208 protein-coding genes and 2 pseudogenes (2 of these 210 running past the window's edge) are annotated in these 230,686 nt (G+C 54.6%); 98 read left to right on the top strand and 112 right to left on the bottom strand.

From position 1 onward, the window contains the following. Window positions 1-1,435, bottom strand: partial view of a malto-oligosyltrehalose synthase gene (treY, locus tag ABFI50_RS20210; protein WP_347484916.1) — the 5' portion only. Its footprint begins 1,034 nt before the window's first position; the window shows 1,435 of its 2,469 coding nt (coding positions 1-1,435); its start codon is at window positions 1,433-1,435; its stop codon lies beyond the left edge, outside the window. After that, window positions 1,432-3,219, bottom strand: a complete 1,788-nt coding sequence (treZ, locus tag ABFI50_RS20215; RefSeq protein WP_347484918.1) for a malto-oligosyltrehalose trehalohydrolase — start codon at window positions 3,217-3,219, stop codon at window positions 1,432-1,434. Before treZ ends, treY begins: the two co-directional genes overlap by 4 nt. Before the next feature lie 132 nt (window positions 3,220-3,351). Between treZ and ABFI50_RS20220 the strand changes: the two genes are divergently transcribed. Together ABFI50_RS20220 and ABFI50_RS20225 are read left to right on the top strand one after the other, a co-directional pair. Next, window positions 3,352-3,879: a GNAT family N-acetyltransferase gene (locus ABFI50_RS20220; protein ID WP_023337318.1), complete on the top strand. Its 528-nt coding sequence runs from the start codon at window positions 3,352-3,354 to the stop codon at window positions 3,877-3,879. Between the two features lie 60 nt (window positions 3,880-3,939). Further along, the gene (locus tag ABFI50_RS20225) at window positions 3,940-4,926 is read left to right on the top strand and encodes an MBL fold metallo-hydrolase (protein WP_023330446.1); all 987 of its coding nucleotides are present in this window, start codon (window positions 3,940-3,942) and stop codon (window positions 4,924-4,926) included. 13 nt (window positions 4,927-4,939) lie between these two features. Here the strand turns inward: ABFI50_RS20225 and ABFI50_RS20230 are convergent, their stop codons facing one another. Beyond that, window positions 4,940-5,824 (bottom strand): LysR substrate-binding domain-containing protein, encoded by an 885-nt coding sequence (locus tag ABFI50_RS20230; RefSeq protein WP_023330447.1) that lies wholly within the window; start codon window positions 5,822-5,824, stop codon window positions 4,940-4,942. A gap of 112 nt (window positions 5,825-5,936) precedes the next feature. On the opposite strand from ABFI50_RS20230, the gene ABFI50_RS20235 reads away from it, so the two are divergent. Continuing rightward, window positions 5,937-7,427 (top strand): UbiD family decarboxylase, encoded by a 1,491-nt coding sequence (locus ABFI50_RS20235; RefSeq protein ID WP_347484920.1) that lies wholly within the window; start codon window positions 5,937-5,939, stop codon window positions 7,425-7,427. 25 nt (window positions 7,428-7,452) lie between these two features. Here ABFI50_RS20235 and ABFI50_RS20240 read toward each other — a convergent pair whose 3' ends face one another. The 5 genes from ABFI50_RS20240 to opgC are packed head-to-tail and all read right to left on the bottom strand — an operon-like array spanning window position 7,453 to window position 11,559. Next, window positions 7,453-7,878 (bottom strand): ATP-binding protein, encoded by a 426-nt coding sequence (locus tag ABFI50_RS20240; RefSeq protein ID WP_087529347.1) that lies wholly within the window; start codon window positions 7,876-7,878, stop codon window positions 7,453-7,455. Further along, on the bottom strand, window positions 7,879-8,217 hold the full coding sequence (locus ABFI50_RS20245; protein ID WP_032643090.1) for an STAS domain-containing protein: 339 nt from the start codon (window positions 8,215-8,217) through the stop codon (window positions 7,879-7,881). It lies immediately after the preceding gene. Then, window positions 8,207-9,421: a SpoIIE family protein phosphatase gene (locus tag ABFI50_RS20250; protein ID WP_087529349.1), complete on the bottom strand. Its 1,215-nt coding sequence runs from the start codon at window positions 9,419-9,421 to the stop codon at window positions 8,207-8,209. Before ABFI50_RS20250 ends, ABFI50_RS20245 begins: the two co-directional genes overlap by 11 nt. Window positions 9,422-9,430: 9 nt before the next feature. Next, the gene (locus tag ABFI50_RS20255) at window positions 9,431-10,330 is read right to left on the bottom strand and encodes a hypothetical protein (RefSeq protein WP_201405270.1); all 900 of its coding nucleotides are present in this window, start codon (window positions 10,328-10,330) and stop codon (window positions 9,431-9,433) included. Between the two features lie 11 nt (window positions 10,331-10,341). Continuing rightward, window positions 10,342-11,559, bottom strand: a complete 1,218-nt coding sequence (gene opgC / locus ABFI50_RS20260; protein WP_248216541.1) for an OpgC domain-containing protein — start codon at window positions 11,557-11,559, stop codon at window positions 10,342-10,344. A 280-nt stretch (window positions 11,560-11,839) separates the two neighbouring features. Between opgC and ABFI50_RS20265 the strand changes: the two genes are divergently transcribed. The 9 genes from ABFI50_RS20265 to ABFI50_RS20305 all read left to right on the top strand — a co-directional run bounded on the left by ABFI50_RS20265 (window position 11,840) and on the right by ABFI50_RS20305 (window position 24,846). After that, on the top strand, window positions 11,840-13,657 hold the full coding sequence (locus tag ABFI50_RS20265; protein ID WP_248216544.1) for a cellulose synthase catalytic subunit: 1,818 nt from the start codon (window positions 11,840-11,842) through the stop codon (window positions 13,655-13,657). Then, window positions 13,654-14,973, top strand: coding sequence for a DUF3131 domain-containing protein (locus ABFI50_RS20270; RefSeq protein ID WP_347484923.1), 1,320 nt, complete (start codon window positions 13,654-13,656; stop codon window positions 14,971-14,973). The genes ABFI50_RS20265 and ABFI50_RS20270 overlap by 4 nt, the downstream gene beginning before the upstream one ends. After that, window positions 14,970-16,517 carry a DUF3131 domain-containing protein gene (locus tag ABFI50_RS20275; protein ID WP_248216548.1) on the top strand — a complete coding sequence of 516 codons (1,548 nt, stop codon included), beginning with the start codon at window positions 14,970-14,972 and terminating at the stop codon, window positions 16,515-16,517. Before ABFI50_RS20270 ends, ABFI50_RS20275 begins: the two co-directional genes overlap by 4 nt. After that, on the top strand, window positions 16,502-17,896 hold the full coding sequence (locus tag ABFI50_RS20280) for a DUF3131 domain-containing protein (protein ID WP_347484925.1): 1,395 nt from the start codon (window positions 16,502-16,504) through the stop codon (window positions 17,894-17,896). The genes ABFI50_RS20275 and ABFI50_RS20280 overlap by 16 nt, the downstream gene beginning before the upstream one ends. Beyond that, a complete protein-coding gene (locus ABFI50_RS20285) occupies window positions 17,893-18,318 on the top strand; it encodes a globin (protein WP_248216553.1) in 426 nt (141 codons plus the stop codon). The genes ABFI50_RS20280 and ABFI50_RS20285 overlap by 4 nt, the downstream gene beginning before the upstream one ends. Window positions 18,319-18,326: 8 nt before the next feature. After that, window positions 18,327-20,996 (top strand): response regulator, encoded by a 2,670-nt coding sequence (locus ABFI50_RS20290; protein ID WP_165765161.1) that lies wholly within the window; start codon window positions 18,327-18,329, stop codon window positions 20,994-20,996. Then, a complete protein-coding gene (locus ABFI50_RS20295; RefSeq protein ID WP_347484927.1) occupies window positions 20,993-23,164 on the top strand; it encodes a glycoside hydrolase family 2 TIM barrel-domain containing protein in 2,172 nt (723 codons plus the stop codon). The genes ABFI50_RS20290 and ABFI50_RS20295 overlap by 4 nt, the downstream gene beginning before the upstream one ends. Window positions 23,165-23,258: 94 nt before the next feature. Beyond that, window positions 23,259-23,546: a VF530 family protein gene (locus ABFI50_RS20300; protein ID WP_248216558.1), complete on the top strand. Its 288-nt coding sequence runs from the start codon at window positions 23,259-23,261 to the stop codon at window positions 23,544-23,546. 7 nt (window positions 23,547-23,553) lie between these two features. Beyond that, window positions 23,554-24,846 carry a glycoside hydrolase family 10 protein gene (locus tag ABFI50_RS20305; RefSeq protein ID WP_248216560.1) on the top strand — a complete coding sequence of 431 codons (1,293 nt, stop codon included), beginning with the start codon at window positions 23,554-23,556 and terminating at the stop codon, window positions 24,844-24,846. 42 nt (window positions 24,847-24,888) lie between these two features. Here ABFI50_RS20305 and dsbG read toward each other — a convergent pair whose 3' ends face one another. The 14 genes from dsbG to ABFI50_RS20375 all read right to left on the bottom strand — a co-directional run bounded on the left by dsbG (window position 24,889) and on the right by ABFI50_RS20375 (window position 41,004). Next, window positions 24,889-25,647 (bottom strand): thiol:disulfide interchange protein DsbG, encoded by a 759-nt coding sequence (gene dsbG / locus ABFI50_RS20310; RefSeq protein ID WP_014883877.1) that lies wholly within the window; start codon window positions 25,645-25,647, stop codon window positions 24,889-24,891. A 41-nt stretch (window positions 25,648-25,688) separates the two neighbouring features. Beyond that, window positions 25,689-26,300: a DsbA family protein gene (locus ABFI50_RS20315; RefSeq protein WP_196347623.1), complete on the bottom strand. Its 612-nt coding sequence runs from the start codon at window positions 26,298-26,300 to the stop codon at window positions 25,689-25,691. 7 nt (window positions 26,301-26,307) lie between these two features. After that, window positions 26,308-28,332 (bottom strand): protein-disulfide reductase DsbD domain-containing protein, encoded by a 2,025-nt coding sequence (locus tag ABFI50_RS20320; protein ID WP_347484929.1) that lies wholly within the window; start codon window positions 28,330-28,332, stop codon window positions 26,308-26,310. Window positions 28,333-28,380: 48 nt separating this feature from the next. Then, window positions 28,381-28,749: a hypothetical protein gene (locus ABFI50_RS20325; protein WP_014883880.1), complete on the bottom strand. Its 369-nt coding sequence runs from the start codon at window positions 28,747-28,749 to the stop codon at window positions 28,381-28,383. Between the two features lie 87 nt (window positions 28,750-28,836). After that, window positions 28,837-29,406, bottom strand: a complete 570-nt coding sequence (locus ABFI50_RS20330; RefSeq protein ID WP_032628975.1) for an RNA polymerase sigma factor — start codon at window positions 29,404-29,406, stop codon at window positions 28,837-28,839. After that, complete coding sequence (locus ABFI50_RS20335; protein ID WP_023292366.1) at window positions 29,403-29,822, bottom strand: hypothetical protein; 420 nt, start codon at window positions 29,820-29,822, stop codon at window positions 29,403-29,405. Before ABFI50_RS20335 ends, ABFI50_RS20330 begins: the two co-directional genes overlap by 4 nt. Before the next feature lie 198 nt (window positions 29,823-30,020). Further along, window positions 30,021-31,571, bottom strand: a complete 1,551-nt coding sequence (locus ABFI50_RS20340; protein WP_045268176.1) for a methyl-accepting chemotaxis protein — start codon at window positions 31,569-31,571, stop codon at window positions 30,021-30,023. Window positions 31,572-31,660: 89 nt separating this feature from the next. After that, window positions 31,661-32,677 (bottom strand): LacI family DNA-binding transcriptional regulator, encoded by a 1,017-nt coding sequence (locus tag ABFI50_RS20345; protein ID WP_023338335.1) that lies wholly within the window; start codon window positions 32,675-32,677, stop codon window positions 31,661-31,663. Window positions 32,678-32,705: 28 nt separating this feature from the next. Next, window positions 32,706-34,112 carry a sucrose-6-phosphate hydrolase gene (locus ABFI50_RS20350; RefSeq protein WP_347484933.1) on the bottom strand — a complete coding sequence of 469 codons (1,407 nt, stop codon included), beginning with the start codon at window positions 34,110-34,112 and terminating at the stop codon, window positions 32,706-32,708. Further along, on the bottom strand, window positions 34,112-35,482 hold the full coding sequence (locus ABFI50_RS20355; protein WP_014883886.1) for a sucrose-specific PTS transporter subunit IIBC: 1,371 nt from the start codon (window positions 35,480-35,482) through the stop codon (window positions 34,112-34,114). Before ABFI50_RS20355 ends, ABFI50_RS20350 begins: the two co-directional genes overlap by 1 nt. Window positions 35,483-35,549: 67 nt before the next feature. Continuing rightward, window positions 35,550-37,067, bottom strand: coding sequence for a carbohydrate porin (locus ABFI50_RS20360; RefSeq protein ID WP_045134002.1), 1,518 nt, complete (start codon window positions 37,065-37,067; stop codon window positions 35,550-35,552). Between the two features lie 173 nt (window positions 37,068-37,240). Further along, on the bottom strand, window positions 37,241-38,131 hold the full coding sequence (locus ABFI50_RS20365) for an aminoimidazole riboside kinase (RefSeq protein ID WP_196361525.1): 891 nt from the start codon (window positions 38,129-38,131) through the stop codon (window positions 37,241-37,243). Window positions 38,132-38,220: 89 nt separating this feature from the next. Further along, complete coding sequence (locus ABFI50_RS20370; protein ID WP_049010582.1) at window positions 38,221-39,432, bottom strand: diguanylate phosphodiesterase; 1,212 nt, start codon at window positions 39,430-39,432, stop codon at window positions 38,221-38,223. Between the two features lie 90 nt (window positions 39,433-39,522). Continuing rightward, a complete protein-coding gene (locus tag ABFI50_RS20375; RefSeq protein ID WP_045282125.1) occupies window positions 39,523-41,004 on the bottom strand; it encodes an alpha/beta hydrolase in 1,482 nt (493 codons plus the stop codon). Between the two features lie 266 nt (window positions 41,005-41,270). Between ABFI50_RS20375 and ABFI50_RS20380 the strand changes: the two genes are divergently transcribed. From ABFI50_RS20380 to ABFI50_RS20410, 7 genes are read left to right on the top strand one after another with little or no spacing between them, the layout of a single operon-like run. Beyond that, a complete protein-coding gene (locus ABFI50_RS20380) occupies window positions 41,271-42,125 on the top strand; it encodes a MurR/RpiR family transcriptional regulator (RefSeq protein WP_059373084.1) in 855 nt (284 codons plus the stop codon). 12 nt (window positions 42,126-42,137) lie between these two features. Further along, window positions 42,138-42,713 (top strand): D-alanyl-D-alanine dipeptidase, encoded by a 576-nt coding sequence (gene ddpX / locus ABFI50_RS20385; RefSeq protein WP_014883892.1) that lies wholly within the window; start codon window positions 42,138-42,140, stop codon window positions 42,711-42,713. 15 nt (window positions 42,714-42,728) lie between these two features. Beyond that, on the top strand, window positions 42,729-44,261 hold the full coding sequence (locus ABFI50_RS20390) for an ABC transporter substrate-binding protein (RefSeq protein ID WP_059373665.1): 1,533 nt from the start codon (window positions 42,729-42,731) through the stop codon (window positions 44,259-44,261). A gap of 22 nt (window positions 44,262-44,283) precedes the next feature. Continuing rightward, window positions 44,284-45,306 (top strand): ABC transporter permease, encoded by a 1,023-nt coding sequence (locus ABFI50_RS20395; RefSeq protein WP_059373663.1) that lies wholly within the window; start codon window positions 44,284-44,286, stop codon window positions 45,304-45,306. After that, on the top strand, window positions 45,303-46,199 hold the full coding sequence (gene ddpC / locus ABFI50_RS20400; protein ID WP_023330458.1) for a D,D-dipeptide ABC transporter permease: 897 nt from the start codon (window positions 45,303-45,305) through the stop codon (window positions 46,197-46,199). Before ABFI50_RS20395 ends, ddpC begins: the two co-directional genes overlap by 4 nt. Then, a complete protein-coding gene (locus ABFI50_RS20405) occupies window positions 46,196-47,182 on the top strand; it encodes an ABC transporter ATP-binding protein (RefSeq protein ID WP_196347628.1) in 987 nt (328 codons plus the stop codon). The genes ddpC and ABFI50_RS20405 overlap by 4 nt, the downstream gene beginning before the upstream one ends. After that, a complete protein-coding gene (locus tag ABFI50_RS20410; RefSeq protein ID WP_045282127.1) occupies window positions 47,175-48,104 on the top strand; it encodes an ABC transporter ATP-binding protein in 930 nt (309 codons plus the stop codon). The genes ABFI50_RS20405 and ABFI50_RS20410 overlap by 8 nt, the downstream gene beginning before the upstream one ends. Here ABFI50_RS20410 and ABFI50_RS20415 read toward each other — a convergent pair. Further along, on the bottom strand, window positions 48,101-48,850 hold the full coding sequence (locus tag ABFI50_RS20415; protein ID WP_023337325.1) for an SDR family oxidoreductase: 750 nt from the start codon (window positions 48,848-48,850) through the stop codon (window positions 48,101-48,103). The two genes, ABFI50_RS20410 and ABFI50_RS20415, sit on opposite strands and share 4 nt — an antisense overlap. A gap of 133 nt (window positions 48,851-48,983) precedes the next feature. Here ABFI50_RS20415 and ABFI50_RS20420 point away from each other — a divergent pair, with 133 nt between their 5' ends. Then, entirely contained in the window at window positions 48,984-49,889 is a 906-nt protein-coding gene (locus ABFI50_RS20420) for a LysR family transcriptional regulator (protein ID WP_014883899.1), read from the top strand. Between the two features lie 23 nt (window positions 49,890-49,912). Here ABFI50_RS20420 and ABFI50_RS20425 read toward each other — a convergent pair whose 3' ends face one another. Together ABFI50_RS20425 and ABFI50_RS20430 are read right to left on the bottom strand one after the other, a co-directional pair. Then, window positions 49,913-50,341 carry an OsmC family protein gene (locus tag ABFI50_RS20425; RefSeq protein WP_014883900.1) on the bottom strand — a complete coding sequence of 143 codons (429 nt, stop codon included), beginning with the start codon at window positions 50,339-50,341 and terminating at the stop codon, window positions 49,913-49,915. 75 nt (window positions 50,342-50,416) lie between these two features. Then, window positions 50,417-51,298, bottom strand: a complete 882-nt coding sequence (locus tag ABFI50_RS20430; RefSeq protein ID WP_318594263.1) for a LysR family transcriptional regulator — start codon at window positions 51,296-51,298, stop codon at window positions 50,417-50,419. Between the two features lie 110 nt (window positions 51,299-51,408). Here ABFI50_RS20430 and ABFI50_RS20435 point away from each other — a divergent pair, with 110 nt between their 5' ends. The 6 genes from ABFI50_RS20435 (at window position 51,409) to adhP (ending at window position 58,531) form a co-directional block, all read left to right on the top strand. Further along, window positions 51,409-52,260: a Vmh family MBL fold metallo-hydrolase gene (locus ABFI50_RS20435; RefSeq protein ID WP_032628979.1), complete on the top strand. Its 852-nt coding sequence runs from the start codon at window positions 51,409-51,411 to the stop codon at window positions 52,258-52,260. Window positions 52,261-52,492: 232 nt separating this feature from the next. Continuing rightward, complete coding sequence (gene bdm / locus ABFI50_RS20440; RefSeq protein ID WP_014883903.1) at window positions 52,493-52,708, top strand: biofilm-dependent modulation protein; 216 nt, start codon at window positions 52,493-52,495, stop codon at window positions 52,706-52,708. Between the two features lie 95 nt (window positions 52,709-52,803). Then, on the top strand, window positions 52,804-52,941 hold the full coding sequence (gene sra, locus ABFI50_RS20445; RefSeq protein ID WP_008501714.1) for a stationary-phase-induced ribosome-associated protein: 138 nt from the start codon (window positions 52,804-52,806) through the stop codon (window positions 52,939-52,941). 176 nt (window positions 52,942-53,117) lie between these two features. Next, window positions 53,118-54,815: an NAD-dependent malic enzyme gene (locus tag ABFI50_RS20450; RefSeq protein ID WP_014883904.1), complete on the top strand. Its 1,698-nt coding sequence runs from the start codon at window positions 53,118-53,120 to the stop codon at window positions 54,813-54,815. A gap of 799 nt (window positions 54,816-55,614) precedes the next feature. Further along, window positions 55,615-57,324, top strand: a complete 1,710-nt coding sequence (locus ABFI50_RS20455; protein ID WP_347484941.1) for an ATP-binding cassette domain-containing protein — start codon at window positions 55,615-55,617, stop codon at window positions 57,322-57,324. 196 nt (window positions 57,325-57,520) lie between these two features. Further along, window positions 57,521-58,531, top strand: coding sequence for an alcohol dehydrogenase AdhP (gene adhP / locus ABFI50_RS20460; protein WP_196347631.1), 1,011 nt, complete (start codon window positions 57,521-57,523; stop codon window positions 58,529-58,531). A gap of 40 nt (window positions 58,532-58,571) precedes the next feature. Here adhP and araJ read toward each other — a convergent pair whose 3' ends face one another. After that, window positions 58,572-59,747, bottom strand: coding sequence for an MFS transporter AraJ (gene araJ, locus ABFI50_RS20465; RefSeq protein WP_196347632.1), 1,176 nt, complete (start codon window positions 59,745-59,747; stop codon window positions 58,572-58,574). Between the two features lie 166 nt (window positions 59,748-59,913). Here araJ and ppk2 point away from each other — a divergent pair, with 166 nt between their 5' ends. The 3 genes from ppk2 (at window position 59,914) to ABFI50_RS20480 (ending at window position 61,346) form a co-directional block, all read left to right on the top strand. Then, window positions 59,914-60,732, top strand: a complete 819-nt coding sequence (gene ppk2 / locus ABFI50_RS20470) for a polyphosphate kinase 2 (RefSeq protein ID WP_014883908.1) — start codon at window positions 59,914-59,916, stop codon at window positions 60,730-60,732. A 102-nt stretch (window positions 60,733-60,834) separates the two neighbouring features. Then, window positions 60,835-61,023, top strand: coding sequence for a hypothetical protein (locus ABFI50_RS20475; protein WP_023330470.1), 189 nt, complete (start codon window positions 60,835-60,837; stop codon window positions 61,021-61,023). Next, a complete protein-coding gene (locus ABFI50_RS20480) occupies window positions 61,023-61,346 on the top strand; it encodes a CcdB family protein (RefSeq protein ID WP_023337335.1) in 324 nt (107 codons plus the stop codon). Before ABFI50_RS20475 ends, ABFI50_RS20480 begins: the two co-directional genes overlap by 1 nt. A 71-nt stretch (window positions 61,347-61,417) precedes the next feature. Here ABFI50_RS20480 and fdnI read toward each other — a convergent pair whose 3' ends face one another. The 3 genes from fdnI to fdnG are packed head-to-tail and all read right to left on the bottom strand — an operon-like array spanning window position 61,418 to window position 66,010. Continuing rightward, window positions 61,418-62,074 carry a formate dehydrogenase-N subunit gamma gene (gene fdnI / locus ABFI50_RS20485; RefSeq protein WP_014883910.1) on the bottom strand — a complete coding sequence of 219 codons (657 nt, stop codon included), beginning with the start codon at window positions 62,072-62,074 and terminating at the stop codon, window positions 61,418-61,420. Next, on the bottom strand, window positions 62,067-62,951 hold the full coding sequence (gene fdxH / locus ABFI50_RS20490) for a formate dehydrogenase subunit beta (protein WP_023338350.1): 885 nt from the start codon (window positions 62,949-62,951) through the stop codon (window positions 62,067-62,069). Before fdxH ends, fdnI begins: the two co-directional genes overlap by 8 nt. Before the next feature lie 11 nt (window positions 62,952-62,962). Beyond that, the gene (fdnG, locus tag ABFI50_RS20495; protein ID WP_248216572.1) at window positions 62,963-66,010 is read right to left on the bottom strand and encodes a formate dehydrogenase-N subunit alpha; all 3,048 of its coding nucleotides are present in this window, start codon (window positions 66,008-66,010) and stop codon (window positions 62,963-62,965) included. Window positions 66,011-66,231: 221 nt separating this feature from the next. On the opposite strand from fdnG, the gene yddG reads away from it, so the two are divergent. The 3 genes from yddG to ABFI50_RS20510 all read left to right on the top strand — a co-directional run bounded on the left by yddG (window position 66,232) and on the right by ABFI50_RS20510 (window position 69,300). After that, window positions 66,232-67,110, top strand: a complete 879-nt coding sequence (gene yddG / locus ABFI50_RS20500) for an aromatic amino acid DMT transporter YddG (protein ID WP_071922209.1) — start codon at window positions 66,232-66,234, stop codon at window positions 67,108-67,110. A 589-nt stretch (window positions 67,111-67,699) separates the two neighbouring features. Continuing rightward, window positions 67,700-68,782: a porin OmpC gene (ompC, locus tag ABFI50_RS20505; RefSeq protein WP_014883915.1), complete on the top strand. Its 1,083-nt coding sequence runs from the start codon at window positions 67,700-67,702 to the stop codon at window positions 68,780-68,782. A 77-nt stretch (window positions 68,783-68,859) separates the two neighbouring features. Then, the gene (locus tag ABFI50_RS20510; RefSeq protein WP_014883916.1) at window positions 68,860-69,300 is read left to right on the top strand and encodes a GFA family protein; all 441 of its coding nucleotides are present in this window, start codon (window positions 68,860-68,862) and stop codon (window positions 69,298-69,300) included. Between the two features lie 34 nt (window positions 69,301-69,334). Here ABFI50_RS20510 and ABFI50_RS20515 read toward each other — a convergent pair whose 3' ends face one another. Further along, window positions 69,335-70,822 (bottom strand): MFS transporter, encoded by a 1,488-nt coding sequence (locus tag ABFI50_RS20515; RefSeq protein ID WP_347484945.1) that lies wholly within the window; start codon window positions 70,820-70,822, stop codon window positions 69,335-69,337. A 116-nt stretch (window positions 70,823-70,938) separates the two neighbouring features. Here ABFI50_RS20515 and ABFI50_RS20520 point away from each other — a divergent pair, with 116 nt between their 5' ends. The 6 genes from ABFI50_RS20520 (at window position 70,939) to narI (ending at window position 79,830) form a co-directional block, all read left to right on the top strand. Continuing rightward, complete coding sequence (locus tag ABFI50_RS20520) at window positions 70,939-71,514, top strand: TetR family transcriptional regulator (protein WP_047027029.1); 576 nt, start codon at window positions 70,939-70,941, stop codon at window positions 71,512-71,514. A gap of 209 nt (window positions 71,515-71,723) precedes the next feature. Next, window positions 71,724-73,109 (top strand): NarK family nitrate/nitrite MFS transporter, encoded by a 1,386-nt coding sequence (locus ABFI50_RS20525; RefSeq protein WP_347484947.1) that lies wholly within the window; start codon window positions 71,724-71,726, stop codon window positions 73,107-73,109. A gap of 67 nt (window positions 73,110-73,176) precedes the next feature. Beyond that, window positions 73,177-76,917 (top strand): nitrate reductase subunit alpha, encoded by a 3,741-nt coding sequence (locus ABFI50_RS20530; protein WP_347484949.1) that lies wholly within the window; start codon window positions 73,177-73,179, stop codon window positions 76,915-76,917. After that, window positions 76,914-78,458, top strand: a complete 1,545-nt coding sequence (gene narH / locus ABFI50_RS20535; RefSeq protein ID WP_032636429.1) for a nitrate reductase subunit beta — start codon at window positions 76,914-76,916, stop codon at window positions 78,456-78,458. Before ABFI50_RS20530 ends, narH begins: the two co-directional genes overlap by 4 nt. Next, a complete protein-coding gene (narW, locus tag ABFI50_RS20540; protein ID WP_347484951.1) occupies window positions 78,458-79,153 on the top strand; it encodes a nitrate reductase molybdenum cofactor assembly chaperone in 696 nt (231 codons plus the stop codon). The genes narH and narW overlap by 1 nt, the downstream gene beginning before the upstream one ends. Further along, window positions 79,150-79,830, top strand: a complete 681-nt coding sequence (gene narI, locus ABFI50_RS20545; RefSeq protein WP_014883923.1) for a respiratory nitrate reductase subunit gamma — start codon at window positions 79,150-79,152, stop codon at window positions 79,828-79,830. Before narW ends, narI begins: the two co-directional genes overlap by 4 nt. Before the next feature lie 348 nt (window positions 79,831-80,178). Here narI and nhoA read toward each other — a convergent pair whose 3' ends face one another. Beyond that, window positions 80,179-81,024, bottom strand: coding sequence for an N-hydroxyarylamine O-acetyltransferase (gene nhoA, locus ABFI50_RS20550; protein WP_045133987.1), 846 nt, complete (start codon window positions 81,022-81,024; stop codon window positions 80,179-80,181). Window positions 81,025-81,131: 107 nt separating this feature from the next. On the opposite strand from nhoA, the gene ABFI50_RS20555 reads away from it, so the two are divergent. Next, complete coding sequence (locus ABFI50_RS20555; protein WP_023330480.1) at window positions 81,132-81,704, top strand: flavin reductase family protein; 573 nt, start codon at window positions 81,132-81,134, stop codon at window positions 81,702-81,704. A 196-nt stretch (window positions 81,705-81,900) separates the two neighbouring features. Here the strand turns inward: ABFI50_RS20555 and ABFI50_RS20560 are convergent, their stop codons facing one another. The 7 genes from ABFI50_RS20560 to ABFI50_RS20590 form a co-directional block, all read right to left on the bottom strand. Further along, a complete protein-coding gene (locus ABFI50_RS20560; protein WP_347484953.1) occupies window positions 81,901-83,133 on the bottom strand; it encodes a VWA domain-containing protein in 1,233 nt (410 codons plus the stop codon). A gap of 429 nt (window positions 83,134-83,562) precedes the next feature. Further along, window positions 83,563-84,138: a TerD family protein gene (locus ABFI50_RS20565; RefSeq protein WP_020996162.1), complete on the bottom strand. Its 576-nt coding sequence runs from the start codon at window positions 84,136-84,138 to the stop codon at window positions 83,563-83,565. 69 nt (window positions 84,139-84,207) lie between these two features. Next, window positions 84,208-84,786: a tellurium resistance membrane protein TerD gene (terD, locus tag ABFI50_RS20570; RefSeq protein ID WP_000116677.1), complete on the bottom strand. Its 579-nt coding sequence runs from the start codon at window positions 84,784-84,786 to the stop codon at window positions 84,208-84,210. A 48-nt stretch (window positions 84,787-84,834) separates the two neighbouring features. Further along, window positions 84,835-85,875, bottom strand: a complete 1,041-nt coding sequence (terC, locus tag ABFI50_RS20575; RefSeq protein WP_096218080.1) for a tellurium resistance membrane protein TerC — start codon at window positions 85,873-85,875, stop codon at window positions 84,835-84,837. Window positions 85,876-85,897: 22 nt separating this feature from the next. Next, a complete protein-coding gene (locus tag ABFI50_RS20580) occupies window positions 85,898-86,353 on the bottom strand; it encodes a tellurite resistance TerB family protein (RefSeq protein WP_000007449.1) in 456 nt (151 codons plus the stop codon). 22 nt (window positions 86,354-86,375) lie between these two features. Then, on the bottom strand, window positions 86,376-87,533 hold the full coding sequence (locus ABFI50_RS20585; RefSeq protein ID WP_096218079.1) for a TerD family protein: 1,158 nt from the start codon (window positions 87,531-87,533) through the stop codon (window positions 86,376-86,378). Then, window positions 87,533-88,114, bottom strand: a complete 582-nt coding sequence (locus ABFI50_RS20590) for a TerD family protein (RefSeq protein ID WP_096218078.1) — start codon at window positions 88,112-88,114, stop codon at window positions 87,533-87,535. Before ABFI50_RS20590 ends, ABFI50_RS20585 begins: the two co-directional genes overlap by 1 nt. A gap of 318 nt (window positions 88,115-88,432) precedes the next feature. On the opposite strand from ABFI50_RS20590, the gene ABFI50_RS20595 reads away from it, so the two are divergent. The 13 genes from ABFI50_RS20595 to ABFI50_RS20655 all read left to right on the top strand — a co-directional run bounded on the left by ABFI50_RS20595 (window position 88,433) and on the right by ABFI50_RS20655 (window position 101,854). Beyond that, window positions 88,433-89,491: an ATP-grasp domain-containing protein gene (locus tag ABFI50_RS20595; RefSeq protein WP_347484958.1), complete on the top strand. Its 1,059-nt coding sequence runs from the start codon at window positions 88,433-88,435 to the stop codon at window positions 89,489-89,491. Window positions 89,492-89,500: 9 nt separating this feature from the next. Continuing rightward, window positions 89,501-90,643 (top strand): phosphoribosyltransferase domain-containing protein, encoded by a 1,143-nt coding sequence (locus ABFI50_RS20600; protein WP_096218076.1) that lies wholly within the window; start codon window positions 89,501-89,503, stop codon window positions 90,641-90,643. Further along, complete coding sequence (locus ABFI50_RS20605; RefSeq protein WP_347484959.1) at window positions 90,636-91,409, top strand: hypothetical protein; 774 nt, start codon at window positions 90,636-90,638, stop codon at window positions 91,407-91,409. Before ABFI50_RS20600 ends, ABFI50_RS20605 begins: the two co-directional genes overlap by 8 nt. Window position 91,410: 1 nt before the next feature. Next, window positions 91,411-92,490, top strand: a complete 1,080-nt coding sequence (locus tag ABFI50_RS20610) for a cysteine protease StiP family protein (protein WP_347484961.1) — start codon at window positions 91,411-91,413, stop codon at window positions 92,488-92,490. Next, the gene (locus tag ABFI50_RS20615) at window positions 92,490-93,446 is read left to right on the top strand and encodes an HpcH/HpaI aldolase/citrate lyase family protein (protein WP_347484963.1); all 957 of its coding nucleotides are present in this window, start codon (window positions 92,490-92,492) and stop codon (window positions 93,444-93,446) included. The genes ABFI50_RS20610 and ABFI50_RS20615 overlap by 1 nt, the downstream gene beginning before the upstream one ends. 10 nt (window positions 93,447-93,456) lie before the next feature. After that, on the top strand, window positions 93,457-94,665 hold the full coding sequence (locus ABFI50_RS20620) for a DUF4236 domain-containing protein (protein WP_347484965.1): 1,209 nt from the start codon (window positions 93,457-93,459) through the stop codon (window positions 94,663-94,665). Window positions 94,666-94,682: 17 nt separating this feature from the next. Next, window positions 94,683-95,150, top strand: a complete 468-nt coding sequence (locus ABFI50_RS20625) for a tellurium resistance protein TerW (protein ID WP_201405255.1) — start codon at window positions 94,683-94,685, stop codon at window positions 95,148-95,150. Window positions 95,151-95,625: 475 nt separating this feature from the next. Further along, window positions 95,626-96,264: a VWA domain-containing protein gene (locus ABFI50_RS20630; protein ID WP_096218070.1), complete on the top strand. Its 639-nt coding sequence runs from the start codon at window positions 95,626-95,628 to the stop codon at window positions 96,262-96,264. A gap of 22 nt (window positions 96,265-96,286) precedes the next feature. Further along, window positions 96,287-96,928, top strand: coding sequence for a TerD family protein (locus ABFI50_RS20635; RefSeq protein WP_096218069.1), 642 nt, complete (start codon window positions 96,287-96,289; stop codon window positions 96,926-96,928). Continuing rightward, complete coding sequence (locus ABFI50_RS20640; protein WP_201405254.1) at window positions 96,928-97,566, top strand: VWA domain-containing protein; 639 nt, start codon at window positions 96,928-96,930, stop codon at window positions 97,564-97,566. Before ABFI50_RS20635 ends, ABFI50_RS20640 begins: the two co-directional genes overlap by 1 nt. An 85-nt stretch (window positions 97,567-97,651) precedes the next feature. Beyond that, entirely contained in the window at window positions 97,652-98,692 is a 1,041-nt protein-coding gene (locus tag ABFI50_RS20645; protein WP_347484968.1) for a TerY-C metal binding domain-containing protein, read from the top strand. Continuing rightward, a complete protein-coding gene (locus ABFI50_RS20650) occupies window positions 98,692-100,329 on the top strand; it encodes a PP2C family serine/threonine-protein phosphatase (RefSeq protein ID WP_347484971.1) in 1,638 nt (545 codons plus the stop codon). The genes ABFI50_RS20645 and ABFI50_RS20650 overlap by 1 nt, the downstream gene beginning before the upstream one ends. Window positions 100,330-100,354: 25 nt before the next feature. Then, window positions 100,355-101,854, top strand: a complete 1,500-nt coding sequence (locus tag ABFI50_RS20655) for a lipopolysaccharide kinase InaA family protein (protein WP_347484972.1) — start codon at window positions 100,355-100,357, stop codon at window positions 101,852-101,854. A gap of 87 nt (window positions 101,855-101,941) precedes the next feature. Here the strand turns inward: ABFI50_RS20655 and fusA are convergent, their stop codons facing one another. After that, window positions 101,942-104,044, bottom strand: a complete 2,103-nt coding sequence (fusA, locus tag ABFI50_RS20660) for an elongation factor G (protein WP_023330482.1) — start codon at window positions 104,042-104,044, stop codon at window positions 101,942-101,944. 161 nt (window positions 104,045-104,205) lie between these two features. Here fusA and ABFI50_RS20665 point away from each other — a divergent pair, with 161 nt between their 5' ends. Beyond that, window positions 104,206-104,505: a helix-turn-helix domain-containing protein gene (locus ABFI50_RS20665; protein WP_023330483.1), complete on the top strand. Its 300-nt coding sequence runs from the start codon at window positions 104,206-104,208 to the stop codon at window positions 104,503-104,505. A gap of 63 nt (window positions 104,506-104,568) precedes the next feature. Here ABFI50_RS20665 and ABFI50_RS20670 read toward each other — a convergent pair whose 3' ends face one another. Next, window positions 104,569-105,024 carry a GNAT family N-acetyltransferase gene (locus tag ABFI50_RS20670; protein WP_045268230.1) on the bottom strand — a complete coding sequence of 152 codons (456 nt, stop codon included), beginning with the start codon at window positions 105,022-105,024 and terminating at the stop codon, window positions 104,569-104,571. Window positions 105,025-105,188: 164 nt separating this feature from the next. On the opposite strand from ABFI50_RS20670, the gene ABFI50_RS20675 reads away from it, so the two are divergent. After that, the gene (locus ABFI50_RS20675) at window positions 105,189-106,685 is read left to right on the top strand and encodes a PLP-dependent aminotransferase family protein (protein ID WP_121527910.1); all 1,497 of its coding nucleotides are present in this window, start codon (window positions 105,189-105,191) and stop codon (window positions 106,683-106,685) included. Between the two features lie 82 nt (window positions 106,686-106,767). On the opposite strand, the gene ABFI50_RS20680 is transcribed toward ABFI50_RS20675, so the two are convergent. The 11 genes and pseudogenes from ABFI50_RS20680 to ABFI50_RS20730 all read right to left on the bottom strand — a co-directional run bounded on the left by ABFI50_RS20680 (window position 106,768) and on the right by ABFI50_RS20730 (window position 117,049). Further along, window positions 106,768-107,769 carry a Kdo(2)-lipid IV(A) acyltransferase gene (locus ABFI50_RS20680; RefSeq protein ID WP_196347638.1) on the bottom strand — a complete coding sequence of 334 codons (1,002 nt, stop codon included), beginning with the start codon at window positions 107,767-107,769 and terminating at the stop codon, window positions 106,768-106,770. A gap of 193 nt (window positions 107,770-107,962) precedes the next feature. After that, window positions 107,963-108,193, bottom strand: coding sequence for a tautomerase PptA (gene pptA / locus ABFI50_RS20685; RefSeq protein WP_014883932.1), 231 nt, complete (start codon window positions 108,191-108,193; stop codon window positions 107,963-107,965). Window positions 108,194-108,230: 37 nt separating this feature from the next. Further along, window positions 108,231-108,848, bottom strand: a complete 618-nt coding sequence (locus tag ABFI50_RS20690; protein WP_045268194.1) for a glutathione S-transferase family protein — start codon at window positions 108,846-108,848, stop codon at window positions 108,231-108,233. 41 nt (window positions 108,849-108,889) lie between these two features. Further along, window positions 108,890-109,777 carry a transporter substrate-binding domain-containing protein gene (locus ABFI50_RS20695; RefSeq protein ID WP_014883934.1) on the bottom strand — a complete coding sequence of 296 codons (888 nt, stop codon included), beginning with the start codon at window positions 109,775-109,777 and terminating at the stop codon, window positions 108,890-108,892. Between the two features lie 9 nt (window positions 109,778-109,786). Further along, a complete protein-coding gene (locus ABFI50_RS20700) occupies window positions 109,787-110,560 on the bottom strand; it encodes an amino acid ABC transporter ATP-binding protein (RefSeq protein WP_032636419.1) in 774 nt (257 codons plus the stop codon). Continuing rightward, window positions 110,544-111,470 (bottom strand): amino acid ABC transporter permease, encoded by a 927-nt coding sequence (locus ABFI50_RS20705; RefSeq protein ID WP_014883936.1) that lies wholly within the window; start codon window positions 111,468-111,470, stop codon window positions 110,544-110,546. Before ABFI50_RS20705 ends, ABFI50_RS20700 begins: the two co-directional genes overlap by 17 nt. A 9-nt stretch (window positions 111,471-111,479) precedes the next feature. Next, window positions 111,480-111,989: a GNAT family N-acetyltransferase gene (locus ABFI50_RS20710; protein ID WP_014883937.1), complete on the bottom strand. Its 510-nt coding sequence runs from the start codon at window positions 111,987-111,989 to the stop codon at window positions 111,480-111,482. Window positions 111,990-111,998: 9 nt separating this feature from the next. Continuing rightward, a pseudogene (locus ABFI50_RS20715) lies at window positions 111,999-114,262 on the bottom strand (NtaA/DmoA family FMN-dependent monooxygenase). Between the two features lie 17 nt (window positions 114,263-114,279). After that, window positions 114,280-115,401 (bottom strand): amidohydrolase, encoded by a 1,122-nt coding sequence (locus tag ABFI50_RS20720; RefSeq protein ID WP_248216581.1) that lies wholly within the window; start codon window positions 115,399-115,401, stop codon window positions 114,280-114,282. Next, a complete protein-coding gene (locus tag ABFI50_RS20725) occupies window positions 115,398-116,399 on the bottom strand; it encodes an LLM class flavin-dependent oxidoreductase (RefSeq protein ID WP_241820540.1) in 1,002 nt (333 codons plus the stop codon). Before ABFI50_RS20725 ends, ABFI50_RS20720 begins: the two co-directional genes overlap by 4 nt. Before the next feature lie 110 nt (window positions 116,400-116,509). Further along, window positions 116,510-117,049, bottom strand: coding sequence for an AAA family ATPase (locus tag ABFI50_RS20730; RefSeq protein WP_045282143.1), 540 nt, complete (start codon window positions 117,047-117,049; stop codon window positions 116,510-116,512). 417 nt (window positions 117,050-117,466) lie between these two features. On the opposite strand from ABFI50_RS20730, the gene ansP reads away from it, so the two are divergent. Beyond that, entirely contained in the window at window positions 117,467-118,963 is a 1,497-nt protein-coding gene (ansP, locus tag ABFI50_RS20735; protein ID WP_014883943.1) for an L-asparagine permease, read from the top strand. A gap of 93 nt (window positions 118,964-119,056) precedes the next feature. Here the strand turns inward: ansP and ABFI50_RS20740 are convergent, their stop codons facing one another. Next, complete coding sequence (locus ABFI50_RS20740) at window positions 119,057-120,118, bottom strand: YncE family protein (protein ID WP_047626330.1); 1,062 nt, start codon at window positions 120,116-120,118, stop codon at window positions 119,057-119,059. Window positions 120,119-120,361: 243 nt separating this feature from the next. Between ABFI50_RS20740 and pqqU the strand changes: the two genes are divergently transcribed. Beyond that, the gene (pqqU, locus tag ABFI50_RS20745; protein ID WP_047344345.1) at window positions 120,362-122,476 is read left to right on the top strand and encodes a TonB-dependent receptor PqqU; all 2,115 of its coding nucleotides are present in this window, start codon (window positions 120,362-120,364) and stop codon (window positions 122,474-122,476) included. Between the two features lie 120 nt (window positions 122,477-122,596). On the opposite strand, the gene ABFI50_RS20750 is transcribed toward pqqU, so the two are convergent. The 3 genes from ABFI50_RS20750 to ABFI50_RS20760 all read right to left on the bottom strand — a co-directional run bounded on the left by ABFI50_RS20750 (window position 122,597) and on the right by ABFI50_RS20760 (window position 125,199). Beyond that, a complete protein-coding gene (locus ABFI50_RS20750) occupies window positions 122,597-123,265 on the bottom strand; it encodes a GntR family transcriptional regulator (protein ID WP_014883946.1) in 669 nt (222 codons plus the stop codon). Between the two features lie 254 nt (window positions 123,266-123,519). Then, window positions 123,520-124,560: an NADP-dependent oxidoreductase gene (locus tag ABFI50_RS20755; protein WP_347484978.1), complete on the bottom strand. Its 1,041-nt coding sequence runs from the start codon at window positions 124,558-124,560 to the stop codon at window positions 123,520-123,522. 63 nt (window positions 124,561-124,623) lie between these two features. Beyond that, complete coding sequence (locus ABFI50_RS20760; protein ID WP_047344346.1) at window positions 124,624-125,199, bottom strand: XRE family transcriptional regulator; 576 nt, start codon at window positions 125,197-125,199, stop codon at window positions 124,624-124,626. A 147-nt stretch (window positions 125,200-125,346) separates the two neighbouring features. On the opposite strand from ABFI50_RS20760, the gene ABFI50_RS20765 reads away from it, so the two are divergent. After that, window positions 125,347-125,865 (top strand): GNAT family N-acetyltransferase, encoded by a 519-nt coding sequence (locus tag ABFI50_RS20765; protein WP_045135200.1) that lies wholly within the window; start codon window positions 125,347-125,349, stop codon window positions 125,863-125,865. Beyond that, window positions 125,862-126,311 carry a DMT family transporter gene (locus ABFI50_RS20770; protein WP_014883949.1) on the top strand — a complete coding sequence of 150 codons (450 nt, stop codon included), beginning with the start codon at window positions 125,862-125,864 and terminating at the stop codon, window positions 126,309-126,311. Before ABFI50_RS20765 ends, ABFI50_RS20770 begins: the two co-directional genes overlap by 4 nt. A 2-nt stretch (window positions 126,312-126,313) precedes the next feature. On the opposite strand, the gene ABFI50_RS20775 is transcribed toward ABFI50_RS20770, so the two are convergent. Beyond that, complete coding sequence (locus tag ABFI50_RS20775; protein ID WP_250365864.1) at window positions 126,314-126,547, bottom strand: YdcY family protein; 234 nt, start codon at window positions 126,545-126,547, stop codon at window positions 126,314-126,316. Window positions 126,548-126,648: 101 nt separating this feature from the next. Then, complete coding sequence (locus ABFI50_RS20780) at window positions 126,649-128,247, bottom strand: ABC transporter substrate-binding protein (protein WP_347484981.1); 1,599 nt, start codon at window positions 128,245-128,247, stop codon at window positions 126,649-126,651. Window positions 128,248-128,530: 283 nt separating this feature from the next. Here ABFI50_RS20780 and ABFI50_RS20785 point away from each other — a divergent pair, with 283 nt between their 5' ends. Genes ABFI50_RS20785 through ABFI50_RS20795 form a run of 3 tightly spaced genes read left to right on the top strand, consistent with a single transcriptional unit; the run spans window position 128,531 to window position 135,022 of the window. After that, window positions 128,531-129,865 carry an SrfA family protein gene (locus ABFI50_RS20785; protein WP_347484982.1) on the top strand — a complete coding sequence of 445 codons (1,335 nt, stop codon included), beginning with the start codon at window positions 128,531-128,533 and terminating at the stop codon, window positions 129,863-129,865. A 4-nt stretch (window positions 129,866-129,869) separates the two neighbouring features. Then, window positions 129,870-132,851, top strand: coding sequence for a virulence factor SrfB (locus ABFI50_RS20790; RefSeq protein WP_214600665.1), 2,982 nt, complete (start codon window positions 129,870-129,872; stop codon window positions 132,849-132,851). Continuing rightward, window positions 132,848-135,022: a virulence factor SrfC family protein gene (locus tag ABFI50_RS20795; RefSeq protein ID WP_347484984.1), complete on the top strand. Its 2,175-nt coding sequence runs from the start codon at window positions 132,848-132,850 to the stop codon at window positions 135,020-135,022. The genes ABFI50_RS20790 and ABFI50_RS20795 overlap by 4 nt, the downstream gene beginning before the upstream one ends. Window positions 135,023-135,146: 124 nt before the next feature. Here the strand turns inward: ABFI50_RS20795 and ABFI50_RS20800 are convergent, their stop codons facing one another. The 9 genes from ABFI50_RS20800 to ABFI50_RS20840 all read right to left on the bottom strand — a co-directional run bounded on the left by ABFI50_RS20800 (window position 135,147) and on the right by ABFI50_RS20840 (window position 143,664). Further along, the gene (locus tag ABFI50_RS20800) at window positions 135,147-135,902 is read right to left on the bottom strand and encodes an alpha/beta hydrolase (RefSeq protein ID WP_045135195.1); all 756 of its coding nucleotides are present in this window, start codon (window positions 135,900-135,902) and stop codon (window positions 135,147-135,149) included. Between the two features lie 86 nt (window positions 135,903-135,988). Beyond that, the gene (locus ABFI50_RS20805) at window positions 135,989-136,162 is read right to left on the bottom strand and encodes a GhoT/OrtT family toxin (RefSeq protein ID WP_014883956.1); all 174 of its coding nucleotides are present in this window, start codon (window positions 136,160-136,162) and stop codon (window positions 135,989-135,991) included. A gap of 182 nt (window positions 136,163-136,344) precedes the next feature. Further along, window positions 136,345-137,769 carry an aminobutyraldehyde dehydrogenase gene (gene patD, locus ABFI50_RS20810; protein WP_071922188.1) on the bottom strand — a complete coding sequence of 475 codons (1,425 nt, stop codon included), beginning with the start codon at window positions 137,767-137,769 and terminating at the stop codon, window positions 136,345-136,347. Between the two features lie 24 nt (window positions 137,770-137,793). Further along, window positions 137,794-138,600, bottom strand: a complete 807-nt coding sequence (locus ABFI50_RS20815; protein WP_045135193.1) for an ABC transporter permease — start codon at window positions 138,598-138,600, stop codon at window positions 137,794-137,796. After that, complete coding sequence (locus tag ABFI50_RS20820) at window positions 138,590-139,534, bottom strand: ABC transporter permease (RefSeq protein WP_023330504.1); 945 nt, start codon at window positions 139,532-139,534, stop codon at window positions 138,590-138,592. Before ABFI50_RS20820 ends, ABFI50_RS20815 begins: the two co-directional genes overlap by 11 nt. A 1-nt stretch (window position 139,535) precedes the next feature. Further along, entirely contained in the window at window positions 139,536-140,549 is a 1,014-nt protein-coding gene (locus tag ABFI50_RS20825) for an ABC transporter ATP-binding protein (RefSeq protein WP_014883960.1), read from the bottom strand. A gap of 17 nt (window positions 140,550-140,566) precedes the next feature. Further along, window positions 140,567-141,712 carry a putative ABC transporter substrate-binding protein YdcS gene (gene ydcS / locus ABFI50_RS20830; protein ID WP_023330505.1) on the bottom strand — a complete coding sequence of 382 codons (1,146 nt, stop codon included), beginning with the start codon at window positions 141,710-141,712 and terminating at the stop codon, window positions 140,567-140,569. 271 nt (window positions 141,713-141,983) lie between these two features. Continuing rightward, window positions 141,984-143,393, bottom strand: coding sequence for a PLP-dependent aminotransferase family protein (locus ABFI50_RS20835; protein WP_023330506.1), 1,410 nt, complete (start codon window positions 143,391-143,393; stop codon window positions 141,984-141,986). 82 nt (window positions 143,394-143,475) lie between these two features. Beyond that, entirely contained in the window at window positions 143,476-143,664 is a 189-nt protein-coding gene (locus ABFI50_RS20840) for a hypothetical protein (RefSeq protein WP_023330507.1), read from the bottom strand. A 393-nt stretch (window positions 143,665-144,057) separates the two neighbouring features. On the opposite strand from ABFI50_RS20840, the gene ABFI50_RS20845 reads away from it, so the two are divergent. The 4 genes from ABFI50_RS20845 to hslJ all read left to right on the top strand — a co-directional run bounded on the left by ABFI50_RS20845 (window position 144,058) and on the right by hslJ (window position 147,160). Continuing rightward, window positions 144,058-145,458 (top strand): cytochrome ubiquinol oxidase subunit I, encoded by a 1,401-nt coding sequence (locus ABFI50_RS20845; RefSeq protein ID WP_063666448.1) that lies wholly within the window; start codon window positions 144,058-144,060, stop codon window positions 145,456-145,458. Next, window positions 145,458-146,468, top strand: coding sequence for a cytochrome d ubiquinol oxidase subunit II (gene cydB, locus ABFI50_RS20850; protein WP_063666445.1), 1,011 nt, complete (start codon window positions 145,458-145,460; stop codon window positions 146,466-146,468). Before ABFI50_RS20845 ends, cydB begins: the two co-directional genes overlap by 1 nt. Beyond that, window positions 146,468-146,596 (top strand): DUF2474 domain-containing protein, encoded by a 129-nt coding sequence (locus tag ABFI50_RS20855; protein ID WP_023330509.1) that lies wholly within the window; start codon window positions 146,468-146,470, stop codon window positions 146,594-146,596. The genes cydB and ABFI50_RS20855 overlap by 1 nt, the downstream gene beginning before the upstream one ends. A 126-nt stretch (window positions 146,597-146,722) precedes the next feature. After that, on the top strand, window positions 146,723-147,160 hold the full coding sequence (gene hslJ / locus ABFI50_RS20860) for a heat shock protein HslJ (protein ID WP_063666442.1): 438 nt from the start codon (window positions 146,723-146,725) through the stop codon (window positions 147,158-147,160). Here the strand turns inward: hslJ and ABFI50_RS20865 are convergent, their stop codons facing one another. Further along, window positions 147,161-147,427 (bottom strand): DUF333 domain-containing protein, encoded by a 267-nt coding sequence (locus tag ABFI50_RS20865; RefSeq protein WP_023330510.1) that lies wholly within the window; start codon window positions 147,425-147,427, stop codon window positions 147,161-147,163. It lies immediately after the preceding gene. Between the two features lie 270 nt (window positions 147,428-147,697). Between ABFI50_RS20865 and nifJ the strand changes: the two genes are divergently transcribed. From nifJ to ABFI50_RS20880, 3 genes are all read left to right on the top strand, one after another. Further along, on the top strand, window positions 147,698-151,222 hold the full coding sequence (gene nifJ, locus ABFI50_RS20870; protein ID WP_347484988.1) for a pyruvate:ferredoxin (flavodoxin) oxidoreductase: 3,525 nt from the start codon (window positions 147,698-147,700) through the stop codon (window positions 151,220-151,222). Between the two features lie 387 nt (window positions 151,223-151,609). Then, a complete protein-coding gene (ompC, locus tag ABFI50_RS20875) occupies window positions 151,610-152,719 on the top strand; it encodes a porin OmpC (RefSeq protein WP_014883973.1) in 1,110 nt (369 codons plus the stop codon). A gap of 140 nt (window positions 152,720-152,859) precedes the next feature. After that, window positions 152,860-152,985 (top strand): hypothetical protein, encoded by a 126-nt coding sequence (locus ABFI50_RS20880; RefSeq protein ID WP_255199877.1) that lies wholly within the window; start codon window positions 152,860-152,862, stop codon window positions 152,983-152,985. A gap of 17 nt (window positions 152,986-153,002) precedes the next feature. On the opposite strand, the gene ABFI50_RS20885 is transcribed toward ABFI50_RS20880, so the two are convergent. The 6 genes from ABFI50_RS20885 to ABFI50_RS20910 form a co-directional block, all read right to left on the bottom strand. After that, window positions 153,003-153,425 carry a GFA family protein gene (locus ABFI50_RS20885; RefSeq protein WP_014883974.1) on the bottom strand — a complete coding sequence of 141 codons (423 nt, stop codon included), beginning with the start codon at window positions 153,423-153,425 and terminating at the stop codon, window positions 153,003-153,005. 2 nt (window positions 153,426-153,427) lie between these two features. After that, window positions 153,428-153,625 (bottom strand): hypothetical protein, encoded by a 198-nt coding sequence (locus ABFI50_RS20890; protein WP_014883975.1) that lies wholly within the window; start codon window positions 153,623-153,625, stop codon window positions 153,428-153,430. Window positions 153,626-153,664: 39 nt separating this feature from the next. Next, window positions 153,665-154,114, bottom strand: coding sequence for a hypothetical protein (locus ABFI50_RS20895; protein ID WP_014883976.1), 450 nt, complete (start codon window positions 154,112-154,114; stop codon window positions 153,665-153,667). 104 nt (window positions 154,115-154,218) lie between these two features. After that, a complete protein-coding gene (locus tag ABFI50_RS20900) occupies window positions 154,219-154,656 on the bottom strand; it encodes a VOC family protein (protein ID WP_045135219.1) in 438 nt (145 codons plus the stop codon). 94 nt (window positions 154,657-154,750) lie between these two features. Next, a complete protein-coding gene (locus ABFI50_RS20905) occupies window positions 154,751-155,095 on the bottom strand; it encodes a DUF1294 domain-containing protein (protein ID WP_014883978.1) in 345 nt (114 codons plus the stop codon). Between the two features lie 108 nt (window positions 155,096-155,203). Then, entirely contained in the window at window positions 155,204-157,180 is a 1,977-nt protein-coding gene (locus ABFI50_RS20910) for an alkyl sulfatase dimerization domain-containing protein (RefSeq protein ID WP_347484991.1), read from the bottom strand. Between the two features lie 424 nt (window positions 157,181-157,604). On the opposite strand from ABFI50_RS20910, the pseudogene ABFI50_RS20915 reads away from it, so the two are divergent. Then, window positions 157,605-157,845 (top strand): annotated as a pseudogene (locus tag ABFI50_RS20915) (site-specific integrase); the annotation flags it as partial. A gap of 2 nt (window positions 157,846-157,847) precedes the next feature. Continuing rightward, window positions 157,848-158,783, top strand: coding sequence for a tRNA 2-thiocytidine(32) synthetase TtcA (gene ttcA / locus ABFI50_RS20920; protein ID WP_047625571.1), 936 nt, complete (start codon window positions 157,848-157,850; stop codon window positions 158,781-158,783). A gap of 42 nt (window positions 158,784-158,825) precedes the next feature. Here ttcA and dbpA read toward each other — a convergent pair whose 3' ends face one another. The 4 genes from dbpA to ABFI50_RS20940 form a co-directional block, all read right to left on the bottom strand. Next, on the bottom strand, window positions 158,826-160,199 hold the full coding sequence (gene dbpA / locus ABFI50_RS20925) for an ATP-dependent RNA helicase DbpA (RefSeq protein WP_014884033.1): 1,374 nt from the start codon (window positions 160,197-160,199) through the stop codon (window positions 158,826-158,828). Window positions 160,200-160,226: 27 nt separating this feature from the next. Next, window positions 160,227-160,409, bottom strand: coding sequence for a hypothetical protein (locus ABFI50_RS20930; RefSeq protein WP_000025608.1), 183 nt, complete (start codon window positions 160,407-160,409; stop codon window positions 160,227-160,229). Between the two features lie 275 nt (window positions 160,410-160,684). After that, window positions 160,685-161,668, bottom strand: a complete 984-nt coding sequence (gene zntB / locus ABFI50_RS20935; protein ID WP_014884034.1) for a zinc transporter ZntB — start codon at window positions 161,666-161,668, stop codon at window positions 160,685-160,687. A 156-nt stretch (window positions 161,669-161,824) separates the two neighbouring features. After that, on the bottom strand, window positions 161,825-162,967 hold the full coding sequence (locus ABFI50_RS20940; protein ID WP_023338360.1) for a methyl-accepting chemotaxis protein: 1,143 nt from the start codon (window positions 162,965-162,967) through the stop codon (window positions 161,825-161,827). Window positions 162,968-163,422: 455 nt separating this feature from the next. Between ABFI50_RS20940 and ABFI50_RS20945 the strand changes: the two genes are divergently transcribed. From ABFI50_RS20945 to ABFI50_RS20960, 4 genes are all read left to right on the top strand, one after another. Continuing rightward, window positions 163,423-165,552 carry an EAL domain-containing protein gene (locus ABFI50_RS20945; protein WP_347484994.1) on the top strand — a complete coding sequence of 710 codons (2,130 nt, stop codon included), beginning with the start codon at window positions 163,423-163,425 and terminating at the stop codon, window positions 165,550-165,552. Window positions 165,553-165,643: 91 nt separating this feature from the next. Further along, entirely contained in the window at window positions 165,644-166,876 is a 1,233-nt protein-coding gene (locus ABFI50_RS20950) for a sensor domain-containing diguanylate cyclase (protein ID WP_023330521.1), read from the top strand. A 74-nt stretch (window positions 166,877-166,950) separates the two neighbouring features. Then, a complete protein-coding gene (locus ABFI50_RS20955) occupies window positions 166,951-167,091 on the top strand; it encodes an Ecr family regulatory small membrane protein (protein ID WP_014884038.1) in 141 nt (46 codons plus the stop codon). Window positions 167,092-167,204: 113 nt separating this feature from the next. After that, window positions 167,205-167,768 carry a DJ-1/PfpI family protein gene (locus tag ABFI50_RS20960; protein WP_014884039.1) on the top strand — a complete coding sequence of 188 codons (564 nt, stop codon included), beginning with the start codon at window positions 167,205-167,207 and terminating at the stop codon, window positions 167,766-167,768. Between the two features lie 94 nt (window positions 167,769-167,862). On the opposite strand, the gene ABFI50_RS20965 is transcribed toward ABFI50_RS20960, so the two are convergent. Beyond that, the gene (locus tag ABFI50_RS20965; protein WP_014884040.1) at window positions 167,863-169,479 is read right to left on the bottom strand and encodes a peptide ABC transporter substrate-binding protein; all 1,617 of its coding nucleotides are present in this window, start codon (window positions 169,477-169,479) and stop codon (window positions 167,863-167,865) included. A gap of 185 nt (window positions 169,480-169,664) precedes the next feature. On the opposite strand from ABFI50_RS20965, the gene mpaA reads away from it, so the two are divergent. Next, window positions 169,665-170,378 carry a murein tripeptide amidase MpaA gene (gene mpaA / locus ABFI50_RS20970; protein ID WP_014884041.1) on the top strand — a complete coding sequence of 238 codons (714 nt, stop codon included), beginning with the start codon at window positions 169,665-169,667 and terminating at the stop codon, window positions 170,376-170,378. Here mpaA and ycjG read toward each other — a convergent pair. Beyond that, complete coding sequence (gene ycjG / locus ABFI50_RS20975) at window positions 170,369-171,334, bottom strand: L-Ala-D/L-Glu epimerase (protein WP_088126694.1); 966 nt, start codon at window positions 171,332-171,334, stop codon at window positions 170,369-170,371. The genes mpaA and ycjG overlap by 10 nt on opposite strands. 107 nt (window positions 171,335-171,441) lie before the next feature. On the opposite strand from ycjG, the gene tpx reads away from it, so the two are divergent. Together tpx and ABFI50_RS20985 are read left to right on the top strand one after the other, a co-directional pair. Next, complete coding sequence (gene tpx / locus ABFI50_RS20980; RefSeq protein ID WP_045135272.1) at window positions 171,442-171,948, top strand: thiol peroxidase; 507 nt, start codon at window positions 171,442-171,444, stop codon at window positions 171,946-171,948. A 275-nt stretch (window positions 171,949-172,223) separates the two neighbouring features. Further along, window positions 172,224-173,432, top strand: a complete 1,209-nt coding sequence (locus tag ABFI50_RS20985) for an aldose 1-epimerase family protein (RefSeq protein WP_088126693.1) — start codon at window positions 172,224-172,226, stop codon at window positions 173,430-173,432. A gap of 33 nt (window positions 173,433-173,465) precedes the next feature. On the opposite strand, the gene tyrR is transcribed toward ABFI50_RS20985, so the two are convergent. From tyrR to ABFI50_RS21000, 3 genes are all read right to left on the bottom strand, one after another. Continuing rightward, on the bottom strand, window positions 173,466-175,007 hold the full coding sequence (gene tyrR / locus ABFI50_RS20990; protein ID WP_088126692.1) for a transcriptional regulator TyrR: 1,542 nt from the start codon (window positions 175,005-175,007) through the stop codon (window positions 173,466-173,468). 112 nt (window positions 175,008-175,119) lie between these two features. Beyond that, window positions 175,120-176,172, bottom strand: coding sequence for a YcjF family protein (locus ABFI50_RS20995; protein WP_088126691.1), 1,053 nt, complete (start codon window positions 176,170-176,172; stop codon window positions 175,120-175,122). After that, window positions 176,169-177,566, bottom strand: a complete 1,398-nt coding sequence (locus tag ABFI50_RS21000; RefSeq protein WP_088126690.1) for a YcjX family protein — start codon at window positions 177,564-177,566, stop codon at window positions 176,169-176,171. Before ABFI50_RS21000 ends, ABFI50_RS20995 begins: the two co-directional genes overlap by 4 nt. Before the next feature lie 155 nt (window positions 177,567-177,721). Between ABFI50_RS21000 and ABFI50_RS21005 the strand changes: the two genes are divergently transcribed. Further along, the gene (locus ABFI50_RS21005) at window positions 177,722-178,732 is read left to right on the top strand and encodes a LacI family DNA-binding transcriptional regulator (RefSeq protein WP_032636325.1); all 1,011 of its coding nucleotides are present in this window, start codon (window positions 177,722-177,724) and stop codon (window positions 178,730-178,732) included. Window positions 178,733-178,766: 34 nt separating this feature from the next. Here ABFI50_RS21005 and ABFI50_RS21010 read toward each other — a convergent pair whose 3' ends face one another. The 15 genes from ABFI50_RS21010 to pspA all read right to left on the bottom strand — a co-directional run bounded on the left by ABFI50_RS21010 (window position 178,767) and on the right by pspA (window position 193,204). Next, window positions 178,767-179,681 carry an OmpG family monomeric porin gene (locus tag ABFI50_RS21010; protein WP_045268224.1) on the bottom strand — a complete coding sequence of 305 codons (915 nt, stop codon included), beginning with the start codon at window positions 179,679-179,681 and terminating at the stop codon, window positions 178,767-178,769. 66 nt (window positions 179,682-179,747) lie between these two features. Continuing rightward, window positions 179,748-180,830 carry an ABC transporter ATP-binding protein gene (locus ABFI50_RS21015; protein WP_014884050.1) on the bottom strand — a complete coding sequence of 361 codons (1,083 nt, stop codon included), beginning with the start codon at window positions 180,828-180,830 and terminating at the stop codon, window positions 179,748-179,750. 3 nt (window positions 180,831-180,833) lie between these two features. Continuing rightward, on the bottom strand, window positions 180,834-181,508 hold the full coding sequence (gene pgmB / locus ABFI50_RS21020) for a beta-phosphoglucomutase (protein ID WP_347485001.1): 675 nt from the start codon (window positions 181,506-181,508) through the stop codon (window positions 180,834-180,836). Beyond that, window positions 181,498-183,777, bottom strand: a complete 2,280-nt coding sequence (locus tag ABFI50_RS21025) for a glycoside hydrolase family 65 protein (protein WP_332958322.1) — start codon at window positions 183,775-183,777, stop codon at window positions 181,498-181,500. Before ABFI50_RS21025 ends, pgmB begins: the two co-directional genes overlap by 11 nt. Continuing rightward, the gene (locus tag ABFI50_RS21030; protein ID WP_086527826.1) at window positions 183,771-184,829 is read right to left on the bottom strand and encodes a Gfo/Idh/MocA family oxidoreductase; all 1,059 of its coding nucleotides are present in this window, start codon (window positions 184,827-184,829) and stop codon (window positions 183,771-183,773) included. Before ABFI50_RS21030 ends, ABFI50_RS21025 begins: the two co-directional genes overlap by 7 nt. Before the next feature lie 11 nt (window positions 184,830-184,840). After that, window positions 184,841-185,629 (bottom strand): sugar phosphate isomerase/epimerase family protein, encoded by a 789-nt coding sequence (locus tag ABFI50_RS21035; protein WP_332958295.1) that lies wholly within the window; start codon window positions 185,627-185,629, stop codon window positions 184,841-184,843. 17 nt (window positions 185,630-185,646) lie between these two features. Next, a complete protein-coding gene (locus ABFI50_RS21040) occupies window positions 185,647-186,699 on the bottom strand; it encodes a zinc-binding alcohol dehydrogenase (RefSeq protein ID WP_023338367.1) in 1,053 nt (350 codons plus the stop codon). Window positions 186,700-186,728: 29 nt separating this feature from the next. Continuing rightward, the gene (locus ABFI50_RS21045; RefSeq protein WP_063861424.1) at window positions 186,729-187,571 is read right to left on the bottom strand and encodes a carbohydrate ABC transporter permease; all 843 of its coding nucleotides are present in this window, start codon (window positions 187,569-187,571) and stop codon (window positions 186,729-186,731) included. Continuing rightward, complete coding sequence (locus ABFI50_RS21050; protein WP_014884057.1) at window positions 187,558-188,439, bottom strand: sugar ABC transporter permease; 882 nt, start codon at window positions 188,437-188,439, stop codon at window positions 187,558-187,560. Before ABFI50_RS21050 ends, ABFI50_RS21045 begins: the two co-directional genes overlap by 14 nt. 22 nt (window positions 188,440-188,461) lie before the next feature. Next, a complete protein-coding gene (locus ABFI50_RS21055) occupies window positions 188,462-189,754 on the bottom strand; it encodes an ABC transporter substrate-binding protein (RefSeq protein ID WP_347485006.1) in 1,293 nt (430 codons plus the stop codon). A gap of 14 nt (window positions 189,755-189,768) precedes the next feature. Continuing rightward, a complete protein-coding gene (locus ABFI50_RS21060) occupies window positions 189,769-191,466 on the bottom strand; it encodes a sugar phosphorylase (RefSeq protein ID WP_045282170.1) in 1,698 nt (565 codons plus the stop codon). A gap of 195 nt (window positions 191,467-191,661) precedes the next feature. Then, on the bottom strand, window positions 191,662-191,886 hold the full coding sequence (gene pspD, locus ABFI50_RS21065; protein WP_023338371.1) for a phage shock protein PspD: 225 nt from the start codon (window positions 191,884-191,886) through the stop codon (window positions 191,662-191,664). 12 nt (window positions 191,887-191,898) lie between these two features. Continuing rightward, a complete protein-coding gene (pspC, locus tag ABFI50_RS21070) occupies window positions 191,899-192,258 on the bottom strand; it encodes an envelope stress response membrane protein PspC (RefSeq protein WP_014884061.1) in 360 nt (119 codons plus the stop codon). Beyond that, window positions 192,258-192,482, bottom strand: coding sequence for an envelope stress response membrane protein PspB (pspB, locus tag ABFI50_RS21075; protein WP_014884062.1), 225 nt, complete (start codon window positions 192,480-192,482; stop codon window positions 192,258-192,260). The genes pspC and pspB overlap by 1 nt, the downstream gene beginning before the upstream one ends. 53 nt (window positions 192,483-192,535) lie before the next feature. Continuing rightward, the gene (gene pspA, locus ABFI50_RS21080; protein WP_014884063.1) at window positions 192,536-193,204 is read right to left on the bottom strand and encodes a phage shock protein PspA; all 669 of its coding nucleotides are present in this window, start codon (window positions 193,202-193,204) and stop codon (window positions 192,536-192,538) included. Between the two features lie 167 nt (window positions 193,205-193,371). Here pspA and pspF point away from each other — a divergent pair, with 167 nt between their 5' ends. The 7 genes from pspF (at window position 193,372) to ABFI50_RS21115 (ending at window position 200,813) form a co-directional block, all read left to right on the top strand. Then, on the top strand, window positions 193,372-194,349 hold the full coding sequence (gene pspF / locus ABFI50_RS21085; RefSeq protein ID WP_347485010.1) for a phage shock protein operon transcriptional activator: 978 nt from the start codon (window positions 193,372-193,374) through the stop codon (window positions 194,347-194,349). An 88-nt stretch (window positions 194,350-194,437) separates the two neighbouring features. Further along, window positions 194,438-196,078, top strand: coding sequence for an ABC transporter substrate-binding protein SapA (gene sapA, locus ABFI50_RS21090; protein ID WP_347485012.1), 1,641 nt, complete (start codon window positions 194,438-194,440; stop codon window positions 196,076-196,078). After that, window positions 196,075-197,040: a putrescine export ABC transporter permease SapB gene (gene sapB, locus ABFI50_RS21095; RefSeq protein ID WP_014884066.1), complete on the top strand. Its 966-nt coding sequence runs from the start codon at window positions 196,075-196,077 to the stop codon at window positions 197,038-197,040. The genes sapA and sapB overlap by 4 nt, the downstream gene beginning before the upstream one ends. Further along, the gene (gene sapC, locus ABFI50_RS21100; RefSeq protein ID WP_014884067.1) at window positions 197,027-197,917 is read left to right on the top strand and encodes a putrescine export ABC transporter permease SapC; all 891 of its coding nucleotides are present in this window, start codon (window positions 197,027-197,029) and stop codon (window positions 197,915-197,917) included. Before sapB ends, sapC begins: the two co-directional genes overlap by 14 nt. Next, the gene (gene sapD, locus ABFI50_RS21105) at window positions 197,917-198,909 is read left to right on the top strand and encodes a putrescine export ABC transporter ATP-binding protein SapD (RefSeq protein WP_014884068.1); all 993 of its coding nucleotides are present in this window, start codon (window positions 197,917-197,919) and stop codon (window positions 198,907-198,909) included. The genes sapC and sapD overlap by 1 nt, the downstream gene beginning before the upstream one ends. Before the next feature lies 1 nt (window position 198,910). Further along, window positions 198,911-199,717, top strand: a complete 807-nt coding sequence (gene sapF, locus ABFI50_RS21110; protein ID WP_014884069.1) for a putrescine export ABC transporter ATP-binding protein SapF — start codon at window positions 198,911-198,913, stop codon at window positions 199,715-199,717. A 154-nt stretch (window positions 199,718-199,871) separates the two neighbouring features. Beyond that, a complete protein-coding gene (locus ABFI50_RS21115) occupies window positions 199,872-200,813 on the top strand; it encodes an ATP-grasp fold amidoligase family protein (protein WP_049010609.1) in 942 nt (313 codons plus the stop codon). Here the strand turns inward: ABFI50_RS21115 and ABFI50_RS21120 are convergent. Together ABFI50_RS21120 and ABFI50_RS21125 are read right to left on the bottom strand one after the other, a co-directional pair. Beyond that, on the bottom strand, window positions 200,794-201,858 hold the full coding sequence (locus tag ABFI50_RS21120) for an ATP-binding protein (protein ID WP_071922172.1): 1,065 nt from the start codon (window positions 201,856-201,858) through the stop codon (window positions 200,794-200,796). The two genes, ABFI50_RS21115 and ABFI50_RS21120, sit on opposite strands and share 20 nt — an antisense overlap. Beyond that, window positions 201,855-202,559: a response regulator gene (locus tag ABFI50_RS21125; RefSeq protein ID WP_014884072.1), complete on the bottom strand. Its 705-nt coding sequence runs from the start codon at window positions 202,557-202,559 to the stop codon at window positions 201,855-201,857. Before ABFI50_RS21125 ends, ABFI50_RS21120 begins: the two co-directional genes overlap by 4 nt. Window positions 202,560-202,831: 272 nt before the next feature. On the opposite strand from ABFI50_RS21125, the gene ABFI50_RS21130 reads away from it, so the two are divergent. The 7 genes from ABFI50_RS21130 to pdeR all read left to right on the top strand — a co-directional run bounded on the left by ABFI50_RS21130 (window position 202,832) and on the right by pdeR (window position 213,889). Beyond that, window positions 202,832-203,218, top strand: a complete 387-nt coding sequence (locus ABFI50_RS21130) for a hypothetical protein (protein ID WP_023338378.1) — start codon at window positions 202,832-202,834, stop codon at window positions 203,216-203,218. A gap of 134 nt (window positions 203,219-203,352) precedes the next feature. Then, on the top strand, window positions 203,353-204,264 hold the full coding sequence (locus tag ABFI50_RS21135; protein ID WP_347485017.1) for an ABC transporter six-transmembrane domain-containing protein: 912 nt from the start codon (window positions 203,353-203,355) through the stop codon (window positions 204,262-204,264). Window positions 204,265-204,268: 4 nt separating this feature from the next. Then, on the top strand, window positions 204,269-207,373 hold the full coding sequence (locus ABFI50_RS21140; protein WP_347486146.1) for a multidrug efflux RND transporter permease subunit: 3,105 nt from the start codon (window positions 204,269-204,271) through the stop codon (window positions 207,371-207,373). A 250-nt stretch (window positions 207,374-207,623) separates the two neighbouring features. Then, window positions 207,624-208,412 (top strand): enoyl-ACP reductase FabI, encoded by a 789-nt coding sequence (fabI, locus tag ABFI50_RS21145; protein WP_003856831.1) that lies wholly within the window; start codon window positions 207,624-207,626, stop codon window positions 208,410-208,412. Window positions 208,413-208,564: 152 nt separating this feature from the next. After that, window positions 208,565-209,551, top strand: coding sequence for an oxidoreductase (locus ABFI50_RS21150; RefSeq protein WP_047027800.1), 987 nt, complete (start codon window positions 208,565-208,567; stop codon window positions 209,549-209,551). 88 nt (window positions 209,552-209,639) lie between these two features. Continuing rightward, window positions 209,640-211,574: an exoribonuclease II gene (locus ABFI50_RS21155; protein WP_347485021.1), complete on the top strand. Its 1,935-nt coding sequence runs from the start codon at window positions 209,640-209,642 to the stop codon at window positions 211,572-211,574. A gap of 323 nt (window positions 211,575-211,897) precedes the next feature. Continuing rightward, on the top strand, window positions 211,898-213,889 hold the full coding sequence (gene pdeR / locus ABFI50_RS21160) for a cyclic di-GMP phosphodiesterase (protein ID WP_014884078.1): 1,992 nt from the start codon (window positions 211,898-211,900) through the stop codon (window positions 213,887-213,889). Here the strand turns inward: pdeR and ABFI50_RS21165 are convergent. Further along, the gene (locus tag ABFI50_RS21165; RefSeq protein ID WP_014884079.1) at window positions 213,886-214,755 is read right to left on the bottom strand and encodes a crotonase/enoyl-CoA hydratase family protein; all 870 of its coding nucleotides are present in this window, start codon (window positions 214,753-214,755) and stop codon (window positions 213,886-213,888) included. The genes pdeR and ABFI50_RS21165 overlap by 4 nt on opposite strands. A 193-nt stretch (window positions 214,756-214,948) precedes the next feature. Between ABFI50_RS21165 and ABFI50_RS21170 the strand changes: the two genes are divergently transcribed. The 3 genes from ABFI50_RS21170 to osmB all read left to right on the top strand — a co-directional run bounded on the left by ABFI50_RS21170 (window position 214,949) and on the right by osmB (window position 216,409). Continuing rightward, window positions 214,949-215,131 (top strand): hypothetical protein, encoded by a 183-nt coding sequence (locus ABFI50_RS21170; RefSeq protein WP_014884080.1) that lies wholly within the window; start codon window positions 214,949-214,951, stop codon window positions 215,129-215,131. A gap of 43 nt (window positions 215,132-215,174) precedes the next feature. Further along, window positions 215,175-215,927 (top strand): DNA-binding transcriptional regulator YciT, encoded by a 753-nt coding sequence (locus ABFI50_RS21175; protein WP_014884081.1) that lies wholly within the window; start codon window positions 215,175-215,177, stop codon window positions 215,925-215,927. 263 nt (window positions 215,928-216,190) lie between these two features. Next, window positions 216,191-216,409 carry an osmotically-inducible lipoprotein OsmB gene (osmB, locus tag ABFI50_RS21180; protein ID WP_008501216.1) on the top strand — a complete coding sequence of 73 codons (219 nt, stop codon included), beginning with the start codon at window positions 216,191-216,193 and terminating at the stop codon, window positions 216,407-216,409. Between the two features lie 104 nt (window positions 216,410-216,513). On the opposite strand, the gene yciH is transcribed toward osmB, so the two are convergent. From yciH to pgpB, 5 genes are all read right to left on the bottom strand, one after another. Then, complete coding sequence (yciH, locus tag ABFI50_RS21185; protein WP_014884082.1) at window positions 216,514-216,840, bottom strand: stress response translation initiation inhibitor YciH; 327 nt, start codon at window positions 216,838-216,840, stop codon at window positions 216,514-216,516. Continuing rightward, a complete protein-coding gene (gene pyrF / locus ABFI50_RS21190) occupies window positions 216,840-217,577 on the bottom strand; it encodes an orotidine-5'-phosphate decarboxylase (RefSeq protein ID WP_014884083.1) in 738 nt (245 codons plus the stop codon). The genes yciH and pyrF overlap by 1 nt, the downstream gene beginning before the upstream one ends. A 185-nt stretch (window positions 217,578-217,762) precedes the next feature. Further along, window positions 217,763-218,932 carry a lipopolysaccharide assembly protein LapB gene (gene lapB, locus ABFI50_RS21195; RefSeq protein ID WP_014884084.1) on the bottom strand — a complete coding sequence of 390 codons (1,170 nt, stop codon included), beginning with the start codon at window positions 218,930-218,932 and terminating at the stop codon, window positions 217,763-217,765. Window positions 218,933-218,938: 6 nt separating this feature from the next. Continuing rightward, on the bottom strand, window positions 218,939-219,247 hold the full coding sequence (locus tag ABFI50_RS21200) for a LapA family protein (protein WP_014884085.1): 309 nt from the start codon (window positions 219,245-219,247) through the stop codon (window positions 218,939-218,941). 148 nt (window positions 219,248-219,395) lie between these two features. After that, a complete protein-coding gene (gene pgpB, locus ABFI50_RS21205) occupies window positions 219,396-220,163 on the bottom strand; it encodes a phosphatidylglycerophosphatase B (RefSeq protein WP_023330548.1) in 768 nt (255 codons plus the stop codon). Between the two features lie 197 nt (window positions 220,164-220,360). On the opposite strand from pgpB, the gene ribA reads away from it, so the two are divergent. Further along, entirely contained in the window at window positions 220,361-220,951 is a 591-nt protein-coding gene (gene ribA, locus ABFI50_RS21210; protein WP_008501210.1) for a GTP cyclohydrolase II, read from the top strand. Between the two features lie 36 nt (window positions 220,952-220,987). On the opposite strand, the gene acnA is transcribed toward ribA, so the two are convergent. The 6 genes from acnA to topA all read right to left on the bottom strand — a co-directional run bounded on the left by acnA (window position 220,988) and on the right by topA (window position 228,475). After that, on the bottom strand, window positions 220,988-223,663 hold the full coding sequence (gene acnA, locus ABFI50_RS21215; RefSeq protein WP_347485026.1) for an aconitate hydratase AcnA: 2,676 nt from the start codon (window positions 223,661-223,663) through the stop codon (window positions 220,988-220,990). A 163-nt stretch (window positions 223,664-223,826) separates the two neighbouring features. Next, complete coding sequence (ymiC, locus tag ABFI50_RS21220) at window positions 223,827-223,925, bottom strand: small membrane protein YmiC (protein WP_014884088.1); 99 nt, start codon at window positions 223,923-223,925, stop codon at window positions 223,827-223,829. A gap of 138 nt (window positions 223,926-224,063) precedes the next feature. Beyond that, the gene (locus ABFI50_RS21225) at window positions 224,064-224,234 is read right to left on the bottom strand and encodes a hypothetical protein (RefSeq protein ID WP_032629003.1); all 171 of its coding nucleotides are present in this window, start codon (window positions 224,232-224,234) and stop codon (window positions 224,064-224,066) included. A gap of 2 nt (window positions 224,235-224,236) precedes the next feature. Beyond that, window positions 224,237-224,377, bottom strand: coding sequence for a YmiA family putative membrane protein (locus tag ABFI50_RS21230; protein ID WP_213391151.1), 141 nt, complete (start codon window positions 224,375-224,377; stop codon window positions 224,237-224,239). Window positions 224,378-224,715: 338 nt separating this feature from the next. Continuing rightward, the gene (cysB, locus tag ABFI50_RS21235) at window positions 224,716-225,690 is read right to left on the bottom strand and encodes an HTH-type transcriptional regulator CysB (RefSeq protein ID WP_006175683.1); all 975 of its coding nucleotides are present in this window, start codon (window positions 225,688-225,690) and stop codon (window positions 224,716-224,718) included. A 187-nt stretch (window positions 225,691-225,877) separates the two neighbouring features. Continuing rightward, the gene (topA, locus tag ABFI50_RS21240) at window positions 225,878-228,475 is read right to left on the bottom strand and encodes a type I DNA topoisomerase (RefSeq protein WP_347485029.1); all 2,598 of its coding nucleotides are present in this window, start codon (window positions 228,473-228,475) and stop codon (window positions 225,878-225,880) included. Between the two features lie 399 nt (window positions 228,476-228,874). Here topA and ABFI50_RS21245 point away from each other — a divergent pair, with 399 nt between their 5' ends. Beyond that, complete coding sequence (locus ABFI50_RS21245) at window positions 228,875-229,126, top strand: YciN family protein (protein WP_003856804.1); 252 nt, start codon at window positions 228,875-228,877, stop codon at window positions 229,124-229,126. Between the two features lie 34 nt (window positions 229,127-229,160). On the opposite strand, the gene sohB is transcribed toward ABFI50_RS21245, so the two are convergent. Then, entirely contained in the window at window positions 229,161-230,207 is a 1,047-nt protein-coding gene (sohB, locus tag ABFI50_RS21250) for a protease SohB (RefSeq protein ID WP_014884092.1), read from the bottom strand. 251 nt (window positions 230,208-230,458) lie between these two features. Here sohB and ABFI50_RS21255 point away from each other — a divergent pair, with 251 nt between their 5' ends. After that, window positions 230,459-230,686, top strand: partial view of a YciK family oxidoreductase gene (locus ABFI50_RS21255; RefSeq protein ID WP_014884093.1) — the 5' end (the start) only. Its footprint extends 534 nt past the window's final position; 228 of the gene's 762 nt are visible here — the first part of the coding sequence; its start codon is at window positions 230,459-230,461; its stop codon lies off the right edge, out of view.

Genomic DNA, 230,686 nt, shown 5'->3' on the forward strand with positions numbered 1-230,686 from the left:
GGGATAGCGAGAACGCGCGCGGCGTCGGGTCGGCGCCCACTTCATTAAGCGCCAGCTCCAGGTTATGACGAAAGAACAGCGTGTCTTCAACGGACTTCGCCATCAGCGGCCCAGTCAACTGCTGAAAGCGGGTTCTGAAAAGCGCGGCGGACTCGCGGCACTCTTCCGGCAAATCGCCGGTAAGAATGCGGACTATCAGGCTCAGGGCGGCTTCGGATGTCTCTACGCTGGCGACCACGCGGTTAAGCAGCGCGACATCTGGCGGGGTTAACCCCTCCCGGGTGCCGTAGGTGCGGTACACCGGAAAGGCGATAAGCAGCTCGCGTAACGCGTGGCGAATATCATCGCGCTGAAGCGCAACGTCATTGCGGCGGGCCAGATCGTCTGCAAGATTAAGCAGCGTGGTGAACTCGCCCTCAAAATTACGATCGGTCATCAGGCCTTTCGCATCGCGCAGTTCCGCGTGGCGATCGACCGTTACCCCCAGCGTCTCGTCGTGAATTTTTTCCAGACGCGACAGGTTATCGTCGTCGACCAGCACTTCCGCCAGCGAAGCGATAAATTCGTACCCGGTAGTACCGGAGACGGGCCACTCGGCGGGAAGCTGTTCTCCTTTAGCGAGAATTTTCTCGACCGTGATATAACAGTCCGGTCCGGTTGCCTGCCGCAGGCGCTGCAGATAGCCCAGCGGATCGGCCAGACCGTCGATATGGTCGATCCGCAGACCGTCCACCACACCCGCGTGAACCAGTTCAAGGATGAGGCGATGCGTATCGTCGAATACCGCGTCATCTTCAACCCGCACGCCCACCAGACCGGTAATCTCAAAGAAACGTCGCCACGAAAGCTGTTTCGGCGCTTCCCGCCAGGACATCAATCGCCAGCTTTGTGCTTCGTGCAGTTCCGCAAGGCTCTTATCCTCGCTGAACGTGCCCGGGTTGAGCGGATATGCGGTGTCATAATAGATCAGAGCGGCTTTGTTTGTGACAGGGTCACGTTTTAAGGTAATGGCTCCCTTCTCCAGCTCCGCCTCAAAGGTGTCCCCGAGAAACGGCAGCGTCAGCGGGCGAGACCCGTCGATATCGAAATAGCGGAAATAGCGGCTCTGCTGTCCGTACTCAATCACGTCCCGCCACCAGGTGTTTTCCAGAGAAGTCGACATATGGTTAGGGACAATATCCAGTATCAGCCCCATGCCGGCCTGCTTAAGCGCCGCGGACATGCGGTCGAAACCTTCGCGTCCGCCGATCGCAGGGTCTATTTCATTCGGGTTGGTGACGTCATAGCCGTGCGTGGAATCCGTTGTGGCAGTAAACATCGGGGAGGCATAAAGGTGGCTGATGCCGAGGTCTTTCAGATAGGGTACCAGCGCGACAACGCGATCGAAGGTCATGCCATTACGGAACTGTATACGGTACGTGGCGGAAGGGTTCATAACGATGCTTCTCCATCAGCAAATCGAACGACAATACTGTTCGGCGGCAAAATGTCGGTTACCTCCGGCCAGGCGAAACGTGTCTCCCCCGAAAGAGCGGGCGGTTTGACAGATTTATTGCCGATATTGAGCGCCAGCGAAAGCGTTCCGGACGGGAAGCGCCAGCTTACGGCCACCATACCGGGTGCCGTCCCGATCACCTTGCCCTCGACGCGACTTCCCTCATGCAGAAGCGGAACGATATAACGATGACGCAGCGTAAGCAGATGGCGCGTGAAGCGGAGCCACGTTTTGCCGTCGTCGGTGGCAATTTTATTCCAGTCAAGCTTTGAGCGGACAAAGGTGTTCACGTCATTCGGGTCCGGGACAGCGTCATCGTGCCCGGCATGGCCAGTAAACTCTTTTGCGCGCCCTTCCCGCACCGCGTCGGCCAGATCGCCGTGAAAATCGGTGAAGAACAGGAACGGATGTGATTCACCAAACTCCTCGCCCATAAACAGCAGCGGGATATGGGGGGAAAGCAGTAGTGCAGCAAGCAGCACACGGGTTTTATTGGCACCTGCGAGGGTGATAAGCCGCTCACCCTGGGCGCGATTCCCGGTCTGATCGTGGTTCTGAATAAAATCAACGAAGAACTGCGGTGGCTGCGTGTGACACTCCACCCCGCGGGACTGGCCTGTTTGCAGCGAAACCTCGCCCTGGTAGACAAACCCTTCTGCCAGCGCCCGGGCGAATTTTTTCTCTGGTTCAAACGCAAAATCCTGGTAGTACGCGTGCGTCTCACCGGTGGCAAACACGTGAGCCGCGTTGTGGAAATCATCATTCCACTCAGCGGTAAACAGCGGCGTATTGCCGTGCTCATCATGCGGATGCAGGAAAATGACGTTGCGGCTGTCTTCCGTGGTCAGGTGAACATGACGGTTCGGGATCGCCTCACGGATCTTCTCTGCAATTTCCTGGAGAATATGCGTCTTCGAGCTGTCTTTAATCTGGTCGATGGCATCAAAACGCAGGCCGTCCAGGCGGTACTCGGTCAGCCAGTAGAGCGGTGCATCGGTAATGTAATGTCTTACCGGCTCGCGCTCGTAGGCGATTCCGTTGCCCCAGGGCGTCATCCGCTCTGCATCGAAAAAGGCAGGCGACAGCAACGGGAGATAGTTGCCTTCCGGGCCGAAGTGGTTGAGTACGATATCCAGCACCACGGAAAGCCCAAGACCGTGCGCGGCATCGATTAACGCGTGGAAATCCGCTGGCGTACCGTATGCGGCGTGCGGAGCATAAAGCAACACACCGTCGTACCCCCAGCCGCGGGATCCGCCAAACTGAGACACGGGCATAACTTCAAGCTGGGTAATACCCAGTTCTGCCAGGTAAGGGAGTTTTTCAATGGCGGCCCGGAAGGTCCCCTCCGGGGTAAACGTGCCGATGTGCAGTTCATAGATAACCGTCTCTTCCCACGGCCGCCCTGACCAGTCCCGGTTAACCGGCTGATAACGTCGGGGATCGATAACGATGGAGGGGCCGTTAACGTCTCTCGCCTGTGCGCGAGACGCGGGATCGGGCACCGTCATGCCGTCCTGCAGGACAAACTGATACTCTGTGCCGTGCGTAACGCCCGGAACGTCTGCCTGAAACCAACCGTTACCCACTGCCGTCATCGGCACGTCGGTGACGGCCAGACGTAGCGTCAGCGCTTTCTGTCCTTCTGCCCAGACGCGAAAACGTACAACGTCATCGGAAATAAACTCAGCACCCCACTGCTTTTGAAATGTCCTGAATTCCATTCATTGTCCTCGAATGACCCACATTTTACGCGGAACGAAGTACAAGCTTAGTTCAGGATTAAAAGTATGTTGGCTCAGCGGATTTAACCGCTTCGTCTATTCTTTATGAACTCACTCACTACCGGGAATACTATGCAGATTCGAAAAGGATTAAATACCGACCTCGTACGCCTCGAATGTTGTGACTTCTCTTTCACCGTTAACCACATTGCACGAGAGCCTTTTCTCCATTGTGATTTGCATATTGAAGCTATCGCCGAGCCCTGGATAAAAACCTACGAGCTCGATATCCAGACACTTGAAAATCATTGTGTTAACCCGGACGCCATATTTCTTGTTGCAGAAACGAACGAGGGTGAAATAGCCGGCTTTATTACTGCATCAATTGGCTGGAATAAGTTTATCTCGGTGGATTACATAGCCGTAGATCGTACGAAACGCAGAACCGGTGCAGCACAAAAATTGATGGCCGCCGCGCACGTGTGGGCGCGAAGCGTAAACGCGCCGGGACTGCGGCTTGAAACCCAAAATGTAAACGTCTCGGCCTGTCTGTTTTACCGAAACTACGGTTTCACCCTGGGCGGATACGACCGTTATCTGTACAACGCCCTGCCGGAAAAAGACGAAGTTGCCCTGTTCTGGTATTACATGCTGGTGTAGAGGAAACTCGCTGCTCTACGGCCGCTATGAGTAAGATGAGCACTTTCAAAGGAGACGCGTATGCTTACCATGAAAAAACTTGCTCTTTCCACGCTGATGTCCAGTTCACTGCTTTTCTACCCTGTGCTGCAGGCTTCGGCAGAAACGCCCCAGCACGTCGTTAAACAACCGGCGGGCGGTTACCGCGTGCAGGTCGGCGATGTCATTGTCACGTCTTTTACCGACGGAACCGTCGCGCAGGATCTGCATAAGCTGCTGCGCCGGACAACGCCGCAAAAGATTGATGCGCTGCTCGCGAAAAATTTCCAGACCAACCCGGCCGAGGTCTCCATTAACGCGTTCCTTATTGCGATCCCCGGACATAAAATTCTGGTGGATACCGGCTCGGGCCAGCTCTTTGGTCCTGATGCGGGTGGACGCCTGGTTGAAAGCCTCGCCACGCAAGGGGTTAAACCCGAGGACATTACTGAAGTCCTGCTGACCCACGCCCACTCCGATCACGCGGGCGGTCTGGTCAAAGACGGCAAGGTGGTATTCAGCAACGCACGCGTTTTCGTTGGCAAACCCGACGTCGACTTTTTCTTTAACGACGATAATCAAAAGAAAACCGGCTACGGCAAGAACTACTTTGACGTCGCGCAGAAGACCTTAAAGCCCTATCTTGACGCCGGTAAAGTGGTGCCTTTTAGCGGCACGGCTGAGATTCTTCCGGGGCTGACCGGCACGGTTCATCCCGGCCATACGCCGGGTTCAGCCTTCTACACGCTGACAAGCAAAGGCGAGAAGATCACCTTTGTCGGCGACATCATTCATGCCGGGGCGGTCCAGTTCCCGCAGCCTGGTGTGACCATCACCTACGATGAAGATCAGAACAAAGCGGCAAGCGTGCGCGAACAGGCGTTTGCGGACTTTGTGAAAAACAGAGACCTGATTGCCGCGCCCCATCTGCCGTTCCCGGGTATCGGCTATGTCACCAAAGGTGAAAACGGTGGCTATGCCTGGGTTCCCGTTACCTATACCAACCGGGACGCCAGCAGCGTGAAATAAGCGGATGACGCCGTCAGGTGTGCTCGAGGGTCACCAGAAATTTTTTAAGCACTTCTGAGCGAATAATTCGGTGGCACACCAGCGTCAGTTCGCTTTCCCTGAGACGGTCGAGAATGTCCACGTAAACGACATTCTCGACACTCACTGCCTTTGCTGACGCAGGCAGCAACGCCAGACCAAATCCCGCGGAGACCAGGCTTATCACCGTGGGAACATCCGTCGCATTCTGCACTACGTCCGGCTGGAAACCCGCCCCGCTACAGACGTCATAAAAGTACTGCTCCAGCCCCATGCCCTCCGGATCGCGCAGCGAGATCCATTTTTCATCCTTCACTGACGCGAGCGTCAGAGCGGAAGAGTCGGCCAGAGGATGCTGGCGATACAGCGCCAGCACCGTTTTTTCTGAGGTGAACGGCCGGCTTTGCAGATCGTCAGGCAGCGATGGCAGCGGTGCCCGAATAATCGCCACATCCAGCTGGTTACTTTGCACGGCGGCATAGAGCGTCTGCACATTGCCCGTCATCAAAGACATGGTTATCGCTGGCCAGCGGCTGTGCATCTGGCGCAGTGCAGCGGGCAGCTTACCGTCGAACATCGCACTCGACACGCATCCCAGGTTTAACACCCCCTGCTCGCCTCTCGCCGTTTGCCTGGCGTCCAGCACCGCCTGCTCAGTCAGGGAGATGGCGAGCCTGGCCTTCACCAGAAACGCGTCGCCCGCGGGCGTCAGGGTTAAGCGACGGTTCGCCCGGCTAAAGAGCGTGACGCCTAAACGTTCTTCAAGCGCCTTTATCTGCTGGCTCAGCGCCGGTTGCGCCATGTTTAAACGCTCGGCGGCACGGTGCATGTGGAGTTCTTCGGCAACGACAATGAAATGGCGCATCTGACGAAACTGCACGGGAGACTTCCTTTTTTGATAATAAATTTATTATTAATTTAACAGTAATGATGCAATTGATGCTATGGGTCATTGTCGTAAAAATGGAGGTATTCAACCGAGGGAGGAAAATATGGAAAACTCAGTCAACGATCTCAGAAGTGCCATCGCCTTACTGCAGCGCCACGAAGGCCAGTATATTGAAACCGATCATCCCGTCGATCCTAACGCAGAGCTGGCAGGTGTGTATCGTCATATTGGCGCGGGCGGTACGGTAAAACGCCCGACCCGCACGGGGCCGGCCATGATGTTCAACAGCGTGAAGGGCTATCCGGGCTCGCGCATTCTGGTGGGCATGCACGCCAGCCGTGAACGCGCGGCACTTTTGTTAGGCTGTGCGCCTTCTGAACTGGCAAAACATGTCGGTCAGGCGGTGAAAAAACCGGTCGCACCCGTTGTCGTCCCGGCCTCGCAGGCCCCTTGTCAGGAGCAGGTCTTCTACGCTGACGATCCGGACTTCGATCTGCGCAAACTGCTGCCAGCACCAACCAATACGCCGATTGATGCAGGCCCGTTCTTCTGCCTGGGACTGGTGCTGGCAAGCGATCCGGAGGACAGCTCGCTGACGGATGTCACCATCCACCGCCTTTGCGTGCAGGAGCGCGATGAGCTATCCATGTTCCTGGCCGCCGGTCGCCATATTGAAGTCTTTCGCAAAAAAGCGGAAGCGGCCGGAAAACCGCTGCCGGTGACGATCAACATGGGGCTCGATCCCGCTATCTATATCGGCGCGTGTTTTGAGGCCCCCACCACACCGTTTGGTTACAATGAGCTGGGCGTCGCCGGGGCGTTGCGCCAGCAGCCGGTCGAGCTGGTACAGGGCGTGGCGGTAAAAGAGAAAGCCATCGCGCGGGCGGAAATTATCATTGAAGGCGAACTGCTTCCCGGCGTGCGCGTAAGAGAAGATCAGCATACCAACACCGGCCACGCGATGCCGGAATTCCCGGGCTACTGCGGTGAGGCGAATCCGTCTCTGCCAGTGATCAAAGTGAAAGCGGTGACCATGCGCCACCAGGCAATCCTGCAAACGCTGGTGGGCCCCGGAGAAGAACATACCACCCTGGCCGGTTTGCCGACGGAGGCCAGCATCCGCAATGCGGTGGAAGAGGCGATTCCGGGCTTCCTGCAAAACGTCTATGCACATACCGCGGGTGGCGGTAAATTCCTGGGTATTTTGCAGGTGAAAAAACGCCAGCCGTCAGATGAAGGACGCCAGGGCCAGGCAGCACTTATCGCTTTAGCCACCTATTCGGAGCTGAAAAACATTATCCTTGTCGATGAAGACGTGGATATTTTCGACAGCGACGACATCCTGTGGGCGATGACCACCCGCATGCAGGGTGATGTCAGCATCACCAATATTCCGGGGATCCGCGGCCACCAGCTGGATCCGTCTCAGTCGCCGGATTACAGCACCTCAATTCGCGGAAACGGCATCTCCTGCAAGACCATCTTTGATTGCACGGTGCCGTGGGCGCTGAAGGATCGCTTCGAGCGCGCGCCGTTTATGGAGGTGGATCCGACACCGTGGGCACCAGCATTATTTGCTGACAATACGAAATAAAAAAACTACGCGTATGGCAAACGGGTCATACGCTGATTTTCTTCTCAAGCGTAGCAATATTTTCACCAGCCTTTCGTTCCACAGAGAAACGATCGACGCTCAGCAAAATGAGCATCAGCCCCCTGCCGCTCTCCAGTAGCGGCGACATTTCGCTGAAACGGTCTCGCCTGGCGGCCTCAAGCCGCTCCAGCGGGAACGCATCACCCGCGTCGGTAAAAATAACGCACGCATCATCGCCACGGACGTCGAACTGTACGCTAAAGACGCGCGAGTTATCCTCATGAAGCGCGTAGCGGATGATATTCGTCGCCGCTTCACAGACGGCGAGATCGAAGGCGAAACGCCACTCATCGTCTACGGGAAGTGCGCTCAACCTGTCTTCCATCCAGCCGGACAGCGGCGTCAGGGAATCGAACGCCGCCGGAAATTCAGCCTGCTCCGGCGTCTGCATCTACTGCCCCAGCTGCGCAAGCGCGCTGTTTTTATCCGGATAGATGCGGAATATGCGATCCATTCGGGTCAGGGTGAACATATTCATGATCCCGGGGTTCAGGGAGCACAGCGCCATTTCGCCTTTCCCGTTCATCAGCTTAAACAACGACACCAGCATCCCCAAACCGCTGCTGTCGATAAAGTCCACTTTGCTAAAATCGACAATTAAGGCTTTACGATCGCTGCCAATTTCTTCCGTAACAGTGGCCTTAAACGTCGCGGCAATGGATGCATCCAACCGCCGGACCGCTGGCGTAAGAATGTTGGCATTCGGTAATCGTTCAGTGTTAATAATCATTCTGTTCTCCCTGACGCTCAATCGCTAACAGTGAAACATCATCGGTTAAGGCGGTCGGTTCATGTCTATTTGCATTGCGCCAGCCGGTCAGGTGTTGGCCGAACCGCGGCAGGAGCTCGTCAACCGGCAGATGGGCATGCTCATGAAGCCACCGTTCCAGACGTTGCGGGCCAAACTGCTCGCCCTCGCTGTTCTCACACTCCGTGATGCCGTCACTGAATAAGCATAAGCGATCCCCTGGATTGAGGGTAAAAGCGACGTCCTCCCAGCTCAGGTCGGGCATCAGTCCGACAGGCGGTCCACCCTCGCCAACGTAAGTGACGGCACTCTCTGCGTTCACAATCACGGGAGTAGGATGCCCCGCCTGACACAACAGTCCCTGACCACTTTCAGGATCGATCACGCCGTAGATGATGGTGAAATAGCTGGTGATGTCGTTTTCTTCACTGCAAAAGCGGCTGTTCAGTATTCTGACAACCTCGGCAGGCGACTGAATTCCGCCCTCTGCGGTAAACAAAAAACGGTCCACCACCCGGCCGTGCAGGAACTGACGCGCCACGGCCAGGGACATCATCGCGGCTCCCACGCCGTGACCGGACACGTCAACGCAATAGAACCCCAGATGAGAGTCCAGAGGAAAAATATTGAAGACATCGCCCGATACCCAGGCAGACGGTAAGAAAAGCCAGTCGGAAAAGTAGTTCCCGAAGCGTAAGCGGTGTGAAGGCAGAACCGAGTGCTGAACGCGCGCCGCCAGCTCAAGATCCTGTTCAATCTGGCGTAACGCTTCACTCAGGCGCTTGTTGTGCGCCGCGAGGGTCGCTTCCAGCGTCAAAATACGTACCCCGGCATGGAGCCGCGCCCGGAGTTCAGCCTGTTCAACTGGCTTACTCAAAAAATCATCCGCCCCGGCATCAAATCCCTGCGTCACGTCCCCTGCATTCTCGCGTGCGGTCAACAGGATGATATATACATAGTGGCCAAACTGACGGCTGCGGATCGTCTGACAGAGCGTAAGCCCGTCCATTTCCGGCATCTCCCAGTCGCTTATCACCATGCTGATCGGCTGGCTGGACAATATTTCCAGCGCGGCGACGCCATTTTCCGCCTCGCTCACGATATACCCCCACTGGGTGAGCATTCGGGAGAGTAACCGACGATAAATCAGCGAATCTTCAACAATTAACACGTGCAGCGCTGACATGTATCCCTCCTATAGCGGTAAGAACCAAATGAGGCTCACGGTCCCTTCCCTGAATTTTGCGTTACCGTTCCCATGCCCCGGATAGCGCGTCCCGGCATAGTTAGCGTACTGGACGGAAAACGATCCCGGCGTATAGCCTGCATAGCCGAAGCTGTAGCTGTAATCGCCGTTCCAGGGCTGCTGCTGGCTGCTGTCCGGGAACCAGAACGCCGTTGCGCGAACGAAGAAATGTTGTTTGAAGGTATAGCCGCAGCCGCCGAGCATGACGTTTTTATTTTTGCGGATGTCATCGCTGCTGAGGTCGTAGTAGCGCGGAACCCAGCTGTACCCGACCTGGCAAATGATAGAGTCGCCTCTATTAATCAGGAGCGTGTTTTCAACCGGTTTCGGTAGCGAAAACTTATAGGCCAGCGTAAAGGCGCCCTGTTCGAAATAGGTGTGTCTCCGGCTACCCGACGTCCAGAAGTGGTTATCGCCGTAGTTGCCGTATACCAGGCTGAACGTATTGGCATGCCAGTCGTCATAGCCGAAGCTGTAGCGAAAATCGGCGGTATAGCGGGTGGTATCTCTGACCGGCAACCGGGAGGTAATGTTGGCAAACCAGAAGCTGTAGGGGGAATACTGCAGGCTAAGGTTCAACGTCTGGTTAATTTTTTTCGCCTGGGCGGCGCTGTCCGAGCTGTTGGGCACGCTCACCATCTGCTCTTTCAGCCCAGAACTAAAGCTCAGGGCACCTGAAAATTTCTTGTCATTTCCTGAGAACAGGCGCCCCCACCGGCTGGTGAATACGCCTGCCTGAACGGGCTCGCCGTTCTTATCGCGCAACGTCTCTTTCTCATTGCTTTGCGCCGCACCCGCCGCGGGTATTGCGGCGAGTAAGACGCCCGCCAGGAGCCATTTTCCGCGCATAACCGCCATCCTTAGTTAGGTATCCAGCGTGCTGCGACGTTGTATTTTGCCATGAGCCACAAAATGCCCAGTGCCGCAGCATGCACTAACGTATTTTCTATCCAGGCATGACGCCACAAATCGAAGGTGATGAACTGACTCACCAGCAGCACCACGTACACATGCAAAATGAAGGTATAAAGCGAGTGCTGGCCTAACGGAATAAGAAACCATCCCAGCAGGCGGCTGAGCGGCGTCCAGCAATACGTCAGCACCAGGTAGACGGTAACCATCAGGGCGATATCGTTTATCACCCGCACCGGGCCCAGCCCGTTCTTCGCCGCCCAGGTGTGATAAAAAGTATTGAAGCTGTCAGGCGGTATGACGTGCATGAGCAGCGCGGGCGGCATAAACGGGTTGGTATGGTTCTGTGCGACGAAACCAAGAATGAGCGCCACCATCACCAGCGCAACCACCACCACTTTTCCCGGCGGCGTACGGGCGAAAGAGAGCAGTTCGGCTTTATACCAGCCGCTGGCCATGCCCAGCACAAAGATGAACTGCCAGGCCAGCAGCGGAAAGGCAAATTCGAACTCCGACGGCGTCAGCCGAAGCGGCCACCGCTGCCACAGGCCGTACACCAGCAGCGACAGCCCTAACAGCCACCAGACTTTTCCTTTCTGCAGCATCCCTAAAAAAAGGGGGCTAAAGAGCAGCAAAAAGATATACAGCCCCAGAATCTGCGTCTGATGGGGGCCAATTTGCAAATAGAGGATAATGTTGAACCAGGTCTCTTTTATTTGCGGCGTAACAGGATAAAGCGACCAGCTTTCACCCGAAAAGCGGTCGGTAAAATGAGTGACCTCGAAAAGATTAATATGTGGGATATAGGCCAGCAGAATAAAAGACACTATGATAATGATATTTACGCGATATATTTTCCATGCCCTGAGATAAAGTCCCCAGGAAACCGTGAGCAAAACCACTTTTTGCAGACGCGCGCGATTCAGCATCCCCAGCATAAACCCCGAGAGAATGACAAAGCCTTCTGCACCGGTTGTTAGCCCAAAACGCTCCCAGGAGAATATATTAAATACCGACATCACCTCCGTATGCGCCACGACCATCATGACAAGGGCAATGCCGCGCATAAAGTCAATTCTCAGGTCCCGGGCACCTGCAACGGCATAACGCCATGCTGTTGATTTAGCGCTATCTTCTTGCGCGATCGACGGCGCAACATGGCTCATAGGGTGTCCTTTGCATGAAAACGAAAATTAAGGTCTAAATAAAGTAGATAGCCTAAAGGAATAGTAACTGCAATTTATCGGCGACAGATGAAACATATTAAGCGGAATTTAAGCTGGATTAACCCCTGCTACATATTAATAAAAACGCGGCTGGACACTTTTATTCGGCGTTCTACACTTATCTTAAATCTTGTTTAATCGCTATTTTCTTTCGCTTTTGAGCAACTTTCTGCGCAGCAGAATGGGTCTGCATTTTCAAGGAATCAGGAACGCCGGAACTATGGATTTTTATTTTTCCCGTTTTGAAGATCGTCGTCCTCCGGAGCCGCTAACAACACCGCGTTGGGTAATGATGACCTGGCAGGTGTTAGCGGTCGCGGCGCTTATTCTGGGTGCCAATTATATTTACTGGCGCTGGACCGCCTCCCTGAATACTGACGCATTATGGTATGCCATACCGCTGGTTCTCGCCGAAACCCTGGCCTGGATCGGCACCGTGCTGTTTACCATCAATTTATGGAAAGAACAGGACCCTCCCCAGTGCCCGCCGCCCGGCGAGATTAACGAATGCCTGGCACCTGAGGAGGCCGTAGAACCTCGTCCCGTTAAGGTGGATCTCTTCATTGCCACCTACTCCGAAGACACCGAGCTGGTCAGGCTTTCCATCCGCGACGCCCTGAAGATGGAATACCCGTTCCCGATTGACTACCGCATCCACGTGCTTGATGACGGCCGCCGTCCTGAGATGAAAGCCGTCTGCGAAGAGGAAGGCGTTAACTATATCACTCGCCAGACCAACATCGGCTTTAAGGCCGGCAACCTGCGCAACGGCCTTGAGCAAACCGACGGCGATTTTATTGTCATCTGCGACGCCGATACGCGGGTATTTCCAACCCTTCTCAGCCATACGCTGGGCTATTTCCGCGACCCGGACGTGGCCTGGGTGCAGACGCCGCAGTGGTTTTTCGATCTCCCGGAAGGAGAAAGTTTGTCGCGCTGGGGTCAGCGGAAAGCCGGAAAAGTAGGTTATGGCCTGGGCTGGCTGATTCAAAAGTGTGTCGGCCCGGTCACGGTTGGCCGAGACCCGTTTTTTAACGATCCGCGCATGTTCTATGACGTGATCCTGCGGCGGCGCAACTGGGCGAACGCGGCGTTCTGCTGCGGCGCGGCGTCCATCCACCGTCGCGAGGCGGTTATGCAGGCCGCGCTGAGAAGCTACGTCTGGTCCGTCGAAGAGGAAATCCATCGCCATACCCGCGACATCCGCGATGACGAAACGCGGGAAGCGCTGCAGGAGGCGATGCGCCCACACGTGGCGTTTGATACCGAGCTCACCCCCTATAAATTCCACGTCTCGGAAGATATTTACACCTCGGTACTGTTGCACGGTGACACCGCCCGGCGCTGGCGCTCGGTCATGCATCCGCGGGTTGAGTCGAAGATGCTCTCTCCGCAGGATATGCTGACCTGGATGATTCAGCGCTTTAAATACGCCGCCGGTTCGCTCGATATTTTATTCCATGACAATATCTTCAGCCGTCGCCGCTTCAGGCTTTCTCTGCCGCAAACGCTGATGTATGCCACCACTTTCTGGTCGTACATGGCCTGCGTTTGGAACACGATATTTTTGATCTCGCCCATTGTCTATCTGTTCACGGGTATCCCGCCGGTATCCGCCTGGTCGACACCGTTCTACCTCCATTTTCTCCCCTTTTTTATTGTCTCGGAACTGGCCTTTATGTTCGGAACCTGGGGGATATCGGCCTGGGATGGCCGGGCCTCTTACCTCTCCTTCTTTTCCATGAACCTGCGCGCGCTCAATACGGTGCTGCGGGGCGAGCAGATCAAATTTCACGTCACGCCAAAAGAGAGACAGACGGGCCGCTTCCTCTACCTGGTGAAGCCGCAGATTGCCATTGTGGTGCTCACCCTGGCAGGTCTTATCTGGGGAGGAATCCAGGTTGCGCGCGGTCAGGTGGACGATCCTTCCGGCTACGTCATCAATATTTTCTGGGGAGCGGTCAATATCGCCGCCATGCTTCCCCTGATTTTTGCGGCCATGTGGACGCCCGCTGAAGAGGAAGAGGTCACCCAATGAGGATACGTGATGCCCTGCTTTCCGCGCGCAGTTACCTCACCATTTTGCTCGGGTTCCTGCTCGGCTTTGCCGTGGTGGTCTGGGTTGAGAAACAGATGCCTACCCGCGTGGAAAGTAGCGGCGGCATCGCGCTCAGTAAAGACTTCCCACCGCTGCCCGCGAAACGTGCGCTGACCTATGACGAAGCTATCTGGGCGCGGGTAGCCTGGCAATACTACGTAAATAATACCCAGCCGAACGGCCTGGCGAATGCCAGTGATGGCGAGCCCTGGCTGAGCCTCTGGAGCGTGGGAAGTTATCTGTTGGCGACCGCTGCTGCAGAGCAGCTCAACATTATTTCCGCTGCTGAGTTCGACGAGAGGATTAGCACCGCCCTGTTCACGCTCGGGCAGTTACCGCTCAACGCGCAGGGCCTTCCCGCCGCGTATTACCATGCGGATACCCTGAAAATCCTCGGAAAACCCAACGCCTCGGCAATTGGGCTGAGCCGCCTGCTAATGGCGCTGCAGGCCCTTTTGTGGCGCTATCCGCAGCACGCCGCGGCTGTCGACGATCTGATGAGTTTCTGGAACACCAGCGCGCTGATTGAAAATAACGTCCAAAGCCAGGCGGCCGTGCCGCTCCACCACTGGGCGCTGACCGCTGACGAGCAGCGGGACAGCTTTGGCTACCGTCTCTACGCCAGCCATACGCTGCGCCTGATTGACAGCGCGGCGGGCCTTGCGGTCACCAATCCCCCAGAAGGGCAAAAGATGATCGATCTGGATGGAGTGATGGTTCCTGATGAAGGGCTACGTACGCCCTGGGGCAAACAAACCTCTCTGATCAGTCTCCCTTATCTGTTAACCGGTCTTGAGCTGGGCTTTGATGCGCAGAGCGCTGAAATTGCGTGGCGGATTATGCAGATCCAGCAGCGGCGCCATAGCCTGCGCAACCCCAAACCGCCGATCAGCACGGATTATGCCGAACCAGCGCCGGATTACGTTAACGATCTGCCGAACAGACAGCCCGTTCAGTCACGCGCCCTGCGCGATGAAGTGCCGGAGAAGGTGGCGATAGCCTCAACCCGTACCGCGTTTGCCTGGTATGCCCTGTTCCGCAACAGCTGGAGTGAAGCGCTGCGCCAGCAGGTTCTGCCGCTTCAGGTGCCAGGTAAAGGCTGGCAACGAGGGTTGAACCTCAACAACTCCGTCAATACCGTCGTTGATGGCGACACCAATGCCATTGTGCTGGAAAGTTTGTCTTACATCGCGCATGGCCAGATGCTCTGTCTGGCCTGCCTCTACACTTCCCCCTCAGCAGGAGCAACGCCATGAAGCCACGATCCCCGATCCTTTTTCACCTGCTCACGGGAATAACGATCTGCTGGCTGGCGTTATCGACCGTGCGTGCGGACACCGAGCTGCCTGCATCAGGTTACTCCCCGCGCAGCGGAGAGCTGACGGCCAGAGAGATGAGCATCGCGAAAAACGCCTGGCAGTATTTTGTCTCCAACTATCAGCCCACGACGGGCCTGGTGAATGCGGTCAACAAATATCCTTCCACGACCATGTGGGACAGCGCGTCCTATCTGGCGGCCCTGACGGCGGCGCGCGAGCTGGGGATCATTGATAAAGCGGAATTCGATCGCAGGATGCTGAAATTTCTCGCCACGCTGAACACCCTGGTGCTGTTTCGCAACGAGCTGCCCAACAAAGCCTATAACACTATCAGCGGCCAGAAGGTGGACTACACCAACAAGCCCGGCGAAATTGGCTTCTCGGCCCTGGATATCGGGCGGATGCTGGTCTGGCTGAAAATCATCAAAGAGCGTTACCCGGAATACAGCAACAGCATTGATAACGTGGTGCTCGGCTGGGATTTCAGCCATGCGATCGACCCCTGCGGCACGCTGTACGGGGCCTATCTGGAAAATGGTCAGCCGAAGTATGTTCAGGAAGGCAGGCTGGGCTATGAAGAGTACGGCGCGGCGGGCTTTCAGCTCTGGGGCTTTAATACCTGTAAAGCCAGCCGCCCACAGCCTTACGAGCTGGCTGAGATCTACTGCGTGCTGGTCCCGTACGATTCACGTGATCCGCGCGACACCTCTCAGCATAACTATGTTGTGACGGAATCCTACCTGCTCTACGGCCTGGAGTTCGGCTTTGATAAACCGACCGACCGGGATAACGCGCCGCGCGACTACTCCCTGACGTGGATGAAAAACTTTGCCGACCGCGTTTATCAGGCTCAGGAGAACCGCTACACCATTACCGGCGTCCTCACCGCGCGCTCTGAGCACCAGCTCGATAAAGCCCCTTACTTCGTCTATGACACCGTCTTCAGCGACGGGTACAACTGGAACACCATTACCGATAAGGGTCAGTTCGTCCCTAACGCTGCCGCGATTTCACTGAAGGCGGCTCTGGGCATGTGGGTCCTGTGGAACTCGCCTTATACCGACCGCTTGCTGAATACCATTGAGAATGCCAACGAAGAGGGAAAAGGCTACTACGAAGGGCTGTATGAAAACGGCGACGGGCCGATCAAGGAGTTCACCGCGAACAATAACGGCATCATGCTGGAAGCCCTGCTGTTCAAAAAAGAGGGAAAACTGCTGGCCTTCAATACCGACAACCCGAAAAGCAAGGATTTTGCGCCGTCGCTGTGGGATCAAAAGCTGCTCGATCAGTTTGAAGAGAACAACGCCCTGCGCAGCCGCCCGTTCCTTGCCAGCACGCCAGCCGTAAAAAGCTGGTGCGACCGGACCGGCGTCGCGCAGCGCACCAAACCCGCCTGCCAGGCCTGTCAGTGCGCGTCATGCAGCGCGGACGAGCCGGTTAAACTGCCTCCGGTGACTGCACAATGCTTAAAACCATAGCCAGAGGGCTCGCGGGATTACTGCTCGCAGGTGTGGTCATCTTTGCTCTGTTTGGCCATCAGGGGGCTGGCTGGCGCTGGCTAATCAATGGCGGCTGGCACTCCAGCGCGCGTATCGCTGCCCTGACGCCGGAAGAACGGAAATGGGCGGCGATCGCCTGGCGCTATTTCGTCAACAATACCCAGCCGCAAACGGGCCTGGTCAACGGAAGCGACAAACAGCCCCGCGTCACGCTCTGGCAAATGGGCGATACGCTTATAGCCCTGCTGGCGGCAAAAGAGCTGGGGCTGATTGAGGACGCCGAGTATGACGCTCGCTTAACCCGTCTCATGGGCACCCTTAACCGCCTGATGCTGACCGATGCCCGGACGCCGGGCCGACTCTATTCCAGCCAGACGGCGACGCCAGTCGACTTTAGCGGCAAGCCCAGCAAAAACGGCTGGTCCGCGCGCGACATGGCGCGTCTGATGCTCGCCCTGCGCCTTACCGCAGAGCGTGAGCCGCAGTACAGCGAATACCTGGAAAAAATTATCCTGCGCTGGAATTTCTGCCCGGTCATCGACAGCGAAGGCGAGCTATGGTCCTCTTCCCTGCAAAACGGTCAGCCGGTCGTGCGGGAGGAGCTGCGGCTGGGCGAAAGCGAATATGCCGCGACGGCGTTTCATCTGTGGGGATTTTCCCCGGATAAAGCGTTTACGCCCCCTGCACACCACGTCATCATCGCCCAGCGACGCCTTGCCGTTGATGCCCGCGATCCGCGCACCACATGGCAGCCCTCCCTGATAACCACCCTTCCCTATATGCTGCCGGGCCTGGAGTTTGGCTGGGAGCCGGAAGGCGTTGCGGCCGATCTGCAAAAGCGTCTGCACAAGCAGGCGGAAAACGTCTGGCTCAGCCAGAAAAGCCGCTGGGAGACTGATAAGATCCTGACGGCAAGAGCGGATTTTTCACTGCCTCAGGCCCCCTGGCATATACAGGATACGATCTGGGGAAATGGCTATGCCTGGAACTCTGTTGGCGATGATGGACAGGATTACACCCGCTTCGCGCAGGTATCGACAAAAGCGGTTTTTGCGCTGTGGGCACTGTGGGACAGCCCGTACACCGACGTGCTGATGTCAGTGACAAAGCATCTTAACGATCCGCAGAAAGGCTGGTACGAAGGCCGTCTTGAAGCCACAGGCGATACCAACGCTGCGTTAACCCTTTCGACCAATGCCACGGTTCTGGAAGCCCTTTTCTTTAAACACAACGCCGGGCCTCTGTTTGACGTTCGTCGGTCGAAGAAAGAGAGCTACTTTTCACACCGTCTGGCAGAGGAATACACGCCCATCGGGCATTGTCTGCCGGGCGAAAACGCCGTAAGGAGGACGCCGTGAAATTTTACCGCGATCTGTTTGAGTCCAGCCTGAACCGCGTCTTTCCGGATAATGAGAAAACCGCGTTTTTCCAGACGTTCTATGAAACCTTCGTTCATATGTCACCCGAGACGGAGCAGCATTTTTCTCGCCTGCCGGATAGCGAAGGTCAGCAGACGCTGTTTAAGAGTTTCTTCGCCATGCTTGCGGTAGACGGCGCGTTAATCGTGCCTGATTTTCTCGAGCGCCTGGCGCGGGAGCAAAGCGACGACGGCCTCCACCTCCCCCCGCGTTTTTTCGCCCTGTGGCGGGAAGCCATGCTCAACGCGGTGAGCCTGCGCGATCCGCTCTGCGACGATGAGATCCTGACCGCCTGGGCGATGGCCATCGCGCCCGGTCTGGAATACCTGCGTCGACAGGCAGAACTGCACTACCGCGCGTAGGGAGAATCATGATGAGCACATTCACGTACGATCTTAACGCGCTGCCGGCCGCCGTCATGATTTATGACTGCGATGAGCGCCTGCAGGCCTGGAATCACAACGTGGCCCTTTTTTATCCGGTCATCACCCCGTGGCTGAAGGCGGGCACAACGCTTGAAGCGCTGGCGGAACGCTTTATCGATGCTGTTTACAACGTCGACCCCGGCCTGCGCCAGACGCTGCGCGAGTCGGTCGTGCGCAACTGTCGGCAGGATAAACACTGTGAGGTGCGGCAAGTTGGCCAGCGGCGGATCTTCGTCCAGCATCAGCGCCTTGCGGACGGCGGTATTGTCAGCCTGCACAGCGATATTACGGAGCTGGATGAGGCGCAGCGCGCGCGCCACCAGCTGCATGACGATTTTTTGCTGACAGCGGAATCCATTCATATTGGGATCTGGGACTGGCAGGTTTCCGGCGACGCGTTACAGGTTAACGACACGCTGCTTGCCATGCTGGGTCAGTCGCGCACACAGTGGCGATATCCGCTTCAAAAGCTGCTAAACCTTGTTCACCATGACGATCGCCTCATACTACGTGAGGCGCTGCTTGCCTCAAAACAGGAGCATCGCCCGGTCTTTGAATGTGAGATCCGCATGCATCACCCCACCGAAGGACTGCGCTGGATGTTGCTGTCCGGGCAGGTGGTCACGCTCTCCATAGAGGGAAACGCCGAGCGCGTTATTGGCACACTGCAGGATATTACGCGGCGCAAAGAGGCTGAGATTCAGGCGATCGCCTCAGCCCTTGAAGCACAAAAAGCCAATGAGGCCAAAAGCGCATTTCTGGCGAACATGAGTCACGAAATCCGCACCCCGATGAACGGCATTATTGGCATGACCCAGCTGTGTCTTGATACTGCGCTCAGTGCCGATCAGCGCGATTACCTGACGCTGGTGATGAGTTCCGCGCAGTCTTTGCTGCATATCATCAACGATATTCTCGACTTCTCCCGTATTGAAGCAGGCAAAATTGTACTGGATATTGATCCGGTCAATCTTCGTCCCTTCATTCAGACATTAATTCGCCCGCATATGCCGGGCGCGAGCGAAAAAGGCATCGAGCTTCTGGTTGATATTGCGCCCGACGTTCCCGACGTGCTGCTGGTCGATGGCGCCCGGCTGCGTCAAGTGCTAACCAATCTACTGGGTAATGCGCTGAAATTTACGCACCAGGGAGAAGTTATCCTGATAGTTGAATCCGGGAATTCCCCGAATCACTGGCGTTTTCGGGTGCGCGACAGCGGTATTGGCATCCCGGCTGATAAGCAAAAGGCCATTTTTGAAGCCTTCAGCCAGGCGGATAACTCAACCACCCGCCGCTATGGCGGCACGGGGCTCGGGCTAACCATCTCTTCGCGACTGGTTGCGGCGATGGGCGGCGAGTTGACGGTCACCAGCGAGCCGGGGAAAGGCAGCGAATTTTCGTTCGTTCTGCCCCTTGCAACACAGTTTCTTGCCCCGGAGGAACGTCCGCGTAGCCAGCGCTTTAATGGAGAACCCGTGCTGGTGGTGGATGATAACGAAACCAACCTCCGGCTGCTGGCCGCCATGCTGAGCCAGATGGGGCTAAAACCCACCTGCGTCAACAACGCCAGCGAGGCCATCAACCGGGTTAAAGCGAGTGCCTGGCCGCTGATCCTGCTGGATGCGCAGATGCCGGATATGGACGGCGTGTCTCTGGCCCTTGAGCTTTCGGTGCTGCCGCAGATTTCTGAAAGCCATATCATCATGCTGAGCTCCATGAGCCGACATTTTGATATCAATATGCTGAAGCGGATTGGCATCAAAAACTATCTGCATAAGCCTATTGCTCATGACGAGCTGCATCAGGCGATTGCCGCGGAGTTTGAACGTGCGCCGAAGATCGTGGGGGAAACCGCGCCCGCCCCCGTCGCAGCCCCCGGCGCTACGGGGCTGCGGATCCTGCTGGCTGAAGATAATCTGGTTAATCAGAAAGTTGCCGCGCGCCTGCTGGAACGCCTCGGCCATACCTGTCAGATCGTCGATAACGGCGTCGCGCTTCTTGAACGCTGGCGCACGGGCGTGTGGGACGTTTTGCTGATCGATCTTCAGATGCCCGAGATGGACGGCGAGACCGCCATTCGCCTGCTTCGCGAGGAGGAACGCTCCCGGCCAGGACCGACTCAGCCTGCCGTCGCCATGACCGCACACGCCATGCAGGGGGATAAAGAGCGCTGTCTTAACATGGGCTTCGACGGCTACATTGCCAAGCCCATCAGCCAGGAGCGTCTCGCTGAGGAGATAGCTCGCTTGCTCGAGCATCATGATGATTCCTTCGTTTTTCCTGATGAAGCGCGCCTGCTGAAACAGTGCGCTGGCGACCCTGCCCTGGTTCAGGAGCTGCTGGCCCTGTTTGGCGAAGGGCTGGAGGAGGCCATGAAAACCCTTACCCGGGCTATCGACAGCGATGACCGCGAAGCGCTGCGCCGCACGGCCCACAAGCTGCGCGGAGAAGCCGTCACGCTGGATTTCTGGCTGCTCGCCCGTCAGCTGCAGGCGCTGGAGAGCGAGGCGCACACGCAGGACAGGCAACAGCTTGCGACGTTAAACCAGCGTCTTCAAATGGAATCGCAGCGCCTGATGGCGTGGCTCACCGCGCGAGGGGTAAACGAACCATGACCCGTAACTGCGCGCTGATCTTTGCGCTGTTTATTCCACCGCTGGCGGCGAACCCTGTACCGGTCAGCTGGTCACTTGCTGGCACCTGGCGGGTTCAGGACGCCAACTACGGCACGCCTCCTCCCACGTCAGGCTGGCGCGGGCTGAAAGTCCCCGCCAACTGGTACAGCGCTGGGTACGATCATCAGGGCGCGCTGTGGTATAAGCACGCATTTACGCTACCCCTTCAACCGCCCAATGTGATGAGCACCCTAGTGTTTGACGGCGTCGATTACCTTGCCGATGTGACGCTGAACGGCCAGCCGCTGGGTAAGCACGAGGGCTATTTTCAGCGCTTTTCGCTGGATGCCAGCGCCACGTTACAACGTCACAACCAGTTAGTGGTTCGGGTGGATAGCCCTTACGAAGATCCGCACAAGGTCTGGCCGCTGCATAAAACGGTCATGAAGGGGATTCTTAATCAGCATGATACGCGTCCCGGCGGTGCCTGGTCGCCGGAAGGACAGGACGCCAACTCTGGCGGCATTTGGGCACCGGTCAGGCTGCATCTGAGCCGGGGCGCTACCCTGGATGAAATCATCCTTCGACCTGACTGGTCGCAGGGGCTGAAAAGCCCTGCACTGAAGGCTGAAATTCGCTATCGCGCACTCGGGAAGGTACGGGCTACCGCGCAACTCACCGCCACGCCCGCCAATTTCAGCGGCAAACGCTTCCAGGCAGATTTTCCGGTTACGCTGGAAAACGGCGCCCATTCCGCACGTGTTACTCTGCCCATGCCTGCGGCAAAACTGTGGTGGCCGATCGGCACCGGGAAACCCCATCTGTACACGGTTCGCGTCTCATTACGGGATGAAAAAGGGTTAATGGATACGGCGGTAACCCGCACCGGACTGCGCAAGATCGTTGAGCAGCCAGACAACAAAGGCTGGCTCATTAACGACCGGCGCCTTTTTGTTAAGGGCAGTAATTACATTGGCTCTCCCTGGCTCAGCACCATGACGCGAGAGAAATATCGCCGCGATCTTCGTCTGGTGAAAGCCATGAACGCCAACGCCATACGAGTGCATGGTCACGTTGCCGGACGTGCGCTGTATGACGTTGCCGATGAGATGGGCATGATGATCTGGCAGGACGTTCCGCTGCAGTGGGGCTATGACAACAGCGATGCCTTTACGGAAAATGCCGTCCGGCAGACGCGCGAGATGATTGAACAATTCGGTAATTCCCCCGCTATAATCGTCTGGGGCGGTCATAACGAACCACCCTGGAACTCACCCTGGATGGAAAAACGTTTCCCGGACTGGAATAAGGACCTGAACCGCGCGCTTACGCAAAAGGTGGCGGATACGCTTGCCGAAGATAGCTCCCGCATCGTGCATCGTTTTTCCGCTGTTGAGGAACATTACTGGGCAGGCTGGTATTTCGGTACCCTGCGCGACCTGCTTACTCCGGCCAAAACGGGGATCATCACCGAGTTCGGCGCGCAGGCGCTGCCCCGCTTGTCCACGCTAAAAACCATCATCCCGGCGTCGTCTCTCTGGCCAAAAACCACCGCCGCCGACGATCCCGGCTGGACCGTATGGAAATATCATAATTTTCAGCCCTTCCAGACTTTTAAGTTTGCCGGTATACCGCGCGGGCAAAATATTCGGGAGATGATTCACAATACTCAGGCGTACCAGTCTCAGCTGCTCGCCACGGCGGCGGAAAGCTATCGACGACAGCGATACCAGCCCGTTACGGCCCTGTTCCACTTTATGTTTGTCGAAACCTGGCCCTCCATCAACTGGGGCGTGGTGGATTACCTGCGTAAACCCAAGACCGGGTATTATGCGTTACAACGCGCCTACCAGCCGATTCTGCCGTCCATTGAACCGGTCACCGTCCAGTGGCAATCCGGCGCGGTGGCGACGGTGCGTCTGTGGGCCATCAACGACACCTGGAAACCGTGCCGCGAATGCCGTCTGAGCTGGCACATCAGCCAGGGCGATAAGGTGCTGACAAAAGGCTCGATGACGAAGACGATCGCCGCCGACTCGGGGGCAATGGTAAAAGCGCTTACGGCAACGCCCGTGAGCCAGGACAACGTATCTATTCGGTTTACGATTGAAAACAACGCGGGAAAAATTGTCGGTGAAAATCAGCGAACGGAGTCCGTCATAAAGTAAGCGAGGGGAAAAGGGAAATTGCCGCTTCCCCTGCTTTCTTGTACCCTTTCATCGGTAACTCCACCCCCACAAAAATTGAGACATCCGGACACCTATGACTGCACACGTTTCCAAAGATCCTTTGCATGGCGTCACGCTGGAGATGATGGTCAACGCCCTGGTCGCGAAATATGGCTGGAGCGAGTTGGGTGACCGCATCAAAATTAACTGTTTCAGAAAAGATCCCAGCGTTAAATCGAGCCTGAAATTTCTGCGCCGTACCCAGTGGGCACGCGCGGAGGTCGAAGCCCTGTATCTGGATTCCCTCCACGACGAGGGACATAAAGAACAGGAGGCGCCCGCCTTTAATCCCTGGGCTAACAGTCGGATTATCAAGAGCTAATACGCAAATGACGCGACACGTAAAACGGATCGGTGCGCTGGCTGGCTGCGCACTTTTACTTGTAAGCTGCTCCTCAAAACCACCAAAATCATTAGTTACCCCGCTCCCCACCGTCAGCAAACCGACCCAACAGGCAAACGAGCCAATGCGCGGGATCTGGCTGGCGACCGTCTCTCGCCTCGACTGGCCGCCGTTGGCATCGGTGAATGGCACCAGCGCTGACCAGCGCATCGCAATGCAAAAGCAGGCGCTTATCGCCAAGCTCGATAACCTTAAACACCTTGGGATTAACACGGTATTTTTCCAGGTAAAGCCGGATAGCACGGCACTCTGGTCATCAAAAATATTACCGTGGTCAGATATGCTGACGGGCAACATCGGCGAATATCCGGGATACGATCCGCTTCAGTTTATGCTGGATGAAGCGCACAAGCGCGGTATGAAAGTCCATGCCTGGTTCAACCCGTACCGCGTGTCGACCAACACGAAGCCGTCAACCATCGCTGCCCTGAACCGGACGGCGTATCAGACCCCGTCGAGCGTCTATGTCCAGCACCCGGAGTGGGTACGCGTCTCGGGCGATCGCTTCGTACTCGATCCCGGCATTCCGGAAGTGCGCGACTGGATAACCCGTGTCGTCACGGAAGTCGTGGCGAACTACCCGATAGACGGCGTGCAGTTTGATGATTACTTTTATGCTGAATCACCGGGATCCGCACTGAATGATTCTCAGACTTACCGGCAGTACGGACAGGGATTTGCCTCTAAGGCCGACTGGCGAAGACACAACACGCATCAGCTGATCGTCCAGGTTTCCCGCGCGATAAAACAAACCAAACCCGACGTTGAGTTTGGCGTCAGCCCGGCTGGCGTGTGGCGTAACCGCTCCTTTGACCCGGCAGGCTCGGACACCCGGGGTGCCGCCGCCTATGATGAATCCTACGCCGATACGCGTCAGTGGGTGCAGCAGGGCCTGCTGGACTACATCGCCCCGCAAATTTACTGGCCCTTCTCCCGGGATGCCGCGCGCTATGACGTGCTGACCAAATGGTGGGCCGACGTCGTGAAGCCGACCCACACGCGTCTGTACATCGGCATCGCGTTCTACAAAGTGGGCGAACCGTCGAAAAATGAGCCGGACTGGACGGTTCAGGGCGGCGTGCCGGAACTGAAAAAACAGCTCGATCTCAATGATTCACTGCCCAACGTCAACGGCACCATCCTGTTCCGGGAAGATTACCTGAACAAGCCGCAGACGCAGCAGGCGGTCAACTATCTCAAAGGACGCTGGGGTAGCTAACCGGACGGCCGGGCAGAAACGTCCTGTTTCTGCCTGCGTTCTTTACGGCTTCGGCCCGAACATCGCTTCAAGCTGCTGCGCGTCCGGCATCCCGACAACCTGCTGCAGCTCGTTTTCCGCGTTCATATAGTAAATGGCCGGGGTGGCGTTGGCCCCCAGACTGTCCATCAGCGCCTGGTGTTTCTGCAGGATCGCTACCGTTTCGCGAGACCCTTCCCCCTCAGGCTTCGGTAACTTTTTGCCACCGGAGAGCTCGTACTCGCGCCAGGCCGAGACCGGATCTTTCGCATTCAGGATCGCGGCAGCGTTACGTCCGCTGTTAGGGTTAAGAAACGCCACCAGCAGCGTATTCAGCTGGACCTTGCCCGCCTTGACCCACGGCTGCGCCTCTGACCAGAACTGCTTGCAGTACGGACAGAACGGATCGGCGAAGACGAAGACTTTGCGCGGCGCGTTATCCGCCCCTTCCTTCAGGGGATGCGCCGCGTTGAGCGTCTTCCACATTTCGCGTCCCATCGGGGCATAGATCTCTTTCTGGAAATACCCCTCGCTGAGGTTTTTCCCTTTGTCATCGTACAGATAGCCCGAAATCACGTGCTTGCCGTCCGGGGTTAAAAAGAGCGTCACCCCCATGTCCTGATATTGCCCCAGCCAGGCCGGCGCGCCGCCGGGAGCATCCAGCTTCTTGATGATTGTAATGTTCTGCTGCTCACTGAAGTGCTTAACCACATCCGGTATAGCGTCAGCAGCCTGGACCAGCCCTGAGGTCGCCAGTGCCGAAAGTAACAGTAATTTTTTCATATCCCTCTCCGGTTTATCGGGGGCATCACGCCCCCTTCAGGTTAGCGGTTTTTCAGCGCGTCGCTGACGATTTCATCGAACTGTTCAAAAGGCACCCAGCCGGGCAGCAATCCCTCACCAATCAGCGTGGCGGGCGTACCCTGAATGCCCATTTTTTCCGCGACAAGCAGGCTGCGCTTGATCGTCATCAGACTCTCCTCATCAGGCGTGGTAACGCTGACCCCTGCCCGTTTTTGCGCTTCCTGAATGCTGGCGTCATCGTGGTACCCCTTTTTGGCCATCAGGGTATTGTTCAGTTTCATAAACGCCCCGGGATCCTGACGCCAGAGCGTGAGCGCATCGCGCGCGGCGGTCAGCGAACTTTCCGAGCGGTAAGGTAAAAACTTAAACACCACGGCGACATCGGGATGTTTTTCTACGATCTTCTCCAGATAGGGGTCGAATTTCTTGCAGTACGGGCAGTTGTAGTCGGTAAACACCACCAGGGTGAGTTTCGGATTTTTCGCGCCGATACGCGGGGAATTCGGATCGTTAAACAGAAAATCTGCGATCATCTTCTGCGCACGTTGCTCCTGATCTGGCGTCAGCGGCTGAGCGGCCATCACCTGAGCCGAGGCCAGCAGGAGCATCAGCGTGATAAGGAATTTTTTCATAATACGTTTAGCCTTTTGCATTGTTCAGGGTGGTGACCAGGGTGCGTTTATCCAGCAGCGGTGAGAGGATTTCGCCCTCCGGCAGACCAGGGCCATATACCGCATTAAACGGAATAGCGTAGCGGTTTCGCTTCGCCAGAAAATCCGCGATAAAGGCGGACGGCTGGCTCCAGTCACCGCGCAGCGCCACTACGTCCGGCTGACTCAGCGCGGCAATGATGTCTGGCTGATTCAGGACCCGATGCTCGTTAACTTTGCAGGTCACACACCAGTCCGCCGAAATATCCACAAACACCCGTTTCCCCTGAGAAAGCGCCTGCTGGATGGCGTCTTCACTCAGTGGCTGCCACGGGATGGCCTCAGCGATATGTTGCGCCGGAGCGTCCGGCGGCGAGGTAAACACTCCGCGCAGCTGATACCCGCCAAACGCCGACAGCGCGATGACCACGATCCAGAACAACGGCGAGGAGGTTTGCCCCTTCAACGCGAACAGCACCAGCGCGACAACAATCAGCACCAGCACCACGATCTGACTCACCATTGCCCCCAGATGCAGGCTCAGCAGCGTCGCCAGCCAGAGGCTGGAGGCCAGCATCATCAGGCCCAGGATCGCTTTAAGCGTGTTCATCCAGCGGCCAGGCTTCGGCAGCAGCATGGCCGTTTTTGGCACCAGGGCGACAAACAGCCACGGCAGGCTCATGCCCACGCCGAGCATCAGGAAGATGAGCCACAGGGCGTGCAGCGGCGCGCCAAGGGCAAAGGCAACTGCGGTACCGAGGAACGGTGCGGAGCACGGCGTGGCCAGCAGCGTAGCAAACATCCCTTCGCAGAAACTGCCGCCAAGCCCAGCCCCGCCTGCCGTAGCCAGTCGCCCGGTAGCGGCAGAAGGCAGCAGCATCTCAAACGTTCCAAACAGGTTCAGCGCAAAGAGGAAGGTCACGGTAACCATCAGCCCGATAAACCACGGGTTCTGGAACTGAATGCCCCAGCCCAGGGACGCCCCGGCCAGCTTCAGCCCGGTCACCATGGCGGCCAGCAGCATAAAGGAGGTGAGGATACCGGCGCTGGTTGCCAGGAAGCGCAGCCTGATGACGCGTCTGTCCGAACCCGCCTGCAGAATACTGTTAAGCTTCATTCCCATCACCGGCAGCACGCACGGCATCAGGTTGAGGATCAGCCCGCCCAGCAGGGCTAAGAGCACCATTTTGCCCGTCCCGCCTGGGGCGGAAGGCTCGGCGGGCGTAGCGCCAACGGTCATCGTGGTTTGCTGTGCGTCACTGCCATTGGTCAGCACAAATGACAGCCTCTTTCCTTCCAGCGACGTGGGCTTATCGCCCCATTCGTCGGTGACGGGCACCGTGACCCGAAGCGTATTGCCATCGTGCTTAATGGCCGGCTCGCCGGGCAGAATATCCCCCTCCAGCGGGTCAAAGTAGATCCCCGGATTATCCCATTTCCCGTCGGTCGTTCCCGTCACCACCAGGTTGCCGTCAGAGAGCCAGGCGGACAGATCGGCGGAAACGCCAGACGTGCCCGGCACGGCATGCATCGCGCGGTCAAAGGCGTGACGGAAACCGTCATCCACCGGCTGTGTAAAATCGAGATGCAGCGGGTAGTCCGTCAGGAGACAAACGTTACTGCACGTGGAGAGCGTGAGCGTGCCGTCGAGCGTGTCGCCCTTCACACCGTCGAGCACGATGGGGATCGTGACCTTATCGTGATAGCCCTGCGTGGTCATACCGGAGATATCGAATCGCGACGGTACCGGCCAGGACCAGCTATCCGTAACGCCCTGCGGCCAGGCGATTTTTGGCGCGACGCCACCCTCGCCCGGCGACCGCCAGTAGGTTTTCCAGCCGGGCTTTAGCTCAACGGTGAGCAGGCCTGTAATGTGCGTTTGTTCCCTTTCCGCCTGAAAGCGGATGCGGGCGTGATCGTTTTGTGGGGAGACCAGCCAGCCGGTGTCCGCCGCATGGACAATGCCGATGCAGGACAGCCACAGGAAGACGAATCCCCTGAAGAGGTTAACCATGTTTTACTCCGTGAACAGTGAAAAATTATCGTGTGATGACGATGATTTTCATTCACGGAAAACGCAGTTTTTAAGGTGTATTCGGGGAGGCGGTGCCTGAACGGGCTGTTCCACGGGCGCAAATGCCCGCCCTTGCGTAAACAGCTGCAGCAGCGCGAAGAAGATAATAATGGCCGGCAGCGCGCCGTCAAAGAACAGCGGCTGCGCGCAAAGCAGGGAGTGCGCGCCTAGCTGACAGGGTGAAGGCCCAGACTCCCCGGCGTTGCTTTGCGACGGGGCGTCTGCACTCAGGGCGATCTGCGGCTCCAGTCCCTGTAAAAAATGGTTGAGCATGACCGCACGCTGCACGAGGCAAAGCGCCATCGCGAGACAGGTAACGATCAAAAGCCATTTTCCGAGGAGCTGACGGTTGCGCATAACATTCCAGAGTAACAAGACGCCCCGATCATAAACGATAGTGATGAATCTACAAGTACCGGAAGTGTAAGGTTTTGTCTGAGGCCGCTATTCGCCCGTCAGGGCATCATAGATATCCCGCAACCGCGTGCGCAGAAACAGCACCGCCTTGTGCTTGCGGGATAACAGCGCCTGTTCGCTGGCCCCCGTCTCCTCTGCCAGCATTTTAATGCTGTAGCCGTGAAGCTCGGTCTTTTCAAACACCTCGCGCTGCGGCGGCGGCAGTTCAGACAGGGCCTGCCCCAGCTCTTCCCACAGCAGCGTTTTGAGATACTCCTCTTCCGGCGTCTGCGGGACACCGAACAGGGTTTCGGCCAGCTCGTCCTCCGGGAAGCCCTCCTCCTCTTCATCCGTAAAATAGCCGGAGAGCGACACCTCGCGTTTCTTACGCGCCCGGTCGGTCATCTCGTTACGCGCCGCGCGGAACAGCCAGGCGGCGACGTTTTCGACCGGCTGCTCCACCTTCATCAGCTGATAGGTCACTTCCTGCAAAATGTCGTCGGCGTCGTCGCGCACGGACGTTCGTCCGCGAATAAAGGCCTTCAGCCGGGCGCGGCAGGCGTTGAGCGCCGACATCAACAGGGATCCGCCCACCTCTCCGGCTTTCATCTCGCTCACTCTGCGTCCGGCGCTTTTGGCGTAGCGTCATCGCGCTTATCGTCACGATGACCGTGCCAGCCGCAGTGGCCGCGCCCGTGGCGACCAAAGCCTTCGCGGCGCTGCTGAATAAACGCCTCGCGCTGCTCGGGCGTCATGTTCATCCAGCGCTCGTGCATCCGGCGGTGCGCGCCAAACATCCCCGGGCGGAAGCCCAGCCCGCCAAACAGAATGCGGCTCAGTACCAGAATGCCCAGCGCCTGCCAGAATCCGATGGCCTTCACGCCGAGGATCGCCGGGAGCAAGGCGTTCCACAGGGACATCACCAGCAGGCCGAGCACGATGAAAATCACCGCGCCGATGACTAAGCCCTTGCCCATACGGTGACGACCGAATCCGCGCCCGTGACCTCTGCCGTGCAGTTCAAAATCTCTCATGGTGTTTACCTCGTTTATCGTAACTGATTATGGCTTGTGATGAGGTAGACGGATAAGGGAGGGAAATATTGCTGAGGGGAATGAAATAATTTTACGGATGCGCAATCGCAGCGAGTGCCCGGCGGCGCTAACGCTTGCACGGGCCTACAGATTTCGTAGGCCGGGTAAGCGTCAGCGCCACCCGGCAGATTTAAAGAATTACGCCTGCACCGGCAACCTAAAACTCGAAATACTCCGTGAAAGCTGCTGCGCCTGCTCTTCCAGCGAGGCAGCCGCCGCAGCGGACTGCTGCACCAGCGCGGCGTTCTGCTGGGTCACGCCGTCCATTTCGGTCACCGCCTGCCCGACCTGGCTGATCCCACGGCTCTGCTCTTCCGAAGCCACGGAGATCTGCTCCATCAGCGTATTCACTTTGTTCACCGATGAAATAATCGAGTCAATCACCTCGCCCGAGCGGTTGACCAGCTCCGCACCGTTTTTCACGCTGGAAACCGACTGCGCAATCAGGCTTTCAATGTCTTTGGCCGCCACCGCGCTTTTCTGTGCGAGGGTTCGCACTTCACTGGCCACTACCGCAAAACCGCGGCCCTGCGTACCGGCGCGCGCCGCTTCCACCGCTGCGTTCAGCGCCAGAATGTTGGTCTGGAAGGCAATGCTGTTAATCACGCTGGTAATGTCTTCGATGCGCTTCGAATTCGCCGCGATGGTATTCATCGTGTCGATCACCTCGCGGGTCACCGCTTCGCCGGTATGGGCATTGTGCACCGCATCCTGCACCAGTTTTCCGGCCTGATACACGTTATCGGTATTGTTCGCCACCGTCGCGCTCAGCTCTTCCATGCTTGCCGCCGTCTGGGTCAACGCGGAAGCCTGCTGCTCGGTACGTGATGCGAGGTCGATATTGCCGGAAGCAATCTCCTGCGCCGCGTGCGTCACGGTGTGGCTCGCATCGCGCACCTGAGCAATAGTGGCCAGCAGTGCCTGACGCATCTGCTCCATCGAGCCCATCAGGTGGTCGATTTCATTATGCGAACTCCCCTTCACCGGCACCGGAATGTCGAGCTTGCCCGCGGCGATCTGGCTGCAGTGCTCGCGCGCCAGGTTGACCGGCGCAAAGACGAAGCGCTTCATGAAGAGGCTGACGGCAACAATCACCAGCACAAACAGGCAGGCGATAACGGCAATCATCACCAGGCCGGAGACGAAATTACTGCTCGCGTCTTCGTTCAGGCTTTTGGCGTATTTCTGGTGGACGGAAAGGACCTGGTCGAGAACGATTTCGTACTGGCGGTCGAGGCGGGAAACTTCCGGGATCAGCGCGTTAAATTTAGCAACATCTTGTGCCTCAGCGGCATCGATCAGCGGCGCCAGCCCCTGGTTGCGGTAGTTTTGCCAGGCATCCTGATAGGCACTCACCTGAGGCGCTTCATCCGTGAGTCGCGGCGAAGCCATAAAGGCCGCAAAGGCGTGGTCCGCTTTGGTCAGCGCCTCTTTTACTGTAGCAAGCTTCGCCGCCCCGTCTGCCGAGTTGCCCGCTTCCACCATCTTCACATACTCCATCACGCGAACGCGCAGCGTACGGCTATGGTTGATGGGGTCAATAATCGACAGCACAACCTGGATCTCTTTGTTGACGTTATCCAGGGAATTATTACTTTTAATGATGAGGCCAACGCTGGTGACGGTGCTGACCACAAAGAACAAAAGCAGTGAGAACAGGACAATCAGGGATGACTTTTTCAACGACATAAACCAATACCTCAAGGAGAATTATTCCTTATGGTTATCGGCGCATCCAAAACTTAAATTAATTAAAGTTATTGATGTATCGAACGAGGCTATACCGCTGACTTATAGCGCCGCTGCAGGGTGGCATTGAGCTTGCGCTGCAACGGCTGCGGCGTCTCCCCTTCGATCAATTTGCCAATCAGATCAAAGCAATGCCACGCCAGCTGGCGATTGTCCTGGCGAATGGTATCCACCGGGATCGTCAGCGAATCGTAGAGATAGTGATCGTCAAAGCTGGCTAATCTGATATCACTTTGCATCAGGTTATGTTGACCCATATAGCGCAGTACCCCTTCCAGCAGCCCGCAGGCGGCGGTGAACAGGGCTTTCGGTGGGCGCCCCAGACGGGCGCAGAGTTCGGCGAACATTTCGTAGCCGGAGCTAGGGTGGTAGTTGCCGTGAATGATCCACTCGGGGCGCAGTTCCACACCGGCCGCTCGCAGACCTTGCTTAAACCCTTCCAGACGGTCGCGCGTCGGAGAAAGGCGCGGCTGTCCGCCCAGAAAATAGAATTCATCCGGATGCTGGCGGGCAATATCCGCCACCAGTTCCGTCGTTGGGGTGACGGAATCGGTGATCACCAGCGGCAACGTGCTGTCGTTCATATGGCGGTCAAAAAGCACCACGGGCAGCTGCTCGCTGAGTTTCAGGTAGTCCGCATCATTAAGCATGCTGGAGGCGACAATCAGTCCGTCGACCTGACGCGCCACCATGTTGTTGACGACCACCGTCTCCTGCCCCGGATTTTCATCGCTACAGGAGATCAGCAGCTGGACGCCCGCCTCGCGGCACAGCGTTTCCAGCTCGTGAGAAAAGACGGCAAAGCCGTAGTTGGTGATCTCCGGCACCACCAGACCAATGGTGTGGCTACGGTTATCGCGCAGTGACCGGGCGTGAATGCTGGGCTGATAGTGGTGCTCTTTCGCAATCGCCAGCACGCGTTCACGCGTCTCTTCCGCCACGCGAAGCTCTTTGCTGCGCCCGTTCAGGACCAGGCTGGCGGTGGCTTTTGACACACCCGCCAGCTCCGCGATGTCTTTAATGGTGACGCGTTTTGTTTTTCTCACAACGACTTAGATCCGGCTGCCAAAACCCTCATTCTATCATGCAGGCGTGCAGCGACCAGTAGCGTAATGTGATATCGGACGCACCTTCGAAGCGCACCCAGGCCGGATGGTCAGGAAAATAGCGGCTGCTCATCACCCCTTCGCCATGATTGATGAAAATTTCAACGCTGGAGCGGTCGCACAGGACGCGTAAATGGTGGACGTCCCCCTGCCAGTAGCGGGTCAACGTCTCACCGGTTTTCAGGCTTGCGCGTTCCAGCCGCACGCCCTGCTCATCAACCATGAGGCGCAGCGCGCCCGCAAAATCGACGTTCACCTGCGAGGCGCTTAACTCAAACTCCAGTCGCGCGGCATCCAGAACGGGCGCATCGCTGGCACGTCCCTGCCAGTGCTGCTCCTCTTCACGCAGCGCCGCCAGCTCACGCACCGGAGTCTGCCAGAGCTTGCCGTCGCGATACTGCAATTCGCGCGGGCAGGTCATCTGGTGCATCCAGCCGTGCGACCGCGTCGGCTGAAGCATCTCTTCCCCGTCCGGTACACCCATCCAGCCAATCAGAATGCGTCGTCCATCTTCCGCCAGCGTCGTTTGCGGGGCGTAAAACTCAAAGCCCGCGTCAAGCTCGTGCAGCTCGCCGTGCGCAAACGTGCCGCGTTCATAGCTAAACGCCCCACTCATCCAGGCGGCCGGATAGGTGTTGAGATAGCGATACGGCTCGCGCGCCAGCCCCTGCGGACAGCAAATCAACACGTGCGTACCGTCGAGCGCGAATAGGTCCGGGCACTCCCACATATAACCTGCGTCCTTCAGGCCGTTGACCCCGTAACCAGCGATTTCACCGCAGGAAGCCCAGGCATGTAAATCAGCGGATTTAAACAGCAGCACTTTGCCGCGCTTTTGCAGATCCTGCGCGCCCAGCACCATGTACCACAGCCCGTCGTGTTGCCACACTTTCGGGTCACGCACATGACCGGTGTAGCCCTCCGGCAGCGCCAGCACCGGCCCCTGCTTTTTAAAGGTGCCGTCCGGCTGTTCCTCGGCCAGGCACTGCCAGGCGGTACGGCTGCCGTCATCGAACTTCACGTTGCCGGTATAGCACAGCGTCAGCACGCCCTGGTTATCCACGGCGCTACCGGAGTAGCAGCCGTTGCGGTCATACTCTTCGTCGGGCATCAGCGCCAGCGGCTCATGCTGCCAGTGGACCAGGTCCGCAGAACTCCAGTGCCCCCAGCATTTAAAACGATGCTCACAGTCCAGCGGATTCCACTGATAGAACAGATGGTAGCGACCGGCAAACCAGATAAACCCGTTGGGATCGTTCATCAGCCCCGTCACCGGCGCGGCGTGCCATTGCGGATAATGGCTGTCAGCCTGCGCGCGCGGCTGCCCTTTCATAACGGCCTGCAGAATCGCAGGCCAGCGGGAAGGTAACGTCATTATTCAGAGTCCGTTTTATATTTCAGCAGCAGCGAGACGGTAAACGCCACGCCGAAGGCAATCACCATGCCGATAATATAGTTGAGCAGCGAGCTGGCCTGCACGATGGCCATACCCGGAATGGCGGTCAACCCGACGGCAGTCATGTAGACATGCACAGAGACCACCCAGGCGCCCCCCACCGCGCCACCAATCAACGCGGCAATAAACGGCTTAACGAAACGCAGGTTGATACCAAAAATAGCCGCCTCGGTGATGCCCAGCATCGCAGAGAACGCCGACGGTAACGTAATGGCTTTGATTTTGGCATCGTTGGTTTTGAACCACACCGCCAGACAGGCACCGCCCTGCGCCACGTTCGCCATGGCCCAGATCGGCAGCAGGAAGTTCACGCCAATCGACGGGTTGCCCAGCAGCCCCGCTTCAATCGCGTGGAAGCTGTGGTGAATACCGGTGATCACAATCACCGAATACAGTCCGCCAAACAGCAGCCCGGCAAGCCAGCCCGCGTGGGCGATAAGCGTGCTCAGGATAAAGGAGATACCATCCCCTAAGGCGCGTCCCGCCGGACCAATAATCAGCAAGGCGATAAAGCCAGAGATCACAACGGTGAGGAACGGCGTCAGGATCAGGTCCAGCGCATCCGGAATCACGCGGCGCAGGTTTTTCTCCACGATGCTCATAAACCAGACGGCCAGCAGCACCGGAAATACCGTGCCCTGATAGCCAATCATCGCGATTTCCAGGCCGAAGAAGTTCATGGTGTGGAAACCGGACGCCACGCCCCAGGCGTTAGTGAGCGCCGGGTGGGTCAGGATGCCGCCCAGCGTCGCGCCCAGGTACGGGTTACCGCCAAACTCCCGCGCGGCGGTAAAGCCGATCAGGATCGGCAGAATGATAAACGCCGCCGAACTGCACATGTCCAGCATGATATAGATAGCGTTGTCCGCATTGACCCAGCCGTAGGTTTTCACCATGCCGAGCAGGCCCATCAGCAGGCCGGACGCCACAATCGCAGGAATGATCGGCACAAAGATATTGGAGAGCAGACGCGCTATGCGCTGGAACGGGTTCAGCTTGCGCGCCGCCAGGTCCGCCGCCTCAGACTTGCTGGACTCGCTAATCCCCGCCGCCTGAATAAACGCGGCGTAGACTTTATTCACCACGCCCGTACCAAAAATCACCTGCATCTGCCCGGCGTTACGGAAACAGCCTTTAACGCCGTCGACCTTGCCGATCGCCTGCTGATCGGCCAGCGCGTCATCAACCAGCACCAGACGAAGACGCGTTGCGCAGTGCGCCGCGCTGGCGATATTTTCCTTGCCACCCAGCAGCGGAATAAGCTCGCGGGCGATTTGATTAAAATCCATAGATACCTCTGCCTGACTTCTTTTTTATGATGTGCGAAACGCCCCCGCCAGGCGGGAGCGTGATGGGTTAAAACCAGGTTTCCATCTGGACCCCAAAGTTCCATTCCCCGCCGGCGTTGAAACCGCTGCTGCCAAAGGCATCATCGCTGGCGTAATTATCCAGTTTGCTGCTCCAGTCCATCCAGGTGGCGAACAGGCGAAGCTCCGGGCGGCTGAAGAAATCGCCGATTTTGCTCGCTTTTAACGTCGGAGCAAAGGTCAGCTTGTAGAAACTGCCGTTGACGGCGTTTCGGTCTTTATAACCTTCCGGGTTTAAGTCCATGTACTGATAGCTTCCCTCAAACGCCAGCGCGAAATTCTGGGTCACCTCTTTAATCAGGCGGGTGTTGAGCGTGACCCACTCATAGCTGTCGCCTTTGACGTAGCGATCTTTACTGCTCTGCGCCAGGACGGCAGGCGCAATGCTCCAGCCACCGCCAATTGGCGTGACACCGTAACTTGCAAAGCGCCAGGTATCTGCCTCGGACAGCAGTGCGCCATCGGAGCCGATGCTTTTCACTTCCGCCCCCAGCCCGTGACCATACAGCAGCGCGGTTTTGGCCGTCCCCTCCCGCAGGCCGTAGAAGCTCTCGTTGTGCAAGCCCACCAGGGCATGAACGCCCGTGTTGGCGGCATCCGTTTTGATGAGATCGCCGTTCGCGTCTTTACGATCGTCATTATCTTTTGCCCGCAGGCCGCTCACCATCAGCTGGAGCGGCCCGGCGAAGTGGTTCATGCTGAGGATATAGTTCTGAACGTTATTGTCGGTCTGCTCCACGCTGCCGAAGTTGCGGCCATAGAGGGAGAAGTTACTGCGCAGCGAATCGTTCCATTTCACGTCGTAGACGCCACCACCGGTACCGGCCAGGAACACCACGTCGGAATCCAGCCAGTGAATATCAAAGTTATCGCGGTCGAAGCGTTTACCTGCCCAGAAGGTACTGCCCTTCAGCGCGCCGGTGAAATCAGGGAGATTGCCCAGCTCCGCAAAGGCCTGACGAATATTGAGATCGCTGGTATCAGCTGACCAGTCGTTATAGGTTCTCTGGCCGTCGGCCAGCATCGCTTTAAAGCGCGTCGTCGCCCCGTTATCCAGGGTCTGTTTGTGCTCCAGGTTCAGCTCAACGTAGGTGTCGGCTTCATTGCCCAGACGCCCTACTGCACCACCGGTTTCGCCGGCTGGGGTCAGATACGGACCGCTTTTGCTGCTGGAGGCCGCGTCATTCATCAGCAGGCCGGAACGAGCGTAGCCGTGGAACTCAAACCCGCTGCTTTGATCCGCTTTCTTCTCCAGCGCAGTGGTGCGCTGCGCCACCGCCTGGGTTGTTGACTGCGTCTGCTGCTGCGCGGCAACGAGCTGCTGCGTTTTTTGTTCTGCTTCCGTGGCGCGTTTCTCCGCCCTCTGCGCGCGCGTCTCTGCGTCCTGAAGGCGTTGTTCCATTGCGGCAAGCCGCGCTTCGATACTTGTCATATCCGTTTGGGCAAAAACAGAGGTACTTCCGGCCAGCATGCCTATCATCACGGCAAGTCTGCGTTTTTTATACATTTTGTCGCATCCCTCAAAGAAGTCATTAAACGTGCTAAACTGCTAAACCGGTTTAGGTTGCTGATACTAAACTGGTGAATTTTGGATCGGCAATCTTTTTTGCTAAACCGTTTTAGTAAGTGTGATCGGGGCAACAATTCAGGCCGTCGACCGACGGCCTGTGAAGGGAGAAATTACAGCTCGTGCTGCCAGGGCAAGGCGGTCATCGCCCCTTTCGCAGTGGTGGCTAGCGCGCCGCAGCGCTGGGCTAAGGTGATGGCGGGAACCAGTTCAAGACCGGCGGCCAGCCCGTAGAGCAGTCCGGCGACGAAGGCATCCCCCGCGCCGGTGGTATCGACACACTTAACCGGGGTTGCCGGATAGTGGTTCACGGTGCCTTCATGCCAGGCAATAACGCCCTCTTTACCCTGCGTGACGAGCACCCGCCGCGCCGGACAGCGGCGCATGAGTGCAGCCAGACCGGCGTGCACCTGCTCCTCGTCGGTTAAAAATGCCAGTTCCTCGACGGAGAGTTTCACCACATCAGCACGTTGCAGCGCCTCTTCAAGGCTGCGTCGAAGTGCGGTTTCATCCGGCCAGAGATCCGGGCGTATATTGGGGTCAAAACTGACGTAACCGCCCGCCTTCCTGATGGCATCCATCGCCTGAAAGGCCGCACTGCGGCTGGGTTCAGCGCTTAGCGCGATGGAGCAGACGTGCAGCCATTCACCCTGGCTGAAGGTAGGCAGATCGGCAGGTTCCAGAAACAGATCGGCGCTCGGGCGCACCATAAAGGTAAACGAACGTTCGCCCTGTTCGTCGAGATCGACCACCACCGTTGAGGTGCGGTGTGCCGGGTCAAGGCGCATCCACTGCACATCGACCCGCTCGTCAGCCAGTGTGTGAGCCATAAAGCGCCCGAAAGGATCGTCTCCAACTCTGCCGATAAACGCGCTACGCCCCCCCAGGCGGGCAATACCGACCGCAACGTTTGCCGGGGCGCCACCCGGACATTGCAGTAATCTCCCTTCTCCATCAGGCAGCAGATCCACCACCGCATCACCCAGTACCCAGATTTTTTCCATGTGAACCTCGAAGCTAAACTATGTTAAACCGTTTTAGCTATTTAAGCACAGGCAGGACGACGGGGAAATAACGCGAGTGGAAAATTGCCTTAACGCACCAGGTGCGGCCAGTGAATATCTCCGACGCCGTTAAGCAGCGGGCGGGCAAACAGGAAGCCCTGGAAGCGGCGGATCCCAGCAGATTCGAGCCAGCACCACTCCTCTATTTTCTCGATACCTTCCGCCACCAGGGTGATTTCGAGATCGGAGCAGCAGCTAATAATCGAGCGTACAATCGCCTGTTTCGGACCGCTCAGGTGAATATCGCTGATAATCTCCCGGTCAATCTTAATTTTATCCGGCTGGAAGCGCGTCAGCAGAGAGAGACCGGCATAGCCGGAACCAAAATCATCAATCGCCATGCCAACCCCCTCACCGCGAAGTTGTTTAATGGCGCTGTTGAACTGATTCAGTCCGGATATCATCTCGTTTTCAGTGATTTCCAGCACCACCTGCTCTGGCTGAAGCCCGTGTTTTTTAATCTCACCGACCAGAAATTCCACTGCGCCAGGGACATTCACCAGCGACATCGGCAACAGGTTGACCGCAATTTTGTGGCTGCCAATCCCCAGCTTTTCCGCCAGCGCAAAGGCATAGGCTTTCGTCTGGAGATCGACCTGATAGAGGGTGTCCGGGTCAAGGGCGCGGAAGAACAGCTCCGGACTGCCGCCGTCATTGCTGCGGATAAGAGCTTCAAGGGAGCTGATCTTGCCTTCCGAAGGCTCAACAATCGGTTGAAGCGCAAATTGACAGGTTTGCGCGGCAATCAGGCCCAGAGACTCGCCAAAGGGTAAGGTTTCGGGTTCGAGCGCCCACTTTGCCGGATCGTAACGTCCACCCGACGGGTTCGGACGCTTATCTGTAATAAACGTCTGAATAAATTTGAATACGCGGTCATCGGAGGCCAGGTAACTGTCGAGTTTGCTGTAACGCAGCACCGATTGCAGCACCTCTTTCGGCGACTGCGTCTGCAGATCGAACAGCAGCATCCCGACGTTTTCAAATCGTCTGCGCGGGCCATAATCCCGCATCAGTTCAACCACTCCGCTGTGCCGCTTGTCATCACGGATTTTATTGAACAGCCTGACCACTCCCTCTTCGGAACCTTCAAGAATTTGCAGAACGTCATCCCCTTTAGAGAGGAGCACACCGGTTATATTCAGCTTCGCGTTACGGCGTCTGGCGCGCTCCACCACCTCCCGGAGTTCGGTTGACGGGTGGGATAAATTCAACTGGCTTCGGTAAATGAGAGTCGTCAGCACAAAACGGGTTCCGATGAGAGAGGTGCCTTGAAGGTATTATTTAACATACTTAATCATTGCGACCTAACATATTCACACAACAGAAGAACGTTACTTTTTCTCATCCCCGATTCGGCTGTTGATCCTCTCCTCCATGTAGCCGTAGAACGGGTTTGAGGTGACCCGCATAAGCGCCTCTTTCCCGACACTCAACACAGAGGTTTCCCCCCAGAGCGCTATCGTCCCCAGGCTAATGCCATAGCGGTTTTTCACGTCAGGCTCCCGGCCATAGAGATCGTCATTCGGCGGGAACGGCACCGCAACGTGCGACAGGGAATAGACATCCTGCGGCCAGGACTGCCCAAGCGGTACGACCGTCTCGTGAGTGCTCCCTGCCGGGGTGATTTTCGCTACCGTTGAGAAACTGTGTTCATTCGCATTGGTAATAACCGTGACAGTGTAACGTCGATCGGCAGTAGGCAGCAGCGCTGAGGTGGCCGTCCAGGACGATGGCTTGAACAGCGGACGGAAGCTCGCCGCCTGGTTGATATCAAATACCACCAGCTCGCTGCCATTTGCCGGAAGCTGATCAAACAAGCCGCTCACCACCGCGCGGGTGCTGACGGTGGAATCCATCACCGACTGGAATGCCAGAACCGGCGGCAGCGTTGCCAACCTGTTTTCCCGCGCCTCCCGGCCAATCTGCTCCTGCAGCGCCTTCGTCAACAGCCACGACTGGCGGGCGGCGTTCACCGGGAACGAGTTGTATTTATACGGGTTATATTCCGGGGAAATATTCAGCCACGCCGCTTTGGCAAACGCCGGGAGCAGCGCCGGTAACCCGGCGAAACCGGCGAATCGCGCGAATGCCGTCACGCCGATCATCGGCGACAGCAGCACCAGCTGCTGCGGCTTACGCAGCGATGGCGCGTCAAGTGCATCGAGGGCATATTTCATCGCCAGCGCCCCGCCGTTGGAATAGCCCACCAGATGCAGGGGCACATTTTCTCCCGCCAGACGCGTCGCTTCCCGAACGGCAAGGCGCGTCGCCGCCAGCCACATCTCCCAGTCAACGTCCGTCAGCGCGCCAGGCGCGGTGCCGTGTCCGGGCAGGCGCGGAACCACGGCCACAAAGCCGTGGGCCTGATAATTCTGAGCAAGATGTCTGACGCTATAGGGTGAATCCGTCAGTCCATGAAGCAACACCACCGCGCCGCGCGGCTTTCCGGCTGGCATGAGTACAAAAGAGCGGTTGGCATCCGGTGAAAACTGACCCGGCCAGACCAGGCTCTGGCGGTAATAGCGGTTTAGCGGCGTTTGTTCCTCATGCTCTGTTTTTGCCGTCACCGCGGTATTAAGATCGGCGAAAATGGCATTTTCGCGGGCAACATACCCGGCAAAGTCAGCGCCATCGAGCTCGCGTACGGACATCTCATCTGCCCGCCAGGTATGCCAGAGATGCAGTTCAGGCCCCTGCTGCGAGAGATAGACCCGCACTGCCAGCAGGACGACCAGTACGATCCCCACCACCATCGCTATTTTCTTAACAAGCACCATCAGATGCTCGCTGACTCGCCAGGGCCAATTCGCCATGCCGGGATCCCTTTCATGTCTACTGTGTTTCTATCTTATCAAAAATGTGAACGGGCTGACGTATTCACCAAATTCATACGTGCAGATTCTGTCACTGCACCAAAAGTGAACTACGCTGCACAAATGTTGATCATTCGTTAACTAAATATTGCATGAAGTTTACAGCAGAGCAGGCATTCCCTCGCCTGTGTTCCTGGCACGCGTCATGCATTGTTAACGAGGTAACACAAGATCGGCTTTTGACAGCGTGTTAACAGCGAGGCGGTATGACGACGAAACCTGAGATGTTGGGCCGTATCGAAACGATGTTTAGCCAGTTCACGCCCAGCGAAAAACGGGTCGGAAGCTGGTTGCTTGCCCACGCCGCGCAGATACCGTTTGAAACGGCTGAAAGCGTCGGTCAGGCGAGCGGGACGAGCGGGATCACCGTGGGACGCTTTCTGCGCAAGCTGGGCTACCTCAACCTGGAGGATGTCAAAAAGAGCCTGCGCGATCCGTATCAGCCCTGGGGTATGAACGAACGTCTGGACTCCTGGCAACAGCAGCGCCCCCTGCCCAACCGCCTTCAGCACGCCCTTTCGCTGGAAGTGGACGCCATCACGCAGGTGTATCAGCTCGCGCAAACGGACGTCTTCCGCCAGGTCGTACACAACCTGGCCCATGCGGATGCGGTGTTTGTGCTGGGGATCCAGTCCACCCGCGGGATCGCCAACGCCTTCTTCAGCCACCTTGAGTACCTGCGCCCGCGCGTGAGCTATTCGGAGGGGGCATCCGGAAGCTGGGTGGAATCCCTCAACTCGGGGTTTTCGCACCCTTATGTCGTGCTGACCGATACGCGCGCCTACTCCGCGATGGCCCGCCAGTACTGCCGCGTCGCGAGCGAAAAAGGCATTCCGCTGGCCTTAATCACCGACATCTGGTGTCCGTGGGCGCGGGATTATCCGATGGACTTACTGCAGGTGAAAACCGATACCGGTCATTTCTGGGATTCACTTGCCCCCGTGAGCTGTTTGTTCAACCTGCTGCTGTCGGGCGTGGTGGAAGCGTTGGGTGATGCGCTCCCGGCACGTCTGGCGGTAAACCGGCAATTACAACAAGAGTTTGGTCAATTCGAACGCTAAAGGAGCGGAGCTATGCCCGAAGAGAGTGAACTGATTGATGTGGCGAAGACATTTCCCACGCTGCATATCGATCTGAAGTACGCCACTGCCGACAACATCACCGGTCGCCCGATCTACCAAGAGGCGCTGTGCCTGCTGCATACCGACGCCGCCACCGCGCTGGCAAAAGCCATCAGCATTGCCACGCTGGCCGGGCTGAAGCTGGTGGTGTACGACGCCTACCGACCGCAGCAGGCGCAGGCCCAGCTGTGGGATGCCTGCCCGAACCCGGAGTATGTGGTCGACGTGGCGATTGGCTCCAATCACAGTCGCGGCACGGCCATCGACGTCACGCTGATGGACGAACACAATACCGTGCTGGATATGGGCGCCGGTTTTGACGAAATGCACGACCGCTCGCATCCGTATCACCCTTCCGTACCGCCGCACGCCCAGCGCAACCGTCTGCTGCTGAATGCCATCATGTTCGGTGGCGGTTTTGTCGGTATCAGCAGCGAATGGTGGCACTTTGAACTGCCGAACGCCGCCAGCTACCCGCTGCTTGATGACCGTTTTGCCTGTTTTCCCCTGACGCACACCCCTCTTTAAACCTGGAGCACTGCCATGAAAACATCGCTTCTCACGACCCTGATCGCCGCCACGCTGGTAATGAACGCTCCGCTGGCGCTGGCTGCCGTCCCGAAAGACATGCTGGTGATTGGTAAAGCCGCCGACCCGCAAACGCTCGACCCTGCCATCACCATTGATAACAACGACTGGACCGTCACCTATCCGTCCTATCAGCGTCTGGTCAAGTACAAGCCAGGCTCTACCGAGGTGGAAGGCGATCTCTCGACAGGCTGGAAAGCGTCCGACGACCAGAAAGAGTGGACCTTTACCCTGGCGGATAACGCGAAATTCTCCGACGGCACGCCGGTCACCGCCGAAGCGGTAAAACGCTCTTTTGAACGCCTGCTGAAGCTCGGCCAGGGCCCGTCTGAAGCTTTCCCGAAAGATCTGAAAATTGATGCGGTAGATGACCATACGGTGAAATTCACCCTCAGCCAGCCGTTTGCTCCCTTCCTTTACACGCTGGCAAATGACGGGGCATCCATCATTAACCCGGCAGTGCTGAAGGAAAATGCCGCGGACGATGCGCGCGGTTTCCTGGCGCAAAACACCGCCGGTTCCGGGCCGTTTATGCTCAAAAGCTGGCAGAAAGGCCAGCAACTGGTGCTGGTGCCTAACCCACACTGGCAGGGTGAAAAACCGCACTTTAAGCGTGTATCGGTAAAAATTATCGGAGAGAGCGCCTCCCGCCGATTGCAGCTTTCCCGCGGCGATCTGGACATTGCCGACTCCCTGCCGGTCGATCAGCTCTCGGCCCTGAAGCAGGAAGGAAAAGTCGCCGTCGCGGAATACCCGTCCCTGCGCGTGACCTATCTCTACCTCAACAACAGCAAAGCGCCGCTCAATCAGGTGGATTTACGTCGAGCCATTTCATGGGCGACGGACTACCAGGGCATGGTGAAGGGCATTCTGAGCGGCAACGGCAAGCAGATGCGCGGCCCGATCCCGGAAGGCATGTGGGGCTTTGACGCCACGGCAATGCAGTACAGCTTCGATGAGGCCAAAGCGAAAGCGGTCCTGGAGAAGGTCAAAGACAAGCCCGCCAGCCTGACCTTCCTTTACTCGGATAACGATCCGAACTGGGAGCCTATCGCCCTCTCAACCCAGGCCAGCCTCGGCAAGATCGGCATTAACGTCAAGCTTGAGAAACTGGCGAACGCCACCATGCGCGACCGCGTCGGTAAAGGCGATTACGACATTGCGATCGGTAACTGGAGCCCGGACTTTGCCGACCCCTATATGTTCATGAACTACTGGTTCGAATCAGACAAAAAAGGGCTGCCGGGCAACCGTTCGTTCTATGAAAACAAAGAGGTCGACTCGCTGCTGCAGGCCGCGCTGAAAACCACCGATCAGGCAGAACGCACCAAAGATTACCAGCAGGCGCAAAAAGTGGTGATTGACGAGGCGGCCTACGTTTATCTGTTCCAGAAGAACTATCAGCTGGCGATGAACAAAGAGGTTAAAGGCTTCACCTTTAATCCGATGCTTGAGCAGGTGTTCAACATCGCCACCATGAGTAAATAACGAATTCGCCGGGGGAAAGTGTATGACGTTCTGGAGCATCGTGCGCCAGCGCTGCTGGGGATTACTCCTGGTGGTGGCCGGTGTCTGTATCATTACCTTTATTATTTCACACATGATCCCCGGCGATCCGGCCCGTCTGCTGGCCGGAGACCGTGCCAGCGACGACATCGTGCAAAACATCCGCCAGCAACTGGGGCTGGATCAGCCGCTGTATATCCAGTTTGGTCGCTACGTCGATGCTCTCGCCCATGGCGATCTCGGCACGTCCATTCGTACCGGACGTCCGGTTGCACAAGACCTGAAGGCCTTTTTCCCTGCCACGCTGGAGCTGGCCTTTTGCTCCCTGCTACTGGCGCTGGTCATCGGCGTGCCGTTGGGGATTTTGTCGGCGGTCTATCGCAACCGCTGGCTGGATCATCTGGTGCGATTAATGGCGATGACCGGCATTTCCACACCAGCCTTCTGGCTCGGTCTGGGCGTTATTGTGCTTTTCTACGGGCACCTGCAGATCCTGCCGGGCGGCGGCAGACTGGACGACTGGCTCGATCCGCCGACGCACGTCACCGGGTTTTACCTGCTGGATGCCCTGCTGGAGGGCAACGTCGAGGTCTTTCTCAATGCGCTTCTGCATCTGATTTTACCCTCGCTGACGCTGGCGTTTGTTCACCTGGGCATCGTGGCGCGTCAGGTGCGTTCCGCGATGCTGGAGCAGCTTAGCGAGGACTACATCCGCACGGCGCGCGCCAGCGGCCTGCCTGGCTGGTATATCGTCCTGCGTTACGCTCTGCCCAATGCGATGATCCCGTCGATAACCGTGCTCGGGCTGGCGCTGGGCGATTTGCTGTACGGTGCAGTACTGACCGAAACCGTCTTTGCCTGGCCGGGGATGGGTGCCTGGGTGGTGACGTCCATTCAGGCGCTCGATTTCCCTGCGGTGATGGGCTTCGCTGTCGTCGTCTCTCTGGCCTACGTATTGGTGAATCTGGTGGTCGATCTGCTTTATCTGTGGATTGACCCGCGAATTGGGCGCGGAGGTGCCGAATGATGTTAACGCAGGAAACGCCCGTCCCGGTTAAAACTGCAAGACAACGTATCAACTGGGCAAAACTGTTCTGGATGCTGCGTCAAAGCCCACTCACGATGGTGGGCGGCGTGATTATGATTGCGATGCTCCTGGTGATGGTGACCTCACCGTGGATTGTGCCGCATGACCCGAACGCGCTGGATCTGACCGCCCGTCTGCAGGCACCGTCCGCACAACACTGGTTTGGTACCGATGAAGTGGGACGCGATCTGTTCAGCCGCGTCCTGGCAGGCAGCCAGCAGTCGATCGCCGCCGGGCTGGCGGTGGTGGTGATTGCAGGCGGCATTGGCTCGCTGCTGGGCTGTTTGTCCGGCGTACTGGGTGGGCGCGGTGACGCCATCATCATGCGGGTGATGGACATCATGCTCTCTATACCCTCTCTGGTGCTGACCATGGCGCTGGCTGCCGCGCTCGGCCCGAGCCTGTTTAACGCCATGCTGGCGATCGCCATTGTCCGCATTCCGTTTTACGTCCGTCTGGCGCGCGGCCAGACGCTGGTGGTCCGCCAGTTTACCTACGTGCAGGCCGCCCGCACGTTTGGCGCATCGCGCTGGCATTTGATCCGCTGGCATATTCTGCGTAATGCCCTGCCGCCGCTGATTGTGCAGGCTTCGCTGGACATTGGTAGCGCTATTCTGATGGCCGCGACGCTGGGGTTTATTGGTCTGGGTGCACAGCAGCCGACCGCCGAATGGGGGGCGATGGTGGCCGTTGGCCGTAACTACGTTCTCGACCAGTGGTGGTATTGCGCCTTTCCCGGTGCGGCCATTTTGATTACCGCCGTGGGTTTTAACCTGTTCGGTGACGGTATCCGCGACCTGCTGGATCCGAAGTCAGGAGGGAAACAGTCATGACCGAATCGGTATTACGCATTGAAGACCTGCACCTGAGCTTCCCGATTTTTCGCGGTGAGGTCCACGCGCTGAATAACGTCTCGCTGGAGATCAAAAGGGGTGAGATCGTCGGCGTGGTGGGCGAATCGGGATCGGGGAAATCCGTGACCGCAATGCTCGCCATGCGGCTGCTGCCGGAAGGCAGCTACCGGATCCATCAGGGCCAGGTGATGCTACTGGGTGAAAATGTCCTCGCGGCATCTGAGAAACAGCTCCGCCAGTGGCGCGGCGCCAGAGTGGCGATGATTTTTCAGGAGCCGATGACCGCCCTCAATCCGACGCGACAGATTGGCAAACAGATGGTGGAGGTGATCCGCCAGCATCGACCACTTTCCCGGCGGGAGGCGCAACAAAAGGCGATTACCCTGCTGGAAGAGATGCAAATCCCGGACGCGCACCAGGTGATGGCGCGTTATCCGTTCGAACTCTCCGGCGGCATGCGCCAGCGGGTGATGATCGCCATTGCCTTCTCCTGCGAGCCGGAGCTGATCATTGCCGACGAACCGACCACCGCACTGGACGTTACCGTCCAGCTGCAGGTGCTGCGCTTGCTGAAGCATAAGGCGCGGGCCAGCGGCACCTCTGTACTGTTTATCAGCCATGATATGGCCGTGGTATCCCAGCTCTGCGACAGAATGTATGTGATGTATGCCGGTAGCGTGATAGAGAGCGGCGCCACGCAAACGCTGATCCATGCCCCTGTTCATCCCTACTCCATTGGCCTGCTGAAGTGTGCGCCGGAGAACGGTCAGCCGCGCGATCTGCTTCCGGCCATCCCCGGCACCGTCCCCAACCTCAGCCAGCTTCCGCAGGGATGCGCATTCCGCGATCGCTGCTTTGCCGCCGGGGCGAAATGCAGCGAAACCCCGCGCTTACACCCCCATGGCGCAGAAGGCCAACAGGCCGCCTGCTGGTATCCGCAACAGGAGAAACCCCATGTCTGATGTGCTGCTGGAACTGGATAGTGTGCACGTAAACTTTGCGGCACGTAAAAACTGGCTGGGCCGCGTCACCGAGCAGGTGCATGCGCTCAACGGACTCGATCTGCAGATCCGCCGGGGAGAAACGCTGGGCATTGTCGGGGAATCCGGCTGCGGTAAAAGCACGCTGGCCCAGCTGCTGATGGGCATGCTTAAGCCCAGCACCGGGGCATACCAGCGGGTAAACCACGCGGGCGGCATGCAGATGGTGTTTCAGGACCCGCTCTCGTCGCTCGATCCGCGCTTGCCGGTCTGGCGCATCATCACCGAGCCGGTGTGGGTGCAAAAACGCAGCCCCGAACGGGAACGCCGACAGATGGCGGAAAACCTGGCGTTGCAGGTTGGCATTCGTCCGGAATATCTCGACCGGCTACCGCACGCCTTTTCCGGCGGCCAGCGCCAGCGCATCGCCATCGCCCGGGCTCTCTCGTCCGATCCGGACATCATCGTGCTCGACGAACCGACCAGCGCGCTGGATATCTCCGTGCAGGCGCAAATCCTCAATCTGCTGGTGACCCTGCAACAGCAACGTAATCTGACTTATGTGTTAATTTCGCATAACGTCTCGGTGGTCCGACACATGAGTGACCGCGTGGCGGTAATGTACCTCGGGCAGATTGTGGAGCTGGGCAGCGCCGCCCAGGTGCTGGGGGAACCGCGCCATCCTTATACCCGTCTGTTGCTCGATTCGGTTCCCCGCACCGGTGAACCGCTGGATGAAACGCTGGCGTTACGCAAAACGGAGCTTCCCGGAAACCGTCACCTGCCCAAAGGCTGCTTTTTCCGCGACCGTTGCCCACTGGCCACGCAGGGGTGTGAAGATCCCCAGGCTTTACAGCCCTCTCACGAGGGCCGTCACGTTCGCTGCTGGCGCAGCCTGGGTTAGATTTGCGCCATCCCGCCGTCCACAAACAGCTCGGTGGCGTTAATAAAGCTGGCCGCATCGGAGGCCAGGAACGCCACCGCTTTCCCTACTTCACCCGGCGCGCCTAAACGTCCGAGCGGGACCTGCGCGGCCAGCGCATCGTACAGCCCCTGACGGTGTTCTTCCGGCACCAAATCACCGAGCCCCGGGGTTTTGATTGGGCCCGGACTCACCACGTTGACGCGGATCCCGCGGCCCTGCAAATCCAGCGCCCAGGAGCGGGCAAAGTTGCGAACGGCGGCCTTACTGGCGCTGTAGACGCTAAAGTTTGCCGTCCCCTTAATGGAGACCGTCGAGCCGGTCAGAATAATCGACGATCCGGCGGATAACAGCGGCAGCGCCTTCTGCACCGTAAAGAGCACGCCGCGGACATTAGTACCGAAAATACGGTCAAACTGCTCTTCGGTGATCGCGCCCAGCGGCAGCATATCGCCGCCCCCCGCATTGGCAAACAGGATATCCAGACGGCCTTCCTCTTTTGCAATCCGGGCATAAACCTCATCCAGATCGCCTAGTTTAGAGACATCCGCACGAATGCCCACTGCCGTTGAAGCAATTTCAGCCACCGCCGCGTCCAGCTCGGCCTGACGACGTCCGGTGATGTACACCTTCGCCCCCTGAGCCGCCAGCTCCTGCGCCGTGGCAAGACCAATACCGGTGCTGCCGCCGGTTACCAGCGCAATTTTTCCTGAAAGAGTCGTGTTCATGTCATTTACCTTTTGTTGGGTTTGATTTGCGCGCTTTCGCTCGCGTTGAACAAACTTTAGCCCTTGCAGCATTAATGAAAAATGGGCAAAAATGAAAATGACTATTCACATACAGAAATAATCAGAGGGCCTGATGGACCAGTTAATGGCAATGCGTGCCTTTACGCGGGTGGTGGAATCCGGCAGTTTTACGCGCGCGGCGGATTCGCTGAATATGCCGATAGCCACCCTGAGCAAACTGGTGAAATCTCTCGAAACGCATCTTGAGATCCGCCTCCTGCACCGCACCACCCGCCGGGTCGTCACCACGCCTGAGGGGGCGGAATACTATGAAAAAGCACTCAGGGTGCTGATTGATATCGAAGATATTGACACCTCTTTTCGCGTTTCTCGCGCGACGCCAAAGGGGCATCTGCGCGTCGACATCGGCGGCTCCACCGCCCGCGACGTGCTCATCCCCCTGCTACCAGATTTCATGCAGCGCTACCCGGATATCCGGATCGATCTTGGGGTGGCCGACCGGCCCGTAGACTTAATCAGCGGTAACGTAGACTGTGTTATTCGCGGCGGCCCGCTGAACGACTCAACACTTATTGCCCGACATCTCGGCAATGCTGAAATGGTTACCTGCGCGACGCCGGGTTATCTGAAGAATCATGGCGTCCCGGCCTATCCGCAGGAGCTGCGCAACGGCCACAAATTGATAAGCTATCTCTCTCCGGTCACCGGGCGGGCCTTTCCGTTTCGCTTCAGACAGGATGGCGAGGCGCTGGAAATCAGCATTCCACACTATCTCGGCGTCAATGAAAGCAATGCCCATCTCGCTGCTGCCGCGGCGGGACTTGGGATTGTTCAGACTTTTGAGTATTCGGCAAAGCACTATTTGCAGACGGGAACATTGACGGCAATCCTGAGCGACTGGCGCCCTGCTGCCTATCCGTTTCATGTGGTTTACCCCCAAAACCGGCATTTAACGCACCGCCTGAAGGTATTTATTGCCTGGCTGGCGGAGGTATTCCCCGCCGCGCTGAAGGGATAGCCGGGCGCGAACCCGGCTGGGGCTTAGTTGAGTTTGTAATCGAGCGTGATGTCGGCTTTCAGCAGCTGCGACACCGGGCAGCCTGCTTTCGCTTTCTGAATGATGCCGTCAAACTGCTGAGGCGCGATGCCGGGAACAGTCACCTTGCTTTTCAGCGCAACCTTTGTGATGGCAAAACCGCCGTCGGTTTTATCCAGCGAGACGTCTGCAGTGGTATCAATGGAATCGGCGGTATAGCCCGCCTCACCCAGCATCAGCGAAAGCGCCATCGAGAAACAGGCGGCGTGTGCCGCGCCAATCAGCTCCTCAGGGTTGGTCCCCTTTTCACCCTCAAAGCGGGTGTTAAAGCCATAAGGCTGCTGATTGAGAACGCCGCTCTCGGTAGAAACCGTTCCTTTCCCGCGTTTAATGTCGCCAGACCAGTGTGCTGAACCGTGCTTATGAATAGTCATTCTTGCTCTCCTTTTGGCTTACAAAGGATTAAGTATAGAAGGCTACTCAGATTCTGCGGCGAAGACAGAAGAGTCTTAGCCACTGAACACATGTTGCGCCAGTGCATCAAGGAATGCGCGCAGTGCGGCAGGTTGATATTCCCGGGACTGGTAAATGCCATGGATGGCAAGCGGCTTCGGCTCCAGCACGCTCAGAACCGGCACCAGTAATCCCTGCGCCAGCGCTTCAGATGCCTCACGCTCCGGCAACATGGCGATACCGCAGTGGTTAATCGCGGCGTCCATCAACAGCGATGAGATGCTGGCGCTCAGGTTGCCGCTGACGGCCACGCTCAGGCTTTCACCTTCCGGTGTAAGAAAATGCCAGGACTGCCCGGCGAAAAAGCTGTAGTGCAGGCAATTATGCTGCGCTAAATCTTCTGGACTGACGGGCGTTCCGTGCTGAGCAAGATAGTCCGGCGAGGCGCAAAGGACTGAACGACACTCCCCGAGTCGGCGGGCGATCATGCCCGGTTCGGGGGTGTCGGTAATGCGTACGGCGACATCAATACGCTCCCCTACCAGGCTCACCGGGTGGTTGTTCACATCCAGCTCGATGCGCAGCTGCGGGTAGCGCGCGAGCAGCCCGGGGAGCACCGGCGCAATCAGGTGCATGGCGGTAAAGTGTGCACAGGCGACCCGCAGCGTGCCTGACGGCAAATCTTTCTCCGACTGGCCCTCAATCTCCTGCGAGAGCTGCGAAAGCGTCCGCGTTTTCTGCAACACTTTTTCGCCGGCTGCGGTCAGCGTCAGCTTGCGCGTGGAGCGGTTAACCAGCCGTGTTCCCGCCCACTTTTCCATTTGTTCCAGGTAGCGGCTCACCATCGGTCGCGAGATCCCCAATGCGCGGGCCGCCGCGCTCAAACTTCCCAGCTCGCATATCCGGTTGTAGACCTGAGCGGCAATAACGCGATCCATATACGCTCCATTTGCTCGATTTATGAAACTAAGCATGTCTTGTTTCAGGAATTCTGGCAAATACAAATATCCGTACAATAGAGACTTTCCTGAACCACAGAGACATGATGATGAAGCTTACTCGCCTTGCACTGCTTTGCGCCCTTTTCACACCGGCTGTTTTTGCCGCGCCGTTGACCATTGACACGTATAACCCGCAGGAAAAAGGCATTTTCGCGGTCTCTTCCACGCTGGTCTCTGGCCCGAAAGAAGCCGTTCTGTTTGACGCTCAGTTCAGCGTGAAAGATGGCGAAGCGCTGGTGGAGAAAATTCGCCGCAGCGGTAAAACGCTGAACAAGATTGTGATCACTTCCGGCGATCCGGATTTCTATTTTGGTCTGCAACCGCTGGTAAAAGCCTTCCCGAATGCCAAAGTGGTGGCCACGCAGCAGGTGGTTGACCATATTAAGGCCACCAAAGACGCCAAACTCGCCTTCTGGGGCCCGCAGATGAAAGACGGCGCGCCAACGACGCTGGTCGTTCCGCAGGTGCTCGCCTCAACCACGTTTATGGTTGACGGGGAAAAGATCGACATTGAACAACCAGACAGTTACGCGGCTTACGTGTGGATCCCGTCTGCGAAAACGATCCTCGGTGGCACCGGTGTCTCCTGGGGTATTCACGTCTGGACGGCAGATACCCAGACGCCTGCTCGCCGCCAGCAGTGGCAGCAAACCCTTGACAATATGGCTGCGCACAAACCTGAACGCGTGATCCCGGGTCACTATCTTGGGACTCCGCCTGCCGGAACGGGCGCGATTGATTTTACGCGTGGCTACCTGCAGCATTTTGAACAGGCTTTATCCGCACACAAAGACTCCGCGGGCGTTATCGGCGCGATGAAAAAACAGTACCCGGATCTTGCCGAAGAGAGCTCCCTGGAATTAAGTGCCAAAGTAAATACCGGCGAAATGAAGTGGTAAGTTAAAAACGGCTCCTGCTATATTTCCCCCATAGCAGGAGCACCGCCAAAATATCCTCGTTGCCCAACGTCAATTTATCCCCACGTTTTAAAAGTTCATAAAAGCATGCACTTATGACATTTTCGTTTCTAAGATGAATCTTAGCCACAACGGGTAAAATATTTGCCATTCTGTTTATGAATTACATTTTTTGCGAGCCGTACCATTAAACAGACAACGACACGGAGGCAGCATGTTTACTTATTACCCGGCTAATACTACAGCAGCACAACCTGAGCTCGTTAACGCGATTGCGCAGGGTCTTCACGCCGAACACGGTGCTGTGACTGAAGATGACATTTTGATGGAACTGACCAGGTGGGTGGAATCCACGGATAATGACATCCTCAGTGACATCTACCAGCAGACCATTAACTACGTCGTCAGCGGGCGAAACGCACCTTTGTAAAAACCTGCTAAGCTGGATCTGCAACCTAAGGGGTTACATTTCGTTTGCGTAAGCAAACTGGTCCTTAAAACTATCAACAGGATTGAGGAGTTAACATGAAATCGAACCGTCAGGCACGCCACATTCTGGGACTGAACTACAAGCTTTCTAATCAGCGTAAAGTGGTGATTGAAGGCGACCACGAAACGCAAGTCACTCACGCCACCGGCAGAAAACGCCACGCGGGCAAGTAAGTTCCAGACTGAGACAGAGAACACCATCGGCAAAACCGATGGTGTTTTTGTTTATGTGTTGCGGTAATTAATATTCAGCTCCTTTATAATACCGCCCGACCGCACCCCATCGCACAGGCCAGAAAGATGACAAACAGCAGTGTCAGGGACGGATCTTCAAAAAAAGAGTGAGTGACATGGACAACAAACTGAAAAAACATCGTTCCTTATATATCCCTTATGCCGGACCGGTTTTACTCGAATTCCCCCTGCTCAACAAAGGTAGCGCCTTCAGCATGGAAGAGCGCAGCAGCTTCAACCTGCTGGGTTTACTGCCCGAAGTGGTTGAAACCATCGAAGAACAGGCAGAGCGCGCGTGGATCCAGTATCAGGGCTTCAAAACCGAAATCGACAAGCACATCTACCTGCGCAACATTCAGGACACCAATGAAACCCTCTTCTACCGCCTGGTGCAGAACCATCTGGAAGAGATGATGCCGGTGATCTATACCCCGACCGTGGGTGCTGCCTGCGAGCGTTTCTCTGAGATCTACCGTCGCTCCCGCGGGGTATTCATTTCTTACCAGAACCGTCACAACATGGACGATATTCTGCAAAACGTGCCTAACCACAACATCAAAGTCATTGTGGTGACTGACGGCGAGCGCATTTTGGGTCTGGGTGACCAGGGCATCGGCGGGATGGGTATTCCGATTGGTAAGCTGTCACTCTACACCGCCTGTGGCGGCATCAGCCCGGCGTATACCCTGCCGGTGGTGCTGGATGTGGGCACCAATAACCAGCAGCTGTTGAACGATCCCCTGTATATGGGCTGGCGTCATCCGCGTATTACCGACGAAGAGTACTACCAGTTTGTCGACGATTTCATCCAGGCCGTGAAACACCGCTGGCCGGACGTGCTGCTGCAGTTCGAAGACTTTGCGCAGAAGAACGCGATGCCGCTGCTGAACCGCTATCGCGATGAGATCTGCTCCTTTAACGACGATATCCAGGGCACCGCAGCCGTGACCGTGGGTACGCTTATCGCCGCCAGCCGCGCAGCCGGCAGCCAGCTGAGCTACCAGAAAATCGTCTTCCTCGGGGCAGGCTCAGCAGGCTGCGGTATCGCCGAACAGATTATTGCCCAGACGCAGCGTGAAGGCCTGAGTGAAGAGCTAGCCCGCTCCCGCGTGTTTATGGTTGACCGTTTCGGCCTGCTGACCGACGGTATGCCGAACCTGCTGCCGTTCCAGACCAAACTGGTGCAGAAACGCGAGAACCTGAAAAACTGGGATACTGACAACGAAGTCCTCTCCCTTCTTGACGTGGTGCGCAACGTGAAGCCGGATATTCTGATCGGCGTTTCCGGACAAACCGGCCTCTTCACGGAAGAGATTATTCGTGAGATGCACAAGCACTGCGAGCGCCCTATCGTGATGCCGCTTTCCAACCCGACCTCCCGCGTAGAAGCGACGCCGCAGGACATCATCGCCTGGACCGAAGGTAACGCGCTGGTTGCGACCGGCAGCCCGTTCGATCCGGTGGTATGGAAGGATAAAACCTATCCGATTGCCCAGTGCAACAACTCCTATATCTTCCCGGGTATTGGTCTGGGCGTGATCGCCTCCGGCGCGTCTCGCATTACCGATGAGATGCTGATGTCCGCGAGCGAAACCCTCGCGGGCCACTCGCCGCTGGTCAATGATGGTGAAGGGCTGGTTCTGCCTGAGCTGAAGGACATCCACAAGGTGTCGCGCGCTATCGCGTTTGCGGTAGGTAAAATGGCGCAGCAGCAGGGCGTGGCGGTGAAAACCTCTGCCGACGCGCTGCAGCAGGCTATTGACGATAACTTCTGGAAGCCTGAATACCGCAGCTATCGCCGTACCTCGATTTAACTCTGCGACCCAATCGCCCGGTGGCGCTTCGCTTACCGGGCCTACGGGGGCCCTCCCTGTGGGCTCAGGAATCCCAGTAATTTTTATACCGGAAGCGATGAAGGTTGCTTCATGAAAATGAATGAGTTACAGCGACGCCCTGGTCCGGCTGTAAATCGCCGAAGCGTTTCCGTAGGGCCGGGGCGAGGCGCAGGGATGCGCCGAGAGGGCGTGGCCTGCAGGGATGCAGGCTCATGCCCGACCCGATAGCCTGAAGGAATAAGCTGAGGGCACCGCGAAGCGGCGATTTACCGCCGGGAGCCCGGGTCGCCAGGGTGGTGGCGATTGAGCCACCCTGGCACGTTCACCGGTCGTGTCGTTACAGAGTAGCAAGGAACATAAAGTGAACGGAATGACCACCAAAGCCGTATGTTCCCCCTCACCCCAGCCCTCTCCCTCAAGGGAGAGGGGGTAGTCTGTGCAGGTATTATTTTGTGGGGTTTCCTCAGCCCTACGGGTGAGGGCATCAGACCGCACCATCGAATCCCACTAGCCAAACCCACTTTCCCCCGCTACACTCCTTTCATCCATTAACCTACTGAATATATAAGGAGGCCAATTATGCTGTACTGTGAAATTTTCAATGTTTCACATACATTTGGTGATCGCACCCGCTCAAGCGTTATCGGTATCGTGCTGCGATAACTTCTGCTTGAGCGAAGACACCACCCCCTGAAATCCCTTCTCTCGGGCTTACTGAGTTATCGTCAGCGATGTTTGACGAGGCATAAACATGCCTGTAACTCTTGGGTAAGCAACAATGAGCACTTTACTCACTGCACAATCTTTACGTGTTGATACGGCGTTTGGCACGCTCTTCGACTCCCTTTCTTTTACGCTGAAAAAAGGCGACCGCATTGGCCTGCTGGGCGATAACGGCTGCGGAAAAAGTACGCTTTTAAAGGTGCTGGACGGCACAGACTCCCCCGCCGCCGGTACGGTAGCGCTGGCCGGGCACTGCCTGATGGCGCGCGTTGAGCAACATCTTCCGGACGCTATTTTCCCGCTGACCATGCTGGATGCCGTACTCGCACAGCTGCCTTTAGCTGAGCGCGATAGCCTGCGCTGGAAAGCCGAAACGCTGCTGGCCGGCATGGGCTTTACCCCGCAGGATATGACGCTGCGCTCCGCCACGCTGAGCGGCGGGCAACACACCCGGCTGCTGCTGGCGCGGGCGTTGATTCACGAGCCGGATCTGCTCCTGCTGGATGAACCCAGTAACCACCTCGATTTGCCGACCATGCTCTGGCTGGAACATTTTTTACTGAACTGGTCAGGCAGCTTCGTGCTGGTCTCGCACGACCGACAGTTGCTGGATGCCGTCACAAACGGCAGCTGGATCCTGCGCGATAAAACGCTGCACTACTTTGCCCTTCCCTGCACGGCCGCACGCAAGGCGCTTGAAGCAAAAGATGAAAGCGACGCGCAGCGCCACAAGGCGGAGCAAAAGGAGATCGACCGCGTGACCGCCAGCGCGAAGCGGCTGGCGACCTGGGGCAAGGTTTACGATAACGAAGACCTGGCCCGGAAAGCCAAACAGATGGAAAAACAGGTCGAACGGCTGAAGGAGAGCCAGACGGCGCTTACGGCTGGCAGCCAGTGGACGTTAACCCTGCGCGGCGATGCGCTTCGCGCCGACCGACTGCTGGAGATAGAAAACCTCGGCGTGCCGCCTGCGCCGGGGCTTTCTGAGCTGTTTAACATCGACATCGCGCGTCTGAAAAGCGGCGATCGCGTAGCGATTGTGGGTCGTAACGGCTGCGGAAAATCGTCCCTGATGAAGCTTATCTGGCGCTGTTTTAGCAATGAGCAGAGCGATACGGGGCTGAAACTTCATCCACGCGTGTCAGCTGGCTATTACGATCAGACGCTGAACCAGCTGCCGGATGACGCCACGCTGTTTGACGCGCTGGAGCCGTTCGCGCCCGACCCGCAACACAGAAAAATGGCGCTCATCAGCGCCGGATTTCCGTGGGCGCGTCACGGACAAAACGTCAGTACGCTCAGCGGTGGCGAACGCTCTCGACTGCTGTTTGTCGGCCTGACGCTTGCCCGCTATAGCCTGCTGATGCTCGATGAGCCGACCAACCATCTCGACATGGAGGGCAAAGAGGCGCTGGCGCAAACCCTGCAGCAGTTTGAGGGCGGCGTCCTGCTGGTCAGCCACGATCGTCAATTAATTAGCCAAAGCTGCAACCGTTTCTGGTTAATTGAAGAGGGAAAGCTGAGCGAATGGCATGATGCAGAATCGGTATTCGAGCGGCTGCGTGAAAGCGCGGGACTGGTAACATCCCCAGCTCCAGTCGATGCCACGACCATGCCTGTATCCCCCTCTGACGATCTGCTTGAACGGCTTGTCGCGCTGGAAACATTGCTGGAAGACGATCTCGCGCGGAAGCCAAAGCATCAAAAACCGCAGCTACAGGCACAATGGCGTAAAGAAATTAAGGAGATAGAAGCACAGCTGTAACGCTGCGCCCGGCGAGCCTCTCGTCGGGCCAGTATTTTCCCCCTTAATTATTAGAGGAACATCCTTTTCTTAATCTGAAATCACCTTAAATGATGACATTATGTTGCGGGCACCTTGCATTACAGCGCTTAAGCATTAATCCTTGAGGAGTATTACACCTGCTATGCAGATACTCATCATGAACAAGGAGATACACATGAAGGCTGCTGTTGTTACTCAGGATCATCAGGTTAACGTTACCGAAAAAACCTTGCGCCCGCTCAAGCACGGGGAAGCCCTGCTGAAGATGGAATGCTGTGGCGTATGCCATACCGATCTTCACGTAAAGAACGGTGACTTTGGCGATAAAACCGGGGTGATCCTGGGCCATGAAGGGATTGGCATCGTCAAAGAAATCGGCCCTGGCGTGACGTCGCTGAAGGTCGGCGATCGCGCAAGCGTAGCCTGGTTCTTTGAGGGCTGTGGTCACTGTGAATACTGTAATACCGGCAACGAAACCCTGTGCCGCGATGTAAAAAATGCCGGTTACTCCGTTGATGGCGGCATGGCGGAAGAGTGCATCGTCACCGCCGATTACGCGGTAAAAGTACCGGACGGCCTGGATTCTGCTGCCGCCAGCAGCATCACCTGCGCCGGTGTCACCACTTACAAAGCGGTGAAGATCTCAGGTATTAAACCGGGCCAGTGGATTGCCATTTATGGTCTGGGTGGGCTAGGCAACATTGCGCTGCAGTATGCTAAAAACGTCTTTAACGCCAAAGTCATCGCGCTGGATGTTAATGACGAACAGCTGAAGCTTGCCGCCAGCATGGGTGCGGATTTGACCATCAACTCCCGCAGTGAAGATGCCGCTAAAATTGTGCAGGAAAAAACCGGCGGCGCGCATGCTGCTGTCGTCACAGCCGTCGCAAAAGCGGCCTTCAACTCGGCGGTGGATGCCGTACGCGCCGGTGGTCGTGTGGTCGCGGTTGGCCTGCCGCCGGAAGCGATGAGCCTGGATATTCCGCGCCTGGTGCTGGACGGCATTCAGGTGGTGGGCTCACTGGTCGGCACCCGCCAGGATCTACAGGAAGCGTTCCAGTTTGCGGCGGAAGGTAAAGTGGTACCGAAGGTGACAATGCGTCCAATCGAAGATATCAACGCCATCTTCAAAGAGATGGAACAGGGTCAGATCCGTGGCCGTATGGTGATTGATTTACGCTCATAAGCGCTCATCATTTATCTCCGCTCCTGAAAGGGAGCGGTTTTCATACAGCCGTACGAGCCTTAACGTGTGACTGTCTTGTCCGCAGATATCCGTACAACAGCAATGCGCTCATGGCCGAGAACGAGAGTATTGCCGCTGGTAGCGTGACGTAACGCCAGCTAAAGCCAAGGGTAATCATCATCCCGCCAAAGTACGCGCCAATCGCACTGCCGAGATTAAATGCCATCTGCCCCCCTGCCGCCCCCAGCATCTCACCGCCCTTCGCATTTTGCAGAAGCAGGATTTGCAGCGGCGCAGAGAGCGCAAACAGCCCGGCACAGCAGATAAAGCCCATGCCCAGCGAGGCCGTTTTCTGTTCGCCAGTGGCAAAAAGCAGCAGCAGTGAGGCGACAATCACCATATCGGTGGTGGCGGCAATGCGCAGCGGGCTAAAGCGACCAGAGAGTTTACCGCTTAACAGATTGCCCAACACCATCCCAAGACCCATCAGCATCATGATGGCGGTCATCACCCCTTCCGAAAAACCGGAGACGTTAACCATAAAGGGCTTAACGAAGCTGAACCACGCAAATACACCGGCGTTACCAAACATAGTGGCGGCAAAAATCATCCACGGTTCTGGTCTTTTCAGAAACTGGAACTGCTCGGTCAATTTGATTTCTGATCTGTCATGGAGGTGTGGCACCCAAAGGATAACCGACAGGATCACCAGCGCATCGAACACCGCAATCAGGAAAAAGGTATAGCGCCAGCTAAATGCGTGCCCCAGCCAGGTACCCAGCGGGACACCGACCAGGTTAGCCACGGTCATACCGGCGATCATCCCGGCCACGGCAACCGTTACCTTCCCCGGTGGTGCTATTTTAGAGAGGATAATCGCCCCGACGCCAAAAATGGCCCCGTGCGGAAAACCAGAAATTAAACGCCCCAGCGCCAGCCAGAAATAGGACGTGGAGAAAGTAAACAGCGCATTGCCGACAGCGCACATTGCCACCAGGAACAACAGCGTGGTTTTTAACGAGAACTTGCCCGAAAAGAGCGCCACAATCGGGGCACCAATCACCACGCCGAAAGCATAAAACGAAATCATATTCCCGGCCGAGGGAATAGAAATGCCGGTATCGTGCGCCAGTTCGGTGAGCACACCCATAATGCCAAATTCAGCCATCCCCAGGCCAAACGTGCCAAGCGCCAACGAAAAAATTGTCTTTTTCATACCACGACCACAGGTTAAAAACTCGCGACGGGCATTATTGAACAAACTTGTATGGTGAGCCAGTTCAAATCAGCTGGCTGACACGTTAATCCATTAATTCAGGTGGATTACACTTCATAGTGCGGCCTCGCTTTTTCCCGCGCCGGACAACCTGAGGATGACAATCATGGGAAGCAAGAAGAAAACCAGTGTCGCTGTTGATGTCGAAAAAAATGCCCCGCTGAAAACCAAAGAGTACGAAAAAGAGCTTCGCCGCCTCCACGTTGAACTGGTGAAGCTCCAGCAGTGGGTCGTCGCCAAAGGGTTAAAAGTGTGTATTGTTTTTGAAGGGCGCGATGGCGCCGGTAAAGGCGGCACCATAAAAGCGATCACCGAGCGCGTCAGCCCGCGCGTTTTCCGCGTTGTTGCCCTTCCCGCCCCCACCGAGAAAGAGAAAACCCAGCTCTATTTTCAGCGTTATGTTCCCCATCTGCCCGCTGCCGGGGAGATCGTGATATTCGACCGAAGCTGGTACAACCGCGCGGGCGTCGAGCGGGTCATGGGGTTCTGCACGCCGGAACAGGTGGAGAAATTTCTCGACGGTACGCCGGTGATGGAAAAAGCGATGGTTGATGCCGGGATTATTCTGCTGAAGTACTGGCTTGAGGTGACACCGAAAGAGCAGGAGCGCCGTTTACGTGACCGTATTAACGACGGTCGTAAAATATGGAAGCTCTCACCGATGGATATTAAATCGTTTAACCTGTGGGATGAATATACCGTAGCGCGCGATGCCATGTTTGCGGCAACCGATACCGCCTGGGCACCGTGGTATGTGGCCCGTTCGGAAGATAAAAAACGCGTGCGGCTGAATATTATTTCGCATCTCCTGACGCAGATCCCGTATAAAGAAATTCACGTTGAAAAGGTGGAATTACCGAAACGTAAAATTGGCAAAGTGAAACCGACGAAATACCCGTTCCGTTATGTGGAAGAGCGGTTCTAAGATTACTGGAAGACGGCTCGCAGAATGTAGATTACCAGGGGAAAAGGTATTGTTTTTTGTTGGCTGCGGTTGATAATGGCCGCACCAACAAAGGAGATACGAATGAAACACACAGTTGACCACACCCTCTCGCGAAGCATTAAACCAACAGTACCGTCGAGCCATACCTCACCAGACTCCGTTGCGCCGTGTCAGTCATCAGATGCGGATCGTTCATTCATTCACTCAATGAATGAGTTTGTGGAAAAACATGGAACTATTACTGATGATGAGTTTTTCAGGGTGCTTTAATGCTGAGACAATTTAATGTTTACCGGAATACCTCTACAGCAACCAGGGATAAGCTGCCTTACTATATGCTCATTCAGGATGATTATTATGATGATCTTGCCACGCGCGTAATTGTGCCACTTGCGAGAGTGAATAAATTACCGTTATGGCAGAGTCAGCTGGCACCAGCCGTAAATATCGATTTTGAAACGTTTCTAATTTATTCACCCATGATAACCAACCTTAACAACAATAAAATTAACCCCAAAGATTTTGTTTGTAATTTACGTAACACACGTCATGATGTTATAGCCGCAATTGATCGTTTATTAACTAATACATGACGCCAGTCGGCCAGGCATTTGTCCTGCCCGCGCAAGCGCAGCGCCGCCGGGCAAAGCCGACGGCGCAGGTCTTACTTCATCCCTTCCGTACTTTCCTGTTTCGCTTCCAGTCGTTCCACATCGCGATACCAGCGCGGGTGATGTTTCTGCGCCCAGCGACGACTCACCTTCCCTTCAATCATTCCTTTAATCGACCCCTTCACCCAGAACGCCATATACATATGGATCAAAATGGCATGGATCAGAATAATGGCTGAGGTGGCGTGGATCAGCAGCGCGTAGCGCACCACCTGAATCGGGAAATACGAGGCAAAATACGGACGCCAGATAATGACGCCCGTCACCAGCAGCACAAAAATCATGCTCATGATGGTCCAGAACATCATCTTTTGTCCGGCATTATATTTGCCTACTTTCGCCACTTTATGCTCGTTGCCCTTCAGCACTTCGACAATTCCTTTTAGCCACGGAATGTCCTGCTTATCCGGGATATTGTGATGGACGAAGCGCACGAACATAAACATCAGCACCACGAAAATCAGCACGCCGAAGAACGGGTGCAGAATGCGTCCCATCTGCGGGGTGCCGAAAGTTTCCGTCAGCCACTGGAGCGTCGGGAAGAAAAACGAGATGCCGGAGACCGCCACCAGGAAGAAGCAAATGACCACCGTCCAGTGACAGGCGCGGTCGACAAACTTCGTGCGCACGATCATTTTCGACTTACTCATGATGCTCCTCCTCATCGTCATCCACCTCTTTATTTGGCCCGATACCAATGTAGTGATAAATCAACCCGGCAAAGGTGGCGATAAAGCCCGCTGCAGAGAGCGGTTTGAGCGCCCCTTTCCACAGGTTGATTGAGGTGTCGATCGCCGGATCTTTCGGCAGATTGTGATACAGCTCCGGCTGGTCGTTATGGTGCAGCACGTACATAACGTGCGTACCGCCCACGCCCTGCGGGTTATAAACACCCGCCTTGTCGTAGCCGCGCGCTTTGAGTTTGTCCACCCGCGCCTGCGCCACATCAAGCATCTCTTTCTTGGTGCCAAAGTGAATCGCCCCGGTCGGACAGGTTTTCACACAGGCAGGCTCCTGCCCGACGCTCACGCGGTCCACGCACAGGGTGCATTTATAGACCCGGTTATCCTCTTTATTGAGGCGCGGAATATTAAACGGACAGCCCGCGATACAGTACCCACAGCCGATGCAGTTGTCCTGTTGGAAGTCGACGATCCCATTGGCATACTGAATAATCGCCCCCGCGGACGGACACGCCTTCAGACAGCCCGGATCCTCACAGTGCATGCAGCCGTCTTTACGGATTAACCACTCCAGCTTGCCGTTCTGCTCGGTCTCGCTAAAGCGCATCACCGTCCAGGATTTGGCGCTCAGATCCGCCGGATTATCGTAGACCCCGACGCAGTGCCCCACCTCGTCGCGGATATCATTCCACTCCGAACAGGCCACCTGGCAGGCTTTACAGCCCACGCAGGAAGAGACATCGATAAGCTTAGCGACTTCTGCCTTATAGTCCCGCGCACGAGGCGCGGGGGTTATCGGGTTGGTCGCGGAGCGTTTAATAATGTCTTGTGTTTCCATCGCCATTTAATCGCTCCTTACGCTTTCTCGATGTTGACCAGAAACGCTTTGTACTCCGGCGTTTGCGAGTTGGAATCGCCAACGTTTGGCGTCAGGGTATTGGCGATGTAGCCTTTCTGCGCCACCCCTTCAAAGCCCCAGTGCAGCGGAATACCGACCGTTTCCACCTGCTGACCATGAACGTTCAGGCTCTGCAGACGACGGGTCACCACCGCCACCGCGCGGATAAAGCCACGCTTGCTGCTCACCTTCACGCGGTCACCGTTGGCAATCCCCTTCGCTTTCGCCAGCGTTTCGCTTATCTCCACAAACTGTTCCGGCTGGGCGATGGCGTTAAGCCGCGCGTGCTTGGTCCAGGTGTGGAAATGCTCGGTCAGGCGATAGGTTGTACCCACATACGGGAATTTGTCCTTTTTGCCTAAGCGCAATACGTCGTCTTCATAGATCCGCACCACCGGGCTGGAGACCACGTTCGGGTGCAGCGGGTTAGTGCCGAGCGGCGTTTCCATCGGCTCGTAGTGTTCCGGGAATGGCCCTTCTGCCAGCTTGTTGAGCGCAAACAGGCGACCCAGCCCTTCCGGCTGCATGATAAACGGCCCGGTTTTGCTGCCCGGCGCGGCGGTGTTGTAGTCCGGGATATCATTCCCTGCCCACTTCGAGCCGTTCCACTGGATCAGCATGCGTTTTGGATCCCACGGCTTGCCGTTCACGTCGGCGGAGGCGCGGTTATACAGCACGCGGCGGTTCAGCGGCCACGCCCAGGCCCAGCCCAGCGTATTGCCCAGCCCGGACGGGTCGGCGTTATCGCGGTTCGCCATCTGGTTACCCTGCTCCGTCCAGCTGCCGGTGTAGATCCAGCAGGAAGATGCCGTGGTACCGTCATCACGCAACAGCGCGAAGCTGTTCAGCAGCTGGCCTTTTTTCGCCACCAGGCTACCGTTGGCATCATAAATATCCGCCAGCGCAACGCCGTTGTTCTCTTTCGCCACTTCTTCTGACTCTGGACGATCCGGCTGCTTATAGTTCCAGCGCATTTTCAGCAGCGGCTCAGCGCCTTTACCGCCCTCGGTGCGATACATTTCGCGCAGACGATGGTAAATCCCGGCCAGGATCTCACCGTCATTCCGCGCTTCACCCGGCGCCTCCTGGCCTTTCCAGTGCCACTGCAGCCAGCGACCGGAGTTGGCAATGGAGCCATCTTCTTCCGCAAAGCAGGTGGACGGCAGGCGGAACACCTCGGTCTGAATCGACGCCGGATCGACATCGTTCGCTTCACCGTGGTTCTGCCAGAAGGTCGAGGTTTCGGTCACCAGCGGGTCGATGACGACCATGTACTTCAGCTTGCTCAGGCTGCGAACGACTTTGTTCTTGTCCGGGAAGGACGCTACCGGGTTAAAGCCCTGGCAGATATACCCCGTGACGTTCCCCTTATCCATCATATTGAAATACTTAATGACGTCGTACGCCTGGTCCCACTTCGGCAGCCACTCGAAGCCCCAGTCGTTCTCCTTCTGCGCCGCGTCGCCGTAGAAGGATTTCATCAGGCTGACGTAGAACTTCGGATAGTTGCTCCAGTAGTTCACCTGATCCGGCAGCGTCGCTTTTGGCGTGTTGGCCTCAAGATACGTTTGCAGATTTGCCTGCTTTTCCGACGGCAGCGTCAGGTAACCCGGCAGGCTGGTGGAGAGCAGGCCGAGGTCGGTGAGCCCCTGAATATTGGAGTGACCGCGCAGCGCATTCACGCCGCCCCCTGCCATCCCCATGTTGCCGAGCAGCAGCTGGATCATTGCCATGGTGCGGATGTTCTGCGCACCCACGGTGTGCTGCGTCCAGCCCAGCGCATACAGGAAGGTCGTTGTTCTGTCTGCCGCACTGGTGGAGGCCAGCACTTCGCACACTTTCAGGAAGTCCGCTTTCGGCGTACCGCAGATGTTCTCCACCACGTCCGGCGTATAGCGGGAAACATGCTGCTTCAGCAGGTTCCACACGCAGCGCGGGTGCGTCAGTGTTTCATCGCGCATTGCATAGCCGTTTTCGTCGAACTGATAGTTCCACGAGGACTTGTCGTACTGACGTTTTTCCGCGTCATAGCCGCTGAACAGCCCGTCGTCGAAGGCAAAGTCATCCCGCACCAGCAGGTTTGCGTTGGTGTAGTGCTTAACGTATTCCGCGTTAATTTTGTTGTTTTCGATCAGGTACAGCAGTACGCCGGACAGGAACGTAATGTCCGTACCGGAGCGGATCGGCGCATAGATATCGGCCACCGAAGCCGTGCGCGTAAAGCGCGGATCGACGACGATCAGCGTCGCATCGTTGTTGTTTTTCGCTTCCATCGCCCAGCGGAACCCCACCGGGTGGGCTTCAGCGGCGTTACCGCCCATTACCACCACGACGTTAGCGTTTTTGATATCAACCCAGTGGTTGGTCATCGCACCGCGACCAAATGTTGGAGCAAGACTTGCTACCGTTGGTCCGTGTCAGACGCGCGCCTGGTTATCAACCGCCAGCATGCCGAGAGAGCGCACAAATTTTTGCGTCAGCATGCCGGTTTCATTACTGGCCGCAGAGGCACATAACATACCGGTGGAAAGCCAGCGGTTGACCGTCACCCCCTCTGCATTCTTTTCAACAAAGTTGGCGTCGCGGTCGGCTTTCATCAATTTTGCAATACGGGAGAAGGCCTCATCCCAGGAAATACGCTGCCATTTGTCCGAACCTGGCGCACGATATTCCGGATAACGCAGGCGGTTTTCGCTGTGAACGTAGTCCAGCAGACCCGCGCCTTTCGGGCATAACGCCCCGCGGCTCACCGGATGATCCGGGTCCCCTTCAATATGATAAATCGCTTCTCTGGCGTTCTTCGCGCCATCACCCAGGCTGTACATCAAAAGCCCACAACCCACGGAGCAGTATGTGCAGGTGTTACGGATCTCTTTCGCGCGCAGCAGTTTATAGTTGCGTGCCTGAGCCAGCGCCATTTTAGGAGCGAATCCCAGCATAGCGGCTGTTGTTCCGGCCATACCGCCCGCGCAGATTTTAAAAAATTGTCTGCGGCTGACGTCCATTGTTGTCCTCGTGTTCAAATAAGACTTCGCGCCGCAAACTAACAGCAAAACCCCTTTTTTTTTTGCGTCAAATCAAGGTCGCGTGACTTCGCCCTCTTAATGGTCACCGCTCGCGCCTTCAAATAATCCTTTAGGGTTAAACACATGCGAGAATAATTCGCAACAGCGTCAGGATTAATGCTATATCTTTTTCCTTTGATTTTTTTAGCGATGAAGACGTAATGGACAGAAAGAGAGCAACGCTTATCGGGCTGGCAGCGATTCTGTTGTGGAGCACAATGGTGGGCTTGATTCGTAGCGTGAGTGAGGGGCTGGGGCCCGTCGGCGGTGCGGCGATGATATACACCCTCAGCGGATTATTGTGTCTGGTAACGGTGGGATTTCCTGATATTAAACGCTTTTCACCCAGGTATCTTATTGCCGGCAGCGTACTGTTTGTCAGTTACGAAATTTGCCTTGCCCTGTCGTTAGGCTATGCCGCCACGCGAGCGCAGGCCATTGAAGTGGGAATGGTCAATTATCTCTGGCCGAGCCTGACGATCGTCTTTGCTATTTTGTTCAACGGACAAAAATCAACGCTGTGGGTTATCCCCGGCTTAATCCTTGCACTACTCGGTGTATGTTGGGTACTAGGGGGTGATCAAGGATTACACCCTGATGAAATAATGCGCAATATCGTATCGAATCCACTCAGCTATACGTTGGCTTTTGCCGGGGCATTTATCTGGGCCGCCTACTGCACGGTAACCCGTAAATTTGCTAACGGGCAAAACGGCATTACCCTGTTTGTTTTGCTGACGGCACTGAGCCTGTGGGTGAAATATGCGCTGAGCGATCAGCCGGAAATGGTCTTCACTGTTCCGGTTGTCGTGAAACTCGTTATGTGTGGTGTGGCGCTAGGGTTAGGTTATGCCGCCTGGAATGTTGGCATTCTGCACGGTAACGTCACGGTGCTGGCCGCCGTATCCTATTTTACTCCCGTACTCTCTGCCGCGCTTGCCGCCGTGCTGCTGAGTTCCCCCCTCTCTTTCTCGTTCTGGCAAGGCGCGCTGATGGTCTGCGTCGGGTCATTGCTTTGCTGGTACGCCACCAAAAAATAATTCCGGGTCAGCTGTCGGGTAATATTCATCCCGACAGCAAAAAATTAACATAAATTTAATATTTGGGCGCGCGTTTAACTTCTGTTTATATTACCTTCTTTTCGTAAATTTGCGTCTCTTAATATTGACACAAACTGACACCGCTATGTGATTAATTGCCGTCAAATACTCACAATATTAATAGCACAAAGTGCAATAGTATGTTTCTGTGTGTTTCTGTCTAAGCAACGGAATTTCCGTGCAATTAAGGGCGCAAGGCCGCCCTTTTCGGTTAAATACACTCTGTCACCCCAACCAAAAGAACGGCATTACCGATAATTAACATATTTTATAACAACCTAATGAAACTATATTGACGGAAATAAACCCCACCCAAAATTGATTAAATACTCATCATTTCAGGCTATTTTTAGGCCATTTATCCGATCTCGATCACACTAAATGAAATTATTATTAATATTTTGAAACTTATTATTGAAAGAGGACTACAAGATTTTTAAAAATAACGTGCCATTGACGAGCAGCCTCGTTTAAAACTCGTTCAAAGTGGCTCAGGAAATACCTAAGAAAATTATAAGGAATATTTAAGATGAAACTTAAATTAGTTGCAGTGGCAGTGACTTCCATGTTGGCAGCAGGCGTTGTAAACGCGGCTGAAGTTTATAACAAAGACGGTAACAAGCTGGATCTGTACGGTAAAGTAACAGGTCTGCACTATTTCTCTGATGACGCTGGCAACGACGGCGACAAAACTTACGTTCGTCTGGGCTTCAAAGGTGAAACTCAGATCAACGATCAGCTGACCGGTTACGGCCAGTGGGAATATGAGTTCAAAGGCAACCGTTCTGAATCCCAGGGCACTGACGGCAGCAAAACGCGTCTGGCCTTCGCAGGTCTGAAATTCAACGAATTCGGTTCTTTCGACTACGGTCGTAACTACGGTGTTGCTTACGACATCGGCGCATGGACTGACGTTCTGCCAGAGTTCGGTGGTGATACCTGGACGCAGACTGATGGCTTTATGACTGGCCGTACGACTGGCGTTGCAACCTACCGTAACACCGACTTCTTCGGTCTGGTTGACGGTCTGAACTTTGCTGCTCAGTACCAGGGTAAAAACGATGACCGTAACATCACCGAAGCGAACGGTGACGGCTGGGGTCTGTCTTCTACCTATGAAATGGACGGCTTCGCTGTCGGTGCCACCTACGCGAAATCTGACCGTACAGACCGTCAGGTTGCTGCAGGTCGCGTAGCCAATACCGTTAACGCTGGCGGTGAAAACGCAGAAGTTTGGGCTGCTGGTCTGAAATACGATGCGAACAACATCTACCTGGCAACCACCTACTCTGAAACCCGCAACATGACCAACTTCGGTGACGGTTATATCGCGAACAGAGCTCAGAACTTCGAAGTTGTTGCTCAGTATCAGTTCGACTTCGGTCTGCGTCCATCCATCGCTTACCTGAAATCCAAAGGTAAAGATCTGGGTTCATACGGCGACCAGGATCTGGTTGAATACGTTGACGTTGGCGCGAGCTACTACTTCAACAAAAACATGTCTACCTATGTTGATTACAAAATCAACCTGGTTGACGACAACAGCTTCACCAAAGCAACTGGCGTTGCTACCGACAACATCGTTGCTGTCGGCCTGACCTACCAGTTCTAAGATTTGTCACGCTAAAAAGCCAGCCCATGTGGCTGGCTTTTTTTATACGAATTTCTGGCGTCAAAAAGGAGAACGCCATGCACCTGTTCAAAGGACGCTGCTTATGCGGAATGAGTCAGTTCAGCGTGAGCCTCAACCATTTTGATGTATATGCCTGTCACTGTACGCAATGCCAGAAGTGGTCAGGCGGCATTGCCATGTATCTTGAGACGCAGGGCGAGCCCCTTGTGGAGCAAGATTCCATTGCTCCGTCTCATTTCGCCTCATCCGCACGGGGAGAACGCTGGTTTTGTCCAGGCTGCGGCTGCCCGCTGTGGTTCAAACTGACCGCAACGGCGCGCTATTTTATTCCCTGGACGCTGCTTGAGATGAGCGAAGATGAACGACGTCGGCTGGTACTTGCAGCAGAAATCTATACTGAAACCCAACCCGCGTTTTTTGGCCTGACCGGGCAATACGCACGCTACAGCGGTTCGGAAATTGAAGCACGAGATGAACACTGCCTGCTAACGCCCTAAACTGCTGCCCGGCCAGCCTGCGCACCAGGCTTGTTTACTGCTTTGGCACCTTCGCCAGGCTAAACCACATTCCTGCCGCCAGCAGCAACAGCATGCCCCCCGCACTCCCCAGCGCCACGCTGTGGGAGGTAATAAACGCACTTTTCGCCGCCTCCGTCACCGAAGCCGCCAGTGCTGGCGTGAGATCCTGCGCCACCTTCATCGCCTCGCCGATGGATGACGAGGCTTTGTCGACGAGAGACGTATTCAGCCCCTGCGGCAAATCAATCGACGCAGAGAAACTGCGGGTCAGCAGCAGACCAAAGATAGCGATCCCAAGCCCGGCCCCCAGTTCATAAGACATGGTTTCAATCGCCCCGGCAGCGGCGGCCTTTTCTTTCGGCGCGGCGGCCATGATTGCAGAGGTCGAGGCCAGCAGCGCGCTGGCGGCGCTGAAGCCCAACAGCACCATCAGGCTCCACGCCTGCCACTGCTGCGTGCTGAAATCGAGCATCGAGAGGCCAATGAAACTGACCGCGCTGAGCCCCATGCCACCCGCAGCGACAATGCGTAGCCCCAGACGCCCCACCAGTACTCCGGCGATCGGCCCGCTAAACCCGCTCGCCACCATGACCGGAAGCATAAACATGCCCGCTTCGAATGGCGTAAAGCCGTGAACGAATTGCAATTCCTGCGCCATCAGCAGCTCAAATCCCACCAGCGCGATCATCGCCGTCATCGCCATCACCACACCGCTGAGAATGATGCGGTGACAAAACAGGCCCATGTCGATCATTGGCACGCGGGCGCGCAGTTGAATACGCACGAAAATCAACAGCATCACAGCCCCGGTAAGTAACGTACAGGCTACCAGCCACGGCGACAGCACGCCTTTCAACGCGGTTTTGGCGCTGTAGACCAGCAGCAGGATCGCCACAATCAGCATGATGGCATGGCTGATATTCAGCGGCTGCTCAGGACGCCCCTGTTGACGGGGTACAAAACGCGCGGCCAGCGACACCACCACCAGCACGATCGGGACGTTGATTAAAAACACCGATCCCCAGTAGAAATGCTCAAGCAGGATACCGCCAATCAGCGGACCAAATGCCGCCCCACCTGAACCCACGGCCGCCCAGACACCAAGCGCGATATTACGATCCCGCGCGTCGGTAAACAGCGTGCGGATCCCGGCCAGCGTGGCCGGAATGATCATCGCCGCACCGATTGCAAGCGAGGCGCGCGCCGCAATCAGCCACCCGGCTGACGGCGCAAAGGCTGCCGCCAGGGACGACACCCCAAACAGCATGCTGCCGATCATTAACAATCGTTTAAACCCTATGCGGTCACCGAGCGCGCCCATCGGCAGCACCATACCCGCCATCACCAGCGAGTAGATGTCGATAATCCACAGTAATTCGTTACCGCTGGCGCCCAGCGTCATGCTCAATGTCGGCGCCGCCACGTGCAGCACCGTCGCGTCGATCGCGACCGGGATATAAACCAGCACGATAATCACTAACGCTAACCACTGACGAAACATAAATTTCCTTTTCATTTTAAACATGGACACATGTCCAGGATGCGATCCTACGTAAAGTTGAACGAGTGTCCAGCTTTTTGTTACACTCGTTTCATTCCCATTGAGAGTGAGTAAACATGCGATATCTGAGCAAGGATGAACGGCGGGAAGCAATCTTACAAGCCGCCATGCGCGTGGCGCTCGCCGAGGGGCTGGCGGCGATGACGGTGCGCCGCATTGCGACTGAAGCGGGCGTCGCTACCGGGCAGGTTCATCACCACTTTGCCTCCGGCGGTGAGTTGAAATCGCTGGCATTCGTTCGCCTGATCCGCGAACTATTAGATGCCGACGTAGCGGATGAACGTGCCACCTGGCGGGAACGGTTGCACAGCATGCTCGGCAGCGACGACGGTAAGTTTGAGCCTTATATCCGACTGTGGCGGGAAGCGCAAATTCTCGCCAGCCGGGATCCCGAGATCAAAGCGGCTTATGTCCTGACCATGGAGATGTGGCATCACGAGACGGTGGTTATTATCCGTGCCGGGGCGGAAGCAAGGGCATTCACACTCACCGATCGGGCGGAAAATATTGCCTGGCGTTTGATAGGGCTGGTTTGCGGCCTGGATGGGATCACCGTATTAAATATGCCGGAAATGGACGATGCGGCGCTAAATAAACATCTCGACAAACTTATCACGCTGGAATTGTGTTAATACTCCTTCCGGAGTATTAATTCCCGCAACACTTACAATTGGTAACATATTAAGCGCTCCGCAATTTCCATTCTCACCTCAGGAGCGCGCTTTTTTATCTATCCTTTCAGATGTATCCCAAAACATCCAATAAATCCAACAGCAAATTCTCACTCATCTTTTTGTTTTTACTTCTTTTTTCTTTCCATTAAGGTAAGCAAGAGGGCGCTATGTCGCAACAAAGTGAAAAGAATAATCCCCATCTGTTGAGTAACTGGAAACCTGAAAACGCGCAATTCTGGGAGAATAAAGGAAAACATATCGCACGAAGAAATCTATGGATTTCTGTGGCTTGCCTGCTATTAGCGTTTTGCGTCTGGATGTTATTTAGCGCCATCGCCGTCAACCTGAATAAAGTCGGATTTAATTTCACCACCGATCAGCTTTTTATGCTAACAGCATTACCTTCTCTCTCCGGTGCGATATTGCGCGTCCCCTACTCGTTTATGGTACCGATATTCGGTGGGCGTTACTGGACGGTATTGAGTACCGTCATCCTGATTATCCCCTGCGTGTGGCTGGGAATTGCCATTCAAAACCCCGCGACGCCGTACTGGATCTTTATCATCATCGCCCTGCTCTGCGGTTTTGCTGGCGCTAACTTCGCATCGAGCATGGGCAACATCAGCTTTTTCTTCCCGAAATCCAGACAGGGCAGCGCGCTGGGCATCAACGGCGGGCTGGGCAACCTGGGCGTCAGCGTGATGCAGCTGGTTGCGCCGCTGGTCATTTTCCTCCCGATGTTCACCTTCCTCGGGGTGCACGGCGTGCCACAGGAGGATGGCTCGACGATGTGGCTGGCAAACGCGGCCTGGATCTGGGTTCCCCTCCTGCTGCTGGCAACCATTGCGGCGTTTTTTGGCATGAACGATATTGCCAGCTCAAAGGCCTCCATCGCCAGCCAGCTTCCGGTCCTGAAACGCTTTCACCTCTGGCTGCTAAGCCTGCTCTATCTGGCGACCTTCGGCTCGTTTATCGGTTTCTCGGCGGGCTTTGCCATGCTGTCGAAAACCCAGTTTCCGGACGTGAACATCCTGCACCTTGCCTTCTTTGGTCCCCTGATCGGGGCGCTGGCACGCTCGGCGGGCGGGATGATCTCCGACAAACTGGGCGGCGTGCGGGTGACGCTGATCAACTTCGTCTTTATGGCGATTTTTAGCGCCCTGATTTTCCTGACGCTTCCGGGCTCGGGTTCAGGCAGTTTCTTCGCCTTCTATCTGGTGTTTATGGGGCTGTTCCTCACTGCCGGACTGGGCAGCGGCTCCACCTTCCAGATGATCGCGATTATTTTCCGCCAAATTACCCTCGACCGCGTCAAAAAGCAGGGCGGCACGGACGAGCAGGCGCAGCATGAAGCGGTGACCGAAACAGCGGCCGCGCTGGGCTTTATCTCTGCCATCGGCGCCGTGGGCGGCTTCTTCATTCCCAAAGCGTTTGGCACCTCGCTGGCGATGACCGGATCGCCGGTCGGGGCCATGAAAGTGTTCCTCGTGTTTTACATCGTCTGTGTCCTTATCACCTGGCTGGTGTACGGCCGCAAATCGTCACAAAAATAATAACGACCTCTTTGCCGGAGCGGGATGCACCCCCCTCCGGCCATGCTATCGAAGCAGGAGAAATGTCATGAGCAAACTGTTGGACCGCTTTCGTTACTTCAAAACAAAAGGCGACAGTTTCGCCGATGGCCACGGGCAGGTGTATCACACCAACCGCGACTGGGAGGACAGCTATCGTCAGCGCTGGCAGTTCGACAAGATTGTGCGCTCCACCCACGGCGTGAACTGTACCGGCTCCTGTAGCTGGAAGATTTATGTCAAAAATGGCCTGGTGACCTGGGAAACCCAGCAAACCGACTATCCACGCACCCGCCCTGACCTGCCCAACCACGAACCGCGCGGCTGCCCGCGTGGCGCAAGCTATTCCTGGTATCTCTACAGCGCCAACCGTCTCAAATACCCGCTGGTGCGCCGCAGGTTAATTGAACTCTGGCGAGAAGCGCTGGCGCAGCATACCGATCCGGTGCTGGCCTGGGATGCCATTCAGAACGATCCGCAGAAAGCGCAGAGCTACAGGAAAGCGCGCGGAAAAGGCGGTTTTATCCGCTCAAACTGGAAAGAACTGAACCAGCTGATTGCCGCCGCCAACGTCTGGACCATCAAAAATTATGGCCCCGATCGCGTCGCCGGTTTTTCCCCTATCCCGGCGATGTCGATGGTCTCTTACGCCGCCGGGACCCGCTATCTCTCGCTGCTGGGCGGCACCTGCCTGAGCTTTTACGACTGGTACTGCGATCTGCCTCCGGCCTCCCCAATGACCTGGGGGGAGCAGACTGATGTGCCGGAGTCAGCAGACTGGTATAACTCCAGCTACATCATTGCCTGGGGCTCGAACGTGCCGCAGACGCGTACCCCGGACGCCCACTTTTTCACTGAGGTGCGCTACAAAGGCACCAAAACCGTCGCCATTACGCCGGACTTCTCGGAAGTCGCGAAGCTGAGCGACCAGTGGCTGGCGCCTAAACAGGGCACCGACAGCGCCCTCGCCATGGCAATGGGCCATGTGATCCTTAAAGAGTTCCACCTCGATAACCCGAGCGACTACTTCCTCAACTACTGCCGCCGCTACACCGACATGCCGATGCTGGTCCTGCTGGACGAACAGTCCGATGGTCGCGTCGTACCGGGGCGGATGCTGCGGGCCTCAGACCTTGTCGACGGGCTGGGTGAAGCCAATAATCCTGAATGGAAAACGGTCGCCTTTGATATTGCCGGGAACCTGGTGGTGCCAAACGGTTCCATCGGCTTCCGCTGGGGAGAAAAAGGCAAATGGAACCTGGAGCCCCGGGCGGCAGGCCATGAAAGCGAGCTGACCCTCTCCCTGCTGATTACGCACGATAGCGTCGCAGATGTCGCCTTCCCCTACTTTGGCGGTAATGAGAACCCGCATTTTCGCAGCGTGAAGCAGGAGCCGGTGCTGACGCGCCGCGTACCGAGCAAAACCCTGACGCTCGCCGACGGTCGCGAGAAACGGGTAGTCAGCGTTTACGATCTGGTGCTGGCGAACTACGGCCTCGATCGTGGTCTGCAGGACAGTAACGCCGCAGACAGCTATGACCAGATCAAAGCCTACACTCCCGCCTGGGGAGAGCAGATCACCGGCGTACCCGCGTATCTGATTGAAAAAATCGCCCGCGAGTTTGCCGACACGGCGCACAAAACGCACGGGCGGTCGATGATTATCCTCGGTGCCGGGGTGAATCACTGGTACCACATGGACATGAACTACCGCGGGATGATCAACATGCTGGTCTTCTGCGGCTGCGTCGGGCAGAGCGGTGGCGGCTGGTCGCACTATGTGGGCCAGGAGAAACTGCGTCCGCAAACCGGCTGGCTGCCGCTGGCCTTTGCGCTGGACTGGAACCGCCCGCCACGTCAGATGAACAGCACGTCATTCTTTTACAACCACGCCAGCCAGTGGCGCTATGAGAAGCTGACCGCGCAGGAGCTCCTCTCCCCGCTGGCGGATGCCACCCAATTTACCGGGCACCTGATCGACTTCAACGTTCGCGCCGAGCGCATGGGCTGGTTGCCCTCGGCGCCGCAGCTCAACCTGAACCCGTTGCACATTAAGGCACGTGCCGATGCGGCGGGCATGACGCCGCAGGACTACACCGTTCAGGGGCTAAAATCGGGTGACGTTCGCTTCGCCTGCGAGCAACCCGATAACGGCAAGAACCACCCGCGTAACCTGTTTGTCTGGCGCTCTAACCTTCTTGGCTCGTCCGGGAAAGGTCACGAGTACATGCTGAAATACCTGCTCGGCACCGAGAGCGGCATTCAGGGTGAAGATTTGGGTTCCACAGACGACGTGAAGCCTGAAGAGGTCGAATGGCAAACCGCTGCCATCGAGGGCAAGCTCGATCTGCTGGTGACGCTCGACTTCCGCATGTCCAGCACCTGTCTGTTCTCCGATATCGTCCTGCCGACTGCCACCTGGTACGAAAAAGACGATATGAATACCTCGGACATGCACCCGTTTATTCACCCGCTCTCCGCCGCCGTCGATCCGGCGTGGGAATCGCGCAGCGACTGGGAGATCTACAAAGGCATCGCCAGGGTCTTCTCCGAGGTGTGCGTCGGTCACCTGGGCACCGAAACCGACGTGGTTCTGCAACCGTTGCAGCACGACTCTCCGGCGGAACTCTCTCAGCCGTTTGATATCCAGGACTGGCGCAAAGGTGAATGCGATTTGATCCCAGGCAAAACCGCGCCACACATTGCGGTCGTTGAGCGAAACTACCCGGAAACTTACGAGCGCTTTACGTCACTTGGCCCCCTGATGGACAAGCTCGGTAACGGCGGAAAAGGCATATCGTGGAATACCCAGAACGAGGTCGATTTCCTCGGCAAGCTCAATTACGTCAAGCCCGACGGCCCGGCAAAAGGTCGTCCGCGGATTGAAACCGCCATTGACGCTTCAGAGGTGATCCTCGCCCTCGCGCCGGAAACCAACGGTCAGGTGGCGGTTAAGGCCTGGCAAGCGCTTGGGGAGTTGACCGGACGTGACCACACGCATCTGGCGCTGAACAAAGAAGACGAGAAAATTCGCTTCCGCGACATCCAGGCGCAGCCGCGCAAAATCATCTCCAGCCCAACCTGGTCCGGTCTTGAGAGCGAGCATGTCTCCTATAACGCGGGTTATACCAACGTTCATGAGCTAATCCCCTGGCGCACCCTTTCCGGTCGTCAGCAGTTGTATCAGGATCACTCGTGGATGCGTGCTTTCGGGGAGAGTCTGGTGGCCTACCGTCCGCCGATTGATACCCGTAGCGTGAGCCATATGCGCGAGATCCCGCCGAACGGCTTCCCGGAAAAAGCGCTTAACTTCCTGACGCCGCATCAGAAATGGGGCATTCACTCCACCTACAGCGAAAACCTCCTGATGCAGACCCTATCGCGCGGCGGGCCGATTGTCTGGATAAGCGAAACCGACGCGCGTGAGCTGGGCATTGAGGACAACGACTGGATCGAAGCCTTTAACGCTAACGGCGCCCTCACCGCCCGCGCGGTAGTCAGCCAGCGCGTGCCGCCGGGCATGACCATGATGTACCACGCTCAGGAGCGCATTCTAAACATTCCGGGCTCTGAAGTGACCGGCCGGCGCGGGGGGATCCACAACTCCGTCACCCGCGTCTGCCCGAAACCGACGCACATGATCGGCGGCTATGCGCAGCTGGCGTACAGCTTTAACTATTACGGCACCGTCGGCTCGAACCGCGACGAATTCATCATGATCCGCAAAATGAAAAACATTAACTGGCTGGATGGCGAAGGTCGGGATCAGGTACAGGAGACGAAAAAATGAAAATACGCTCACAGGTTGGCATGGTTCTGAATCTCGATAAATGCATCGGCTGCCACACCTGCTCGGTCACCTGTAAGAACGTCTGGACCGGGCGTGAAGGCATGGAATATGCGTGGTTCAACAACGTCGAAACCAAGCCGGGCATTGGCTATCCAAAAAACTGGGAAGACCAGGATGAGTGGCAAGGCGGCTGGATCCGCGGGATCCACGGCAAACTGACCCCGCGTCTCGGCGGCAAAATGGGCGTTCTGTCGAAAATTTTCGCTAACCCTGTTCTGCCGCAAATTGACGATTACTATGAACCCTTCACCTTTGATTATCAGGACCTGCATCGCGCCCCGGAGGGGGATCATCTCCCTACCGCTCGCCCTCGCTCGCTGATTGACGGCAAGCGGATGGATAAAATCGTTTGGGGGCCTAACTGGGAGGAGCTGCTGGGCGGTGAGTTCGAAAAGCGCGCCCGCGACCGCAACTTTCAGAAGATCCAGAAGGAGATGTACGGCCAGTTTGAAAATACCTTCATGATGTACCTGCCGCGCCTGTGCGAGCACTGTCTGAACCCGAGCTGCGTCGCCACCTGCCCGAGCGGTGCCATCTACAAGCGCGAAGAGGACGGCATTGTGCTGATTGACCAGGACAAGTGCCGCGGCTGGCGTTTGTGCATCAGCGGTTGTCCGTACAAGAAAATCTACTTCAACTGGAAGAGCGGTAAATCCGAGAAATGCATCTTCTGCTACCCGCGCATTGAGTCCGGCCAGCCGACCGTTTGCTCAGAAACCTGCGTCGGGCGTATTCGCTATCTCGGCGTGCTGCTGTACGACGCGGACCGCATTGAAGAAGCGGCCAGCACCGAGCACGAAACCGATCTGTACGAACGTCAGTGCGACGTGTTCCTGAACCCGCACGATCCGGCGGTCATCGAAGAAGCGCTGAAACAGGGCATTCCGGCGAACGTCATTGAGGCAGCGCAAAAATCGCCTGTTTATAAAATGGCGATGGACTGGAAGCTCGCCCTGCCGCTGCACCCGGAATACCGCACCCTGCCGATGGTCTGGTACGTGCCACCGCTGTCACCGATTCAGTCCTACGCGGATGCCGGCGGCCTGCCGCAGAGTGATGGCGTACTGCCTGCTGTCGAAAGCCTGCGCATCCCGGTGCAGTATCTGGCAAATATGCTTAGCGCAGGTGACCCAGGCCCGGTGCTGCGAGCTCTGAAACGCATGATGGCGATGCGCCACTACAAACGCTCCCAGACCGTGGAAGGCGTGACCGATACTCGCGCCATCGAAGAAGTCGGGCTGACCGAAGCGCAGGTTGAGGAGATGTACCGCTATCTGGCTATTGCGAATTACGAAGACCGCTTCGTGATCCCCACCAGCCACCGTGAAATGGCGCGCGACGCGTTCCCGGAGAAAAACGGCTGCGGCTTCACCTTTGGTGACGGTTGCCACGGCTCCGACACCAAATTCAACCTCTTCAACAGCAGCCGCATCGATGCCATCAACATTACCGAGGTGCGCGAACATGGGGAGGGAGAATAATGCAGATCCTCAAGATCGTCGCGCTGCTGATTGAGTATCCCGATGACACGCTGTGGGAGAACCGTGATGAAGCGCTCTCGTTGATTGCTCAGGACGCGCCCATGCTGCTGCCGTTTGCCCGACAGCACCTGAGCGCCCCGCTGCTGGATAAACAGGCCGAGTGGTGTGAAGTGTTCGAACGCGGGCGCGCGACTTCGCTGCTGCTGTTCGAGCACGTTCACGCCGAATCCCGCGATCGCGGCCAGGCGATGGTTGACCTGATGAGTCAGTATGAAAAAGCGGGCCTGGTGCTGGACTGCCGTGAACTACCGGATTACCTGCCGCTCTATCTGGAATATCTCAGCATCGTAACCGACGACGAAGCGCGTGAGGGATTGCAGAACGTCGCGCCAATCCTCGCCCTGGTTGGCGGTCGTCTGAAACAGCGCGGCGTGGCGCATTATCAGCTGTTTGACGGCCTGCTCGCCCTGGCCGGAAGCCGCCTTTCAAGTGACAGTGTCACTCAACAGGTGTCAGGCGAGAAACGCGACGACACCCGTCAGGCGCTGGATGCCGTGTGGGAAGAGGAACAGGTGAAGTTTATCGAAGACAACGCCACATCGTGCGACAGCTCGCCGATGCAGCACTATCAACGACGCTTTAGCCAGGACGTCGCGCCGCAGTACGTGGACGTCAGTGCCGGAGGCCCAAAATGACACATTACCTGAACGTGTTTTTCTATGACATTTACCCCTACATCTGCGCCACCGTTTTTTTCCTCGGCAGCTGGCTGCGTTACGACTACGGGCAGTACACCTGGCGCGCCTCGTCGAGCCAGATGCTCAGCAAACGCGGTATGAACTGGGCCTCTAACCTGTTTCACATCGGGATCCTGGGGATTTTCTTCGGCCACCTGTTCGGCATGTTAACCCCGCACTGGATGTATGCCTGGTTTTTGCCCGTCGCGGTTAAACAGCAGTTGGCCATGATTGCGGGCGGGATTTGCGGCGTGCTGACACTCATCGGTGGGTCAATGCTGCTGATCCGCCGCCTGTTCAACCAGCGCGTGCGTGCAACGTCCACCACGCCGGATATCATCATCATGAGTATCCTGCTGATCCAGTGCATTCTTGGGCTGTCGACCATTCCGTTCTCCGCTCAGTATCCGGACGGAAGCGAGATGATGAAGCTGGTCGGCTGGGCACAGGGGATCGTGACGTTTAAGGGCGGCTCGTCGGAGATGTTAAGCGGCGTGGCACCGATCTTCCGCGTACATCTGGTGCTGGGAATGACGATCTTCCTTATCTTCCCGTTCACCCGCCTGGTCCACGTCTGGAGCGCGCCGTTTGAGTATTTTACCCGGCGGTATCAGGTGGTGAGATCGCGCCGCTGAGTGTGTCGGGTGGCGAGGTAAACGTAAAACGGCAATCTTCATTGCCGTTTTTTATGTTTGCGCCTTCTCCCTGTGGGCTGACGAATCCCCAATAATTTTTTAACCTGAAGCGATTTATGTGACATCAGGATTATGAATGCCTTACAGCGATGCCCTGGCACGTTCACCGGTCATGTCGTTACAGAGTAGCAAGGAACATAAAGTGAACGGAATGACCGCCAGAGCCGTATGTTCCCCCTCACCCCAACCCTCTCCCTCAAGGGAGAGGGGGTCGTCTGTGCGGGTATTATTTTGTGGGGATCCCTCAGCCCTTGGTAGAGGGCCTCCGCGTGCACGGTACGCTATCCCCTATTTTCCGGCCTGCGGATGCGTATCAAACCCCGCCATCACCGCCGTCAGCTCTGCCAGTGAAAAACCGTGTTTCGGATCGTCAACGCCCAGCCCAAAGCGCGCCTGCATCAGCTGATACAGCGCCTCTGCATCCGGCAAATGGATCTGCTCCTCCACATGGCCATTCTGCCAGTGGGTGAAGTTGAAGTTGGTCAGCGTCAGCTTGCCGCCGTCCGGCAGATGGCGGCACATCAACAGATGATGGCGGAAATGCGATTGCGGCCAGTGCGCCGACCAGAAGTTCCCCATCACATAATCACTGAAATATTGCGTCGTCAGGTCAAAGTGATACATCGACTGCCAGTGTTCATGATGGCGGAACTGCAGCACCCAGTCGTTCCCCTCGCTCAGCAGACGATACTGCCCGTGCGGCGTTTCCTGTTCTTCGTTAGCCAGCAGACGAATCGGCGCCGTCAGCGTCTGGCCGCCAAACCCAACGTCAGCAATCCAGCGTTCACCGTTAAGCTCGACCAGCAGCAGGCGGTGCGTACGCGGCGGCATCTGCGACGGATTCGCCAGGACCACGCGCCCGAGAACGCTGCGCACCGTAAACCCGACGTCACGCAAGACTCGCTCAAACAGGCCGTTTTGCTCAAAGCAATATCCCCCACGGCGCGCGGTCACCAGTTTGTCCTCCAGACATTGATCTTCAAGATGAATTTCGCGCGGCAGGACGACATCAATATTTTCGAATGGAATGGCGCAGTTGTGGTGTAAATGCAGCGCGCGCAGGGTATCGATATCTACCCGTGTGGGTTGCGTCCAGCCGATACGCGCGAAATAGCCAGTCAGAAATGGGGACATGCATCAGTTTCCTTTGAGGGTGATGTTCTGTTTATAAACTAATTTTGCGCATTCATTTTGATTTACGTGCTTTTTCGCCATACTCATCGTGTAGATGAGGAGATCCTATGAGCCACTTTCGCCCTGTTGAATTGCGTCATGCCAGCCGCCTGCTGAACCACGGTCCTACCGTACTGATTACCAGTCGGGACGAATCTCTCGACAGACGCAACGTGATGGCCGCCGCATGGTCAATGCCCGTGGAGTTTGAACCGCCGCGCATCGCTATCGTGGTGGACAAAAGTACCTGGTCGCGCGAGCTGATTGAGCGCAGCGGGAAGTTTGGGATTGTCATTCCCGGCGTAGCGGCGGCCAACTGGACTTACGCGGTCGGCAGCGTCAGCGGGCGCGACGAGGACAAATTCAACTGCTACGGCATTCCGGTCGTAAACGGCCCTGAACTCGGCCTGCCGGTTATCGAAGAAAAATGTCTGGCGTGGATGGAGTGCCGGTTATTACCCGTTACCTCCGCGGCGGAAAAATATGACACATTGTTTGGCGAAGTGGTTTCGGCGGCAGCAGATGAGCGCGCGTTCGTCGCCGGACGCTGGCAGTTTGACGGGGATAAACTGAATACGCTGCATCATCTTGGGGCCGGGACGTTTGTGACGAGCGGGAAGATGGTGAAGGCTCTGGATTGATTTTACTGATTCTCTTCAACTGAATTATCACTATTTCTGTGACATTTATCCTTACTGTAATAATGTAAATTATTTGGTAAGTCTTGGCTTAACTTTTCCTGTACGAATTATTTAGCAATAATAGCTGTCTATTTCTTTAAGCTCTACAGTAGATGATTTCTGTAGAGCTATTTTATCAATCCCAACCGGTAGAAGACTAAACAATACCTAATCTTTTAATTTCATCAATCCACGGTCTGAATTCTTTCAGTAAATTATCATATAACTTTTCATCGCTAATAGAACCGAAATCGTCCATGGCAAAGAAGTGAGTGTTATCAACCCGGCGGTCAGTAAAGTCATCCAGATTTTTGAGGATACCGTAGCTTGAACCACCCAGGCCGACAAATTTCCAGAAGATGGGGTAGTTGGCAGAACGCCGGATTGCATCTTTAATCGCCCGGGTCTTGCTGATCCCGCCATCGGTAATAAATACAACATATACCGGGATTTTCGAGTCCTTAAAGTAGTCGACTATTTCTTCCATCACAGGAGGCTCGTTGTTTGTCCCCCCAAGGCCCGGCAGGTTCTCCCAGGATGAACGCTTACCAGCCCCTCGAATGGACTGAATATACGTGTCCAGATTGTCCAGAGTGACGTTTGGATACTTCTTATGCTTCTCTCCAAATCCCCAGACATCCATTTCACCGTCGTCGTCGAACTGGGCGGCAAGAACGGCGATGCGGTCCAGCACAGACTGAACGTTACCCTTACTGAACTGGCCACTCATCGAGCCGGATGCGTCAAGTACAAATGCAACCGCTGCCTCAAGGGTGTCCAGTTTATTTTTAGTGAGACTGACCGAGGCTTTTTTAGCGAGGCTTACAAGGCGCGGAGATCTGGTTTCCAGTTTCTTTTCCAGACTGATACGAGCTGGCTGCGGAGCTGGCTGTGCGACATCAACGCCATAGCTAATGGCCAGAGGCTCAAGTCCACCGTTGAAACCCTGCCCGAGCGCACGAAGCTTCCAGGCGCCATTGTGCCGATATACTTCACCCAGGATGATTGCTTTCTCACTGCGGCCCTGAGTCTCAGCCTGAAAGTCAGCGATACCAGGAGCCTGAATGCCCAATAAACTGAGCCCACTGATGGTATCTTCACCATCAATGACAACGGTGATTGCAATTTTACTGACGTTCGCCGGAACACGATCCAGTGCTATCTCAATGCTGGACTGCTGCGAACCGGTAACGAGCTTGACTGCCCCCTCAGGAGAAGACAAATTATTATAAAAGATAAAGTCAGAATCGCCACTGACCTTTCCCTGAGCATTAAGCAAGAACAGGCAAGTATCGGGTTCGCCTTTAAAGCCGGATTTGGCTGGGTACTGAAGATTCAGCCTGATCGCAGATTGCTGAAGGGGTATGTTTTGTCCGGATTGTAGATTCATATTAACTCTCCTGATTTTTGATTAATTTTAAAGCGCAGCGTTTATATATGTTCCCTAGGCTTAGTTCAGGACGCTGGATATTCGGTGAGGCGTAATATGGTGTGACACCATATTTCATCACGTTGAAGTTTCTATACCTGTTGAATTGGAATTTTCATTGACCGGGTATCTTATGTTCCAGATCCCTTTCCTTCATAAATCACAAAAGTAACATATATCCGAGGGGCATGCTGTTGATATACGGCACGGAATACTGGCTTTAACCAGCAACCATAGATAAACCCGGGTCCTGTATAAAAGACTTACGCCAGAATTAACATTACTCTGCTTTCTGAAAATGCCCGGCCCCCCTTTCTCAGATTCAACCGCTGATAGCGGATCGTTACCCCAAAAAAACCCCGGCATTGCCGGGGTCAGACTCAGCGTCTTTTAGACATTGACGCCGTGCTGGGAAGCAAGCGCTGACAGGCCACCGGCAAAACCCTGGCCGACAGCTTTAAACTTCCACTCAGCGCCATGGCGATACAGTTCACCGAAGACCATTGCGGTTTCGGTTGAGGCGTCTTCAGACAGATCGAAACGGGCAATTTCCGTGCCGTTGTCGTTGTTGTAAACGCGCATGAAGCTGTTGCTCACCATGCCGAAGTTTTGTTTACGCGCTTCTGCATCATAGATGGTAACGGCAAACACCAGTTTTTTGATGTCTGCTGAGACTTTGGTCAGATCGATTTTGACCTGCTCATCGTCGCCGTCGCCTTCACCAGTACGGTTGTCACCCTGGTGCTCTACTGCGCCATCAGGGCTGGTTTTGTTATTGAAGAAAATGAAATGCGCATCTGACAACACTTTACCGTCTTCGCCTACTGCGAACACGGAAGCGTCCAGGTCAAAACCCTGACCATCGGTTACACGGGCATCCCAGCCCAGGCCAACCATAGCAACATTCATGGTTGGTGCTTCTTTGGTCAGAGATACGTTGCCGCCTTTTACGAGAGAAACTGCCATTTTTAGCTCCTGCAAACAGTTGAATAAGGGCTGCATTAACAGCCCCAGATATGAAAAGTTACTTTTCGATCAGGACGCGTTGATGCCGTACTGAGCACATACAGATGCCAGACCACCAGCATAACCCTGGCCTACTGCGCGGAATTTCCACTCACCATTGTGGCGATACAGCTCGCCGAACAGCATGGCAGTCTCAGTGGAAGCATCTTCGGTAAGATCGTAGCGAGCGACTTCAGTCTGGTTATCGTCATTGACCAGGCGAATAAATGCACCGGATACCTGACCAAAGCTCTGGCGACGAGCCTGAGCATCATGGATAGTGACAACGAAGATGATCTTGTCAACGTCAGACGGGACTGCGTCCAGTTTAATTTTCAGCGATTCATCATCACCATCGCCTTCACCGGTACGGTTATCGCCAGTGTGCGTTACGGAACCGTCGGATGACGTCAGGTTGTTATAGAAGATGAAATCTGAATCGCCGCGCACTTTGCCGTTTGCGGCCAGCAGGAATGCTGAAGCATCCAGGTCGAAGTCCTGACCGTCAGTTGAACGCGCATCCCAGCCAAGGCCCACCAGGACGTTTTTCATTGACGGAGCTGCTTTACTCAGGGAGACGTTACCGCCTTTGGATAGAGAAACACTCATAAAATAACCTCTTCGATTAGTAATTGTTCAGGTTAACACTTCAGGGGATCAGCTCCCCTTTTCCTCAGATTCAGGTTTGCCCGGGAACATGGCGCTTGCGAGAATGCCCAGCGCCAGGACACCCAGCACAACATACAAGCTAGTTGTCGCCGCGATGCTGTAACCATGATGCCAAATGTGATCGGTCGCGTTTAGGCCCAGTTTTGCCGCGATGAAGAACAGCAGCACGATAACGGCCTTCTCCAGATGAACCAGGTACTGTTTCAGTGCTTCAAGGACAAAGTACAGAGTACGCAGGCCCAGGATAGCAAACATCATGGCACTATAGACGATAAGCGGTTCACGACTAACGGCAATGATTGCCGGTACTGAGTCAAACGCAAACATAACATCCGAGAGTTCAACCACGGCCACACACAGGAACAGAGGGGTCGCATACAGCGCCGCTTTTTTCCCACGTCCAATCGTTACATCGCTGTTTTCTGGTTTCGCCAGTTCAGCATCCACTTCTTTCTGGTTAAGCAGGAAGGCATGCCCTCTGAGCTTCGGCCAGATAGGGAAGAAGCGTTTAACCATGCGGTAAGCCAGATGCTGGGAGTAATCCTCAATTTCATCATCGTCATCACCGCTTTTAAGCATCATGACTGCCGTCCAGGCAACGATGATAGCGAAGACGACTTCAACGTATGGCCCCAGACTCAGCAGGCTCGTACCGATGGCGACAAAGATGCCCCTGAAGACAATTGCACCAATGATCCCCCAGTAGAGAACGCGGTGACGGTAACGATCCGGAACGGCGAACCAGGAGAAGATGGCCATCATGACAAACAGGTTGTCGACCGACAGCACTTTCTCCAGCGCATAACCCGTGACAAACAGGCTGGCAACCTCAGCACCGTGGTGGATATAGAGGAAACCGGCAAATGCCATCGCAACCACAACCCAGAATACGGACCAGAGCGCCGCACTCTTCAGGGAGATTGGCTTGTCATCACGGTGCATAAACAGGTCAATAAAGATGGCACCGACTGAAAGCGCAATAAAAACAATGACCGTTTCAGTCGGGAAGCCGATGTGTGTGGAAACCATATTTTACCCTTAGGGATGTGGATCAGAGGCCAAATTCAGCCGGGTCGAAGCCCAACGCGATAGCGATCTCGCGGGAGGCCAGTTTCTCGTCCTGATCGAAGTTACCGTCACTTTTCGCAACGGCAATACCAACACGTAAGGCCAGCTGAGCGGCCTCAGGCTGATCTTTCAGCGCCAGGATGTATTTCATGGTTTCGCCCTTGCCGATTTCAACATCGAAATCGAAGCTTGAAACCAGTTTATTGAAGAACTCGATCACCTCATTGGTATCGAAGACCTTCAGCTCTTCTGAAGAGCGCAGAAAGCCCATCATTTTCTGCTTTTCTTCTGAACTCACGCCGTCACTCGATACGGCAATACGGGCACATACAGCAACGGTGCCCTGCATGAATTTTTTGTTTTTGAAACGGCCAACCTGGCGGGTCAGTTCGTCACGGCCTGAGTTAATGGCACCTTTAACTTTGTCGAAAAAGCTCATACCTGTTTCCTTTGTTGCTGTGTTATTTAGAACCGGCGCTCCAGCGAAATCCCCAGCCAAATGCCCGGTCCATTTCGTCCTGGCCTTTGAAGTACTGGTTGATACGCTCGACTTTAATTGCGCCGTTTTCGTTTACGAGTCTGGCAATGGCGCACAATGTGCGACGGTTTTCACCTTCGGTCAGGCGGGTTTCAATGGGCGGTTGATCCGGCACATGAATGGTGACCACACCATCAGTTTTGTCCCAGCTGGGAACACCTTCATAAATAAAGGCGTAAATCAGCACTTCGCGGATATGCTTCCATTCACGTCCATTGATATGCAGCCACTCGCCGTCTGATACATCACCCGTCCGGTCATCGCCCTTGAGCTGAACATACGGTTCATCGCGATAATCACCGAATGCATTACCGAGCGCCTGAATGACCGATTTATACCCGTCCTGAAGCTCAACAAAGGCCCCCAGATCCAGGTCGATTCCTTTGGAGCCGAACATACCTGCAAAGCCGGATTTGCCACTGCCCCGGTGCCAGTTCAGGTTGATCCGGATTTCACCGAAGTTATCCCGTTTGGTCAGACTGATTGCAGGCTTCTCTTTTGTCAGCGATACCTTGCTCAGGCTGATTTTTGTCTCAACTGGCGGAGGGGTTACAACCGGAGGAGTCGGGGCTGCGGGAGCAGGTTCATCGGCAATATTTACGCCGAAATGCTCTGCCAGCGGTTTAAGACCACCGTTGAACCCCTGTGCAACGAAGCGGAATTTCCAGTCATTATTACGACGGTAAAACTCACCCAGAATTAAGGCTGCTTCCTGACGGCCGCTCAGTTCGACAATGCCGCTAACCAGGCCGGTAGCCCCTTGCTCCACGTCGATGGAAAGATTACGAAGACCGGACACCGTCTGCCCACCGTCACAGGTCACAGTGAACGCAATTTTCTGGACATCAGGTTTCAGTCGGTTGAGCGCGACAGTAAAGGTTGAGTACTGGCCTTCACTGACCAGGCTGACGGTACCATCATCGTTACGTGGCTGACCATAGAACACCATGTCCGCATCACCCTGCACCTTCCCGTCGGCATACAGGCGAAACGCCGAAGCATCCACCTGGCCGCCCGAGGTGATCCGGACCCGCAACTCCTGGGCTGGAACGGGGGCATTGCCCCCCGGCGTCAGGTTCATTAGCGAATAACCGCTGAAACGATATCGGAGTGCATATCGTCAATTGTGCGGCCGCGACAGGCATGGCCAAGGGCGGTAAATTCCCAGTTGCCGTTATTACAGCGCAGCGAAGAAATAACGATCCCGGTATGTGAGCCCTGCTCAGTCAGCTTGTAGCGAGCCAGTTCTTTGCCGGTTTGATCGACCACGCGGCAGAACGCATTTTCGACGTCATTGAACGACTGACCACGGAAGCTATTAACCGTAAACGCCAGGTATTCAACGTTTGCAGGCAGACGAGAAAGAGCGACATTAATCACTTCATCGTCGCCGTCACCCTCACCGGTCAAGTTATCGCCACTGTGAATAACAGCGCCGCAGGAGGATTTCAGTTTGCGGAACCAGATTGTATCAATTTTATTACCGGCGCTATCCATGAGTACGCAGCCAGCATCAAGATCGATTGAGTCGTTACCGCCGAATAGTCCCCCAAGAAAGCCTTTCTTTTTTACAGGATCCCAACCGAGACCGAATTGAAGCTGACTTAATGATGAAGATTCTTTGCTGAGTGAAATCGTCTGATTCTTACTTAATGAAACCATGTTTTATTCCTTAAGATGGCTACAGTCAAGACAAGCATGGGTATGATTAGAAAACTACGCAAAAAATCATATCATGATGATGTTCTCTTACAAGTAAAATTTTGGTAGGTTTTCTTTTCTATCGCAACTCTTATATATAAAATAAAGATAATTATGAAATTTATATCAATCACATCAATTATTTAACTGCCAATCACATTTACTAAAACATCCAAAAAAACAATTTTTTGTTAATCATATTATGATTGACACACTCCATTTACCCTCATAGACTCCATTCTCTAATCCAACTTATCAGGCGCTCGGGATAATTACTAAATGAAAAGAAAAATTTGGCTAATGGAAGGCCTATCCTCTCAACGAGATATTATTAAGGGGATCAAATCATTTTCTCAGAAGAATAATTTTTGCATTATTGTCTACGCATCCCACCGCAACCAAAGGAATGAAATACTTTCCGTTGCCGATTATTCTTTGACTGAACCTGAAGATCCTCAAAAACGTCTTCAGTTTATTCAGGAAACCATTCAGACCTACGGCATCCACCATATTCATACTGGCCGTAACAGCCAGTGGTTTGAAGAACACCGTTCAGCCATTGAATCGACAGGTGCCACCCTTACTACCGGTGCAATGGGAGTCGACTGGTTAACGCTGGCTGAGGAAAAAGTTACTTTTGCTCAGTTTATGGAGCAAAACGGGCTCCCGGTCGTACCATCCTGGCGGGTGAATACGCTGGCAGAATTAAAGACGCACCTCGCGGCCCCGCCGTTCTCTGACAGCCCAGTATGCGTGAAGCCAGTGACAGGTATCTATGGCATGGGATTCTGGCGCTTTGATGACAGTGCTTCGCCCATGGCCGTCTTTAATCACCCAGAACATCGTCTGGTCAGTCCGCAACAGTATATTGCAGCAGCATCGGCTTCTGAGCTGTTTAAACCCCTTGTTTTGATGCCGTACCTTCCAGGCCCGGAATATTCCGTCGATATCCTCGCAGATAAGGGGAAGATACTCGCAGCTGTGGGACGCCGTAAGGAAGGGGCTATCCAGTATCTTGTAAACGAAGGAAGCGCCTGGGAACTGGCGTGTGATTGCGCCCGGGTTATGAAGGCTGACGGGCTGGTGAATGTTCAGACGCGAAACGATGTGAATGGCAACCCATTACTGCTTGAAACCAACATGCGTCCGTCAGGCGGGGTGGGTTATACCCTTCATAGCGGGGTGAACCTTCCCGGGTTGTTTGCTGCCTTTAAGCTCGGTCTGATGTCTGAAGATGCGGTGATCCAGAACGTCAAAAACACCTTTTCTCCGGTTGCATTGAGATCCATCACGGATGTCATCGTTTACCCTGAATCACTCTCTAACCATCTAAATTAAGGCGTGTTTATGTCTGATATCCTCGAAGATATGATTTATCGCCGCACTCTCTCATGCGGTACGATACAGGTAACCCGCGACCGGGGTGATGTTTCGCTCAATGACTTGTTTGATATTGCAGAAAGACGTAACCCTAAACGGGCCTTTCTGTTTGTGAGCAAAATACTCGGCAGGCACATTCCCGTGCAGCCCTCAGTCATGCGGCAGGCCTACAGACAGCTTGCCAGCCAGTTCCCCTCAACGCTGACAGGGCCCGTGCTGTTTATCGGTATGGCTGAAACCGCCGTTGGGCTTGGGGCCGGTGTGTTTGATGAATTGCGCCACCGGCATCGTGAATCTATCTATCTGACTTCTACCCGTCACCCCGTTGATGGTACGTTGCTTTGCGAGTTCAAGGAAGAACACAGCCACGCCACCGATCATCTGATCTATCTGCCAGATGATGAAGAGAAAAGACGTCGAGTTACCAACGCACGAACGCTGGTTTTGATTGATGACGAGGCAACCACCGGTAATACTTTTATTAACCTGCTTTCTGCCCTGCGGAATACCGGCAAGCTTCAACATATTGAACAGGTTATCGCCGTAACGCTTACCGACTGGAGTAGTAATGCCCTGTCCGAGCGCAGCCCCTTACCCGTCACTTCGGTTTCTCTTGTAAGCGGTCAGTGGGGATGGATCCCATTACCTGATGCACCTGTCCCGGACATGCCGAAGGTCAACGTAACTTCACGCGGAGATTGGGACATTCAGGGGAAACAGTCCTGGGGGCGACAGGGGATGCTCGCACCTGCGGCCGATCTCGGCCATGAGATCTCCATCAGCAAGGGGGAGCGTGTTTTGATTCTCGGGACAGGGGAATTCGTCTGGGAGCCGTTCCTGCTTGCTGAACGCCTCGAAGCTGCCGGGGCACTGGCATTTTATGGTTCGACCACCCGCTCCCCTATCGCCGTTGGTTATGCCATTGAGTCCGCAATTTCCTTTACGGATAACTACGGGCTGGGCATCCCCAATTTTGTCTATAACGTCGCCCACCAGCAGTTTGACCGCATTCTAGTGTGTACTGAGACACCCGCAGAAAGTATTGACACGCAGCTTCTTAAAGCGCTGGCTGAAGTTGCGCCCGTCGTGGAGATTGTTACCTATGAATAAACCCGTTGTTCTGAGCGACCTTGACGACACGCTCTTTCAGACCCGTCGTAAAATGGTGGACGAGCTGGCCCTCGAGCCATTCCGTACTGGTGCCGTTGATCGCACCCTGAATCCACGAAGCTTTATGACGGAAGAACAGTCCATGTTAGTGGACTGGCTCCTGGAGCAGGCTGAGCTCATCCCAGTTACCGCAAGGGGAACTGAAGAAATCAGCCGAGTCCGGATCCCTTTCCGTTCATGGGCAATCACCACGCACGGGGCCGTCATTCTCACTCCTGAAGGCAAGCCCGACGAGGAGTGGAAGGCCCATATGCTCGGCCAGCTGGCTCCCTACCAGGAAAAGCTGACATCGATGCAGCGTCTGATCACTGAAATGATGGACGCAAAAGGGATCAATGCTTGGGCAAGACTGAACTTCGAATACGGTGAAACGGCGGTTTATATGGTGATGAAACACCGCGACAGCACCCGCCTTGACGAGCTCAATGCCATTGCAGATGAAATAGAAACGGTGTTTCCGACCGAGGGATTCTACATCCACCGCAACAGTAATAACGTGGCCTGGCTTCCCACCCCAGTTGAGAAAGGGCTGGCAGTCAGCTGGCTTCTTGAGAAACTTCAAGCTGAACGCGGGGTTTTCCCCGTAATTGGTCTGGGCGACAGCCTGAGCGATCATCGTTTTATGAAACTGTGCAACTGGTTTGGCATACCGCGTCAGAGTCAGTTTGCAGATGCCATTTCACAGCGAATTTTTGGAGAAAAATAAAATGCAGCCACATGAAACATTTACCGGCTCATACCAGCCTGGTGACGTGGAATTTCTGCTAAAGCCGATTGTCATTGAGATGACGCCAGTTGAGCAAAAAGAAGAGCTGATTCAGTCAGGGAAGAAACATTATTCGGACATGCTCAGCCAGGAGCCTGCGCCAACAAAATGGCATCTTGATTTGTTTCACCGGGCGCTGGATCGGGGCGCAGAGAGACTTGCAAAAGAAGTCACACAGCTCGCTGTTACTCTGGCCGAACGCTTCGGTGATGAACCCATTGTACTGGCCAGTCTTGTCAGAGCTGGCGTACCGCTCGGCGTTATGCTGCACCAGGCCCTGCGTGACATGGGGAAAACCTCATGGCATTACGGTATCAGTATCATCCGGGATCGTGGAATTAACAGTGCAGCACTCGACGTCATTGAAGAGCGGCATGGTACAAGCGGTATTGTCTTTATTGACGGATGGACAGGTAAAGGCGCAATTACCGGAGAGCTTGTACGCGCACTGAAAGATCGCCCGGGCTATCCTGAGCAGCCGCGACTGGTTGTCCTGGCCGATCCCTGTGGCTGTTCCTGGCTTGCTGCCAGTGATGATGACTGGCTCATTCCTTTTGGCATCATGGGCGCGCCGGTGTCAGGCCTGATCTCCCGGTCAGTATGGTCCTCTGAAGGGTTACATGGGTGCATGGTTTGCGAGCATCTCAGTGAATTCGAATGTAGCCGGATGCTTGTCGATACCGTCGCTCATTTCCGTAAGAAGTTAACACCGTCATCTCTCGCTCCTCTGAGCTGGAGTACAGAATCAGCCCGGGACTTATGGCAGACAAGTCGCGACGTTATCGCGTTCCTGGCCGATGAATTTAAAGTGGACAGCGTCAATCGTATTAAACCCGGTATTGCTGAAGCAACCCGGGCCGTATTACGTCGGGTACCGGATCATGTATTTGTGCGTTCGATTGACGACCCGGACGTTGCACTGCTTGTAGGGCTTGCTCGTGAAAAGGGAATTATTGTTACAGAAATGGGGGGAACCCTCGGCCAGTATCGTGCTGTAACCATTATCAAGAAGGTGCTCTGATGAAAAATCGTCTTTCTCCCTGGAATCTGGGAGCCACGCTATACATGCCTGCAACACGGAAAGATATTGCGGATGCCGTCCTGCAAGGGAAAATCCCAGGCTTGCGCTCTCTGGTGATTTGCCTGGAGGATGCTGTCAGTGAAGCAGATATCCCTGTAGCTCTCAAAAATCTTGAGCAGCTGCTGTACGAACTCAATAACAGCATGCATAGCCTGGGTAAAAAAGACTGGCCTCTGGTGTTCATTCGCCCCCGACATGCCGAAATGGGTAAATGGTTAAAAGAGCATTATGATCTTTCAGCTGTCGACGGGTTTGTATTGCCGAAATTTACCCTCAGTTCGTTAGCTAAATGGTGGGATATTATGGGCGAGACTCACCTGTGCATGATGCCAACGCTGGAAACTGAAGACGTCTTTGACGTGGTTCAGATGCGCAAGCTGGCAACCCGTCTGGTGGAACATCCCTGTCACGAACGCATTATTGCGCTTCGAATCGGCGGCAACGATCTTATGAACGTAGTGTCGCTTCGCCGCCCCCGGGACCTGACGCTGTATGACAGCCCGATGGGTTACATCATCAAAATGCTCGTTTCAGTCTTCGGCCCGCGTGATTTTGCCCTTACCGCGCCCGTGTGTGAGCATATTGACGATCATGCCGTTATGGCCAGAGAGCTGGCTCTTGATATGGCGCATGGGCTTGTAGGGAAAACAGCCATTCACCCGGGTCAGATAGAGGTCATTCAAAACGCGCTAATGGTCACTCAGCGTGAGCACTCTGACGCACTACGGATCCTGAACTCTACCCAGGCTGTTTTTAAGTCGCAGGGGGCAATGTGTGAACCTGCCACGCATCGCCGCTGGGCGGCTGGTATTCTGGACAGAGCGCGTTTTTACGGGTTACAGAACGAGCAAAGCGCTGATGGAATCAGATTACTTACCGTGACACAGCATCATTAAGGAAATCATAATGGGGTTCAGGTTCAGAAAGTCGATCAACATTATTCCGGGCGTTCGCCTCAACCTGAGCAACGGTGCACCGAGCTTGAGTGTCGGGCCGAGAGGTGCTTCCGTTTCTTTTGGTAGCCGGGGGACCTATGCCAATCTGGGCTTGCCCGGTACCGGGCTGAGTTACCGTACCCGGCTTGACCGGGCCGCGCGTTCCGGAGGTGGAAACCGGACGGCAACCGACCCGGGGCTCAGACAGGCGCTTGAGCAGGAAGCCGCTGAGCTCATGTCAGCGGTAACCGCAATCCGTAATATTCACGAGCTGACGCCGGATCCAAAAACAGGCATCAGTTGGGCAGAGCTGGAAGCAGTATACCTGCATAACAGAACGTCGCCTTTTCAGGTTCCGGCACCGGTGCGTCCAGAAAAGCCAGACTACCTTGCATTGCCGGAAAAGCCTGTCGAGAGCGAAGGCATTAGTTTTCTGGGTAAATGGTTTGAATCGGAATCAGCTAAAGCTGAGCGCCACGCCGAAAATCTTCGCCGGTGGCAGCAGACGCTGATTGATGTGGAGCGTGAGAATACCCTTCGACAGCACCGGTACCAGCAACAACGGACGGCCTGGGCCGAACAGTATGCAAACTGGAAGTTTGAAGCTGAAGAACATGAAAAACGGCTCGCCACGGCTCAGGCAGATGCCCGGCAGCAGTTCCGGACAGACGCCGCGTTTTTCGAATCATACCTGGCGGGTGTGCTGGCAGAAACTGAATGGCCGCGTGAAACGCTTGTTGCATTTGAAGTAAAGCCGGAGCTATCAGCAGTCCTGCTGGATGTTGATTTAGCTGAGATTGAAGATTTCCCTGATAAGATTTACGGCGTTAATGCCCGGGGCACGGAGCTGACGGAAAAAGCCATGACGCAAAAAGCCGTACGCGAAAACTATGCCCGCCACGTCCATGGCTGCCTGTTCCGCCTGGTCGGTATCGTTTTACATACGCTACCGTTCGACAACGTGATTGTGTCAGGCTTTACGCAACGGGTCAGTAAGCGGACAGGCTATCTGGAGGATGAGTATATCCTGTCCTGCAAATGCACTCGCAGCGAGATGTCGTCAGTAAATTTTGACGGTTTAGAACACATTGATCCGGTTGAAGCGTTAGGCGATCACCCGGTTATTCGAAGGATGAGCAGTACCTTCATTTTTCAGCCTATTGAACCACTAACCCTTTAAGCAGGCTAAATCTAACAATGCAATTAAATACCAGACAGGTCCGGATTTTTAAGCTTGCCAACTTACTGGGTACCGGCAAGCCCGTTTCTGCTGCCGATATTTTAACCAGTCTGGAATGCTCAGAACCGACATTAACCCGGGCACTCAAAGAGCTACGCGAGTCATATTCTGCAGAAATCAAATACAGCAAGGCGGGTCATTCCTATCATCTCGTTAATCCGGGCCAGCTGGATAAAAAGACTCTTCGGCGGATGAATGAAGCGCTCGTACAGAATGCTGAAATGAAAACAGCTGAGTCTACAGGAAAGGTCGTACTCGATAAGGATAAAAAAACAGCCGTGTCATTATCGCTACGCATGCGGGTTTTAAGAAAAATTGACCGTCTGGCTGCACTGATTGGAACCACCCGAAGTGAAGCTGTTGAGAAGCTGGCTCTACATACCGTCGACGAACTAATAAAAGAATACAGCGTTAAAAAGTCCTGACACTAAATCTCAGACCGGGGTGAAACCCCGGTTCTGCCATACTTCACATCTGTATTGGCGCGATGTAGTTTCGTCTATAATCCTCCCGCAATCCCAGCAGCGCCTTTCTGCCTACATAACCTGGCGTCTTGACATCCTCTTGTGCTACACATCAATCTTTACGCGATTTACACTCCATTCATGCAGATCTGTGTTGTATGATGCTTTTCATACTCAAGACAGTTTATTTATGCCGGAGTTTTTTCAGAAACCTTTGCTTCCTGTCCTGTCTAAATTATTTTTTTTATTGATAAAAGGCCATTCACATGTTGGTAATTCAATGGTGGTTAACTTATTTCTTTTATGTGGCTTCTGAGCCAGTTTCTGTGAATTTACTCCCCACCCGACAGATGTTGTGCCGTTTTATCGAATCAATAGAATCTGGTATTTTACTGAAGCTACTATCCACTTCCAATCTCTTTAGAAGGAATTACATTTGAGACGCTTACCCGTATATCTGCTACTCGACACGTCAGGTTCTATGCATGGAGAGCCTATCGAGGCGGTCAAGAATGGCGTTCAGACGCTGCTTACCACTCTGAAACAGGATCCGTATGCACTCGAAACGGCTTATGTATCAGTGATCACCTTTGATTCTTCAGCCCGACAGGCAGTCCCCCTGAAGGACCTCCTGAGTTTCCAGATGCCAGCACTAACAGCCAGCGGCACCACGTCTCTTGGCGAAGCGCTTTCCCTCACTGCCAGCTCAATTGCCAAAGAAGTACAGAAAACGACGGCTGACACTAAAGGTGACTGGCGTCCACTTGTATTCCTGATGACGGATGGAAGTCCGAATGATGACTGGCGTAAGGGCCTGAATGACTTTAAAGCTGCCAGAACCGGCGTTGTGGTAGCTTGTGCAGCCGGGCATGATGCTGATACCAGCGTTCTCAAGGAAATTACTGAGATCGTGGTTCAGCTGGATACGGCTGACAGTTCGACGATTAAAGCATTCTTTAAATGGGTCAGTGCGAGCATTTCGGTAGGCAGTCAGAAAGTGGAGTCCAGTAAAAAAGAAGTGATAGGGCTTGAAGACCTGCCACCACCGCCTCCTGAAGTAAATGTAGTCTTATAATTATATTGATTAAGGGGATATCATGTCTGTCAGTCTGAGCAAAGGCCAGGGCATAAGCCTGAAAAAAAATGAATACGATCTCTCATCCGTTACTATCGGCCTCGGTTGGGATATTAATGAGGAAAAGAAAGGTTTCCTCGGCGGGATCTTTGGTAAGAAAGAAGAAGAATATGACCTTGATGTGATCGCTTTCCTGTGTAATTCAGCCGGAAAGGTGACGGATCTCGGGAATGTGGAAAATGGTAAACCTACGCTGGTGAATGGCGATATCATCTTTTTCAACAGCCTTCGCCATAAGTCAGGCAACATATGGCTGACGGGCGATAACCGAACTGGAGCCGGTGACGGTGACGATGAGCAAATTATTGTGCGCCTGAATTCCCTTGACGCTCAGTACGAGAAAATTGTGTTTATCGTTCAGATCTATAATGGTGAAAAACTACAGCAGCACTTTGGAAAAGTTCAGAATGCTTTCATCCGGGCAGTTGATGCCCGTAATATTGAAATGGCACGATTCGATCTTTCTGGCGGACCCGCCTTCGCCAGCAAGCGCTCCATGGTTTTTGCCGAGCTGATACGTGAGCCTACAGGCTGGAAACTCAGGGCAATTGGTGAGCCTTCAGAATCTGATTCATTTGTCTCGCACTTGAGGAATTACATCTGATGCGCCGCCTGCCTGTCTACCTGGTTATTGACACATCCGGTTCGATGCGCGGTGAGTCCATTCATTCCGTAAACGTTGGAATTCAGGCGATGCTTAGCGCTCTCCGTCAGGATCCCTACGCCCTCGAAAGTGTTCATATCTCCATTATCACCTATGACAATGAGGCGCGTGAGTTTATTCCTCTCACGCCGCTGGAAGACTTCCAGTTTTCAGACATCGTTGTGCCAAGCGCTGGCGGGACGTTCACCGGTGCTGCCCTTGAATGTTTGATGCAGTGTATTGATCGGGATGTGCGTCGATCAGATGGTGATACGAAAGGAGACTGGCGTCCTCTGGTATTCCTGATGACTGATGGAACCCCTTCTGATGCCCTGGCTTACGGTGAAGCGGTAAAAGCTATTCGCGGCCGGGGATTCGGATCCATCATTGCCTGCGCAGTTGGTCCTAAAGCAGGCCATGAGCACTTAAAACAGCTCACCGATAAGGTTGTTTCTCTGGAGACGCTGGATTCAACCGCGTTTGCAGGTTTCTTTAAATGGGTATCGGCCAGCGTGTCTTCCGGCAGCACAAGCGCGGGGATCAATACCGGAACAGATACTCTTCCCCCTCCGCCACCAGAAATCCAGCTGGTGCTCTGACAGACAGGAAGGTGCTGCATACCCGGCAGCGCCTTATTGTATAGACCCGTTTTCTGCTGACCGTACCAGCCGTACGAGGAAAATTATGAGACGCCTTCCCGTGTTTTTTGTCCTGGACTGTTCAGAGTCCATGATTGGTGAAAACCTGAAAAAAATGACTGATGGTCTGCAAATGATCGTCGGAGATTTAAGAAAGGATCCACACGCACTTGAAACAGCCTGGGTCTCGGTAATCGCATTTGCCGGTGTAGCCCGTACGATTGTACCTCTTCACGAAATTGCCTCGTTCTACCCTCCCCGCCTTCCCGTTGGCGGCGGTACGAGCCTTGGGGCCGCATTGCGTGAGCTGACCGTGCAAATTGATACCCAGGTCAGAAAAACCACTCATGAGGATAAAGGCGACTGGAAACCCGTCGTGTACCTTCTTACCGACGGACGTCCGACTGACGACACAACCGCAGAAGTGAAGCGCTGGAAGGATCATTACGCAAGTAAAGTGAATCTCATTGCCGTTGGCCTGGGGCCGTCAGCTGACCTGAATATCCTGCGGCAACTGACAGAGAATGTCATGCTGTTCACCGAGTCTCAGGAAGGCGACTTTACCCGCTTCATCAAATGGATCACGGCTTCGGTTACAGCGCACAGCCGCAGCGTCGGGGACGACAAACAACCTGAGCTCAGCCAGACTGAATACATAGTTCGGCTGGCTAAGGGCGAGCCAGTAAAAGCGTACGATGAAAACTGCGTTACGCTTACCGGCCGTTGCAGCAAGACCCGTCGTCCTTACCTGATGAAGTATGAACGGCCACCTGCAAGGGTTTCCGGGCTCGATTTCAGCCTGAACCTGAACAGCTTTAATATTGCCGGATGCTATCCCATCGATGAGGACTATTTTGCGTGGTCAGATGCCACCGCTACCGGTTTGCAGGTAAACACCAGCGAACTGCATGGCGTACCGGGTTGCCCCCACTGCGGTAATGCCAGTGCGTTTGCCCTGTGCTCATGCGGAAAGTTGCTGTGTATTGACGGCCCGGATGACGTGATCTGCCCCTGGTGTGAAACAGGCCTGTCATTCAGCAATGATGGCGGAAACACTAACTTCGACGTAAACAGAGGGAGAGGTTGATGTCGCAAAATGCTTTACTTGAAGAGAAGATTATCCGCTTAGTTCTGTCTGAGCTGGGCCACCCTGTAGAAGGTGAGCGGCTTTTTCTTCTATCGCAAGATCCATCCCTGACCGAAGAAATTATGCAGCTTAAAGAGCGGATAGAGAGCCTTGCACAGGATTTATCTGCGCGGGTTAGCGAAGGTGATAACGACGCAGAGATTGCCGCCTCATCAGCATCCAATCTTTCCGATCAGCAACAGACGGCCGGGACTGATGCTGGTAATCCAGGCCATGGCGCTACCGTTACACCATTACTGCAACCGCTGCCAGAAAATGAACCTCATCCTCCGTTCTGGAAGCTGATGCCTTATTACGAATTTGATAAACCAGCACAGAGGGAAGACGAAAACCTGTCTTCCCTGGTATTAAAACCCGGGCAGATACCAACAGGCCAGCAGCGGGCCGGATTAGCTGTGCCACCTGCCGTGCCCCCGAGAGCTAAAATAACTATACCCAACGCCCGCGCAGGCGAACGTTTCTCTTCGCCGGTTGCCATCGTTCTGGATGAGAACCAGCAGGCTACTGTGAGGGACGTTGTCTTTTCCCGGAACATTGGCCTGACTTTTGACAAAGAACATGGGTTGCTGACAGGATCGCCCACCGAGAGCGGTGATATAGAGCTTTCAGTACTCTGGTCATGCGCTTCGCACGACGAATGTGAAACAAAGCTACTTTTTATAGTAAACCCCGATCCGAGAAACCTGTGGAAGATAGTAGAGCCACCAGCAGATGCTCCCTACCCTAAACCGCATCTGGATGCTGCTGGCCTGATCAGAGGTGACATACGTATTGCTGCCGCCAGCCGTCGAGGTCGCTCCCATGAACATGTCGGGAGCTTCAGAGATGACGACTTCTATATCAATCACTGCCAGGATACAGGATGGTCTGTCATGCTGGTCGCAGACGGGGCCGGTAGTGCAGTAAATTCCCGTGAAGGCTCCCGGATTGCAGTCAAAACGGCTGGCGATTACCTTTTCAATCAGCTCAGTAGTTTGAAAGGCGCCCATTTAAAGGAGCACATCACGGCGTGGGAAGGGAGCGATCAGCAGGTAACCATAAACGCCATGCTTCATCATTTCAAACAGGCAGCTACGCTCGCGGTCAACAGCATCCAGAACGAAGCCATTTGTGCAGAACAACCGGTGAAATCCTATTCAACAACCTTACTAGCAACTGTAGCGCTACGAACTGATAAAGAGATGTTTGCGGCTTCATTCTGGCTTGGGGATGGTGCGATAGGTGCATACAGCCCTTCCGGTAAAGTCAGGGTACTGGGAAATCCCGATAGCGGAGAATACGCAGGACAAACGCGCTTCCTTGACCAGAGCATTATTGCAGACCCATCGTTTAGCGCCCGCATCAGCGTGGGTAAATGGAATGATGTATCTCACTTGATCCTCATGACAGACGGCGTATCAGACCCTCTGTTTGAGACGGATAACGGGCTTCGCAGTGACGAAAAATGGACCCGTCTTGTTGATGAGCTCATCCCTGCCCTTACAGACGCCAGTATTGCGCCTGAGAGGTTAGGCGACTGGCTTAACTTTTTCTCAGCGGGGAACCATGATGACCGCACAATTGCGGTGTTGTGGTAAGGGATACGCTTTTTCGGGGATCAATATGGCAAATATCGTTACGTGCAAAACAAAGGACGGCGAAACAGTCCAATATGTTGACGAGGTAATAGGTTCGGGCTCAATGAAGGATGTTTACTTTTCGCCTGATAAATCTTACGTCGTCGCTTTTTATCATAAACCACAGAATGAGCAGGCCCGAGATCGGATTGATATGATCACCGGCCGCTACAGGCAAAATATTTTTGGCCAATCCGGTGGTGAATACTGGAAGGACCTGTTTTGCTGGCCCACCCACGTTGTCGAGCATGGGGATAAAATCGGCCTCGTGGTTCCAACCTACCAGAGCCACTTTTTCTTTAAATATGGCTCTAAAAACGATGATTTTCTGGGCATAAAAGGCCGGGAAAAAGAAGGCAAATGGTTTGCCAGCGCCAGCAACCAGAATAAATTTCTTGACCCACGTGAACGAGGCAATACGCTTACCTATCTCAAGGTCTGTCTGCTGCTGACAAGAGCAGTCAGAAGGATGCATGCAGCAGGTCTCTGTCACAGCGATCTAAGCTATAAAAACGTGCTGATCGACCCAGAAATGGGCCATGCTTGCATCATAGATGTAGACGGCCTGGTTGTTCCAGGGAAGTATCCTCCCGACGTCGTGGGCACCCCGGATTTTATCGCTCCGGAAGTGGTGAAAACCAGCCATCTTTCCAAAGAAGATCCTAACCGCGTACTGCCAAGCATTACTACTGACCGTCATGCGCTGTCAGTGCTTATCTACATGTATCTGTTCTTCCGTCATCCGCTACGTGGCGGAAAAATACATGATATATCGGATGAAGTACGTGATGAGACCTTATCTATGGGTGAGAAGGCACTCTTCATTGAACATCCGACAGACAAAAGCAATGCAGTCAAAGTCAGTCAGTTATCCTCCTTTTCACTTCCTTGGGCTGATCCGGAGAAAATCCCTTACACCATCATGGGCCCTTATCTGACGCCTTTGTTTGAACGCGCCTTCATCGATGGCTTACACGATGCCACTAAACGCCCGACCGCCGATGAGTGGGAAAGCGCCCTGGTTAAAACAGTCGATCTGATACAGCCCTGCCAGAACAAGGGGTGTGAACAGAAATGGTACGTTTTCTCGGGTAAGACAAAGCCGGTATGTCCTTACTGCGGTACGCCTTACAAGGGTAAATTACCCGTGCTAAATTTATATTCTTCCCGTAAAGAAGGCAGCTATCGTCCCGACGACCACAGGCTGATGGTATGGAGCGGGCAGTCAATCTATGCCTGGCATGTGAACCGCCTCATCGCGCCAAATGAGCGCACGACGGAAACACAAAGGAAAAGAGTTGGTTATTTTGTTTTCCATAACGAACAATGGTGGTTAGTAAATGAGGGCATACACGGGCTTATGTCATTACCGGATAAACGACAGATTGCCATTGGGGAAAAAATTGAACTGACGAATAATGCACAGTTTGTTTTATCAAAAGAGGATGGCGGGAGGCTGGTAGTCGTCCAGTTGGTAGGAAAATAGTGAGTGTCACAAACGAGTTCTCCCTAAATGGTTTTAAGGATGACAGCAAAAGCACATGGTAGCCCAGGGACTACCATGTGCACTTCATTAACTCTTCGCGCGCTTCGAAATAATCTCATCCGCAACATTCCGCGGTGCTTCCGCAAAATGATGGAACTCCATCGTATACGTCGCGCGTCCCTGGGACATCGAGCGTAATGTCGTGGCGTAGCCAAACATCTCGGCCAGCGGCACGTCAGCGCGGATAATCTGGCTGCCGTACTGTTCTTCCATGCCCTGCACCATGCCGCGTCGGGAGGAGAGATCGCCCATGATGTTACCGGCGTACTCTTCCGGTGTTTCCACCTCCACGTGCATGATCGGCTCAAGAATCACCGGATCCGCCCTGCGAGCGCCCTCTTTGAAACCAAGGATTGCCGCCATGCGGAACGCCATCTCAGACGAGTCGACATCGTGGTACGAGCCAAACGTCAGCGTCGCTTTAACATCGACAACCGGATAGCCCGCCAGCACACCGCTGTTCATCGCCTCCCGCAGCCCTTTCTCAACGGACGGGATATACTCGCGTGGCACCACGCCGCCCTTTGTCGCATCCTCAAACGTAAAGCCACTGCCAGGTTCTGTCGGCTCCAGGCTCAGGACGACATGGCCGTACTGCCCTTTACCACCGGACTGACGGACAAACTTACCTTCGATATCCTTCACCGCCTTACGCAGGGTTTCACGGTAGGTCACCTGTGGACGACCAATGTTCGCCTCGACGCCAAACTCACGCTTCATACGGTCGACGATAATCTCCAGGTGTAACTCACCCATTCCGGAAATAATGGTCTGACCGGACTCTTCGTCAGTATGCAGACGGAACGACGGATCTTCCGCTGCCAGACGCTGCAGCGCGATCCCCATTTTCTCCTGATCGCCTTTGGTTTTCGGCTCGATTGCCAGCGAGATAACCGGATCCGGGAACTCCATGCGTTCAAGCGTGATAACGGCGTTCGGGTCGGTGAGCGTATCACCTGTGGTCACGTCTTTCAGCCCAACGCAGGCCGCGATGTCCCCGGCGCGCAGTTCATCCACCTCGTGACGGTCGTTGGCGTGCATCAGCACAATACGCCCGATGCGCTCTTTTTTTCCTTTCACCGGGTTATAGACCGCATCACCTTTACGCAGCACGCCAGAGTAAACGCGGATAAAGGTCAGTTGCCCGACATACGGGTCGCTCATCAGCTTGAATGCCAGGGCGGAGAACGGCTCATCATCGCTCGGATGACGCTCCGCGTGCTGCCCTTTTTCATCCACGCCATCAATGGCCGGCACGTCCAGCGGGGACGGCATCAGCTCAATCACCGCATCAAGCATGCGCTGCACGCCTTTGTTTTTGAACGCGCTGCCGCACAGCATCGGCTGGATTTCGCCAGAAATGGTGCGGATACGCAGGCCTTTAATCATGTCCGCTTCCGTCAGATCTCCCGTTTCAAGGTACTTATCCATCAGCTCATCGCTGGCTTCCGCCGCGGCTGAGACCATTTTTTCCCGCCATTCCTGGGCGGTACTGACGAGATCGTCCGGCACGGGTGCATAGGTAAACACCATGCCCTGAGTGGCATCGTCCCACAAAATGGTGCGCATCTTGATGAGATCCACCACGCCAGTGAAGTGCTCTTCCGCGCCAACCGGAATCACAATCGGCACCGGGTTGGCCTTCAGGCGTTCCTGCATCATCCGCACCACGCGGAAGAAATCGGCCCCCGGGCGGTCCATTTTGTTAACAAACGCAATGCGAGGAACTTTGTATTTGTTCGCCTGACGCCAGACGGTTTCCGACTGTGGCTGCACGCCACCCACGGAGTCATACACCATGACCGCGCCGTCGAGCACGCGCATGGAACGTTCGACCTCAATGGTGAAATCCACGTGCCCCGGGGTGTCGATGATGTTGATCCGGTGCGGTTCAAACCCTCTGTCCATGCCTGGCCAGAAGCAGCTGACCGCCGCGGAGGTAATCGTGATCCCGCGCTCTTGCTCCTGCGCCATCCAGTCAGTGGTTGCCGCGCCATCGTGTACTTCACCCAGCTTATGGCTCATCCCGGTATAAAACAGGATGCGCTCAGTGGTGGTTGTTTTACCGGCATCGATATGCGCGGAGATACCGATGTTGCGATAACGTTCGAGAGGGATGGGTCGGGGCATACTATTTCCTTAAGTCTTTCTGACTTGTCTGTGACGACCGGGATGGTCGTGTATTCGTTCGTTTGCTATAATAGTCCTATTGTACGAGTATTATCGAACTATTTTTTACGGGTTGACCTATTGTTGATATAGCTCAATCTGACGCCATACGCAGGAAAACGATGATCCCAAACCACCCTGAAACAGAACAAATACTGCTGGAAAATGTGCTGTTTGCCCTCGGCAACCCGCTCCGGCTGTCAATTATCCGCCGACTTGCTGACGGCGGCGAACTCAGCTGTAACGCGCTGCGCCCGGAAGATGTGGTGAAATCCACCATGACCCACCACTGGCGCGTATTGCGGGACAGCGGCGTCATCTGGCAGCGTCCGCAGGGACGAGAAAACATGATTTCTTTGCGAAGAGACGATCTGGATACCCGTTTTCCAGGGTTGATGGAGATACTTTTGCAGGCTAAATGATAAGAGTACGTCTGGTTTAATGCCCCTTAAAGTTTTTAAGGGGCACACGGACAGCGAAGGGATTTATCTTACGTGCATACGATATTCAATCATCCCGCTTTTTTTCGCAATCCAGTCGTACAATCGTTGCGCGCGATAATTGGCTTCATGCGTATGCCAGTAAAGATGGCTGGCGTGATGTTTTCTTGCTTCTCTCTGCACATATTCTATTAACTGTTTGCCCGTGTGTTTGCCCCTTGCTGCATCGCTGACATATAAATCTTCGAGGTAGCAATAATCGCTCTCAGCCCAGGTCGAACGGTGAAAAAGATAATGCGCAAACCCCACCACCTCTCCATTGCATCGTGCCACTACGCAGAATACTGGCTCAACGGAGCTGAAAAATCGTTGCCAGGTTCGTTCAGTCACTGCCCCGGATAGATCGACGTTGTAAAATTCCTGATATTTTCTCCATAGTGGCATCCAGCTTTCAAAATCACGTTCTTTAACTGCCTCAATGGTCACGCTCGTATTATTCATATTGCCTCTGTGCTTATCCCGTATTTGTTTCAGGAAGAGTGTATTCGCTGAATGGCCCGTTTTGCCCCGCCAATTCTCATCATAAAGGCAGACCAATTTTTCATCCTGCTGCATGCACTATTGCTTTAGAATCAAGGGACACAGAGGGAAAAGTGGACAACATAATGTTTAAGCACGCGCAGCTTGAAACGGTTAAGGCATGGATTTCCGACCCTGCAAACGGTTCACTACCGCTTCATGAAAGGATCCAGAGAGCGATACGCACATTGATACTTGAAGGGACCTTATCGCACGGTAAGGCGCTTCCTGCTTCACGTGCGCTGGCTACCTCATTGAATGTTTCGCGGGATACGGTTGAAGCAGCCTATTCCAGCCTGCATGCAGAAGGTTTTATTGAGCGGCAAACAGGCAGAGGGAGCTTCGTCTCTTCCAGCGCCCGGTTTTTAAAACCACGTTCCCGACAGCATCCGCCAACCGCGGAAACACGAAAAGCAAAACTTAGCGCCCGTGGAAAGGTCATCTATGAAAGTGGCGGGATCCGCGAGTTTTCTTCGCCACGTCCGCTGGCGCCCGGTATCCCCGAAACCCGCCTGTTCCCCATTCCAACCTGGGAGCGTCTTCAGCGGCAGGTCCTGAAGGAATATCAGCACAAAATACTGGAGCAAAGTCCACCGCAGGGCATGGAGCGCTTACGGCGGGCCATCGCGGAATATGTCAATCTTGAGCGCGGGACACGTGCGAGTGCAGAACAGGTGATCGTTCTGACAAGTTCTCAACAGGCGCTAGCGCTCTGTTCACACGTGCTGCTGGACAACGGGGAGAGTATTGTCATTGAAGATCCCACCTATCAAGGGGCACACAAAGCGTTTAAGGCTGCCGGACTGCACCCTGTCCCGGTTCCTCTTGAGGAAAAAGGCATATCCGTTGACGCACTTAATTCGCTAACCGAACCTGCCAGAGCTATCTACCTTACGCCTTCTCATCAGTATCCAACCGGGGTGACGCTCTCTCTTGACCGACGACTGGCCGTCATTGACTGGGCAAACCGTCACGCCGCCTGGATCATTGAGGATGACTATGACAGTGAGTTTCACTATGAAGGAAAGCCTATGGCCTGCCTTCAGGGGCTGGATGCTTACAACCGGACAATTTATATCGGCACGTTCACCAAGTCGCTGTTCCCCGGGCTACGTATTGCGTACATGATCGTCCCCTCAGAACTGACCGAACCCTTTACCATGGCCAGGACATTAATGGACGGCCATACCGCATCAATAACTCAACTGACGCTGGCTAAATTTTTGGAGGGTGGCCATTTTGGTGCCTATATTCGCAAGATGAGGAACGTTTATGTTGCTCGTCGCGACAAACTGGCCAGCCTGATGGACGAGTATCTTTCTGATTATGTTGTGTACACAACGCCAGCGGGTGGCATGCAGATGCCTTGCCACCTGAGGCACGGGCTATCCGAGAAGGACATTGCCACCGCGGCCCGTCGCGCTGATATTGATATATTAGGACTTACCGGCTTATATGCAGGCAGCCCGGTATCCACCGGTTTTTTAATGGGATTTGCCGCTTACACCGAAAGAGAAATAGAAGACACGGTAAAAAAGCTGGCCGCAATTTTCCGGTCATGTTGTTATCTCTCGCCACTGTAGATACTCGACAGCAGCCCTGGTGGCAGGCGGACTATGCGCCGTACCGCAGGCCCTCACCGCATGGTGAGGGCAGGATGCTCCCTTAGTGCTGGACGCCCGAGCGGTCAGTAAGCTCGTCGGCGGAGAGAATATCCGCTCGCGATGCCACGCTCTTGCGGCGGGCGTACCTGTCCGGCTGGCCTTCCGGGCGCGTTTTGAAGCGTCGGTGGAGCCACATATACTGCTCCGGTGCCATCAGCACGGCTCGCTCGATAGCCCTGTTCATCTGCGTTGCAACCGTCTCTTTGTCAGCCCCCCGTAACGACGCGCTGATATCCTCAAGAATAATCAGTTCGTAACCGGTACCGTCCGCCCTGCGACGCGGCACGAACGGAATCACGGCGGGCTGAGCGCTTTTTACCAGCATATAGCTCCCTGCCGTGGTTGCGGCATCCGGGACAGCAAAGAAGGGTACAAACACGCTGTTAGTCTTGCCATAGTCGTGATCCGGGGCGTACCACAGAATTTCATTCTGCTTCAGGGCGCGGATCATCCCTTTTAAATCATGACGGTCCAGCATGGTTTTATTAGAACGCAGACGCCCGCGCGTCTGAAGCCAGTCCAGCAACGCATTATTGTTCGGACGATAAACCCCAATCCCCGGGTTGAGCATGCCAAAAATCCGCGCGCCCAGTTCAAGGGTGAGAAAATGCATGCCAACCAGCACCACGCCCTTTCCTTGCGCCCTGGCCTGCTCCATATGCTCATACCCGCGCACGGTAAAGCATTTACGCACCCGCCACTCGGGCCAGAACCACGCCATGCCGGTTTCAATTACCCCCATCCCCACGGATTCAAAGTTACGCTGCAGCAAGGCTTCACGCTCCTCTGCTTTCATCTGCGGGAAGCATAGCTCAAGGTTGCGGCGGGCAATCGCCACGCGGCGAGGGAGAAGGCGCATAGCCAGCCGCCCGAGGCGATGTCCAATTCTGAATAACAGCGGATAAGGCAGTAGCATAATGAGCCATAGCGCGGCGATGCCTGTCCAGCTTAGCCAGTATCGAGGATGGAAAAAGGCAGGTGAAAACCGGGGTAATTTTGTCATGAGAAAATTATCCTTTAACGTTGCTGTCCTTAATTGATTCTGTTGTCGATCTTTCCTAAGGATTTATAAAATGTCAGTCAGGAACGTAAAGTGTACCGGATAAGATTAAACTTATTTTTATCGTTTTTTGCGGAAAGAAGGCTGGAGAGGCAGACAAAGCCGGGTAAGACGAAGCGGCCACCCGGCATAAAACTTACATTGAATATCCCGGTTTCTTAATCAGGTCATCCATCTTCGGGGCGATCTCGGTATCCCAGACCTGTGCTTTCCAGTCTGCTTCCTGAACTTCATTCAGCGCTACCGAAATGGAACGATCTTTACTGTTAAGATGGCGCGTAATCACTTCGGCAATATCGGCCGCCAGCGCGGTTTTTTGTTCGTCGTTGAGATCGCGGGGAAAGTATTTGATATCTACGTGTGGCATATGCAGGTTTCCTGTTGTGGTTGAGCGCTTCACGTTATCAGATAATAGTATTTGCCTTTAACACCTTGTGCAGTTCTGGCAGCTGACAGACGGTATCGGCGATCGCCGTAAATTTCGGGGTATTGGCAGCAAACCAGTCGTGACGAGGCCCCCAGGTGCGCGCCACGGCAATATACACATCCAGCAGCGTCAGCCGTTCCCCCAATGCAAACGGCGCGGCTTTAAGCTGACTTTCGAACCATAAATAGAGGGATTTCCGGTACGCAATGCAGTTTTTCTGCAACTGTTCCGGTGCGTCGGGCGCCCAGCGTTCGGGATAATCTGCAAACGTAAAAGTGGGATAGACGTTAGCCACAAACCAGATAAGCAAACGCTGAAACTGCTGGCGTTCGACCTGCCCCACGGGCGGCGCAAGATCGGGACAGCGGTCGAGTACCATCAGGGCAATTGCCGCCGTTTCGGTCATGATGGCGCCATTTTCCAGCGCCAGCGTGGGCACCTGACACAGCGGATTGAGCTTTTGCAGCAACTCACGCTGCGGACCAGGCTGGTCAAACCCGTCCACGTTCACAAACTGATAAGGGATATCGGCCAGGGTCAGCATCACTTCACTGATTGCCGAGCCCCAGCCGGGTACGCCATAAAGTTTCATCATGTTGCCCCCTCAGGGATGAAAACCCTAAGTGTAGAGCACCATTAGTAGGTTATCCCAGGCGGGTTGACCTCCGACTGCGTGACCGCTTCGCCCTGTTCACCCCAGCGCGCCAGCACCTTCTGGTACTCACCCCGCGCAATCGCCCCGTCCAGCGCGGCCTGCAGGGCGTACACCAGCCCATTCCCCTTTTTCGTGGTCGTGGCGACAAAGGCTTTCTTTGGGCCTAACCCCACGACGCGCGTTTTTCCGGTGAGCGCCGCTTTCCAGGACGAAACCGACTGCGGACCAAATAACACATCCGCCCGGCCAGACTGAATATAGAGATTGCCCGAGGCATCGTCGTGGAGATAGACCGGCAGCGCAGGTTCGCGTCCCGCCTTTTTATTCTCCTCGTTCCAGCCCAGCAGGATGCGCTCCTGATTGGTCCCCGAGCCGACAATCACCTTTTTCCCGGCCAGATCTTCCGGGCTTTTGATCGACTGAATCTCGCTGGTGGATTTCACCGAGAACGCAAGCGAATCAACGCGGTAGGTCGCAAAATCAAACTTCTCTTTACGCTGTTCGGTCACCGCAATGTTCACCAGCGCCACGTCGTAGCGCCCGGAGGCGATCCCCAACGGCCAGTCTTCCCACGCCGTCGGTATCAGCTTCAGCTTGAGCCCCAGGCTACCCGCCAGCAGGCGGGCGATATCCGGATCGCTGCCGATGCGCGTGCGATTGTCGCTGGCCAGCAGCGCCAGCGGTGGAGAGTTCAGCATGGAAACGGCAACCGTAAGCGTTCCCGGCTCAACAAACCTGTAGTTTGCGGGAATCTTCGCCACCGCCTGCCGATCCACCGTCACCGGCAGCGGCTGCTCGTTGGCCTGCACATCAATCCCGGCATGGCTCACCGTCGTGAAGAACAACCCAACCAGACATCCATATTTCATCTGCGCTCCTTACAGCACTTTAGAGAGGAACTGGCGCGTTCGCGGGTGCGACGGACGGTTTAAAACGTCGTCGCTGTTGCCCTGCTCCACAATTTTCCCGTCGACCATAAATACCACCTGATCCGCCACTTCCCGGGCAAAGCCGATCTCATGCGTGACCACCACCAGCGTGGTGCCAGAGCGGGCCAGCTTTTTGATGACGTCCAGGACTTCCCCCACCAGCTCCGGATCCAGCGCCGAGGTAGGCTCGTCAAACAGCATTACGCGCGGACGCAGCGCCAGCGCACGGGCAATGGCAATGCGCTGCTGCTGGCCGCCGGAGAGATGGCGGGACCAGGCGTCCGCTTTATCCCTCAGCCCCACCACATCCAGCAGGCTATATGCCCTTTCCACCGCCTCTTTCCTGCTGAGCTTTTTATGCGCGATGGGCGCCTCAATCAGATTTTCCAGCACCGTGAGATGCGGAAAGAGATTGAAGTTCTGAAACACGTAGCCCACGTTGACGCGCTGCTTGAGGATCTCGTTCTCTTTCAGTTCGTAAAGCCTGTCACCCTGACGACGGTAGCCAATGTAGTCCCCGTCGATCTGGATGAAGCCTTCGTCGACGCGCTCCAGGTGGTTAATGGTGCGTAGCAGCGTCGATTTACCCGAGCCGGACGGCCCGAGGATCACCGTTACGGAGCCCGGCGGGATCTCAAGCGTGACGTTGTCGAGCGCTTTATGGCGGCCAAAATATTTGCTGACGCCGGTAATTGAAATATGTCCTTCAGGAGAGGCTTGCATGGACGGGCTCCTGTGCAGGCGTGGTGGTGACAGCGCGGCTACGACGGGTGGCGCTGTTCTGGTTCACGGCGGAGCGGCGTTCGCTGCGGGCGAGCCCGCGCTCAACACCATACTGGATAGCGGACAGAACGGTGGTGATCGCCAGGTACCACGCGGCACCGACCATCAGCAGCGGGATCACCTCCTGCGTGCGGTTGTAGATCATCTGGATGGTATAGAACAGCTCCGGCATCGCCAGGACATACACCATCGCGGTACCCTTGGCGAGACTGATAATTTCATTGAACCCCGACGGCAATATGGTACGCAGCGCCTGCGGCAGAATGATCCGCACCGTGCGACGCCATGCGGGCAGGCCGAGCGCGGCGGCGGCCTCATACTGGCCGTGATCGACCCCGAGGAATCCGCCACGAATGATCTCGGCGGTATAGGCACTCTGAACGAGGGTTAACCCCACCACCGCGGTAGAAAATTGCCCGAGCACGTTGATGGTTTCAAAGCTGCCCCAGGTGATGCCGGTGAACGGTACGCCGAGCGAGAGCGTGTCGTAGAGATAGGAGAAGTTGTAGAGGATGATCAGCACGACTATGAGCGGCAGCGAGCGGAACAACCAGATGTAGCCCCACGCCAGGCTGCTTAACAGCCAGGAGGAAGAGAGTCTCGCCAGCGCCAGCAGGCCGCCAATCACCACGCTCAGCGCGGTGCCGATCAGGGTCAGCAGCAGGGTCTGCCCGACACCTGCGAGGATCACCGGGTCAAAGAACCAGCGGGCAAACACCGCCCACTCCCAGCGCGGGTTAAAGGCCACGGACTGGATCACAACGGCCAGGATAAACAGGGCCACCACGGCGCCGACGGTCCGCAGCGGATAACGCGCCGGGACCACCTTAATGGTTTCAACGTTGCTCATCGTCGTTCCTCATGCGGTTTTACTGAACGCTTCACGTACCAGCGTTTTGGTGAAACGCAGCCGACCGTCAAACGGCGGCTGGCTGTACTCTTCCGGATCACGGGTGAGATCGAACTGCGGCTGGTATCCCTGGCTGAGATAGAGCCGCACCGCTTCCGGCTGACGAAAACCGGTCGTCAGGTAGATCTGGCTGTAACCCGCCTGCACCGCCCTGCGCTCCAGTTCCTGCACCACGCGGGCAGCAAGCCCCTGCTGACGCAGGGATTTGTCCGTCCAGATGCGTTTAATTTCGGCGGTCCGTTCATCAAAGGGTTTGTACGCACCGGTGGCGATAATCTTCTCGTCACGTTCCAGCACGATAAACAGCCCCTGTGGCGCTAAATACCACGCCGTGAGCTCCACTTCCGCGTCCTTAGAGAAGTAGTCGCCGTAGCGGGCGGCATATTCACCGAACAGCCCCTCGATAATCGGCTGCAGTTCGGCATCTTCCGGCGAAACATCACGAAATTGTTCACGCATAGCGCCTCCTTAATCTCCCAGACCTGCCGGGTTCACCTCGGAATGAGCAATGCGCTCAACCCCTTCTCCCCAGCGGTTTAGCACTTTGTCGTAATCGCCGTTTTTGATTACGCCATTAAGCGCGGTTTGCACCGGCTCGACCAGGCCGCTGCCTTTTCTCAGCGTGACCGCGATGTGCGCCGCTTTCGGCCAGCCGCCGTCCACGCTGCCGACGAGTTTGGTTTTGCCGTTGAGCGCCGCTTTCCACGCGCCTATCACGTTCGGGCCAAAGTAGGCATCCGCGCGCCCGGACTGCAGCGCCAGCGTTTGCGCCGCATCGTCTTTGGTGTAGATCGGAGTAAAGGGTTTCAGCCCTTTTCTGAGGTTCTCGGCATTCCATGCCAGCAGAATGGCTTCCTGATTGGTACCGGAACCCACAATAATCCTGAGCCCGGCGATGTCCTCTGCTTTTTTAAGCGAGGTAATCGGGCTGGTCGATTTCACGTAGAAACCGAGGGAGTCCTTACGGTAGGTGGCAAAATCAAACTTCTCTTTGCGCGCTTTGGTGACGGTAATATTGCTGATGGCGGCATCGTATTTCCCGGACGCCACGCCCAGCGGCCAGTCTTCCCACGAGGTCGGCACCACGTTCAGCTCCAGCCCGAGGCTGTCAGCCACCAGGCGAGCGACGTCAACCTCGCTTCCCAACAGCGTTTTGTTGTCATCGGAGAAAACCGTAAGCGGCGGTTGATTCAGCCCCGCCACCGCCACGGTAAATTTCCCGGGCACGGCAAAGCGATAATCCTTCGGTAGCTGCGCCACCGCATCACCGTTTTTGACGGTGTTGATCGGCGTTTTATTGGCCTCAATACTCACGCCAGTGCCGTTAATCGTGACATTCTCTGCCCGGACGACAGGGGTAAAGGCCAGCGCGAGCGCCAGAATAAGCGATGTTTTCTGCATAGCGGTGTTCTCGTTTATTGTTGTGTGAACGTGTTTTTCGGTTGATCCAGACCTAAGCTGTCGCGCAGCGTGGTGCCGGGATAGTCGGTACGGAACAGCCCGCGGTCCTGCAAAACGGGCACTACCTGGTCAACAAAGCGCGGGAAGGTATCCGGCGTGCCGCCCTGAATGATGAAGCCGTCTGCGGCATAGCCTTCAAACCAGGCCTGAAGGCCGTCTGCAACCTCTTCCGGCGTGCCGGAAAAACGCGGGCGCGGCGACGCGGCTTCCAGCGCCACCTGGCGCAGGGTTAAGTTGCGTTCGTGGGCGTTACGCTTAATTTCATCGGTGGTGCTGCGGAAGCTGTTTTTGCCTAGATCGCCGATATCCGGGAACGGCTCGTCGAGCGGGTACTGACTAAAATCGTGATGCTCAAAATAACGTCCGAGGTAATTAAGGGCATCGTTAATCGACACCAGCGCCGCCGTAGTCTGGTACTGGTTTTCCACGTCTTCGGCATCGCTGCCAACGATGACGCTGACGCCCTGGAAAATATGCAAATCTGACGCGCGCCGACCGTTCGTTTCCAACTGCTGCTTCACGTCTCGATAAAACGCTTTTGCTTCTTCGAAGGTGTCATGGTGGGTAAAAATGGCGTCGGCATGCTTCGCCGCCAGTTTTTTCCCGTCATCCGACGCACCGGCCTGAAAGACAATCGGACGCCCTTGCGGCGTGCGACCAATATTGAGCGGCCCGGCGACCTGGAAGAAATCCCCGTGATGATTCAGGGTGTGCAGTTTAGCTGTGTCAAAAAACTGACCGCTCTCTTTATTACGGATAAAGGCATCCTCTTCCCAGGAATCCCACAGCCCTTTCACCACATCGAGATACTCATCGGCAATGCGATAGCGCAGCGCATGTTCCGGGTGTTTTTCGCGGGAAAAGTTCTTTGCTGAACCTTCCAGCGGCGAAGTCACCACGTTCCAGCCAGCGCGTCCGTTGCTCAGGTGGTCGAGGCTGGCGAACTGCCGTGCCGTGGTAAAGGGCTCGCTGTAGGAGGTGGATAAGGTTCCCACCAGCCCCAGGCGCGAGGTAATACTTGCCAGCGCGGATAACACCGTTAAGGGCTCAAACCGGTTTAAAAAATGCGGGATCGATTTTTCGTTAATATAAAGACCGTCGGCAACGAATAAGAAATCGAGTTTGCCCTCTTCCGCTTTTAATGCCGTCTCTTTAACGAAATCAAAATTGATACTGGCATCCGCGACGGCCGCCGGATGACGCCAGGCGGACATATTTCCGGATGCGCCATGCAAAATGGTCCCGAGCCGCAGTTGACGATGTGCAGACATATTTACCTCATGATTAATCAGACGTGTTGCAGGGCGTGTTCCGCAAGCTGGGCAAAATAGCGGGCAGCGGGTTCAATTAAGGCTTCATCCGGATTAAATGCCGGGTGGTGTAAACCAAACGGACTGTTGCTGCCGATGCTGACAAACGCGCCGGGAACAGACTGGAGATAGACTGCGAAATCTTCTCCGCCCATATGTAGCTCTGCGTGATGGGTTTCATACCCCGCTTCACGGGCGACCGAGGTGGCGAAATCGGCCCAGCGTTGGTCATTGACCAGCGCAGTGGGCCCGGCAAACCAGGTGATATCAATCTGCGCGCTAAAGGCACTGGCAAAACCGGCCGCAATTTCCCTCACGCGGGCTTTCACGTTTTGCTGCACTTCCGTGCGGTGAGTGCGTAGCGTACCTTCCAGCTCAACGCTTTCCGGCAGCACGTTCCAGGTGTTGCCCCCGGCGATGCGCGTCACGCTCAGCACTACCGAATCCAGCGTATTCACATTGCGGCTGGCGACGCTTTGCAGCGCCGTCACCAGCTGACTGGCCAGAAGAATAGCGTCGTTGCCTTCATGCGGGCGCGCGGCGTGCGCGCCTTTACCGGTAATGCGGATCGCGAAGCGGTCGACGTTGGCATAGAACGGCCCGCCGCGGGTGGCGAATTCACCGACCGGCAGGCCTGGCTCGTTGTGCATCCCAAAAATCGCGCTGACATCCTGCAGGGCACCGGCGCGCACCATGCTCTTCGCTCCGCCAAAGTTCTCTTCGGCAGGCTGAAACAGGATCCGCACCCGCCCCTTCAGCGAGGCTTCCCGCGCTTTCAGTTTTAACGCTGCACCGAGGATCACGCTGGTATGGATATCGTGTCCGCAGGCATGCATCACGCCGGGCTGCTGCGAGCTAAACGGCACGCCGCTGCGCTCCTCAATGGGCAGGGCATCAATGTCTGCCCGCAGCGCGATCAGTTTGTTACCGGTCCCGATCTCCGCCACCACACCGGTCGGCAGGTCGTAAGGCAGCGGCGTGATGCCCGCGGCTGACAGCCACCGGCGCAGGCGCGCCGTCGTTTCCACTTCCTGGCCGGACAGCTCCGGGTTCTGATGCAGCTCGCGACGCCAGGCAATCAGTTGTTCACCAAAGCTCATACGGTAACCTCCCTGTTCAGACGCGCCTCGGCCAGCAAACGCAGGGACTGCACGCGCGTTGCCCCCTCCGCAACCGGCGTGTCGATGATAAATTCGTCGATCCCCCACTGCGCGTGTAGCGCGTTCAGCTGTTCCAGCACCGACTCCGCCGTCCCCGCCAGCAGCGACTGGGCGCGACGGGCGATGCGCACCGGCTCACTCCCGGCCTGACGCGCAAAGGCATAGGCCTGATCCTCGCTGGCGACGGTCACGCGCTGGCCGTTAGCCAGCTCAACACCCCACACTTCGACCTTCTGCGCCAGGGCTTCGGCCTCAACCTGAGTCGGCGCGATGATCGCCTGCACCGCCACGATTACCTCCCGCGCGCTGTTCTTACGCCAGGTCGAAACCACCTCGCGTAACAGTTCCGGGTCTCCGTTGAGATGCGCGGCAAAGACAAAGTGCCAGTCGAGTGATGCGGCAAGCAGCGCGCTTTCCGTGCTGGCGCCCAGCAGAAAACCCTGTGCAGGTACCGGCGGCAGCGGCGTGGCGCGAACGGCTTCCTCCGCTGAGTGGTTTTCAGGGCGGATCCAGCGATCGAGCTGGGCCAGCTGTTCGGCAAAGCTGCCCTTTTCCTGCTGATCCAGCCCCTGCTGCAGCGCGCGGGTCGAGAGCGGTAATCCGCCAGGCGCTTTTCCGACGCCAAGATCCACGCGGCCGGGCGCCAGCGCGGCCAGCACGTTGAAATTCTCGGCGACTTTATAAGGGCTGTAGTGCTGGAGCATGACGCCCCCGGAACCGACCCGGATGCGCGTTGTTTGCCCGAGGATCCAGGCAATCAGCAGCTCCGGCGAGGGACTGGCAAGCTGAGGGGTATTGTGGTGTTCGGCAATCCAGAAGCGGTGATAGCCCAGATTTTCTGCCTGCTGCGCCAGCGCTAACGTACGCGCCAGTGCATCGGCAGCCGTTTCGTTTTCAGCGATGGGGCTTTTGTCCAGAATGCTGATTCGCCATGACATGTTGCGTTCTCGTTTGACTTAACATGTCGACATTATTAAAGGCGTATTTCACCACTGAGAAACAATTAATTTACATTTAGTTTTCTGGAAATCAGATATACAGCGCCCTGCTAGGGATGAGTTTTCAGCGAAGCAATCAGCGCATCCGCCTCCTGGCGATGGGTGATGCGAACAAACTGAATGTGGGCGTATTGCGGGTTTTTCATATCAGCGTCGTAACGCTCGCGGTTAATGCGCCAGGTTTTAAGGGTCCAGATGATGATGGATTCCCGGCTGAAAAATGAGCGGCGGAAGCTTTCGCAGTTTCCGGTGCCAGGCCACAGTTCCTGTTGGTGCCATGCGCGTTTAAACGCGCGCGTCACCGCCTGCCAGAGCGTACGGACAAAACCGCAGTCCACCCACACGACCAGATCAACCTCACGCCATTTCACCGGGCGCGTGCGGTTGTAGTTGCCATCAAGCACCCAGCCGGGTGTGGCAGCGAGCGTATTTTCCAGCGTCTCCAGTAGCTCCTCATCGGGCGTTCCCTTCCACTCAGAACGCCAGTAGAGCCTGTCCATCTCAATATAAGGGAGCGACAGTTCCGTCGCGATGCGCCGGGCAAGCGTACTCTTTCCGCTCCCGCTGGTACCGATAATATTGATTTTCACCGTTCCGCCTGGCCATGCTGAAGAAAACATTTCGGATCATATCGTTTTATTTTTGTTAATGAAATGCCCGTGACGCGCTGCCTCATTGCGCGCTACCTCAACGTAATTATTAAGGATTTCTGATGATTAAAGCAGCACTTCACTATTAGTTCTGTCTAAAAACTCGCCACGATTCAGCGTGTTGTAATCCTCATCTGCTCTGACCACACGATTTCCTTCGACCTGCATCACTTTCGACACGGTTATATTTTGCGTCGCTTATGAATTGCAGGTAGGATGCCTCGCCATGTTTCGCCTTATCCATACGCAGAATGACTGGGAAGGCGACATGTGTTTGCGCAGAAGCAATCGTTTGTATCGCTCTCTGCCAGGCAGGACTATCACGATAATGGTTCAGACAGGCAAACAGGTAACTCAATGAAAACAAGCAATAAAAGCGCAGCCGATCATCACGCTGCTAAACGTCGCTGGTTGAACTCCCACGAAGAGGGCTACCACAAAGCGATGGGCAACCGTCAGGTGCAAATGATCGCCATCGGCGGCGCTATCGGAACAGGTCTGTTTTTAGGTGCTGGTGCGCGTCTGCAAATGGCTGGCCCGGCTCTCGCCCTGGTGTATCTGGTGTGCGGGATCTTCTCTTTCTTCATTCTTCGCGCACTGGGTGAACTGGTGCTGCATCGTCCGTCCAGCGGGAGTTTTGTTTCCTACGCCCGTGAATTCCTCGGTGAAAAAGCGGCCTACGTCGCAGGCTGGATGTACTTTGTCAACTGGGCGATGACCGGTATCGTCGATATCACCGCCGTTGCGCTCTACATGCACTACTGGGGCGCGTTCGGTGACGTGCCCCAGTGGGTCTTTGCCCTTGGTGCGCTGGCGATTGTCGGCACCATGAACATGATCGGCGTGAAGTGGTTCGCCGAAATGGAGTTCTGGTTTGCGCTGGTAAAAGTGCTGGCGATTGTGATTTTCCTGGTCGTCGGGACCGTGTTCCTCGGCAGCGGTAAGCCGCTGGATGGCAATGCCACCGGCTTCCACCTGATAACCGATAACGGCGGTTTCTTCCCGCACGGTCTGCTGCCTGCGCTGGTTCTGGTTCAGGGCGTCGTGTTTGCCTTTGCCTCTATCGAACTGGTGGGTACCGCAGCGGGTGAATGTAAAGACCCGCAGACCATGGTGCCGAAAGCCATTAACAGCGTGATCTGGCGTATCGGTCTGTTCTACGTTGGTTCCGTGGTGCTGCTGGTTCTGCTGCTGCCGTGGAATGCCTATCAGGCTGGTCAGAGCCCGTTTGTCACCTTCTTCTCCAAGCTCGGCGTGCCTTACGTTGGCAGTATCATGAACATCGTGGTACTGACGGCGGCACTCTCCAGCCTCAACTCCGGCCTTTATTCTACCGGTCGTATCCTGCGCTCTATGTCGATGGGCGGTTCTGCGCCGAAGTTCATGTCGAAGATGAGCAAGCAGCACGTACCGTATGCCGGTATTCTGGCGACCCTGGTGGTGTATGTCTTCGGTGTATTCCTGAACTATCTGGTGCCGTCTCAGGTCTTCGAGATCGTTCTTAACGTGGCCGCACTTGGGATTATCGCCTCCTGGGCCTTTATCGTGGTTTGCCAGATGCGCCTGCGTAAAGCCATTAAAGAAGGCAAAGCCGCTGACGTCAGCTTTAAGCTGCCGGGCGCACCGGTGACCTCATGGCTCACCCTGCTCTTCCTGTTTAGCGTGCTGGTACTGATGGCGTTCGACTACCCGAACGGTACCTATACCATCGCCACCATTCCGCTGCTGGCCGTATTGCTGATCGCAGGCTGGTTTGGCGTACGTAAACGCGTTCACGAAATTCACAGCACCGCGCCGGTTCATCCTGATGATGAAAAACACGACGCACCGCTGGTGGAAGAGACCTCGCGTTAATAAAAAAGCCGGGTGGCGGCTTCGCCTTACCCGGCCTACATATTATCGTTTTTGTAGGCCCGGTAAGCGCAGCGCCACCGGGCAATTCCCACATTAGAGTGCAATACGAATCACATCGTCAGGCTGAGTGGCTTCCTGCTGGCGAGTTGATTTTTGTTTCACCGTCACGTACAGGATTTTGCCATCGGCAGACAGCGCCAGGCTGTTCGGGTAGACAGGCGTGTCGAAGGTTTTTGTCACCTTATAAGACTTCGCGTCAATCACGCTCACTTTACCGGCTTCACGGTGCGTCACGTAGGCTTCATTGCGAGCCGGGTTAAACAGAACCGCCAGTGATTCAGGCGCCGCAATTTTCTCCATCACGCTGCCGTCTTTCAGGCTCACCACCAGCACTTCCGGTTGTTTTGAGTCGGTCAGGAAGGCACGCTGACCGGCGGTGTCCAGGCTCAAATTCAGGTAGAAGTGTTCTTTGCCGTCGTCCTGCACTTTTTTGCGACTGAGGATGGTGTTGGTGGCGGTATCAATGGTGACCAGCTCGCCGTCCGCATTCGTTGTATAAAGGCGTTTCGCCCTGGCATCAAGTGCCAGCCCGGTGCTGTAGGTACCCGTATTTGCGATGGTTCCTTTCAGCTTCAGCGTGGCGCCATCCACCACCCAAATCACGCTCTCTTTGCCCACCCCGGTGATGTAAATCGTGTTGCTCGCGTCATCCGCCACCAGCTGTCGCGGCTGCAGCGGTTTCACCGTTTCGCTGCGCTGGCGACTATCGAGCACCAGACGCCCTTTCACGTCGCCCGTTTTCGCATCAATGGCCGTCACCGCACCGTTGATCGTGTTACCCAACCACAGGGTTTGCGTCGCGCCGTCGAGAGTTGCACCAAAAGGTTTGAGATCGCTATGAATGGCCTGCGTGACCTCCAGCGTGGCAGGATCAAGACGATAGATAATCCCACCCTTGTCAGTTTTACGGCTTTGCGACGTCGCAACCCACAGCGCATTCTCCTGCTGGCTGACCGCCATTTCATAGGCACCTTTACCCACTGCTTTACGCAGCATCTCTTCGGCGGCATGCACCTGGAAGGTTCCGGCAAACAGTAAAGCGGCAGACAGCAGAGAGGTGCTCAGTCGCGGTGAGCACAGATGGCGTAAAGACATAACAATTCCTTTTTTGAAAAATGGGAGTACGGCTGACATCGCTTCCGGCTGGCAACGTCATGGCGTCGCCGTTATGATAATGAGAATAGTAATCATTAATGAGTTAAAAGTGGAGTTTTTCTTTCCCTTCTCGCCTTTCATTAACGCAATGTGCGGTTATAGTTTTCAAAACATTTACAAAACCTTTAACATGTATGGACATGTTCCATTTGGTTCGTTTACACACCACAACCGGTTTTACTCATGAAAATCATTTCTGCCCGTAAGGCATCTCTCCCGCTGCTGCTGGTCCCCGTTGTTTTTGTGCCGCTTAGTGCGATCGGCGCAGAGGAACAAACCATGATCGTCAGCGCCACGCCGCAAACCGTATCAGAGCTTGATACCCCGGCGGCGGTCAGCGTCGTGAATGGCGATGATATGCGTCATGCCACGCCACGCATTAACCTCTCTGAATCGCTTGGCGGCGTTCCCGGGCTGCAAATCCAGAACCGGCAGAACTATGCCCAGGATCTCCAGCTTTCAGTGCGTGGGTTTGGTGCCCGATCAACGTTTGGCGTGCGCGGCATTCGCATGTATGTCGACGGTATCCCTGCCACCATGCCGGACGGACAGGGCCAGACGTCTAACATCGATCTCTCCAGCATTGACAGCGTTGAAGTGCTGCGTGGCCCCTTCTCTGCCCTGTACGGTAACGCCTCTGGCGGCGTGATTAACATGACTACCCAGACCGGGCAGCAGCCACCGACCCTTGAGGCGAGCAGCTATTACGGCAGTTACGGTACATGGCGCTATGGAATGAAAGCCACCGGCGCCATGGGGGACGGAACGCATGCGGGAGACGTGGATTACACGGTTTCGACTACCCGCTTCACCACCAAAGGCTTCCGCGACCACAGCGGCGCGCGGAAGAATCTGGCTAACGCCAAACTGGGTGTACGCATTGACGACGCCAGCAAGCTGACGCTGATTTTCAACAGCGTGGACATGAAAGCCAACGATCCGGGCGGGCTGAGCTATCAGGAGTGGCAAAACAACCCACGTCAGTCTCCGCGCGGCGATCAGTACAACACGCGCAAGACCATCAAGCAGACCCAGGCCGGTCTGCGCTATGACCGCCAGCTTAGCGCTCAGGACGATCTGAGCGTGATGATGTATGCCGGTGAGCGTGAAATGACGCAGTATCAGTCGATTCCTTATCAGCCGCAGCTGCGACCTTCTCACTCCGGCGGCGTGATTGATATGCAGCGCCACTATCAGGGCGTTGATACCCGCTGGACGCACCGTGGTGAGCTGCTGGTGCCGGTCACCTTCACCACCGGTCTGAACTATGAAAACATGAGTGAAGATCGTCGCGGGTACGAAAACTTCGTGATGAACAACGGCGTGCCGGATTACGGCGTTAAAGGCGATAAGCGTCGTGATGAACGCAACCTGATGTGGAACGTCGATCCTTATCTGCAAACCAGCTGGCAGTTAACGCAGAAACTTTCCGTCGACGCGGGCGTGCGTTACAGCTCGGTCTGGTTCGATTCCAACGACCACTACGTTACGCCGGGGAACGGCGATGACAGCGGTGACGCGAGCTATCACAAATGGCTCCCGGCAGGCTCGGTGAAATATGCGGTGACGGACGCGTGGAACCTCTATGCGGCCGCAGGACGTGGATTCGAAACGCCGACCATCAACGAACTTTCTTATCGCGCCGATAATCAGGGCGGCCTGAACATCGGCCTGAAACCTTCCACGAACAACACCTATGAAGTGGGCAGCAAAACCCGCATCGGTAATGGTCTGCTGACGGCAGCGCTGTTCCGCACAGACACAGATGATGAGATCGTGGTAGATGCCAGCGCTGGCGGTCGTACAAGCTATAAAAATGCCGGGAAAACCCGCCGTCAGGGGGTAGAAGTCTCTCTCGATCAGCAGTTTGCTGAGAACTGGAAACTGAAAATGGCGTGGACGTACCTGGACGCCACCTACCGCACCAACGTCTGCGGCGATGCCGACTGTAATGGCAACCGTATGCCGGGCATTGCCCGCAATATGGGCTTCGCGTCGTTTGGCTGGCAGCCAGAAGAAGGCTGGTACGCGGGTTCTGACGTGCGCTATATGAGCGACATCATGGCTGATGACGAAAACACGGCGAAAGCGCCGTCGTACACGGTGGTTGGGCTCAATACCGGGTATAAATTTAACTATGGCAACTGGGGGATGGACGTCTTTGGTCGCGTAGATAACCTGTTCGACAAAGAGTATGTCGGCTCCGTTATTGTTAACGAATCGAACGGGCGTTATTACGAGCCCGCACCTGGCCGTAACTACGGTGTTGGTCTGTCGGTCTCTTATCGCTTCGAGTGAGAAAAAAAGTAAAGTTTATTTTATAAATGAAATAATGCTCCTGATGGCAATAAGCCATCAGGAGTTATTCACCAGATAAATAATTAGGTGCGGGATATAGTCGCTCTGCTAAATAATCTCTTAGTTAAAATATTGTCGCTGTAAAAGCGTATTCGCTTCATCAATCAACTTATCAATCGCCTTCTGGCTGGCATCAACATCTCTTCTCTCAAGGGCTGAAAGCAGCTCGTCATAGTGATACGTCGACACTTTGATGTCATCAAGCTCACGGTGAAGATAGTTAATACACGGGCCGATGCGCACCCATAGCTGTTCAATCAACGCATTCAGCGTCGGCATTTCGGCATACTGATAAAGCGTAAACCGGAAGACACGATTCGCATGGAGCGCCTGCTGGACGTTCCCGTTGCGCATGGCCTCATGAAATACGTCCGACAATTTGCGCAACGTCTCCAGCTTTTGCTCAGACATATTCTGACAGGCCGCGGCGACTGCCATGGGCTCAAGCTGTTTGCGAATGGCGTTAATTTCGTTATAACGATCCAGCGTGACCTCTGGCACCAGAAAGGCCTGCGCGGGCGTAGCGTGTAACGCCCCTGCCGACACCAGACGCAGCAGCGCTTCGCGGACCGGCGTAATACTGGTTCCCAATTTATCGGCAATCTCTTTCGTAATCAGCCGTGCGCCAGGTTTGAGGGAGCCTGTAATTAATGCTCCTTTCAAACTGAGTTCAACTTGCATGGTAAGACTGATCCTTTGGGCTTTTTCTAAGTGATCCAAATCAAGCATGTTCAATTCCTGTAGCTAAAACTTAATGCTATTTTTAAGCGTCGGTTTAATAAAACGACGCTGCTTCGATATATCCTGTATCGTCATGCCTGGTGGTGGGAAGTACGTAAAAACAGCAAAAAAAGCAAACTGTGATTTTTTATCGGCTTCGGGCGCATCCGGGATGATGGCGCGAAAAACCATGTCCGTTAATTAAAGACAATATATCGTATCTTCACAAATAAATATGGCGGGAAACCCCGCCATCATGCTTTTTATTTATTGTCACCCGCGACGCGAATCACGACTTTGCCGAAATTTCGACCTTCCAGCAGGCCAATCAGCGCCTCGGGCGCGTTCTCCAGCCCATCCGTGACCTGTTCACGATAGTGAATTTTACCTTCCTGCACCCAGCGCCCCATCTCGTCCTGGAACGCCTTAATGTGGTGGCCATAGTCCTGAGCGATAATGAACCCCTGCATCCGAATACGTTTCTTCAGAATGGTGCCCATCAGCAGCGGCAAGCGATCCGGTCCTTCAGGCAAGCCCGTCGCATTGTAGCCACTCACCAGGCCGCAAACCGGCACGCGCGCAGAGGTATTCAGTAGCGGCAGTACGGCGTCAAAGACTTTCCCCCCGACGTTTTCATAATAGACATCAATCCCTTTCGGGCAGGCGTGCTTCAGCTGGTCAGCAAAATCCGCCGCGTGGTGATCGAGACACTGATCAAACCCAAGAACATCAACGGCATGACGGCACTTTTCTGCCCCACCGGCAACGCCCACTACCCGGCAACCTTTGATTTTGCCAATCTGCCCAACGGTGGCGCCAACCGGACCTGTCGCCGCAGCGACCACCAGCGTTTCACCCGCTTTCGGTTGTCCGATATCCAGTAACCCCATATAGGCGGTAAAACCAGGCATACCCAGAATACCCAGCGACCAGGAAGGATGAGACGGATTGTCTCCCAGCTTGACCAGGCCGCTGCCGTCCGAAAGTTCATATTCCTGCCAGCCGCTGTAGCCCAGCACCCATTCACCGGGTTTGAAATCGGGATGGTTTGACTGCTCAACGCGGCTGACCGTTCCCCCGACCATCACGGCACCCACCTCTACCGGAGGGGAATAGGATGGCGCATCGCTCATGCGACCCCGCATATACGGATCCAGCGACAGCCAGACGGTACGAAGCAACAGTTGCCCCTCAACGGGCGCGGGAACAGGTTGTGTTTCCAGACGGAAATTTTCCGCGACCGGCGCGCCCTGTGGACGAGAAGCCAGCACCCAGCGGCGATTTTGCGAAACAGCGTAATTCATCAGGATCTCCTTCTGCTACAAATGTCATTACAGCCTGGCTCATGAACGGCGTTATCGCTTCCTTTACGTGCCCGACTGGTTAAGCCGTACAACCAGATAGACACAGCTTTCATTCGTTTCGTTGATGAAACGGCAGTCATTTGGCGGCCCAAGTTCAAGACAGTCACCGGCCTGCATCTCGTGGCGTGTGTCGCCTTCCTGAAACACCAGCTCGCCGGACTGCAGCCAGATGAGCTGACGAGCCAGCGCGTAAGACGATGCGGGCATCGGCACATCGCTCCCGGCAGGCAGTTCTACCTGAACAAGGTCGATGGGCAGATCGGTACGGGGAGAAACATGACGACGGAGATAGTGCGTTTGCGGGTCGCGCCAGACAGGCTGATTGGCAAGGCGCAGGAGTTTACCTTCCTGCATCTCCGCGCGTGCAATCAGCGTGGACATGCTGATGCCAAACGCGCCGGACAGGCGGGCAAGAAGAGTCGCTGTCGGGCTGCTGTCTCCGCGCTCAATTTTGTGGATCATCGCGCGCGAGACCCCTGCCCGGTCAGCCAGCTCGCTCAGGGACCATCCGCGGGACTCGCGTTCAAGACGAATTCTTGCACTAATTCGCTGATTCATTGTGTCTGTTATTGTGTTCATGACGTCATACTATAGTGTATGAATGGCATTTCAATGGGGTTCTGATAACAAAAAATAGGGCTTATGGCGTAGCGCCCGGACGACGCAGTTGTGTAATATCGTATCTACAACGTAATACTATAGTGAACAACACACAGAGGGAACATCATGATCGTTCGTCATGCCTGCAAAGAAGACTGCGCTGCGATAGGAGAGATCTATAACCACGCGGTGCTGCATACTGCCGCGATCTGGAACGATAAAACCGTCGATACCAATAACCGTATCGCGTGGTTTGAGGCTCGTACACTTGCAGGCTATCCGGTTCTGGTGAGCGAGGAAAACGGTGTTATTACCGGATACGCCTCTTTCGGTGACTGGCGAGCCTTTGATGGTTTCCGCCATACGGTAGAACATTCGGTCTATGTCCATCCGGATCATCAGGGCAAGGGGATTGGCCGCACGTTGATGAAAGCGCTGATTAACGAGGCCCGCACCCTCGGTAAACATGTGATGGTGGCCGGTATTGAAGCGCAAAATCAGGCCTCCATTCACCTTCATGAAACCCTCGGTTTCGTGACTACCGGACAAATGCCGCAGGTGGGAACCAAGTTTGGCCGGTGGCTGGACTTAATATTTATGCAGCTGCAGCTTGACGAGCGCAGCGACCCGGACGCTATTCCATGAATCAATCACTGACGCTGGCATTTCTGGTGGCGGCGGGAATCGGTCTGGTGGTACAGAATACCTTGATGGTGCGCATCACCCAATCCTCCTCCACCATTCTGATCGCGATGCTGCTCAACTCGCTGGTCGGCATCGTGCTGTTTGTCAGCATTCTGCTGCTGAAACAGGGCGTCGCCGGGTTTAGCGAGCTGGCCGCAACGGTGCGCTGGTGGACGCTTATTCCGGGACTGCTGGGTTCGTTTTTCGTCTTTGCCAGTATCAGCGGATATCAGAACGTTGGCGCAGCGACCACCATCGCCGTACTGGTGGCCAGCCAGCTGATCGGTGGGCTGGTGATGGACGTTCTGAGAAGCCATGGCGTTCCACTCCGCGCCCTGGCAGGCCCGGTGTGCGGTGCGGTGATGCTGGTTGTCGGGGCCTGGCTGGTCGCACGACGCCAGTTTTGAGGCTACAGAATCGTGCCGCCTTTGGTCAGCTGTTCCTGCCGCGCGTCCATTTCTTCTTTATGCTGCTTACCGTGATGCGAAATCGCGGTACGCAGACGCTGCTGCTGGGTATAGCGTTCTTCCCGGCTGAGCTCGGCATCATCGCTCAGTTTAATCAGCAGTTCGTTCATATGGGCAATCACGCTCTCGTCGATGGCGGCATCCACGCGGGCGATCACGTCGTTTAAATGTGACATTGTCACTCCTCCTCACGTGCCCGGTGGCGCTACGCTTACCGGGCCTACGGGTGCAAAATGTAGGCCGGGTAAGGGGTAGCCGCCACCCGGCAATAAAATGCTTAGTTCAGCTTCGCTTTTGAAAAATCACTGCCCATCAGGCTCACGCTGTACCCGGTCACGTTGCTGCGGGTCGCATAGAACGTTTTGCCGTTTGCCAGTGCGATCCACGGCGCCTGCTGGTAGAAAATCTCCTGCGCCTGGCCATAGAGCTTCGCACGCTCAGCCGGATTGCTGGTCAGCTTCGCTTTTTGTACCAGGGAATCATAATCTTTATCGCACCAGCGTGCGGCATTTGACCCGGTTTTAATGCTGTTGCAGCCCAGCAGCACATCGGCAAAGTTGTCCGGGTCACCGTTATCGGACATCCAGCCAAACAGTGCGGAATCATGTTCGCCTTTACGCATTCCGGAGAGATATTCGCCCCACTCGTAAGATACGATTTTTGCCTTTACGCCCACCTTCGCCCAGTCGCTCTGGATCATCTCCGCAATGCGACGCGAGTTTGGGTTATACGGACGCTGAACCGGCATTGACCATAGCGTAACGTCTGCGCCCTTCTCCAGCCCGGCCTGCTTCAGCAGCGCTTTCGCTTTTTCCGGATCGTAGCTGTAATCCTTCAGATCGTTATTAAAGCCCATCATATTGGGTGGGATCGGCGATTTTGCCACCGTCCCCGACCCCATAAAGACCGCGTTAACGATAGCCTTTTTGTCGGTCGCGTAGTTTAGCGCCTGGCGCACCAGCACGTTATCAAACGGTTTTTTCTCGGTGTTAAACGCCAGATAGCCGACGTTCAGCGCATCAACCGAGTGCAGTGTCAGGTCTTTGTTCTTCTTAATCACCTCAAACTGCACCGGAGACGGCGCGGGTATTATCTGGCATTCGTTGGTCTGCAGTTTCGCCAGACGCGTCTCCACATTTGGCGTGATGGAGAAGATCAGATGTTTGGTCGGCACCTCGCCATCCCAGTAGTTCGGATTAGCGACGTAGCGGATCAGTGAATCCACTTTGTACTGCTGCAGCACATAAGGACCGGTACCGATCGGCCAGGAGTCCACGTTTTCAGGCGTACCTTTTTTCAGCATCGCATCGGCGTATTCTGCGGAGAGAATCGAGGCAAAATCCATCCCCCAGTCGGCCAGGAACGCGGCGTTGGGTTCACTCAGTGTGAACTGAACGTGGTAATCGTCGACTTTTTTGACGTCCTGAATCAGCTTATCAAGACCCACGTCGTTAAAGTATTCATAGTTGCCCTGGGACACGTTGTGGTACGGATGCTTAGGGTCTTTCTGACGCATAACCGAGAAAATAACGTCATCGGCGTTAAAGTCGCGGGTCGGCTTGAAGTATTTGTTGCTGTTGAACTTCACCCCTTTGCGCAGGGTAAAGGTATAGGTCTTACCGTCCGGTGAAATCGTCCAGGATTCCGCCAGCGACGGAACCGGCGTGTTTTTCACCGGGTCGAAATTGATCAGGCGGTTGTACAGTACCTGAGAACTGGCGACAAAAGAGGGGCCGGAACTGGCGATTTGCGGGTTGAACGACTCGGGTGACGCTTCAGAACAGTAAATTAAGGTGTCGTTGTTTGCCGCCCACGCGGCACCGGCTGGTAAAAGCGCGCTCAGCGCAAGGGCGAGCAGTGTTTTCCCTGTAGACATGGTTATAACCCTGACAGTTTTATTATATAGGACAGTAATAACAGCACAGCCGTTATGACCTGGCAAATAACGAAACACTATCAGGTTATTCTAAAGCCGCGTTTTTTGCTGGTTTTACGGTCAGCATCCGAAAAGATGATTTGCCTTAAGTGCCATTATCCGTCAAGCACAACCGTCACTTTCTATGCCGCAAGAAATCGGCCCTTTTAGCGTCTCTTCCTCCGTTTGTTTTCTTCCTCGTTTCGTTAAAGTAACGGCGTGAAGAAGTATATGGGATCAAATCGTGGCTAAAACTCTTTTACGCAGCGGTAACCTGGATGATTTTCAGGCCGTGGGCGGCGGCGGACAAGCCGTTTTTGAATCAGCGTTACAAATTCGGGAAGCGCTCCGGTTGCGCAAACAACAGGCTATCGTTGACTGTCTGGCGATTCCGCAGGTCAACGACAGCGGCGACCGCGTGGACTGGTACTCCCCGGTGGAGGGAAACGTCACCAGCTGGAAAGCGGCTGATGAGGACGACCGCTATCGCGCCCTGCGCTATCTGGAAAACACCCTTGCGAGCGTAGAGTCGTTAAGCAAGAAATGCCTTCAGTCGCCGAAAACAGCGCAACAGCTCTTCGGCTCGCTGCTGTCGAAAGCATTTCAGTTCCCTGGGGAAAATTTCGTTTTTCTCGTCGACGGAAAACCGATCCTGTGCTTCTGGGGTTTTGTAAACCTGAATGAAAATGCGCGTGACGATGTCCTCGACTGCCTGCGTGAATCGCTGATCCCTGAGCCCGCCCCTGTTGTGATTGAAGATCCTGAGCCAGAGCCCGAGCGGGTGCCCGAACCGGCCATCACCTTTGAAAAAGCTGACGAGCCGCTGATTGCCCCGATCGCCGCGATACGGATTACGCCGGAAGACCTGTATGCGCCCGAGCCCGCACCGGTTGTTGCGCAACCTGCGCCTGAACCCGCACCTGTCGTCATCACGAAGAAGCGTCGCGTTCCCCTTTGGACGCTGCCGGTCGCGGCGGTGATCGTTGCCGCTATTGCCGCCCCGCTGATGTGGCCAAAATCGGCCCCTTCTGCAGAGACCGCGCCTGCGCCGGTCCCTGAGCCCGTGGCTATCGCCCCAAAACCGATCAAAGCCGTTGAGCCACTGGCGATGAATTTACCCCTGCACCAGGCTGAGGTGGTGGTGAGCAAAGAAAAAGAGCCTGAACCCGCTCCCGTGGTGATTGTCGCGATCCCGAAAGATGCCATGGTAATGGAGGCCGGTCAGGTGAAAGCCGGATCGACACGCTTCCTGAACGGTACCTGGCGCGCGATTCTCGACGTGAAAGACCCGGTCACCGGCAAGCCACCGTCAATGCGCTATCAAATCCAGAACAATAAAGGTTTCGCCCGCATAGTCCATGGCGACAATATTGTCTGCCGCGCGGAGATCTTCTCCGGGCTACACAGCAATGGTGAGCTGATGATCAAGAGTCGCGGCACGGCCCGCTGCACCGACGGTTCCCGCTACCCTATGCCGGAAGTCGCCTGTAAAGCCGGCACCAGCGATATCGCAGAATGTCGCGCCCGTTATGATGCCAACACCGTCGTCCCCCTGACGTTCAAGAAAGCAGGTGCCTGATCCTATGCTGGTAAATCTTTGCGACTATAAACAAAGCGTTACGCTTATTGCCAACAGCGGCGTGCAATTCCTCGATTTCGGGCTGACGCCGCAGGACACCGCCAGCCACGGGCGCTTCGTACGTAAGACCGCCAACGGCCCTCTTTTACGCCTCGATTTCGATCTGGTTAACGGGCGCTATACCGTGCCGGGAACGCACGGCGGCCAGCCTGAAGTGGTTAAACCGGAAACGACTATCCCGCTGCATCAGTCCCTTGCGGTGCTGGACGGCGTCTGGCTTCCCGTCCCGTTTCTGCGTTTCAACCCGCCGCGCACCTTTGTGGAGGGGCCGGATAACTGGGCCCGCGTGCAGGTCCGCAAGCTCGACACCCCCGACACCGCAGGCAATACGCACCGCGTGACCCTCGCCCTCGACAGCCAGATTGCGGAACATGCCACCTCCGCGCTATCGCCGGTTGAAAACGATATTCTGAACGGCACCCGTTTCGCGCTGGCCTGGCGCGATAGCGAGGTTGAAAGCTTCCTCGACCAGACCTGGATTGACGGCTGGCTGCGTGAAGCATTTACCCAGTATGCTGACGGCGTTGAAAATCGTTCTGAACGTGACCTGCATCAGGCGATGCGCAGCTTTGAATATCAGGCTCACTGGCTTAACCTGCTGACCATGCTCGGTGAACAGCTCACCGTGCCGGAAGTGAAATTTGTTACCCATACCCTCAGTACGCCAGCGATTCCGGTCGACCTGATCCTCGACGTCGGTAACACTCACACCTGCGGCGTCATTATTGAAGACCACGGCGATGCGAACGATGGACTGCGGCAGACCGCCGAGTTACAGGTTCGTTCATTGAGCGAGCCGCAATTCCTCAATGAGCCTCTGTTTACCAGCCGTCTCGAGTTTTCCGAAGCACGCTTTGGCAAACAGCACTTCTCGGTTGAAAGTGGCCGCGAAGATGCGTTTGTCTGGCCGTCGATCGTTCGCGTGGGTGATGAAGCCCGCAAGCTGGCGATGCAGCGTCTGGGAACCGAAGGGAACAGCGGCATCTCCAGCCCGCGTCGCTATTTGTGGGATGAAACACCGGTGGTGCAGGACTGGCGCTTTAGTCAGATGAACGGCAAAACCCAGCGTGAGCCGCTTGCCACGGCGTTCCCGCTGATGAACCTGATGAACGATGACGGTGAACCGCTGTTTACGTTACCGCAGGACGAGCGACTGCCGGTCTTCTCGCCGCAGTACAGCCGCAGCACCCTGATGACGCATATGCTGTGCGAGCTGCTGGCGCAGGCGCTGGGTCAGATCAACAGCGTCGCCACCCGCCTGCGTCTGGGCTTCCCTGCCTCGCCACGCCAGCTGCGCACCCTGATCCTGACCCTGCCCTCGGCAATGCCAAAGCAGGAGCGCGAGATTTTCCGTCGCCGCATGTTCGAAGCCATCGCCATCGTCTGGAAAGCGATGGGCTGGCACCCGCAGGATGAGGATTTTGCCACCCGCAAACAGCAGGAAAAAAGCGTGGTGCCGGTCCCTGAAATCCAGATGGAGTGGGATGAGGCCAGCTGTGGTCAACTGGTCTGGCTGTATAACGAAGCGATCTCCCATTTTGGCGGCCAGACGGAAGCCTTCTTTGCCTCGCTCGCCCGCACGGATCGTGAGCCTGAGCCGGGTGTGCAGCCCGGCCGCGCATTGCGCGTCGCGTCTATCGACATCGGTGGCGGCACCACGGATATGGCGATCACCCATTATCAACTGGATGACGGCTCCGGTAATAACGTCAAAATCACGCCGCAGCTGCTGTTCCGCGAAGGGTTTAAAGTGGCGGGCGATGATACCCTTCTGGACGTGATTCAGCGCTACGTGCTGCCCGCCCTGCAAACGCAGCTGCAGAAATCCGGGATTGCGGACGCCTCGCTGCTCATGGCGTCGCTGTTCGGCGACTCCGGGCGTATTGATACCCAGGCCGTGCTGCGCCAGCAAACGGCGCTACAGCTCTTTATGCCGATTGGCCACGCCATTCTTGCCGCGTGGGAATCCAGCGACGTTGACGATCCGCTGGCTGGCCTGCATGCCACCTTTGGCGATCTTCTGCCGCAGAAACCAACCCGCAACGTCATGAATTATCTGCAGCAGGCGATTGATCATGCCCTGCCTGCGGGCTCAGAAGCGTTCGACCTGTTCGCCGTACCGCTGCACGTCAATTTCCGCGAGATGCAGGATGCGATGCTGGCCGGTCAGTTTACGCTGACCTCTCCGCTTCACGCAGTCTGTGAAGCGATTTCCCACTACAGCTGCGATATTCTGCTGATTACCGGTCGCCCTGGCTGCCTGCCAGGCGTTCAGGCGCTGATCCGTCACCTGCAGCCGGTGCCGGTCAATCGCATCGTCTGGCTGGATAAATACCAGGTACATGAGTGGTATCCGTTCAGTCAGCAGGGGCGCATTGGTAACCCTAAATCAACCGCCGCCGTGGGTGCCATGCTGTGCAGCCTGGCGCTCGACCTGCGTCTGCCGCGCTTCAACTTTAAAGCTGCGGACATTGGCGCGTATTCTACCGTGCGTTATCTCGGCGTGCTGGATAACACCGTCAATACCCTGCGTGAGGAAAACGTCTGGTATCAGGATATCGACCTCGATAAGCCGGGCGCAAAACTCGACGCACGCCTGCACTTCCCGCTACGCGGCAACGTCACCCTCGGCTTCCGCCAGCTGGCGAACGCACGCTGGCCTGCCACGCCGCTTTATACGCTCAGCATCAATTCGGCTGAACTGGCGAAAGCGATTGCCGGTGACGGCGTGCTGAACGTGCGGCTTAAGCTCTGCGGCGGCAGCAAGCAGGAAGGTCCTGAGTCCTTTGAACTGAGCGATGCCTGGCTACAGGACGGCACACCGGTAGCGCCTGACGCCTTAACCTTCAAACTGAATACTCTGGCCGATCGCCGACACAGCGGTAGCCACTACTGGATCGACAGCGGGAGCGTATACCTGAAATGACAGCGACGACCACCACCACTCAGGCGTTAATCGGGTGGATTAATGAGACGCGCATGAATGCCCCTGTGCTGGACAACGATGCTGACGCCCTGCTTGCCCGCATCAACGCGGCGCAGGCGCGAGAGCAGGCTATTGAACGTGCCCTGACCCGCCAGAGCAGCATTGGACTTTACGGTCATTCGCAGAGCGCAAAAGCACACCTGCTGCTGTCGCTGTGCGGCAGCGGTAATGGACGGCTAAACGTTACGCCTGGCCAGCGCACCTTTGACTATTTTTCGCATATCAATCCGGGTCATGTCCTGACCAACATGGCCGTCCGCTTTACCCGGGAAAACCGGGAGGTGGTTGATGAGGCGTTTCCGCTACGTCTGAGTCTTGTCACCGAGGCCGAGCTGGTACAGCTGTTTATTGCCCGCACGACGCTGCATCCGCAGATGCGCGCAGTGGATAAGGCGGTCATTGAGACCCGTCTTGAGAAATGGCGTGGCCTGCGTCAGCCGCAGGGCGTACCGGGTATCACGGCGCAGGAAGTGGGTGCCATCGCCCGCTTCTGGCAGTGCACAATACCCGCTGCGAAACAGCAAATTGATGATGCCCTGTGGTATGAGCTTGCCCAACTGGTGCCTTCACTTGATCTCAGCACCCGGGCAAGCGTCTGGTCGCTGCTGTGGGGTGAGCAACAGGAATTCACCCAACAGTGGCTGAAGCTCGCCCATGTTCTGCACCAGACCAGCCATGCCAGCGAGCTTGCTGCTCCCCTGAGTCTGCTGGTAGATAGCTTTGGCTTGCCGGGTGAAGGGTTCCTGACGCATGGCACCTTAACCCAGCAGGACGCACAGGAGACGCTGCTTCATCCGCTGAATAACGGCGACATGCTCAACGCCATCAGCCTCCCGGTTGACGTGCTGGCCTTCCTGACCCGCGAGCTGGTTCTGCCGGTTGAGAGTGGTGCGCTGGATAACGTTGATATCATTGATATTCCGGTCTTTGAAGACAGCAGTGCCGATCCGTTAGCGCAGGCAAAATGTCAGTGGTTGCTCGACCATTACCGCCAGCAGCTACAGCCTGACGTGCTGGTTATCTGCAATGCGACAGCGCAGCACGAGCAGACGGCCAAAAAAGCAAAAGTGTTAATGAGCTGGGTCAAAGAGACGCAGCCTGCTGAAGAGTCTGCCCTGCCGGGGCTGGTGTGGGCGATTACCCCGCATGACGCCCGCTTTACCACCCGCCAGAATCTTGATGAAGCCGTACAGCATCTGCTCGGTAAACCGGGTTTACGCTGGGGCACGCTGCAGGCGCTGGATAGCCACAGCATGCAGCGCGTCATTGAGTGGTTGTCTCAGGCCACGCTCCCTGCGCAGCGGCAGAAGCGCCTTGGAACGCTGAAAAGCTTGCTTCGCCAGGAGCTTTCGGCGCTAATGCGCAGCTATCTCGCCCCGCTGGTTGAGGAACCGGCTACCCGACGCGCACAGGCCGAAAACATGGTGCGCACCCTGCAAAGCAGTGCCGCCCGTCACGGCGAGCTTCTTGAAGGATTGATGCCGCCGATGAAAGCGTTTGAAACGCTGCTCGCCGTCCAGCAACCGCGCGAGGAGCAGGTCAATGGGCTGTTTACGGATACCATTGATCTGTTTACCGATAACGCCCAGGAAAGTGCTGGTCAGTTCCAGACCAAGGACAAGGCGCGTCTGGCGCACAGAGTATGGATAAATCATCTGCGTCAGTGGAGCCGTAATGAGGCCACGGCCGCCCGTCTCGGTCTGGAACCCGCAGTATTACAGCAAATCGCGGATGTTCTGGTGGTCACCAGCTACCGGCTTAATCTGGCGCAACAGCTTCAGCGTATTGTCGAAGCGGATAAGAGCAGCGCCGCGCAACTGCACGCCGTGATGGGCAATTTCGTTGGCTGGCTGGGGTATGACCAAACGCCTTCAGCAGAGCGTCCGGCAAGCCGCATCCGCAAGGGACAGGCTATCTTCGTTACGCCCGTCGTCAGCAGCGCCGCGCCACGTCTGACGCGTCTGGCGGAACAGCCAGTCCATGCGGCCACCGCGTACGTTTACGACTGGCTGGTTGCCCTCTATAGCCGGGCGATAGAGAACATTGATTACCAGCATCCGCATGATATTCAACCTGACGCACGTCAGGCATTACGGGCTTTAATCATGTAGTTGCCATTCTTGCCGGGTGGCGCTGCGCTTACCCGGCCTACATTCCGCCATAATATCAATACCTTGCACAATTCATCGTAGGCCCGTGCAAGCGTCGCGCCGCCGGGCGAAACTTTTGCGCACATCACTCCGTCATACACCCGGCTAACGTCTGAGCCAGTGCTGACGGATTTTCCCACGACATAGAATGCCCCGCCGCAGGGATAATTTTTACCTCAACGCCTTTCTGCTTCAGATTATCAACATCGTCGTCAGGCAGAGAATGTTCGCCGAAGATCAGCGTCACCGGGCACGAGAGCGACAGGAATTGCGTTTCCCATACCGGCATTACACCCTCAACCAGGCTCTTTGCTCCGCGCCAGACTGCATACGGCGCATTGCTTTGCAGACACCCCGCCCACGCTGAGGTTTCTGCGCTGAGCATGGCGTCATAACCCTGTTCCAGAAACTGCTGTTCGGTTTGCGCCGCAATCGAGCGGCTGAACATCCCACCACCCGCGTGAAAATTAGGTTCCGACACCATCAGTCCTTTAACACGCGTTCCCAGCATTGCCGCCGTTTCAATCGCGATACTGCCGCCCATGCTGTGGCCGTATAACCAGAAGGCATCCAATTCAAGATGGTCAATCAGCTCTGCCACCACGCGGGCCTGGTCAGTGGTGTGATAGCTGTAATGCTCGGGTTTATCGCTGTAACCGCTGCCGGGCAAATCAATGAGAATGGCCCGGCGTGCGCCAAACTGAAGGTCACGGACAACGCGGGGATATTCATAGGAAGAGGCACACCCCAGCCCGTGGATGAAGACCACGGGCTCGCCTGAGCCGGGCAAATCATGCCAGCGCACGGTGCAACCCGCCTGCTGCGAGTAAAAACTGTTCATAAGCACTCCTTTTACGATGCACTGTGTATTTATACAGTTATCGAATCAGGAATGCCATGTTCATCTGGAAAAAGTGGAGGCGTGCTTCAGAAAAGCGAGATCAGGAGCGCAACGGGGAAGCTCATCGGCCAGGTCGACCCCACCAGAAACGCGCTGAGCAGGCGGATGCGTTTGCGATCTTTTGAAAGGAACCAGGTAATTAATGCACAGATGGAAGCCATCACTGCGTAAAAAACCAACATCTTTTGATACAACGTCATTCTGTATACCAGAGCCGAAAAAATAACCGCACGCAATATGCGTCATATGTTGATACAGATCAAGTTTTTTCGTTACAGAATAACCACTTAAATATTATGGCTAATAACAATGAAGTAGCTTGCTTAACACCCAGGGCGAAGAAGGAGAATGCCCGGCCGCGCAAGCGGCCAGGCAGGATAGCTTAGTGTTTGATCATCACATGCCGGACGACCGTATAATCCTCAAGTCCGTACACCGACATATCTTTGCCGTAGCCGGATAACTTCATGCCGCCGTGCGGCATTTCGCTCACCAGCATAAAGTGGGTATTCACCCAGGTACAGCCGTACTGCAACCGCGCACTCAGACGATGAGCACGGCCCACGTCTTTGGTCCAGACCGATGACGCCAGGCCATACTGTGAATCATTCGCCCAGGCCAGCACCTGCGCTTCATCGTCAAATTCAGTGACGCTCACCACCGGCCCAAACACTTCGCGCTGAACAATGGCATCGTCCTGTTTTGCCCCCGCCAGCAGGGTCGGCTGGAAGTAGTAGCCAGCCCCCTCCTTTTTGCTTCCGCCCGTCACAACGCTGATATGACCGAGCGCTTTCGCCTGATCGACAGCCTGACAGACGCGTGAAAGGTGAGCGGCCGAGCTTAGCGGCCCCAGTTCAGTAGCGGCATCTTCCGGCGCCCCCATTTTGAGGCTGGCGACCGCAGCACCCAGCTTTTCAACCAGCGCAGGATATATGCCTTTCTGGGCATAAATGCGGCAGGCCGCCGTACAGTCCTGCCCGGCATTGTAGAAACCAAACGTTCGCACCCCTTCGACAACCGCGTCCAGGTCAGCATCATCAAAAACGATCACCGGAGCCTTACCGCCCAGCTCCATGTGGGTGCGCTTAATGGAGGACGCCGTATGGCCGATGATATGCTCGCCGGTGGCAATTGAACCGGTCAGCGACACCATGCGGACTTTGTCATGCCCGGTGAGCGGATCGCCAACCGTCTTACCGCGACCAAATAACACGTTCACAACGCCTGCCGGGAAGATATCTTTCGCCAGTTCTCCCAGTTTTAACGCCGTCAGCGGCGTGATTTCAGAGGGTTTGATCACCACGCAGTTACCGGCAGCCAGCGCGGGTGCCAGCTTCCATGCTGCCATCATCAGCGGGTAGTTCCACGGCGCAATCGATGCAACTACCCCCACCGGATCACGGCGGATCATCGAGGTGTACCCCTCAAGGTATTCACCTGCGGCCAGACCGTTCAGGCAGCGGGCCGCCCCGGCGAAGAAACGAAACACGTCGACCACCGCCGGAATTTCATCCCCCAGAGCACAGTGGAGCGGCTTCCCGCAGTTGAGCGATTCAAGCCTGGCAAATTCTTCACCCTGCGCCTCAATGGCGTCAGCCAGTTTCAGCAGACATTCCGCACGCGCTTTGGGCGTGGTCTGCCCCCAGTCGATAAAAGCCCGATCGGCGGCCTGAACAGCCGCGTCAACTTGCGCGACAGAGGCTTCAGCAATCTCCAGCAGTACTTCTCCGGTGGCCGGGTTGTATACCGGCTGCTTTTCGCCTTGTCCGGCGACCAGTTCACCCTTTATCAGCAGATGTGTTTGCATAGCATTGTCCTGTTCAAATCAATGTTATTTCCCGCTGCCGGCGATGTTCTCGCCATCGCGGGTTAGCCACCAGGCACCCAGAATGGGGAAAGTTGTCACCAGCATGACCAACAGTGCAACAACGTTGGTGACCGGCACGTCGCGAGGACGGCCGAGCTGATTGAGCAACCACAGCGGTAACGTGCGCTCGTGTCCCGCCGTAAAGGTTGTGACGATGATTTCGTCAAACGACAGGGCAAAGGCCAGCATTCCGCCCGCCAGAAGTGCTGAACCCAGATTGGGCAACACCACATAGCGGAAGGTTTGCCACCCGTCGGCCCCGAGATCCATTGACGCCTCCACCAGACTCCAGGAGGTGCGTCTGAACCGGGCAATGACGTTGTTGAACACCACCACCACGCAGAATGTGGCGTGCCCGACAACGATGGTGAAAAAACCCGGTTCAAGGTTGATCGTTTTAAATGCGGTCAGCAGCGCCAGACCGGTAATGATTCCCGGTAAGGCAATGGGCAACAGCAGCAATAGTGAAATGGCGTTTTTGCCAAAAAAGTCGCTTCGCCAAAGTGCCGCTGCAGCAAGCGTGCCAAGCACCAGGGCAATGGCGGTGGAGAGCGCGGCAATCTGAAGTGACAACGTCACGGATTCAATGATATCGCCACGCCCCGCCGCCACGCTAAACCACTTGAGCGTCAGCCCCTGCGGCGGGAAGCTGAAGGCAGCATCTTCAGTGTTAAAGGCGTAGATCGCGATAATCAGCAGCGGGAAGTGCAGGAAGATGACGCCTCCCCATGCCGCCACTTTCAGGAACAACGGTGCGCGTTCAGAGTGCATCGAATGCTCCCAGACGTTTCACGAACGCCAGATAAAGCGAAATCAGCACAATGGGAACCAGCGTAAACGCAGCCGCCATGGGCATATTGCCGATAGCGCCCTGCTGAGCGTAGACCATGTTACCGATGAAATAGCCCGGCGGCCCCACCAGCTGCGGGACGATGAAATCCCCCAGCGTCAGGGAAAAGGTAAATATTGAACCCGCGGCAATTCCCGGGATCGCCAGCGGCAATACAACATAGCGAAAGGTCTGGCGGGGGCGCGCGCCGAGGTCGGCTGAAGCCTGCAGTAACGACGCTGGCAGACGTTCCAGCGCGGCCTGCACAGGCAGGATCATAAACGGCAGCCAGATATAGACAAAGACCAGAAAGCGCCCCAGCCCGGAGGTGGATAACGTGTTACCGCCTATCGCCGGGAGCGTAAGAAGTGAGGTGAGGATCGGCTCCAGCCCCATATGACTGAGAAACCATTGCGCCACACCATCCTTCGCCAGCAGCAACGTCCAGGCGTAGGCTTTGACAATGTAGCTCGCCCACATCGGCAGCATCACGGCGATATAGAAGAACGCTTTCCACTTGCCGCGGGTGTAACGCGCCATATACCAGGCCATCGGGAATGCCAGAATGGCGCTGGCCAACGTGACCGCGATCGCCATCGTTAAGGTGCGCAGGATGATGTCGTAGTTTGCCGGATTGAAGAGCGCCTGAATATTCGCCAGCGTCAGGTCCGGCGTAACCGCCATGGTGAAGTCGTCAAAGGTGTAAAACCCCTGCCACAGCAGGGTCAGCAGCGATCCGAGATAGACGATGCCAAACCACATCAGCGGGGCAAGCAGCAGCAGGAACAGGCCGAGCGACGGCTTACGCCAGAACAGTGCCGTCATGCGGCTCAAGCGGCCGTGCGGTGCGGGAGGATGAGCGACACTCATATCCATTTCACCTTTCCTCATGCAGGCGAATCATCGCCTCGCGTGACCACGAGGCCATCACCGCCTGCCCCGGCGCAATGCCGCTCAGCAGCGAGACATCGCTGAGGTTGGCCTGGCTGACCAGCAGTTTGGCCCCCTCGGCAAGCTTCAGCTCCAGGCGCGTGGCGGCTCCCTGATACTGAACGGCCTGCACGATACCCTGAACCTGAACCTCACCGCCCTCGTTCAGGCGAATATGTTCCGGGCGCAGGGAATAGATACCTTCCATGCCGCAAATTTTCTGCGCAAGCGCTGCATCAAAGACGTTGGACGTGCCCACAAAACCGGCGACAAACGGCGTGCGCGGACGCATATAGAGATCGCGCGGGGTATCCACCTGCTCGATGCGGCCGTTATTGAATACCGCCACCCGGTCCGACATGGAGAGCGCTTCGCCCTGATCGTGGGTGACGAAAATAAAGGTAATGCCGAGTTCCTGCTGAAGTTTCTTCAGCTCGAATTGCATCTGTTCGCGCAGTTTGAGATCGAGCGCGCCCAGCGGTTCGTCCAGCAGCAGGACGCGCGGTTCATTGACCAGCGCCCGGGCGATGGCGACACGCTGGCGCTGGCCGCCGGAAAGTTGCGAAGGTTTGCGGGCGATGGCAAAGCTCAGCCCCACTTTTTCCAGGGCATCACGCGCCTGGGCATGGCGTTTCTTCTTGTCGACGCCTTTCACCATCAGCCCGTAGGCGACGTTATCGAGGATCGACATATGCGGGAACAGCGCATAATCCTGAAAGACGGTATTTACATCCCGCTCCCATGGCGGTAGCGCGCTCGCCTCTTTGCCGAAAATAGAAATCGTGCCGCCTGACAGCTGTTCAAAACCCGCTATCAGGCGCAGGCAGGTAGTTTTGCCGGAGCCCGAAGGCCCCAGCATGGAGAAAAACTCCCCGTCGCGAATGGCAATGGTCACCCCGTCCACCGCCCGCACATCGCCATACAGCCGGGAAACATTATTAAATTCTACTGCGTACGTCATGTTCTGCTCCCGGGCGATTATCGTCCACCCATGATGGCGATGTAATCCTGCGTCCAGCGGCTGTACGGCACGAATTTGCCACCTTGAGCGGTCGGGGTTTTCCAGAACAGGATTTTGTCGAACTCGTTATAACCGTTTGTTTCACAACCTTTATCACCCAGCAGCGTACTGGCTTTACACCCTTCAGGCACGACGGGCAGTGAGCCGAACCATGCCGCCAGATCGCCCTGCACTTTTGGCGTCAGCGACCAGTTCATCCATTTGTAGGCGCACATCGGGTGTTTTGCCTGGGCGTGGAGCATGGTGGTATCCGCCCAGCCGGTTACCCCTTCTTTCGGGAAGACGGTGGCGATGGGCTGGTTCTCAGCCTTCAGCGCATTTGCCTGATATGGCCAGGCGCTGGAAGCCACAACGCCTTCATTTTTGAAGTCGCTCATCTGGACGGTAGTGTCATGCCAGTAGCGGTGGATCAGGGCATGCTGGTCGCGAAGCACTTTCAGCACCGCGGCATATTGTTCTTCGGTGAGCTGGTAGGGATCGCTGATGCCCAGCTGTGGCTGGGTGGCTTTGACGAACAGCGCCGCATCGGCGATATAAATTGGCCCGTCATATGCCTGCACGCGACCCTGATTGGTTTTACCGTCCGGCAGATCCTGTTTGGTAAAGACCACACTCCAGCTGTCCGGTGGCGTCGGGAAGGTTTTGGTGTTGTACATCAGCAGGTTAGGCCCCCACTGATAGGGTGTACCGTAGACCTTGCCGCCCACGTTAAACCATTCCCCCTTCACAATGCGCGTGTCGAGGGTTTTCCAGTTCGGGATGAGTTCGGGATTTATCGGCTGAACGCGTTTGCCCATGATCAGGCGAAGCGATGCATCGCCTGACGCGGTGACCAGATCGTATCCCCCTTTCGCCATCAGGCTGACCATTTCATCTGACGTGGCCGCCGTTTTCACGTTAACGGCACAACCGGTCTCTTTTTCAAACTGGGTGACCCAGTCATAGTTTTTATCGGTCTGCCCACGCTCGATATAGCCCGGCCAGGCAATAATATCCAGACGACCTTCCCCGTCACCCATCGCCTTAGGTGGTTCTGCGGCGTGCGCTGTCATGATAGTCATGCCGAGCGCGCACAGACTGCTGCGGGCAAATTTTTTGCTCATAAGAATTACTCCTGTCGCAATGAAATTTAGCGGCAGCCGTGCCGTAAAAATATCTCCCTTATTAAACGTAGACCGCGCAATTGCGCCGCACCGTTTGGCTTCAGGAAATTTCATCAAGGTGTGACCGAGGGCGCATTCCCCGTTAACTGGATTATAGACAAGGGGTTAGCGGCGCGAGGCAGTATGCAGATTTCCTATGACCGGGCACTGCGAAATATTCGTAGCGCCGTCATCAGGATAAGAAATGTTTATTTAAATAAGGGGAAAAAGATTATTTCAACATCGTGCTAATTAATTTTCCTAACTGAATCACCGCCTGCTCTTCTCGCTCTCCCCACGCCCAGGAGGTATTAAAACGGAAGAACGGTGTCCATGCGTCAGAGGTGGAAAACATTTTTCCTGGCGCAATGCTGATATGGTGCGTTAAGGCCTTTTCACTTAGCAGCCCGGCATCCAGCTGTGCCGGAAGCTCCAGCCATAAAAAGTAGCCGCTGTCGTTATGGTGAATTTTGACCCCGACGGGCATATGGCGCAGCAGTGACTGCCAGGCTTGCTGTTTTCGCTCAGCGAGCGTTCGTCGCAGGCGGCGAAGATGGGCGTCGTAGCGTTTAGTCGCCAGGTAGTCCACCAGCGCAAGCTGCATAGGGGAGCTGGTCGATAACGTGCTCATCAATTGCAACTGCTGAATGCGTCGCGCATGTTTTCCGGCCGCCACCCAGCCGATACGAAATCCCGCCACCAGACATTTTGAAAAAGAGGAGCAGTGAAGCGTCATGTCGTCCCGATCCCAGGCTTTTGCCGGAAGCGGTTTTTCGCGGCCGAAATAGAGCTCGCTGTATACATCGTCCTCAATCAGGGTGACGTTATGCTTCGTCAGGAGGGCGACCAGACGGGCTTTTTTCTCTGCACTTAGCGTAAAACCAAGTGGATTCTGGCCGTTAGTCATCAGCCAGCAGGCTTTTACCGGATAGTCATTCAGCGCCTGTTCAAGGGCGTTCAGGTCTATCCCCTCCCGGACGTCCGTGGCGACCGACAACGCTTTGAGCTTCAGGCGTTCCAGCGCCTGCAGCGCGCCATAAAAGCAGGGGTTCTCGACAATCACCCAGTCGCCAGGCTCCGTCACCGCCTGCAAACTCAGGTTCAGCGCTTCGAGCGCGCCTGCGGTAATGACAATTTCGTCCGGCGAGATGTTCATCCCCTGCTGCGCATAGCGGCGCGCAATGGCGTGGCGGAGTTCAGCGTTACCCGGCGGCAGGTTTTCAATCACGCTCATCGCAGTCGCCGTTTTGCTGACGTTAGCCAGCGAGCGGTTGAGCTGCTGAAGCGGGAAAAGCCGGGGATCGGGAAAGGCGGATGCGAAAGGAACGACAGACGGATCGCGGCTGGCCTGAAGGACATCGAAGATATAGGTGTTGATATCCACCGCTTCGTCACGCATCACCTGGGCAGGCGGTACAGGCTGGTGCGTGGTCGGGCGGGAGGCAACGTAATAGCCCGATTGTGGCCTGGCGACAATGCGTCCCTGACTTTCCAGCATCTGATACGCGTGGCCAACAGTCATGAAACTCATGCCGCTGCTCGCCACCTGCTCTCGCAGGGAAGGCAGTTTATCGCCCGGCAGCCATACGCCAAGCTCAATTTGCGAGATAATTTGTTGCGCCAGACGCTGGTATTTTTTCATCAGATTCTCCTTATTGCCGACAGTGTATATCAGCAGGAGAAAAAGAGAAGATTTTGCTAACTGTTATGAAAAACCGGGTAGATTACTTACGGTACTCGGTGGTGTGATTCATCGCGGAACGCGCAGCAGCGAGGTGGTCGAGCGTGATCATCGACGATTTGCAAAAAATGCATTTTGCGCCGAATGGGTTTTTCTCAGACACATCAAAGACTGAAGTGCGGTACTGCGAGCCATGACAGCATGGGCAGCGGAAATGGATATAAGAAGTCATAGGATTCTCCTGTTAACGTAAAAACGTAAATTACTAATGGGCCGATTGGGCAATATTGGTTTTAAACAAAACGAATCGGAATGTAGATAAAGACCCAAGAGAGGCTGCGGAGAGGCACAACGTGATGAGAACTGCTTTATAAAACTACGTCAGATATTTTTTTGGACTCAAAACCAGAAATCCATTAACGCATGTTGCTGACGGCAAAGCAAGCGGATTGATGCGTAAAATTCATAAAAATAATTTTTTTATTCCGTAACGGTAATCTATATCAGTTTGTAAAAGCGGGAGTCTGAATCAAACTGTTATGGTTAAAATTCGCTGTTCTGCGTCTGATAGTCCGATCTCTGCGCCTATACCATAACAACACACCGTTTGACATTGAGGCTGTGCATGTTTGGTTTGGATGCTTTTCACCTTGCGCGGATACAGTTTGCCTTTACCGTATCCTTTCACATTATTTTCCCGGCAATCACCATCGGCCTGGCAAGCTATCTTGCCGTGCTCGAAGGATTATGGCTGAAAACAAAAAATCCGGTCTGGCGCTCGCTTTACCATTTCTGGTCGAAGATTTTTGCCGTTAACTTTGGCATGGGCGTAGTCTCCGGCCTGGTCATGGCCTACCAGTTTGGCACCAACTGGAGCGGCTTTTCACAGTTTGCGGGCAGTATTACCGGCCCACTCCTGACCTACGAAGTGCTTACCGCATTCTTCCTTGAGGCCGGTTTCCTCGGCGTGATGCTGTTCGGCTGGAAGAAAGTCGGACCGGGACTGCACTTCTTCTCCACCTGCATGGTGGCGCTGGGGACTATTATCTCCACCTTCTGGATCCTCTCTTCGAATAGCTGGATGCAGACCCCGCAGGGCTATGAGATTGTCAACGGCCAGGTGGTGCCGGTGGACTGGTTCGCTGTGGTGTTCAACCCCTCCTTCCCTTACCGCCTGCTGCATATGTCGATCGCCGCGTTCCTCAGTAGCGCCCTGTTTGTTGGTGCATCCGCAGCATGGCATTTGCTGCGCGGGAATAATAATCCTGCCATACGGGCAATGTTTTCAATGGCACTGTGGATGACGCTGATTGTCGCTCCCCTCCAGGCTATGGTTGGTGATATGCATGGGTTGAATACTTTTAAGCATCAACCCGCCAAAATTGCCGCCATTGAAGGCCACTGGGAAAACCCACCGGGCGAGCCGACCCCGTTGCTGCTGTTTGGCTGGCCTGACATGGAGCAAGAGCGCACCCGCTTTGGTCTGGAGATCCCGGCGCTGGGAAGTCTTATCCTGACGCACAGCCTGGATAAACAGGTCCCTGCCCTTAAGGAGTTCCCGAAAGAAGATCGCCCAAACTCGACCATCGTCTTCTGGTCATTCCGCATCATGGCGGGCTTAGGCATGCTGATGTTGCTGCTTGGGGTGATGGCGCTCTGGTTGCGCTACAAAAAACGCGTTTATTCATCCCGCCCGTTCCTGTGGTTTGCCCTGTTAATGGGCCCATCCGGGCTGATTGCGATTCTGGCAGGCTGGGTCACCACCGAAGTGGGCCGCCAGCCGTGGGTGGTCTATGGACTCCAGCGAACGAAGGATGCGGTATCAGCCCACGGCGATCTGCATATGAGCGTGAGTTTGCTGGCCTTCTTCGTCGTCTACACCTCGGTGTTTGGCGTCGGCTACAGCTATATGGTTCGCCTCATCAAAAAAGGCCCGCAGCCACACGAATCTTTCGCCACCGCGTCCGATGGACGTCCTGCACGCCCGCTTTCAGCCGTCACTACTGAACATAAGGAGCAGCCGTAATGGGTATCGATCTTTCCATTATCTGGTTTGTGATCATCGTCTTTGCCACGCTGATGTATATCGTCATGGACGGCTTTGATCTGGGGATCGGGATGTTGTTCCCCGCAACGCCAAACGCTGACGATCGTGATGTGATGGTCAACAGCGTCGCGCCGGTATGGGACGGCAATGAGACCTGGCTGGTGCTTGGCGGCGCCGCCCTGTTCGGCGCATTCCCGCTGGCGTATGCGGTGATCGTTGATGCCCTCACCATTCCGCTGACATTAATGCTGATCGGACTTATTTTCCGCGGGGTGGCATTCGAGTTTCGTTTTAAAGCCACGCCCGCCCACCGCCCCTTCTGGGATAAAGCGTTTATTGGCGGTTCCATTCTGGCAACGTTTACCCAGGGCGTGACGGTGGGCGCCGTCATTAACGGTTTTACCGTGACAGGCCGAACGTATACGGGTGGTCCGTTTGACTGGTTTACCGCATTTAACCTGTTCTGCGGTGCGGGTCTGATGGTGGCCTACGCGTTGCTGGGATCGACATGGCTGGTAATGAAAAGCGAAAATGCGCTGCAGCAAAGGATGCGGGCGTTATCCAAAACGTTACTGATTATCCTGCTGGCATTTATTGCGGCGATCAGCCTCTGGACGCCGCTTGCCCACCCGGCCATTGCCGCACGCTGGTTTACGCTGCCGAATCTGTTTTATCTGCTGCCGGTTCCTGCGCTGGTCGTGATTTTTAGCCTGTATCAGTGGCGCTGCCTGAATAATCCTGACAGCCATAACCGTCCGTTTATCCTGACGTTAGGGCTAATATTCCTTGGTTTTAGCGGGCTTGGGATCAGCATCTGGCCGCATATTATTCCGCCATCCATCACCTTGTGGCAGGCCGCTGCGCCAACGCAAAGCCAGGGCTTTATGCTGGTGGGTGCACTGTTGGTCATCCCCGTCATTCTGGTCTACACCTTCTGGAGTTACTACGTATTTCGCGGCAAAGTTCAGCATGGGGAGGGTTATCACTGATGCAACAACCGGTCTGGAAAAGAGTGTTGTGGCTGGCCATTATCTGGGGCGGCAGCGTACTGGCGCTGGCTGCGGTCAGTATGCTCTTTCGCATATTGATGACCGCAGCCGGGTTTAAATCTCATTAATCGTCATTCCGGGCAACCGCTGCGTTGCCCGGCTCTCCCCGCACTTTCAGATAAACCCCATTAACGCACGTCAGCGTATCGTTACACTGGTAAAAGATTCACAGTATTTATTATTTGAGAACAAAAATGAAAAAGCTCATTGCGTTAAGTGTTATCAGTCTTGTCCTGACCGGCTGCGTTAATCCGGGCAAAGCGTCCGTTCAGCCAGAGCAGCTGAAGAACCATCGTTTTGTACTGGAAAATGTGGATGGCAAAGCCGTGAAGGGCATGACAACACCACCTGAGATCAGTTTTAACACGCTGCCCGCTTTGAACCTGGTAGATAACATCAGCGTGTCTGGCACGATGTGTAACCGCTTCAACGGACAGGGGAAATTGTCCGAAGGTGAGCTGACAGTGAAAACGCTGGCAATGACGCGCAAACTCTGTACTGAACCGCAGCTTAACGAACTGGATCACACCCTCGGCGACATGCTGCGCAAAGGGGCGCAGGTCGACCTGACGGAAGACCAGTTAACGCTGGCGACCGCCGACAAAACGCTGATGTTTAAACGTGTTGACTGATCAGTAATTACCGCAGCTGCCAACGGCAAGCGACTGTTCACTGCAGCGTTTGCCGTTTGGCAACGCGCACATCCCAATAGCTGAACCATCAAGCTGGCGGGCAACCGACAGCGAGCCGCCAATCATGGCACAGTTGGCTTGTCCTGAGCTGGACATTGACGCTCTCATTCCCGGCGCTACGTGAGCCGCCGTCGCCTGCTGAACAGGCTCACTGCTACATGCCGACAATAATAATGCGGCACACCCAATCAAAAATGCTGAACGCATGCTCTCTCCCCCGTAAATAATGCGAAACCTATGCATAATAGGCATCACCTCCCGTGTCGTCGAGAGCGGATGTGCGTATTTATGCGCTACTGAAACAATTTCTCGCAATTTTTTTACCCTTTAGTTGATCTACTCATTGATGACGAGAATATCGAGGACACAAAAGCGAAAATCGTAAAACCCCCTGTTTGCTAGACTAAAGAGATAATATTCAAGGCTTGTCGTCTTATGACAGGCCCTCTTTTTTGCGCAATGTAAGGGTGTCGTCCTATGCAAACTATTGACGGTAATGGTGCAGTTGCCTCAGTCGCGTTTCGCACCAGCGAAGTTATCGCCATCTACCCGATTACGCCAAGCTCGACCATGGCGGAACAGGCGGATGCCTGGGCGGGAAACGGGGTAAAAAACGTCTGGGGTGATGTCCCGAGAGTGGTTGAAATGCAGTCTGAAGCGGGAGCGATCGCTACGGTTCATGGTGCGCTGCAGACAGGCGCGCTCTCCACGTCGTTTACCTCCTCACAGGGATTGTTGTTGATGATCCCGACGCTGTACAAACTCGCCGGCCAGCTGACCCCCTTCGTCCTGCACGTCGCCGCACGTACCGTTGCGACCCATGCGCTCTCGATCTTTGGCGATCACTCCGACGTGATGGCCGTGCGTCAGACAGGCTGCGCCATGCTCTGCGCCAGCAGCGTTCAGGAAGCACAAGATTTTGCGTTGATTTCGCATATCGCCACGCTTAAAAGCCGCGTGCCGTTTATCCACTTCTTTGATGGTTTCCGCACGTCTCACGAAATCAACAAAATCGTCCCGCTGGCGGACGATACTATCCTGAATCTTTTGCCGCAGGCGGAAATCGACGCGCATCGCGCCCGTGCCCTTAACCCGGAACACCCGGTAATTCGCGGGACATCAGCCAATCCGGACACCTATTTCCAGTCCCGTGAAGCCACGAATCCGTGGTACAACGCGGTTTATGACCACGTCGAGCAGGCAATGAATGATTTTGCCGCCGCGACCGGGCGCACGTACAAGCCGTTCGAATACTACGGCCATCCGCAGGCTGAACGCGTGATTGTGCTAATGGGTTCCGCCATCGGCACCTGTGAAGAGGTGGTTGACGAGCTGCTGACCCGTGGAGAAAAGGTCGGCGTACTTAAAGTGCGTCTGTATCGCCCGTTCTCGGCCAAACATCTGCTCTCTGCCCTGCCGGAAAGCGCGCGTACGGTGGCGGTGCTCGACCGAACCAAAGAGCCTGGGGCGCACGCTGAACCGCTTTACCTGGACGTCATGACCGCCCTGGCAGAAGCCTTTAACCAGGGCGAGCGAGAAACACTTCCGCGGGTGATCGGCGGTCGCTATGGCTTATCCTCCAAAGAGTTCGGGCCGGAGTGCGTGCTGGCGGTATTTAATGAACTGCGGGAAGCAAAACCCAAACCGCGCTTTACGGTGGGTATCTATGATGATGTCACGAACCTGTCCCTGCCGTTGCCGGAAAATACGCTGCCTTCAACCGCCAAACTTGAAGCACTGTTTTACGGCCTGGGCAGCGATGGCAGCGTCTCGGCGACCAAAAATAACATCAAGATCATCGGTAACTCGACCCCGTGGTATGCGCAGGGTTACTTCGTCTACGACTCCAAAAAAGCGGGTGGCCTGACCGTTTCCCACCTGCGCGTCAGCGAGCACCCTATCCGCTCGGCCTACCTGATTTCTCAGGCCGACTTTGTTGGCTGCCACCAGCTGCAGTTTATCGACAAATACCAGATGGCGGAGCGCCTGAAGCCAGGCGGTATTTTCCTCCTCAATACGCCGTATAGCGCGGATGAGGTCTGGGCGCGTCTGCCGCAGGAAGTACAGACGGTCCTGAACCAGAAAAATGCCCGATTCTATGTGGTCAACGCGGCAAAAATTGCCCGCGAATGTGGCCTGGCTGCACGTATCAATACCGTGATGCAGATGGCCTTCTTCCATCTGACCCAAATCCTGCCGGGCGACAGCGCACTGGTAGAGTTGCAGGGCGCGATCGCCAAAAGCTACAGCAGCAAGGGACAGGAGCTGGTAGAGCGTAACTGGCAGGCGCTGGCGCTGGCGCGCGAGTCGCTGTCCGAGGTGCCGCTGCAGCCGGTGAATGACGCCAGTCCGAACCGTCCTCCGGTGGTCTCTGATGCGGCGCCTGATTTCGTTAAGACCGTAACGGCAGCCATGCTGGCCGGGCTGGGTGACGCCCTGCCCGTCTCCGCGCTGCCGCCTGATGGAACCTGGCCGATGGGTACCACGCGCTGGGAAAAGCGCAATATCGCCGAAGAAATCCCGATCTGGAAAGAAGAGCTATGCACGCAATGCAACCACTGCGTCGCGGCCTGCCCGCACTCGGCCATTCGTGCCAAGGTCGTGTCACCGGAAGCGATGGAAGACGCACCGGCCAGCCTGCACTCGCTGGATGTAAAATCCCGCGATATGCGCGGACAGAAATACGTTCTGCAGGTCGCGCCGGAGGATTGCACCGGCTGTAACCTCTGCGTTGAGGTCTGCCCGGCGAAAGACAGGCAGAACCCGGACATTAAAGCAATCAACATGATGTCGCGCCTGGAGCACGTTGAAGAAGAGAAAGAGAACTATGACTTCTTCCTGAATCTGCCGGAAATCGATCGCAGCAAACTGGAACGGATTGATATTCGGACTTCGCAGCTCATCACGCCGCTGTTCGAATACTCTGGTGCCTGTTCCGGCTGCGGTGAAACGCCGTATATCAAGCTGCTTACTCAGTTGTATGGCGACCGGATGTTGATTGCTAACGCCACCGGCTGCTCGTCCATCTACGGCGGTAATTTGCCCTCTACGCCTTATACCACCGATGAAAAGGGTCGCGGTCCGGCCTGGGCAAACTCACTATTTGAGGATAACGCCGAGTTTGGCCTGGGCTTCCGCCTCACCGTTGATCAACACCGCGCGCGAGTGATGCGCTTGCTGGAGCAGTTCGCCGGGCAAATTCCTGCCGAACTGAATGCCGCGCTTCACGCCGAAGCGACACCCGACGTGCGTCGCGAGCAGGTGGCAGCGTTGCGTCACGCCCTTCAGGGGGTCGCGGGTGCAGAGCAGTTGCTGACCGACGCTGACGCGCTGGTCGAAAAATCCATCTGGTTGATTGGCGGCGACGGCTGGGCTTACGACATCGGCTTTGGCGGGCTGGATCACGTCCTGAGCCTCACCGAAAACGTCAACATCCTGGTTCTGGATACGCAGTGTTATTCCAATACGGGTGGGCAGGCGTCGAAAGCCACACCGCTGGGCGCCGTCACGAAATTTGGTGAACACGGTAAGCGCAAAGCACGCAAGGATCTCGGCGTGAGTATGATGATGTACGGCCACGTTTACGTCGCGCAAATCTCGCTCGGCGCGCAGCTTAACCAGACGGTGAAAGCGATTCAGGAAGCAGAAGCCTATCCCGGCCCATCGCTGATCATTGCCTACAGCCCGTGCGAAGAGCATGGCTACGATCTGGCGCTCAGCCACGATCAGATGCGTCAACTGACGGCGACCGGCTTCTGGCCGCTGTACCGGTTCGATCCACGCCGTGCGGACGAGGGTAAATTACCGCTGGCGCTGGATTCGCGTCCGCCGTCAGATGCGCTGGCAGAGACGCTGATGCAGGAGCAGCGCTTCCGTCGCCTCAATGCGCAACAGCCTGAGGTGGCGGAACAACTCTGGAAAGACGCCGCCGCCGATCTGCAAAAACGGTATGACTTCCTGGCACAGCTGGCCGGGAAGGCCGAAAAATCAGCCAGCGACTAACGCCACTGCCCGGCTCGTCCGGGCTTTTTTTTGTCATAAAAAAAGCCCGATGCTTTCACATCGGGCTAATCCAGATAATCAATGAATATCTTTTAGCTACCTAAATAACATTCATGTGAATTATGGATAAATAATCTTAAAGGCATATAACGACGGAAAGACTACCTGAACTGGCGACTCATTAAAAATTTTTATTTGTTATGGTATAACCTTAATTATTCACCAAACAAATGATCATTACCGTGGTTTAATTCAGTTTAGATTTAACTCAATTCGTAACAATTATATTTTATTACTCTTCTGCGGAGTGTTTTAGCATGAGACCACTTTCTTATTTGGAAAGTTCAACAGGTAATTAAATAAAAACAACCGCAAAGGAATACCAAAATGCAAAGAAAAGTACTGGCTCTGATGATTCCGGCTCTGTTAATGGCTGGCGCAGCACATGCGGCAGAAATTTATAATAAAGATGGCAACAAATTAGACCTGTACGGAAAAGTAGACGGCCTGCACTACTTCTCTGATGACGCCTCTAAAGATGGCGACCAAACCTACATGCGTCTGGGTTTCAAGGGTGAGACGCAGATCAATGACATGATGACCGGCTACGCCCAGTGGGAGTACAACATTCAGGCTAATAACACTGAAGGGTCTGATAACCAGTCCTGGACGCGTCTGGCCTTCGCCGGTGTAAAAGTGGGTGACTACGGCTCGTTCGATTATGGCCGTAACTATGGCGTGCTGTACGACGTGGAAGGCTGGACCGATATGCTCCCTGAATTCGGCGGCGACTCTTACACCAATGCGGATAATTTTATGACTGGCCGTGCGAACGGCGTCGCAACCTATCGTAACACCGACTTCTACGGTCTGGTGCCGGGTCTGAACTTTGCGCTGCAGTATCAGGGCAAAAATGAAGATGCCAGCAACAACCAGGAAGGCACCAATAATGGCCGCGACACGCGTCATGAGAACGGTGACGGCTTCGGTATTTCGACCACCTACGACCTTGGCATGGGCATCAGCGCCGGTGCTGCGTACACCTCTTCTGACCGTACCAACGACCAGGTGACGAATACCACTGCGGGCGGTGATAAAGCAGATGCCTGGACGGCAGGCCTGAAATATGATGCCAATAATATCTATCTGGCGGCGATGTATTCTGAAACCCGCAACATGACCCCGTATGGTGATAATACCGACGCCGTGGCGAACAAAACCCAGAACTTTGAAGTGACTGCGCAGTACCAGTTCGATTTCGGTCTGCGTCCGGCCATTTCTTATTTGCAGTCTAAAGGTAAAGACCTGGCCAACGGTCAGGGCGATCAGGACCTGGTTAAATATGCGGATGTAGGCGCTACCTACTATTTCAACAAGAACATGTCCACCTACGTTGATTACAAAATCAACCTGCTGGATGAAGATGATAACTTCTACAAAGACAACGGCATCAGCACCGATGATGTCGTCGCGTTAGGTCTAGTTTACCAGTTCTGATGATCAGAGCCCGCGAAATGCGGGCTTTTTTTTGAATGCCATCACAAATGGTAGCTTCAGAAAGGTTTTGGTTGAGGCTAAGTTGAGAGAAAGCAGGTTAGACTGCGCAGATAGCCCTTTCTTCATTAAGGACAACTGCGTTGTTTGCTCGTCTATCCTTAACCGTACTGACTCTTTTAGCCTGTTTGTGGATGGCGTTGATTTTTGATTTCCGCGATATTGTCGGACATCTCGGTGCGTTGTTGACCCGACTGGAAGGCGGTTAATCCTGCCCATGCAGTAATTAGCTTTTATGGGTCTCTCTTTTGCGAAACGAGAGATAACCAAACACCCCACTTTCGCCGTCCTTCGGATGGTTGACGCCGTCCATTACCGTCACTTCGGGGAAATCAAACGGCGAGACATTTTCAATACAGGACACATTCACGCCGTATTCATTAGGGTTAGAGCGACGCTGATGGAACGTATATATTCCGCAGACTGAGCAAAAGAAATGCCGCGCCGTCCCGGTGTGAAAACGGTACTCCGTCAGCTTGTCCTCGCCTTTGGTTACGGTAATTCCCGATAACGGAGCAGAAACCGCGACTGCGCCCCGCATACGACAAAAAGAGCAGCTGCAGCGCCGCGCGGTGTTAAAGCCATCAGAGAGTTCGACCGTAAAGGCTACCGCGCCACAATGGCACTGCGCATGACGTACTTCAGCCATCGTTATACCCCTTTTCTCACCAGCTGAGCGGCTTTAACGAAAACCTCATCTTCGACACCATCGCCTTTCTGCCTGCCCAGCCTGACCAGTTCATCCACTATGCTGTCGCGATCGATCGGTCTCTGTGCGGAAACCAGTCCAATAACAGCGGCGCCGATCGCCAGCCCCACTAATCCTGTTTGTTCGTCTTTGTTCTTCATCTTCATGCTCCTGATACAACAAACAAGCGTAGCAGGATTTTAAAAACGCGGCGTCAGACCGTATTTGGGCGTTTTGATATTTGCCGCCCAAATCTTGATATCATTTTGCAGGAGTAGCGTGAAATCGGATTTTAGATAGGTCACCAGGCTATTGACGCTGTTCGCATCCACCACGGAGAAATGGTCTATTCTGTTCTGTCCAACCTGAACACAGCGATATTTTGCGGCCAGCACTTTGCCATTCACATTAAGCTGCTGGTTATTATCATCGCAACGGCCTTCAGTGATGTACGACACCACCAGATTTGCGGATTTACGCTCAGGCTGGAATATGCTCACCATGACAGGAAAACCGTCCGAGGTCTGCGTCATGTCATAGAGAACGGCATTTTTTATATACCAGGTATTATATTCCCGCTCCTGAAACGCTGACCAGCCAGGCGCAGAGAAAAACACCAGTGCTGCCAGTGCAATAGATTTTCTATTCATGGGATGCTGTCGTCCGTGTTGTTGCACGTATTATTCAGATTGTGCAAAAAACAGCAACCCACCAGGAATTGGCCTACTACTTTTGGCAGTAGGCCCGTTTCACGTTATTCAGATGCGTTCTCACCCGTCGCTGTCAGCCCGACACGCTGACCATATGAGAGCTCTAAGGTATTTCCGTCAGGATCGGCAAAGAATACGTAATACCCGACGGGATCACCCAGATCCTCCGGTGCTTTACGTAATACCCCTTCCTCAGTAGCCATCGCCGTTTTTCTGTCAATTTCTTCACGCGTCGCGCAGGCAATCCCAAGGTGGCCAAAATTCCCCAGCGGCGTATCGGTCACGTTGTCTGCCTGCACCAGAACCAGCGCAAAAGGTCGGGTGTGGTCAGTCAACCATGCCACTTTTCGGGCATCAGGAAGACCGGGTTCACGCGAATGAATAACGTCCATCCCGGCGTATCGGCGATAGAACGTGATGCTTTTTTCCAGGTCCCTGACCATAAACGCAACATGCGTGAAGCCTACATCGATGTCTTTCATTTTAAGTTGTTACTCCTGTATCAACATGTCGAAGACATCTTAAAAGCTCAAGTTAACTTGAGGTCAACGGGAATGTGTGCGGTCCTGACAACGCTCAATAAGGGGTAAAAGGAGAGAAATAATACAGCGCCATCATGGCTGAGAGACTCACCACAACACTGATCCAAAACCAGGTTTTGAACGGCTGCTTTTGCGTTTTATGGCGAAAGAGTTGTTGACCCAAAATCGCGCCAGGCCACCCTCCCACAACACCGTACAGGAGTAACGTGGTTTCCGGCACCCTGCGCATCCCTTTCCGTGCTGCCGTTTTATCGGCGCCATAAATGACCACCGTCAGCACATTGATCAGCAGGAACCACACGGCAAAGGAAGACGAGGAGAAAAAGCTGCCGATCGCAGCGACAAGCAGGAGCAAAAAACAAAAACGATTGAGCGTCATAGGAACGGCCACTGAACTGTCAGGCGGATTGAAAAAGGCATTATACGCCAGCGACAGGCAACCGCGAAAAAACGTCCCTGCGAGAAAAAGGACTCGCAGGGAAAGCGTTTACGGCGTGACGATATTAAACCAGAAATCAAATTTATCCATATACCCGAGCATCGCGTCGAGTTTCGCACCATCACCTGAAATCTTCACATCGCCGTTCTCCTCAGCCTGCTTGAGGGTGACCTCTTGCAGAATGATTTTGTTCAGCGTATCTCGATTAAGGGTCACAGTGGCATCGGCGTCTTTCGCCTCGGCGTTAGCCGTGTGGTTGAGTACCCCATTTTCAAGCTCAAGCTTATATTTACCGCCGTCGCTACCCAGATCGATATTAAACACTGATTTGGCATCACCGGCTTTCTGGCCGTTGATATGTACAGCCAGGTAATCGAAGAACATCTCTGGCGTCATAGCACGCACGGTATCCGGGCTGGCGGTATTTGGCGTTGGTCCCTTCACTACGCCGTTACGCAGCTCCTGCGCGCCTGTCAGGTAGAAGTTACGCCATGGCCCCGATTCAGCCTGGTAACCGAGCTGCTCCAGCGCATCCGCTTCAAGGTTACGCGCGGCCTGGTTATTCGGGTCAGCAAAAACGACTTTACTCACGACCTGTGCAACCCAACGGTAGTTCCCCTGTTCAAAGTCGGTTTTCGCTTTACTTAAAATGGCATCCGCACCGCCCATATACTCGACGAATTTCTTCGCGCCTTCTTCAGGCGGCAGTTCATCCAGGGTCGCCGGATTGCCATCGAACCAGCCAAGATAAAGTACATAGGTGGCTTTCACATCATGACTGACCGAGCCGTAGTAACCGCGGTTAGCCCACGTGTGTGCCAGTGAATCCGGCAGCTTGAAGTTTGCGGCTATTTCATCCCGCGTCAGCCCCTCGTTGGCCATCCGAAGTGTCTGGTCGTTGATGTAACGATAGAGGTCACGCTGGCTTTTCAGCAGTTTGACCACGTTTTCGTTGCCCCAGGTCGGCCAGTGGTGTTGCGCCATAATAATTTCAGCTTTATCACCCCAGCGCACAATTGCCTGGTTGATGTATTTCGACCACGGCAACGGTTCACGTATTTTCGCGCCGCGGAGCGAATAGGTATTGTGCAGGGTATGAGTGACATCCTCAGCTGACTCGATAAGTTTCTTCTCTTCGATATACCAGAGCATTTCCGAGGGTGCTTCAGAACCGGGCGCGAGCATAAAGTCATAGGTCAGCCCATCGATGACCTCTTTCTGACCATCTTTCTCAACGATATTCGTCGGCGCAATCAGCGTAACCGTGCCCGCTGAAGTCGTAGTCCCAAGCCCTGCCCCTACCTGTCCTTTGGCGTCTGGCTTCAGCAGGTTGCCGTACATGTAGCTGGCACGACGACTCATGACATTACCCGCCATGATGTTTTCCGCAACGGCGGCTTCCATAAACCCTGAAGGCGCATAAACTTTGACCTTGCCGGCTTTCACATCCGCTTCATCAACCACCCCTCGCACGCCGCCGTAGTGGTCAACATGGCTGTGGGTATAAATGATGGCAACGACCGGTTTCTTGCCGCGATTTTTAAAGTAAAGATCCATACCGACTTTTGCTGTTTCTGCCGAAACCAGCGGATCGACCACGGTAATACCTTCTTTACCTTCAATAATGGTCATATTTGACAGGTCAAGATTTCGAATCTGATAAACGCCTTCAGTGACTTCAAATAAACCACTAATATTGATCAGCTGAGATTGACGCCATAAACTCGGGTTAACCGTATCAGGAGCTTTATCACCTTCTTTAATAAAAGAATATTGTTGCGGATTCCAGATGGTATTTCCTTGCTCCCCCTTGATAATCTCCTGAGGAAGTGGAGCGATGAATCCTTTATGAGCATTGGTGAAATCGGTGTTGTCAGAGAAAGGAAGTTGATTATACAAGGCATTGTTAGCTTGTTGCGTCGGTGCCGTAGCATCTTTCGGTGCCTCAACAGCTCTGAGGGGAAGGCTGATTGAGCCGAGAATGCCCGCTAAAGCAAGGCTTCTTACTATCATGTTGAATTTCATCAAAACCTCTCGATGTTCTGCTAAATCACAGGTAGGGATGTATTAATAAGAGCTTAATGAAAGGAAACATGAATAAATATAATGGGTGTTTGATAATCAGCAAGCGGAGTGCTGGAAATTAACGCACTGTATTTACTCTGAAATGAACCAGGTAAAACTGCCAATACCGTAAATTACTCGCAAAGGACTGTTAATAATTTATAACAACTCGAAAAAAATGAGCGGAAGCCTGAATATCCATATTTCATATATGGTTTTAATCATCAGGCTCCACCCTCACCCTCAAATTCAATCTTTTGGCTTCCACATAATCACTGAATCTGGCTTCAAGTCGTTTTGTAGGTCTCTGTTGACAGTGCCTACGCCAGCATCCCTTTGCTGCTTGTCAGGTTAATTCTGACAACGCATTCCCTAAGCATATTGAATTCGTCGCAGTAATCCGTACCATACGCGGCATGCCTGTGCCTGCTGGCTTTTATCTGCCAGCGCTAACCCGTCTTTCATTGTCAGTCAGAGGGGCTTGAAAACGCGCAAAGGGTTTACGAAATTTACGGGGCAGGATAGTGGAAATGAGCCAGAATCAGATCGTCATGCCGAATACACGACTGCCGGTTTGGAATGAGGTTTGCCCCTATGGTGCCCCTGACGCCTCCCGAGACAAATAAAAATGCAAGAAATTCAATCGAATACCAAGAAAGAGCAATACAACCTGAACAAACTGCAAAAGCGTCTGCGCCGTAACGTGGGCGAAGCCATTGCAGACTTCAACATGATTGAAGAAGGCGACCGCATCATGGTTTGCCTGTCAGGGGGTAAAGATAGCTACACCATGCTGGAGATCCTGCGCAATCTTCAGCAAAGCGCGCCGGTTAATTTTTCGCTGGTAGCGGTCAACCTTGACCAGAAACAGCCGGGCTTCCCTGAGCACATCCTGCCGGAATACCTGGAAAATCTGGGCGTTGAGTACAAGATCGTCGAAGAAAATACCTACGGCATTGTGAAAGAGAAGATCCCGGAAGGGAAAACGACCTGCTCGCTTTGCTCCCGTCTGCGCCGTGGCATTCTCTATCGTACCGCGACGGAACTGGGTGCGACCAAAATTGCGCTGGGCCATCACCGCGATGATATCCTGCAGACGCTGTTCCTGAATATGTTCTACGGCGGCAAGATGAAAGGCATGCCGCCTAAACTGATGAGCGATGACGGCAAGCACATTGTGATCCGCCCTCTTGCCTACTGCCGCGAAAAAGACATTGAGCGTTTTTCACAGGCGAAAGGGTTCCCGATCATTCCATGTAACCTGTGCGGCTCTCAGCCAAACCTGCAGCGTCAGGTGATTGGCGACATGCTGCGCGACTGGGACAAACGTTACCCGGGTCGCATCGAAACCATGTTCAGTGCGATGCAAAACGTGGTCCCTTCACACCTGGCGGACGTTGAGCTGTTTGACTTCAAAGGTATTAACCACGAATCAGAAGTGGTGAATGGCGGTGACCTGGCATTTGACCGGGAAGAGATCCCCATGCAGCCTGCGGGCTGGCAGCCGGAAGACGATGATAACCAACTGGACGAACTGCGTCTGAACGTGCTGGAAGTGAAGTAATCGGTTAGCGTCTCAGAAAGGACTTCTGAGACGCTTTATGCCTTATTTCAGTAGACGTACGCGGCAGGTTTTACCTTTAATCTTGCCATTTTGCAGCTGCTTCCATGCCTTATGGGCAACTGCCTGACGCACGGCCACATAAACATGCGCCGGATGAACCGCAATCTTACCGATATCCGCCCCTTCCAGACCGATATCGCCAGTTAATGCCCCTAACACATCACCCGGACGCATCTTGGCTTTTTTGCCGCCATCAATACACAGCGTCGCCATTTCGGCCTCCAGCGGCACGAGTTTAACGCTGCCCGGTGCATTCACCCAGTTCAGCGTGATCTGCAGCATTTCAGCGAGAATATTGGCGCGCTGCGCCTCTTCCGGCGCACAGAAGCTGATGGCAAGACCGCTGTTTCCTGCACGTGCGGTACGGCCAATACGGTGGACGTGGACTTCGGGATCCCATGCCAGCTCAAAGTTCACCACCAGCTCAAGGGATTTGATATCCAGACCGCGCGCCGCCACGTCTGTCGCCACCAGAACACGGGCGCTACCGTTGGCGAAACGCACCAGGGTCTGATCGCGATCGCGCTGTTCCAGATCGCCATGCAAAGATAAGGCGCTCTGCCCCGCCGCATTCAGCGCATCACACACCGCCTGACAGTCTTTTTTAGTATTACAAAACACCACGCACGACGCAGGCTGATGCTGGCTCAGCAATTTCTGCAGGAGCGGGATTTTTCCCTGCTGTGAGGTTTCAAAGAACTGCTGTTCGATGGCCGGGAGCGCGTCGACGCTGTCTATCTCGATAGTGAGCGGATTTTTCTGCACGCGACCGCTGATTGCGGCGATGGCTTCAGGCCAGGTCGCAGAGAATAGCAACGTCTGGCGATCGTCCGGCGCGAAGCGGATCACTTCATCAATGGCATCACTGAAGCCCATATCCAGCATTCTGTCCGCCTCATCCATCACCAGCGTGCTTAATGCATCCAGCGAAACGGTGCCTTTTTGCAGGTGATCCAGCAGGCGGCCAGGCGTCGCGACAATAATGTGTGGCGCATGCTGGAGCGAATCACGCTGTGCGCCGAACGGCTGTCCACCACAGAGCGTCAGGATCTTGGTATTGGGCATAAAGCGCGCCAGGCGACGCAGTTCACCCGCGACCTGGTCTGCCAGCTCGCGGGTCGGGCACAATATCAGCGACTGAGTCTGGAACAGCGACGCGTCAATATGCTGCAACAGACCAAGACCGAAAGCGGCCGTTTTCCCACTGCCGGTTTTCGCCTGCACGCGTACGTCGCGGCCCTCAAGGATAGCGGGCAGCGCGGCCGCCTGAACAGGCGTCATCGTGAGATATCCCAACTCGTTGAGGTTGTCGAGTTGGGCGGCAGGCAGAACATTCAGGGTAGAAAAAGCGGTCACAGTAGTCTCTCGTGGTGATCTTTACGGTCAGATGGCGCGTATCCTCGCAGATCTCAGGGTTCGATGCGACAATTTAATCGGTTCTTCATCCGGCGGCGGATCGGGCATCGGCTGCGGACGCGGTATGGGATCGGGCATCGGCACGGGATCGGTGGGAACAGGGTCGGACTGACGCGATTGTTGCACGAGCAGAGCGAGTAAAATGCTCATCTTTCCCTCCAGGCTTGGTTGTCGTCCCTTTTAGGGTAGACGCTGAGAAACAGGAGGCAAAAAAAAGCCGACTATTAAAGTCGGCGTCGTACGAATCAATTGTGCTATGCAGTAATTCAAAAAAAGGAAGTAAGACAATATGGAGCGCAACGCCCATCGCTTGACGTTGCATTCACCTGCGGGAGTAATATTGCACCTTGCCGGGCTGATGTTTATTGACTTCGCTCAATTAAAAGAGCGTTTTAATCTCAGCAAAAGGGCAAAAAAACGTAAATTTACAGCCATTTACTACGATGCAACCACCATGCAACACCACCAATCAAAACAACTAACATGACGCAAAACGCGGTGAAGCCGTAATGGTAAGCACCACCGGGGATCCCCCCCAGATTGACGCCAAACAGCCCTGTCAGGAAGGTACTGGGTAAGAAGACCATCGCCATCAGAGACATCGTATAGGTTCTTCTCGCCAGCGACTCCTGCATCACCTGAGCAATTTCATCCGCCATCACCGCCGTTCGCGCGATACAGGAGTCGATCTCATCGAGTCCCCTGCCGAGTCTGTCAGCTATGTCCTGCATTCTGCGGCGCTGATCGTCATTCATCCAGTTGAGTCTTTCGCTGGCCAGACGGGCATACACATCCCGCTGCGGTGTCATATAGCGACGCATCACGATCAATTGCTTACGCAATAACGCCAGAAAGCCGCGCGGCGGGATCTGTTGATCGAGCAGGTTATCTTCCAGGTCGATGATTTTATCGTGCAGCTCTTCAATAAACTCGCTCGCATGATCGGTCAGGGCGTCACAGACGTCCACCAGCCAGCTACCGCAGTCGACCGGTCCGGTTCCCTCTTTGAGATCGTTCACAATGTCGTCCAGCGCCAGGACCTTCCGTTGGCGGGTGGACACAATCAGCCCGTCGTCCATATAGACGCGCATCGCCACCAGTTGATCGGGACGTTCATCCGTACTGCCATTTATGCAGCGCAGGGTGATAAGCGTTCCGTCACCCATTCTGCTCACACGTGGGCGCAGGCTTTCTCCTGCCAGGGCGTCGCGCACATTGTTGGGCAACAACGGGGTCGTGGCCAGCCAGTCAGCACTTTCCGGATGGGTATAGTTGAGATGTAGCCAGCAGGGATGCTCTTTATCAATGACATCATTATCTTCCAGCGGCCGGGCACCGCCGCGACCGTCCAGCACCCACGCAAAAACTGCGTCAGGAACGTTAAGTTCTGATCCTTTAATGCTCTCCACTGCGCCTCCCCCCTGTTTAGCTCTTTCGATGTCAGTCTAGCTTCCGTCGGGGGTTAAGCAACAACTATGTCTCGCATGGCGCTGAAATCGCTCAGGAATTGTACATACTGTGTTTCAGGAGAAGAAAAGCCTGGCATGCCAGGCTTTGAAGTGCTGTCAGAGCGAGTGCTCGGGCCGCTGGAGGAAAGGTGCAGGGCCGGTCAACGATGACGGCGAGTGTCCCTGCTCAAGCCTGAAATTGCGTGTCCGCGTTTGCAGTTCAATCACCTGATTACGCAGGACATCAGAGGAACCATTGAGTTCCTCCGCCATCGCGACGTTACTTTGCGTGACCCGCTCCAGTTCAGACAGCGCCAGGGTGATCTGGTAAATGCCTTTCTCCTGCTCAGCGGTCGAGGTAGAAATCTCATCCATCAACCGGCTGACATTGCCGGAACCGGTCACGATTTCATGCATATTCTTTTCCGCTTCCGACACGACGCTGGCACCCTGGGTAACATTACTGCTGGTGACGTCAATCAGCGTCTTGATGTTTTTCGCGGCCTCCGCACTGCGGTGCGCCAGGTTTCTCACCTCCTCCGCGACGACGGAGAACCCTTTGCCGTGATCGCCCGCCCGCGCCGCCTCAACCGCCGCGTTAAGCGCCAGGATATTTGTCTGGAATGCAATCCCGTCGATTAGGGAGATAATTTCCGTCATCTGCTGCGCGCACTCGGTTATGGATTGCATATTGCTGGCAACCTGCTCCATCAGCTCTCCTCCCTTACGCGCCTGCAATGTCGCGACGTTTGCCTGCTCGCTCGCCAGACGGGTGTTATCGGCATTGTTTCGGGTACTTGCCGCCATCTGCTCCATACTGGCAGCGGTTTGCACCAGAGAGGCAGACTGCTGCTCGGTTTTCACCGAGAGCTGAGCGCTACGGGCAGAGAGTTGATCCGACAAGGTCATGGCGTTTTGAGATGACGCCCTGATCTCACGCACCAGCGTCGCAATGTTACTGGAAAGACTATTAATTCCGGGGATTAATCGTCCCGCGCAGTTATTGCCAAACTCAGGGATTGAGACACCAAGATTACCTGCGGTCACTTCTTCAATACTTTTTTTCACAGTATTGATCGGCGTCACAAGAAACTTCGTCATATAACTCCAGAGCAAAAACAGCGCAACGAAATTAACCAGATTAATCGAAATGAAGAGAGAGAAATTGCTGGAAAATAGAGCAACGATACCTGCATTTACCAAAAAAAGGCATAACAGGAACCAGGCAATGAAGGTCCTGACACTAATATTTCTTAGCATGATTTTACCCACAACTTATATTTTGGTCGGCATTAAGACTTATAGCATTCACTTTTACGTTTGTCCTCACCTAACGCGCTGGTTTCTCGTTTCGCCGTTACGCACCCGATATTTAGCTTAAGTCAGGTAAAAAAAGCGTATTAGTAAAAATGTGCTGCGCCGAATGCTGTGATACTGGTTCACAACCACGTTAAGCGATACCATCACCTGCGACGAGACGATTCGTTCGTCCACGTATTTAAGGCGCTTTGCTAGTGATAGTGGTCTATGTTTAGCAATGCTTAATAAGTTAAAAACGAGAATATATTTTATATTCCCGGTGAGTATAGAGTTGTTATATGACTGGTCATTTTTCACGATAAATAACTAATATGGTTTGAATGCGCATTTTCGTTGCCCGATAAAAATGTGCCGGCAGGCGAAATCGGTAACCCTCTCAGGCGTGGGATTGCATAATGCTCAATATATCGTGGGACCCTGTGTTGATTGCTGTCTCTTATCTGGTGGCGTTTATCGCCTCCTTTGTAGCTCTGGACAGCGCCGGGAAAATTCCCCTTTCCAGCCGAAAAGCGGCTTTGTTCTGGCGGATTGCCGGAGGCGTAACGCTGGGCATCGGGATCTGGTCAATGCATTTCATCGGCATGCTGTCGATGCAAATGCCCATGATGATGAGCTACGACCTCTGGATAACCCTGGCCTCACTTGGTGCGGCGGTTATAGCCTCCACAACGGCCATTAATATTGCCGTTACGGGCAAACACCTCTCCCTGTTTAGACTGACAGTCGCCACGATCATTCTCAGCGCTGGCGTGGTCTCGATGCACTATATCGGTATGGCCGCATTGATGCTGGAGGGAAGCATCCTCTGGGATCAGCGGATTGTCGGTTTGTCCGTGGTAATTGCGGTTGTCGCCTCCGGTGTGGCGTTGTGGCTGGCTTTTCGTCTCCGGGATAAGCACAAAGGGGTCTTTGTAAATCGCATTCTCGCGGCCTTAGTCATGGGTGCCGCCATCTGCGCAATGCATTATACGGGCATGAGTGCCGCGCATTTCCATGAGATGGCACGCACGCTTCCCGGCGGGATCGGCGAGCTGGGATTATCCATATGGGTTTCCGTCACCACACTCTCACTTCTTGGCGTGATGTTAATTATTTCGCTAATCGATTCGCACTGGCGCACCACCCGGCTGACTGACAATTTGCGACAACTCAATCGCCAGCTTGAGCTTCAGGCTCGCTTCGATGCCCTCACCGGGCTCGCAAACCATCATCAGATGGATATCCGAATGCAGGACTGTCTTCGCAGCGCCTTGCTGAGCAAGAGACAGTTTGCCGTGATCTTCCTGAATGTCGATCACTTCAAACGCGTGAATGATACCTGGGGCCACAGCGTGGGTGATGAGTTACTAATCACTATTGCCCAGCGCATTACGTCCCGGCTTACCCGTGAGATGACGCTGGCCAGACTGGGCGGGGATGCTTTTATCCTGCTGGTTCCCGAATGTGATGATGAAAAGCTTAATACCCTGCTCACCACCCTCCTCGCGGATATGCGCCGCCCGCTTTCACTCTGCGGTCACACGCTAAACACCACCATCAGCGCGGGGATCAGCCTCTATCCGAAAGATGGCGAAACGCTACATGAACTGAAGTTTAAGGCTGATGCAGCCTTACAACATATTAAAGAGGATGGACGTAACGGCTGGGCAATTTACCGTCCGGAGATGTCAACAACAATGCCGGCGCAACCGGGTTTTCTTCAGGCGCTTTCTCAGGCCCTGGAACGCGATCAGTTTGAGCTCTGGTATCAGCCAACCTGGCACGCGGAAGATAAGACGATCCACGGTTTTGAAGCACTTCTCCGCTGGCGTCATCCGGAGCAAGGCGTTTTGCTGCCGGGACTGTTTTTACCCACGCTGGAACAAACGGGTTTGATTATTCCGGTTGGCAACTGGGCGATTGAGGCCGCGTGTCGGCAGCTTCATTTCTGGACGGAACAGGGTTTCAGTCAGTGGACATTGTCGCTCAATTTATCCCCCGTTCAGTTCGAACAGCCGGATATCTTTCACATCGTCTCGTCGATGCTGGAAAAATATAATCTGTCTCCCTCCCGGCTGATTCTGGAGGTAACAGAGAGTACTGCGCTTAAAAACCTCGACCGCAGTATCGAGCTCCTGAACGCCTTTAACCATGCGGGTGTCACCGTCTCTATTGATGATTTTGGTACTGGCTATTCTAACCTGCTGATGTTAAGCGTTCTCCCGGCAAAAGAGCTAAAAATTGATAAGAGTTTTGTCACCTCTATGCTGGAAAACGAGAAAAGCCGTAAGCTGGTGGAAACCATTATTAATATCGCCCGGACCATGGAGATGAATGTCGTTGCTGAGGGCATTGAAACGGACGAACAGCAGGCGATACTGACCAGCCTTGGCTGTGACTATCTGCAGGGGTTCCTTTTCTCCCGCCCATTGCCTGCGGAACAGGTTCCGTGGCTGCTGCTACAGAAAAATTCAGATAAACAAATTATACCCATGAGTAAAATTCATACGGATCCCGCATTTATTTCACAAAAAAATCATGCCTGACAGGATTGAATAGCGTATGTTTCAGAGGAGTGGACGCGAGTTAATCTGACGTGATTGTCAGGCATAACATGCCGATGAACAGGAAATGCCTATGTCGCAAAATGGTTTTGATGCGCTGAATGCAATTAAAACGCCCGTGTGGCTCATATCTCCTGTTTCAGAACAGATCATTTTTGCCAATGTGGCCGCAACACAGCTGATGGGTAATAAAACACTGGATGGCTTGCGTAAAGGCACCTGTTCCGCAAGTGCGCAAAGCGTGTTGTCGATGTATGTTCCTGAACTGAAAAACGATCACGATATTGTCGAGATCTGGACGATTAGCCGTGCCGGGCAAGATACACCGTTAAGCTGCCGCCTCTCTCTCTCCCACTTCACGCCTTATGGCGATGTTATCGTTTTTGAAGGGATTTCTTCTCAGGCCCCATCAGGCCTGAAAGCCAGCCGTTCCACAACCTATCAGCGTAAAAAACAGGGTTTCTACGCCCGTTTTTTCCTGACCAACAGTGCGCCAATGCTGTTAATCGACCCTGCCCGCGACGGGCAAATTGTCGATGCAAACCTGGCCGCGCTCAGCTTTTATGGCTATTCGCATGATGAAATGTGCAATAAACACACCTGGGAGATAAATACCCTGGGGAGAGGTGTCATGCCCATTATGACGGAGATTGCCGCACTGCCCGGCGGACATAAGCCGTTTAATTTTGTTCACCGTCTTGCCGATGGCACCACCCGCCATGTCCAGACCTACGCGGGGCCCATTGAGATTTACGGTGACAAACTGATGCTGTGCATCATCCATGATATCACCGAACAAAAAAGGCTCGAACTGGAGTTGGAAAATGCGGCGTTACGTGACTCAATGACAGGCTTACTTAACCGACGCCAGTTCTACAATATTATCGATCAAACCAACCTGAGCCACCTTTCCGCGCAACAGCAATTTAGCCTGCTGCTGGTGGATACCGATCATTTTAAAAACATCAACGACCTCTTCGGCCATCTGAAAGGTGATGAGGTGCTTATCGCCCTTTCCCGCACGCTGGAAGCCTGCAGCAGGCAGGATGACCTCGTGTTTCGCTGGGGAGGGGAAGAGTTTGTCATCCTGCTGCCGCGCACCTCTCTCGACACTGCCATGAAGATTGCCGAATCCGTCCGCGCGGCGGTAACCCGTATCACCATACCCGGATTACCCCGTTTTACCGTCAGCATTGGTGTGGCAAGGCATGAACCGGAAGAGAGTATTGATGAGCTGTTTAAACGCGTAGACGACGCGCTCTATCGCGCCAAAAACGATGGACGTAATAAAGTCCTTGCGGCATGAGACTGGAGTATACAGGAAAGCGTCGTTACAATGCCCCACTTATGTAAATCACTGACAGGTGGGTAGTCGCTACAATGGGAAAGACTGAAATAATACTCACCTTAATCATTTTCATCCTTATTATATTTGGCTTGTGGTTTATTTTTAGCGGTGAGATCTGGTATTTCGTTGAATATCTGGAAAATACCCTGTACCCGACCTTCGATGCGCTGTAGTGCAATAATTCATTTGCTTATTTTGCCCGTGCTCTGACGGGCTTTTTTATTTCCGGCAATTGAGCCATACCAGGCTATATCTTAATCATCTCTATAAATAAAGGTGAGGAAAGATGAGCAAGAAAATCCTGATGTTGGTGGGCGATTACGCCGAAGATTATGAAACCATGGTCCCGTTTCAGGCATTACAGATGATTGGTCATCAGGTGGATGCCGTTTGCCCCGACAAACCGAAGGGGGACTACATCATTACGGCAATCCATGACTTCGACGGTGCCCAGACCTACAGCGAAAAGCCCGGCCACCGTTTTGTCCTCAATGCTGACTTTTCCGCCGCACGGGAGCAGGACTATGACGCACTGCTTATCCCAGGCGGCAGAGCGCCAGAATATTTGCGGTTAAATGACGATGTGCTCAAGCTGGTGCAGGCATTTGACGCGGCACGTAAGCCAATCGCCGCCGTGTGCCATGGTCCGCAACTGCTTGCTGCTGCCGGCATACTAAAAGGCCGAACCTGCAGCGCCTACCCGGCGTGTGCGCCTGAAGTGCGTCTTAGCGGTGGACACTACGCCAGTATCGGCATCGACCAGGCACATGTAGACGGTAATCTGGTCACCGCCCCCGCCTGGCCCGCTCATCCACAGTGGCTGGCGAAGTTTAGCGCTTTGCTGGAGTAACAGTGGTGCGGCCCATCAGCGGCACGCGCGGGCATAAGTAAAAACTGGCGCCAGAGTGCGCCAGTTTTCAGTGCGACAAGGTTATTCTCTCCCGTCAGTGCTTCTCAATATACATCGTCCGGCTATACGCCACGTCTTCCGGATTATTAATAGGATAGCCTTTCACCCACGGCTTAATCAGGCGGCCATTGGTGTACTGATAAATCGGCGCGATAGGCGCTTTCTCCGTGAGGATTTTTTCCGCCATGTTGTAGTCCGTATTGCGCGCTTTCGCCGTGGTTTCCAGCGTCGCCTGGTGGATAATTTTATCGTAGGCCGGGTCGTTGAAACGCGAGATGTTACCGCTGTGGGTTGAGGTCAGCAGCGAAAGGAATGTCGATGGCTCGTTGTAATCGCCCACCCAGGAGGCGCGGATCACGTCAAAGTTACCGGTATTACGGCTGTCAATGTACGTTTTCCACTCCTGGTTTTGCAGTTTGACATCCACACCGAGATTTTTCTTCCACATGGACGCCACCGCGATGGCAATCTTCTGATGATTTTCTGAAGTATTGTACAGCAGGGTCAGCTTCAGCGGACGCTGAGGGCCATACCCCGCGGCCTGCAGCAAGGTTTTCGCCTGGGCGTTCAGCTCCTGCTGCGACATCTGTTCAAATGGCGAGGCCTCCGGGGTGAACCCGGCCGTCACGTCAGGCGTGAAGTGCCATGCGGGCTTCTCTCCCGTGCCTAACACTTTTTCCGCCATAATGCGGCGATCGATGGTCATGCTCAGCGCCAGGCGAACGCGGGAATCGGCCGTTGGGCCCTTTTGCGTATTGAACGCATAGTAATACGTGCCCAGCTGAGGCGGTGTGTAAACCTGGCCCGGAATATCCTTCAGGAGCTTCTGATACATGTTTTTTGGGAACGATTCGGTAATATCAATATCACCCGCCAGATAACGTTTGGTGGCCGATGATTCCTGGTTAATCGGTACGAAAGTGACCTTTTGCAGGACGGTTTTTGCATTGTCCCAGTAGTGGGTATTGGGGACGACAACCAGTTTTTCATTCACCACGCGGTCATTCAGGACATAGGCACCATTGCCGACCAGAGATCCCGGACGGGTCCACTCTTTACCACTTTCTACGTTGGCTTTTTGCACCGGGTAGAAGGCAAAGTTAGCCGTCAGATTACTGAACCACGGCAGCGGTTTGTCCAACTGGACGCGTAATGTTCTGGCATCGACCGCCGTTACGCCAAGCGTATCGGGTGCAGCTTTACCATCAATAATGGCCTGCGCGTTGTTGATACCCGCCAGGGCAGCAAACCAGGCAAACGGAGAGGTCGTTTTCGGATCAACCAGACGCTGCCAGCTGTAGACAAAATCCTGGGCGGTGACAGGCGAACCGTCGGACCACTTCGCGTTATCGCGTAGGGTAAATGTCCAGATGCGGTTATCGTTGCTCTGCCAGCGCGTTGCCACTCCCGGCGTCAACTCCCCTTTCTCATTCTGATTCACCAGACCTTCGAAGAGATCGCGAATCACCTGAATCTCTGGCAGCCCCACCGCTTTTGCCGGATCGAGTGAAGCCGGTTCGTCTTTAATGTGTCTGACCAGCTCCTGTTTTTGCGCCAGTGCCGTACCCTGTGGCACATCCGCAGCGAAAGAGAGTGAAGAGAGTCCGCACAGGCACAGTGCGGCAAAAAGACGCGAAACAGGATGCTTCATAAGATCCCCTTTAATGAATTCAGGTAACAAGCAGATGCGTAATTATTTGTTTCGACAAAAAGAAATGCAAATAACTTACTCCCGAATAGTGATTTAAGGCAATTCTCAACCATTTCGGAAACTATTTGATTAACCGCGTGTTTTGCACAACACTGCGAGTAGTGATCTTTTTATCAGGATTTCGTATGACAACCACCCGACCGAGAGCGGAACGCGGCGCCTTTCCGCCGGGCGCTGAGCAATATGGCCGCTCATTTTTAGGCGCATCGTTGATCTGGTTCCCCGCCCCCGATGCCGACCGCGACAGCGGCTTGATTCTTGCCGGCACGCACGGTGACGAGAACTCCTCCATCGTGACGCTTTCATGCGCGCTGCGGACACTAACGCCCTCATTACGGCGTCATCACGTGATTCTGGCGGTTAACCCGGACGGCTGTCAGCTCGGTCTCCGCGCCAATGCGAGAGGCGTCGACTTAAATCGTAATTTCCCGGCAGCAAACTGGCGCGCCGGAGAAACCGTTTATCGCTGGAACAGCTCCGCCGAGGAGCGTGATGTGGTTCTGCTGACGGGAGATAAACCGGGCTCGGAGCCTGAAACCCAGGCGCTGTGCCAGCTCATCCATAAGATCCACCCTGCATGGATTGTCTCTTTCCACGATCCGCTGGCGTGTATTGAAGATCCGCGTCACTCCGAGCTGGGCGCCTGGCTGGCGAAAGCATTTTCCCTGCCACTCGTCACCAGCGTCGGCTATGAAACGCCAGGATCATTCGGTAGCTGGTGCGCCGATTTGAGCCTGCCCTGCATTACCGCTGAATTCCCGGCGATCTCGTCCGACGAAGCCAGCGAAAAGTACTTAAAAGCCATGATGGAGCTTTTACGCTGGCAGCCTCAGAGATGAAGCACGCCGCTGGTAAAATCAAGCGCGGGTGACACATCAACCGCCAGCCACGTCGGGCCATCCAGATCGGCGAAACGGACCTGATTAACCAGCGGTAGCGCCGCACCGATCGCCCGGGACGTGCAGAGCATGCAGCCCAGCATCAGCGCAAATCCCTGCGCCCGGGCCTCTTCCGCCAGGGCCAGCGCCTCTGTCAGGCCGCCGGTCTTGTCGAGCTTAATATTGACCATCTCATAGCGCCCCTGAAGGTCGCTCAAACGTTCCCGGGTATGGCAGCTTTCATCCGCGCAGACGGGCAATGGATGGATAAAATTATTCAGCGCCACATCATCTTCTGCTGGCAGAGGCTGCTCCAGCATGGCGACCCCCAGGTCGGCCAGCAGCTGACATCGTGCGGCCAGCCCTTCCGGGTGCCAGGATTCGTTGGCGTCAACAATGAGCGTGGCGGCGGGAACCGCTGAGCGAATAGCGACCATTCGCTCGCTGATCAGGCGATCGTCGAGTTTCACTTTCAATAGCGTTGCACCGGCGTCATAGAGCGCTTTTGCGCTGGCGGCCATCTGTTCCGGCTCACCGATTACCACCGTTTGCGCGGTAACCACCGATTCCGGCAGCACCACGCCCAGCAATGACGTCAGCGATGTTTGCTGTTTCGCCGCTTCCAGGTTCCAGAGCGCACAATCAATGGCGTTGCGCGCGGCCCCGGCGGGTAAACGTTGCTGGAGCGCCTCGCGAGAGAGTCCGGTTTGCAGGTCCGGAACCAGCGTCATGATATGCGCCATGACCGACGCGAGGCTTTCCCCATAGCGTGGATAAGGCGTGCATTCACCCACGCCTTTAAAACCGTCCTCTTCGATTTCAACGACCACCACGCAGGCTTCGCTTCGGCTGCCGCGAGAGATCACAAACGGGGTATGCAATGGCCAGGCTTCTTCATAGACCTTAACGCTTCTCATCACTGACTCCTTGCGGCCCGGAAAGGCGAAAAAATTGGTTTGCCGTGTTATCTGCTGATGGCATACACTAGCCCCGACGTTAACTATATGTAAACAGGAAGATATCTATGTCACAACTCGTTCATTTCCAGGGCAACCCGGTTGCTGTTGCAGGTTCCATTCCGCAGGCTGGCAGCAAAGCGCAGGCTTTTACTCTGGTGGCTAAAGATCTGTCTGACGTCACACTGGCTCAGTTTGCGGGTAAACGCAAAGTGCTGAACATTTTCCCAAGCATTGATACAGGCGTTTGCGCTGCCTCCGTGCGTAAATTCAACCAACTGGCCACCGAAATGGACAACACCGTGGTGCTGTGCATTTCCGCTGACCTGCCATTCGCCCAGTCCCGCTTCTGCGGCGCTGAAGGCCTGAGCAACGTTATCACCCTCTCCACCCTGCGTAGCCCGGATTTCCTCGAAAAATACGGTGTTAGCATCGCGGAAGGTCCACTGAAAGGTCTGGCTGCACGCGCTGTACTGGTTATTGATGAAAACGACACTGTCCTTTTCAGCGAACTGGTTAACGAAATTACGACCGAGCCGGATTACACCGCCGCACTGGACACGCTTAAAGCATAACAGTGACTTAGCAATTTATACTGCGTTTTCAAAACCTCGCGATGGCGGGGTTTTTTATTACCCACACGCTGAATCGTTAAAGCATAAATATGATAACTTCACATTATTTATGCAAATAAATATCAGCAACTCAACAATAACGCGATCTTTCCCACATAATACTGGTTAATATTTATCATCTTCGCCCTCAGTGAAGCCCATCACATTTCCCTTTACGGCAAAACATTAGATTTGCTTACGAGATCAAATAATCGTTTCAGCAAAAAGGGATCAAAATGAAAATAAAACTGGCTTTAACGCTCCTTGCGGTACTGGTTTCGGGTCACGCCGCAGCAAAAACGTGGGTGCTGACCAGCGCTGAAAGCAGCGTAGAAAAAGGAAACTGGAAGATTTCCAGCGATGAGCTGAAAATTAACAACCAAACGTTCAGCATTGAGCAGAAAGTGTTGCACGGCGGAAAGCAGGAAGGCAGTAAAGTTATCATTATCAGCAGTAAAAACGGTCTGACAATTACCCTCAGCCCGACGCGTGGAATGAATCTTCTGCATGTGGAAGGTTTTGGTACCCGACTGGGGTGGAATTCTCCCGTTAAAGAGGTCGTTAACCCAGCGTATATAAATCTGGAAAGCAGAAATGGCCTCGGCTGGCTGGAAGGATTCAATGAGATGATGGTCCGCTGTGGTTATGAGTGGACGGGACACCCGGTCACGGCTGACGGCCAGATTTATACGCTTCACGGCAAGGCCGGTAATACCCCGGCTTCTCAGGTCGAAGTTGACGTCGCGGATACCGCCCCGTATGAAATTCGTATTCGCGGGTTAATCAAAGAGAGCACGTTTAAAAAAGCGGATCTGCAAACCATGACCGAACTGCGTTACGTTCCAGGAACTAACCAGTTCAGCCTGCATGATGTCCTGACAAACCATGCCGATTACCCTCATGACTATCAAATCATCTATCACAGTAACTTCGGGACGCCGATCCTCGAAGAAGGCGCACGCTTCCTTGCTCCGGCGGTAAGCGTGAGCCCCTTCAACGATTACGCTAAAGCGGGCTTAGACAACTGGCAAACCTATGCCGGGCCGACAAAAGGCTTTGATGAGATGGTCTTTAACATCAAACCGCTTGCGGACAACAACCACGAAACCCTCGCGGCGGTGGTCAACAAAGCCGGCGATAAAGGCGCGTCAATTCAGTTTGATACACGCCAGCTACCCGTGCTGACCTTATGGAAAAATACCGATACGCCAAAACAGGGGTACGTTACGGGGATTGAGCCGGGTACGAGCTACGCCTACCCCGTGACCATAGAACGTGAGCAGAAACGGGTTAAGCAATTACAGCCTGGAGCCAGCGCGCAGTTTGATCTCACCTATACCCTGCTTCATAGCCCGCAACAGGTGAAAGAGGTTGAAAACAGGATTGCGGCCATTCAGGGAGAGACAAAAACAGAAATCGTGACCACACCGCTGGCGAAGGAATAAACATTAAAAAAGCCTCTTTACAGAGGCTTTTTGCTATTCGTCACCCTTCTTATGATTCAAACCATACTCACGCAGCTTATTCGCAATCGCGGTATGCGATACGCCAAGCCGTTTTGCCAGTTTGCGAGTACTTGGATAGCTGCGATAAAGCTGCGTCAGGACGGAGCGTTCAAAGCGACTGGTAATATCATCCAGCGACCCTTCCATCGCCTCTTCACCTACCGATACCGTTCCGGCGTCGTAATCAGGCAGCAGAATATCCTGCGGACGCAGTTCATACCCTTCAAGTTGGGTAAGTGCACGATAAACGGCATTTTTAAGCTGACGGATGTTGCCCGGCCAACCGTAGCGCATTAACACCGTGCCGAGATCGGCAGAAAGCTTCGGACGCGGGACGCCCTGCTCGTCGGCAAAGCGGGCGACAAACAGTTCCGTTAACGGCATGATGTCCTGCGAACAATCGCGCAGCGGTGGAATGTTCAGCGTAAGGACGTTAAGGCGGTAATAGAGATCCTCGCGGAATATCCCCTTTTGCACCAGTTCCACCAGGTTTTTCTGGGTGGCACAGATGACACGCACGTCCACATGCACCTCATGATCTTCACCAACGCGGCGGAAGGTTCCGTCGTTCAGGAAACGCAGCAGCTTGGCCTGCATGCGCGGCGACATTTCACCGATCTCATCCAGCAGCACGGAGCCGCCGTTAGCCTGCTCGAAGAACCCTTTCTTGCCTTCCGGCGCGTGTCCAAACAGTTCGCTTTCAACAGCATCTTCCGGGATAGAGGCGCAATTAAGTGCCAGATACGGTTTAGCCGCACGCGGGCTTGCCAGATGCACAGCGTGAGCCAGCAGATCTTTCCCGGTACCGGTATCACCAGTAATCAGCAGCGGCGCGGTCAGGCTGGCGAGCTTGCGCGCCTGGTCAACCACATGACGCATTTTCGGGCTGACGGCAATAATCTGGCTAAATGCGCCGACATCCTGGCTGGAGAGGTTTTGCAGCTGGCGGCCCATACGTAACGTCGAGCGCAGCATAATTACGGCACCGGTCAGTACGCGAGTGTCGCTTTCCCCTTTCAGATAAACCGGTGTGATCTCCATCAGGAAATTCTGCCCGTTTATCACTACATGCTCGCTGTGGGTATTCTGCGGGTTGCTGTCCAGCCAGCGCTGGAAGTTAAAACCCGGGACCAGCTGTGCGGCATGTTGATTGCTGAGCTTCTCCTGGCTCTGTGCGAATAGCTGACAGCTTGCGTGGTTAACGCGCTCGACTTTACTTTTCAGATCCAGAGAGAGGAACGGTTCAGGCATGGCTTCCAGCAGCGCGCTCAGTGCCAGGTGCTCTCGCTCGGAGGGCATCCAGGGGATAGTGCGCACATCCGTAACGCCAGCGATACGGCGGATTTCCGCCATCAGACTGCTAAAGGTATTGAATTCAATTTCGGCAAAATTGAGGTAAATTCGCCCGACAGGATCGATCTCAATGCCACGTAAATCAATGCTACGTAAAACAAGAAGATCGAGTAACTCGCGGGTCAGACCGAGACGGTCTTCACAGAAGACTTCAAGACGCATGGGAAATTCACCGTTTTAAGCCAGTAACATTAAAATGATATGTCAGAACACGGTGAACCGGAAGATGGCTGTCAACAAATATTGACAGCCAGCACGATAAGTGAACAAAACCTCACGGAGCAGGTTTTTTATTGAGCGTCTCTTTAAGCTGGCCAATCAGTTCGCGCCGAAAATCCCCCAGCCGTGGCTTATCGCCATCGATCCACGGCAGCGGTCGGCACACTTCCATCGCCTTGATACCCAGACGCGCCGTCAGTAAGCCCGCGCCAATACCCTGCGCAGCGCGAGCCGAAAGACGCGCAGCCAGATCCTGCGACATCCAGTCCATGCCCACTTCACGCACCAGTTCGCTCGCACCAGCAAAGGCGATATTGAGTAACACCAGCTTGAACAGTCTGAGTCGACTGTAGTAACCCAGCTCGATACCGTAGAGATGAGCGATACGGTTAATCAAACGCAGGTTACGCCAGGCGATAAACGCCATATCCACCAGCGCCAGCGGGCTGACGGCAATCATCAGCGTGGACTCTGCCGCAGAACGGCTAATCTCGCGTCGCGCCTGGGCATCCAGTACCGGCTGAACCATATGGGAATAGAGCGTTACCACTTCCCGGTCATTCTGCGTTTCATGGATGGCGGCATACCAGCCCTGAAGCACCGGATGCGACTGATCGATACCGGCCTGGCTGGCCAGTTTCTCACAAAACGCGCGGCCTTTGCCGGTTCCGTGGCTGTGGAGGAGATCCCGGGCTTCATCACGCTCATGCGCGCGCTGTCGCAGACGCCAGAGACGTCGCCACTCCGTCGCAACAGACCCCACGCCCGCGCCAACAATCAGCGCACCTGCGGCACATCCGCCCAGTGCGACCCAGTCCTGCGTTTGCCAGGCGTTCATCGCCCACTGGACGCCCTGCCCGACCACGCTGACGCCGAACAGTGCCAGACCGGCGGTGACCATTCTGCGCCACACACTGCGTTTTGGACGCAAAGCGGCCTCCACGACCGCCTCCGCTGGCCCCTCCTCAACCGCGGGATCGTCCGGCAGTGCCGGGGCAAAGTTCTCTGCCTGCGTACCGCTGAACGTCTGCGCCGTTTTAAACGCTTCGCGATCCGCATGCTCAAGCGTTCCGGTAAAATCTATGCGTGGTTTTAACGGTTCCGTCATCGCAATTTATCTCCAATCAAAAACTCCAGCGCCGCATCCAGACGGATGTGTGGTAACGGCCGATCGACGCTCATCGCCTGAGGGCGGAAGGCTTCAAACTGGAAACCCTGGCTCTGCCAGAAGGCCTGGCCCGGCAGCCTGGCAGGCACTTCGCCCGGATAGACCGTAAGCGGCTCACCGTCGCTGAGGCGATTCCCGCGCAATGCCGGTATTTTCTCGCCGTTGAGATCAATCAGCCCGCTCTGCGTCGCCTGGACGGAGGCCAGCCCAAGACAATCCATGCTAATCCCTTCAAACGCGGCATTTTGCCACGCATCCTGCACCAGCTGCTGCAGCAGAGAAACCATGTTGGCATGCTGATCGACCGTCACGTGATCGGCTTTCGTGGCCGCGAACAGCAGCTTGTCGATCACCGGCGAGAAAAGACGACGGAACAGCGTCCGCTGCCCGTAGTGAAAACTCTGCATCAGTTGGGTCAGCGCGAGGCGCATATCGTTAAATGCCTGCGGCCCGCTGTTAAGCGGCTGCAGGCAATCTACCAGCACAATCTGGCGGTCGAAACGCAAGAAGTGGTTTTTATAAAATCCTTTGACCACTTTTTCGCAGTAGTAATTGTACCGCTCGCGCAGCATCCCGGCGTTCGTGTGTTTACCGGCCTGGGCCAGCTTCGATTCACCGGCGCCGTCCACATCTGGCCAGGGGAAGAACTGCAGCGCGGGCGCTCCGGCTAAGTCCCCCGGCAAGACAAAACGCCCCGGCTGGATGAAGTGCAGCCCTTCCTGTTTGCACTGATGAAGATAGTCCGTCCAGGCCTCGGCAATCGCCGCCAGACGGTTTTCATCCGCTGGTGCCAGCGGATCCAGACCTTCACACAGCGCTCGCCATTTCGTTGACCACGCAGCGCGTTGTCCCTGCAGCAACCCTGTCATCTGACGGGACCAGCTAAGGTAGTCCTGCGCCAGCATCGGCAAATCGAGCAGCCATTCGCCCGGGTAATCGACGATTTCCAGATACAGGGTGGAGGTATCCTTGAAGTGGCGCATCAGGGATTCATTTGAGCGGAAACGCAGCGCAAGGCGAATTTCACTCACGCCTCGCGTCGGCGTCGGCCACGCGGGCGGCTCCCCGTAAAGTTGTGCCAGCCCTTCGTCATAGGTAAAACGAGGAATACCAAAATCGCGCTGAGGGACGCGCTTAACGCCCAGCAGACGCTCTTCTCTCACGGCGCTGAGCAACGGCAGGCGCGCTCCGGCGTGCAGGTTCAGGAGCTGGTTCACCATCGCCGTTATGAATGCCGTCTTGCCGCTGCGGCTTAGACCGGTGACGGCCAGGCGCAGATGTCGGTCAACGCCACGGTTCACCAGTGAATTGAGTTCGTTCTTAAGTCGCTTCATCGCCATCCTTCATTGCCCGGAAGCCTGGAATGCATGGCTTCAGAATACAATAAATGGGGGCAGATCGTTGATTATCAATTCTTATTTATTGCTATTGCCGTTTTCTCTCCAGTAAGATGAGCGGCATTGCTGTCAGTCCGGAGTGAGTAAGGTGTATGTCACCCACCATCTATGATATCGCACGGGTTGCGGGCGTATCGAAATCAACCGTATCCCGCGTTCTGAATAAACAAACGAATATATCCCCCGAAGCACGTGACAAAGTGCTGAAGGCGATAGACGAATTAAATTATCAGCCCAACAAACTGGCCCGCGCACTGACCTCTTCTGGCTTCGATGCCATTATGGTTATATCGACCCGCTCGACCAAAACCACAGCCGGTAACCCTTTTTTCTCTGATGTTCTTCATGCGATTACAACAAAAGCGGAAGAAGAAGGTTTTGACGTTATTTTGCAAACATCCAAAAGCAGCGAAGACGATCTGCTGAAATGTGTGAGCAAAATAAAGCAGAAAATGATCAAAGGCGTCATCATGCTGAGTTCACCGGCAAATGAATCTTTTTTCAGCACGCTGGATGCGTATGGCGTACCCGTCGTCGTCATTGGCAAAGTGGAAGGTGATTATCAGAATATTTATTCCGTCGATACGGATAATTTTAATGACAGCGCCACGCTGACGGATAACTTCATTAAAAATGGGCGACGGAAAATTGCCTGTCTGCATGCACCGCTTGATTACCACGTTTCAATTGATCGTCTGGCGGGCTATAAAGCCAGTCTGGCAAAACATAATATTGCTATTCATTCCGACTGGATCATGGATGGTGGTTATACCCACGAGAGTGCACTCGCTGCGGCGATTACATTATTATCCTCGCCAGTTCCTCCTGATGCGGTATTCGCCACCGACAGCATGAAGTTGCTAAGCCTCTATCGTGCTGCGGATGAGTTAAATCTGATGATCCCTGAGCAGGTCGTGATAGCCGGATACAGTGACCCGATGCTCTCTCTCATTCTCACGCCAGCGCCAGGCGGGTTTGATATCCCTACTCGCAAGCTGGGTGAAGAGAGTTGCGATCTGCTCTTCAGGCGCATTAGTGGTCAACCTGCCCCGCAAAAAGTGCTTGTCGACACCCACTTTGTATTAGCGGCTTCTCTGCGCTAAAACCAGGGGCGGATCGCCCCTGGTAAGTGATGTATCAGAACGCGTAATTCACACCTACGCCCGCATAGTGGAAGCGGTCGCTCTCGCCCTCATCGTGGTTTTCCCATTCATACGCATATTCCAGCGTCATGGATAAACCGTTGTTGAAGTCATAGGCATACAGCATACCCAGGCGGTTGAAATCATGCCCTTCACGCGACGGATCGTCCTGCCAGTCCCAGTTTGACCAGCGGTCAAGACCCAGGCGGGTGTAAGGCGTTAAGGTTATCTGGCCCAACGAAACAGGCAGATAGGCGCGAATTTCCTGCGTGGAAAACTCGCCGTTATTACGTGAGCTGTCCATATTGAAACCGCGCTCTAAATAGTAATTTACTTTTGCGGAGACGGTTTCATTGATAGTCCAGGTAAAGCCCGTTTCGGTCTCAACACGGCTGTCAGCATAACCGGTTTTTTCCAGATCGTTAGCAAACTGATACATAGCAAGCCAGCCACTAAAGCGCCAGTCATCGGTTAATTTAATATCCCAGTCTGGCTGTACTTTGTAGCGCTGCATATTTGCGCTGCCGTCTTTGGCACCGTGCTCATCTTTAAAGTGATAACCATAATTACGGAAGCCGCCGGTCAGACCAAAAGTAAAATCATCGGTACCAATAAAGCGATAGCGTAATTCAAATTCCGGACGGTCAAAATAGGTTCCGCGCGTCATGCTGCTGTAATCGACGGGCCCTTCCTGATACATCGCCAGAGAAATTGTCCAGGCATCCCAGGTCGCATTAAACCACACGGAAGGTTCATATAATCCATCTTTATCGTCGCCCTGACCTTCGACGTTTTCAATTTCATACATGGCCCCGATATTAAATTCCCACTGTTTCGCAGTTTCTGCCGCTTGCGCACAGCTAACCCCTGCGCACAGAACGAGCGCAGCACTTTTTAGTAGAGTACTCATGAGATATTCCCTTTCTAATTAACCAACAAAAAAACCGGAAATTTGCATTTCCGGCAAACACCTTTCTTATCTAATAGCCGCTTCTGTATCAGCGTCGAAGAAATGGCACTTATTCATATCGAACTGGATGCCAATATTATCTCCGGCGACGTAGTCATTCGCTGCACCTGCACGGACAACCAGTTCATGCCCCCCTACGGTGGCATAAAGCATAAATTCAGCGCCGGTCAGTTCAGCCACGCTGACTTTCGCCGTGATGTCTTCTCCGCTGCTCTGCAGGGTAAGAATGTCTTCCGGACGGATACCGAAGACGACCGCTTTACGCTGGTAACCTTGTGCATTCAGTTCGGCCAGCTTGTCTTCAGGGATCTCCAGACGCAACGTTTCCGTTACGAAATAACGATCGTCGATAGCACCCCGAATGAAGTTCATCGCCGGTGAGCCAATAAACCCTGCGACAAACATATTGGCCGGCTCGTTGTACACCTGCTTCGGCGCCCCGACCTGCTGAATAATGCCGTCTTTTAAGATCACGATGCGGGTGGCCATCGTCATGGCTTCCGTCTGGTCGTGCGTAACATAAATCATGGTGGTATTAAGCTTCTGGTGCAGCTTGCTGATTTCAGCACGCATCTGCACGCGAAGCTTGGCATCAAGGTTGGACAGCGGTTCATCCATCAGGAAGACACCGGCTTCACGCACGATCGCCCGGCCTAACGCCACGCGCTGGCGCTGACCACCGGACAGTGCGCCAGGCTTACGCTTGAGATAATCACGTAACCCCAAAATCTGCGCCGCCCAGTTAACACGCTCCTCAATCACCGCAGGCGCTATTTTTTGCATTTTCAGGCCAAACGCCATGTTGTCGTAGACCGTCATATGCGGGTAAAGCGCGTAGTTCTGGAAGACCATCGCGATATCGCGAGATTTAGCGGGGACATCATTCATGCAGACCCCGTCAATGATCAGCTCACCGGCGCTGATCTCCTCCAGCCCGGCAATCATGCGCAGGGTCGTGGATTTACCACATCCCGATGGACCAACGAACACAATGAATTCTTTGTCTTCTATTTCGAGGTTGAAATCTTTAACCACATGGACCTGGTTATCGTAGATTTTCTGAATATGTTTTAGAGACAGTTGAGCCATAATTTATTCCTTATTAATACGCCGGGTTGCCCAGAATTCAGTCAGGCATGTCCAGGTCAGGTCCTGCGTTGAATGAAGTTGTAGTCCTGCATGGTTAAGGCCAGGCCCAATCCCTACCGACAACATCCCTGCGGCGTTGATTGCCTGAACGCCCGCAGCGGCATCTTCAATACCGATCGCCTCTTCAGGACGTACGTCCAGACCGGCACAGGCGGCGAGAAAAATCTCCGGGTCTGGCTTTGAGTGACGAATGCGGGAAGCATCCGCGCAAAAATCAAATGCCTGATGAATGCCCAGCGCGTGCAAAATCCCCGGGGCATTGAGCGATACGGACGCGAGCCCAATTTTGACTTTCGCTGCACGGATCTCCGCCAGCACGTCTCGAATCCCCGGAAGCAGCGAATCCTGCGTCAGCGATGCCAGCGACTGGACATAACGCGCGTTTTTTTTCGTCGCAAGCGCAAGGCACTGCTCATCGCTAAACATCCCCTCTTTTCCGCCATGCTTCAGAATGCGCAGGAGAGAATCCATACGGCTTATTCCCTTCAGCTGTTCGTTAAAGACTTCGTCGAAAGTGATGCCAATTTCCTCCGCCACGGCTCGCCAGGCCAGAAAGTGGAGGTGTGCGGTATCGGTGATCACACCGTCCAGATCGAATACAACAGCCTTAAGCGCCATGGTGCCCCTCCGTGGTAGCGGTCCCATTTTCAGATGCAAGAAAGTCCTTACGGGTGATAACTTTTCGCGCCGACACATGTAGCGTTTTGCCCCACAGCGTTACCGTGGCAGGTGCCGTCGTTTCAATGGTTAACACCTCGTTTTCATAGGTGAAATGCAGGGTTGCGTTGCGCCACCGCAGTGGGAATGCCAGTTTCTGCCAGTGAGCAGGCAGTTTCGGCGCAAGATGCAGTTCCCCTTCGATAATTTGCAGGCCAGCAAACCCCTGAACCGCGCCAGACCAGATCGCACCGGTGGCGGCAGCATGTATCCCTTCATCACTGCTGTGCGGATCGTCACCCAAATCAATGCCGATGCCATCACGCCAGAAGGCATAGGCCCCCTGCGTGTCACCGCATCGCGCGAGAACAATCCCGTGAATGGCTTTGCTCAATGACGAATCATGGATCGTGCGTGGCTCATAAAACGCCAGATTGGCGGCACACTGCTGCGGCGTAAACCGTTCCGGCAGCAGGTAGTTAAGCATCACCACATCGGCCTGCTTCAGGATCTGCATCTCGTTCACTTCCGCACGCGAATAATCGAGCAGAATCGTCTGCTTACCCGCTTTGGCTTTATAGCGGGTCAGATCAATGGCAGGTTTTGACATAAAGGAGTCATCCTGCGGGATCACACCCTCTGCATCGGCCTCTGGCAGCCATAAGCGCGCCAGGAACTGCGTGGCATTCTCCGTAAAACGCGCATCTTCACGCCCAAACATCGCCATAAACTGACCGGCACAGGCAACGTTGTGCCAGGCCAGATAGTTGGTGTAGGCATTGTTATTCACATGCTCGGTATATTCATCCGGCCCTATTACGTCATGGATTTCGAGACGACCATTGATTTCCGTTGCGCGTCCCATCCAGAACGAGGCGGTTTCCATCAGCAGCGTCAGACCCTCATTACGCATAAAGGCATCATCATGTGTCGCCTGCCAGTAAGCGACGACGGCCCAGGCGATATCTGCCACGATGTGATGCTCAGCAAGCGCGGAGGCCACCTTCTGGCGTATCCCGGTACGGATGTTGATCGCCGCGAACTCGGGCGTTTCTTCCTCCCCACTCGCCGCGCTTTCCCATGGGAACAACGCGCCGGGCCAGCCGTTACGACGGGCTTTCTCCCGGGCGCCAGCGAGATTAAGCCAGCGATAACGCAGCAGGCTGCGGGCAATCTGCGGGCGGGTAAACAGATGGAAAGGCAGCAGGAATATTTCGGTATCCCAGAATACGTGGCCTTTATACCCCTCTCCCGTCAGCCCTTTCGCGGCGATACTGCTTCGCTCGTCATGGGCAGGCGTCATCGTGGTCAGGTGCCAGACCGCATAATCCAGCGCCATCTGATCCTGAGGTTCCGCAGACGTCACTTCCACACGAGCGTCACGCCAGACGGCTTTCCAGGCATACGCTGAACTTTCCAGCAAGGCGTCGTAGCCTCTTGCTGCGCAGACTTTGAGATCGGCCAGCGCGTTGCGAGCGAAAGACTCCTGCGACAGCGCTTTATCACTGCGATGGGTTACCCAGACAATTTTTTCAAGCGTGACAGTGTCACCCTGCGCAATCGTCAGGGAATGGTGCACGTTGAGACGACGATTTTTTGCGGTAAAACAGCTGTCGCTCTTCGTTGAGAGCTGACAAAACGCCGAAACGACGACATCTGACGCCCGGTCCTGCGTTTCATACACGCCCTGCATGTAGTGCTGGTCAAAGACTCTGACCGAGATTTCATCCAGATGCTGTCTGCCGCTGTTCGTTTGCGTTGCATCAATACCGGTTTTCAGCACGGCCTGCGAAGCAGCATCAAGCGGCGTGATCGAAAGCTGCATGGCCACCAGAGGCAACTGGTCCAGCGACACAAAACGACGGCTTTCCAGCCGATAACGGTTTCCGTCGGGCGAACGCCAGACAACGCGACGATGCAGCTCGCCGTTAGCGAAAGCCAGCTCGCGCTGCCACTCCAGAATGTCCCCTGCGAGGAGGGTGAAATTGACGCCATTCAACTCAACATCAATGCCGGTGATATCGGGCAGATTGACGAGCTCGGTGGTTTCGTTGCGTCCCGCACGATGATACAGACCCGCAAGGTACATGCCTCTGGTTTGCAGGGTGTAATCTTCTTCATGCGCAGCGCGAATGCCCATGTAGCCGTTGCCGCAGGCCATAACAGAGGCGTATTTATTCAGGCTGTGAGGACAAAAGCCCGGATCGGTTAAGACAGACACGTTCAGCATAATGTCACGCATTCCCCTGTTTCTGCTGATTCATAAAGCGCGGCGACAAGCTGCTGAATAACCAGGCCCTGTTCTGCATCCGCGATCATGACGGGCTCACCCTGAACATGGCGTACGAAGGCATCCATACTGCGTAAATGTCGCTGGTCATCAGCCTCTTCACGCTGCGCGAGGGTGACTAACGCCCCGGCTTCGTCGTTATAGATGTGCGCCGGGAACAGCGTTGCCCCCGCTTTTTCGCCGCAGAAAGCGACATTCATGATGGACTGCTCGCGGATGTTAAGCGCAAAGGAGGTGTCCAGACGCAGAATGCCGCCGTTACAGAATTCAATCGTGCCAAACAGGGCATCCTCAACGGTGTATTGCGTAGGATCCCACTCGCCAAACTGGCCGGTACTTTTGCGGTTTCCCAGCCTCTGAAAGCTGTGCGCGGTCACACGCTTTACCGCAGGGAAACCCAGGACATACATGGCGGCATCAAGCATATGAATGCCGATATCAATCAGCGGTCCGCCACCCTGTAATGATTTGTTGGTAAACACGCCCCACCCCGGCACACCGCACCGCCTCACAGCCTGCGCCGATGTGAAGTAAACTTCACCGAGCGTGCCATTCATTACCGCCTCTCGCAGTTGCTGGGTATCCAGGGCAAAGCGGTGGTGAAAATCATAGGCCAGCACTTTGCCTGCTTTACGCGCCGCGATGCGCATCTGGTCGGCCTGTTGCGGCGTCATCGCCGGGGGTTTTTCACACATCACATGACACCCCGCTTCGAGGGCAGCCATGACATGTTCAAAATGGAACCGGTTAGGCGAGCAGACGCTCACCACGTCCGGCTTCACCGTTTGCAACATCTCGTGAGCGTCCTGCCATGCCGATGGAATAGCATAACGTTCCGCGAACGCCTGTGCCTGCTCAAGGCGGCTGTCCATGACAGCCACCATGTGAACATCACTGCGCGTGGCGTAATACGAGGCATGCACTTTGTCCGCGACCTGCCCGGCGCCAATAATGGCGACGCGCAGAGGCGAAGGTGTAGTAGCACTCATCACGCTCGTCATCCTTAGCATTCACGCAAATAAGTGAGTGAGTCCTGATAAGCCTGAGCCGGATTGTCGGCGCGAACGCGGCACTCATACACCACATAACCCTGGTAGTTATCGGCACGCAGCTGATCGAACAGGCTGGCGAAATCGAGGCTGCCGCTGCCCGGCTGATAGCGGTGGTTATCAGCAATATGCACATGCCCCAGCAGATCGCGGTTCTGATGCAGCGCATCCGTCAGCGAGTCTTCTTCAATGTTCATATGATAGAAATCACCGATGATCTGCACGTGCTTGAGATCGTTCTCTTCGATATAACGACGCGCGTCTGCCAGGGTATTGATCATATGATCCTGGTAGCGGTTCAGCGGTTCCAGGTAGACGGTCGTACCGGTGCGTGCAGCAACCTCATCCAGCCAGCGCAGCGACGCGCTTACCGCTTTGCGGTCGCCGTCCAGGCTGCGTGGGGAAGTCATTGGCGGCAAACGGTAGGTAAACATTCCCCAGGCCGCAGGCACGATAATGCCCTTTCCACCCACTTCCGCCAGGGCTTGCAGAATGCGTTCAATCTGCTGTAGCCCGTTGAGACGACGTTCTTCGATAAAATCACCGATCCAGCCATCGTATCCGCCACATGCCGTCGTCACCGGCAGACCCGTGGCTTTGATAGCCGCTTTCACTTCGTCGAGGTTTTCGACCAGCAGTTTGCCGTCAATTTCGTAGCCATCAAAACCCATCGCTTTGATGTACTCGAATTTTTCCATAATGTTGGCTGGGAAAAAGGCCTGGTTTTGCGTTGCGATTTTCATGATTTGCTGTCCTTAGCTTAAAAAGTGACGCCCATTTTGATACTGAGTTCCGGATGCTGATCGACATACTTCATGTAGCTTTCCGGGCTGGAGGTGAAGGTCACGACCGGGTCAATCAGATCGTCACAGTTGAGATAACCGTTCATCAGCAATTCCCAGCAGGTCTCTTCGATACGCTTACGGCTCCAGCGCGGGTAGTCTGGGTTGGGTTCGCTGCAGGCGCGGGAGAAAACAATCTTCGCGTTATTGAAGTGTGCTTCGCGGCCGAGGTTGAAACCCGCGGCAAATGGTTTAGCGAACGCAACGTAGGAGATGGTGCCGCCGTAGGCAAGTCCACGCAGCGCAGACTGCAGCGCATCCGCAAAACCGCTGGTCTCGATGATCACGTCCGCGCCCTGCTTGCCGGTCAGCTTTTTAATTTCCAGACCCACATCGGTACCGATTGGGTTCAGACAGTGATCTGCGCCATGACGGCGAGCGATCTCACAGCGGTGCTCGATAGGATCGACACCGATGACCACTGACGCACCGGCTTTTTTTGCCAGCTGAATGGCAATCTGTCCGATGGCACCCAGACCGACCACCACCACAAAGTCGCCTACACGGACATTGGCATCACGCACGCCGCTCATGGCGAACTGCGCCGGATCGTAGCAAACAGCATTTTTCCAGGATGCGCCCTGCGGCATTTTGCGCAGCTTGTAGTTGTTAACCGCATTGACAATGACCGTCTCCTGCAGCGGACCATAGCAACAGACGCTGTCGCCTGGCTGGTATTCCGTTACGTCAGCACCGCATTCAATAATGTCGCCGACGATCATGTTCCCCAGCTGGAACTTACCGAATTCGATACCGCGCGCAGCGCCCTCTTCACGCGGCGTAAACATCTGCCACTCCGCGTTGAACTCTTCATCAATAAACGGGCTTGCCGCACGGAAATCCACAACTTCGGTACCGTGTTTTGGTGCACCAAAACGGGCACGAATTTTCACTTCATGTGCTTCCACAGCACGATCTTCATATTCCACGAGCGCCGCCACGCGAGGCGCTGTCGCAACTAACTTTTTCATAACTTGCTCCTGATAAAAAATTGGCCGCCTCAGCCCTTAACGCCACCGGCGGTCAAACCACTTTTAATAAAACGTTCAGAAAGTGCGTACATGATGACCACCGGAAGCGCCGTCACCAGCGATGCCGCCATCATGCGACCCCAGATATAATCTGGTGTGCTAAAGAGCGTGTTCAGCCCGACCGGCAGCGTAAAGTTGCTGGCGCTGGACAGGAAAATGGAGGCAAACAGGTAGTCGTTCCATGCCACCATGAAGCAGTAAACAAACACCGACACGAGTCCGGAAATCGCCAGCGGCACGGTAATGCGGAATATGATTTGCAGGCGGTTCAGACCATCCATCATCGCGGCCTCTTCTATTTCGTCCGGGATGGTGTCGAAATAGCTGCGCAGCATGAATACCGCCGTAGGCAATGTCTGGGTCACCATGGTGATGATCAGCGCCAGTTCCGTGTCATAAATGCCGAGCGCGGTGATGATCTTGAACAGCGGCACCACCAGCAAAATCCCGGAGAACATATAGACGGTGTAGAAGCTCGCATTGATCGTCGTGCGTCCTTTAAAACGCAGTTTCGACAAGGCGTAAGCCCCCAGCGTGCCAAGGAACACCGCAACCACCGACGAGGTCAGCGATACCACCATGCTGTTGCGGAAGTAATCCACAAACGGGAAGATCAGCGGGTTAAAGATGTCGACATAATGCTGAAGCGTCCACGCCTGCGGCAAAATAGTCGGGTGCAGCGATATAGCCTCTTTCGCGCTCTTAAACGACGTCATCAGCATCACGAAGAACGGGAACAGCGTGATGATCAGAAATACCGCCAGCCCCAGATAAAAACCAATACGGCTAAGTACGCGTTTATTTGTTGCCATTGAGGTTTACCCTTTTTCTGGTCAGCAGAATCACAGCGAAGATGATCACAAACAGCACTACAGAAATCGCTGCTGCTTTACCCAAGTCATTGAATGCGAATGCAGTTTTATAGAGATAGACGCCTAAAATATCGACCTTCGTGGTCAGCAGGTAGACATCCGCAAACATGTAGAACATCCAGATGGTTCGCAGCGTCACCACCGTAGCCAGCACTGGCATGATGGCGGGCAACGTCACGATACGAAAACGCTGCCAGGCGTTAGCCCCGTCCATCTCTGCGGCTTCGTACAACGATTTGTCGATGGTCTGCAAAATCGCCAGGAATGAAATGAAGGCGTACGGGAAGTAGCGCCAGATGGCGAACAGCACGACCAACACAAAGCTACTGCCGGGGTTGTCGAACCACAGCGGTGCCTGGTCATAAAGGTGCAGCAGATCAACGCCCAGGTAGTTCACAATGCCGTAGCCGTTGTTGAACATATATTTCCAGGCAAATACCAGGGAAATAGACGGCGTCACGTAGGATAAAATCACCAGTGAACGTGCCGTTTTGCGCATCCGAAATTCGCGATTAAAGAAGATCGCCACGGCCAGCCCCAGCCCGGTGCTGCCCATCACCACCAGCGCCGTGTACCAGAACGTCATCCACAGCGAGTGCCAGAATGCCGCATCACTGAGGATGCGAATGTAATTGTCCAGCCCAACAAACACAGCGCTAATGCGCGGGTTAAGCGGCAGTCGTAAGAAACTGATTTCAATATTGGAAATCATTGGCCAGGCCACCAGGCCCCCCAGCAAAATCAGGCTGGGGGCCAACAGCAGCATGGCGAAAGGCATATCTGATCGACCAGAAAACAACGTCTTCATAATTTCCTTCCGCAAAGCGCTCCTATCGTTGTGAAATCAGGTCAGCCAGTCGCTTCTGGCTATTGCTGAGCGTGGCGCTGAGATCTTGTTTACCCACCGTGACGTTATGCACCATAGAACTGATAATGCCGGACCCGGTGACATCGCCCATGCGGGTAAAGTTCTTGTCGCCCACAGCGCCAAACACCTGCACATTTGGGAACTGAGCAATCAGCTCATAAGGCAGTTGCCCAAACGCTTTAATGACCTCGTTGTTTTTCCAGGTATCCGTAGCTACCACCAGCTTGTTCACCGGCAGCGCCGCACCAGGCGACATCATGACCCAGTCGGTTGCGTTTTGAGCCTGCTCCATCCACGTCACAAACTTTTCAGCTGCCTGCGTTTCATCTTCAGATTGACCCGTGGTGATCGTCAGCGATGTGATCATGCCGTAGACTGCAGAGGTCTTTTCGGTAGGGACCACGAAGCCAAGATTGGCAGGGTTTCCATCCTGGAATACCGCAGGCAGGATGTAGGTGGAATAAACCGCCATCGGTGCGGAACCGTTCATGAAGGCATCTTTGATCTCCATGACGTCGTTCGAGCCCGGCATGGTGGTCGCGGCCAGCGCTTTATAAAAAGAGAGCGCTTTCGCCATCTCAGGGGTATCGATTTCGACGTTCCCGTTGGCATCAAAAACGTTCGCGCCGCCGGAAAGTGCAAACTGGGAGAATGCCTGCTCGGTCATGACGCTTTCCGCAGTAGGCAGCGCAATGCCGTAATGTTTTTTGGCCGGGTCGTTAAGTTTTTCACTGGCCTTCAGCAGTTGTTCCCAGTTGTGGGGCTCCTCAATACCCGCTGCAGCAAGAACATCTTTGTGATACCAGACGCCGGACAGCCAGGCACTTATTGGCACGCCCGTCCAGGCGGTACCGTCTTCGGTACGTACCACGCGCAGGATCCCGTCATAGAAGGTGTTTTCGCCTACCGCTTTAATGGCTTCGCCAATCGCCTTGCGATCCAGCAGCTGTTCCTTATCCATGACTTTCGCGTAATCATGGCTGACTTCAATCACCTCAGGCAGCGCCCCGGTTCTCGCGAGCGTAATCACCTTGGTGTTGTAGGCGTCTTCTTCCACCGGCACCTGTTTCACCGTGATGCCAGGGTTCTCTTTTTCAAATTTTTCGATCAGTTTCGTAATAACCGCCTGACGCTCCTGCTCTACTGAAGAGTGCATAAACTCAATGGTCACAGCAGACGCTTTATCATCCTTACAGCCTGATAACAGGGCGCACGAAACCAGTGCTGATAACAGCACAATTTTGGGCATTTTCATTTAAGGGTCCTTTTTTAGTTTTCTTTAATCCACATAACCTGCCATGGATTGAGGGTCAGTTCCGTACCGTCAATAGCCTGTCCTGATAGCAATTCCACACCGGAAAGCACTTTCTCGTAAACGGTATGAACGTTATGACTAAAATTAAATAGCGCGGTAATTCTTTCACCATTATCAGCCACACGAACAATTTTAAGAATCTGTTCATCAAGTGATTCAAACATTGCCTGAGCATCAGGATGAAATGCGCGTTCCCCACGACGAATAGCAATAAACTCGCTTAAACGGGAATAGATTTTATGGCGAATGCTTTGTTTATTATTGAGCTCAAGGTCAACCTGACCGGCGGTGTATTTCTTGCGGTTTATCGCGCGGTTATAGCCGAGGCGTTCAACGCCTTCATAATCGTTACGCGAGCCAAGAATGCTTTGAATATATACGGCAGGTACACCCGGGAAACTCAGCAGTACAGCATGCGCCAGAATAAACCGCGCAATACGTTCATCATCCGGGCTGTCTTGCGAGCTTAATGCGTCCAGATAGGTCACATTGATTTCGTAAGGACTGCGCGTTCCGTCAGGATTATTTTTCCAGTTAACCAGCGCCCCTTCCTGCTGAAGTTTTTCAACCAGTGACAGTATTTCTGACTCCGGAAGAATGCCGCGTAACGGGTTCAGGCCGATACCGTCATGAGACGCCAGGAAGTTGAACCAGGTCGTTTTTGTTGAAGGCAGCGCCAGCGAACCCGCCCACTGGCAAAGTGCTTTTACATCCTGACGATGAACAGCATGCAGCACCAGCGGTGGCAAGGAGAACTGATAGACCATCTGGGCTTCATTTTCACCATCACCGAAGTACGAGATATTGTCTTTATGCGGGACGTTTGTCTCGGTAATGATCACCGTGCCGGGTGCCACAGCGTCGGTAATCGCACGGAAAAGCTGGATAAGGCAGTGTGTCTGCTCAAGATGGATGCAGCTGGTTCCTGGAATCTTCCACATAAACCCAACGGCGTCGAGGCGAATGTAACGCGCCCCTTCCGCCAGGTAATGGAGCAGTACGTCAACCATCGCAATCAGTACCTGAGGCGAGGCGAAGTTGAGATCGATCTGGTCATCACTGAACGTGGTCCAAAGATGACGCACGCTTCCATCATGCAGCTTAAATGGCGTCAGCAGTGGTAATGCACGAGGCCGCGTCACGGCAGATAAATCAGTTTCAGGATCGACAGAAATAAAGAAATCGTCAAAGCCCGGCTTCTGCGCAAGATAATTAGCAAACCATTCACTTTTTGCTGACATATGGTTGCACACGAAGTCAAACATTAAGCTGGCAGACTGCTTTAATTCAGCAACATCCTGCCAGCTTCCGGTTTCAGGCGCGACGCTGTGGTAATCGATAACGGAAAATCCGTCATCAGAGGACCACGGATAAAAAGGTAAAAGATGGACATGGGAAAACGTGCGGGCAAGCCACTCATTATAAAAGCGGGTAAACACCGGCAACGCTTTCTCCCCTTTCGCGGAGAACTGATCGGCGTAAGTAATCAGGACAACATCTTTTTCATCCCAGCCTGATTTGCGCTTTTCTGTAATATCAATAGCGGCTTGCTCAAGCTTTGATAATAACACGTCTAAATGTGCGTCAGAAAATGATTCACCGTAGATATGATTGATAAGTTTTTTAATTTTTGCGTTCACTTTATTTTCCATGGTAGCGGTCCCACGAAGGGCAATCTACTCCCATGAAAAATATCTGTCAACGAAGCGGGAGGCTGAAAAATGCAATTCCAAAGCGACTCTGCTCAGTATTGTGAGCTGCCGCAAAGAAAGCACATTAAAGGGAGGGAAATGTTTGAGACGGCGCCAGCCTTTCTCTGGGAATGTAGGGGCTGACGCGCGTGTGAATTAGCGGGATAAGTAACGGCGCGATAGCCGTTTTGCCACTTTTTGCAGCATCGGTTCGAGCGCTACGGCCAGCAACATTCTGACCGGCTTACGGGCAACAGATTTGATCGCCCAACCCGCAACACCTGCCGGGCCGTAACGTAATGCCGTCATCAGAACCAGTTTACCTGCGATTTTCAGGCCGGGTTTTACCTTCTGACCGGCCTGTTGCCAGTTTTGCTTCATATAAATTCTCTCTTAAAGCTGACGAAAACGACTTCTCAGCGTAAAGGTATCCGACGTCACGTAACGTTCCATTTCACGTAACCGCTTCTCCCCTGCGGCCAGTTGCTCGTCAACCGCATTCAGAAGATCGTTACTGGTTGGCGCACTTTCTGCGGCCAGTTCTCCGTCGGGCATGGGATCAAGGACAAACGACAGTACGATGTATGCCACGAACGTGATAAACGCCAGACCGAAGAAAATAGACAGTACCGTCACCACACGAACCAGTTTTACCGGAACGTCAAGATAGTGTGCCAGCCCGGCACAAACGCCACGCACCATCCCCTGCTGTGGGATTCGCCACAACTTTTTGTTCAGATTCAGTCCGGTCATTAACGATCCCTCCAGTTTGGATGTTCTGCATCCAGGATCGCTTCCAGCGCCTGAATGCGGTCACGCATCTTATTCGCCTGTTCGGTAAGCTGCGCAAGACGTTGCTGTTCACTCTGGGAAAGATCGCCTTGTGAAGAACGGTTGCTGTAGTGCAGCCATAGCCAAATCGGCAAAACAAACAGCACGAAAATCGTCAGGGGAATGGCCAGAAAAAGCGCGCTCATGTGTACTCCTTGTCTTAGGATGCATAGCGGCACGCTCAGGTGCCGCAACAGTATTAGTGGTTATCTTGCTTCATTTTGGCTTTCAATGCCGCCAGCTGCTCGCTGATTTCATCGTCCGCTTTCAGGTCGGCAAACTGTTGATCCAGTGACTTTTGCTTCCCGATGCTGTGGCTTTCTGCTTCCGCTTCCATCTGATCGATGCGACGCTCGAAAGACTCAAATCGCGCCATGGCCTCATCCAGCTTGCCGCTGTCCAGCTGACGACGTACGTCGCGGGAAGAGCTTGCCGCCTGATGACGCAGCGACAGCGCCTGCTGACGTGCGCGGGTTTCGCTCAGTTTATTTTCGAGCTCACCAATCTCTTTTTTCATACGGGTGAGCGTGTCATCCACCAGCGTCACTTCATGCTCAAGCGTCGCGACCATGTCCGTCAGCTTCTGTTTTTCAATCAGCGCCGCACGAGCCAGATCTTCTTTATCTTTACGCAGGGCGAGTTCCGCTTTTTCCTGCCATTCATTGAGCTGGGCGGTGGCCTGCTCAATCCGGCGCGTTAACTGTTTTTTCTCAGCAAGCGCGCGAGCAGAGGTAGAACGCACTTCAACCAGCGTGTCTTCCATCTCCTGAATCATCAGACGCACCAGCTTCTGCGGGTCTTCCGCCTTTTCCAGCAGTGAGTTGATGTTGGCGTTCACGATGTCGGCAAAACGAGAAAAAATACCCATAATAAAAATCCTCTTATTTCTGTGGTCGGGCAATGCCCTGCTGTTGAGATAATACAATTCCCGTGCCAGTTTTTTATCCTATTGATTTTGCTTGATGTGTTTGATTTATACGCAATGAAGAACTATGCTGACCTGGTGAATATCGCTAAGGAGTGGTTAATTTCATCATGGCTGGATACAAAGACAATTTACTCGGGGAAGCAAACAGCTTTCTGGAGGTGCTGGAACAGGTGTCCCGCCTTGCACCGCTCAACAAGCCGGTGCTGATTATCGGCGAGCGCGGCACGGGTAAGGAACTGATTGCCAACCGCCTGCACTATTTATCCGGACGCTGGGACGGCCCCTTTATCTCGTTAAACTGCGCGGCGCTGAATGAAAACCTGCTCGATACAGAGCTTTTCGGCCACGAAGCAGGTGCCTTTACCGGCGCCCAGAGGCGCCATCCGGGACGGTTTGAGCGCGCCGACGGCGGTACGCTGTTTCTTGATGAACTCGCCACCGCACCCATGCTGGTGCAGGAAAAACTGCTGCGCGTCATTGAGTATGGCGAACTGGAGCGCGTCGGCGGTAGCCAGCCGCTACAGGTTAACGTGCGTCTGGTGTGCGCCACCAACGCCAATCTGCCGGAGAGGGTCGCGGAGGAGAAATTCAGGGCCGATCTGCTTGACCGCCTGGCCTTTGACGTTGTTCAGCTTCCCCCCCTGCGCGAGCGAAGAAGTGACATTATGTTGCTCGCAGACCAGTTTGCGATTCAGATGTGCCGCGAGCTCGGCCTGCCTCTGTTCCCCGGCTTCAGCGATTATGCAAAGGAGACACTACTGGCCTATCACTGGCCGGGAAATATTCGCGAACTGAAAAACGTCGTGGAGCGCTCTGTCTACCGCCACGGCAGCAGCGAGGCGGAACTGGATAACATCATTATCGATCCTTTTCAGCGTCATGCGCCGCCGGTCACCGCCCCCTCATCGTCTGACCACGCCCCCGCCCTCCCTCTTGATTTACGTCAGTTCCAGCACGACCAGGAACAACAATTGCTGGAGCAAAGCCTGAAGACGGCGAAATATAACCAGAAACGGGCGGCTGAACTCCTGGGTCTGACCTACCATCAGTTACGGGCATTGCTCAAAAAGCATCAAATGCGCTGACAATATCGGCACTTACCCGCAGACATTTTTACGAAGCAGGCGTAAGTGCGATACACTTTGCAGATCGAACCTAAAAACCTTAAAAATTATGCGTCTGGTTTTATCGTCCTTTTTTGCACTCGGTCTGTTCAGCAGCATGGCTTTTGCCGCGCCGGGGCAGACTTCGCAGCCTGACGTCCGTGACAGTGGCTTCGTCTATTGCGTGAGCGGCCAGGTGGATACCTTCAACCCGCAAAAAGCGGGCAGCGGCCTGATTGTCGATACGCTTGCCGCGCAATTGTATGACCGTCTGCTTGATGTCGACCCGTACACCTACCGTCTGGTCCCTGAGCTTGCGGAAAGCTGGGAAGTGCTGGACAACGGTGCAACCTACCGCTTCCACCTGCGCAATGATGTCGCGTTTCAGCGCACGCCGTGGTTTACCCCCACGCGAAAGCTGAATGCGGACGATGTGGTCTTTACCTTCCAGCGGATCTTTAATCGCAATCATCCGTGGCATAACGTCAACGGGGATCATTTCCCTTACTTCGACAGTCTGCAGTTTGCCGACACGGTTAAGAGCGTGCGTAAGCTGGATAACCGAACGGTTGAATTTACGCTAACGCGCCCGGATGCCTCCTTCCTCTGGCATCTGGCGACCCACTATGCGTCCGTCATGTCTGCTGAATATGCGTCGCAGCTTGCGAAAAAAGATCGCCAGGAGTTGCTCGATCGCCAGCCGGTGGGCACCGGTCCGTTCCAGCTGGCGGAATACCGTGCGGGGCAATATATACGCCTGCAGCGTCATGAACATTTCTGGCGCGGCACGCCGCTGATGCCGCAGGTGGTGGTTGACCTCGGCTCTGGCGGAACAGGACGTCTCTCAAAACTGCTCACCGGGGAATGTGACGTGCTCGCCTGGCCTGCCGCCAGCCAGCTCACTATTTTGCGTGACGATCCGCGTCTGCGTCTGACGCTACGCCCGGGAATGAACATCGCTTATCTGGCCTTTAACACGGATAAGCCGCCGTTGAACAACCCTGCCGTCCGTCATGCCCTGGCGCTGGCGATTAACAACCAGCGTCTGATGCAGTCGATCTACTACGGCACGGCGGAAACCGCGGCCTCTATTTTACCGCGCGCCTCGTGGGCCTACGACGGTGAAGCTAAAATTACGGAATACAATCCGGCAAAAGCACGCGAACAATTGAAAGCGCTGGGCGCGGAAAACCTCACCCTCCAGCTTTGGGTGCCGACCAGTTCCCAGGCGTGGAACCCGAGCCCGCTGAAAACGGCCGAACTATTGCAGGCAGATATGGCACAGGTGGGCGTCAAGGTGATCATCGTGCCGGTTGAGGGCCGTTTCCAGGAGGCGCGCCTGATGGACATGAATCACGATCTTACCCTGACCGGTTGGGCCACCGACAGTAACGACCCGGACAGTTTCTTCCGGCCGCTGCTGAGCTGCGCGGCGATCAACTCGCAGACCAACTACGCTCACTGGTGTAACCGGGAGTTTGACGCCGTGCTGCAAAAAGCGCTCTCTTCCCAACAGTTGGCCTCACGCATCGATGCTTATGATGAAGCGCAGAAAATCCTCGCCGAGGAGTTGCCCGTGCTGCCGCTGGCCTCTTCCCTGCGTCTCCAGGCCTATCGCTATGATATTAAAGGTCTGGTGCTGAGTCCGTTCGGCAATGCCTCGTTCGCGGGCGTCTCGCGCGAAAAAGAACAAGAGGTGAAAAAACCATGATTATTTTTACCTTGCGCCGACTCCTGCTGCTGCTGGTGACGCTCTTTCTGCTGACCTTTGTCGGTTTCAGCCTGAGCTATTTTACGCCGCACGCCCCGCTTCAGGGCTCATCGTTGTGGGATGCCTGGCTGTTCTGGTTTAACGGTCTGCTGCACTGGGATTTCGGGGTGTCCAGCATCAACGGGCAGCTTATCTCCGACCAGTTGAAAGAGGTTTTTCCGGCCACGATGGAGCTGTGCATTCTGGCCTTCGGTTTTGCCCTGATGGTGGGGATCCCCGTGGGTATGCTGGCCGGGATCTATCGCAACAAATGGCAGGATAAGTTCATCAGCGCCCTCGCCCTGTTAGGCTTCTCCATACCGGTATTCTGGCTGGCGCTGCTGTTAACGCTCTTCTTCTCGCTGACGATGGGCTGGCTACCGGTCTCGGGCCGCTTCGACCTGCTCTATACGGTGAAATCGGTGACGGGTTTTGCCATTATTGACGCCTGGCTGTCCGATTCAGTGTGGCGTCATGAGATGATCGTCAGCGCCGTGCGCCATATGGTGTTGCCGGTACTGACGCTGGCCGTCGCCCCGACCACGGAAGTGATTCGCCTGATGCGCCTGAGCACCATCGAGGTGTTTGACCAGAACTATGTCAAAGCCGCCGCCACGCGGGGTTTGTCACGCCTGACCATTCTGCGCCGCAACGTTCTCCATAACGCGCTACCGCCGGTGATTCCGCGTCTGGGGCTGCAGTTCTCCACCATGCTCACTCTGGCGATGATCACCGAGATGGTCTTTAGCTGGCCAGGGCTGGGACGATGGATGATCAACGCGATTCGCCAGCAGGATTACGCCGCTATTTCAGCGGGTGTGATGGTGATTGGTTCGCTGGTGATTATTGTTAACGTGTTGTCCGATATTTTGGGTGCGATGGCTAACCCGTTGAAGCATAAGGAATGGTATGCCTTACGATAACGTATACAGTGAAAAGCGCACACCCGGTGCGCTGCGTACCGTGTGGCGTAAGTTCTATGGTGACACCACGGCGATGATCGGCCTTTATGGCTGCGCCGGGCTGGTATTACTCTGCCTCTTTGGCTCGTGGTTTGCCCCGTATGGCATTGACCAGCAGTTCCTCGGCTATCAGCTTCTGCCGCCTTCCTGGTCACGCTACGGCGAAGTCTCTTTCTTCCTCGGCACCGACGACCTCGGACGTGACGTATTGAGCCGCCTGTTAAGCGGCGCTGCTCCGACGGTGGGTGGTGCATTTGTGGTCACGCTTGCGGCGACAGTCTGTGGACTGGCGCTCGGTATTTTTGCCGGATCCACGCATGGCCTACGTTCGGCGGTACTGAACCACATTCTGGACACCCTGCTGTCGATTCCGTCTCTGCTGCTGGCGATCATTGTGGTTGCTTTTGCCGGACCGCATCTGTCGCATGCGATGTTTGCCGTCTGGCTGGCAATCCTCCCCCGCATCGTGCGCTCGGTTTACAGCATGGTGCATGACGAGCTGGAAAAAGAGTATGTCGTCGCCGCCCGTCTGGACGGCGCGACCACCTTCAACATCCTGTGGTTTGCCGTTCTGCCGAATATCGCCGCCGGGCTGGTCACCGAGATCACCCGTGCGCTGTCGATGGCGATTCTCGATATTGCTGCGCTCGGCTTCCTCGACCTTGGCGCCCAGTTGCCGTCACCTGAATGGGGCGCAATGCTCGGTGACGCGCTGGAGTTAATCTACGTGGCGCCGTGGACAGTCATGCTGCCGGGGGCGGCGATTATGGTGAGCGTGTTGCTGATCAACCTGCTGGGCGACGGTATTCGCCGTGCAATTAACGCGGGGGTGCAATAATGCCACTTCTTGATATCCGCAACCTCACTATCGAATTCAAAACCGGTGAAGGCTGGGTTAAGGCCGTCGATCGCATCAGTATCACGCTTGCTGAGGGTGAAATTCGCGGGCTGGTGGGTGAATCTGGCTCAGGGAAAAGTCTGATCGCCAAAGCTATCTGCGGTGTGGCGAAAGACAACTGGCGCGTGACCGCCGACCGTATGCGCTTCGACGACATTGACCTGCTGCGCCTCTCCCCGCGCGAGCGGCGTAAGCTGGTTGGCCACAACGTCTCGATGATCTTCCAAGAGCCGCAATCCTGTCTCGATCCGTCCGAGCGCGTGGGTAAACAGCTCATGCAGAACATCCCCGGCTGGACCTATAAAGGCCGCTGGTGGCAGCGTTTCGGCTGGCGTAAACGTCGCGCCATCGAACTGTTGCACCGCGTCGGTATCAAAGATCATAAAGACGCGATGCGCAGCTTCCCGTATGAGCTTACCGACGGTGAATGTCAGAAGGTGATGATTGCTATCGCGCTGGCTAATCAGCCGCGCTTGTTGATTGCGGATGAACCCACCAACGCGATGGAGCCGACCACGCAGGCGCAAATTTTCCGCCTGCTGTCACGTCTGAACCAGAACAACAACACCACCATTTTGCTGATCAGCCATGACCTGCAGATGTTAAGCAAATGGGCGGACAAAATTGATGTGATGTACTGCGGGCAAACGGTCGAAACCGCCCCCAGCGAAGACCTGATCAACGCCCCGCATCATCCGTATACGCAGGCGCTTATCCGGGCTATTCCTGATTTTGGCAGCGCCATGCCGCACAAGAGCCGCCTGAATACCTTGCCAGGGGCGATTCCGCTGCTGGAATCCTTGCCGATAGGCTGCCGTCTTGGGCCTCGTTGCCCATATGCTCAGCGTAAATGTATTGAGACACCACGCCTGACCGGCGCCAAAAATCATCTTTACGCCTGTCATTTCCCGCTGAACATGGAGAGAGAGTGAAATGGTCGAAACCTTACTGGAAGTCCGCAACCTGAGTAAGACCTTTCGCTATCGTACGGGGCTGTTTCATCGTCAGACTGTCGAGGCGGTAAAGCCGCTAAGTTTTACCCTGCGTGAAAAACAGACGCTGGCGATTATTGGCGAAAACGGTTCCGGGAAATCGACGCTGGCGAAGATGCTTGCCGGCATGGTAGAGCCTACCGCTGGAGAAGTGTTGATTGACGATCATCCTCTGGCGTTTGGGGATTACTCTTTCCGCAGCCAGCGTATCCGCATGATCTTCCAGGATCCGTCAACCTCGCTCAATCCCCGCCAGCGTATTTCGCAGATTCTGGATTTTCCTCTGCGTTTGAACACCGAGCTGGAGCCCGAGGCGCGACGAAAGCGCGTCTTTGAAACGCTGCGCATGGTGGGACTGTTACCGGATCACGAAAGCTACTATCCGCACATGCTGGCCCCCGGCCAGAAACAGCGCCTGGGTCTGGCGCGCGCATTGATTTTGCGCCCGAAGGTAATCATTGCCGACGAAGCGCTTGCCTCACTGGATATGTCGATGCGTTCGCAACTGATTAACCTGATGCTGGAGTTGCAGGAAAAACAGGGTATCTCCTATATCTACGTTACCCAACATCTCGGAATGATGAAGCACATCAGCGACCAGGTGATGGTGATGCACCAGGGGGAAGTTGTCGAACGTGGCAGCACAGCGGATGTCATGGCCTCTCCGCTTCATGAGCTGACGAAACGACTGATTGCCGGTCATTTCGGTGAAGCGCTGACCGCCGATGCGTGGAGAAAGGACCGCTAAGCACAACGGTACCCCCCCCGCTAAATCAAGGATTAAATAACCTGCGTACGTTATTTAATCCTTTTAATTTTCGTCTCCATCCTTGCTCCATATTTTACGCAATATCCATCAACAGTTCTTCTCCAGAATATCAGGACATTACGGAGGAGAAAAAATGATCACCGCCACTTATGTTCTAAAATACACTGAGTATCTCATCAGAAAATGTCGTTCATTTTTAATGACGGACCTGCACTTCCATACTGTGAGGCTCAAGAGAACAACCGGGAAAACCCCTGACATTAAATCACCCTCGACGTTGAGTGAAAAAATATGCCATCGTCTGGTCTATGACCATAATAACGTCTATACAATGCTTGCCGATAAACTCGCCGTTCGGGAATACGTTTCTTCCAGAACTACGCGCGTGAAAACGGTGCCATTACTTGGTGTTTATACCAGGGCGTCGCAAATTGATTTTTCCGTACTTCCTGACAAATTCGTCCTTAAGTGCAACCATGACAGTGGTAGCACAATAATATGTACCGACAAAGCGCACTTTAATGACAGGGAAGCCTGTAAAAAACTGAGCCTCGCGTTAAAGAAAAATCTGTACTACACCACGCGCGAATGGCAGTACAAAAACATTACGCCGAGTATACTTTGCGAGCCATTTGTCGATCTCTTCGACGATGCTGACAGGAATACAACGCCCGAAATGTTGAGGATCCATTGCTTTCATGGCGTTGCCCACTATGTTGAAGCGGATTTTACGGATGATAACGGGAAAGGGTTTATCAACGTTTATGACAGGCACTGGAACTTACAACCTTTCCAGATGGAATATCCGAATACTTCAGCAGATCCTGGCGAACCGCTTTTATTCCGACAAGCATTGTTGGCCTCCCAGGAGCTGGCGCAGGGAATTGATTACTGCCGCGTTGATCTTATGCTAAAAAAAGATGAAATCTATTTCAGTGAAATAACCCTAAGCCCGAGACGCGGTAAACTGACGATTACCCCACAGGAATGGGATGCTAAGCTAGGACAAATATGGCATTTATCGCCAGCAAGCACATTTAATCTGCCGCTGAAACTCACGGGTCGGGCCAGGTGAGTTTAAATATTGAGTGGTTTTGCTTTGATAAGGTATAAGTGACATCGCCACCATGGGCCAGCATGATGGCTTTTACCACCGATAAGCCTAAACCACACCCTTCGGGATTTAATGCCCTGGCGACATTATCCCGCTGAAAAGGCTGAAATAAAAAATCGTGGAAGGCCTCAGGGATGCCCGGTCCGCCATCCTGAATAAGAATATAATTGCCTTTATCAGACACGCCATTTTTGACAATGAGCGTCCGCGAGGTTGAATAGTGTAATGCGTTGTCAAACAGAACGGCCAGACACTGGTTGATACGCAACGGATCGAACACACAACGCTGCTCCCTCAACGCTGTCTTTATCGTAAACTGATTACGTTTAAATTCGGGCATGAACGTATCAAGCGCGTCCTGTATTGTCCCTTTGAGATCCGTTCTGGATTTAGACAACGTATAACCCGCCCCACCGTCAGAGCTGACAACCCGTAGATCTTCAATCAGGCGGGTTAACCCTTCGGTCTGCCTGAGAAGATTATTAAAAAGCACCGGATCCGGTTCAAAAACGCCGTCTACCAGACCCTGAAGTCGTCCGCGTAAAATCGTGACCGGGGTTCTGAGTTCATGGGCAATGGCGGCATTCCAGGATTTACGCTGCATATCCAGCGTCTGCAGTTTTTCCGCCATTTCATTGAAATCCATGACCAGGTGATTGATCTCTCCCAGCCTGGAACTGGCACAATAAGCCCGGGCATCCAGTTGGCCCTGCGAAATTTTTTTCAGGCTGGACGCGACCGCGTTTAGCGGGGTGAGTATCCGCGAGGAAAGTTTGATCGTTAAAAAAACCGCGAATATCAGACTGATTGTTGTTGCTGTCCCGATCCACACCCAGTCCCACAGGGTCATCTGCTCGTCTTCCCCCGCAGCAGCGCCGCCGGGGAGGTGATCCAGAATAAAGGAATAAAAAAACCAGGAGCCCAGTATGGAAATGGCAATGATCGTAAACGTCAGCAACATCATGTACGTTAAGATCTGACGACTCAGGACAGACTCTCTGTTCATTTTTTCTCCCCAAGCCGGTAACCCATGCCCCTGATGCTCTCAGGGACGCCGTAAAGCCCCGCTAGCTCAAGTTTTTTACGCAGCTTGCTCATATGGCTATCTACTGTTCTGTCGAGGGTATCACCTTCCGGAAGACATGCGTTGAGTAACTCTTCGCGGGAGCAGACCTTTCGCGGATATCTGACCAGATACGTAAGAAGCTTAAATTCCGTCGTCGTTAACACCGGGGAGATCACTTCAGGTCCCACGGTAACCTCAACGTAGAAATCATCCGGATAGACCGTAATAAAAGGCGTCCTGAGAGGCGCGGCCCCCGCCTGCTGAATAGCGGGTTTGGTTCTGCGCAGCACCGCTTCAACCCGCGCGACAACTTCAGAAGGGTTAAAAGGCTTGATAACGTAATCATCTGCGCCAAGCCTCAGCCCCATGAGTTTATCTACGTCCTGATCGAGGGCAGAAACCATAATGACGGGCACGGAACTTTCCTGACGAAGCGTCGTGAGGACGCTCCAGCCGTCGCATACGGGCAGATGAATGTCCAGCAAGATGAGATCCGGTTTATGAAGGCGATTAAGCGCTATCGCCTGCTCGCCCTGTCTGGCCCTCAGCGTTTTCATCCCTGAACGCTCTAAGTAACTCATCAGTATTTCAGCAATGTCGTCTTCATCTTCAACAACAAGGATTAGAGTATTTTTGTTCATTTTATCTCCGCGGGTGAAATCCCTTTGAGCACGCTATCAGATATCTTTAGCACAATAAGACACAGCCTCCGGGAAAAAGTGCCGTAGCCATGAAAATTTCCAGCACTAATTTAAATGTCCGGCCATGCCTCCACACAGCCTACACATTCAGTCAATAAAGACTCGACAATGCCTGGCCAGAATAGCTATTCGGGCAGAACCCTTCTTTCATAGAACGGTGAGAATTAACCCTGTCGCTTTAAGGCTTTATGAATCTGGCTGAGATAATGAACATGGAATTTTCGAAATATTTCTCTACTAAGAAAATCGGTATATATACGCTGTTCCTGCTGCTGTCGTGGGGATTACTCTATACCTGGCTGGTGTTGATGCATAAAATGGATGAAAAAGTTGCCGCGACGCTGCCCTCCTCTCCCATTATTTATGGTTGCATCGCTTTGTCGGTTGTCTCTTTGATAATACAAAACAAAGCAGGTGCATTCACTGAATTACTTGTCATCGCCTTCTGGCTAATGGTGATTTTTATATATCTCATAATTACGTTCACTGTGCTGCTGAACGCTACGCCAGATTTCGACGATTTGGTGTTTTACTACGAGTGTTATTTAATTCTTTTTTTCTGCGGTTCGCCGTTGTACCTCATTATGAGAATGATTTGAACAACCGCACGGTTGCGCTCCACACTCTCTCCATAAAACTGCCATTTCCGCTAAACAGGCGAGTTGTAGACTTCCTGCCAACCCTTATTGCTCAAAATACACTCACTTAAAGAGTCTGAAACCTGTTACCCAGAATGAATAACCTTAATAACAATCATCGTTCTCCAGATACAGCTGGCGTTATGTACTCACTTAAAAAACTCGCGGTACGTCACCGGAAAAAACTGGTTGTGACTTTTTTCCTTGTCGTGGCTGAAAACGTAATGTTTTTACTGTATCCCGTTCTGGCAGGCATCGCGATTAATGCCATTCTTGCGGGTAAGACACTTAACGCCGCACTGTACGGACTGATGGTGCTCTGTATGTGGATCATAGGTGCGACAAGACGGAGTGTTGATACGCGAACGTTTGCCCGTATTTATGCCGGGCTTGCGGTCTCCGTTGTGCTTTCACAGCGGAAATACCAGCTTAACCATTCGGCTATCGCCGCCAGGGTCACACTCTCACGCGAGTATGTGGATTTCTTTGAAATGCACTTGCCCCTGCTTATTACCTCGCTGAGTTCTCTCTTTGGTGCGGCAATCATGCTGTTATTTATCGAATTCTGGGCCGGCATCATGTGCTGTGCAATCGTCATCATTCTGATGGGATTTGTCTCGGAATATACCCGTAAAAATGAATGGTTATTCATGCGCCTGAATAATCGTCTTGAGAAAGAAGTTGATTATGTTCATAAGGCAGGCACCGCCACCCTTCACCGACATTACGTCACGCTTGCACGTTTACGCATTGCGTTATCGGACCGGGAGGCGTGGGGCTATTTATGGGTGGGTATACTCGTTGCCCTGCTTTTTACGCTGACCATTATCTGGATGACGCAATCGGCTGGCATCACCGCCGGACATATTTATTCCGTGATGACATACATGTGGATGTTCGCGACAAGTCTCGATGACGCCCCGCAGCTTCTTGAGAAATTTTCTCAGCTCAGGGATATCGGTAAACGCGTATCAGCCGATGACGAAATTCACGTATCTGGACGTTAATTTAATGCCTCATTTTTTTATTGAACGCCCCGTATTCGCCTGGGTAGTGGCGCTTTTTATTGTCCTGACGGGTGTCCTGTCTATACCCCGGTTGCCGGTTGCGCAGTATCCGGCGGTGGCACCGCCGGGGATCATTATTTCTGTCACTTATCCGGGGGCCAGCCCCGATATCATGAATACGTCCGTGGTGTCGCTCATCGAGCGTGAAATATCGGGCGTGGATAATTTGCTCTATTTCGAATCATCCAGCGACACAACCGGTTCTGCATCTATTACCGTGACCTTTAAGCCCGGCACAGACATTAAGCTGGCACAGATGGATCTTCAGAACCAGATCAAGATTGTAGAGCCACGTTTGCCGCAGGCGGTCAGGCAAAATGGCATCAACGTCGAGGCGGCCAATTCCGGATTTTTAATGATGGTGGGGTTGAAGTCCACAACCGGCAAATTTGAAGAGGCGGATTTAAGCGATTATTTTGCCCGCAACGTCAGCGACGAACTACGCCGTGTGCCGGGAGTCGGAAAAGTCCAGCTGTTTGGTGGCGAAAAAGCGCTGCGCATCTGGCTGGATCCCATGCAGCTGCACAGTTACGGGCTTTCGGTGAGCGATGTTCTTACCGCTGTAGGTCAGCAAAATGCCCTTGTTTCGCCGGGGAAAACGGGAGACGAACCGGCAACTGCAGGACAAGGCGTAACCTATCCCATCACAGTGAAAGGGCAACTCACTTCTGTAGAGGCTTTCAGAAACATTACCCTTAAAGCAGATGCGTCTGGCGCAAGGCTGAAACTGTCCGACGTTGCGCGGATTGAGTCTGGCCTGCAAAGTTACGCTTTCGGTATCCGTGAAAATGGGGTGCCGGCAACGGCTGCGGCAATCCAGTTGTCACCAGGCGCCAATGCGATGAGCACGGCTTCAGGGGTACGTGCACGTATCGACGAACTTTCTCAGGTGTTGCCGGAAGGAATGGCGTTTACGGTTCCCTTTGATACCGCACCGTTTGTAAAGCTGTCCATCATGAAGGTGGTGCAAACCTTTGTGGAAGCGATGGTCCTTGTCTTTCTCGTTATGCTGCTGTTTTTACATAAGATACGCTGTACGCTTATCCCCGCGATTGTGGCCCCCGTCGCGCTGCTGGGCACCTTCACAGTGATGCTATTGAGTGGATACTCGATCAATATTCTGACCATGTTCGGCATGGTGCTGGCGATAGGGGTTATCGTGGATGACGCCATTGTGGTCGTAGAGAACGTTGAACGGCTGATGGAAGAAAAAAACCTTTCTCCGCGCGACGCTACCCGGGAGGCCATGGCCGAAATCACCCCGGCAATTATCGGGATCACGCTGGTACTTACCGCTGTCTTTATACCCATGGGTTTTGCTGAAGGGTCCGTAGGCATTATTTATCGACAATTTTGTATTTCCATGGCGGTATCCATACTGTTGTCGGCATTTCTTGCCCTCACGCTGACTCCCGCGCTTTGTGCTACGTTGCTTAAGCCCCACAGCGCGCAAAAACACGGTGGCGGCAGGTTCGCGGTAGGCTTTAACGCCCGTTTTCATACCCTGACAACATGGTACGAATCCGGCCTGGGCGCGGTTCTGAAACGAACCGGCCGAATGCTGCTTCTGTATGTTGCGCTTTGTGCTGCGCTATTTTTTGGATTGTCTTCGCTGCCCTCATCCTTTCTGCCGGACGAAGATCAGGGCTATTTTATGTCCTCTATTCAGCTTCCCTCTGATGCCACAATGCAGCGCACCCTGAAAGTAGTAAAAACATTTGAACAGGAAATTGCGACCCGACCGGATATTGAAAGCAACATTATGATCCTGGGTTTTGGGTTTTCAGGATCAGGACCGAATTCGGCCATGGCGTTCACCACGCTGAAGGACTGGAAAGAAAGGCACGGCTCTACAGCCGAGGATGAAGCCGACCATATGCAGGCCAGTATGGCAAACGTCTCTGATGCCGTAACGATGAGCCTGCTCCCGCCTGCCATTTCGGATATGGGCACCTCGTCGGGCTTCACCTGGTACGTGCAGGACAGAGCGGGACTGGGCTACGAGGCGTTAAAGCAGGCGGCCGATGCGCTGGTGCTGAAAGCGAATCAACGTCCTGAACTGAGTGGCGTGTATATCGACGGCCTGCCGGAAGGCACTAGCCTGGCGCTTCAGATTGACCGGGAAAAAGCGGAAGCTCTGGGCGTCTCATTTGATGAAATCAACCAGACGCTCTCCGTCACCATGGGTTCAAACTACGTTAATGACTACACGAACAATGGGCGTGTTCAGCAGGTGATTATCCAGGCCGATGCGCCTTACCGAATGCAACCTGAGCAGATCCTGAAATTATCCGTTAAAAACCGCCAGGGGCAGAGGGTGCCAGTGTCAACGTTTGCGACGCTCTCCTGGAACGTTGCACCGCAGCAACTAACGCGTTATCAGGGGTATTCTGCTATCCGCATTACCGGCAGTGCGGCCACCGGTGAATCCAGCGGTACCGCAATGAAAGTTATGGAGAATTTGTCCAGGGATTTACCTCAGGGCTTGGCGGGAGAATGGGCCGGGAGCTCATTGCAGGAAATAAAATCCCAGTCGCAGCTCCCGGGTCTGATCGTCCTGTCGATTCTGGTGGTGTTTATGGTGCTCGCTGCCCTGTATGAGAGCTGGTCAATACCTTTTGCCGTCATGCTGGTGGTGCCATTGGGACTGATCGGTGCAGTCATGGCCGTGTCTGTTGCCGGCATGACGAATGATGTTTTCTTCAAGGTCGGCCTTATCACCCTGATAGGCCTGTCTGCCAAGAACGCCATATTGATTGTGGAGTTTGCCAGACAGTTGCATCGTGAAGGGAACCCTCTGGTGGCGGCAACGATACAGGCCGCAAGCCAGCGCCTGCGCCCTATTCTGATGACATCGTTAGCCTTTACGTTGGGAGTGGTTCCCTTAATGCTGGCCAGTGGCGCAAGTGACAGCACACAACACGCCATCGGCACCGGTGTCTTTGGCGGCATGATTAGCGGTACGCTTCTCGCGATCTTCTTCGTCCCGGTTTTCTTTATTGTCATCGCGCGTTTCATAGAAAGCGACAGGAAAGGGTCACTATCGTGAGGGATCGCGCATCCACGCTGGTTGGATGAGGCGAAGCTGCTGCCGGGTGATATACTGGACGAATGCTGAAATTTTGAACCCACGCCTCACCTTCTGGGGCATTCGTCTTTGGCGATCGGCGAGAAATATCGTGACACAAGGGGCTGTGAGTGGGCTATAATTTCGAGCTAATTTCGAATGATTTTGAAATACTGCCTGTAACGCTATGAATTACAAGGCAAAATAAGCAATGAATATAAGGATTAAAGCTATGGGTTTTCTTTCCGGTAAGCGCATTCTGGTGACTGGCGTTGCCAGCAAACTGTCCATCGCATACGGCATCGCACAGGCAATGCATCGCGAAGGCGCTGAGCTGGCGTTCACCTACCAGAACGACAAGCTGAAAGGCCGTGTTGAAGAGTTTGCCGCGCAGCTGGGTTCCAGCATCGTTCTGGAATGTGACGTTGCACAAGATGAAAGCATCGATGGCATGTTTGCTGAGCTGGCAAAAGCATGGCCGAAATTCGACGGTTTCGTTCACTCCATCGGCTTCGCGCCTGGCGACCAGCTGGACGGTGACTATGTGAACGCGGTTACCCGTGATGGCTTTAAAATCGCTCACGACATCAGCTCTTACAGTTTCGTTGCGATGGCTAAATCTTGCCGCGCGATGCTGAACCCGGGCGCAGCGCTGCTGACCCTGTCCTACCTGGGCGCGGAACGTGCTATCCCTAACTACAACGTGATGGGTCTGGCTAAAGCGTCTCTGGAAGCCAACGTACGCTATATGGCGAACGCAATGGGTCCTGAAGGTGTGCGTGTTAACGCCATCTCCGCGGGTCCTATCCGCACCCTGGCGGCATCCGGCATCAAAGATTTCCGTAAAATGCTGGCACACTGCGAAGCGGTTACCCCGATTCGTCGTACTGTTACCATTGAGGATGTGGGTAACTCTGCTGCATTCCTGTGCTCTGACCTGTCCGCAGGTATCTCCGGCGAAGTGGTTCACGTTGACGGCGGCTTCAACATCGCTGCAATGAACGAGCTGGAAATTAAATAAGCTCAGACTCTCTTCCCGCAGGGGAAGAGAGTTTTCCCCCGCACCATCCCCTCGTTATTCCGTTCTGCTATTTGTTATCACCTAACAATATTTTTCCCTTTATCTGCGTTACGCCAGGATATTGATCGCCATTTTGAGATCAAGGAACGCCCATGGAACAACGCCGTTTTTCCGGCAAAGGCCACTGGTATCACGAAACCCAGTCAAACCACGCGCAGTCGGATGCGCTGCCCCTGGTGCCCGAAGCCGCTAACGTCGACGATCGTTTTTTGCTCGATTTAGCCCTGCCCGATGAGATTGTCGCCGCCTGTACCGGCTGGCTTGCCCCTGCCAGAGCCTTATGCCATCAGCTGTTTCCCCTCTCACTTCCCGTCAATCGTCTGCGAACGCTCAGCGCCTATGACCGGTTAAGTACCGCGTTGACGGTTGCGCAGGCCTGTGGCGTTCAGCGGCTATGCAACCATTATGCCGCCCTTCTTGCTCCGCTGCCGGGTCCTGACTCCTCCCGCGAAAGTAACCGGCGGCTGGCGCAAATCACGCAGTATGCCCGTCAGCTCGCCAGCTCACCGGATGTCATTGATGACAAGGCGCGAAACCAGCTTGATGAGGTGGGTCTCTCTACCTATGACATTGTGGTGATTAACCAGATCATCGGCTTTATCGGTTTTCAGGCGCGCGTGGTTGCGGTCTTTCAGGCTCTGCTTGGCCATCCCGTTCGCTGGTTGCCGGGCCATCATATTCAGCCGCACACCCTGCCAGCGTGCGCCGGTAGGTGGATAGCGCTTCTTCCCGTGGTCGAGCTTCGCTATGCGAGTGCGCATCAGCTTGAGTCCCTCTCCCGCTGGCAGGCAGAACCTGCGCTTGAGGCGCTGACACCCGTCCTGTGCCATGAACCGACCTTGCTCGACCTGACGGGAGAGATCCTGATAAACAGCCGGGAAGAGAGTGCGCTTTCCCCGCCGTCGCTTTTGGCAGCAGTCGACTTGCTGACACGCTCGCCGGACCGCTTTAGTGCCGCGCAGTTTACCCCACTCATGGAAGAAGGACTGACTGTCGCCCAGGCGATCAACCGCCTGTCTCAAAGCGCGTTTGAGGGCTGGCTTAATCGACTAAAAGTCGCGGCTGGCAAAGCGGAATAACCACACGCATTCCCCAAAGACCGCTTGCTGTAGAAGTGAGAATCGCGTAAAACTGTCAGCCGCTCAATGGCTACGAAAATAGAACATTATGTTTCAGGACAACCCGCTGCTAGCGCAGCTTAAACAGCAACTGCATTCCCAGACGCCGCGTGCAGAAGGGGTCGTGAAAGCCACGGAAAAGGGCTTTGGCTTCCTTGAAGTTGACGCGCAGAAAAGCTACTTCATTCCGCCACCGCAGATGAAGAAAGTGATGCATGGCGATCGCGTCATGGCCGTCATTCATACAGAGAAGGAACGTGAATCCGCTGAGCCGGAAGAACTGATTGAACCGTTCCTGACCCGCTTTGTCGGTAAGGTTCAGCGAAAAGACGATCGTCTTTCTATCGTGCCGGATCATCCCCTGTTGAAAGATGCCATTCCCTGCCGGGCCGCCCGCGGCGTTGAGCATGATTTTAAAGAAGGTGACTGGGCCGTAGCAGAAATGCGCCGTCATCCTCTGAAAGGCGACCGTGGTTTCTATGCAGAACTGACGCAGTTCATCACCTTTGGCGATGACCATTTCGTCCCGTGGTGGGTCACGCTGGCGCGCCATAATCTTGAAAAAGAAGCGCCGAACGGCGTAGCGACTGAAATGCAGGACGAAGGTTTGACGCGCCGCGATCTCACTGCGCTGGAATTTGTCACCATCGACAGCGCCAGCACAGAAGATATGGACGATGCGCTCTACGCTGAACAGAGCGCCGATGGCAAACTGCATCTGACCGTCGCCATTGCCGATCCTACCGCCTGGATTGCACAAGGCAGTAAACTGGACGAAACGGCCAAAATTCGTGCGTTTACCAACTACCTGCCAGGCTTTAACATCCCGATGCTGCCGCGCGAACTGTCAGACGATCTCTGCTCGCTGCGCCCAAATGAAGTGCGCCCGGCTCTCGCCTGCCGCATGACCATCGCCGCGGATGGGACGATTGAAGACGATATCGAATTCTTTGCCGCCACCATCGAATCCAAAGCCAAGCTGGCCTATGACAATGTCTCTGACTGGCTGGAAAACACCGGCAGCTGGAAACCTGAATCCGATGCCATCGCGGCGCAGATTCGTCTGCTGCACCGTATTTGCCTGAAGCGTGGCGAATGGCGTACAACCCACGCCCTGGTGTTCAAAGATCGTCCGGATTACCGTTTTGTTCTCGGTGAGAAAGGTGAAGTGCTGGATATCGTGGCCGAGCAGCGACGCATTGCTAACCGCATCGTCGAAGAAGCGATGATTTCCGCCAACATTTGCGCCGCACGCGTGCTGCGCGACAAGCTGGGCTTTGGAATTTACAACGTTCACACCGGATTCGATCCGGCCAATACCGAAGCGCTGGCGGCCCTGCTGAAGAATCACGATGTGCATGTTGATCCGGAAGAAGTCCTGACGCTGCCAGGATTCTGCAAGCTTCGCCGCGAGCTGGACGCACAGCCATCCGGTTTCCTTGATAGCCGTATTCGCCGCTTCCAGTCCTTCGCTGAAATCAGCACCGAACCAGGCCCGCACTTCGGCCTCGGTCTGGAAGCTTACGCCACCTGGACATCCCCAATTCGTAAATATGGCGACATGGTTAACCACCGTCTGCTGAAAGCGATTATCAAAGGCGAAACGATTGCACGCCCTCAGGACGACACGACCGTGCAGATGGCTGAGCGTCGCCGTCTGAACCGCATGGCGGAACGTGACGTTGGAGACTGGCTGTACGCGCGTTTCCTGCAGGATAAGGCCGGAACCGACACCCGCTTCGCTGCGGAGATTATTGATATCAGCCGCGGCGGGATGCGTGTCCGTCTGGTGGATAACGGTGCTGTCGCCTTTATCCCTGCCCCGTTCCTGCATGCCGTTCGTGACGAACTGGTCTGTAGCCAGGAAAGTGGCACCGTGCAGATTAAAGGTGAAACAGTTTACAAAGTCACTGAGGTGATTGACGTAACTATCGCTGAAGTCCGCATGGAAACCCGCAGTATTATCGCGCGACCAGCTGTCTGATAACCCGCTAAATTGTCGGCCATTTCCGTTCGGGAAGGCCGACAATTTTTCTTTTTAACCCGCCCCACAAATTCATCATTTTTTCTGACTATTTTCCGATTCCCCCCGCCCAAAATGGCCATAATTATCTACAGTAAAAGAGTGCCGTCATATTCGGTCACCTGAATAGCTGGATGCTCAGTATTCTTTTTTGGCAGACTCGTTTTATTATAAGAAAGCAGGGAAAAACAATACGTTCACTTCGGTTTTACCGCTGTTTCACAACGGAAAAGTCGACTGCAAATGAATAATTTGTGCGCTAATGAGTAGCAGCGGGAGAAATCATGATCGACGATCTTGAGCAGAATTTGCTGTTTCGTTACATGGGTACTCACAGTCCGTGGTGGCGATTGTCGGCAGACAGCAACGCTCTGCACCTTGCCGCCAGCGAAAATGCCGATGCGACTCAGGTGGTGACGCTGGACGATGAACAAGCCACGTTGATCCGCCAGTTAACGGTAATTACCTCCAGCATTTCAATGAACCTCTCCCTGTATGGCGAAGAGGTTCCCGTGCATCTTGTCGGCCGCAAAATCACCCGAAACGAGTGGGCCGGCACGGCATCGGCCTGGAACGATACCCCCTCCGTAGCACGCGATCTCGCTCAAGGACTCTCCTTCGCGGAACAGGTGGTTTCGGAAGCGAATTCCGTCATTGTGATTCTCGATCAGCACGGCAATATTCAGCGTTTTAATCGCCTGAGCGAAGAGTATACCGGTCTGAAAGAGCAGGAAGTGATCGGTCAGAACGTGTTCAAATTGTTTATGAGTCGCAGCGAGGCGGCAGCCTCGAAGCGAAATATCACCGGTTTCTTCCGTAATGGCAGCTCCTACGAAGTCGAACGCTGGATCAAGACGCGGAAAGGACAACGCTTGTTTCTGTTCAGAAACAAATTCGTTCACAGCGGCAGCGGTAAAAACGAAATATTTCTTATTTGCTCCGGCACCGACATTACCGAGGAACGTCGGGCGCAGGAGCGCCTGCGCGTGCTGGCCAATACCGATACCATCACCGGTTTACCCAACCGCAATGCCATCCACGAACAGATCTCAGACGCCATCAACCATCGGGGCGAAACGCAGGTTGGCGTGGTGTATCTTGACCTGGATAACTTCAAAAAGGTCAACGATGCCTACGGGCATATGTTTGGCGATCAGCTCTTACAGGCGGTTGCACTCGCCATTCTGAGTTGCCTTGACGAGGGGCAGGTTCTGGCCCGGCTCGGCGGCGATGAGTTTATCGTGATGGCCACGAATACGTCTCAGGGCTCGCTGGAAGCTATGGCGTCGCGCATTCTGACCCGCCTGCGCCAGCCGTTCAGAATCGGGCTGATTGAGATATATACCGGCTGTTCTTTGGGGATCGCCCTCGCGCCGCAGCACGGGAACGATCGGGAAAGTGTGATTCGCAATGCCGATACGGCAATGTACACCGCCAAGGAAAATGGCAGGGGTAAGTTCTGCGTCTTCTCCCCTGAAATGAACCAGCGCGTATTTGAGTATCTTTGGCTGGATACCAATCTGCGTAAAGCGCTGGATAACGATCAGCTTCTGATTCACTACCAGCCTAAAATGACCTGGCGCGGTGAGGTCAGAAGTCTTGAGGCGCTGGTCCGCTGGCAGTCGCCGGAGCGCGGCTTGATCCCACCGCTGGAATTTATCTCTTATGCCGAAGAGTCCGGTTTGATTGTGCCGCTGGGGCGCTGGGTGATGCTCGACGTGGTTCGTCAGGTGGCGAAATGGCGTGACAAGGGGATTAACCTGCGCGTGGCCGTGAACGTCTCTGCACGTCAGCTTGCCGACCAGACGATTTTCAGCGATTTAAAGCAGGCGCTTAAGGATCTGCATTTTGAGTACTGCCCTATCGACGTCGAGTTAACAGAGAGCTGTCTCATCGAAAACGAAGAGCTGGCGCTTTCGGTGATCCAGCAATTCAGCCGACTCGGGGCACAAATACATCTGGATGACTTTGGTACGGGCTACTCTTCCCTTTCCCAGTTGGCGCGTTTTCCTATTGACGCCATTAAACTCGATCAATCTTTTGTCAGAGATATTCATAAGCAGTCCATCTCTCAGTCTCTGGTACGCGCCATTGTCGCAGTGGCACAGGCCCTGAATCTGCAGGTGATCGCCGAGGGGGTGGAGAATGCAAAAGAAGACGCCTTTCTGACTAAGAATGGCGTCAACGAACGGCAGGGTTTCCTTTTTGCTAAGCCGATGCCCGCTGCCGCATTCGAGCGATGGCTAAAACGCTATCAGGCGCGACAACAGCGCTAGCTGGCCTTGCGTAAGCCCGCCGCATGATGGCGGTTTTGCAGCATCACCAGACGCTCCATGTAGGCGATATCTTTCGGCTCAAGGCAAAATGCGGCATCGACCCAGTCTTCGGTAATATCCATCAGCTCACTGCGTGGCAACTGCAGAACGCGCGTACGAGCACGCAGCATGGCTCTTACGCCGTTCAGTTTTGGCCGCAATGTGTCGATGAAGGTCCTGACCGAGACGTAGCTTTGCCCGGGTTCATACAGTACATCCACCAGCCCGTGCTGCTCGTACCATTCTGCCGTGTGGGACTCCCCTTTGTAGATGAGCTCCTCCGCCAGCTTCATGCCTGAACGTCGTGCGACCAGAGAATACCCCCCCATCCCCGGGAACAGATTAAAGGCAATTTCCGGGAAACCTAACCGGGCATCACGCTGAGCCAGGACAAAATGGTGCGCCAGCGCTGCCTCAAATCCGCCGCCTAATGCGCTGCCTTCGACCATTGCCAGCGTGATGGCCCCCGTATCAAACCCTCTTGACGCCGCATGGACGCAATCAACACAGGCGCGGGCATACGCCCGTAACGCTTCACGCCGCCCGTTCTGAATGCACTCGACGAAGAACTGCAAGTCCCCTCCCACGTTGTACATTTCAGGAACAAGCGAGCCGGTAACCCAAAAATCGACCGCAAAACCCGACTGACGGACCAGCCAGGAAAGGTTCATGATCTCCTCAATTAAGGCATGGTTGAAGCAAGGACGCGGCTGAGCCCGCAGCATCATCCAGACGGTGCGTCGCTCCGCCTCGTAATACCCTGAGAGCTGCGTGAAACGTTCAGTATCGGTAAACAGTGTACAGGTAGGCTGATTGATAACTGTCATAGTCCAATTCCTCATATAAAAAAGCGCCTTGCGCGCAGTTTTAGACTAATCCACCGATTAAGCCTGCTATATGAGGGGGAATAAATTTATCACTTTCATTTATGTAATTTCGTTATCGCATTTTTTCCCTTCTCTTTTGACCCCATTTTCTGCATCATTGAAATTATTCACTTTTCGCTCCCGGGGAGAGATTATGTCTACTATTGATCCACAAGCTGTAGCACAACGTATTGATACCGTGCTGGATATTCTGGTAGCGGGTGATTATCACTCTGCGATCCGTAATCTCGAGATCCTGAAGTCTGAACTTCTTGCTCAGAATGGCGCTGACAACGCCCCCGAAAACAAACAGCCAAAAGCGCCGTGGGAAGTGTAATCCCACCGTTTCCGACCTCGTTTCGCTTTATTAAATGGATGCTATGAATTCCCGACAACAACTCATTTTGCAGATGGTCATCGATCAGGGGCGTGTAAGCGTGGTCGATCTCGCTAAAACCACCGGCGTCTCCGAAGTCACCATTCGTCAGGATCTTAATCTGCTGGAAAAACAGAGTTACCTGCGCCGTGCGCATGGTTATGCCGTGCCGCTGGACAGCGACGACGTTGAGACGCGCATGATGAATAACTACGCGCTTAAACGTGAACTGGCTGAGTTTGCCGCATCACTGGTAAACCCTGGCGAGACGGTCTTTATTGAAAACGGCAGCAGCAACGCCCTTCTGGCACGGACGCTCGCGGAACAAAAAGACGTGACTATCATCACTGTCAGCAGCTATATCGCCCATTTACTCAAAGAGACGCGCTGTGAGGTCATTTTGCTGGGTGGCATTTACCAAAAGAAAAGTGAAAGCATGGTGGGCCCGCTGACCCGGCAATATGTTCAGCAGGTGCATTTCAGTAAGGCCTTTATCGGCATTGACGGCTGGCAGCCGGAAACAGGTTTCACCGGCCGGGATATGATGCGCACTGACGTGGTGAATGCCGTACTGGAAAAAGAGTGTGAAGCCATTGTGCTCACTGACAGTTCCAAATTTGGCGCCGTCCATCCTTACACAATGGGTCCCGTCTCACGCTTCAGTCGCGTCATTACCGACGAACGGTTAAGTGACGAGCATCGTAATAAGCTGGAAGAAGACGGTCTGATTGTCGATATTATTAAAACGTCCGCCTGAGTCCATTTCGCGCCCGTCATTCGGGCGCCTGCATATCCCTTCGTCTGAGACGATTCCTAACCCCCCTTTAAGAGTTTTTACCTGTTTAACCCGCATTAAAGTCGTAAAATTAATGTTAGCGATATAACAGGAAGTGACTATCACTTGCGTGATTACGTAACGCCTGCGCGACCAGCTTTCACGGAAAAAAGAATTAGGTATTCGTTTTGTCTATACTTAACGTGTACCTCTTTCCGTGAATCGATAATTCAGGAGAAAGTATTATGACCTTAACCAGCAAAAAATTAGCCGCCGCTGTTCTGGCAATCACTGTAGCAATGTCCCTGAGCGCATGCTCTAACTGGTCTAAACGTGACCGTAACACCGCCATTGGTGCCGGTGCAGGTGCACTCGGTGGTGCAGTCTTAACAGATGGTAGCACGCTGGGTACATTGGGTGGCGCTGCTGTTGGTGGTATTATCGGTCACCAGGTTGGCAAATAATTATTCTATAAGCCTTCCCGACATCGCGATTTAGCGTCGCATTTCAGGTCTGACTTACGCACGTATATATCACGAGCCACGGCATTTGCCGTGGCTCATTTATTTTAACCGCCTGCCAGTTTGACTTTCATGCCTTTTGCTTCAAGCAGCGATTTAATTAAATCGCGTTTATCACCCTGAATTTCGATAATGCCGTCTTTCACGGCCCCACCGCAGCCACATTTCTTTTTCAACTCAGCCGCCAGTTTTGTTAGTTCAGCATCATCCTGGTCAATTCCTGAGATAAGGCAAACCCCTTTCCCTTTTCGTCCACTGGTTTGACGCTGGATACGCACAATACCGTCGCCCTTCGGACGTTCCACTTTGGTTTTCGGCTCATCTATGCGCCCACTCTCCGTTGAGTAGACCAGACGACTGTTGGAATCGGTCATTACGCCCCCTTTTTCAGTGATGCGTTGATTGCCTTAAGCGTCTCTGCCGGGTTAGCTGACTGCGTTACTGGCCGCCCGATAACCATATAATCCACACCAGCAGCCAGCGCCTGCTCAGGCGTCATAATACGGCGCTGATCGCCTACGTCGCTGCCTGCCGGACGAATACCCGGCGTGACCAGTTTAAAATCTTTGCCCAGTTCTGATTTGAAGCGGACCGCTTCCTGTGCGGAGCAGACGACGCCATCCAAACCGCAGTTCTGCGTCAGACGCGCAAGACGCTCGGCATGTTCGGCAGGTGACAATGTCACGCCAAGATCGCGTAAATCACTTTCGTCCATACTGGTCAATACGGTCACCGCAATCAGCAATGGCGCATCTTTCCCGAACGGCAGGAGGGCTTCACGTGCGGCAGTCATCATTCTCGCTCCGCCCGACGCATGGACGTTGACCATCCATACACCCAGCTCTGCGGCGGCGGCAACGGCGTGCGCCGTGGTATTCGGGATGTCATGGAACTTGAGATCGAGGAAGACATCGAAACCACGCTGCTGTAGATCGCGGACGATTTGCGGTCCAAACAGCGTGAACATCTCTTTACCAACTTTCAGGCGGCAATCGCGAGGATCGATACCGTCGACAAAGGCCAGTGCAGCGTCACGCTTATTGTAATCAAGCGCGACAACAACAGGAGAATCCGTAATAACGCGGGAAGTGGAGGAAGTAACAGACGTCATGACCAGCCCTTTTCGTCTATGGGCGCGCAGCGGCGCGGAACAGATAAACGGCCAGCATTCTACCTGCCGCCGCCGCAAATTGACAGAATCCATTTGCGCCCCTGCCAGGCTGGCACACCGCACGGTGTTAAGGAAGGGGTAAAAATCAACAGTATGTTGTAACTAAAATGAGGTGTTTTAAAAAATTACTGTCCGTCAAGACCACGGATTGGCTTGATGGTGGACCAGGCCCGGCAGGAAGGACAATGCCAGTAAAGCGTATACGCGGTAAAACCACACTTCTGGCAACGGTAGCGCGGTTTACTCCGCACCTGCTCGCCGACCATGTCGCGCAGCACCATCAGGCTCTCTTTGGCTCGCCCTTCTTCTGCGTCGTTCAGGTGGTAATCCATCAGTTTATGGAATACCCGCATCGTCGGATGACGCTGTAGCTGACGGGTAATATACACCTGCGCGGTGTCGGTCCCTTCGTACTGCTCAACCACGTCTGAGAGCATCAGCTCTGCGGTTGCGCCGGTATTCTCTTCCACGCAACGGCGCAGGAATGCTACCCACTCTTCCTGCTTGCCCAGCTGTTGATAGCAGGTTTGCAGCATCTCCAGCGTTTCACTGACCAGCTCTTTGTCCTGGTCAATCACCCGAAGCAGGCTTTCAACGGCTTTGGCGTAATCGCCACTCGCCATAAAAACGCGTCCCATCATGATAGAGATACGCGCGCTATTGCGATCTGCTGCTGCACCTTTCTTCAGCAACGCCATGGCTTTGTCCATGTCGTCGTTGCCCATCTGCTGAAGGGCAAGTTCACAGTAGAAATGGGCTATCTCAACACGCTGCTTATCTTTACCCAGCTTCACCAGCCGCTCGGCAGTATCAATGGCTTTTTGCCATTCGCTGGTGGCCTGATAAATTTGCAGTAATTGCTGCAACGCACCGATACGGAAATCCGTTTCATCAATCAGCTGCGAGAACATATCTTCAGCGCGGTCGTACAGCCCGGCAGCCATGTAATCGCGCCCCAGTTGCTGGACCGCGAGGAGACGTTGATCATAGGTCAGCGAGGCGCTTTCCATGAGGGTCTGGTGGATACGGATGGCACGGTCAACCTCGCCACGCGAGCGGAACAGGTTACCGAGCGTGAGATGGGCTTCGACGGTCCCCGTATCCTCTTTCAGCATATCGAGGAACAGGTCTACCGCTTTATCCTGCTGATTACTCAGAAGGAAGTTCACCCCCGCAACGTAGTCGCGAGAGAGACGGTTAGCCTCATCCTGCTTTGTTTGTTGCGCACTTCTGCGGCCCATATACCAGCCATAGGCAGCGGCTACAGGCAAAAGCAGAAACAACAACTCCAGCATCGTCGATTATTCCTTCACGACCGGCACACCAGAGCTTTCCGGAATGTCGGACGCAGGCGCAATGTTATGCTCAAGTCGTTTAATTTTACGTTCAGCGCGTGCAAGAGAAACACGGACTTTCAGCCAGAACAGACCGCAAACCAGCCAGCCAATGGCAAAGCCTGCGGCAAACAAGACCGCAAGCAGACTTGATACGCGATACTCGCCCTGCGCCAGCAGATAGTTAAACGTCACCTGTTGATCGTTTTGTGCACCCAATGTGACTGAAATGACAAAAATCGCCAATACCAGTAAGAAAATGAGTAAATATTTCACATTACTTCCCGTTATGTGGTTCAAGCGAATAAAGTGTGTTCAACTTACCGCAATCAGCCTTATAAACTACCATTTTAGCGACGGGCGCGAAACGGAAAAAGTGACGCACACGTCATGGATTTATGGGCGAAATGCGCAATATCAACCGTCAGGCGTCGCTTTGCTCCCTTTCGGCGATTTCTTCTTTCTCTTCAGGCGGTGGCGTAAGCGGGCCACAGAGTCGTTCCGCAAGCCAGGTTGCCAGCGTCACCAGCAGCCATGAGATCAGCGTAGCGACCACCAGGTCCCGTGGCCAGTGCATCCCCAGCAGCAAGCGGCTGCCCATCACCCCCGTTGCCCAGATCAGTAAAATCCCGATGGTAACCGTTCGACGTCGTGGCCAAAGCAGCCCAACAGCCAACAGCGCCCAGCTGGCCGCAAACATCGTGTGGCCGGAAGGAAACGCGAAGCCCGTCTCTTTTTGCCAGTGTTTACGCAAGAACTTCGGAATATCCTGCTGTTCCGTAAGCTGTTCTTTCACCAGCGCACCGCGATCTTTACGCTTTAAATTGTAGAACTCATCTACCGGAATATGGTGTGTTTTTTCCAGCCAGACGACAAACGGTCGTGGCTCCTGAACATGGTCTTTCACCCAGGACTTAACGCCCTGACCAATAACGATCGCGCCACCCAGGATAGCAAAGAGCATCAGCGCCGCGCGCAGACGAAAACGCAGGCACCACAGGAACCAGCCACAGAGAATGATATGGGTGATAATTCCCCACGGTTGCGTGACCGTCTCCGTTACCCAGTACAACGTTTTCAGCCACGTGGCATTCTGCCCGGGCTGCCACATCCAGCCGGAGACCCATACGGTCAAAGGCATAATCAGTAAAATGGCCGCGCCTGCTGCCGTACGTCTGGCGATTGAAAGCATGTCTTCTCCTTTTACGCTAAGCCTCACAATCATAACTGAAATTCATCCGATGGGTGGAGATGTCGGATCGTGCGTTTAACGTTCATATAGCATGGTGCCCATTAGGCGAACGTGCTGAGCTTGTGGCAAAATGAACAGATACAGAAAGTAAAACAGGCGCAAGACACGAAACGTGTCAGCCTACTCTGGAGAATCACATGCAGCTTAAACGTGTGGCAGAAGCCAAACTGCCAACCCCATGGGGCGATTTCCTGATGGTGGGGTTTGAAGAACTGGCAACCGGACAGGATCATGTTGCGCTGGTCTACGGCGATATTTCAGGGCAGACGCCGGTGCTGTCCCGCGTCCATTCGGAGTGTCTGACCGGCGATGCGTTGTTCAGCCTGCGCTGTGATTGCGGTTTCCAGCTGGAAGCTGCCCTTTCTCATATTGCCGAAGAAGGCCGCGGTGTGTTGCTCTATCACCGTCAGGAAGGTCGTAATATTGGCCTGCTGAATAAAATCCGCGCATACGCGCTGCAGGACCAGGGCTACGATACGGTAGAAGCCAACCATCAGCTCGGTTTTGCCGCCGATGAACGTGACTTCACCCTGTGTGCGGACATGTTCAAGCTGCTGGGCGTCGACGAGGTTCGTCTGCTGACGAACAACCCCAAAAAAGTGGAAATCCTCACCGAAGCGGGAATCAACATTGTCGAACGTGTGCCGCTGATTGTTGGCCGCAACCCGAAAAATGCCCACTATCTTGATACTAAAGCCGCCAAGATGGGCCATCTGCTGAAAGAGTGAAAGTAAAAAGCCCGGCATAGGCGCCGGGCTTTTTTATCAATCGAGCATCTTACGAATCACATAGTGTAAAATGCCGTCGTTCTGGTAGTAGGTCAATTCGGTTGCCGTATCAATACGGCACCGGCAGTCCAGTACCTCCGTCTTCCCGTCAGCTCGCGTCAGCTTCACCGGCACCGTTTTACCCGGCTGCAGGTTTTGCAGACCACTAATATCAATCTGCTCTTCTCCGGTCAGCCCCAGCGTTTTACGGGTTACGCCCAGCGGGAACTCAAGCGGCAGGATCCCCATGCCGATGAGGTTCGAGCGGTGAATACGTTCAAACGACTCGGCGATCACCACACGAACGCCCAGCAGCCGCGGCCCTTTCGCCGCCCAGTCACGGCTGGAACCGGAACCGTACTCTTTCCCGGCAATCACCGCCAGCGGCGTACCTTCCTGTTGATATTTCACGGCTGCATCGTAAATCGACACGACGTCCGTCCCCGGCAGATGGCGCGTCATCCCCCCTTCCACCCCCGGAACCATTTCATTACGAATGCGAATGTTGGCAAACGTGCCCCGCATCATGACTTCATGGTTACCGCGGCGCGAACCGTAGGAGTTAAAATCGCGGCGCTCCACTCCCCGGCTTTGCAAATAACGGCCCGCCGGGCTGTCGGCTTTGATACTCCCCGCCGGAGAGATATGGTCAGTGGTGACAGAATCCCCCAGCATGGCCAGGATGCGCGCCCCATGAATATCTTTAAGCGGCGCAGGCTCGGCGAGCATCTCATCAAAGAACGGAGACAGACGAATATAGGTCGAGTCATCCTGCCAGTCATAGGTGTCCGACCCCACGACATTGATGGTTTTCCATTCTGGCGTGCCTTCGAAGACCTCCGCATACTCTTTGCGGAACATCTCGGTAGAGACCTTTTCAACGGCCATCGCAATTTCACGCGAGGACGGCCAGATATCTTTCAGGTAGACGGGATCGTTCTTGCGATCGTGACCAATCGGATCGGTCACCAGGTTAATGTTCATATTCCCGGCCAGCGCATAGGCCACCACCAGGGGCGGCGAAGCAAGCCAGTTGGTTTTGACCAGTGGATGAATACGCCCTTCAAAGTTACGGTTGCCGGAAAGTACGGCGCCTACCGTCAAATCGCCCTGCTTGATCGCCGTTTCAATGGGCTCAGGCAGCGGACCGGAGTTACCAATGCAGGTCGTACAGCCATACCCCACGAGGTTAAAGCCCAGCTCATCAAGATAAGGCGTCAGCTTAGCCTGCGCCAGGTAATCCGAAACCACTTTGGAGCCCGGCGCCAGCGAGGCTTTGACCCACGGTTGAGGTTTCAGACCCAGTTCAACCGCTTTTTTCGCCAGCAGACCGGCCGCCATTAAAACACTGGGGTTTGAGGTGTTGGTACAGGAGGTGATGGCGGCAATCACAACCGCCCCGTCCGGAAGTTGATATTGATGGCCGTTCAACACATAGTCGATGGGACGATGGTCTTTCTTCGCCACGTTGACTTCCAGCTCATTGCTGGCCGCAAAGGCTTTCGGCACGTCTGTCAACGCGACGCGATCCTGCGGACGTTTTGGCCCGGCGAGGCTTGCCTCAACGCTGCCCATATCAAGCTCAAGCGTACTGGTAAATACCGGTTCATCGCCCGGATTGCGCCACATACCCTGCGCTTTGGTATAGGCCTCTACCAGCGCCACCTGCTCTTCGCTGCGTCCGCTCAGACGCATGTACTCCAGCGTGACGTCATCAATTGGGAAAAAGCCACAGGTTGCGCCATATTCTGGTGCCATGTTGGCAATGGTCGCGCGGTCAGCCAGGGGCAGCGAATCCAGCCCGTCCCCGTAGAACTCAACAAATTTGCCCACCACCCCATGCTTGCGCAGCATTTGCGTAACGGTAAGTACCAAATCGGTCGCGGTAATGCCTTCTGACAGTTTTCCTGTCAGCTTAAAGCCCACGACATCCGGAATCAGCATGGAGACCGGCTGACCGAGCATGGCGGCTTCCGCTTCGATTCCGCCGACACCCCAGCCCAGCACGCCGAGGCCGTTAATCATGGTGGTGTGGGAATCTGTACCCACCAGCGTATCCGGATAAGCCACCCACTCTTTGTCCTGTAATTCGCTCCAGACGGCTTTACCGAGATACTCAAGGTTAACCTGGTGGCAAATACCCGTGCCCGGTGGAACCACGCTAAAGCGGCTGAATGCCTGTTGGCCCCACTTCAGGAAAACATAACGTTCGTGGTTACGCTCCATCTCCAGACGGACGTTCTCGCCAAAGGCATCGTCATCACCGAAATGGTCAACGGTCACGGAGTGGTCAATCACGAGGTCAACGGGGGAAAGCGGGTTCACTTTGGCCGTATCGCCGCCGAGGCGTTTAACCGCCTCGCGCATCGCGGCGAGATCCACCACGGCAGGTACACCGGTAAAGTCCTGCATCAGGACCCTTGCCGGGCGGTAGGCGATTTCTCTGTCGGCATGGGCATGCTTCAGCCACCCCGCCAGCGCCTGGATATCATCGAGCGTGACGGAATCACCGTCCTGCCAGCGCAAGAGGTTTTCCATCAGAACTTTCAAGGACTTGGGTAAACGCGAAATGTCCCCAAGCGTTCTGGCAGCCAGCGGCAGGCTATAGTAATGCCAGGTTTTATTTTCTGCCTGTAATGTGTCCTTACTGGCTTCGCGTAGGGTTAACGACATAAGCTCCTCCTTAATTACAGAGATGTCCTGACAATCATCAGGGCCGTAATTAAAGATAACACAAAGATGTCGTAACGTTTTGATAACAACCCGAATTGATAAATTTAGGAATGGTCCAGAGGACGTCAAAACAAAAAACCCCGCCGCAGCGAGGTTTTATCATTTAGCGGATGGCCAGCCAGATGAGCTGACTCCAGAACAGGATCGACAGGGTAAACACGCCAATCCATGACCAGTATTTGTGAGACGTCATGTTATTCATCATAGGGACACCAGGCATTATTTATTAAACATTCCGAGGCAGGTCCTCAGTGCGATATTGCTGATGTGTATTTATTAAAGAGTACAAAGGTGCATAGTCGTTATTCAGACCCAATGCATCATTACGCAAAAAACTAAATTATTGTTTTTTGGGTTCGTCTTCCGCGAACACATCAATAAAGGCTTGCTGCTGCGGCGTCAGTTTCCAGGATGCAGGCACAACTGTCGCAGGAGCCTTACGTCCTTTGTGGACAGTGTCATGACGCTGACACATCTGTTTTACCGTTTCTGTACGTACCGTCACTGCCATATTCAACCCCAATATTTCCAGGCCAGGAGAGCAACCATCAGCCAGAACAGGGCGGAGACGAGAAAGACCGCCAGCCAGGCTTTACGCTTGAGCGCAGGATCCCTTTGCGGTTCTTCACTTCCTGAAGGCATTGCTAACCTCATATAATCGATATCGCTTATCATTTAGGACCAAACAATTGGTACAATTAATCATCTGTTGAGATAAATCCTAAAGAAACTTTAGCCGAAAAGCCAGTGAATTTACGCATCCGGAGGTATGAAATATTCATTCTTTTGACCACAAATAAATATTTGAAAAGAAAAATTTGCGTAGCCGTTAATTAGTTTCTATTTTTGTCGCCAATTCACGACATTAAAACCATAAAAAATAAAAGGATAATGACAATATATGGCAGGGAGAGCGCAGATGATGATAATTCTAATTTAGCTTTAAGGCGGTATTTCGGTATCTTTCCGTTAGGGAAAGATACCGGGTGTGATTATTTTGCGGGGAGTTTGATGTCTTTAAACATCTCTTCAATATCTTCATTTGAGCGTAATGCAACGGCGGTATCCACCACGTCACGCGTTAAATGCGGGGCAAAGCGCTGAATAAAATCATACATATAGCTACGCAGGAAGGTACTGCGACGGAAGCCAATTTTTGTGGTGCTGTGGCTAAAAATATCGTGTGCATCAAGACGTACCAGATCAGGGTCTGACACCGGGTCGACCGCCATGCTGGCAATAACGCCCACGCCCAGACCAAGCCGTACGTAAGTCTTGATGACGTCGGCATCGGTAGCGGTAAAGACAATGCGTGGAGTTAACCCGGCACGATTAAAGGCGGTATCAAGCTCGGAACGTCCGGTAAAGCCAAACGTATAGGTGACTAACGGATATTGCGCCAGCTCTTCAATCGTCACCGACCCTTTCCCCGCCAGCGGGTGATCGGGAGTCACTACGATCGATCGGTTCCAGTGATAGCACGGAAGCATTACCAGATCGTCATACAGGTGGAGCGCTTCCGTCGCGATGGCAAAATCGGCATTCCCCTTCGACACCGCTTCAGCGATTTGCGTCGGTGACCCCTGATGCATATGCAAAGAGACGCGCGGATAACGCTCGATAAAGCCCTTAATGACGCCAGGTAATGCATAGCGCGCCTGGGTGTGCGTGGTGGCAATATACAGCGAGCCTTTATCTGGCCAGGTATGTTCTCCCGCAACAGATTTAATCGCATCGACTTTGGAGAGGACTTCACGCGCAATGCGAATAATTTCCTGCCCCGCTGGCGTCACCTGCGTAAGGTGCTTACCGCTACGGGCGAAAATCTGAATACCTAATTCATCCTCCAGCATGCGAACCTGCTTGCTGATGCCCGGTTGCGAGGTATATAGCCCCTCGGCAGTAGAAGAGACATTAAGGTTGTGATTCACCACCTCAACGATATAACGAAGCTGCTGTAATTTCATGCCAGACCATCCGATTTAGCGCACGCGGTCAATCGCTTAAGACGATTTGATAATAAGAAATGGGTTAACTATAACCACTATATCATTTATAGCCTGACTGTATAGTACGGAACAAAAAATAATAATAAGGTAATAAAAAAGGGCCGGAAGTCCGGCCCTTTCACTGGTAAGTGACGGTCAGGCAAGCTTATTTCTTGCCTTCAACCCATTTGCCATCGACAAAGAAGGCGGACCAGCCGGTCGCTTTGCCCTCTTTCTCTGCCGCCACGTACTGCTGCTTCGTTTTACGGCTAAAGCGAACCACCGTCTTATTGCCTTCAGGATCCTGCTGTGGCGCATCGGCCAGGTAACGCAGTTTTTCTGGCAGACGGTCACGGAAGCGGTGCAGTTCTTCTACCAGCGGCGCACGTGTTTCACGCGATTTCGGGAAGGTATTGGCCGCCAGGAAGACACCCGCAGCACCATCACGCAGCACGAAGTACGCGTCGGATTTTTCACACGGCAGCTCTGGCAACGGAACCGGATCTTCCTTCGGCGGAGCCACTTCACCGTTACGCAGAATTTTGCGCGTGTTTTTACACTCGTCGTTGGTGCACGCCATGTACTTCCCGAAACGCCCCATTTTCAGGTGCATTTCAGAGCCACACTTCTCGCACTCCACAATCGGGCCGTCATAGCCTTTAATGCGGAATTCACCTTCCTCAATCTCATACCCGTCACACGTTGGGTTATTACCGCAGACGTGCAGCTTACGTTTAGGATCGATCAGGTAGCTGTCCATCGCCGTGCCGCATTTTTTGCAGCGGCGTTTAGCACGCAGAGCGTTGGTTTCCGCATCCTCACCTTCCAGCACGTTGAGAACTTCGTTCTCCGGCACCAGGTTGATGGTGGTTTTGCAGCGCTCTTTTGGCGACAGCGCATAGCCGGAACAGCCAAGGAAGACGCCCGTGGTTGCCGTACGAATACCCATCTTGCGGCCGCAGGTTGGGCAGTCGATGCTGGTCAGAACCATCTGGTTAGGCAGCATGCCGCCCTCTTCAGGATCTTTCTCCGCTTTTTCAAGCTGGTTGGTAAAATCGCTGAAGAAGCTGTCGAGAACCTTCTTCCACTCCGCCTTATGGCTGGCAACCTCGTCGAGGCTGTCTTCCATTTGCGCGGTAAAATCGTAGTTCATCAACTCGCGGAAATTAGCTTCCAGACGGTCGGTGACGATCTCACCCATTTTTTCCGCATAGAAACGACGGTTTTCAACTCGAACGTAGCCGCGATCCTGGATCGTCGAGATGATTGACGCGTAGGTCGATGGACGACCAATACCGCGTTTTTCCAGCTCTTTCACCAGCGACGCTTCACTAAAGCGCGCAGGCGGCTTGGTGAAGTGCTGAGCAGGAACGAGATCAACCAGAGAGAGCTCATCTCCCTTGTTCACCGCTGGCAGCGTACGGTCTTCATCACCTTTACGCAGCGCAGGCATGACTTTTGTCCAGCCGTCGAAACGCAGGATACGACCGCGCGCTTTGAGACGGAAGTCGCCCGCACCGACGGTCAGCGTCGTGGAGTCATACTTCGCAGGCGTCATCTGACAGGCGACAAACTGACGCCAGATCAGCTGATACAGCTTCTGGGCATCGACTTCCATATCTTTCAGCGACTCGGCTAACACAGAGACATCAGAAGGACGAATCGCTTCGTGCGCTTCCTGAGAGTTCTCTTTGCTGGCGAATTGATTGGCGCTTTCCGGCAGGTATTTTTTACCGAAATTATCACTGATATAACCGCGTACCATGTTTACCGCATCCTGGCTCAGATTCGTTGAGTCAGTACGCATGTAGGTGATGTAACCCGCTTCATACAAGCGCTGGGCCATCATCATGGTTTTCTTCACACCATAGCCAAGGCGCGTACTCGCCGCCTGTTGCAGGGTAGACGTGATAAACGGCGCGCCAGGTTTACTGCTGGTCGGTTTATCTTCACGTTCCAGCACCTGATAGCGTGCTTTTTCCAGCAACGCGACGGCAGCCATGGTCTGGTCACGGTTTTCAGGACGGAAAGGCTTATCTTTCTGATGGCTCACCTGCAGTGGCAGAGCGTCACCGCCCGGCGTGGTCACATTGGCGTCAATTTCCCAGAATTCTTCCGGCACGAAGGCTTTAATTTCGCGTTCACGCTCAACGACAAGACGCACGGCGACGGATTGCACACGTCCTGCGGACAGGCCACGGGCAATCTTTTTCCACAGCAGTGGAGAGACCATATAGCCTACAACGCGGTCCATAAAGCGACGCGCCTGCTGGGCGTTGACACGGTCGATGTTCAGCTCGCCAGGCTTCTCAAACGCCTGACGAATCGCATTTTTTGTAATTTCGTTAAACACTACGCGACTGTAGCGTTTGTCATCGCCCCCGATCACTTCCCGCAGGTGCCATGCAATGGCTTCCCCTTCGCGGTCAAGGTCGGTTGCGAGATAAATGTGGTCTGCTTTTTCAGCCAGCTGCTTCAGCTCGTTAACGACTTTCTCTTTTCCGGGCAGCACTTCGTATTGTGCATCCCAGTTGTGCCATGGGTTAACACCCATGCGGTTGACAAGCGCGCTACGTTCATCCTTTTTAGGCTTTTTAGCCCCTTTGGTGGAGGTAGAGTCTGCGCTCTTTTTGCTGGCTGAGCCACTGGTCGGCAAATCGCGGATATGACCCACGCTGGACTTAACCACGTAGTCATTACCCAGATACTTATTGATCGTTTTGGCTTTTGCCGGGGACTCAACGATGACGAGAGCTTTACCCATATTCACCTTTACCTAATTTAATTCTTCCAGGAATACGCCGCACGTTGATTTCCCTTCCGCTGACGACGAGCCAATGATATTGCGGCTGCGTCAGGAGATATCAACCCCTTTGTCCTACCGGGTGTCTGAGGAAAGACGCCCAGGTGATTGAGTTATCGGGTATTTTTCTCACACCTCGTATAATTCGTGACGAGTTCCCGGTCGAATGTCAAGCAATTCTGTTGCCAGAATGACGAAAGCGCACACTCTACCTGATAAAATTCGTTACGCAACTTTATTAGCATGCAAAAGCAAATCCCGCCAACCTGCCCCCTGTATCTTATCCCCTCACAAAACAGGGAAAATTTGCCCCCAAAGCGCCCCCGGCGTAGACTATTGTCACTGTTTAAGGAGTGGATTATGCAGAATACGACCCAACCTATTGACCGAGCCTCTCTGCTTATCGAAGCAAATAAGCTTATCCGTGACCACGAAGATACCCTGGCGGGCATCGAAGCCACCGGTGTAGAGCAGCGTAATGGCGTGCTGGTTTTCAGCGGCGAATACTTCCTTGACGAACAGGGATTACCTACCCCAAAAAGCACCGCTGTGTTTAATATGTTTAAATACTTGGCGCATACGCTTTCTGAAAAATATCACCTGGTCGATTAATGCAAAACGCGAGGCATATGCCTCGCGTTTTTGCTTACAGCAGCGGTTTTTGTCCGCGCTGTAGCCAGCGAAGCAGCAGGCGATCTGCGCTTTCCGCTGCACTGTTGGTAAAGCGGTCCATCAGGCGCTTACGCTGGGTGAACCGCACGCCTATCAGCTCCCTTCCGTCCATCAGGTTGAGCAGCAGATCGTCGCTGGTCCCCACTTCATCTACCAGCCCTTTTTCCTGCGCCTGAATACCGTACCAGTGTTCGCCTGTAGCGACCTGCTCAATATCCAGCGTTGGGCGCATACGGTGTACGAAATCTTTAAACAGGTGGTGCGTTTCGTTGAGATCCTCACGGAATTTTTGGCGCCCTTCTTCCGTATTTTCCCCCAGCAGCGTCAGGGTACGTTTGTACTGACCCGCCGTGTGCAGTTCGATATCAATCTCTTTATTCTTCAGAAAACGGTTAAAGTTTGGGATCTGTGCGACCACGCCGATAGAGCCAATGATGGAGAACGGTGCCGCAACAATTTTGTCCGCTACGCAGGCCATCATATAGCCACCACTTGCCGCGACTTTATCTACCGCCACGGTAAGCGGGATCTGCTTTTCTCGCAGACGCTGTAGCTGAGAAGCGGCCAGTCCGTAGCCGTGCACAACGCCGCCTGGGCTTTCAAGACGCACCACCACTTGATCCTGCGGAGTGGCCACGGCCAGAACGGCAGTCACCTCTTCCCGTAGCGAAGCGACTTCATGCGCATCCATACTGCCTTTAAAATCGAGTACATAGACGCGAGGCTTCGCGTCAGACTGTGGCGTTGCAAGCTTAGCTTTCGCCTTTGCGGCTTTGGCTTCCTGCTTGTGCTTTTTCTTCTGGGCCTTCAGCCATGCCTTCTGTTGATGGCTATCAAGCAGTGAGAGGGACATGTCTTCCTGCATCTCTTTGTACTGCTCGCTCAGACGGGTAATGCGTAACTCCCCACGCTGACGTTTGCGCTGCGTGAGATTGACAATCAGAACGGCAACGACCGCAATGGCAATCACCACCGTCGCGATTTTAGCCAAAAACAACCCATATTGAGAAAGTAATTCCACGCGTTCCACCTTGATTTAACCACGAATCTTTCACGGCAGTGTACAACAGCCCTGCCTTTGCGTCTCGCCCGTGACATTACCTGTGCGAGCCATCTTCAGGAATCCCCGGCCGACGGTTTAAATATTTGCAAATTGTTAATTTTACAGTAATACGTCCTGTAGACTGATTGAATTCTCACGCTAATTCGGGCATAAAGCCGAAAAGTCATTATGAAGGCGCCATTGAGTCACCGTGCGCCTGAGGAGTCACCGTGCACTATCAACCGCAAAAAAACCTGCTGCAGAACCGGATCATTCTTGTCACCGGTGCCAGCGCGGGTATTGGTCGCGAAGCGGCCCTGACGTATGCTGAATATGGCGCGAGCGTTATTCTGATCGGTCGCAACGAAGAAAAACTCAAAGGTGTCGCTCAGGAAATTGAAGCGGCAGGTGGCATACCGGCCCCCTGGTATACTCTTGATTTACTGACCTGTACGCCA

Origin of the sequence: Enterobacter sp. HNDS-6 (assembly GCF_039850505.1) — a bacterium.
Taxonomy (GTDB): Bacteria; Pseudomonadota; Gammaproteobacteria; order Enterobacterales; family Enterobacteriaceae; genus Enterobacter; species Enterobacter kobei.

Excerpts from the sequence above, each read along its gene's own strand:
- treZ (WP_347484918.1), bottom strand. The coding sequence starts at position 3,219 with ATGGAATTCAGGACATTTCAAAAGCAGTGGGGTGCTGAGTTTATTTCC.
- ABFI50_RS20220 (WP_023337318.1), top strand. The coding sequence starts at position 3,352 with ATGCAGATTCGAAAAGGATTAAATACCGACCTCGTACGCCTCGAATGT.
- ABFI50_RS20225 (WP_023330446.1), top strand. The coding sequence starts at position 3,940 with ATGCTTACCATGAAAAAACTTGCTCTTTCCACGCTGATGTCCAGTTCA.
- ABFI50_RS20235 (WP_347484920.1), top strand. The coding sequence starts at position 5,937 with ATGGAAAACTCAGTCAACGATCTCAGAAGTGCCATCGCCTTACTGCAG.
- ABFI50_RS20240 (WP_087529347.1), bottom strand. The coding sequence starts at position 7,878 with ATGCAGACGCCGGAGCAGGCTGAATTTCCGGCGGCGTTCGATTCCCTG.
- ABFI50_RS20245 (WP_032643090.1), bottom strand. The coding sequence starts at position 8,217 with ATGATTATTAACACTGAACGATTACCGAATGCCAACATTCTTACGCCA.
- ABFI50_RS20250 (WP_087529349.1), bottom strand. The coding sequence starts at position 9,421 with ATGTCAGCGCTGCACGTGTTAATTGTTGAAGATTCGCTGATTTATCGT.
- ABFI50_RS20255 (WP_201405270.1), bottom strand. The coding sequence starts at position 10,330 with ATGCGCGGAAAATGGCTCCTGGCGGGCGTCTTACTCGCCGCAATACCC.
- opgC (WP_248216541.1), bottom strand. The coding sequence starts at position 11,559 with ATGAGCCATGTTGCGCCGTCGATCGCGCAAGAAGATAGCGCTAAATCA.
- ABFI50_RS20265 (WP_248216544.1), top strand. The coding sequence starts at position 11,840 with ATGGATTTTTATTTTTCCCGTTTTGAAGATCGTCGTCCTCCGGAGCCG.
- ABFI50_RS20270 (WP_347484923.1), top strand. The coding sequence starts at position 13,654 with ATGAGGATACGTGATGCCCTGCTTTCCGCGCGCAGTTACCTCACCATT.
- ABFI50_RS20275 (WP_248216548.1), top strand. The coding sequence starts at position 14,970 with ATGAAGCCACGATCCCCGATCCTTTTTCACCTGCTCACGGGAATAACG.
- ABFI50_RS20280 (WP_347484925.1), top strand. The coding sequence starts at position 16,502 with ATGCTTAAAACCATAGCCAGAGGGCTCGCGGGATTACTGCTCGCAGGT.
- ABFI50_RS20290 (WP_165765161.1), top strand. The coding sequence starts at position 18,327 with ATGATGAGCACATTCACGTACGATCTTAACGCGCTGCCGGCCGCCGTC.
- ABFI50_RS20295 (WP_347484927.1), top strand. The coding sequence starts at position 20,993 with ATGACCCGTAACTGCGCGCTGATCTTTGCGCTGTTTATTCCACCGCTG.
- ABFI50_RS20300 (WP_248216558.1), top strand. The coding sequence starts at position 23,259 with ATGACTGCACACGTTTCCAAAGATCCTTTGCATGGCGTCACGCTGGAG.
- ABFI50_RS20305 (WP_248216560.1), top strand. The coding sequence starts at position 23,554 with ATGACGCGACACGTAAAACGGATCGGTGCGCTGGCTGGCTGCGCACTT.
- dsbG (WP_014883877.1), bottom strand. The coding sequence starts at position 25,647 with ATGAAAAAATTACTGTTACTTTCGGCACTGGCGACCTCAGGGCTGGTC.
- ABFI50_RS20315 (WP_196347623.1), bottom strand. The coding sequence starts at position 26,300 with ATGAAAAAATTCCTTATCACGCTGATGCTCCTGCTGGCCTCGGCTCAG.
- ABFI50_RS20320 (WP_347484929.1), bottom strand. The coding sequence starts at position 28,332 with ATGGTTAACCTCTTCAGGGGATTCGTCTTCCTGTGGCTGTCCTGCATC.
- ABFI50_RS20325 (WP_014883880.1), bottom strand. The coding sequence starts at position 28,749 with ATGCGCAACCGTCAGCTCCTCGGAAAATGGCTTTTGATCGTTACCTGT.
- ABFI50_RS20335 (WP_023292366.1), bottom strand. The coding sequence starts at position 29,822 with ATGAGAGATTTTGAACTGCACGGCAGAGGTCACGGGCGCGGATTCGGT.
- ABFI50_RS20340 (WP_045268176.1), bottom strand. The coding sequence starts at position 31,571 with ATGTCGTTGAAAAAGTCATCCCTGATTGTCCTGTTCTCACTGCTTTTG.
- ABFI50_RS20350 (WP_347484933.1), bottom strand. The coding sequence starts at position 34,112 with ATGACGTTACCTTCCCGCTGGCCTGCGATTCTGCAGGCCGTTATGAAA.
- ABFI50_RS20355 (WP_014883886.1), bottom strand. The coding sequence starts at position 35,482 with ATGGATTTTAATCAAATCGCCCGCGAGCTTATTCCGCTGCTGGGTGGC.
- ABFI50_RS20360 (WP_045134002.1), bottom strand. The coding sequence starts at position 37,067 with ATGTATAAAAAACGCAGACTTGCCGTGATGATAGGCATGCTGGCCGGA.
- ABFI50_RS20365 (WP_196361525.1), bottom strand. The coding sequence starts at position 38,131 with ATGGAAAAAATCTGGGTACTGGGTGATGCGGTGGTGGATCTGCTGCCT.
- ABFI50_RS20375 (WP_045282125.1), bottom strand. The coding sequence starts at position 41,004 with ATGGCGAATTGGCCCTGGCGAGTCAGCGAGCATCTGATGGTGCTTGTT.
- ABFI50_RS20380 (WP_059373084.1), top strand. The coding sequence starts at position 41,271 with ATGACGACGAAACCTGAGATGTTGGGCCGTATCGAAACGATGTTTAGC.
- ddpX (WP_014883892.1), top strand. The coding sequence starts at position 42,138 with ATGCCCGAAGAGAGTGAACTGATTGATGTGGCGAAGACATTTCCCACG.
- ABFI50_RS20390 (WP_059373665.1), top strand. The coding sequence starts at position 42,729 with ATGAAAACATCGCTTCTCACGACCCTGATCGCCGCCACGCTGGTAATG.
- ABFI50_RS20395 (WP_059373663.1), top strand. The coding sequence starts at position 44,284 with ATGACGTTCTGGAGCATCGTGCGCCAGCGCTGCTGGGGATTACTCCTG.
- ddpC (WP_023330458.1), top strand. The coding sequence starts at position 45,303 with ATGATGTTAACGCAGGAAACGCCCGTCCCGGTTAAAACTGCAAGACAA.
- ABFI50_RS20405 (WP_196347628.1), top strand. The coding sequence starts at position 46,196 with ATGACCGAATCGGTATTACGCATTGAAGACCTGCACCTGAGCTTCCCG.
- ABFI50_RS20410 (WP_045282127.1), top strand. The coding sequence starts at position 47,175 with ATGTCTGATGTGCTGCTGGAACTGGATAGTGTGCACGTAAACTTTGCG.
- ABFI50_RS20415 (WP_023337325.1), bottom strand. The coding sequence starts at position 48,850 with ATGAACACGACTCTTTCAGGAAAAATTGCGCTGGTAACCGGCGGCAGC.
- ABFI50_RS20420 (WP_014883899.1), top strand. The coding sequence starts at position 48,984 with ATGGACCAGTTAATGGCAATGCGTGCCTTTACGCGGGTGGTGGAATCC.
- ABFI50_RS20425 (WP_014883900.1), bottom strand. The coding sequence starts at position 50,341 with ATGACTATTCATAAGCACGGTTCAGCACACTGGTCTGGCGACATTAAA.
- ABFI50_RS20430 (WP_318594263.1), bottom strand. The coding sequence starts at position 51,298 with ATGGATCGCGTTATTGCCGCTCAGGTCTACAACCGGATATGCGAGCTG.
- ABFI50_RS20435 (WP_032628979.1), top strand. The coding sequence starts at position 51,409 with ATGAAGCTTACTCGCCTTGCACTGCTTTGCGCCCTTTTCACACCGGCT.
- bdm (WP_014883903.1), top strand. The coding sequence starts at position 52,493 with ATGTTTACTTATTACCCGGCTAATACTACAGCAGCACAACCTGAGCTC.
- sra (WP_008501714.1), top strand. The coding sequence starts at position 52,804 with ATGAAATCGAACCGTCAGGCACGCCACATTCTGGGACTGAACTACAAG.
- ABFI50_RS20450 (WP_014883904.1), top strand. The coding sequence starts at position 53,118 with ATGGACAACAAACTGAAAAAACATCGTTCCTTATATATCCCTTATGCC.
- ABFI50_RS20455 (WP_347484941.1), top strand. The coding sequence starts at position 55,615 with ATGAGCACTTTACTCACTGCACAATCTTTACGTGTTGATACGGCGTTT.
- adhP (WP_196347631.1), top strand. The coding sequence starts at position 57,521 with ATGAAGGCTGCTGTTGTTACTCAGGATCATCAGGTTAACGTTACCGAA.
- araJ (WP_196347632.1), bottom strand. The coding sequence starts at position 59,747 with ATGAAAAAGACAATTTTTTCGTTGGCGCTTGGCACGTTTGGCCTGGGG.
- ppk2 (WP_014883908.1), top strand. The coding sequence starts at position 59,914 with ATGGGAAGCAAGAAGAAAACCAGTGTCGCTGTTGATGTCGAAAAAAAT.
- ABFI50_RS20475 (WP_023330470.1), top strand. The coding sequence starts at position 60,835 with ATGAAACACACAGTTGACCACACCCTCTCGCGAAGCATTAAACCAACA.
- ABFI50_RS20480 (WP_023337335.1), top strand. The coding sequence starts at position 61,023 with ATGCTGAGACAATTTAATGTTTACCGGAATACCTCTACAGCAACCAGG.
- fdnI (WP_014883910.1), bottom strand. The coding sequence starts at position 62,074 with ATGAGTAAGTCGAAAATGATCGTGCGCACGAAGTTTGTCGACCGCGCC.
- fdxH (WP_023338350.1), bottom strand. The coding sequence starts at position 62,951 with ATGGCGATGGAAACACAAGACATTATTAAACGCTCCGCGACCAACCCG.
- yddG (WP_071922209.1), top strand. The coding sequence starts at position 66,232 with ATGGACAGAAAGAGAGCAACGCTTATCGGGCTGGCAGCGATTCTGTTG.
- ompC (WP_014883915.1), top strand. The coding sequence starts at position 67,700 with ATGAAACTTAAATTAGTTGCAGTGGCAGTGACTTCCATGTTGGCAGCA.
- ABFI50_RS20510 (WP_014883916.1), top strand. The coding sequence starts at position 68,860 with ATGCACCTGTTCAAAGGACGCTGCTTATGCGGAATGAGTCAGTTCAGC.
- ABFI50_RS20515 (WP_347484945.1), bottom strand. The coding sequence starts at position 70,822 with ATGTTTCGTCAGTGGTTAGCGTTAGTGATTATCGTGCTGGTTTATATC.
- ABFI50_RS20520 (WP_047027029.1), top strand. The coding sequence starts at position 70,939 with ATGCGATATCTGAGCAAGGATGAACGGCGGGAAGCAATCTTACAAGCC.
- ABFI50_RS20525 (WP_347484947.1), top strand. The coding sequence starts at position 71,724 with ATGTCGCAACAAAGTGAAAAGAATAATCCCCATCTGTTGAGTAACTGG.
- ABFI50_RS20530 (WP_347484949.1), top strand. The coding sequence starts at position 73,177 with ATGAGCAAACTGTTGGACCGCTTTCGTTACTTCAAAACAAAAGGCGAC.
- narH (WP_032636429.1), top strand. The coding sequence starts at position 76,914 with ATGAAAATACGCTCACAGGTTGGCATGGTTCTGAATCTCGATAAATGC.
- narW (WP_347484951.1), top strand. The coding sequence starts at position 78,458 with ATGCAGATCCTCAAGATCGTCGCGCTGCTGATTGAGTATCCCGATGAC.
- narI (WP_014883923.1), top strand. The coding sequence starts at position 79,150 with ATGACACATTACCTGAACGTGTTTTTCTATGACATTTACCCCTACATC.
- nhoA (WP_045133987.1), bottom strand. The coding sequence starts at position 81,024 with ATGTCCCCATTTCTGACTGGCTATTTCGCGCGTATCGGCTGGACGCAA.
- ABFI50_RS20555 (WP_023330480.1), top strand. The coding sequence starts at position 81,132 with ATGAGCCACTTTCGCCCTGTTGAATTGCGTCATGCCAGCCGCCTGCTG.
- ABFI50_RS20560 (WP_347484953.1), bottom strand. The coding sequence starts at position 83,133 with ATGAATCTACAATCCGGACAAAACATACCCCTTCAGCAATCTGCGATC.
- ABFI50_RS20565 (WP_020996162.1), bottom strand. The coding sequence starts at position 84,138 with ATGGCAGTTTCTCTCGTAAAAGGCGGCAACGTATCTCTGACCAAAGAA.
- terD (WP_000116677.1), bottom strand. The coding sequence starts at position 84,786 with ATGAGTGTTTCTCTATCCAAAGGCGGTAACGTCTCCCTGAGTAAAGCA.
- terC (WP_096218080.1), bottom strand. The coding sequence starts at position 85,875 with ATGGTTTCCACACACATCGGCTTCCCGACTGAAACGGTCATTGTTTTT.
- ABFI50_RS20580 (WP_000007449.1), bottom strand. The coding sequence starts at position 86,353 with ATGAGCTTTTTCGACAAAGTTAAAGGTGCCATTAACTCAGGCCGTGAC.
- ABFI50_RS20585 (WP_096218079.1), bottom strand. The coding sequence starts at position 87,533 with ATGAACCTGACGCCGGGGGGCAATGCCCCCGTTCCAGCCCAGGAGTTG.
- ABFI50_RS20590 (WP_096218078.1), bottom strand. The coding sequence starts at position 88,114 with ATGGTTTCATTAAGTAAGAATCAGACGATTTCACTCAGCAAAGAATCT.
- ABFI50_RS20595 (WP_347484958.1), top strand. The coding sequence starts at position 88,433 with ATGAAAAGAAAAATTTGGCTAATGGAAGGCCTATCCTCTCAACGAGAT.
- ABFI50_RS20600 (WP_096218076.1), top strand. The coding sequence starts at position 89,501 with ATGTCTGATATCCTCGAAGATATGATTTATCGCCGCACTCTCTCATGC.
- ABFI50_RS20605 (WP_347484959.1), top strand. The coding sequence starts at position 90,636 with ATGAATAAACCCGTTGTTCTGAGCGACCTTGACGACACGCTCTTTCAG.
- ABFI50_RS20610 (WP_347484961.1), top strand. The coding sequence starts at position 91,411 with ATGCAGCCACATGAAACATTTACCGGCTCATACCAGCCTGGTGACGTG.
- ABFI50_RS20615 (WP_347484963.1), top strand. The coding sequence starts at position 92,490 with ATGAAAAATCGTCTTTCTCCCTGGAATCTGGGAGCCACGCTATACATG.
- ABFI50_RS20620 (WP_347484965.1), top strand. The coding sequence starts at position 93,457 with ATGGGGTTCAGGTTCAGAAAGTCGATCAACATTATTCCGGGCGTTCGC.
- ABFI50_RS20625 (WP_201405255.1), top strand. The coding sequence starts at position 94,683 with ATGCAATTAAATACCAGACAGGTCCGGATTTTTAAGCTTGCCAACTTA.
- ABFI50_RS20635 (WP_096218069.1), top strand. The coding sequence starts at position 96,287 with ATGTCTGTCAGTCTGAGCAAAGGCCAGGGCATAAGCCTGAAAAAAAAT.
- ABFI50_RS20640 (WP_201405254.1), top strand. The coding sequence starts at position 96,928 with ATGCGCCGCCTGCCTGTCTACCTGGTTATTGACACATCCGGTTCGATG.
- ABFI50_RS20645 (WP_347484968.1), top strand. The coding sequence starts at position 97,652 with ATGAGACGCCTTCCCGTGTTTTTTGTCCTGGACTGTTCAGAGTCCATG.
- ABFI50_RS20650 (WP_347484971.1), top strand. The coding sequence starts at position 98,692 with ATGTCGCAAAATGCTTTACTTGAAGAGAAGATTATCCGCTTAGTTCTG.
- ABFI50_RS20655 (WP_347484972.1), top strand. The coding sequence starts at position 100,355 with ATGGCAAATATCGTTACGTGCAAAACAAAGGACGGCGAAACAGTCCAA.
- fusA (WP_023330482.1), bottom strand. The coding sequence starts at position 104,044 with ATGCCCCGACCCATCCCTCTCGAACGTTATCGCAACATCGGTATCTCC.
- ABFI50_RS20665 (WP_023330483.1), top strand. The coding sequence starts at position 104,206 with ATGATCCCAAACCACCCTGAAACAGAACAAATACTGCTGGAAAATGTG.
- ABFI50_RS20670 (WP_045268230.1), bottom strand. The coding sequence starts at position 105,024 with ATGAATAATACGAGCGTGACCATTGAGGCAGTTAAAGAACGTGATTTT.
- ABFI50_RS20675 (WP_121527910.1), top strand. The coding sequence starts at position 105,189 with ATGTTTAAGCACGCGCAGCTTGAAACGGTTAAGGCATGGATTTCCGAC.
- ABFI50_RS20680 (WP_196347638.1), bottom strand. The coding sequence starts at position 107,769 with ATGACAAAATTACCCCGGTTTTCACCTGCCTTTTTCCATCCTCGATAC.
- pptA (WP_014883932.1), bottom strand. The coding sequence starts at position 108,193 with ATGCCACACGTAGATATCAAATACTTTCCCCGCGATCTCAACGACGAA.
- ABFI50_RS20690 (WP_045268194.1), bottom strand. The coding sequence starts at position 108,848 with ATGATGAAACTTTATGGCGTACCCGGCTGGGGCTCGGCAATCAGTGAA.
- ABFI50_RS20695 (WP_014883934.1), bottom strand. The coding sequence starts at position 109,777 with ATGAAATATGGATGTCTGGTTGGGTTGTTCTTCACGACGGTGAGCCAT.
- ABFI50_RS20700 (WP_032636419.1), bottom strand. The coding sequence starts at position 110,560 with ATGCAAGCCTCTCCTGAAGGACATATTTCAATTACCGGCGTCAGCAAA.
- ABFI50_RS20705 (WP_014883936.1), bottom strand. The coding sequence starts at position 111,470 with ATGAGCAACGTTGAAACCATTAAGGTGGTCCCGGCGCGTTATCCGCTG.
- ABFI50_RS20710 (WP_014883937.1), bottom strand. The coding sequence starts at position 111,989 with ATGCGTGAACAATTTCGTGATGTTTCGCCGGAAGATGCCGAACTGCAG.
- ABFI50_RS20720 (WP_248216581.1), bottom strand. The coding sequence starts at position 115,401 with ATGAGCTTTGGTGAACAACTGATTGCCTGGCGTCGCGAGCTGCATCAG.
- ABFI50_RS20725 (WP_241820540.1), bottom strand. The coding sequence starts at position 116,399 with ATGTCATGGCGAATCAGCATTCTGGACAAAAGCCCCATCGCTGAAAAC.
- ansP (WP_014883943.1), top strand. The coding sequence starts at position 117,467 with ATGAAAACAAGCAATAAAAGCGCAGCCGATCATCACGCTGCTAAACGT.
- ABFI50_RS20740 (WP_047626330.1), bottom strand. The coding sequence starts at position 120,118 with ATGTCTTTACGCCATCTGTGCTCACCGCGACTGAGCACCTCTCTGCTG.
- pqqU (WP_047344345.1), top strand. The coding sequence starts at position 120,362 with ATGAAAATCATTTCTGCCCGTAAGGCATCTCTCCCGCTGCTGCTGGTC.
- ABFI50_RS20750 (WP_014883946.1), bottom strand. The coding sequence starts at position 123,265 with ATGCTTGATTTGGATCACTTAGAAAAAGCCCAAAGGATCAGTCTTACC.
- ABFI50_RS20755 (WP_347484978.1), bottom strand. The coding sequence starts at position 124,560 with ATGAATTACGCTGTTTCGCAAAATCGCCGCTGGGTGCTGGCTTCTCGT.
- ABFI50_RS20760 (WP_047344346.1), bottom strand. The coding sequence starts at position 125,199 with ATGAACACAATAACAGACACAATGAATCAGCGAATTAGTGCAAGAATT.
- ABFI50_RS20765 (WP_045135200.1), top strand. The coding sequence starts at position 125,347 with ATGATCGTTCGTCATGCCTGCAAAGAAGACTGCGCTGCGATAGGAGAG.
- ABFI50_RS20770 (WP_014883949.1), top strand. The coding sequence starts at position 125,862 with ATGAATCAATCACTGACGCTGGCATTTCTGGTGGCGGCGGGAATCGGT.
- ABFI50_RS20775 (WP_250365864.1), bottom strand. The coding sequence starts at position 126,547 with ATGTCACATTTAAACGACGTGATCGCCCGCGTGGATGCCGCCATCGAC.
- ABFI50_RS20780 (WP_347484981.1), bottom strand. The coding sequence starts at position 128,247 with ATGTCTACAGGGAAAACACTGCTCGCCCTTGCGCTGAGCGCGCTTTTA.
- ABFI50_RS20790 (WP_214600665.1), top strand. The coding sequence starts at position 129,870 with ATGCTGGTAAATCTTTGCGACTATAAACAAAGCGTTACGCTTATTGCC.
- ABFI50_RS20795 (WP_347484984.1), top strand. The coding sequence starts at position 132,848 with ATGACAGCGACGACCACCACCACTCAGGCGTTAATCGGGTGGATTAAT.
- ABFI50_RS20800 (WP_045135195.1), bottom strand. The coding sequence starts at position 135,902 with ATGAACAGTTTTTACTCGCAGCAGGCGGGTTGCACCGTGCGCTGGCAT.
- ABFI50_RS20805 (WP_014883956.1), bottom strand. The coding sequence starts at position 136,162 with ATGACGTTGTATCAAAAGATGTTGGTTTTTTACGCAGTGATGGCTTCC.
- patD (WP_071922188.1), bottom strand. The coding sequence starts at position 137,769 with ATGCAAACACATCTGCTGATAAAGGGTGAACTGGTCGCCGGACAAGGC.
- ABFI50_RS20815 (WP_045135193.1), bottom strand. The coding sequence starts at position 138,600 with ATGCACTCTGAACGCGCACCGTTGTTCCTGAAAGTGGCGGCATGGGGA.
- ABFI50_RS20820 (WP_023330504.1), bottom strand. The coding sequence starts at position 139,534 with ATGGATATGAGTGTCGCTCATCCTCCCGCACCGCACGGCCGCTTGAGC.
- ABFI50_RS20825 (WP_014883960.1), bottom strand. The coding sequence starts at position 140,549 with ATGACGTACGCAGTAGAATTTAATAATGTTTCCCGGCTGTATGGCGAT.
- ydcS (WP_023330505.1), bottom strand. The coding sequence starts at position 141,712 with ATGAGCAAAAAATTTGCCCGCAGCAGTCTGTGCGCGCTCGGCATGACT.
- ABFI50_RS20835 (WP_023330506.1), bottom strand. The coding sequence starts at position 143,393 with ATGAAAAAATACCAGCGTCTGGCGCAACAAATTATCTCGCAAATTGAG.
- ABFI50_RS20840 (WP_023330507.1), bottom strand. The coding sequence starts at position 143,664 with ATGACTTCTTATATCCATTTCCGCTGCCCATGCTGTCATGGCTCGCAG.
- ABFI50_RS20845 (WP_063666448.1), top strand. The coding sequence starts at position 144,058 with ATGTTTGGTTTGGATGCTTTTCACCTTGCGCGGATACAGTTTGCCTTT.
- cydB (WP_063666445.1), top strand. The coding sequence starts at position 145,458 with ATGGGTATCGATCTTTCCATTATCTGGTTTGTGATCATCGTCTTTGCC.
- ABFI50_RS20855 (WP_023330509.1), top strand. The coding sequence starts at position 146,468 with ATGCAACAACCGGTCTGGAAAAGAGTGTTGTGGCTGGCCATTATCTGG.
- hslJ (WP_063666442.1), top strand. The coding sequence starts at position 146,723 with ATGAAAAAGCTCATTGCGTTAAGTGTTATCAGTCTTGTCCTGACCGGC.
- ABFI50_RS20865 (WP_023330510.1), bottom strand. The coding sequence starts at position 147,427 with ATGCGTTCAGCATTTTTGATTGGGTGTGCCGCATTATTATTGTCGGCA.
- nifJ (WP_347484988.1), top strand. The coding sequence starts at position 147,698 with ATGCAAACTATTGACGGTAATGGTGCAGTTGCCTCAGTCGCGTTTCGC.
- ompC (WP_014883973.1), top strand. The coding sequence starts at position 151,610 with ATGCAAAGAAAAGTACTGGCTCTGATGATTCCGGCTCTGTTAATGGCT.
- ABFI50_RS20885 (WP_014883974.1), bottom strand. The coding sequence starts at position 153,425 with ATGGCTGAAGTACGTCATGCGCAGTGCCATTGTGGCGCGGTAGCCTTT.
- ABFI50_RS20890 (WP_014883975.1), bottom strand. The coding sequence starts at position 153,625 with ATGAAGAACAAAGACGAACAAACAGGATTAGTGGGGCTGGCGATCGGC.
- ABFI50_RS20895 (WP_014883976.1), bottom strand. The coding sequence starts at position 154,114 with ATGAATAGAAAATCTATTGCACTGGCAGCACTGGTGTTTTTCTCTGCG.
- ABFI50_RS20900 (WP_045135219.1), bottom strand. The coding sequence starts at position 154,656 with ATGAAAGACATCGATGTAGGCTTCACGCATGTTGCGTTTATGGTCAGG.
- ABFI50_RS20905 (WP_014883978.1), bottom strand. The coding sequence starts at position 155,095 with ATGACGCTCAATCGTTTTTGTTTTTTGCTCCTGCTTGTCGCTGCGATC.
- ABFI50_RS20910 (WP_347484991.1), bottom strand. The coding sequence starts at position 157,180 with ATGAAATTCAACATGATAGTAAGAAGCCTTGCTTTAGCGGGCATTCTC.
- ttcA (WP_047625571.1), top strand. The coding sequence starts at position 157,848 with ATGCAAGAAATTCAATCGAATACCAAGAAAGAGCAATACAACCTGAAC.
- ABFI50_RS20930 (WP_000025608.1), bottom strand. The coding sequence starts at position 160,409 with ATGAGCATTTTACTCGCTCTGCTCGTGCAACAATCGCGTCAGTCCGAC.
- ABFI50_RS20940 (WP_023338360.1), bottom strand. The coding sequence starts at position 162,967 with ATGCTAAGAAATATTAGTGTCAGGACCTTCATTGCCTGGTTCCTGTTA.
- ABFI50_RS20945 (WP_347484994.1), top strand. The coding sequence starts at position 163,423 with ATGCTCAATATATCGTGGGACCCTGTGTTGATTGCTGTCTCTTATCTG.
- ABFI50_RS20950 (WP_023330521.1), top strand. The coding sequence starts at position 165,644 with ATGTCGCAAAATGGTTTTGATGCGCTGAATGCAATTAAAACGCCCGTG.
- ABFI50_RS20955 (WP_014884038.1), top strand. The coding sequence starts at position 166,951 with ATGGGAAAGACTGAAATAATACTCACCTTAATCATTTTCATCCTTATT.
- ABFI50_RS20960 (WP_014884039.1), top strand. The coding sequence starts at position 167,205 with ATGAGCAAGAAAATCCTGATGTTGGTGGGCGATTACGCCGAAGATTAT.
- ABFI50_RS20965 (WP_014884040.1), bottom strand. The coding sequence starts at position 169,479 with ATGAAGCATCCTGTTTCGCGTCTTTTTGCCGCACTGTGCCTGTGCGGA.
- mpaA (WP_014884041.1), top strand. The coding sequence starts at position 169,665 with ATGACAACCACCCGACCGAGAGCGGAACGCGGCGCCTTTCCGCCGGGC.
- ycjG (WP_088126694.1), bottom strand. The coding sequence starts at position 171,334 with ATGAGAAGCGTTAAGGTCTATGAAGAAGCCTGGCCATTGCATACCCCG.
- tpx (WP_045135272.1), top strand. The coding sequence starts at position 171,442 with ATGTCACAACTCGTTCATTTCCAGGGCAACCCGGTTGCTGTTGCAGGT.
- ABFI50_RS20985 (WP_088126693.1), top strand. The coding sequence starts at position 172,224 with ATGAAAATAAAACTGGCTTTAACGCTCCTTGCGGTACTGGTTTCGGGT.
- tyrR (WP_088126692.1), bottom strand. The coding sequence starts at position 175,007 with ATGCGTCTTGAAGTCTTCTGTGAAGACCGTCTCGGTCTGACCCGCGAG.
- ABFI50_RS20995 (WP_088126691.1), bottom strand. The coding sequence starts at position 176,172 with ATGACGGAACCGTTAAAACCACGCATAGATTTTACCGGAACGCTTGAG.
- ABFI50_RS21000 (WP_088126690.1), bottom strand. The coding sequence starts at position 177,566 with ATGAAGCGACTTAAGAACGAACTCAATTCACTGGTGAACCGTGGCGTT.
- ABFI50_RS21005 (WP_032636325.1), top strand. The coding sequence starts at position 177,722 with ATGTCACCCACCATCTATGATATCGCACGGGTTGCGGGCGTATCGAAA.
- ABFI50_RS21010 (WP_045268224.1), bottom strand. The coding sequence starts at position 179,681 with ATGAGTACTCTACTAAAAAGTGCTGCGCTCGTTCTGTGCGCAGGGGTT.
- ABFI50_RS21015 (WP_014884050.1), bottom strand. The coding sequence starts at position 180,830 with ATGGCTCAACTGTCTCTAAAACATATTCAGAAAATCTACGATAACCAG.
- pgmB (WP_347485001.1), bottom strand. The coding sequence starts at position 181,508 with ATGGCGCTTAAGGCTGTTGTATTCGATCTGGACGGTGTGATCACCGAT.
- ABFI50_RS21025 (WP_332958322.1), bottom strand. The coding sequence starts at position 183,777 with ATGCTGAACGTGTCTGTCTTAACCGATCCGGGCTTTTGTCCTCACAGC.
- ABFI50_RS21035 (WP_332958295.1), bottom strand. The coding sequence starts at position 185,629 with ATGAAAATCGCAACGCAAAACCAGGCCTTTTTCCCAGCCAACATTATG.
- ABFI50_RS21040 (WP_023338367.1), bottom strand. The coding sequence starts at position 186,699 with ATGAAAAAGTTAGTTGCGACAGCGCCTCGCGTGGCGGCGCTCGTGGAA.
- ABFI50_RS21045 (WP_063861424.1), bottom strand. The coding sequence starts at position 187,571 with ATGGCAACAAATAAACGCGTACTTAGCCGTATTGGTTTTTATCTGGGG.
- ABFI50_RS21050 (WP_014884057.1), bottom strand. The coding sequence starts at position 188,439 with ATGAAGACGTTGTTTTCTGGTCGATCAGATATGCCTTTCGCCATGCTG.
- ABFI50_RS21055 (WP_347485006.1), bottom strand. The coding sequence starts at position 189,754 with ATGAAAATGCCCAAAATTGTGCTGTTATCAGCACTGGTTTCGTGCGCC.
- ABFI50_RS21060 (WP_045282170.1), bottom strand. The coding sequence starts at position 191,466 with ATGGAAAATAAAGTGAACGCAAAAATTAAAAAACTTATCAATCATATC.
- pspD (WP_023338371.1), bottom strand. The coding sequence starts at position 191,886 with ATGAAGCAAAACTGGCAACAGGCCGGTCAGAAGGTAAAACCCGGCCTG.
- pspC (WP_014884061.1), bottom strand. The coding sequence starts at position 192,258 with ATGACCGGACTGAATCTGAACAAAAAGTTGTGGCGAATCCCACAGCAG.
- pspB (WP_014884062.1), bottom strand. The coding sequence starts at position 192,482 with ATGAGCGCGCTTTTTCTGGCCATTCCCCTGACGATTTTCGTGCTGTTT.
- pspA (WP_014884063.1), bottom strand. The coding sequence starts at position 193,204 with ATGGGTATTTTTTCTCGTTTTGCCGACATCGTGAACGCCAACATCAAC.
- pspF (WP_347485010.1), top strand. The coding sequence starts at position 193,372 with ATGGCTGGATACAAAGACAATTTACTCGGGGAAGCAAACAGCTTTCTG.
- sapA (WP_347485012.1), top strand. The coding sequence starts at position 194,438 with ATGCGTCTGGTTTTATCGTCCTTTTTTGCACTCGGTCTGTTCAGCAGC.
- sapB (WP_014884066.1), top strand. The coding sequence starts at position 196,075 with ATGATTATTTTTACCTTGCGCCGACTCCTGCTGCTGCTGGTGACGCTC.
- sapC (WP_014884067.1), top strand. The coding sequence starts at position 197,027 with ATGCCTTACGATAACGTATACAGTGAAAAGCGCACACCCGGTGCGCTG.
- sapD (WP_014884068.1), top strand. The coding sequence starts at position 197,917 with ATGCCACTTCTTGATATCCGCAACCTCACTATCGAATTCAAAACCGGT.
- sapF (WP_014884069.1), top strand. The coding sequence starts at position 198,911 with ATGGTCGAAACCTTACTGGAAGTCCGCAACCTGAGTAAGACCTTTCGC.
- ABFI50_RS21115 (WP_049010609.1), top strand. The coding sequence starts at position 199,872 with ATGATCACCGCCACTTATGTTCTAAAATACACTGAGTATCTCATCAGA.
- ABFI50_RS21120 (WP_071922172.1), bottom strand. The coding sequence starts at position 201,858 with ATGAACAGAGAGTCTGTCCTGAGTCGTCAGATCTTAACGTACATGATG.
- ABFI50_RS21125 (WP_014884072.1), bottom strand. The coding sequence starts at position 202,559 with ATGAACAAAAATACTCTAATCCTTGTTGTTGAAGATGAAGACGACATT.
- ABFI50_RS21130 (WP_023338378.1), top strand. The coding sequence starts at position 202,832 with ATGGAATTTTCGAAATATTTCTCTACTAAGAAAATCGGTATATATACG.
- ABFI50_RS21135 (WP_347485017.1), top strand. The coding sequence starts at position 203,353 with ATGAATAACCTTAATAACAATCATCGTTCTCCAGATACAGCTGGCGTT.
- ABFI50_RS21140 (WP_347486146.1), top strand. The coding sequence starts at position 204,269 with ATGCCTCATTTTTTTATTGAACGCCCCGTATTCGCCTGGGTAGTGGCG.
- fabI (WP_003856831.1), top strand. The coding sequence starts at position 207,624 with ATGGGTTTTCTTTCCGGTAAGCGCATTCTGGTGACTGGCGTTGCCAGC.
- ABFI50_RS21150 (WP_047027800.1), top strand. The coding sequence starts at position 208,565 with ATGGAACAACGCCGTTTTTCCGGCAAAGGCCACTGGTATCACGAAACC.
- ABFI50_RS21155 (WP_347485021.1), top strand. The coding sequence starts at position 209,640 with ATGTTTCAGGACAACCCGCTGCTAGCGCAGCTTAAACAGCAACTGCAT.
- pdeR (WP_014884078.1), top strand. The coding sequence starts at position 211,898 with ATGATCGACGATCTTGAGCAGAATTTGCTGTTTCGTTACATGGGTACT.
- ABFI50_RS21165 (WP_014884079.1), bottom strand. The coding sequence starts at position 214,755 with ATGACAGTTATCAATCAGCCTACCTGTACACTGTTTACCGATACTGAA.
- ABFI50_RS21170 (WP_014884080.1), top strand. The coding sequence starts at position 214,949 with ATGTCTACTATTGATCCACAAGCTGTAGCACAACGTATTGATACCGTG.
- ABFI50_RS21175 (WP_014884081.1), top strand. The coding sequence starts at position 215,175 with ATGAATTCCCGACAACAACTCATTTTGCAGATGGTCATCGATCAGGGG.
- osmB (WP_008501216.1), top strand. The coding sequence starts at position 216,191 with ATGACCTTAACCAGCAAAAAATTAGCCGCCGCTGTTCTGGCAATCACT.
- yciH (WP_014884082.1), bottom strand. The coding sequence starts at position 216,840 with ATGACCGATTCCAACAGTCGTCTGGTCTACTCAACGGAGAGTGGGCGC.
- pyrF (WP_014884083.1), bottom strand. The coding sequence starts at position 217,577 with ATGACGTCTGTTACTTCCTCCACTTCCCGCGTTATTACGGATTCTCCT.
- lapB (WP_014884084.1), bottom strand. The coding sequence starts at position 218,932 with ATGCTGGAGTTGTTGTTTCTGCTTTTGCCTGTAGCCGCTGCCTATGGC.
- pgpB (WP_023330548.1), bottom strand. The coding sequence starts at position 220,163 with ATGCTTTCAATCGCCAGACGTACGGCAGCAGGCGCGGCCATTTTACTG.
- ribA (WP_008501210.1), top strand. The coding sequence starts at position 220,361 with ATGCAGCTTAAACGTGTGGCAGAAGCCAAACTGCCAACCCCATGGGGC.
- acnA (WP_347485026.1), bottom strand. The coding sequence starts at position 223,663 with ATGTCGTTAACCCTACGCGAAGCCAGTAAGGACACATTACAGGCAGAA.
- ymiC (WP_014884088.1), bottom strand. The coding sequence starts at position 223,925 with ATGAATAACATGACGTCTCACAAATACTGGTCATGGATTGGCGTGTTT.
- ABFI50_RS21225 (WP_032629003.1), bottom strand. The coding sequence starts at position 224,234 with ATGGCAGTGACGGTACGTACAGAAACGGTAAAACAGATGTGTCAGCGT.
- ABFI50_RS21230 (WP_213391151.1), bottom strand. The coding sequence starts at position 224,377 with ATGAGGTTAGCAATGCCTTCAGGAAGTGAAGAACCGCAAAGGGATCCT.
- cysB (WP_006175683.1), bottom strand. The coding sequence starts at position 225,690 with ATGAAATTACAGCAGCTTCGTTATATCGTTGAGGTGGTGAATCACAAC.
- topA (WP_347485029.1), bottom strand. The coding sequence starts at position 228,475 with ATGGGTAAAGCTCTCGTCATCGTTGAGTCCCCGGCAAAAGCCAAAACG.
- ABFI50_RS21245 (WP_003856804.1), top strand. The coding sequence starts at position 228,875 with ATGCAGAATACGACCCAACCTATTGACCGAGCCTCTCTGCTTATCGAA.